This is a genomic window from Pseudomonas sp. FFPRI_1 (assembly GCF_055384485.1).
On record NZ_AP029168.1, the window covers coordinates 2,596,549 to 2,827,234 of the forward strand.

The 230,686-nt window shown below is 57.0% G+C and carries 179 protein-coding genes, 5 tRNA genes and 3 pseudogenes (2 of these 187 running past the window's edge); 86 read left to right on the forward strand and 101 right to left on the reverse strand.

Annotated elements, in window-relative coordinates:
- The 5 genes from ACZ5BO_RS11790 to ACZ5BO_RS11810 form a co-directional block, all read left to right on the forward strand.
- Nucleotides 1-931, forward strand: the 3' portion of a protein-coding gene (locus tag ACZ5BO_RS11790) for an O-succinylhomoserine sulfhydrylase (protein ID WP_464699856.1). Its footprint begins 281 nt before the window's first position; 931 of the gene's 1,212 nt are visible here — the last part of the coding sequence; its start codon lies beyond the left edge, outside the window; it ends in the stop codon at nt 929-931.
- A complete protein-coding gene (locus ACZ5BO_RS11795) occupies nt 928-1,704 on the forward strand; it encodes an SDR family oxidoreductase (protein ID WP_464699858.1) in 777 nt (258 codons plus the stop codon). The genes ACZ5BO_RS11790 and ACZ5BO_RS11795 overlap by 4 nt, the downstream gene beginning before the upstream one ends.
- 168 nt (nt 1,705-1,872) lie before the next feature.
- Nucleotides 1,873-1,948: transfer RNA gene (locus ACZ5BO_RS11800), tRNA-Val, on the forward strand.
- 59 nt (nt 1,949-2,007) lie between these two features.
- A tRNA-Asp gene (locus tag ACZ5BO_RS11805) sits at nt 2,008-2,084 on the forward strand.
- Nucleotides 2,085-2,185: 101 nt separating this feature from the next.
- Nucleotides 2,186-2,262, forward strand: a tRNA-Asp gene (locus ACZ5BO_RS11810).
- Between the two features lie 204 nt (nt 2,263-2,466).
- On the opposite strand, the gene ACZ5BO_RS11815 is transcribed toward ACZ5BO_RS11810, so the two are convergent.
- Nucleotides 2,467-3,750 carry an NAD(P)/FAD-dependent oxidoreductase gene (locus ACZ5BO_RS11815; protein WP_025130176.1) on the reverse strand — a complete coding sequence of 428 codons (1,284 nt, stop codon included), beginning with the start codon at nt 3,748-3,750 and terminating at the stop codon, nt 2,467-2,469.
- 187 nt (nt 3,751-3,937) lie between these two features.
- On the opposite strand from ACZ5BO_RS11815, the gene ACZ5BO_RS11820 reads away from it, so the two are divergent.
- Nucleotides 3,938-4,014, forward strand: a tRNA-Val gene (locus ACZ5BO_RS11820).
- A 229-nt stretch (nt 4,015-4,243) separates the two neighbouring features.
- Here ACZ5BO_RS11820 and catB read toward each other — a convergent pair.
- From catB to ACZ5BO_RS11835, 3 genes are all read right to left on the reverse strand, one after another.
- Complete coding sequence (gene catB, locus ACZ5BO_RS11825) at nt 4,244-4,879, reverse strand: type B chloramphenicol O-acetyltransferase (protein WP_464699860.1); 636 nt, start codon at nt 4,877-4,879, stop codon at nt 4,244-4,246.
- Nucleotides 4,880-5,133: 254 nt separating this feature from the next.
- Nucleotides 5,134-5,751: a peptide chain release factor H gene (gene prfH, locus ACZ5BO_RS11830; RefSeq protein WP_464699862.1), complete on the reverse strand. Its 618-nt coding sequence runs from the start codon at nt 5,749-5,751 to the stop codon at nt 5,134-5,136.
- Nucleotides 5,751-6,884: an RNA ligase RtcB family protein gene (locus ACZ5BO_RS11835; RefSeq protein ID WP_464699864.1), complete on the reverse strand. Its 1,134-nt coding sequence runs from the start codon at nt 6,882-6,884 to the stop codon at nt 5,751-5,753. Before ACZ5BO_RS11835 ends, prfH begins: the two co-directional genes overlap by 1 nt.
- Nucleotides 6,885-7,159: 275 nt before the next feature.
- On the opposite strand from ACZ5BO_RS11835, the gene ACZ5BO_RS11840 reads away from it, so the two are divergent.
- The 6 genes from ACZ5BO_RS11840 (at nt 7,160) to ACZ5BO_RS11865 (ending at nt 11,573) form a co-directional block, all read left to right on the forward strand.
- Nucleotides 7,160-7,480, forward strand: coding sequence for a helix-turn-helix domain-containing protein (locus ACZ5BO_RS11840; protein WP_464699866.1), 321 nt, complete (start codon nt 7,160-7,162; stop codon nt 7,478-7,480).
- A 91-nt stretch (nt 7,481-7,571) separates the two neighbouring features.
- Nucleotides 7,572-7,922 carry a hypothetical protein gene (locus ACZ5BO_RS11845; protein ID WP_025130171.1) on the forward strand — a complete coding sequence of 117 codons (351 nt, stop codon included), beginning with the start codon at nt 7,572-7,574 and terminating at the stop codon, nt 7,920-7,922.
- 341 nt (nt 7,923-8,263) lie between these two features.
- Complete coding sequence (locus ACZ5BO_RS11850) at nt 8,264-8,893, forward strand: lytic polysaccharide monooxygenase auxiliary activity family 9 protein (RefSeq protein ID WP_464699868.1); 630 nt, start codon at nt 8,264-8,266, stop codon at nt 8,891-8,893.
- Nucleotides 8,894-8,933: 40 nt separating this feature from the next.
- Nucleotides 8,934-10,400 carry a carbohydrate-binding protein gene (locus ACZ5BO_RS11855; RefSeq protein ID WP_464699870.1) on the forward strand — a complete coding sequence of 489 codons (1,467 nt, stop codon included), beginning with the start codon at nt 8,934-8,936 and terminating at the stop codon, nt 10,398-10,400.
- 190 nt (nt 10,401-10,590) lie between these two features.
- Complete coding sequence (locus ACZ5BO_RS11860) at nt 10,591-11,052, forward strand: DUF2214 family protein (RefSeq protein ID WP_464701235.1); 462 nt, start codon at nt 10,591-10,593, stop codon at nt 11,050-11,052.
- An 80-nt stretch (nt 11,053-11,132) separates the two neighbouring features.
- Entirely contained in the window at nt 11,133-11,573 is a 441-nt protein-coding gene (locus tag ACZ5BO_RS11865) for a VOC family protein (protein ID WP_464699872.1), read from the forward strand.
- A 239-nt stretch (nt 11,574-11,812) separates the two neighbouring features.
- On the opposite strand, the gene csrA is transcribed toward ACZ5BO_RS11865, so the two are convergent.
- Nucleotides 11,813-12,007, reverse strand: coding sequence for a carbon storage regulator CsrA (gene csrA / locus ACZ5BO_RS11870; protein ID WP_007920550.1), 195 nt, complete (start codon nt 12,005-12,007; stop codon nt 11,813-11,815).
- A 264-nt stretch (nt 12,008-12,271) separates the two neighbouring features.
- Here csrA and ACZ5BO_RS11875 point away from each other — a divergent pair, with 264 nt between their 5' ends.
- Nucleotides 12,272-12,628 carry an SPOR domain-containing protein gene (locus tag ACZ5BO_RS11875; RefSeq protein ID WP_029978548.1) on the forward strand — a complete coding sequence of 119 codons (357 nt, stop codon included), beginning with the start codon at nt 12,272-12,274 and terminating at the stop codon, nt 12,626-12,628.
- Between the two features lie 51 nt (nt 12,629-12,679).
- On the opposite strand, the gene ACZ5BO_RS11880 is transcribed toward ACZ5BO_RS11875, so the two are convergent.
- The 3 genes from ACZ5BO_RS11880 to ACZ5BO_RS11890 form a co-directional block, all read right to left on the reverse strand.
- Complete coding sequence (locus tag ACZ5BO_RS11880) at nt 12,680-13,369, reverse strand: endonuclease (RefSeq protein WP_025130165.1); 690 nt, start codon at nt 13,367-13,369, stop codon at nt 12,680-12,682.
- 4 nt (nt 13,370-13,373) lie between these two features.
- Nucleotides 13,374-13,643 carry a DUF1654 domain-containing protein gene (locus ACZ5BO_RS11885; RefSeq protein WP_051586102.1) on the reverse strand — a complete coding sequence of 90 codons (270 nt, stop codon included), beginning with the start codon at nt 13,641-13,643 and terminating at the stop codon, nt 13,374-13,376.
- A gap of 202 nt (nt 13,644-13,845) precedes the next feature.
- On the reverse strand, nt 13,846-14,934 hold the full coding sequence (locus tag ACZ5BO_RS11890) for an asparaginase (protein ID WP_025130163.1): 1,089 nt from the start codon (nt 14,932-14,934) through the stop codon (nt 13,846-13,848).
- Nucleotides 14,935-15,274: 340 nt separating this feature from the next.
- Here ACZ5BO_RS11890 and ACZ5BO_RS11895 point away from each other — a divergent pair, with 340 nt between their 5' ends.
- The 8 genes from ACZ5BO_RS11895 (at nt 15,275) to ACZ5BO_RS11930 (ending at nt 22,984) form a co-directional block, all read left to right on the forward strand.
- Entirely contained in the window at nt 15,275-15,724 is a 450-nt protein-coding gene (locus ACZ5BO_RS11895) for a hypothetical protein (RefSeq protein WP_464699876.1), read from the forward strand.
- A 282-nt stretch (nt 15,725-16,006) separates the two neighbouring features.
- Complete coding sequence (locus ACZ5BO_RS11900; RefSeq protein WP_025130161.1) at nt 16,007-16,963, forward strand: sugar ABC transporter substrate-binding protein; 957 nt, start codon at nt 16,007-16,009, stop codon at nt 16,961-16,963.
- Nucleotides 16,964-17,020: 57 nt separating this feature from the next.
- Entirely contained in the window at nt 17,021-18,574 is a 1,554-nt protein-coding gene (locus ACZ5BO_RS11905; RefSeq protein WP_464699878.1) for a sugar ABC transporter ATP-binding protein, read from the forward strand.
- On the forward strand, nt 18,571-19,548 hold the full coding sequence (locus tag ACZ5BO_RS11910) for an ABC transporter permease (RefSeq protein WP_025130159.1): 978 nt from the start codon (nt 18,571-18,573) through the stop codon (nt 19,546-19,548). Before ACZ5BO_RS11905 ends, ACZ5BO_RS11910 begins: the two co-directional genes overlap by 4 nt.
- A gap of 3 nt (nt 19,549-19,551) precedes the next feature.
- Nucleotides 19,552-20,571 carry a LacI family DNA-binding transcriptional regulator gene (locus ACZ5BO_RS11915; RefSeq protein WP_464699880.1) on the forward strand — a complete coding sequence of 340 codons (1,020 nt, stop codon included), beginning with the start codon at nt 19,552-19,554 and terminating at the stop codon, nt 20,569-20,571.
- Nucleotides 20,572-20,594: 23 nt separating this feature from the next.
- Nucleotides 20,595-21,512: a ribokinase gene (gene rbsK, locus ACZ5BO_RS11920; protein ID WP_464699882.1), complete on the forward strand. Its 918-nt coding sequence runs from the start codon at nt 20,595-20,597 to the stop codon at nt 21,510-21,512.
- A complete protein-coding gene (gene rbsD / locus ACZ5BO_RS11925) occupies nt 21,509-21,913 on the forward strand; it encodes a D-ribose pyranase (RefSeq protein WP_464699884.1) in 405 nt (134 codons plus the stop codon). Before rbsK ends, rbsD begins: the two co-directional genes overlap by 4 nt.
- Nucleotides 21,914-21,955: 42 nt before the next feature.
- The gene (locus tag ACZ5BO_RS11930; protein ID WP_464699886.1) at nt 21,956-22,984 is read left to right on the forward strand and encodes a nucleoside hydrolase; all 1,029 of its coding nucleotides are present in this window, start codon (nt 21,956-21,958) and stop codon (nt 22,982-22,984) included.
- Between the two features lie 33 nt (nt 22,985-23,017).
- Here ACZ5BO_RS11930 and ACZ5BO_RS11935 read toward each other — a convergent pair whose 3' ends face one another.
- Nucleotides 23,018-23,230 carry a hypothetical protein gene (locus ACZ5BO_RS11935; RefSeq protein ID WP_025130154.1) on the reverse strand — a complete coding sequence of 71 codons (213 nt, stop codon included), beginning with the start codon at nt 23,228-23,230 and terminating at the stop codon, nt 23,018-23,020.
- A 163-nt stretch (nt 23,231-23,393) separates the two neighbouring features.
- Here ACZ5BO_RS11935 and ACZ5BO_RS11940 point away from each other — a divergent pair, with 163 nt between their 5' ends.
- Together ACZ5BO_RS11940 and ACZ5BO_RS11945 are read left to right on the forward strand one after the other, a co-directional pair.
- Complete coding sequence (locus ACZ5BO_RS11940) at nt 23,394-23,699, forward strand: hypothetical protein (RefSeq protein ID WP_025130153.1); 306 nt, start codon at nt 23,394-23,396, stop codon at nt 23,697-23,699.
- A gap of 162 nt (nt 23,700-23,861) precedes the next feature.
- Nucleotides 23,862-24,173 carry an I78 family peptidase inhibitor gene (locus tag ACZ5BO_RS11945; protein WP_025130152.1) on the forward strand — a complete coding sequence of 104 codons (312 nt, stop codon included), beginning with the start codon at nt 23,862-23,864 and terminating at the stop codon, nt 24,171-24,173.
- Nucleotides 24,174-24,244: 71 nt separating this feature from the next.
- Here ACZ5BO_RS11945 and ACZ5BO_RS11950 read toward each other — a convergent pair whose 3' ends face one another.
- Together ACZ5BO_RS11950 and ACZ5BO_RS11955 are read right to left on the reverse strand one after the other, a co-directional pair.
- The gene (locus tag ACZ5BO_RS11950; protein ID WP_003179963.1) at nt 24,245-24,457 is read right to left on the reverse strand and encodes a cold-shock protein; all 213 of its coding nucleotides are present in this window, start codon (nt 24,455-24,457) and stop codon (nt 24,245-24,247) included.
- 292 nt (nt 24,458-24,749) lie between these two features.
- Nucleotides 24,750-25,049 (reverse strand): hypothetical protein, encoded by a 300-nt coding sequence (locus ACZ5BO_RS11955; protein ID WP_025130151.1) that lies wholly within the window; start codon nt 25,047-25,049, stop codon nt 24,750-24,752.
- A gap of 386 nt (nt 25,050-25,435) precedes the next feature.
- Here ACZ5BO_RS11955 and thrS point away from each other — a divergent pair, with 386 nt between their 5' ends.
- From thrS to ACZ5BO_RS12000, 9 genes are all read left to right on the forward strand, one after another.
- Nucleotides 25,436-27,358 (forward strand): threonine--tRNA ligase, encoded by a 1,923-nt coding sequence (thrS, locus tag ACZ5BO_RS11960; RefSeq protein WP_025130150.1) that lies wholly within the window; start codon nt 25,436-25,438, stop codon nt 27,356-27,358.
- A complete protein-coding gene (gene infC / locus ACZ5BO_RS11965; protein ID WP_169893379.1) occupies nt 27,358-27,909 on the forward strand; it encodes a translation initiation factor IF-3 in 552 nt (183 codons plus the stop codon). The genes thrS and infC overlap by 1 nt, the downstream gene beginning before the upstream one ends.
- A 60-nt stretch (nt 27,910-27,969) precedes the next feature.
- Nucleotides 27,970-28,164: a 50S ribosomal protein L35 gene (rpmI, locus tag ACZ5BO_RS11970; RefSeq protein ID WP_002553160.1), complete on the forward strand. Its 195-nt coding sequence runs from the start codon at nt 27,970-27,972 to the stop codon at nt 28,162-28,164.
- Between the two features lie 30 nt (nt 28,165-28,194).
- Nucleotides 28,195-28,551, forward strand: a complete 357-nt coding sequence (gene rplT / locus ACZ5BO_RS11975; protein ID WP_081818697.1) for a 50S ribosomal protein L20 — start codon at nt 28,195-28,197, stop codon at nt 28,549-28,551.
- Nucleotides 28,552-28,660: 109 nt separating this feature from the next.
- On the forward strand, nt 28,661-29,677 hold the full coding sequence (pheS, locus tag ACZ5BO_RS11980; RefSeq protein ID WP_025130149.1) for a phenylalanine--tRNA ligase subunit alpha: 1,017 nt from the start codon (nt 28,661-28,663) through the stop codon (nt 29,675-29,677).
- Between the two features lie 35 nt (nt 29,678-29,712).
- On the forward strand, nt 29,713-32,091 hold the full coding sequence (pheT, locus tag ACZ5BO_RS11985) for a phenylalanine--tRNA ligase subunit beta (RefSeq protein WP_464699894.1): 2,379 nt from the start codon (nt 29,713-29,715) through the stop codon (nt 32,089-32,091).
- Nucleotides 32,092-32,094: 3 nt separating this feature from the next.
- Nucleotides 32,095-32,397 carry an integration host factor subunit alpha gene (ihfA, locus tag ACZ5BO_RS11990; protein WP_002553164.1) on the forward strand — a complete coding sequence of 101 codons (303 nt, stop codon included), beginning with the start codon at nt 32,095-32,097 and terminating at the stop codon, nt 32,395-32,397.
- Nucleotides 32,378-32,734, forward strand: coding sequence for a MerR family transcriptional regulator (locus ACZ5BO_RS11995; protein WP_007920509.1), 357 nt, complete (start codon nt 32,378-32,380; stop codon nt 32,732-32,734). Before ihfA ends, ACZ5BO_RS11995 begins: the two co-directional genes overlap by 20 nt.
- Nucleotides 32,735-32,821: 87 nt before the next feature.
- Nucleotides 32,822-32,898 (forward strand) — tRNA-Pro (locus tag ACZ5BO_RS12000).
- 328 nt (nt 32,899-33,226) lie between these two features.
- On the opposite strand, the gene ACZ5BO_RS12005 is transcribed toward ACZ5BO_RS12000, so the two are convergent.
- On the reverse strand, nt 33,227-34,381 hold the full coding sequence (locus tag ACZ5BO_RS12005) for an alpha-hydroxy acid oxidase (RefSeq protein ID WP_464699896.1): 1,155 nt from the start codon (nt 34,379-34,381) through the stop codon (nt 33,227-33,229).
- Nucleotides 34,382-34,475: 94 nt separating this feature from the next.
- On the reverse strand, nt 34,476-35,393 hold the full coding sequence (locus ACZ5BO_RS12010; RefSeq protein WP_464699898.1) for a LysR substrate-binding domain-containing protein: 918 nt from the start codon (nt 35,391-35,393) through the stop codon (nt 34,476-34,478).
- Nucleotides 35,394-35,627: 234 nt separating this feature from the next.
- Between ACZ5BO_RS12010 and ACZ5BO_RS12015 the strand changes: the two genes are divergently transcribed.
- From ACZ5BO_RS12015 to ACZ5BO_RS12025, 3 genes are all read left to right on the forward strand, one after another.
- Nucleotides 35,628-36,656 carry an ABC transporter substrate-binding protein gene (locus tag ACZ5BO_RS12015; protein ID WP_464699900.1) on the forward strand — a complete coding sequence of 343 codons (1,029 nt, stop codon included), beginning with the start codon at nt 35,628-35,630 and terminating at the stop codon, nt 36,654-36,656.
- Nucleotides 36,657-36,760: 104 nt separating this feature from the next.
- Entirely contained in the window at nt 36,761-37,912 is a 1,152-nt protein-coding gene (locus tag ACZ5BO_RS12020) for a M24 family metallopeptidase (RefSeq protein WP_464699902.1), read from the forward strand.
- Nucleotides 37,913-37,923: 11 nt separating this feature from the next.
- Complete coding sequence (locus tag ACZ5BO_RS12025; protein ID WP_464699904.1) at nt 37,924-39,024, forward strand: arginase family protein; 1,101 nt, start codon at nt 37,924-37,926, stop codon at nt 39,022-39,024.
- A 150-nt stretch (nt 39,025-39,174) separates the two neighbouring features.
- Here the strand turns inward: ACZ5BO_RS12025 and mobH are convergent, their stop codons facing one another.
- Together mobH and ACZ5BO_RS12035 are read right to left on the reverse strand one after the other, a co-directional pair.
- A complete protein-coding gene (mobH, locus tag ACZ5BO_RS12030) occupies nt 39,175-40,845 on the reverse strand; it encodes a MobH family relaxase (RefSeq protein ID WP_464701238.1) in 1,671 nt (556 codons plus the stop codon).
- A 305-nt stretch (nt 40,846-41,150) separates the two neighbouring features.
- Complete coding sequence (locus ACZ5BO_RS12035) at nt 41,151-41,618, reverse strand: hypothetical protein (RefSeq protein ID WP_464699906.1); 468 nt, start codon at nt 41,616-41,618, stop codon at nt 41,151-41,153.
- Between the two features lie 450 nt (nt 41,619-42,068).
- Between ACZ5BO_RS12035 and ACZ5BO_RS12040 the strand changes: the two genes are divergently transcribed.
- The 3 genes from ACZ5BO_RS12040 to ACZ5BO_RS12050 are packed head-to-tail and all read left to right on the forward strand — an operon-like array spanning nt 42,069 to nt 43,240.
- A complete protein-coding gene (locus tag ACZ5BO_RS12040) occupies nt 42,069-42,383 on the forward strand; it encodes a type II toxin-antitoxin system PrlF family antitoxin (RefSeq protein ID WP_464699908.1) in 315 nt (104 codons plus the stop codon).
- On the forward strand, nt 42,383-42,844 hold the full coding sequence (locus tag ACZ5BO_RS12045) for a type II toxin-antitoxin system YhaV family toxin (RefSeq protein ID WP_464699910.1): 462 nt from the start codon (nt 42,383-42,385) through the stop codon (nt 42,842-42,844). The genes ACZ5BO_RS12040 and ACZ5BO_RS12045 overlap by 1 nt, the downstream gene beginning before the upstream one ends.
- A 24-nt stretch (nt 42,845-42,868) precedes the next feature.
- Nucleotides 42,869-43,240 carry a DUF3742 family protein gene (locus tag ACZ5BO_RS12050; protein ID WP_464699912.1) on the forward strand — a complete coding sequence of 124 codons (372 nt, stop codon included), beginning with the start codon at nt 42,869-42,871 and terminating at the stop codon, nt 43,238-43,240.
- 13 nt (nt 43,241-43,253) lie between these two features.
- Here the strand turns inward: ACZ5BO_RS12050 and ACZ5BO_RS12055 are convergent, their stop codons facing one another.
- The 16 genes from ACZ5BO_RS12055 to ACZ5BO_RS12130 form a co-directional block, all read right to left on the reverse strand.
- Complete coding sequence (locus ACZ5BO_RS12055; protein ID WP_464699914.1) at nt 43,254-44,771, reverse strand: conjugal transfer protein TraG N-terminal domain-containing protein; 1,518 nt, start codon at nt 44,769-44,771, stop codon at nt 43,254-43,256.
- A gap of 13 nt (nt 44,772-44,784) precedes the next feature.
- Nucleotides 44,785-45,123 carry a hypothetical protein gene (locus tag ACZ5BO_RS12060; RefSeq protein ID WP_464699916.1) on the reverse strand — a complete coding sequence of 113 codons (339 nt, stop codon included), beginning with the start codon at nt 45,121-45,123 and terminating at the stop codon, nt 44,785-44,787.
- Nucleotides 45,120-46,463 (reverse strand): integrating conjugative element protein, encoded by a 1,344-nt coding sequence (locus tag ACZ5BO_RS12065; RefSeq protein WP_464701240.1) that lies wholly within the window; start codon nt 46,461-46,463, stop codon nt 45,120-45,122. Before ACZ5BO_RS12065 ends, ACZ5BO_RS12060 begins: the two co-directional genes overlap by 4 nt.
- Before the next feature lie 68 nt (nt 46,464-46,531).
- The gene (locus tag ACZ5BO_RS12070) at nt 46,532-47,482 is read right to left on the reverse strand and encodes a TIGR03756 family integrating conjugative element protein (protein WP_464699918.1); all 951 of its coding nucleotides are present in this window, start codon (nt 47,480-47,482) and stop codon (nt 46,532-46,534) included.
- Nucleotides 47,479-47,922 carry a TIGR03757 family integrating conjugative element protein gene (locus tag ACZ5BO_RS12075; RefSeq protein WP_464699920.1) on the reverse strand — a complete coding sequence of 148 codons (444 nt, stop codon included), beginning with the start codon at nt 47,920-47,922 and terminating at the stop codon, nt 47,479-47,481. The genes ACZ5BO_RS12070 and ACZ5BO_RS12075 overlap by 4 nt, the downstream gene beginning before the upstream one ends.
- A gap of 183 nt (nt 47,923-48,105) precedes the next feature.
- Entirely contained in the window at nt 48,106-48,675 is a 570-nt protein-coding gene (locus ACZ5BO_RS12080; RefSeq protein WP_464699922.1) for a hypothetical protein, read from the reverse strand.
- Between the two features lie 110 nt (nt 48,676-48,785).
- The gene (gene radC / locus ACZ5BO_RS12085; RefSeq protein WP_464699924.1) at nt 48,786-49,283 is read right to left on the reverse strand and encodes a RadC family protein; all 498 of its coding nucleotides are present in this window, start codon (nt 49,281-49,283) and stop codon (nt 48,786-48,788) included.
- 211 nt (nt 49,284-49,494) lie between these two features.
- Complete coding sequence (locus ACZ5BO_RS12090; protein ID WP_464699926.1) at nt 49,495-52,344, reverse strand: conjugative transfer ATPase; 2,850 nt, start codon at nt 52,342-52,344, stop codon at nt 49,495-49,497.
- The gene (locus ACZ5BO_RS12095) at nt 52,344-52,778 is read right to left on the reverse strand and encodes a TIGR03751 family conjugal transfer lipoprotein (protein ID WP_464699928.1); all 435 of its coding nucleotides are present in this window, start codon (nt 52,776-52,778) and stop codon (nt 52,344-52,346) included. Before ACZ5BO_RS12095 ends, ACZ5BO_RS12090 begins: the two co-directional genes overlap by 1 nt.
- Nucleotides 52,759-54,195 carry a TIGR03752 family integrating conjugative element protein gene (locus tag ACZ5BO_RS12100; RefSeq protein WP_464699930.1) on the reverse strand — a complete coding sequence of 479 codons (1,437 nt, stop codon included), beginning with the start codon at nt 54,193-54,195 and terminating at the stop codon, nt 52,759-52,761. Before ACZ5BO_RS12100 ends, ACZ5BO_RS12095 begins: the two co-directional genes overlap by 20 nt.
- Complete coding sequence (locus ACZ5BO_RS12105) at nt 54,185-55,072, reverse strand: TIGR03749 family integrating conjugative element protein (protein WP_464699932.1); 888 nt, start codon at nt 55,070-55,072, stop codon at nt 54,185-54,187. The genes ACZ5BO_RS12100 and ACZ5BO_RS12105 overlap by 11 nt, the downstream gene beginning before the upstream one ends.
- The gene (locus tag ACZ5BO_RS12110) at nt 55,069-55,758 is read right to left on the reverse strand and encodes a PFL_4703 family integrating conjugative element protein (RefSeq protein ID WP_464699934.1); all 690 of its coding nucleotides are present in this window, start codon (nt 55,756-55,758) and stop codon (nt 55,069-55,071) included. Before ACZ5BO_RS12110 ends, ACZ5BO_RS12105 begins: the two co-directional genes overlap by 4 nt.
- On the reverse strand, nt 55,755-56,153 hold the full coding sequence (locus ACZ5BO_RS12115) for a TIGR03750 family conjugal transfer protein (RefSeq protein ID WP_464699936.1): 399 nt from the start codon (nt 56,151-56,153) through the stop codon (nt 55,755-55,757). Before ACZ5BO_RS12115 ends, ACZ5BO_RS12110 begins: the two co-directional genes overlap by 4 nt.
- A 10-nt stretch (nt 56,154-56,163) precedes the next feature.
- Nucleotides 56,164-56,466, reverse strand: a complete 303-nt coding sequence (locus tag ACZ5BO_RS12120) for a TIGR03745 family integrating conjugative element membrane protein (protein WP_464701242.1) — start codon at nt 56,464-56,466, stop codon at nt 56,164-56,166.
- Nucleotides 56,467-56,546: 80 nt separating this feature from the next.
- Complete coding sequence (locus ACZ5BO_RS12125; RefSeq protein WP_464699938.1) at nt 56,547-56,780, reverse strand: TIGR03758 family integrating conjugative element protein; 234 nt, start codon at nt 56,778-56,780, stop codon at nt 56,547-56,549.
- On the reverse strand, nt 56,777-57,133 hold the full coding sequence (locus tag ACZ5BO_RS12130) for an integrative conjugative element protein, RAQPRD family (RefSeq protein ID WP_464699940.1): 357 nt from the start codon (nt 57,131-57,133) through the stop codon (nt 56,777-56,779). Before ACZ5BO_RS12130 ends, ACZ5BO_RS12125 begins: the two co-directional genes overlap by 4 nt.
- A gap of 291 nt (nt 57,134-57,424) precedes the next feature.
- Here ACZ5BO_RS12130 and ACZ5BO_RS12135 point away from each other — a divergent pair, with 291 nt between their 5' ends.
- Entirely contained in the window at nt 57,425-57,796 is a 372-nt protein-coding gene (locus ACZ5BO_RS12135; RefSeq protein WP_464699942.1) for a histone-like nucleoid-structuring protein, MvaT/MvaU family, read from the forward strand.
- 79 nt (nt 57,797-57,875) lie between these two features.
- Here the strand turns inward: ACZ5BO_RS12135 and ACZ5BO_RS12140 are convergent, their stop codons facing one another.
- The 12 genes from ACZ5BO_RS12140 to ACZ5BO_RS12195 form a co-directional block, all read right to left on the reverse strand.
- Entirely contained in the window at nt 57,876-58,304 is a 429-nt protein-coding gene (locus ACZ5BO_RS12140; RefSeq protein ID WP_464699944.1) for a DUF2628 domain-containing protein, read from the reverse strand.
- A 269-nt stretch (nt 58,305-58,573) separates the two neighbouring features.
- Nucleotides 58,574-59,320 carry a TIGR03747 family integrating conjugative element membrane protein gene (locus tag ACZ5BO_RS12145; RefSeq protein WP_464699946.1) on the reverse strand — a complete coding sequence of 249 codons (747 nt, stop codon included), beginning with the start codon at nt 59,318-59,320 and terminating at the stop codon, nt 58,574-58,576.
- On the reverse strand, nt 59,317-61,488 hold the full coding sequence (gene traD / locus ACZ5BO_RS12150; RefSeq protein WP_464699948.1) for a type IV conjugative transfer system coupling protein TraD: 2,172 nt from the start codon (nt 61,486-61,488) through the stop codon (nt 59,317-59,319). Before traD ends, ACZ5BO_RS12145 begins: the two co-directional genes overlap by 4 nt.
- A 9-nt stretch (nt 61,489-61,497) precedes the next feature.
- The gene (locus tag ACZ5BO_RS12155) at nt 61,498-62,055 is read right to left on the reverse strand and encodes an integrating conjugative element protein (protein ID WP_464699950.1); all 558 of its coding nucleotides are present in this window, start codon (nt 62,053-62,055) and stop codon (nt 61,498-61,500) included.
- Nucleotides 62,052-62,636 (reverse strand): transglycosylase SLT domain-containing protein, encoded by a 585-nt coding sequence (locus ACZ5BO_RS12160; protein ID WP_464699952.1) that lies wholly within the window; start codon nt 62,634-62,636, stop codon nt 62,052-62,054. The genes ACZ5BO_RS12155 and ACZ5BO_RS12160 overlap by 4 nt, the downstream gene beginning before the upstream one ends.
- A complete protein-coding gene (locus ACZ5BO_RS12165; protein ID WP_464699954.1) occupies nt 62,621-63,361 on the reverse strand; it encodes a TIGR03759 family integrating conjugative element protein in 741 nt (246 codons plus the stop codon). Before ACZ5BO_RS12165 ends, ACZ5BO_RS12160 begins: the two co-directional genes overlap by 16 nt.
- 9 nt (nt 63,362-63,370) lie before the next feature.
- A complete protein-coding gene (locus ACZ5BO_RS12170) occupies nt 63,371-64,021 on the reverse strand; it encodes a hypothetical protein (RefSeq protein WP_464699956.1) in 651 nt (216 codons plus the stop codon).
- Nucleotides 64,018-64,560: a PFGI-1 class ICE element type IV pilus protein PilL2 gene (gene pilL2, locus ACZ5BO_RS12175; RefSeq protein WP_464699958.1), complete on the reverse strand. Its 543-nt coding sequence runs from the start codon at nt 64,558-64,560 to the stop codon at nt 64,018-64,020. Before pilL2 ends, ACZ5BO_RS12170 begins: the two co-directional genes overlap by 4 nt.
- A gap of 582 nt (nt 64,561-65,142) precedes the next feature.
- On the reverse strand, nt 65,143-65,673 hold the full coding sequence (locus ACZ5BO_RS12180; RefSeq protein WP_464699960.1) for an SMI1/KNR4 family protein: 531 nt from the start codon (nt 65,671-65,673) through the stop codon (nt 65,143-65,145).
- A 3-nt stretch (nt 65,674-65,676) separates the two neighbouring features.
- Entirely contained in the window at nt 65,677-70,656 is a 4,980-nt protein-coding gene (locus ACZ5BO_RS12185; protein WP_464699962.1) for a DNA/RNA non-specific endonuclease, read from the reverse strand.
- A gap of 2 nt (nt 70,657-70,658) precedes the next feature.
- Nucleotides 70,659-71,768 carry a DUF2169 family type VI secretion system accessory protein gene (locus ACZ5BO_RS12190; RefSeq protein WP_464699964.1) on the reverse strand — a complete coding sequence of 370 codons (1,110 nt, stop codon included), beginning with the start codon at nt 71,766-71,768 and terminating at the stop codon, nt 70,659-70,661.
- Nucleotides 71,768-73,963 (reverse strand): type VI secretion system Vgr family protein, encoded by a 2,196-nt coding sequence (locus ACZ5BO_RS12195; protein ID WP_464699966.1) that lies wholly within the window; start codon nt 73,961-73,963, stop codon nt 71,768-71,770. The genes ACZ5BO_RS12190 and ACZ5BO_RS12195 overlap by 1 nt, the downstream gene beginning before the upstream one ends.
- 487 nt (nt 73,964-74,450) lie before the next feature.
- On the opposite strand from ACZ5BO_RS12195, the gene fae reads away from it, so the two are divergent.
- The 4 genes from fae to ACZ5BO_RS12215 all read left to right on the forward strand — a co-directional run bounded on the left by fae (nt 74,451) and on the right by ACZ5BO_RS12215 (nt 78,947).
- On the forward strand, nt 74,451-74,963 hold the full coding sequence (fae, locus tag ACZ5BO_RS12200) for a formaldehyde-activating enzyme (protein WP_464699968.1): 513 nt from the start codon (nt 74,451-74,453) through the stop codon (nt 74,961-74,963).
- Between the two features lie 10 nt (nt 74,964-74,973).
- Complete coding sequence (locus ACZ5BO_RS12205; protein WP_464699970.1) at nt 74,974-76,008, forward strand: aldo/keto reductase; 1,035 nt, start codon at nt 74,974-74,976, stop codon at nt 76,006-76,008.
- A complete protein-coding gene (locus tag ACZ5BO_RS12210) occupies nt 76,005-77,438 on the forward strand; it encodes an NAD-dependent succinate-semialdehyde dehydrogenase (protein WP_464699972.1) in 1,434 nt (477 codons plus the stop codon). Before ACZ5BO_RS12205 ends, ACZ5BO_RS12210 begins: the two co-directional genes overlap by 4 nt.
- Before the next feature lie 147 nt (nt 77,439-77,585).
- Nucleotides 77,586-78,947 carry an MFS transporter gene (locus ACZ5BO_RS12215; protein WP_464699974.1) on the forward strand — a complete coding sequence of 454 codons (1,362 nt, stop codon included), beginning with the start codon at nt 77,586-77,588 and terminating at the stop codon, nt 78,945-78,947.
- A 114-nt stretch (nt 78,948-79,061) separates the two neighbouring features.
- On the opposite strand, the gene ACZ5BO_RS12220 is transcribed toward ACZ5BO_RS12215, so the two are convergent.
- Both ACZ5BO_RS12220 and ACZ5BO_RS12225 read right to left on the reverse strand, forming a co-directional pair.
- The gene (locus ACZ5BO_RS12220) at nt 79,062-79,937 is read right to left on the reverse strand and encodes a LysR substrate-binding domain-containing protein (RefSeq protein ID WP_464699976.1); all 876 of its coding nucleotides are present in this window, start codon (nt 79,935-79,937) and stop codon (nt 79,062-79,064) included.
- Nucleotides 79,938-80,206: 269 nt separating this feature from the next.
- Entirely contained in the window at nt 80,207-81,379 is a 1,173-nt protein-coding gene (locus ACZ5BO_RS12225; RefSeq protein WP_464699978.1) for a hypothetical protein, read from the reverse strand.
- 312 nt (nt 81,380-81,691) lie between these two features.
- On the opposite strand from ACZ5BO_RS12225, the gene ACZ5BO_RS12230 reads away from it, so the two are divergent.
- The 5 genes from ACZ5BO_RS12230 (at nt 81,692) to ACZ5BO_RS12250 (ending at nt 88,916) form a co-directional block, all read left to right on the forward strand.
- On the forward strand, nt 81,692-82,633 hold the full coding sequence (locus tag ACZ5BO_RS12230) for a LysR substrate-binding domain-containing protein (protein ID WP_464699980.1): 942 nt from the start codon (nt 81,692-81,694) through the stop codon (nt 82,631-82,633).
- Nucleotides 82,634-83,052: 419 nt separating this feature from the next.
- Nucleotides 83,053-84,477, forward strand: a complete 1,425-nt coding sequence (gene aldA, locus ACZ5BO_RS12235; protein WP_464699982.1) for an aldehyde dehydrogenase — start codon at nt 83,053-83,055, stop codon at nt 84,475-84,477.
- Nucleotides 84,478-84,676: 199 nt separating this feature from the next.
- On the forward strand, nt 84,677-85,999 hold the full coding sequence (locus ACZ5BO_RS12240) for an MFS transporter (RefSeq protein ID WP_464699984.1): 1,323 nt from the start codon (nt 84,677-84,679) through the stop codon (nt 85,997-85,999).
- 1 nt (nt 86,000) lies between these two features.
- On the forward strand, nt 86,001-87,218 hold the full coding sequence (locus ACZ5BO_RS12245; protein WP_464699986.1) for a mandelate racemase/muconate lactonizing enzyme family protein: 1,218 nt from the start codon (nt 86,001-86,003) through the stop codon (nt 87,216-87,218).
- Between the two features lie 78 nt (nt 87,219-87,296).
- Nucleotides 87,297-88,916, forward strand: coding sequence for a GMC family oxidoreductase (locus tag ACZ5BO_RS12250; protein ID WP_464699988.1), 1,620 nt, complete (start codon nt 87,297-87,299; stop codon nt 88,914-88,916).
- A 406-nt stretch (nt 88,917-89,322) separates the two neighbouring features.
- Here ACZ5BO_RS12250 and ACZ5BO_RS12255 read toward each other — a convergent pair whose 3' ends face one another.
- The 5 genes from ACZ5BO_RS12255 to ACZ5BO_RS12275 form a co-directional block, all read right to left on the reverse strand.
- The gene (locus ACZ5BO_RS12255; RefSeq protein ID WP_464699990.1) at nt 89,323-91,545 is read right to left on the reverse strand and encodes an autotransporter domain-containing protein; all 2,223 of its coding nucleotides are present in this window, start codon (nt 91,543-91,545) and stop codon (nt 89,323-89,325) included.
- Between the two features lie 1,080 nt (nt 91,546-92,625).
- On the reverse strand, nt 92,626-94,293 hold the full coding sequence (locus ACZ5BO_RS12260) for a CapA family protein (RefSeq protein WP_464699992.1): 1,668 nt from the start codon (nt 94,291-94,293) through the stop codon (nt 92,626-92,628).
- Nucleotides 94,294-94,489: 196 nt separating this feature from the next.
- Nucleotides 94,490-95,641 (reverse strand): M14 family metallopeptidase, encoded by a 1,152-nt coding sequence (locus ACZ5BO_RS12265; protein ID WP_464699994.1) that lies wholly within the window; start codon nt 95,639-95,641, stop codon nt 94,490-94,492.
- 74 nt (nt 95,642-95,715) lie between these two features.
- A complete protein-coding gene (locus ACZ5BO_RS12270; protein WP_464699996.1) occupies nt 95,716-97,008 on the reverse strand; it encodes an MFS transporter in 1,293 nt (430 codons plus the stop codon).
- 22 nt (nt 97,009-97,030) lie between these two features.
- On the reverse strand, nt 97,031-98,890 hold the full coding sequence (locus ACZ5BO_RS12275) for a DUF1302 domain-containing protein (protein WP_464699998.1): 1,860 nt from the start codon (nt 98,888-98,890) through the stop codon (nt 97,031-97,033).
- Between the two features lie 281 nt (nt 98,891-99,171).
- Between ACZ5BO_RS12275 and ACZ5BO_RS12280 the strand changes: the two genes are divergently transcribed.
- Nucleotides 99,172-100,275: a GlxA family transcriptional regulator gene (locus ACZ5BO_RS12280; protein WP_464700000.1), complete on the forward strand. Its 1,104-nt coding sequence runs from the start codon at nt 99,172-99,174 to the stop codon at nt 100,273-100,275.
- Nucleotides 100,276-100,424: 149 nt separating this feature from the next.
- On the opposite strand, the gene ACZ5BO_RS12285 is transcribed toward ACZ5BO_RS12280, so the two are convergent.
- The 6 genes from ACZ5BO_RS12285 to ACZ5BO_RS12310 form a co-directional block, all read right to left on the reverse strand.
- A complete protein-coding gene (locus ACZ5BO_RS12285) occupies nt 100,425-100,667 on the reverse strand; it encodes a carbon storage regulator (protein WP_464700002.1) in 243 nt (80 codons plus the stop codon).
- A 113-nt stretch (nt 100,668-100,780) separates the two neighbouring features.
- Nucleotides 100,781-102,016: an MFS transporter gene (locus tag ACZ5BO_RS12290; RefSeq protein ID WP_464700004.1), complete on the reverse strand. Its 1,236-nt coding sequence runs from the start codon at nt 102,014-102,016 to the stop codon at nt 100,781-100,783.
- Nucleotides 101,994-102,320: a hypothetical protein gene (locus tag ACZ5BO_RS12295; protein WP_464700006.1), complete on the reverse strand. Its 327-nt coding sequence runs from the start codon at nt 102,318-102,320 to the stop codon at nt 101,994-101,996. The genes ACZ5BO_RS12290 and ACZ5BO_RS12295 overlap by 23 nt, the downstream gene beginning before the upstream one ends.
- A 929-nt stretch (nt 102,321-103,249) precedes the next feature.
- Nucleotides 103,250-106,945, reverse strand: coding sequence for an Ig-like domain-containing protein (locus ACZ5BO_RS12300; protein ID WP_464700008.1), 3,696 nt, complete (start codon nt 106,943-106,945; stop codon nt 103,250-103,252).
- Nucleotides 106,946-107,322: 377 nt separating this feature from the next.
- Entirely contained in the window at nt 107,323-115,194 is a 7,872-nt protein-coding gene (locus tag ACZ5BO_RS12305) for an Ig-like domain-containing protein (RefSeq protein ID WP_464700010.1), read from the reverse strand.
- 378 nt (nt 115,195-115,572) lie between these two features.
- The gene (locus ACZ5BO_RS12310; RefSeq protein ID WP_464700012.1) at nt 115,573-123,285 is read right to left on the reverse strand and encodes an Ig-like domain-containing protein; all 7,713 of its coding nucleotides are present in this window, start codon (nt 123,283-123,285) and stop codon (nt 115,573-115,575) included.
- A gap of 84 nt (nt 123,286-123,369) precedes the next feature.
- Here ACZ5BO_RS12310 and ACZ5BO_RS12315 point away from each other — a divergent pair, with 84 nt between their 5' ends.
- Complete coding sequence (locus ACZ5BO_RS12315; protein ID WP_464700014.1) at nt 123,370-123,633, forward strand: hypothetical protein; 264 nt, start codon at nt 123,370-123,372, stop codon at nt 123,631-123,633.
- A 225-nt stretch (nt 123,634-123,858) separates the two neighbouring features.
- Here the strand turns inward: ACZ5BO_RS12315 and ACZ5BO_RS12320 are convergent, their stop codons facing one another.
- From ACZ5BO_RS12320 to ACZ5BO_RS12330, 3 genes are all read right to left on the reverse strand, one after another.
- A complete protein-coding gene (locus ACZ5BO_RS12320; RefSeq protein WP_464700016.1) occupies nt 123,859-129,450 on the reverse strand; it encodes an Ig-like domain-containing protein in 5,592 nt (1,863 codons plus the stop codon).
- A 519-nt stretch (nt 129,451-129,969) separates the two neighbouring features.
- Nucleotides 129,970-133,104 carry an Ig-like domain-containing protein gene (locus tag ACZ5BO_RS12325; RefSeq protein WP_464700017.1) on the reverse strand — a complete coding sequence of 1,045 codons (3,135 nt, stop codon included), beginning with the start codon at nt 133,102-133,104 and terminating at the stop codon, nt 129,970-129,972.
- Between the two features lie 354 nt (nt 133,105-133,458).
- Nucleotides 133,459-137,022 (reverse strand): Ig-like domain-containing protein, encoded by a 3,564-nt coding sequence (locus ACZ5BO_RS12330; protein WP_464700019.1) that lies wholly within the window; start codon nt 137,020-137,022, stop codon nt 133,459-133,461.
- Here ACZ5BO_RS12330 and ACZ5BO_RS12335 point away from each other — a divergent pair.
- Entirely contained in the window at nt 137,002-137,358 is a 357-nt protein-coding gene (locus ACZ5BO_RS12335; RefSeq protein ID WP_464700021.1) for a hypothetical protein, read from the forward strand. The two genes, ACZ5BO_RS12330 and ACZ5BO_RS12335, sit on opposite strands and share 21 nt — an antisense overlap.
- Before the next feature lie 567 nt (nt 137,359-137,925).
- Nucleotides 137,926-139,908, forward strand: coding sequence for an O-linked N-acetylglucosamine transferase, SPINDLY family protein (locus tag ACZ5BO_RS12340; RefSeq protein WP_464700023.1), 1,983 nt, complete (start codon nt 137,926-137,928; stop codon nt 139,906-139,908).
- A 12-nt stretch (nt 139,909-139,920) separates the two neighbouring features.
- Here the strand turns inward: ACZ5BO_RS12340 and ACZ5BO_RS12345 are convergent, their stop codons facing one another.
- The 11 genes from ACZ5BO_RS12345 to ACZ5BO_RS12395 form a co-directional block, all read right to left on the reverse strand.
- A complete protein-coding gene (locus ACZ5BO_RS12345; RefSeq protein ID WP_464700025.1) occupies nt 139,921-140,622 on the reverse strand; it encodes a serine protease in 702 nt (233 codons plus the stop codon).
- A gap of 326 nt (nt 140,623-140,948) precedes the next feature.
- Nucleotides 140,949-141,671 carry a response regulator gene (locus ACZ5BO_RS12350; RefSeq protein ID WP_464700027.1) on the reverse strand — a complete coding sequence of 241 codons (723 nt, stop codon included), beginning with the start codon at nt 141,669-141,671 and terminating at the stop codon, nt 140,949-140,951.
- Between the two features lie 52 nt (nt 141,672-141,723).
- Complete coding sequence (locus ACZ5BO_RS12355) at nt 141,724-143,115, reverse strand: TolC family protein (RefSeq protein ID WP_464700029.1); 1,392 nt, start codon at nt 143,113-143,115, stop codon at nt 141,724-141,726.
- Nucleotides 143,116-143,121: 6 nt separating this feature from the next.
- Entirely contained in the window at nt 143,122-144,300 is a 1,179-nt protein-coding gene (locus ACZ5BO_RS12360; protein ID WP_464700031.1) for an HlyD family type I secretion periplasmic adaptor subunit, read from the reverse strand.
- A gap of 86 nt (nt 144,301-144,386) precedes the next feature.
- Nucleotides 144,387-146,525, reverse strand: a complete 2,139-nt coding sequence (locus tag ACZ5BO_RS12365; RefSeq protein WP_464700033.1) for a type I secretion system permease/ATPase — start codon at nt 146,523-146,525, stop codon at nt 144,387-144,389.
- Between the two features lie 617 nt (nt 146,526-147,142).
- Nucleotides 147,143-147,619: a hypothetical protein gene (locus tag ACZ5BO_RS12370; RefSeq protein WP_464700035.1), complete on the reverse strand. Its 477-nt coding sequence runs from the start codon at nt 147,617-147,619 to the stop codon at nt 147,143-147,145.
- 252 nt (nt 147,620-147,871) lie between these two features.
- Nucleotides 147,872-148,537 carry a response regulator gene (locus ACZ5BO_RS12375; RefSeq protein ID WP_464700037.1) on the reverse strand — a complete coding sequence of 222 codons (666 nt, stop codon included), beginning with the start codon at nt 148,535-148,537 and terminating at the stop codon, nt 147,872-147,874.
- 412 nt (nt 148,538-148,949) lie between these two features.
- A complete protein-coding gene (locus ACZ5BO_RS12380; protein WP_464700039.1) occupies nt 148,950-149,705 on the reverse strand; it encodes a carbonic anhydrase in 756 nt (251 codons plus the stop codon).
- Nucleotides 149,706-150,358: 653 nt separating this feature from the next.
- The gene (locus ACZ5BO_RS12385; RefSeq protein WP_464700041.1) at nt 150,359-150,751 is read right to left on the reverse strand and encodes a response regulator; all 393 of its coding nucleotides are present in this window, start codon (nt 150,749-150,751) and stop codon (nt 150,359-150,361) included.
- A 148-nt stretch (nt 150,752-150,899) separates the two neighbouring features.
- Nucleotides 150,900-151,100: a hypothetical protein gene (locus ACZ5BO_RS12390; RefSeq protein WP_464700043.1), complete on the reverse strand. Its 201-nt coding sequence runs from the start codon at nt 151,098-151,100 to the stop codon at nt 150,900-150,902.
- Between the two features lie 65 nt (nt 151,101-151,165).
- Complete coding sequence (locus ACZ5BO_RS12395) at nt 151,166-151,876, reverse strand: response regulator (RefSeq protein ID WP_464700045.1); 711 nt, start codon at nt 151,874-151,876, stop codon at nt 151,166-151,168.
- Nucleotides 151,877-153,234: 1,358 nt separating this feature from the next.
- On the opposite strand from ACZ5BO_RS12395, the gene ACZ5BO_RS12400 reads away from it, so the two are divergent.
- From ACZ5BO_RS12400 to ACZ5BO_RS12425, 6 genes are all read left to right on the forward strand, one after another.
- The gene (locus tag ACZ5BO_RS12400; RefSeq protein ID WP_464700047.1) at nt 153,235-156,513 is read left to right on the forward strand and encodes an ATP-binding protein; all 3,279 of its coding nucleotides are present in this window, start codon (nt 153,235-153,237) and stop codon (nt 156,511-156,513) included.
- A gap of 98 nt (nt 156,514-156,611) precedes the next feature.
- On the forward strand, nt 156,612-160,070 hold the full coding sequence (locus ACZ5BO_RS12405) for a hybrid sensor histidine kinase/response regulator (protein ID WP_464700049.1): 3,459 nt from the start codon (nt 156,612-156,614) through the stop codon (nt 160,068-160,070).
- Nucleotides 160,071-160,860: 790 nt separating this feature from the next.
- Nucleotides 160,861-161,859, forward strand: coding sequence for a glycosyltransferase family 2 protein (locus ACZ5BO_RS12410; RefSeq protein ID WP_464700051.1), 999 nt, complete (start codon nt 160,861-160,863; stop codon nt 161,857-161,859).
- Between the two features lie 27 nt (nt 161,860-161,886).
- A complete protein-coding gene (locus ACZ5BO_RS12415) occupies nt 161,887-162,705 on the forward strand; it encodes an ABC transporter permease (protein WP_464700053.1) in 819 nt (272 codons plus the stop codon).
- Nucleotides 162,695-164,011, forward strand: a complete 1,317-nt coding sequence (locus ACZ5BO_RS12420) for an ABC transporter ATP-binding protein (RefSeq protein WP_464700055.1) — start codon at nt 162,695-162,697, stop codon at nt 164,009-164,011. The genes ACZ5BO_RS12415 and ACZ5BO_RS12420 overlap by 11 nt, the downstream gene beginning before the upstream one ends.
- Nucleotides 164,011-167,184, forward strand: coding sequence for a GT99 family glycosyltransferase N-terminal domain-containing protein (locus ACZ5BO_RS12425; RefSeq protein ID WP_464700057.1), 3,174 nt, complete (start codon nt 164,011-164,013; stop codon nt 167,182-167,184). Before ACZ5BO_RS12420 ends, ACZ5BO_RS12425 begins: the two co-directional genes overlap by 1 nt.
- A gap of 165 nt (nt 167,185-167,349) precedes the next feature.
- Here ACZ5BO_RS12425 and ACZ5BO_RS12430 read toward each other — a convergent pair whose 3' ends face one another.
- Nucleotides 167,350-167,634, reverse strand: a complete 285-nt coding sequence (locus ACZ5BO_RS12430) for a DUF4156 domain-containing protein (protein WP_464700059.1) — start codon at nt 167,632-167,634, stop codon at nt 167,350-167,352.
- A gap of 244 nt (nt 167,635-167,878) precedes the next feature.
- Here ACZ5BO_RS12430 and sorA point away from each other — a divergent pair, with 244 nt between their 5' ends.
- From sorA to ACZ5BO_RS12450, 4 genes are all read left to right on the forward strand, one after another.
- Nucleotides 167,879-169,108 (forward strand): SorA family sulfite dehydrogenase catalytic subunit, encoded by a 1,230-nt coding sequence (gene sorA / locus ACZ5BO_RS12435; RefSeq protein WP_464700061.1) that lies wholly within the window; start codon nt 167,879-167,881, stop codon nt 169,106-169,108.
- Between the two features lie 10 nt (nt 169,109-169,118).
- On the forward strand, nt 169,119-169,736 hold the full coding sequence (sorB, locus tag ACZ5BO_RS12440) for a SorB family sulfite dehydrogenase c-type cytochrome subunit (protein WP_464700063.1): 618 nt from the start codon (nt 169,119-169,121) through the stop codon (nt 169,734-169,736).
- Nucleotides 169,737-170,121: 385 nt separating this feature from the next.
- Nucleotides 170,122-170,715 carry a C40 family peptidase gene (locus ACZ5BO_RS12445; RefSeq protein WP_464700065.1) on the forward strand — a complete coding sequence of 198 codons (594 nt, stop codon included), beginning with the start codon at nt 170,122-170,124 and terminating at the stop codon, nt 170,713-170,715.
- Nucleotides 170,716-171,156: 441 nt separating this feature from the next.
- The gene (locus tag ACZ5BO_RS12450; protein ID WP_464700067.1) at nt 171,157-171,594 is read left to right on the forward strand and encodes a hypothetical protein; all 438 of its coding nucleotides are present in this window, start codon (nt 171,157-171,159) and stop codon (nt 171,592-171,594) included.
- A gap of 418 nt (nt 171,595-172,012) precedes the next feature.
- Here the strand turns inward: ACZ5BO_RS12450 and ACZ5BO_RS12455 are convergent, their stop codons facing one another.
- On the reverse strand, nt 172,013-172,660 hold the full coding sequence (locus tag ACZ5BO_RS12455) for a TetR/AcrR family transcriptional regulator (protein ID WP_464700069.1): 648 nt from the start codon (nt 172,658-172,660) through the stop codon (nt 172,013-172,015).
- Nucleotides 172,661-172,785: 125 nt separating this feature from the next.
- Between ACZ5BO_RS12455 and ACZ5BO_RS12460 the strand changes: the two genes are divergently transcribed.
- The 8 genes and pseudogenes from ACZ5BO_RS12460 to ACZ5BO_RS12495 all read left to right on the forward strand — a co-directional run.
- Entirely contained in the window at nt 172,786-174,822 is a 2,037-nt protein-coding gene (locus ACZ5BO_RS12460; RefSeq protein WP_464700071.1) for an oxidoreductase, read from the forward strand.
- A 134-nt stretch (nt 174,823-174,956) separates the two neighbouring features.
- On the forward strand, nt 174,957-176,264 hold the full coding sequence (locus ACZ5BO_RS12465; RefSeq protein WP_464700073.1) for a M24 family metallopeptidase: 1,308 nt from the start codon (nt 174,957-174,959) through the stop codon (nt 176,262-176,264).
- A gap of 59 nt (nt 176,265-176,323) precedes the next feature.
- The gene (locus ACZ5BO_RS12470; protein ID WP_464700075.1) at nt 176,324-177,133 is read left to right on the forward strand and encodes an amino acid ABC transporter ATP-binding protein; all 810 of its coding nucleotides are present in this window, start codon (nt 176,324-176,326) and stop codon (nt 177,131-177,133) included.
- Nucleotides 177,133-177,774: an amino acid ABC transporter permease gene (locus tag ACZ5BO_RS12475; protein WP_464700077.1), complete on the forward strand. Its 642-nt coding sequence runs from the start codon at nt 177,133-177,135 to the stop codon at nt 177,772-177,774. The genes ACZ5BO_RS12470 and ACZ5BO_RS12475 overlap by 1 nt, the downstream gene beginning before the upstream one ends.
- Entirely contained in the window at nt 177,771-178,433 is a 663-nt protein-coding gene (locus tag ACZ5BO_RS12480) for an amino acid ABC transporter permease (protein ID WP_464700079.1), read from the forward strand. The genes ACZ5BO_RS12475 and ACZ5BO_RS12480 overlap by 4 nt, the downstream gene beginning before the upstream one ends.
- A 60-nt stretch (nt 178,434-178,493) precedes the next feature.
- On the forward strand, nt 178,494-179,345 hold the full coding sequence (locus ACZ5BO_RS12485) for an ABC transporter substrate-binding protein (RefSeq protein ID WP_464700081.1): 852 nt from the start codon (nt 178,494-178,496) through the stop codon (nt 179,343-179,345).
- 57 nt (nt 179,346-179,402) lie between these two features.
- Entirely contained in the window at nt 179,403-180,407 is a 1,005-nt protein-coding gene (locus tag ACZ5BO_RS12490) for an Ldh family oxidoreductase (RefSeq protein ID WP_464700083.1), read from the forward strand.
- 264 nt (nt 180,408-180,671) lie between these two features.
- Nucleotides 180,672-181,143, forward strand: a pseudogene (locus tag ACZ5BO_RS12495) (transposase); the annotation flags it as partial.
- Nucleotides 181,144-181,783: 640 nt separating this feature from the next.
- Here the strand turns inward: ACZ5BO_RS12495 and ACZ5BO_RS12500 are convergent.
- From ACZ5BO_RS12500 to ACZ5BO_RS12530, 7 genes and pseudogenes are all read right to left on the reverse strand, one after another.
- On the reverse strand, nt 181,784-182,077 hold the full coding sequence (locus ACZ5BO_RS12500; RefSeq protein WP_464700085.1) for a hypothetical protein: 294 nt from the start codon (nt 182,075-182,077) through the stop codon (nt 181,784-181,786).
- Nucleotides 182,078-182,153: 76 nt separating this feature from the next.
- On the reverse strand, nt 182,154-182,420 hold the full coding sequence (locus ACZ5BO_RS12505; RefSeq protein WP_464700087.1) for a hypothetical protein: 267 nt from the start codon (nt 182,418-182,420) through the stop codon (nt 182,154-182,156).
- A 79-nt stretch (nt 182,421-182,499) separates the two neighbouring features.
- Nucleotides 182,500-183,360, reverse strand: a complete 861-nt coding sequence (locus tag ACZ5BO_RS12510; RefSeq protein WP_464700089.1) for a DUF3577 domain-containing protein — start codon at nt 183,358-183,360, stop codon at nt 182,500-182,502.
- Between the two features lie 325 nt (nt 183,361-183,685).
- A pseudogene (locus tag ACZ5BO_RS12515) lies at nt 183,686-184,528 on the reverse strand (phosphoadenosine phosphosulfate reductase domain-containing protein).
- A gap of 143 nt (nt 184,529-184,671) precedes the next feature.
- Entirely contained in the window at nt 184,672-185,034 is a 363-nt protein-coding gene (locus tag ACZ5BO_RS12520) for a DUF3085 domain-containing protein (RefSeq protein WP_464700091.1), read from the reverse strand.
- Nucleotides 185,035-185,129: 95 nt separating this feature from the next.
- Nucleotides 185,130-185,933 carry a GTPase gene (locus tag ACZ5BO_RS12525; protein WP_464700093.1) on the reverse strand — a complete coding sequence of 268 codons (804 nt, stop codon included), beginning with the start codon at nt 185,931-185,933 and terminating at the stop codon, nt 185,130-185,132.
- Between the two features lie 286 nt (nt 185,934-186,219).
- Nucleotides 186,220-187,668: a DNA cytosine methyltransferase gene (locus ACZ5BO_RS12530; RefSeq protein WP_464700095.1), complete on the reverse strand. Its 1,449-nt coding sequence runs from the start codon at nt 187,666-187,668 to the stop codon at nt 186,220-186,222.
- A 705-nt stretch (nt 187,669-188,373) separates the two neighbouring features.
- On the opposite strand from ACZ5BO_RS12530, the gene ACZ5BO_RS12535 reads away from it, so the two are divergent.
- A complete protein-coding gene (locus ACZ5BO_RS12535) occupies nt 188,374-188,982 on the forward strand; it encodes a plasmid fertility inhibition factor family protein (RefSeq protein WP_464700097.1) in 609 nt (202 codons plus the stop codon).
- A 111-nt stretch (nt 188,983-189,093) separates the two neighbouring features.
- On the opposite strand, the gene ACZ5BO_RS12540 is transcribed toward ACZ5BO_RS12535, so the two are convergent.
- The 10 genes from ACZ5BO_RS12540 to ACZ5BO_RS12585 all read right to left on the reverse strand — a co-directional run bounded on the left by ACZ5BO_RS12540 (nt 189,094) and on the right by ACZ5BO_RS12585 (nt 201,237).
- Nucleotides 189,094-189,495, reverse strand: coding sequence for a single-stranded DNA-binding protein (locus tag ACZ5BO_RS12540; RefSeq protein WP_464700099.1), 402 nt, complete (start codon nt 189,493-189,495; stop codon nt 189,094-189,096).
- Entirely contained in the window at nt 189,495-190,004 is a 510-nt protein-coding gene (locus ACZ5BO_RS12545) for a DUF3158 family protein (RefSeq protein WP_464700101.1), read from the reverse strand. Before ACZ5BO_RS12545 ends, ACZ5BO_RS12540 begins: the two co-directional genes overlap by 1 nt.
- On the reverse strand, nt 190,004-190,795 hold the full coding sequence (locus ACZ5BO_RS12550) for a PFL_4669 family integrating conjugative element protein (protein ID WP_464700103.1): 792 nt from the start codon (nt 190,793-190,795) through the stop codon (nt 190,004-190,006). The genes ACZ5BO_RS12545 and ACZ5BO_RS12550 overlap by 1 nt, the downstream gene beginning before the upstream one ends.
- 316 nt (nt 190,796-191,111) lie before the next feature.
- Nucleotides 191,112-194,609 (reverse strand): AAA domain-containing protein, encoded by a 3,498-nt coding sequence (locus ACZ5BO_RS12555; RefSeq protein WP_464700105.1) that lies wholly within the window; start codon nt 194,607-194,609, stop codon nt 191,112-191,114.
- 486 nt (nt 194,610-195,095) lie between these two features.
- Entirely contained in the window at nt 195,096-196,283 is a 1,188-nt protein-coding gene (locus ACZ5BO_RS12560) for an STY4528 family pathogenicity island replication protein (protein ID WP_464700107.1), read from the reverse strand.
- Nucleotides 196,284-196,285: 2 nt separating this feature from the next.
- The gene (locus tag ACZ5BO_RS12565; RefSeq protein ID WP_464700109.1) at nt 196,286-196,846 is read right to left on the reverse strand and encodes a DUF2857 domain-containing protein; all 561 of its coding nucleotides are present in this window, start codon (nt 196,844-196,846) and stop codon (nt 196,286-196,288) included.
- A gap of 1 nt (nt 196,847) precedes the next feature.
- Nucleotides 196,848-198,551 carry a ParB family protein gene (locus ACZ5BO_RS12570; RefSeq protein WP_464700111.1) on the reverse strand — a complete coding sequence of 568 codons (1,704 nt, stop codon included), beginning with the start codon at nt 198,549-198,551 and terminating at the stop codon, nt 196,848-196,850.
- Between the two features lie 206 nt (nt 198,552-198,757).
- Nucleotides 198,758-199,621 (reverse strand): ParA family protein, encoded by an 864-nt coding sequence (locus tag ACZ5BO_RS12575; protein ID WP_464700113.1) that lies wholly within the window; start codon nt 199,619-199,621, stop codon nt 198,758-198,760.
- A gap of 34 nt (nt 199,622-199,655) precedes the next feature.
- On the reverse strand, nt 199,656-199,868 hold the full coding sequence (locus ACZ5BO_RS12580) for an AlpA family transcriptional regulator (protein ID WP_464700115.1): 213 nt from the start codon (nt 199,866-199,868) through the stop codon (nt 199,656-199,658).
- Nucleotides 199,869-200,337: 469 nt separating this feature from the next.
- The gene (locus ACZ5BO_RS12585) at nt 200,338-201,237 is read right to left on the reverse strand and encodes a LysR family transcriptional regulator (protein WP_464700117.1); all 900 of its coding nucleotides are present in this window, start codon (nt 201,235-201,237) and stop codon (nt 200,338-200,340) included.
- A gap of 1,084 nt (nt 201,238-202,321) precedes the next feature.
- Here ACZ5BO_RS12585 and ACZ5BO_RS12590 point away from each other — a divergent pair.
- Genes ACZ5BO_RS12590 through ACZ5BO_RS12605 form a run of 4 tightly spaced genes read left to right on the forward strand, consistent with a single transcriptional unit; the run spans nt 202,322 to nt 206,004 of the window.
- Nucleotides 202,322-202,627: a hypothetical protein gene (locus ACZ5BO_RS12590; RefSeq protein ID WP_464700119.1), complete on the forward strand. Its 306-nt coding sequence runs from the start codon at nt 202,322-202,324 to the stop codon at nt 202,625-202,627.
- A 54-nt stretch (nt 202,628-202,681) separates the two neighbouring features.
- Complete coding sequence (locus ACZ5BO_RS12595) at nt 202,682-203,752, forward strand: ABC-three component system protein (RefSeq protein ID WP_464700121.1); 1,071 nt, start codon at nt 202,682-202,684, stop codon at nt 203,750-203,752.
- Nucleotides 203,753-204,187 carry an ABC-three component system middle component 2 gene (locus ACZ5BO_RS12600; RefSeq protein WP_464700123.1) on the forward strand — a complete coding sequence of 145 codons (435 nt, stop codon included), beginning with the start codon at nt 203,753-203,755 and terminating at the stop codon, nt 204,185-204,187. It abuts the gene before it with no gap.
- Nucleotides 204,187-206,004, forward strand: a complete 1,818-nt coding sequence (locus ACZ5BO_RS12605; protein ID WP_464700125.1) for an AAA family ATPase — start codon at nt 204,187-204,189, stop codon at nt 206,002-206,004. The genes ACZ5BO_RS12600 and ACZ5BO_RS12605 overlap by 1 nt, the downstream gene beginning before the upstream one ends.
- 634 nt (nt 206,005-206,638) lie before the next feature.
- Here ACZ5BO_RS12605 and ACZ5BO_RS12610 read toward each other — a convergent pair.
- The 3 genes from ACZ5BO_RS12610 to ACZ5BO_RS12620 form a co-directional block, all read right to left on the reverse strand.
- The gene (locus ACZ5BO_RS12610; protein ID WP_464700127.1) at nt 206,639-207,337 is read right to left on the reverse strand and encodes a hypothetical protein; all 699 of its coding nucleotides are present in this window, start codon (nt 207,335-207,337) and stop codon (nt 206,639-206,641) included.
- Nucleotides 207,338-207,578: 241 nt separating this feature from the next.
- Nucleotides 207,579-208,955 (reverse strand): AbiJ-related protein, encoded by a 1,377-nt coding sequence (locus tag ACZ5BO_RS12615; protein ID WP_464701244.1) that lies wholly within the window; start codon nt 208,953-208,955, stop codon nt 207,579-207,581.
- A 40-nt stretch (nt 208,956-208,995) separates the two neighbouring features.
- Nucleotides 208,996-210,462, reverse strand: coding sequence for a hypothetical protein (locus tag ACZ5BO_RS12620; protein ID WP_464700129.1), 1,467 nt, complete (start codon nt 210,460-210,462; stop codon nt 208,996-208,998).
- A 354-nt stretch (nt 210,463-210,816) separates the two neighbouring features.
- Here ACZ5BO_RS12620 and ACZ5BO_RS12625 point away from each other — a divergent pair.
- Nucleotides 210,817-210,926, forward strand: a pseudogene (locus ACZ5BO_RS12625) (transcriptional regulator); the annotation flags it as partial.
- A gap of 221 nt (nt 210,927-211,147) precedes the next feature.
- Here ACZ5BO_RS12625 and ACZ5BO_RS12630 read toward each other — a convergent pair.
- From ACZ5BO_RS12630 to ACZ5BO_RS12640, 3 genes are read right to left on the reverse strand one after another with little or no spacing between them, the layout of a single operon-like run.
- Nucleotides 211,148-213,346: a hypothetical protein gene (locus ACZ5BO_RS12630; RefSeq protein ID WP_464700131.1), complete on the reverse strand. Its 2,199-nt coding sequence runs from the start codon at nt 213,344-213,346 to the stop codon at nt 211,148-211,150.
- Nucleotides 213,346-214,488 (reverse strand): hypothetical protein, encoded by a 1,143-nt coding sequence (locus ACZ5BO_RS12635; RefSeq protein WP_464700133.1) that lies wholly within the window; start codon nt 214,486-214,488, stop codon nt 213,346-213,348. Before ACZ5BO_RS12635 ends, ACZ5BO_RS12630 begins: the two co-directional genes overlap by 1 nt.
- 23 nt (nt 214,489-214,511) lie before the next feature.
- Nucleotides 214,512-214,943, reverse strand: a complete 432-nt coding sequence (locus ACZ5BO_RS12640) for a nucleoside triphosphate pyrophosphohydrolase family protein (RefSeq protein ID WP_008037541.1) — start codon at nt 214,941-214,943, stop codon at nt 214,512-214,514.
- 263 nt (nt 214,944-215,206) lie between these two features.
- On the opposite strand from ACZ5BO_RS12640, the gene ACZ5BO_RS12645 reads away from it, so the two are divergent.
- Together ACZ5BO_RS12645 and ACZ5BO_RS12650 are read left to right on the forward strand one after the other, a co-directional pair.
- A complete protein-coding gene (locus tag ACZ5BO_RS12645; protein WP_464700135.1) occupies nt 215,207-215,908 on the forward strand; it encodes a hypothetical protein in 702 nt (233 codons plus the stop codon).
- A complete protein-coding gene (locus ACZ5BO_RS12650) occupies nt 215,892-216,455 on the forward strand; it encodes a condensin complex protein MksE (RefSeq protein ID WP_024678242.1) in 564 nt (187 codons plus the stop codon). The genes ACZ5BO_RS12645 and ACZ5BO_RS12650 overlap by 17 nt, the downstream gene beginning before the upstream one ends.
- Nucleotides 216,456-217,075: 620 nt before the next feature.
- On the opposite strand, the gene ACZ5BO_RS12655 is transcribed toward ACZ5BO_RS12650, so the two are convergent.
- From ACZ5BO_RS12655 to ACZ5BO_RS12665, 3 genes are all read right to left on the reverse strand, one after another.
- Nucleotides 217,076-218,530, reverse strand: coding sequence for a tyrosine-type recombinase/integrase (locus tag ACZ5BO_RS12655; protein WP_464700138.1), 1,455 nt, complete (start codon nt 218,528-218,530; stop codon nt 217,076-217,078).
- 714 nt (nt 218,531-219,244) lie between these two features.
- On the reverse strand, nt 219,245-219,619 hold the full coding sequence (locus tag ACZ5BO_RS12660; protein WP_464700140.1) for a DUF1090 family protein: 375 nt from the start codon (nt 219,617-219,619) through the stop codon (nt 219,245-219,247).
- A 417-nt stretch (nt 219,620-220,036) separates the two neighbouring features.
- On the reverse strand, nt 220,037-220,246 hold the full coding sequence (locus tag ACZ5BO_RS12665) for a hypothetical protein (protein ID WP_025130146.1): 210 nt from the start codon (nt 220,244-220,246) through the stop codon (nt 220,037-220,039).
- A 236-nt stretch (nt 220,247-220,482) separates the two neighbouring features.
- Between ACZ5BO_RS12665 and ACZ5BO_RS12670 the strand changes: the two genes are divergently transcribed.
- Nucleotides 220,483-220,668 (forward strand): hypothetical protein, encoded by a 186-nt coding sequence (locus tag ACZ5BO_RS12670; protein WP_157838114.1) that lies wholly within the window; start codon nt 220,483-220,485, stop codon nt 220,666-220,668.
- Between the two features lie 115 nt (nt 220,669-220,783).
- Here ACZ5BO_RS12670 and ACZ5BO_RS12675 read toward each other — a convergent pair whose 3' ends face one another.
- On the reverse strand, nt 220,784-221,023 hold the full coding sequence (locus ACZ5BO_RS12675) for a hypothetical protein (RefSeq protein WP_464700142.1): 240 nt from the start codon (nt 221,021-221,023) through the stop codon (nt 220,784-220,786).
- 165 nt (nt 221,024-221,188) lie between these two features.
- Nucleotides 221,189-222,136 carry a LysR family transcriptional regulator gene (locus tag ACZ5BO_RS12680; RefSeq protein WP_464700144.1) on the reverse strand — a complete coding sequence of 316 codons (948 nt, stop codon included), beginning with the start codon at nt 222,134-222,136 and terminating at the stop codon, nt 221,189-221,191.
- A gap of 95 nt (nt 222,137-222,231) precedes the next feature.
- Between ACZ5BO_RS12680 and ACZ5BO_RS12685 the strand changes: the two genes are divergently transcribed.
- From ACZ5BO_RS12685 to ACZ5BO_RS12695, 3 genes are all read left to right on the forward strand, one after another.
- Nucleotides 222,232-223,458, forward strand: coding sequence for an MFS transporter (locus ACZ5BO_RS12685; RefSeq protein ID WP_464700146.1), 1,227 nt, complete (start codon nt 222,232-222,234; stop codon nt 223,456-223,458).
- Between the two features lie 2 nt (nt 223,459-223,460).
- Entirely contained in the window at nt 223,461-224,285 is an 825-nt protein-coding gene (locus ACZ5BO_RS12690; RefSeq protein WP_464700148.1) for a hypothetical protein, read from the forward strand.
- A gap of 102 nt (nt 224,286-224,387) precedes the next feature.
- Entirely contained in the window at nt 224,388-225,623 is a 1,236-nt protein-coding gene (locus tag ACZ5BO_RS12695) for an MFS transporter (RefSeq protein WP_464700150.1), read from the forward strand.
- A 72-nt stretch (nt 225,624-225,695) separates the two neighbouring features.
- Here ACZ5BO_RS12695 and ACZ5BO_RS12700 read toward each other — a convergent pair whose 3' ends face one another.
- Nucleotides 225,696-226,631 (reverse strand): LysR substrate-binding domain-containing protein, encoded by a 936-nt coding sequence (locus ACZ5BO_RS12700; protein WP_025130139.1) that lies wholly within the window; start codon nt 226,629-226,631, stop codon nt 225,696-225,698.
- A gap of 166 nt (nt 226,632-226,797) precedes the next feature.
- Between ACZ5BO_RS12700 and ACZ5BO_RS12705 the strand changes: the two genes are divergently transcribed.
- From ACZ5BO_RS12705 to aepX, 4 genes are all read left to right on the forward strand, one after another.
- The gene (locus tag ACZ5BO_RS12705) at nt 226,798-228,027 is read left to right on the forward strand and encodes a pyridoxal phosphate-dependent aminotransferase (protein ID WP_464700152.1); all 1,230 of its coding nucleotides are present in this window, start codon (nt 226,798-226,800) and stop codon (nt 228,025-228,027) included.
- 120 nt (nt 228,028-228,147) lie between these two features.
- Nucleotides 228,148-228,978, forward strand: a complete 831-nt coding sequence (locus tag ACZ5BO_RS12710; protein ID WP_025130137.1) for a hypothetical protein — start codon at nt 228,148-228,150, stop codon at nt 228,976-228,978.
- Between the two features lie 81 nt (nt 228,979-229,059).
- The gene (fumC, locus tag ACZ5BO_RS12715) at nt 229,060-230,445 is read left to right on the forward strand and encodes a class II fumarate hydratase (protein WP_464700155.1); all 1,386 of its coding nucleotides are present in this window, start codon (nt 229,060-229,062) and stop codon (nt 230,443-230,445) included.
- A gap of 42 nt (nt 230,446-230,487) precedes the next feature.
- On the forward strand, nt 230,488-230,686 hold the 5' end (the start) of the coding sequence (gene aepX / locus ACZ5BO_RS12720; RefSeq protein WP_464700157.1) for a phosphoenolpyruvate mutase. It continues 692 nt past the right edge of the window; only the first 199 of its 891 coding nucleotides appear in the window; it begins with the start codon at nt 230,488-230,490; the stop codon falls past the right edge of the window.

Consider the following 230,686-nt stretch of genomic DNA (forward strand, 5'->3'; position numbering starts at 1 on the left):
GGCCACCGGCATGGCAGCGATTCTGTCGGTGGTCATGAGCTTGTGCAGTGCGGGTGATCATGTGCTGGTGTCGCGCAGCGTGTTCGGTTCGACCATCAGTCTGTTCGAGAAGTACTTCAAGCGTTTTGGTGTGGAAGTCGATTATGTACCCCTGGCGGATCTCTCCGGCTGGGATGCGGCAATCAAGGGCAATACCAAGCTGCTGTTCGTCGAGTCGCCGTCCAATCCCCTGGCTGAGTTGGTGGATATCGCCGCGCTGGCCGAGGTGGCCCACGCCAAGGGCGCAATGCTGGTAGTCGACAACTGTTTCTGCACGCCGGCCTTGCAGCAGCCGCTGAAGCTGGGGGCCGACGTGGTGGTGCACTCGGCAACCAAGTTCATCGACGGCCAGGGTCGTTGCATGGGCGGCGTGGTGGCGGGGCGCAGCGAGCAGATGAAGGAAGTGGTGGGGTTCCTGCGTACCGCGGGGCCGACCCTGAGTCCGTTCAATGCCTGGATTTTCCTCAAGGGCCTGGAAACCCTGAACCTGCGGATGCGCGCCCATTGTTCCAATGCCTTGGCCCTGGCCGAGTGGCTGGAGCGGCAGGACGGAGTCGAGAAGGTGCACTACGCCGGCCTGGCCAGCCACCCGCAGCACGAGTTGGCCAAGCGCCAGCAGCGTGGCTTTGGCGCGGTGGTGAGTTTCGAGGTCAAGGGAGGCAAGGAGGGGGCCTGGCGCTTTATCGATGCCACTCGCCTGATTTCGATTACCGCCAACCTGGGTGACAGCAAGACCACCATCACCCACCCGAGCACCACTTCCCATGGACGCCTCGCACCCCAGGAACGTGAAGCGGCGGGTATTCGCGACAGCCTGATCCGTATCGCCGTGGGGCTTGAGGATGTGGCTGACCTGCAGGCTGACCTGGCCCGCGGGTTGGCAGCCTTGTGATCGAGTTGTCCGCACCTCAGGTGGCTGGCATCGGTCGTGTCGCGCTGGTTACTGGCGCGGCGCGGGGAATCGGCCTTGGTATCGCGGCCTGGCTGATCAGTGAGGGCTGGCAGGTGGTCCTGGCTGATCTGGATCGGGAGCGGGGCTCCAAGGTGGCCAAGGCGTTGGGTGACAGCGCCTGGTTCATCACCATGGATGTGGCGGATGAAGAACAGGTGGCTCGAGGTATTGCCGAGGTGCTGGGGCAGTTCGGGCGTCTCGACGGCCTGGTGTGCAACGCTGCTATGGCCGAGCCGCACAACATCACCCTGGAAAGCCTGGATCTGGCGTACTGGAATCGGGTGCTGGCCGTGAACCTGAGTGGCCCGATGCTGCTGGCCAAGCATTGTGCACCCTACCTGCGGGCCCATGGCGGCTCGATCGTCAATCTGGCGTCCACCCGTGCCCGGCAATCGGAACCCGACAGTGAGGCCTATGCGGCGAGCAAGGGTGGTTTACTCTCCCTTACTCACGCCCTGGCGATCAGCCTGGGCCCGGAGGTCCGGGTCAATGCGGTCAGCCCTGGATGGATCGATGCCCGTGACCCTGCAGCGCGCCGTGCCGAGCCTCTGTCTGATGCCGACCATACCCAGCATCCTGCGGGGCGGGTGGGGACGGTGGAGGATGTGGCGTCGATGGTGGCCTGGCTGCTGTCGCGCAATTCGGGTTTTGTCACCGGCCAGGAATTCGTGGTGGACGGCGGCATGACCAGGAAAATGATTTATCAGGGCTAAGGTGTGGCGAGCTTCACGCTTCACGCGACAGGGAAAGGCCTGTTGACGTGGTTGTGTTTGCTGCTGGCCTGAAGCGTGGGGCTTACCGCTGTTTTTGAAAAAAACTTCAACCCTGCTATTGACTTAGCTTCGATACCTGCGTAAATTTCGCGGCCTCAACGAAGCAAAGGGTGATTAGCTCAGCCGGGAGAGCGTCTGCCTTACAAGCAGAATGTCGGCGGTTCGATCCCGTCATCACCCACCACTTCCTGAGTACCTTTCGCAAGAAAGGTGGAAGCTTCCACAGAAGCCTCCAACCGACGCGCAGCGGTAGTTCAGTCGGTTAGAATACCGGCCTGTCACGCCGGGGGTCGCGGGTTCGAGTCCCGTCCGCTGCGCCATATTTTCCAGATCAGGCTTGCCTGGTTTGAGATTGAAAAGCCTCTAGGCTAATCAGTCGGACGATTCAAAAGGTTCACATGGACGCAAGTCCAAGCGATACGCAGCGGTAGTTCAGTCGGTTAGAATACCGGCCTGTCACGCCGGGGGTCGCGGGTTCGAGTCCCGTCCGCTGCGCCATATCTGCCTCAAGGATCACTGAACGCCTTGAAGCAACGAAAAAAGCCGAAGGCTTGTTTCGGATCGATAGCAAAGACCCTGGTCGAAAGACCGGGGTTTTTTGTTTTCGGGATTCATGTTTTTCCGGTGGTTGTCGGCCGCGATGACAAACCATAAAAAAACCGCCTGCATGGCGGTTTTTTTGGGGCTGCGAAAAGCCTTTGCTCAGAAACCGAATTTATCCCGCAGGCTGTAGTACCAGGCGCCCAGGGCGGTGAATGGCGTGCGCAACAGCTGGCCGCCAGGGAAGGGGTAGTGGGGCAGGTCGGCGAAGGCGTCGAAACGCTCTGCCTGGCCGCGCAGGGCCTCTGCCAGGACCTTGCCCGCCAGGTGGGTATAGGTCACGCCATGGCCACTGCAGCCCTGGGAGTAATAGATGTTGTCCCCCAGGCGGCCAACTTGCGGCAGGCGTGACAGGGTCAGCAGGAAGTTGCCGGTCCAGGCGTAGTCGATCTTCACATCCTTGAGTTGTGGGAAGGCCTTGAGCATCTTTGGCCGAATGATCGCTTCGATATTGGCTGGATCACGTGCGCCATAGACCACGCCGCCGCCGAAGATCAGGCGCTTGTCGCCGGAAAGGCGGTAATAGTCCAGCAGGTAATTGCAGTCCTCGACGCAGTAGTCCTGGGGCAGGAGGCTGGCGGCCAGTTCATCGCTCAGGGGCTCGGTGGTGATCACCTGGGTGCCGCATGGCATGGACTTGGCTGCCAGCTCGGGAACCAGGTTGCCGAGGTAGGCGTTGCCAGCGACGATGACGAACTTGGCGCGTACCTTTCCTTCCGGCGTGTGGACCACGGGATTGGCGCCGCGCTCGATGCGCACCGCCGGGGACTGTTCGTACAGAGTGCCGCCGAGGGACTCCACGGCCGCGGCCTCGCCCAGCGCCAGGTTCAGCGGGTGGATATGGCCACCGCTCATGTCGAGCATGCCGCCCTTGTATTGATCGCAGGCCACTACCTCACGAATCCGCCGCTCATCCAGCAATTCCAGCTGGGTGTGCCCGTAGCGCTCCCAGAGGCGCTTCTGGGACTCCAGGTGGCCCATCTGCTTGCTGGTCATTGCCGCGAAGACGCCGCCGTCCTTCAGGTCGCACTGGATCTGATACTTGGCAACGCGCTCGCGGATGATCCTGCCGCCCTCGAAGGCCATCTGTCCCAGCAGTTGCGCCTGCTTGGGGCCGACAGTGCGCTCGATCACGTCAATGTCACGGCTGTAGCTGTTGACGATCTGCCCGCCGTTGCGCCCGGACGCACCAAAGCCGACCTTGGCGGCCTCCAGCACTGTTACGCGAAAACCGTTCTCCAGAAGAAACAGGGCGCTGGACAGGCCGGTGTAGCCCGCGCCGATCACGCAGACATCGGTTTCAACCTCGCCTTGCAGCGACGGCCGCTCTGGCGCCGCATTGGCCGAGGCGGCGTAATAGGACTGTGGGTAAGGAATGTTCGCCATCCTGCGACCTCATGTGTTTAATATATTTTACGAGTGCGCCGATGCTACCTGAGTTGCAAATTGGCTGCCAGACGGGAGCCATAACTTCTTCTCGGCCCTGAAAATAAAAAATTCGCATATTCATAGGCTTAGCTGAAAAAAAGGTGTTGACACCCCTTCGAAATTCCGTAGAATGCCGCCTCACAGCAGGCACGTAGCTCAGTTGGTTAGAGCACCACCTTGACATGGTGGGGGTCGTTGGTTCGAGTCCAATCGCGCCTACCAAACAAAATCCGCTCTGCTGGGCGGTCTAGAAGGGGTTCACCGAAAGGTGAACCCCTTTTTTGTTTCTGGGCATTTTAATGGCTATCGAGTGCTTCGGCGGGCAGTCGGGTCGATGGCCTTTCGTGACTGATCCGGGGACGCCGGATCCGACTGTTCTAACCGGCCGTTCGAAAAGCACTCTGGGCATCAATGCCGCCCTGAACTGTCGATGCAGGAAAGATTAGCGCGCTCAAGTGCGGTGGATGGATTTTAGCCAATACTCGTGCAGCGCCTCGACATTGGCACAGGTCATCAGCGGCATCGCCGTCTTCAACTGGTCATTGGTCCAGTTCCACCACTCCATCTCAAGAAGCAGCTCGATCCTGCGATCGTCAAAGCGTTTGCGCAGTGTCTTGGCAGGGTTGCCGCCGACGATTGCATAAGGTTCGACATCTCGGGTCACCAGGGCGCGTGTGCCTATTACGGCGCCGTGGCCGACCTTGATGCCTGGCATGACAATGGCTTCTGAGCCGATCCAGACGTCATTGCCGATCACGGTGTCGCCGGCGGGTTCATATCCATTCAGTGCTTCGTTAAAGGAGGGTTCCTCATTCATCCAATAGAAGGGGAAGGTGCTGATCCACTCGTTCCGATGGCCCTGATTGCCGGCCATGATGAATGCAGCGCCTGATCCGATCGAGCAGAAGCTGCCAATGATCAGTTGGTCCGCTCCTGCCTCGTGAGAGAGGTATCGCGCGCAATCATCGAAGCTGTGGCTGTGGTAGTAGCCGGAATAGTAGCTGTAGCGACCCACCCGGATATTTGGATGGGTCACCTGCTGCTCAAGTGTGATGCCCTTGAAGGGGCTTTCGAAATAATTGCTCATCGCCGCTCATTCTCCATGTCTTCAGGCGCCTGGCTTTCAGCCGTGCGTTCTATCGTGCGACTGGCAGTCCGGCTTTTCGCCTGGCTGCGCTGACGTACTTGTCTGTTGTGCGGGATGCCAGGAATCGACGGGGTGTTCTGGCACTTGTGGTCTTGATGGGTTAAAAATTTTTTGCACATCATCTCGCTCCTTCGGCTCCCGGAGCGGCAGATGCCCTTGGTGGGGAGCCTGCCGGCTCCTTGTGGCAGGGCTGGTCAGTCCAGGGCAATAAAGGTGCTGCCGTTGAAGGTGCGCCGCGGATTGCCACGCTCGACCCGGTGATGGGCCTCGCGGCGTTGCAGGCGTAGGTCATCTTCGGATTGCTGTTGCCGTGCTGCCAGGCGTTGCTGGATCAGCAGGCGCGCCAGGCGCTTGTTGTCGTGCTGACTGCGCTCGGATTGCACTTTCACGCTGATGCCGGTTGCCAGGTGCGTGGCGCGTACGGCGGAGTCGGTCTTGTTCACGTGTTGCCCGCCCGGGCCCGAAGCGCGCATGGCCTCAAAGCGGATCTCGCCTTCCAGGCTCTCCGCCGGCGCGCTGAACAGTTGCCCGGCAAAGAACCAGTTCTTGCGCTTGTGGCCGGGACGATAGGGGCTCTTGCAGGTCCAGAGCAGGGTGCCTGTCCAGTGCTCGGCAAGGCTTGCTGCCTGATTACCATCAAGGCTGACCAGCACCGATCGGCAGGTGTCGCGAGCCTGGCCGGCAACTCGCTCGACGATGCCGAGGCGTACGCCCCGTGCCTCGGCTTCATCGTGCAGTCGACGCAGGGCCTGAGTCACTGCCAGTTCGCATTCGACCGGCCCCTGGGCGGAAGAAAGCTGTAGAAGAATCATCAGCAGCACCCCCGGCGTTTGTAGGTCAGTACCGGCTTGAGCCGGGCAATGATCTTCACCAGGCCGGCGTCACGCAGGCTGCCCAGGACAGTGTCGATACTCTTGTAGGCTTCGGGAGCCTCCTCGTACATCAGCCCGCGATCTTCACAGATCACCCGGCTGCCCAGTTGGGTCCGTTTGAGCTGATCGAAGCTGAAGCGGTTTGCCAGTCGATCCTTGCAGTCGCTGCGCAGCCATTTGCGCCCGGCGCCATGGGCCAGCGAATAGAGGCTGACTGGCGATGGATCGGGTTTCACCAGGTAGCTGTAGTCTCCGCGAGAGCCGGGAATCACCACCAGGCCCTGGTCCGAAGGTGTAGCGCCCTTGCGGTGCAACCAGCCCGGGACGCCGTCAACGTTCGCCGCGGACACCAGGTTGTGGTTGATGTCCAGGATGCTCCGGCCCTTGGCGCGCAGATTGTGTAGCAGGCGCTGGGCTATCAGGCGGCGGTTGGCTTCGGCGAAGACCAGGGCTTCATCGTGCTCTTGCAGGTAGCGGGCACCGGCTGCGCTGGCCATGTCCAGGCCGTTGTGGCCGTGCTGGTCCATGTGGCGGCGCAAAACGGCCTCTCCCAGGCCGCGAGACCCGCTGTGCACCAGCAGCAACAGGGCTTGTGGATCGAGCTCCAGATCCTGCACAGCCTGGGTGTCGTATACGTCGTCAAGCTGTTGCAGTTCGGCGAAATGGTTGCCGCCACCGATGGTGCCCAGTGAGTGTTCGTGACCGCTGGCAGGAAGCGCCAGTTGTGCGAGGTCCTGGTCCCAGTGTTCATCCAGGGGGCGGTCGATGTTGCCGATTTTCTTTTCCAGCTTGTCGAGGTTCAGGCGCTTGCTGGAAAGATCGGTTTGCCACAGCGCCATGCCGCAGCCGATATCGTTGCCCACCAGTGCCGGATAAATCACCTCGGTGGAAAAAAAAGCCGCGCCTACCGGATAGCCCCGGCCCGGGTGCAGGTCAGGCATGCCGACGACCTGGCGCATGCCGGGCAGTTGTGCGGTGGTGTGCAGTTGCTGGAGCGCTTTGTCTTCGATCCAGGTGGTGTCGGAGGCGATCAGAGAGATGCCGCTCGACAAATGACGGATGCAATTGTCCATGTCCAATTCCTGATTGGAAAAAATAAATTCAGGTAATGGCAGGACGAAGCGGGGTTAAGCGAAGGCGCTATCGGATAGCGGTTGCAGCGTTTAAACCAGGCACGTCCTGCAAGGGGTGATCAGCTGTTGCATGGTGGATCTCCTTGGCAAAAGTGTGGGAAGGGGCGCGAAGGTTAATCTTTTGCCTGGAGGCTGGCAATGGGGTGCGCAAACAAAAGGCACGTTCCCTTATGTCGGCGGTCGTAACTTCATCAGCGTGTTGGGTGAGGACGATCATGCAGACTTTTGGCGAGCGGTTGAAAGAGCAGCGCAAGGCCCTGGGGCTCTCCCAGCAGGAATTTGGTGCTGTCGGTGGGGTCGAGGCCAATGCCCAGGGGCGATACGAGAGCGGTGAGCGCATGCCCAAAACCGATTACCTGATGGCGATCGGTCGCAAGGGTGTGGACCTGCTCTATGTGTTGACGGGGGAGCGCTCCAGGCTGCCCGAGGGCAGCCTGAACACCAATGAGCGCGCCATCATTGAGAATTATCGGCATCTCGATAACGAGGATCAGGAGGCTATCGCCCAGTTGGCAGCCTCCTTGGCCGAGTGCTGAAAACACACCTGAGCCGGCTTTTTCTTCGGTCTGGGCGCCTTTTTTCCGTCGCCTGAGCGATACTCTCGCGTTTTAAGGACGAGGTGACAGCATGCGGGTGTTGATGGCAGTGATGGTGGCGGTCTTGCTGGCGGGTTGTGCGAGCTCCACCATGGACAGGGCTCGAACAGCTGCCCCCAGCAAGACTCTGGCGTCGGCCAAGGCGGATCAGTTGGTAGCGCAGTGCGTGCAGTTCGCCTGGCAGGATGAAGCCGTCTTTGGCGTTGATGCCGCCGCCTATCTGCAAGCTGGCAAGGTCGGTGGATATACCGTGTACACCCGTGGCGCCGAGGTGTTCGTCGATATCAAGGCCGAAGCCTCGGGAACCACTGTTCACTACTACGCAATCGAAGACAGCTATGTCTCGAAACGTCGTTTGGCGGCGTTGGCGACCTGTTTGTAACGCGGCGCGGCTTTTCACTACAGGCGTTCATCTCATCGGTACACAGACCCGGCTCAGGCCGGGTTTTTGTTTTTTGGGGGGGCTGTCCACGGTGAGTTGCACTAATTGAAGCCTTGTTCCCGGGAATGCTCAGGTCTTAGTGTGGCAAAGCGTGTAATACATTGACTATTCCAGGCGTAAGTTTGAACAAGCAAGTCTAAGGGGTGATGGGGTTTGCGCCATTATTAATGTTTTGTCCTGAATGGTTAGTTTGCTGTTTTATGAAAAAAACCAGAAAAAATGCGCTAGGTTTAAAGTGCTCAACATGGAGCAGAAGTTAATTAATCAATGGAGTGAAAGATATGAACAAGCCACAAGCTCAACTTAAACATGGTCGCGTCGTTTCGCCATCCAGCCGCGGTTCGGTAGCCGTGGATCTGGGGCTGCTGGGAACCTGGCAGGTCAACGAAATGGAGGGCGGGAAGAATTTCCCGGCCTTGGGCGCGGGTCCGTTTCCGAAGCCCTACGACAGTGATGTAGCAAGCGTTGCGCCGCCCGCCGACGGCCATATTCTAAGCGGTGGCAAGGTTGATGAACGTGACTGCATCAACTTCACCGATGAAGAAATGACAAAAAAAATCGGACGCCCCTTCACCTGGCCCATGGTCAATGTGGATCCGGGCCAGGTGTTTCAGGTGCAATGGGAATATAGCGCGCCACACGTGACGCGTGGTTACAGCTGGTTCATCACCAAAGATGGCTGGGATCCGAAACAACGTATCAGCCGTGCACAACTGGAGCCGGCGGCTTTCTATAAGGATTTTTATACCGAAGTGCCATTCGATAAATTTGGCTCGGTATTGAAAGCCAAGACGCATCACGAAGTTGTGCTGCCGAAAAATAAGAGAGGCCACCATGTTGTAGTGTTGGTGTGGAACGTTGCCAACACCGGTAACGGCTTTTACCAGGCTTTCGATCTGGACTTCAAATAAGCCCACTTAAGGTTCTTTAACAGTTCTGAAGGATTAGAACGTGAATAAAATCAACTTTGCATTGATCAAGAGTCAAGCGGCGGATGCTGCGTCGCTGATGCCGAGCATTGCCGGCAAGAAAATCCTCATGGGCTTCTGGCACAACTGGGCGGCGGGCCCTGGTGACGGGTACCAGCAGGGCCAGTTCGCCAACCTGAGCCTGCTGGATGTGCCCAAGGAGTACAACGTGGTTGCGGTGGCCTTCATGAAGGGCAACGGCATACCCACCTTCAAGCCCTATAACCTGTCGGATGCCGAGTTCCGGCGCCAGGTCGGCGTGCTCAACAGCCAGGGGCGGGCGGTGCTGATCTCCCTGGGCGGCGCCGATGCGCATATCGAATTGCACAAGGGCAACGAGCAGCCCCTGGCCAATGAAATTATCCGCCTGGTGGAAACCTATGGCTTCGATGGCCTGGACATCGATCTGGAGCAGAGCGCCATCGACTTTGCCGACAACAAGACAGTGCTGCCCGCGGCGCTGAAGTTGGTGAAGGATCACTACGCCGGTCAAGGCAAGCATTTCATCATCAGCATGGCGCCGGAGTTTCCCTACCTGACCAGTAATGGCAAGTACGTGGCTTACCTGCAGGCGTTGGAAGGCTATTACGACTTTGTCGCGCCGCAGTACTACAACCAGGGCGGCGATGGGCTCTGGGTGCAGGAGGCCAATGGTGGACAGGGGGCCTGGATCGCTCAGAACAATGACGCGATGAAGGAGGATTTCCTGTTCTACCTGACCGACAGCCTGGCCTCGGGTACCCGCGGCTACACGCCGATTGCGGCGGACAAACTGGTGATCGGACTGCCGAGCAACGTTGACGCCGCGGCCACCGGCTACGTCGTCGATCCGACTGCGCTGAGCAATGCCTTCAAGCGTTTGCAGGGTGCCGGTCACGCCATCAAGGGCTTGATGACCTGGTCGGTGAACTGGGACGCAGGGATCAGCCGGCAAGGCGTGCACTACAACTGGGAGTTTCGTGATCGCTATGCACCGCTGATTCATGGTGATGGCAGCGAGCCGGAACGTCCCGGAGCTCCAGGCAACCTGCAGGTGCTGGAAAGCGCTCGCAACAGCGTCCGTCTGAGCTGGAGCCTTTCCAGCGGTGTACGTCCGGTGGAGTTCTATACCCTGTACCGCGATGGCCGTGCGGTGGGGCAGACTCCGGCCCAGGTTTTCGAGGACCAGGGATTGAGCGCCGATACCCAGTACAGCTACTTCGTCACGGCCACTGATACTCAAGGGCGCGAGTCCTTGCCCAGTCGTAGCGTGAGTACCCGGACTGCCGGTGGTGTCGTTGACCCGAGTTTTCCCGAGTGGCGCACTAGCCAGCACTATCTCAAGGAAGATGGGGTCACTTATGAAGGCAGCCGTTACCTGTGTCTTCAGGAGCACACCTCGAATCCGGCTTGGACGCCATCCGCGGCCTTTACGCTGTGGAGCAAGGTACTGCTGAAGAGTCACGGCTGAACCGTACAGGTCATTGAGGCTGTAAATGACCGGGCGGCCCATTGCCGATCTTGTTGATCGGCGATGGGCCGCCTTTTTTGTGCAGTGTGCGTCTGCCTCTGGCTCGTTGCAGGTTCGCTGCAGATCGTCTGTTCATGAGCTATTACTGAGCTACCCGAGTCTGTCGAGCAGTCAAGCGGAGATGAGCCCGATGTTGATGCATTGGTTGTTGGCGGCTGTGCATTTGCTGGCGTTTGCCGGCGCTTTTGCTGCGGTGCTGGCACGTGGCTCGGCGTTCAGGCGCTTGGCCGCTGGGCAGGGTGCGCCTCGCGTTGTGTTGCTGGCGGACAATATCTGGGGGCTGGCGGCGCTGGTGTTGCTGGTCACCGGCCTCTTGAGGGCCTTTGGTGGTTATGAGAAAGGCACGGACTATTACCTGCACCAGCCGTTGTTTCATCTGAAGATGGCGTTGTTCATCGCAATTTTGCTGTTGGAAGTCCGGCCAATGATTGCCCTGATCAAGTGGCGCATCGCCCTGGGACGAAGTGGGGCGATCGAGACAGGCCAAGCCGTGTGGTTCGCCCGTGTCAGTCACTTGCAGGCGCTACTGGTGGTATTGCTGGTCGTCGCGGCCAGTGGCATGGCGCGTGGGGTGACCTGGGCTCAGTTGTAAACATTGGTAAGCGGGGGCTGCGTCCAAGTAGGGCTTGAGAGTAGTCTCGCGGCTCGATCAATGTGCAATGGAAGCCTTCGATGTTTCAAATGAATAGCCTGGTTCCAGAGATGCTGGTCTCGGACCTGGAGCGTAGTTTGACTTTCTATCGCGATACTCTGGGTTTCAAGGTGGAGTATCAGCGTCCGGAACACTTCTTTGCCTTTCTATCCTTCAATGGCAGCCAGTTAATGCTCGAGCAGGATGATCAGCAGGAGTCGGCCTGGCGTGTCGGTCCTCTGCAGGCGCCTTTCGGTCGTGGAATGAACTTGTCGATCGAGTGTCCGGATATCCGGCAACTGGCCGCCGCGATGGCGCAGGCCGGTATTGCTTTGCGCAGGGAGATCGAGGAGTGCTGGTATCGGCAGGACGGCGTGTTGTGTGGCCAGTTGAACCTGCTGGTGCTGGACCCGGACGGTTACCTGCTGCGGTTCAATCAGGGATTGGGGTTCAAGGCGGTGGAGCCGGAAGCCGGCAACTGACGGCTGGCCCCGGGGCGACGCCTGCACTGTTATGGCGCCGCGCGCCGGGCACCGGCGGTCGGGTCTGTCGCCTGGAGCAGGCGATGGTCAGTGGTGGGGGGCAATCCAGTGGCTGGGAATCGGCTGTGGCCGCAGTCCGGTCGGGGCATGCGGGCTTTCTGCGGGGCAAAGCTCAAGGCAAGCAAGACGCGCGTTGCGCCAGCCATTGTGCCTGGGCAAAGGGCTGGGGCGCATGCTGTTCAAGGAGTCTCGCGTTTGTCCGGAGCTGTAAGTCCTGCCTGAATGCGTTGATAGATTTCTTCACGGTGTACCGCAACGTCTTTTGGCGCGTTGATCCCGATACGGACCTGTTGGCCACTGACGCCGAGAATGGTGATCGTAATGTCGTCACCGATGTTTATGCTTTCACCGACTTTGCGGGTGAGTATCAGCATGATCTTCTCCTTGATAGCTTTGTAGGGCACCAGATTCAAACAGTGCAGAGGTCGGTCTTAGGTATAGATTAGTGCGAAGTTCCACTGAGTGGGTGCATCTTTCTGACGCGCAGACGATCTATTAATTCCCAAGGCGCAACTATACAGAGGCAATAAATATCAATCTTCCTGTTTCGGCCTGATTTTGTGACAGGGGCTCTTGTGTCTTGAGTGCTAAAATCGGCGCCTCAGACTTTCTAGGGGTAGGTTGTGCGCACAGTAGCGATGATGATGGCGGTATTGGTGTTGGCCGGTTGTGGCGAAGGCAAGCGCGTCGAAGCGAACAAGAGTGCTGCCGCAGCGGTACAGGTTCAGCCGGCCGAAGCCTCCACCGCACCGCAGTGGGATGTGCTGGTGGGTAGCGAGCTGCCCTTGGCGGTGAGTGACCTGACCGGGTGGCTGATCGAGCACGGGATCATGTCCAGCGTGGATACCGTGGAGGGCAAGCGGCGAGTCCTGGTCGGGCCATTCGCGACCCAGGCCGAGGCCGAGGCGAAGCAGGGGGAAATCGTCGAGAAGCTGGCCAAGGCTAAAAAGCGCGATATCGAGGCGACGGTGATCGAGCACCGGGCTGCGCAGTAAGCCTGTTCACGCAACGTCCAATAGTGCCCGCTCCCGGCGGGCGTCTCCCGGTCAGCCACAAGCCTTGAGGTTGACCGCGCCGACGAACTCGTTACCGCGCCCCATCACGCAGGCTACGGTCTGGTTGCGCTGGCGCTCCCAGTCCTGCACTGGGTAGGTCTTGTTCCAGGCCTCGAAGAGCTGCCGATCCTGTTTGGACAGGCGCAGGCCGTACTGCTTGCTCATGTAGAAGTAAGTGCGAGCGATCATGCCGCGGATCGAAGGGCGGGGCATGACCTTCTTGGACTTGAAGTCCACTTGAGTCAGGCATGAGCCGTACTGTCCCGATTGCTCTGGCAGCCAGCCGAAGCTGAAGTTGCTGCGGTCGCCGTTCACTTCGCCAATGCTCGGCACCAGATTGTGCAGGTCGGCTTCGGCACGCTGATAGACCGAATCGCTGCGGGTGCAGTTCTTGCGACCGCCTTGCTGCCAGCACTGACGCTGATGGCCAATCTGCCAAGCCGGCACTATGTGCTCCCATTCGATGCGTTGCGCACGTTTGGCGTTCTTGCGCGGAACGTAGCCGCAGGCCGCCAGGTTGACCCGGTTGCCACTGTACTTGCAGCCGCAATAGAACTCGGTGGATTGAGGGGCATAGAGTTTCCAGGCGACCTTTTTGGCTTCGCTGAAGGTGCGGGGCGCATCGGCCTGGGCGGTGAAAGTAAGAAACAGCAACAGCAAGGCAAAACAGCGAACACTCATTGACTCAATCTTCCTTCGGCACGACCCAGAAAATCTGTACGCCGCCGTCATCGCGATAGGCGAGGGTGACGTTGTCGTTCTCGGCGATTTCCTCCAGCAGGCGTTCCCACTCGTCCTGAGGCTCATCGGCAAGGCGAAAGATCAGCGCGGCCTTGGCTTTCTGTGCGGTGGGGGCGTTGATGATTTTCTGGATGCGCACACCCAGGCGTTCGTAGGAGCTGAGGGGTGTTTGAGTCGTGGCCACGGAACAATCCTTAATAAGCTGTACGTGCATACAGTATTTAACTGTAGGACATTTCGCAACTGCTTATAATTCAAGAAGTTCCTCTGACAACACTTTGTGCATTTATCTCGCTGCACACGCAGATATTTTTACGGGAGGGATGCCGGACTCCGGCATGGGGGGCTGGAGCCACCCGCCCGGGCGGGCGAGTGGTCTGGAGCGTGCCCGACCGGATCCGGTCGAGCGGGGTCCATCAGTATTCCCAGAACATGCGCTGCAGTTCTTTGCTGTCCTGGGTCTTGGTCAGAGCGACCATGGCCAGGATGCGGGCTTTTTGCGGGTTCAGGTCGTGTGCTACGACCCAGTCGTTCTTGTCGTCAGGCTGCTCGGCGTTGCGCAGGACGAAACCGCCGGCGTTGACGTGGGAAGAGCGAATGATCTGTACGCCGTTCTTGCGCAGTTCCTGCAGGGCCGGCACTACGCGAGAGGACACCGAGCCGTTGCCGGTGCCGGCGTGGATGATGGCCTTGGCGCCGGCTTGAGCCAGGGCCTTGTAGGCGGTGTCATCGACATTGCCGTAGCCGTAGGCGATTTCTACGTCAGGCAGGCTCTTGATGTTCTTGATGTCGAATTCCGAATCCATGGTGTGGCGCTTGGCTGGCAGGCGGAACCAGTAGGATTTGCCTTCCACCACCATGCCCAGCGGGCCCCAGGGGCTCTTGAAGGCTTCGGTCTTGATGTTGATCATCTTGCTTACATCGCGGCCGGACTGGATCTCGTCGTTCATGGTCACCAGCACGCCTTTGCCGCGGGCGTTCTTGCTGCCAGCCACGGCCACGGCGTTGTACAGGTTGAGCATGCCGTCAGCCGACATGGCGGTGCCTGGGCGCATGGAGCCGACCACTACGATGGGCTTGTCGGTCTTTTCCACCAGGTTGAGGAAGTAGGCGGTTTCTTCCAGGGTGTCGGTGCCGTGGGTGATGACAATGCCATCGACGTCCTTGCTGTCGGCCAGTTCGGCAACGCGACGACCCAATTGCAGCAGGTTTTCGTTGGTGATGCTTTCCGAGGCAATCTGCATGACCTGCTCGCCACGCACGTTGGCCAGTTGGTTCAGCTCGGGGATGCCGGCGATCAGTTGTTCGATGCCGACCTTGGCCGCTTGATAGGTCGCGCTGTTGGCCGCACTGGCGCCGGCGCCGGCAATGGTGCCGCCGGTGGCGAGCACTACGACGTTAGCGAGTTTCTGTTGAGTTTCAGCTTCTTTGGCGTGTGCTGCCGCAGGCAGAAGCAGAAGGAGGGCCAAAGCGCCCGGGACGAAAGTTTTGAAGGCAGATTTCATTATTTTCTCTCTAGTAGTGAGACGGTGCTGATGCAGGTTCATCTAGAAACACCCCGGCTGCAGATCTGGATGCGGCGGGGCAGCGAGGATTGAGCAGGATCTGTACCAGCGCTACCTTGGCCTGATAAGTATTTTAAGTTACTGATTTATATCAATTTTATTTGTATTTTTTAGCGGCAATGAAGTGGTGTGCGTCCGGGTTTCCGAACGTTTTGCGGGTGGGCGTTCGGCAATCCGAAAATCCCCGTCAGTGGTTCGGCGCAAGGGGGCAGGTGGGCGTCATTAAAGAATGTCGCGAGATGGTCGATGACCCGACAGGATCTTTTTTTCAGGAGTTCATATGTCTCTGTCGGTCGGATTTCCTGGCGCAGGAGCGATTTTGATCAATGGCAAGTCGCCGGCGACCATTGATGCATTGAGTAACGCCACTGCCGAGGAGGCGTCCACGGCGCTGGGCACTGATGAGTCGGGCCCCCTCCGGGTTGGCTCCAGCAAGCAGGCCGAAAAGTCCGAAGCCGCAGACTCGGGTGGAGATAATCAGAGTATCGTCGTCAAGATACTGCTCAAGCGCATGCAAGAGTTGCAGGAGCAGCTCAAGCAGCAGCAACAGCAACTGGCTGCCGCCCAGGCCGCCGACTATCCGACCCCTGAAGCCAAGCAGACCGTGGTCATGGGGCTTCAAGGGCAGATCGCCCAAACCAACGGTGCCCTGGCAGAGGTATCGGGCAATCTGGTTCGGGAGCTGGCCAAGGACTCCTCCTCCGGTGGTCTGGTCAACACCACCGCATGACCCTCAGAACCTGTTCGACACTGCGCTACGGACAGTTTCCTCTTCTCGTACAGCCGGGTTTTGCCCCCTGTCGTTGTTCTATTTCCAGACTCTGATCGGCGTTGACAAACTCTGGCGAGGTTCGCATAGTTCGTTTTACGCAAACGTTTGCGCGGTCTTTGGATAACGACAATCGTCTATCTTTCCAAGGTGCGGCAGCGGCCTCTCATCCATGCTGGTGACGGCCTGCTCACCCTGCCGTGCGAACGCTGCTCACAATAATCATAAGATCGGAGTGAATTCATGAAGCTGCCCTTCGCTGGACGTCTGCTCGCTGTTGCTGTCCTGGCCGCCGCATCCGCTGCCCTTCCTCTCTCTTCGGCCCATGCCGACACGGCGCAAAAGCCCAAGGTCGCCCTGGTCATGAAGTCCCTGGCCAACGAATTCTTCCTGACCATGGAAGATGGTGCCAAGGCGTATCAGAAAGACCATTCCGCCGATTTCGACCTGGTGTCCAACGGCATCAAGGATGAAACCGATACCGCCAACCAGATCCGTATCGTCGAGCAGATGATCGTCTCCAAGGTCAACGCCCTGGTGATTGCCCCGGCTGACTCCAAAGCCATGGTGCCGGTGATCAAGAAGGCGGTAGACGCCGGGATCACGGTCATCAACATCGATAACCAGCTCGACCCCGGCGTGTTGAAAAGCAAGAACATCAGCGTGCCTTTCGTGGGGCCGGACAACCGCAAGGGCGCGCGTCTGGTGGGCGAATACCTGGCCAAGCAGCTGAAGGCCGGCGACGAGGTGGGGATCATTGAAGGAGTCTCCACCACCACCAATGCGCAGCAGCGCACCGCCGGCTTCAAGGATGCCATGGAGGCCGCGCAGATCAAGGTGGTTTCACTGCAGTCCGGCGACTGGGAAATCGACGCGGGCAACCGTGTGGCCGCGGCCATGCTCAGTGAGTACCCGAACCTCAAGGCGCTGCTGGCCGGCAACGACAGCATGGCCGTGGGCGCGGTTTCCGCCGTGCGTGCTGCTGGCAAGGCTGGCAAGGTGCAGGTTGTGGGCTACGACAACATCAATGCCATCAAGCCGATGCTCAAGGATGGCCGGGTCCTGGCTACCGCCGACCAGTTCGCTGCCAAGCAAGCGGTGTTTGGCATCGAGACGGCACTGAAGATCCTCAAGGGCGAGAAGGTCGACAGCGGCACCAATGGCGTGATCGAAACTCCGGTTGAGCTGGTCACCCAGTAGTCTTTCCAGCGGTACAACGGCGCTCGCCCGACCGGGCGGGCGCATGGAGATTTTCCTATGTCAGTTTCCGCTGCGAACGCTGTCCTCTCGGTCAGCGGCATCGGCAAAACCTATGTGCAACCGGTATTGACCGGCATCGACCTGACGCTGATGCGCGGGGAAGTGCTGGCGCTGACCGGTGAGAACGGCGCCGGCAAGAGCACCTTGTCGAAGATCATCGGTGGCCTGGTCAGCCCCACCACTGGCCACATGCAGTTCAATGGCCAGGACTACCGTCCGGGCAGTCGGACCCAGGCCGAGGAGTCCGGTATCCGCATGGTGATGCAGGAGCTCAACCTGCTGCCGACACTGTCAGTGGCCGAGAACCTGTTCCTTGACAACCTACCCAGCACGGGCGGCTGGATCAGTCGCAAGCAACTGCGCAAGGCGGCGATCGAGGCCATGGCGCAGGTCGGCCTGGATGCCATCGACCCCGACACCCCGGTGGGCGAACTGGGCATTGGGCACCAGCAGATGGTGGAGATCGCCCGCAACCTGATCGGCGATTGCCACGTGCTGATTCTCGACGAGCCAACCGCCATGCTCACTTCCCGCGAGGTGGAAATGCTCTTCGAGCAGATCACTCGCCTGCAGGCCCGTGGTGTGTCGATCATCTACATCTCCCATCGGCTGGAAGAGCTGGCCCGGGTGGCCCAGCGCATTGCCGTGCTGCGCGACGGCTGTCTGGTCTGCGTCGAGCCCATGGCCAACTACAACAGCGAGCAGCTGGTGAACCTGATGGTGGGCCGCGAGCTGGGCGAACACATCGACTTGGGCGAGCGCAATATCGGTGCCCCGGCGTTGACTGTCAGCAATCTCAGTCGCTCGGACAAGGTTCGCAATGTGTCCTTGGAGGTGCGCAGCGGTGAGATCTTCGGGATTTCCGGGCTGATCGGGGCAGGGCGCACCGAGCTTCTGCGGCTGATCTTCGGGGCTGATGTTGCCGACAGCGGCAGCATTGCCCTGGGTACGCCGGCGCGACCGGTGAGCATTCGTTCTCCAGTCGACGCCGTCGCCAATGGTATTGCGTTGATCACCGAGGACCGCAAGGGCGAGGGGCTGCTGCTCACGCAGTCCATCAGCGCCAATATCGCCCTGGGCAACATGCCGGCGATCTCCAGCGGTGGTCTGGTCAGGCCCCAGGATGAAGGGCAATTGGCCCAGCGCCAGATCGACGCCATGCGCATTCGCAGTTCCAGCCCGGCGCAACTGGTGTCCGAGCTGTCCGGTGGCAATCAGCAGAAAGTGGTGATCGGCCGCTGGCTGGAGCGCGACTGTTCGGTGTTGTTGTTCGACGAGCCGACCCGTGGCATCGATGTCGGTGCCAAGTTCGACATCTATGGCCTGTTGGGCGAGCTGACTCGCCAGGGCAAGGCGTTGGTGGTGGTGTCCAGCGACCTGCGAGAGCTGATGCTGATCTGCGATCGCATCGGGGTGCTTTCCGCTGGGCAATTGATCGAGACCTTCGAGCGCGACAGCTGGACCCAGGACGAGTTACTGGCTGCCGCATTTGCCGGCTATCAAAAACGAGATGCGCTGCTCAATGAAGCGGCGCCTAGGAATGCCTCATGAAAACTGCACCTGCGAGCGCCAAGCGCGGCGGCCATTACTACGGCCTTGGCACATACCTGGGATTGGCCGGCGCGCTGTTGGCGATGATCGTGCTGTTCTCCCTGCTTAGTAGCCATTTTCTCTCCTATGACACCTTCAGTACCCTGGCCAACCAGATTCCCGACCTGATGGTGCTGGCAGTGGGCATGACTTTCGTCCTGATCATCGGTGGCATCGATCTGTCGGTGGGCTCGGTACTGGCCCTGGCCGCCTCGGCGGTCAGTGTGGCGATCCTCGGCTGGGGTTGGAGCGTGGTGCCCGCGGCGCTGTTGGGCATGGCTTGCGCGGCGCTGGCCGGAACCATCACCGGTTCGATCACTGTGGCCTGGCGTATTCCGTCGTTCATCGTTTCCCTGGGCGTGCTGGAAATGGCCCGTGGCGTCGCCTACCAGATGACCGGCTCGCGCACGGCCTATATCGGGGATGCCTTTGCCTGGTTGTCGAATCCAATTGCCTTTGGCATTTCACCGTCGTTTATCATTGCCCTGCTGATTATCTTCCTGGCTCAGGCGGTGCTGACCCGCACCGTGTTCGGCCGCTATCTGATCGGCATCGGAACCAACGAAGAGGCGGTGCGCCTGGCGGGGATCAATCCCAAGCCCTACAAGATCCTGGTGTTCAGCCTGATGGGGCTGCTGGCAGGCATTGCTGCGCTGTTTCAAATTTCTCGCCTGGAAGCGGCAGACCCGAATGCGGGCTCCGGTCTGGAGCTGCAGGTCATCGCCGCGGTGGTGATCGGCGGCACCAGCCTGATGGGCGGACGTGGTTCGGTGATCAGTACCTTCTTCGGCGTCTTGATTATTTCCGTGCTGGCTGCAGGCCTTGCGCAAATCGGTGCAACGGAGCCGACCAAGCGCATCATCACCGGTGCAGTCATCGTGATTGCCGTGGTGCTGGACACCTATCGCAGCCAGCGCGCCAATCGGCGGGTTTGATTCATGGCAACAATCAAGGATGTGGCGGCGCTGGCGGGGATTTCCTACACCACGGTGTCCCATGTGCTGAACAAGACGCGTCCGGTCAGTGAAGAGGTGCGGGTCAAGGTCGAGGCGGCGATCCAGCAACTGGACTATGTGCCCAGCGCGGTGGCGCGTTCGTTGAAGGCCAAGACCACGGCGACCATCGGCTTGCTGGTGCCCAACAGCCTCAACCCGTACTTTGCCGAGCTGGCCCGAGGAATTGAGGATTACTGCGAGCGCAACGGCTACTGCGTGATCCTCTGCAATTCCGACGATAATCCGCAGAAGCAGCGCAACTACCTGCGGGTGTTGCTGGAAAAGCGCATCGACGGCCTGATCGTGACCTCTGCCGGTGGAGACAGCGGCCTGGCCCAGGGGTTGGCCGGTGTGCGCACGCCAATGGTGATTGTCGACCGTGGGCTGGAAGGGGTGGATGCGGACCTGGTGCGTATCGATCACCACCATGGCGCCTATCTGGCCACCCGGCACTTGCTTGAGCTGGGGCATCGGGACATTGCCTGTATTGGTGGCCCGGCCAACACCAGTGTGGCGCAGATGCGTCTGGCCGGGTTTCACCAGGCGCTGCAAGAGGCGGGGGTCGAGGTGCCTGCGGGGCGCATCCTGGAGAGCGATTTCAGCAGTACCGGCGGTTACCGTGCGGCGGCGCAGTTGCTGGAACGGGATCCGCCGAGCGCGATTTTCGCCGCGAACGACATGATGGGCATCGGTGTATTGCGGGCAGCGGCGGAACGCAATATTCGCGTGCCCGGCGAACTTTCAGTGATCGGGTTCGACGATATTCTCATGAGCCGTTATGTCTTCCCGGCACTGACCACGGTTGGCCAGTCGATCCTGCAGTTGGGGGAGACCGCGGCGGAGTTGTTGTTGCGGCGGATCGCTAGCCGAGATCTGCCGGTCGACCAGCGAATCGTCACGCCGAATATTGTCCTGCGGGAATCGACAGCGCCGCTCAGTGGCGCCTTTGCCGAATACCGCTGAACCGAATTGATGAGTAATGATGTATGCCAGCAAAAGTAGTGGTAGTGGGTAGCCTCAACATGGACCTGGTGACTCGGGCCGAGCGCTTGCCTCGAGGGGGAGAGACGCTGCTCGGCAAGTCTTTCGCCACCGTATCCGGCGGCAAGGGGGCCAACCAGGCGGTGGCGGCGGCGCGCCTGGGGGCGCAAGTGTCTATGATCGGTTGTGTCGGCGATGACGCCTATGGCGGGCAATTGCGCGATGCCTTGCTCGCCGAACAGATCGATTGCCAGGCGGTGAGCGTGGTCGAGGGTTCCAGTGGCGTGGCCCTGATCGTGGTGGATGACAGCAGTCAGAATGCAATCGTCATCGTCGCCGGTGGCAATGGCCGGCTCGCTCCCGAGACGGTCGCGGCTTTTGATCCAGTGTTGCAGCAGGCCGAGGTGATCATCTGCCAGCTTGAAGTACCACTGGCAACGGTGGGCTACACCCTCAAGCGCGGGCGTGAACTGGGCAAGACGGTGATTCTCAACCCGGCGCCCGCCAGCGGCCCGCTGCCCGTCGAGTGGTATAGCTCGATTGACTACCTGATTCCCAACGAGAGCGAAGCATCGGCCCTCAGCGGATTGCCGGTGGATTCCCTGGCGAGCGCCGAAGCGGCGGCCGGGCGCTTGATCGCGGCGGGTGCCGGCAAGGTCATCGTCACGCTGGGTGCGCAAGGCTCATTGTTTGCCAATGGCAGCAGTTTCGAGCACTTTCCGGCGCCCAAGGTCAGGGCGATCGATACCACGGCGGCCGGGGATACCTTCGTTGGAGGTTTTGCCGCGGCCCTGGCGAACGGCAGGAGCGAGGCTGAGGCCATTCGCTTTGGCCAGATCGCCGCCGCCCTCTCAGTGACGCGCGCTGGTGCGCAGCCTTCCATTCCCTCGTTATCCGACGTTCAGGCGTTTGTCCCCTCATGAAGAAAACACCCTTGCTCAACATTGCCCTGTCACGCTTGGTGGCCTCCCTGGGGCACGGCGATATCGTGGTGATCGGCGATGCCGGCCTGCCGGTGCCACCCGGTGTCGAGTTGATCGATCTGGCGCTGACCCATGGCGTTCCCGATTTTCTCGGCACCCTCAAGGTGCTGCTCAGCGAGATGCAGGTGGAGCGCCATGTGCTGGCCGAAGAGATTCTGCTCAAGCAACCGACACCACTGCCAGCCCTTGAAGCCTTGACCGCCAGCGCTGAGCTGGGTCAACGCCAGCTTTTGAGCCACGAGGATTTCAAGGTGCTCACTCGACAGGCCCGTGCAGTGATTCGCACGGGAGAGTGCCAGCCGTATTGCAACATCGCCCTGATTGCCGGGGTGACCTTCTAGGCCGCTTTCAGGCTTTTCCTTAACTTGCACAAGGAGTGCGCCATGCGCCGCTATGCTCAGCTGTTTCATCACTGGTTTCGGAGTCTGTTGCTCTTGTCTCTGCTCACTGCTACCGGCGCTCAGGCGGCGGAAAAAATCGATCTGATCATCGACACCGATCCGGGGGCCGATGATGTGGTGGCCCTGCTGTTTGCCCTGGCCTCGCCCGAGGAGTTGCAGATCCGGGCCTTGACCACCGTGGCAGGCAACGTGCGCCTGGACAAGACATCGCGCAACGCTCGGTTGGCGCGTGAATGGGCTGGGCGCGAAGAAGTGCCGGTCTATGCCGGGGCGCCAAAACCGCTGCTGCGTGCGCCGATCTATGCCGAGAACATCCACGGCAAGGAAGGCATTTCCGGTGTGACCGTGCATGAGCCCAAGGCGCCACTGGCCCAGGGCAGCGCGATCAACTACCTGATCGACACGTTGCGCGCAGCCAAGCCCCACAGCATCACCATCGCCATGCTCGGTCCGCAGACCAACCTGGCACTGGCGCTGATCCAGGCGCCGGACATTACCCAGGGCATCAAGGAAGTGGTGGTCATGGGTGGTGCGCATTTCAACGGCGGCAATATCACCCCGGTGGCCGAGTTCAACCTGTTCGCCGACCCTCAGGCGGCGAAGGTGGTACTCAAGAGCGGGGTCAAGTTGACCTACCTACCGCTGGACGTGACCCACAAGGTGCTGACCAGCGAGGCGCGCCTGAAGAAGATTGCCGCGTTGAACAATAACGCCAGCAAAGTGGTGGGCGATATTCTCAATGAATACGTCAAGGGCGACATGGAGCACTATGGCATTCCTGGCGGCCCAGTGCACGATGCGACCGTGATCGCCTACCTGCTCAAGCCCGAGCTGTTCAGCGGGCGTCAGGCCAATATGGTAATCGACAGTCGTGAAGGGCCTACTTTTGGCCAGACCATTGTCGACTGGTATGACGGCTTGAAGCAGGAAAAGAACGTATTCTGGGTCGAGAACGGCGATGCTCAGGGTTTCTTTGACCTGCTCACCGAGCGCCTGGCGCGTTTGAAGTAAACAGTGCCCCCGCAGGCGCCTGCCTGCGGGGTTCTATTCCCGTTCCGGGGCTTGTGCGCCCAGGTGATCGGCGGGGTATTTCTCGAATACCTGCTCGATAAACGCCAGGGCAGACTGAGTCCCCAGTTCCTTGACCAGCAGGTCTATGCCAATGATCGCCAACTCCTCTGCGCTCCCCGGGCTGTAGGAACACTGGCCCTGGGGCCATTTGGCTTTGATGTCGGCGTCGATACTCACGGTGGCCATGACAGTCTCACGAATTCGGATAAGGCGGGCGTCAGGGAAATCCTGGGCGATGCTTGCTACCGCGCAGAGTTAACCATGTTGCCGGGCGTTTGGCACTCCGACTTAGGCATCAGGCTCGGGGCTATGCGACACTTGCATTTTTCCTGTGATCAAGGAAGCCGGTGTGCAAATCGATTTGAACCAGCCCGATGCCCTGACCCTGGAGGCGGTGCGCCAGCTACTGGCTTCGGCCAGCGATAACGCGCATACCCAATTGCGGGTGACCAAAAGCGGGATTGCCTACATTTCTTCGGGAGTGGTGGGTGGGGTCGAGATCGAGGGGCTGCTGTTTCGCCTGGAGACCTGGGCCGCCGGATCCGGTTATGTGGGCAATGTGGCAGCCAATGATGAGGTCTGGGTGATGCAGATCTTCAACGCGCTCAAGCAGAACTGGCCGAAGCCTGCGTTCGATTACATCGATATCTATTGAGTGCTGTTCATATTCAGTGACGATTGTCCCCTGAAAGTATGGCGGTAGCTGAGGCAGACTTGCCCGCTGCCCAAGCGATAGGGCAAATGGCCATTTTGTTTTGAAACCAAAGGCCGAATCGGTTGTCGCACGATCTCTGCTTAATTTTGAAAAGGAGGCTTCATGCCTTGGAAGCTCGCTTCATTCGGAACCTTGTTGGCCGCCGTTGTCCTCAGTGGGTGCAGCACCGACGGGTCGACAAAGGCACCTGTGGCCTCGGAGTCCGGGCACACGCGTTGTGAAGCAACAGCCGCTGAATTCGCTATTGGCAAGAAGGCCTCTCCCGAGCTCCTCGAGCAGGCCCGTACTCGCGCTGGAGCGCAGTATGCAAGGTTCCTCAAGCCCAACGACATGATCACCCTGGAATACCGTTCTGACCGCCTGAACCTCAACACTGACGACGCCCTGGTGATAACCCGGGTCAATTGTGGTTGAAGGTTGAGGCTTTTCAGTCGTCCATAAAAAACCCCGTCACATGGACGGGGTTTTTTTAGCTCGCTGAGAAATTACTCAGGGCGAACTTGTGCAGCTTGCATACCCTTTTGGCCTTTCTCAGCCACGAAGGAAACGGTCTGGCCTTCTTTCAGGCTTTTGAAACCGTCGCTTTCAATAGCTTTGAAGTGTACGAACAGGTCGTCACCGCCACCTTGAGGAGTGATGAAGCCGAAGCCTTTTTCATCGTTGAACCATTTTACGGTGCCGGTTTGGCGATTAGACATGGTGTATCTCCAAGAAACATATATTTTCAGTAGTGCTGTGCTGCTCAGGCCAACTGGGCACACCGAGCTATCATAGTCGAAATGTTCGGCTTGGGAGCCCCCTCTGGAAGCTGTTTGCTCGGTGTATCCTTGTGTTTTGCCGCTTAGGTCGGCTGAAGGCCCCGGTTTAAAAGGGTTTCGCCGAAAATAAGCGGAGATAAAAAAACCCGTAAAAGCTGCGTAAATTGTGAAAAAGACCGCGTTTCAGGCTCTCTGGCAAGCCTCGGCGCAGCCCGTTTCGAGCATTGGCGGGTTATTTGGTTACCCGGCAAGCAGCGATGGCATCCAGTGCTCGGGTTCTCAATTCTGCACTCGGCTGCTTGCTCTTGCTCATCAGTTCCTTGATTTCCTCGGTGGTGAATTTCTCATTCAGTTTCTCTGCACCGCAGGCGCAATGTTTCTCGGCGCTTTTGGCGTCGATGCTCTGGCTGGCAGCGGCGGTGCAGTCCTTCATATAGTCGGCACGTGCTCCTGCTGGCCAGGCGGCGTGTGCGCTCAAGGGCAGCAGTAGGGCAAGTGGTGCAGCAAGGGCAAGGGATTTGATCAGACGCATGAGTCGGGTTCTCCTGAAGTCGATAGCAAGGACGACGATTCTCCGGGTATTTGAGGCCCGGCGTACATCCCAAGTTCATTTTCTTCATTAAAAGACCGGAAAGCTCCTCATAGCTAAAGGCCTTGCGCGCGGATTGCGATTTATCTGTGCTAGCATGCCCGGCTTGGGTGTTTTCAAGCACTGGGCGTTTTTCTGTCCACGCGGTCGATGCCTCATTAATTCTTGATGTGAACCCCAGTCACTCTGGTTCGGTTTCCCGGTTGGCCGTAAGGCTCTTGCCACTGTGAGGCAGGCGTTCTGAATAGAACGGCCGGACTGAATCGCGTACTGGCTCATCCCAACCCACGTGACCTTTGGTAGGGGTCACCACTAGGAGAGGAGGCGCCATGCCCACCATTACTCTTCCCGACGGCAGTCAACGTTCATTCGACCATGCGGTTTCAGTCGCAGAGGTCGCTGCATCCATTGGTGCCGGCCTGGCCAAGGCCACTCTGGCCGGCAAGGTCAATGGCAAGCTGGTCGACGCCTGCGATGTGATCGACGGCGATGCGACCTTGCAAATCATCACGCCAAAAGACCAGGAGGGGCTGGAAATCATTCGCCACTCATGCGCTCACTTGGTGGGGCATGCGGTCAAGCAGCTGTATCCGACGGCCCGGATGGTCATCGGCCCGGTCATCGATGAAGGCTTCTATTACGACATCGCCTACGAGCGTCCTTTCACGCCTGAAGACATGGCCGCCATCGAGCAGCGCATGCAACAGCTGATCGAGAAAGATTACGACGTGATCAAGAAGGTCACGCCGCGCGCCGAAGTGATCGAAGTATTCAAGGCTCGTGGTGAGGACTACAAGCTGCGTTTGGTCGAAGACATGCCGAACGAGCAGGCCATGGGCCTTTACTACCACGAAGAATATGTCGACATGTGCCGCGGTCCGCACGTGCCGAACACGCGTTTCCTGAAGTCCTTCAAGCTGACCAAGTTGTCCGGCGCCTACTGGCGCGGTGATGCCAAGAACGAGCAGTTGCAGCGGATCTACGGTACTGCCTGGGCGGATAAGAAGCAGCTCGCTGCCTATATCCAGCGTATCGAAGAAGCTGAAAAGCGTGACCATCGCAAGATCGGCAAGCGCCTGGGCCTGTTCCATACCCAGGAAGAAGCACCGGGCATGGTGTTCTGGCACCCGAATGGCTGGACCCTGTACCAGGTGCTCGAGCAGTACATGCGCAAGGTGCAGCGTGAAAACGGTTACCTGGAGATCAAGACGCCGCAAGTGGTTGATCGCAGTCTCTGGGAGAAATCCGGGCATTGGGCCAACTATGCCGAAAACATGTTCACCACTGAGTCGGAAAGCCGCGATTACGCGATCAAGCCGATGAACTGCCCGTGCCACGTGCAAGTGTTCAATCAGGGCTTGAAGAGCTACCGCGAGCTGCCGATGCGTCTGGCCGAGTTCGGTGCCTGCCACCGTAACGAGCCGTCCGGTGCGCTGCATGGCATCATGCGCGTGCGTGGCTTCACTCAGGACGATGCTCACATCTTCTGTACTGAAGACCAGATGCAGGCCGAGTCCGCTGCGTTCATCAAGCTGACCATGGATGTCTATGCCGACTTCGGCTTCAAGGACATCGAAATGAAGCTGTCCACTCGCCCTGAAAAACGCGTGGGTTCCGATGAGCTGTGGGATCGCGCGGAAAGTGCGCTGGCTGCCGCTCTGGACAGCGCAGGGTTGCCGTATGATCTGCAACCGGGTGAGGGCGCGTTCTATGGTCCGAAGATTGAATTCTCGCTGAAGGATTGCCTGGGCCGCGTTTGGCAATGCGGTACCTTGCAGCTGGACTTCAACCTGCCGATTCGTCTGGGTGCCGAATACGTATCCGAAGACAACAGCCGCAAGCATCCGGTGATGCTGCACCGGGCGATCCTCGGATCCTTCGAGCGCTTCGTCGGGATTCTGATCGAGCATTACGAGGGCGCGTTCCCTGCGTGGCTGGCTCCGACCCAGGCTGTGGTGATGAATATCACTGATAAACAGGCAGATTTTGCCCTTGAAGTGGAAAAAACACTCAATCAAAGCGGATTTCGTGCCAAGTCCGACTTGAGAAATGAAAAGATCGGCTTTAAAATCCGCGAGCATACTTTGCTCAAGGTTCCCTATCTCTTGGTTATTGGAGATCGGGAGGTCGAGATGCAGACTGTCGCTGTGCGCACCCGTGAAGGTGAAGACCTGGGCTCGATGCCTGTGGACCAATTCTCGGCGTTCCTCGCACAAGCGGTTTCCCGGCGTGGTCGCCAAGATTCGGAGTAATTATTATTAAGCGTGATATGAGACAAGATAAACGAGCTGCACCGAAAGCCCCGATCAACGAGAATATCTCGGCACGCGAGGTTCGGTTAATTGGCGCTGACGGCGAGCAGATTGGCATCGTCTCGATTGATGAAGCGCTTCGTATAGCTGAAGAAGCCAAGCTGGATCTGGTGGAAATCTCCGCCGACGCAGTCCCGCCGGTTTGCCGGGTGATGGATTACGGCAAGTCGATCTTCGAGAAGAAGAAGCAGATTGCTGCGGCGAAGAAGAACCAGAAGCAGATTCAGGTTAAAGAAATCAAGTTTCGTCCAGGGACGGAGGAAGGGGATTACCAGGTAAAACTGCGCAACCTGGTACGTTTCCTGAGTGATGGGGACAGGGCCAAGGTATCCTTGCGATTCCGCGGCCGTGAGATGGCCCACCAGGAGCTGGGGATGGAACTCCTCAAGCGGGTTGAAGCTGACCTGCAAGAGTACGGTTCGGTCGAACAGCATCCTAAGATGGAAGGACGCCAGCTGATCATGGTCATCGCCCCGAAAAAGAAGAAGTAATCAATAGGGCACGGCAGGCCTTCTGATTATGTTTATCAACTGAATGCGGAGTATCCGAACATGCCAAAGATGAAAACCAAAAGTGGTGCTGCTAAGCGGTTTCTGAAAACTGCTAACGGTATCAAGCACAAGCACGCTTTCAAGAGCCACATCCTGACCAAAATGTCGACCAAGCGTAAGCGTCAACTGCGCGGTAGCAGCTTGCTGCATCCGTCTGACGTGGCAAAAGTCGAGCGCATGCTGCGCCTTCGTTAATTTTTGGATCAAGAATAGAGGAAGTAACTCATGGCTCGTGTAAAGCGTGGCGTCATTGCCCGTAAGCGTCACAAAAAAATTCTGAAACTTGCTAAAGGCTACTACGGTGCACGCTCGCGCGTATTCCGTGTTGCCAAGCAAGCGGTAATCAAGGCAGGCCAATACGCCTACCGTGACCGTCGTCAGAAAAAGCGTCAGTTCCGCGCTCTGTGGATCGCTCGTATCAATGCTGGTGCTCGTATCAACGGTCTGTCTTACAGCCGTCTGATCGCTGGCCTGAAAAAAGCGTCCATCGAGATCGACCGTAAGGTTCTGGCTGATCTGGCAGTGAACGAAAAAGCGGCGTTTGCTGCGATTGTCGAGAAAGCTAAAGCCACCTTGGCTTAAGTACCCCCGACAGTCATCCGGGCTCACTTCCGTGGGCTCTGGTGTTAAACGTCATAAATAGGGGAAGAGCCTTCAAGCTCTTCCCCTATTTTGTATCTGGAGTCTGTACATGGAAAACCTGGATGCGCTGGTTTCTCAAGCACTTGAGGCCGTGCAACACGCTGAAGACATCAATGCCCTGGAGCAGATCCGGGTTCACTTCCTTGGCAAGAAGGGCGAGCTGACTCAGGTGATGAAGACCCTGGGCAACCTGCCAGCCGAAGAGCGTCCGCAAGTCGGTGCGCTGATCAACGTGGCCAAGGAGCGTGTGACAGAGGTTCTCAATGCCCGTAAAGCGGCTTTCGAGGAGGCGGAACTCAGCGCCAAGCTCGCCGCTGAATGCATTGACGTGACCCTGCCGGGCCGTGGCCAGACCTCTGGCGGTCTGCACCCGATTACGCGGACCCTGGAACGTATCGAGCAGTTCTTCACCCGTATCGGCTACGGCATTGCCGAAGGCCCTGAGGTCGAAGACGACTATCACAACTTCGAGGCGCTCAACATCCCTGGCCATCACCCGGCCCGGTCGATGCATGACACCTTCTATTTCAATGCGAACATGCTGTTGCGCACCCATACCTCCCCGGTACAGGTTCGCACCATGGAGTCGCAGCAGCCGCCGATCCGCATCGTTTGCCCAGGCCGTGTGTATCGTAGCGACTCGGATATCACCCACTCGCCGATGTTCCACCAGGTCGAAGGCCTGCTGGTTGATCGCGACATCAACTTCGCCGACCTGAAAGGCACCATCGAGGAATTCCTGCGGGTGTTCTTTGAAAAAGAACTGGCCGTGCGTTTCCGCCCTTCGTACTTCCCGTTCACCGAGCCATCCGCTGAAGTCGACATGGAGTGCGTGATGTGCAGCGGTAAAGGCTGCCGTGTCTGCAAACAGACCGGTTGGCTGGAAGTCATGGGTTGCGGCATGGTTCACCCGAACGTGCTGCGTATGTCCGGGATCGATCCGGAAGAATTCCAGGGCTTTGCCTTCGGCATGGGCGCCGAGCGTCTGGCCATGCTGCGTTACGGTGTGAATGACTTGCGCCTGTTCTTCGACAACGACTTGCGGTTCCTCGCGCAATTTCGCTAGTCGCGCGTCCGTAACGAATCTATTAGGAGAGCAGGATGAAATTCAGTGAACAATGGCTGCGCGGCTGGGTTAGCCCGCAGGTAAGTCGCGATGAGCTGGTAGCTCGTCTGTCGATGGCCGGTCTTGAGGTTGACAGCGTTACACCAGCCGCCGGTGATTTCAGTGGTGTCGTGGTGGGCGAGGTGCTGAGCACCGAGCAGCACCCGGATGCCGACAAACTTCGGGTTTGCCAGGTCAGTAATGGCGTGGAAACTTTCCAGGTTGTTTGTGGCGCGCCCAATGTGCGCCCTGGCCTGAAGATCCCGTTTGCGATGATCGGTGCCGAGCTGCCGGGTGACTTCAAGATCAAGAAGGCCAAGCTACGTGGCATTGAGTCCAACGGCATGCTGTGCTCCCAGGCGGAGCTGCAGATTGGTGAAGGCAATGACGGTCTGATGGAACTGCCGGTTGATGCGCCAGTAGGGGAGGACGTTCGTGTCTACCTGAATCTGGAAGATGCCAGCATTGAGGTCGACCTGACTCCGAACCGCGGTGACTGCCTGTCGTTGGCTGGCCTGGCCCGTGAAGTCGGCGCCCTCTACGGGGCTGAAGTGCGGCGTCCGCAAGTGCAAGCGGTCCCGGCGGTGCATGATGAAGTGCGCCCTGTAGAAGTATTGGCACCTGCAGCTTGCCCGCGTTATCTGGGCCGAGTGATTCGTAATGTCGACCTGTCCAAGCCGACTCCGCTGTGGATGGTCGAGCGCTTGCGCCGTGCCGATGTACGCAGCATTGATGCAGCAGTGGATATCACCAACTACGTGATGCTTGAACTGGGTCAGCCGCTGCACGCTTTCGATCTCGCCGAGATCAACGGTGGCATTCGTGTTCGGATGGCGGAAGAGGGCGAGAAGCTGGTACTGCTGGACGGTCAGGAAGTCGCGCTGCGCAGCGATACCCTGGTGATCGCTGACCACACCCGGGCCCTGGCAATTGCCGGCGTGATGGGGGGAGAGCACAGCGGCGTTACTGCAACGACCCGTGACCTGTTCCTGGAAAGCGCTTTCTTCGACCAGATCGCGGTTGCCGGCAAGGCCCGCTCCTACGGCCTGCACACCGATGCCTCCCATCGCTATGAGCGTGGTGTGGACTGGCAACTGGCCCGTGAGGCCATGGAGCGTGCTACGGGGCTGCTGCTGGAAATCACAGGAGGCGACGCCGGTCCGATTATCGAGACCGTCAGCGAACAGTACCTGCCATCCGTAGCGCCTGTGACTTTGCGCGCCGAGCGTATTACTCAGATGCTGGGCATGGAGCTCGACGGTCCCGAGGTGGAGCGTCTGCTCACCGGTCTGGGCCTGACCGTGACCGCTGATGGGGCGGGGCAATGGCGTGTCGAGGTGCCAAGTCATCGTTTCGATATCAGCCTTGAGGTCGACTTGATCGAAGAGCTGGCACGTCTTTACGGCTACAACCGCTTGCCGGTTCGTTACCCGCAGGCGCGCCTTGCTCCTCAGGCCAAGGCGGAAGCCCAAGGTGACCTGCCGGCATTGCGCCGTTTGTTGGTGGCACGTGGTTATCAGGAAGCGATCACCTATAGCTTCATCGATCCGAAACTGTTTGAGCTGTTCAACCCAGGCGTCGAACCGCTACTGCTGGCCAATCCGATTTCGGCGGACATGGCAGCCATGCGTTCCTCGTTGTGGCCTGGCCTGGTCAAGGCGCTGCAACACAACCTGAACCGCCAGCAGGACCGCGTCCGCATGTTTGAAAGCGGCTTGCGTTTTGTCGGTCAGTTGGAAGGCCTGAAGCAGCAGCCTATGCTCGCCGGTGTCGTTTGTGGCAGCCGCTTGCCAGAAGGCTGGGCACAGGGCCGTGATGGTGTGGACTTCTTTGACGTCAAGGCAGATGTCGAGGCGGTACTGGGCTTTGCGGGTGCGCTGGATGCATTTACCTTTGCTCCGGGCAAGCATCCTGCCCTGCACCCTGGCCAGACTGCACGTATCGAGCGTGATGGTCGTGAAGTCGGCTACCTGGGAGCCATTCACCCTGAGTTGGCCAAGCACCTCGGCCTGGATCGTCCGGTCTATGTGTTCGAATTGGTCCTGAGTGAAGTGGCCCAAGGCCGTTTGCCGAAGTTCCACGAACTGTCGCGTTTCCCGGAAGTGCGCCGTGACCTGGCGCTGCTGGCCGATCGTGACGTGGCAGCCAGTGCGGTAATGGACGTAATCCGTGAGAATGCAGGTGAATGGCTGACGGACCTCAGGCTATTTGACGTGTATCAGGGTAAAGGCATTGATCCGCATAGAAAAAGCCTGGCCGTTGGCTTGACCTGGCAGCATCCATCGCGCACTCTTAATGACGATGAGGTGAACTCCACGACGCAAAACATCCTCACCTCGCTCGAACAAAGGTTGAACGCCACGTTAAGGAAGTGACGTATGGGGGCTCTGACGAAAGCTGAAATGGCCGAACGTCTCTACGAAGAGCTAGGCCTGAATAAACGCGAGGCCAAGGAATTGGTCGAGCTATTCTTTGAAGAAATCAGGCACGCTCTCGAAGACAACGAACAGGTCAAATTGTCCGGTTTCGGTAACTTCGACCTTCGGGATAAACGCCAGCGTCCTGGCCGCAACCCGAAAACGGGTGAAGAAATCCCGATCACGGCTCGCCGTGTGGTCACCTTTCGTCCAGGGCAGAAGTTGAAGGCCCGAGTTGAGGCTTATGCTGGAACCAAGTCATAACGACGAGCTCCCGGTCATCCCGGGTAAACGCTACTTCACCATTGGTGAGGTCAGTGAGCTCTGTGCGGTCAAGCCGCATGTGCTGCGTTATTGGGAGCAGGAGTTTCCTCAACTCAACCCCGTCAAACGCCGCGGAAATCGCCGGTATTATCAGCGCCAGGATGTGCTGATGATCCGGCAGATCCGCGCGTTGCTGTACGATCAGGGGTTCACCATCGGCGGAGCGCGCCTGCGTTTGTCTGGTGATGAGGCCAAAGACGACACCACTCAGTACAAGCAACTGATCCGCCAGATGATTTCCGAGCTGGAAGATGTGCTTGTGGTGCTCAAGAAATAATTCAGTGTTTAAATACTTCCACTTTTCAAAAGGTTGCGGTATATTCCTCAACGTTTCCTGAGAAGTGAAACAGGTTTCACGCCTAGTCGGGGCGTAGCGCAGTCCGGTAGCGCACTAGCATGGGGTGCTAGGGGTCGAGTGTTCGAATCACTCCGTCCCGACCATATTTTTCAATGACTTAGCCCAGTCTTCACAGGTTGGGCTTTTTCATGTCCGGAAAATACTCCTACATTTCCCCCCACACAGTTTTTCTGCGAGTTGCTGGCACACAGCTTTCTAATTAGGGGGGGGCGGCTTGCTGTATTTCTTGCTCTTACTTCTGGCGGCTGCTCCGGCAACCGAGAAAGTTGAGGGTCGCCTCACTGGTAAAAACGGCCTCAAGGATTGGAAGATCGTTGTTTATCTTGATGGTCCTTTGCTCGAGGATTGAATCGCCCCGAGTTTCGTAGACGCCTCTATGCCTTAGCCCGAGTGCGATGGCTTTCAGATTTATCAGGGCTTTGGATAAGTTCCCGGTAACAAGATGTTGTGATCAATTTGCTGTACATCGGTGTATCCGCAAAGCGCGAGAGTCAGGTCCATTTCTGTCGCAATGATTTCCAATGCTTTCGCCACTCCTGCTTCGCCCATTGCTCCCAGTCCATAAAGATGGGCGCGCCCGAGCATGGCGCCCTGAGCCCCCAGAGCCAGCGACTTGATCACGTCCTGGCCACTACGAATGCCACTGTCGAGCCAGACGTCAATCTGCCCGCCGACTGCTTGAGCGATGGCCGGCAGCATGTTGATGCTGGAAGGGGCACCATCTAGCTGACGCCCGCCGTGGTTACTGACGATCAATGCATCTGCGCCACTGGCAACGGCCAGGTGTGCGTCCTCAACATCGAGAATGCCTTTCAGAATCAGTGTTCCGCCCCAGCGATCCTTGATCCACTTGATGTCGTCCCAGCACAGTGTTGGGTCGAACTGCTCGTAGGTCCAATCGGCCAACTGACGCAAATCATCCACGCCATCAACGTGTCCCATGATGTTGCCGAAGTAGTGACGGCGAGTGCTGAGCATGCCTTTGATCCAGCGTGGTTTAGTCAGGATGTTCAAAAGGTTGGAGGCAGTTAGGCGTGGCGGGGTACTGAGGCCGTTTTTCAGGTCCTTATGTCGTTGACCGCTCAGTTGTAGGTCGAGAGTCAGTACCAGTGCGTCGCAGCCTGCAGTTTTAGCCCGATCGATCAGTCGGCCGACAAAGTCACGATCACGCATTACATAGAGTTGAAACCAGAAAGGTGCCTCGATTGCGTCGGCGACGTCTTCCAGTGAGCAGATGCTGACCGTTGACAGTGTGTAGCGAATACCGGCCGCAGTCGCAGCACGCGCCGCAAGGATTTCACCATCCGCACGGATCATCCCAGCCAATCCGGTAGGCGCTATGGCCAGTGGCATAGCCATATCGATGCCCAGTCGATTAGCTTTAAGCGATCGATTTTCGAGATTTCTTGCAACGCGCTGGCGCAGTTTGATCTTTGCAAAATCGTCCTGGTTAGCGTGGTAGGTACTTTCGGTCCAAGAGCCTCCATCGACGTAGTCATAGAACATGCGTGGTACACGCTGCTGCGCTATTTTGCGCAGGTCTTCGATGCAAGTAACGATAGGCAATTGGACTGCTCCCGAGTGATGTTCAGAGTCAGCCTAACCTCCTGATAAATCGTCAGCAGGGAAATAATTTCGCATCTACCGAGCCGGTTTTTCCTTAGTGCGGATCAGCCAAGTAACGTTGCCCGTGCTCCACTGCTTCATGGCATATCTGTGTCAGCCAGTGACTGAAAGCTTGTGCCGTCTCTGATCGCTGATGCATGTACAGTTGGTAGTGGTATGAAGGTGCGCTGCGAACATTGCCGACCGCGACCAGTCGCCCGCTGGCCAGCCAATCACGTGCAAGCGATGGCCGCGCAAGGACGACTCCCTGAGCGTTGGCCGCAGCCTCTAGCATCATGCCCAGATCGAGTAAGGACGGTCCGTGGTCTGGCTCGCTCAAGGCTAGATGCGCTTCTTGAAACCAGGGTTGCCAAGGCTCTAGCGGTGAGCGCATCAGCGGCAAGCAAGCGAATTCCTTCGGCAGCTGTATATCTGGGTAACGGCTCAGCAGTTCTGGTGCAGCCAAGGGTTGCAAGAGCTCGTCGAGTAGCCTTTGTTGAGGCTCCACTGTAGCGCTGTCACCACATACTTGGATGTCTCGCTGCGGTGTGTCAGTTCCAGACATGGGAGCGCTTAGTTGAATTTCCAGATCGATGTCTGGGTACTGCTGGCTATGTTCTGCAAGGCGCGGGATCAGGATCTGACGGGCAAACGTAGGTGGACAACTGAGTGTCAGGCGCTGCTTGCGTTGTGCTGGGCGTTGATGAACTGGGATGGCGATCAGTTGAGTCAGTACAGGTGTAAGTTGCTCTAGGTAAATTTGCCCCTGAGCAGTCAGCGCCAGGGTGCCGCCTTGACGATCAAACAACACCAAGCCAAGCAGTTGCTCAAGACCCGCTATACGTTTTCGTAGTGCGCTTCCGGTGAGCGACAGGGCTTCGGCTGCACGCTCAAAACTCTTCAACTGCGCTGCAGTCTGAAAGGCAAGCAGCGCATCGAGAGAGGGGAGTCGATAGTCGTTGCAGCTCTTCATTCTTAATGGACTCCTAAATACTAGAATTTGAACGATCGTTCAGGTCTCTAGCCTTGTTTAAGGTCTATTCAGGCTTCGATCTTACGGTGCTTGAGTGATTTGAGTAGCCCTATCCGTATACGGCCCGGGGAAAAAGATTCCCGTAGATTGAGCTTTTTATTCCCGATGCTGCGTTGTCGCGTTGGTTAGCATCGTCTTCGAGGTTTTTTAAAACAAGAAAAAGGATGATCTGCCATGTTTAAAACCGTTATAGCCAGTTTGACCCTGGCTACCTTCTGCACCTATGCCCAAGCCGAGGCATTGACGGTGGTTTCCGTGGGTGGAATAAACAAAAAATCTCAGCAGGAGGCGTTCTACACCCCTTTTGAGAGGCAGCATTCTGTAGCCGTGCGAGCAGCGGAATACAACGGCGAAATCGGCATGATCAAAGCTCAGGTGGATACCCGAAGCGTTACTTGGGATGTCGTTGAGGTTGACCATGCCGAGTTGCAGCGCGGATGCGAGGAAGGATTGTTCGAGCGCTTGCCGGCGATTCCTGGAGTGCTCAAGGAGGACTTTGTGGACGACGGGGTGAGCGAATGTGGGGTCGGTATTTTTATCTGGTCTACGGCTTTGGTTTATGACCCTAAAGCGGTGTCGAAAGCCCCAAAAGAATGGGCGGACCTTTGGGATCTGGAGAGCTTTCCTGGCAAGCGGGCTCTGCGCAAAGGCGCGAAGCTGACTCTGGAAATCGCCCTGATGGCCGACGGCGTGCCACGTGATCAGGTTTATCAGGTGCTGCGACAAGCCGGTGGCGTAGACCGGGCCTTTCGCAAACTGGATCAGATCAAAACACAGATACAGTGGTGGGAGTCAGGCGCTCAGCCGATGCAATGGCTGGCGGCTGGAGATGTCAGCATGACGTCTGTGTACATCACCCGGGCAATCAGTGCCCAAAAGGAGGGGTACGACTTCCCGTTAGTGTGGAATGGCAGTCTCTATGACATGGATAGCTGGGCCATAGTCAAAGGCAGCCGGAACCAGGAAGCAGCGCTGAAGTTCATAGCGTTTGCGAGCTTGCCGCAGCAGCAAAAAATATTCGCCGAAAAGATGTTCAACGGTCCCACTCATAAGCAGACCATGGAACTGATCGCTCCCGAAACGCGCAATAGTTTTCCTACCTCTGAGCAGAACTTGGCTCAGGCCCTGAAGGTTGATAGCGACTTCTGGATTGATCACGGGACAGAGCTTGAAGAGCGCTTTAACGCTTGGGCAGCGCGGTAAAGCAAACTGCCCGGCACTGAAGTGTCGGGCAGAGGATACGCATACCGAACAGTAAACGGTGCGGACAGCTCATCTCCAAGAGCTGAATTCCAGAGGGGATTTCCATGCTCACAGCTTTTCCAACTCAGACATATATTGATCGTATCGAGGCGATAAAACGCCGCCTTATCGACCAGGCTTTGGAAGCTTTGGTGGTCAATAATCCATCGAATATCAACTACCTGACGGGTTTCGATAGCTTGGGCTTTCTTTGGTACCAAGCATTGATCATTTCGCCGAAGTTAGCTGAGCCGATTTTCATTACTCGCACCAGCGAAGAGTCTTGCACGTGGGAGTTGTCATGTATTAAGGATGCGATCTTCTACGATATCGCCAAGGAAGATCCACTGCGCATCGTCGCAGAAATGCTAGCCCAGGCTGGCTTGAGTCATGCCCGGATTGGACTTGAGTTGTCTGCCTCGACATTTTCGCCGTTGCAGTTTCAAGCCTTGTGCGGCTACCTCTCTGAGGCGCATTTCAAGGATGCTTCTCTGGTCGTCGCTGAAGAGCGTCTGATTAAAAGCCCCCAGGAAATTGCCTATCAACGTAGCGCGGCACGCATGGCGGATCTTGGTATGCAGGCAGCATTTGACGCCTTACGCCCTGGTATATCAGAGGTGGAAGTGGCCGGTATTGTTGCTCAAGCCTTGGGTAAAGCAGGTAGTGAAAATGCCGCCATCAGCCCAATGTGTGCAGGGGGCCGACGTAGCACCATGCCTAACGTAATGCCTCATCGACAGACCATCAGCTATGGCGATGTTGTGGTTCTTGAGCACGCAGGTGTCTGCAACCGTTATCACGCGACCCTGATGCGCACGGCCGTTGTTGGGAGGCCAACCCTACGTGTGCGAGAAGTTTCAACTTTGCTTACTGAAGCATTCGGTGCCGCCATCGATACGGCCAAGCCTGGTACCCCAGTTGGCGAGGTTAATCGGGTGTGCAACGAAATACTTGATCGTATTGATCTCTCACGTACTCGTGTACATCGCATTGGCTGTAGTTTGGGCTTGGCCTATCCCTCGACTTGGACTGAAGCCATGACGCTCGACGCCATGGACGACCATGTGTTTGAGCCCAATATGTCGTTCTCCATTGAGCCGAATCTATCGCTGTATGACGAGGGCTTCGGTATCAAGTTAGGCGATACGGTGCTTTGTAGTTCGGAAGGTTCAAGCAGTTTGTCCGCGTTGCCCCCTGAGTTGGTGATCATTGATTGAGAATCTGCCTGATGGACATCTTTTGGCATGACGACGTACTGCGCCACGAAACCGGTGCTGGGGTATTTGAAGCACCAGCGAGTCCTCTACTGTTTGAGCAGATGCAACATCCGGAAGGCATCTTCAGGTTGCTCAACATGCGGGCAATCTTACAGTCAGGTCCTGTTGCCGCTAGTTTGCGTTGGCACCGTGGTCGCCATGCGACGGCTGTGGAAGTACTGCGTTTTCATGAAGCGAGCTACCTCGATGAACTCATTGAGGCGAATCAAGAAGGGCGTCGCTTTAGTCCAACAACTCTGATGAGTGCTGGCAGCCTATTCGGCTTTTTGGCGGCCGCTGGCACCAGCGTCGCCGCGGGGCAGAGTGTACTGAGCAGTGGTAGACCGGCGATGGCCCTGGTTCGGCCGCCGGGCCATCATGCGATGCCCGCTAGGGCTGATGGTTACTGCTTTCTCAACAATGTAGCCATCGCTGCCCGAGCGCTGCAGGCAAGTGGAGTCGAGAGGGTGGCGATCCTTGATTGGGATGTACATCACGGCAACGGTACCCAGGAAGGCTTCTATGAGGATCCGACGGTCTTCACTGTTTCGTTGCATATGGATCACGGTGCTTGGGGTGAAAGTCATCCGCAGACTGGAGGTGTTGAGGAGATTGGACGAGGGGCCGGGTTGGGTTACAACTTGAATCTGCCTTTGCCAATGGGCTCGGGTGATCTCTTGTATGAGCGAGTCCTAGTGGAGTTGGCGACGCCACTCCTGCGCCACTTCGCACCTCATATATTGATTATCGCCAACGGCCTGGACGCTTCACAGTTTGATCCCAATGGCCGCCAGTTACTAACGATGCAGGGCTTCAACCGGTTGGCGCGACAGGCGCGGGCATTGGCCAACGAGTTGTGTGAAGGACGTCTGCTGGTGGTGCAGGAGGGGGGTTACAACCCGGCTTATAGTGCTTTTTGTCTGCATGCCGCGACCGAGGGATTTCTTGACCGCCCCTCGTCGTTGCCGGATCCATTGGCCTATTTGCCAGAGTCAGTGGGGCGAGATGCGCGGGATTTCCTGGACCTGAAGCGGCGCTTGGAGGAGGTTGGGGGGCGTTTGGTGCGAGCTTGAGGGGCATCATCTCAGAGTCTTGTACGCCGTAGCGGCCATTCGATTTGAATCGCCCCGGATTCTCTAGACACCTTGCAAACTCATTGGACTGCCCCCGGCACCGTAGACATCTCCATGGTGCTCTACTGAGCTGTGAGCGATAGCAATCTTTTATGCCAGCACCAAATAGGGATTGTTCAACGGTAATTGTGCGAACAATAAGCCAGGATCTTTGAGCAAGTAGCCATGCAGTCGCCTGGACTTACGCGCTCCTGTCACCTTACAGGTCCAAATATTCAAACCGTTGGCCTGTTTACGATGTAGCTGTAACTGCTCGAAGCGTTTTTGCACCCACTGCCAGTCTGAAATTTTATCCTGCTTGGAGAAGTGAGCTATCTGGGGATGCTCCTGTGCGTAGCGCTGGAATATGCCTGGACTTACCAGATAGGCCGTGTCGATAACGGTATGCACCAGGGCTTTTGTGTCGTTGATGATGAGCTTGTGGGACGCGATACTTTGGCTCAACCAGTGGATGAAGTGTTCGCCTGAAGGAGGGGGGGTGTACTCCGAGGATGCTGGAGAGTCGTCCAGAGCTGGGTGTAGGTGAGCTGTTAGATCCTTACTGTCCTGATCTTGAATATCTGACGGATAGTCGATGGGGCCGAAAAACTCCGGCAGATCATTGATGCCGTAAGGAAGGTCGATCGGTGGCTGGTTGTCGACTGGGAATTGCTCGTTAATTGCACCAACAGGGGAAGTGGAGGCGGCGGTCACTTCCTCCACTACCTTGATCGTGCCTGTATAAGGATCGGGGCGTTCATCCTTCTCCCAGATCAGTGCTGGAGCCAGTCGCAGTAACGTCAGGGTATGTGACCAATCACCATGGGTGACAGTTGCTTTCCAGATGGCTTTGTTGTCTTGAGTGGCCTGGAGAATGCCGTGGTCCTGCAATACGTTGAACACATCGGTGTTGCTGGTAGGAATACCCTCAACACCCTGGCCCAACAGGTGTGCACGTAGCTTGTCCGAGACTGTCTTGCTCACCAGCCACAGTGAGTCCGCTGTCAGCCAGCCATCTGACGCTTTGGCTTGGTTCAGCTTCAGTTCTTCCTTGATCAGATAGCGCAGGCCCTCGAGCAGCTTGCGCTGCAGCGCGTTGCGTGGGGCTGTCAGTGCTTTACCTGGATCACCTCCCAACTCCTGAGCGACGGACGCCTGATCGGCCTGGATTACCAGTTCGCCCAGAACACCTGCATGTTCGTACTGGCCAGCCAATAGATAGAGCAGTGGTGTCCAAAGATTGGGGTATAGGCTTAGCCAATCGAGGATATGACCGTCGAGCACTTGGCGGTATAGCAGTCCGGTCGCGGCTCCATGCAGCCGGTATTCGCGATCTTTGCGATAGCGCAAGCGATAGGGACCTTGTAGTGGTCCGTGCCACGGGTGCCAAATTCGTCCTCCTTCCTGTTCGACATGGATATCAACGGCGATCTTGCCAAGGTCATGCAGTAGAGCTGCATAAGCGATGGCGGCGGTCCATGCTTCCGCCTGTGCAGCTTGGTCCTCGGGTGTGACGCCTGCGGGCAGTAGGTGCGATTGTCGTAACTTCAGCGCGTAGGCGACGACCTCCAGTCCATGGTCGAGCATGCCCCCCGGATAGGCATGATGATGACTTTCCGACGCCGGGAAATGCTGGACCAGTTCCGCGTAGCGCTGTAGCGGCTGTAAATACAGCAAGGTGAATTGTTCGCGTGAAAGCGAGGTGCGTTGCCAGATATGCTCCAGCAGTTTCTGCCGGCGAGAGGTAGCCAGCAGTGACTCGGCTGGTTCTGCCATCCTCATGCCGCTTGGCGGATCGCGGGGGATTTTGGATTCTGGTGGTTCAACAGTCGAGGCTGCCTTTTTACGCTTGAACATCCGGAGCATGTGAGCACCTGATCTTGGATGGAGCAGGGTGGTTGTTTCTCCCTTTCGGGTAGGGCCTTTCCCCCTTGAATCCTTTCCCTTGAGCTTCAGTCCATTTATCCCTTTGCTTGACCCTTTTGTGGCACTAGGCTGTCCGCCATCTACTTTGGTTTGGTATTGGCGGCATCAAGTGTGTTGCTGTGCGCGTCCAACTGCGCACAAGCAACTTGGGATCAGTGATCTCAGTGGATTTCAAAACCGCCGCAGTCCCTTAGGAACTCAGCGAATGCCTGGACGTTCTCGACTTCAAACGGATAGTGGCAAGCTGGGTTCAAGGCTTGGCCCAATCCGTTACAGCCATTGCAGTGCATTTCGCCAGGCCCGGTCCGAGGTGGTTCGGTACGTTTACCCGTTGCGCCGCAAATGGTGCATGGCTCTAGTGGTAGCGCCTCCAGCTTTTTCTGATAGCGATCCGCATAGCGCTTTGTGTGACCGGATTCGATTGCGGCCATCAAATGACCTGACAGTGTGCGCGATGCATCACTTGTCAGGCCCCAGCCATTCCTGGAGTGGCCAAGGTTGACGGTTGGGATGAGGTCGGGAGCTATTTTCTCGCAGTAGCTCCACAAGGGATTCCACCAGCCAATGCTGTTGCAGAAATATTGACCCACCTTCGAACTGGGGGCCTTTCCATAAACGTCTACGTCCATGATCAACACTCCTTCACAGGGGAGCACACCTTCAGCTTTTCTCCGAATGATGTTTTGAATAGAGAAGGGATGCTCCGGTTGCAAAAAAGAGGCATCCGGCCCAGGGCTCGGAGGCCCGTTGGGGAAGAGCAATAATCCAGAGACGCATCATCGATAATCAATGCGTCGCAGCTTCGCCGAGGGAGGGCTCTGGATGAGGCTGCGAAGGTATCGCCTGACGCGGCGACAGGGCGGGTCAAGCAACTGACCAACAACATCTCCGGTATAAATCCACTGATGCCTCGTCACTAGCGTCAATGCGACGGGCAAGCGCTTCTCTTTGATGAGTGCACGTACCAGGAGTCGCTCGAAGAAAGAGCTGTACCGCGTCACAACCCCTGGTATTTAGCTGGCTTGACGATGTAAGAATAGTTCCTTACTGTTTGGGCGTAACCCAAACAGGAGCCTGCCATGCCCATCCACGAACTTGCGACCCTGACCTCCAAAGGCCAGATCACGTTGCCGAAATCGGTCCGCCAGCTTCTGGGCGTCGATACCGGTGGCAAGGTCGCGTTTGATCTGCGCGACGGCGAGATCGTGGTGTCGCGGGCTGATGACGAACATGAAGACCCGGCGATTGGGGCCTTTCTGAGTCTGCTGACGGCGGATATCGAGGCCGGCCGGCATGTGCAGGTATTGCCGGACGATCTTGCTCGAGCCTTGCTGAAAAACGCTGAGCTTCACGTTGACCTGGATGCGCCAATTGATGGCGATGTGGAGCTTTGATGCAAAGCCACGGATGGACGCTGCTGTTTCATGAGTGTGTGGTGCAGCAGTTGCAAAAGCTACATGTGGCGGCGCAGCGAGCTGAGCGGAATGACCCCGAGGGCTTTGCTGCCAATGCCAACGTCAAGCTGTTCCGAGCGTTGAGCCAGCTCATCACCGAGGTGGTTCCGGGAAATCCAGCGCGTGATGAGTACAGACAAGGCAACACATTGGGGCCTGCTCACCGCCACTGGAGGCGGGCTAAGATAGGTCGGCGCTTCCGGTTGTTTTTTCGCTATGACTCCATAGCCAGAGTGATCGTGTTCGCTTGGGTTAATGATGAGCAGACGCTACGCTCGTCAGGCAGCAGGTCCGACCCCTATGCGGTATTCGAGAAGATGCTTGGCAAAGGTCATCCACCGGACGACTGGGCTGCCTTGATTGCGGCCAGCCGAACCGACTGGATCAACACTGAGGAATAGTGTTCAACGTGTGAGGTGATGGCGATGAGCAAGATCAAGCATCCCACGAAGGCCGAGCGATTGGGACGGTGGTTCGGCGGGGTGTGGCGAGGCCTGGTTCGTCGTGATGCTCGGCTTGCTGTTTGGCTGAATGGCAAAGGCCTGTCTATTGAGGCAACCAAGGTCCTGATCTGGTTTTTACGGCTGGTGTTTTTTGGTCTGTTGTTTTACGCCGCTCTCAGGCTTGCGCTCATCGTCGTGTTTGCTCTGGCGGCCGCTTGGGTCGCTCGTAATAGCCCTCCTACTGATTGGAGCCAGAATTCATCAGGCAGGCCTGAGGACCCGAAGGAATGCCTTTCCTATGACCCAATGAATTCTGACAACGATTACAGCGATGAGCGCTTCCCGAAATGGTGACGTGAAGTCATCGCTATCTCATGATTCTCTGCGTGATCTCAGAACTCTTGGCTCCTGCTTGCTCTGCTGGTTTGGTACCGGCAGAAAGGCCCTGTAGAGCGCCACCTACGCGGAAACCGGCCCACGCCATTGCGCCCATCCAGAAGGTGGGCAAAATGAGGAACATCGTCCCCATCACAAAGTTGAGCAACATGTCGCCGAAGGCATTGTTCAGCCCCATGATTGGGTCGAAGTTCGTCACTGGTCGGTTCCAGCCCCAACCCCAACCGTAGAGCGCGTCAAGAATCGTGCTGTCGATCCACCGCGCGAGCTGGAACCAGAAGTCCACGAAGAACAGTCCGAACTGAACGCAGCTCATGGTGACGGCGGTTTTCAGATCATAGGTGCCGAGCATCAGTATCAACGGTATGCACACCACCAACGCCATCTTCAGCAAGGACAGCACCATGGGCACTGCCTGGCGGACAACATCTATCGCCGGGAATGCGCCCAGCGAGCCAACGGCCAGGCCCAGGTCCCCGGCGCCACGAGCGACGATGTTGGGCACGGATTTTTCGATCTGCCCGCCATAATCGGTATACACCTCGCCCTGGTTCAACTTCTGCTGTCGAGGCGATACCAGTGTTCGAATCACTGAGTCATCGAGATCCGGCCTGGGCATGAATCCGGCCCAGAACGCCAAGCGCATATGCAGATCCGGATCAACTTGCTGAAGCACGCGGGCGCGCAGCCCATTGCTGCCGGATGTCCACCAGTCTTGGCAGACGGGATAGCCTCCACCGCTGGGTACCTGTGCCAGTCCCGCATCTCTGCTGGTGTTGTACGCCCAGGCATCACGGGGCGTGCTGGAGCGGTAGGTGTCGTAGTAACCGGGGCTGTTGAGGAATACGTTCGAGCCGATCCAGGTCACGTCGAGCATCTGCTCTTCGCTGAGTACCGGGCGGGTCATAAAGAGTTTGGCGCGTGCCGGACCATAGCAATCATGAGTGAAATCGGCGATTTCCTGGGCCAGAATCGGATCATCGATTCGTGTACTGTCGATTTCCATCCGCATCTGCCGAAGGTCTGTACCGCAGGGGATCGCGGCCACGGCGGCACCGGAAACCGCTCTTGAAAGTGCATGGGTGAAGAACCACCACACAGGTACTTTGGCGCTTTGGTGGTTGATCATTGAAAACGACTGCGACCACCCCGTCTCCGAGGGATTGGGGACCTTGACCTGACATTGTTCAGAGCGCCCTCGGTCGAACTCGATGGTGTGCAGATCGATGTCGATCAGGGGAATCCCAGCGAACATGATCACCACAATGGCCACCCAGATACGGTTCTCGATGCGCATTGCCGAGAGTACGCCCTTGTTGCCCTCGTCGGCGCCTTCGGTACGAGCCTTGAGCCACTCCTGGACAACAATGGCGAGGAAGGGGATGGCGAATACGCCGCTGGCGACGAGCACGTTCCAGATGCCGTTGTGCACAATCCAGCCAACCAGCGTCAGGTAGTACTCCAGGTAATCACTGGTGTGGAGTGTCATGGCTTCCTCCGTCCTATCCGAGTGATAGCAGTTGGCTGCTTTCGAGTGCAATTACGGTCACTGCGGTGGCGATTTCGGCACGCATCAGTCGGCGAGAAGACGCTGCTCCCTGTTCCCGAGCCAGAAGTCGTCGGCGCATCCACCACCAGCCATAGGCAGTGCCGAGGTAAAGGATCAGACGCCAGGCCACGAACCACGGGGCCTGTTGGTCGAGCCAGAGTTCCCAGGCAGGGATGCTCCCCAGTATTTGGACGCCCAACACGTTGGCCAAGACCGCAAAAGTCAGCACCACCAATCCCCACAGCAGGACGCGCCCCGATGAGCGAATCAGTCGCCGCGAACTGACGGTCATTGCAGATCCTCCATGCCAGGGCGTTGCTGTGGGCCCTGTAGCTGTTTGAGGCGATCACGGGCCGGGTCACCTTGATAGATGGCTCGCGAGGCGGCTGCGCGGGTGCTGTGCCGCTGGATAATGGCCATGGGCGAGTTGTTCGCCAGCTCGCGGCGAAGTTCCAGCTCCGTTTTGAGGTTGCGGATTTCACGATCGAGGATGTCGCTTTCCTGCGTGACCGCCGCCAGTGCCAGCTCGTTCGCGGCCACGTTGGGTTCCAGGCGACCGGTGAGCAGGGTCCGCTGGAGCAGCAGGGCCTTCTCCATCACACTGGCCAGCGCGACTTCCGATGCCAGGCGACGGGCCAGAATGTCCTGGTCCGGTTCGTCGCGCAGTGCCTCGATCACGCCGCGAGTGATCGGCAGTGAAGCGCTACTGGCCGCTTCCAGGTTGCCGAAACTCGTAGGGCGGCTGCCCGTGATCAGCTCCTGCAAGGCTTCAAGCTTGTGTTCGTACTCTTCCTGGATCAGAGGTGTCAGGCCAACGCCGGGGGTGGTCTGGGTCTTGGTGCAGTTTTCGCAGGTGCGTTGCTGTTGTTCGCCCAGAACTCGCACGGCCCAGTCGGCGGCGGCTTGTGGCGAGCTCCATGTCTGGCACGCCAGCCGGTTGTCGCAGGAGGTCGGATCGATAGTCGAGGTATCGGTGACCCCGCGGCCGTTGACCAGGTTATAGCCGGCCTTGGTCACGTCGCTGATGACCTTGATCGAGGGTTGTCCGGAACCGCCGGAGTTGTTACCACCGACCCATGGCACCCCCTGATTGCCCCGGCTGGACTCGGCCTGCTCAATGGCTGACACCGCGTCTTTGCTGGCCAGTGACTGTTTGAGCGCCATCCCTTCGGCCAATTGCCCCCATCCAAGCTGGCCACCTGCAGCATCGGCCATACGCTCCGCCATGGCCCGGCAGGTCATTTTCGAACGGTCAAAGTCGATCCTGGCTTGCAGCACGCCATTGGTCAGCAGGTTGTACAGGCCAGGATCCGCACGCTGGATGATCAGCGCCGGTAGCGAGGCCACTGCGCTGGACGCGCTCTGAATCACCGACGACATGATGTTCTGAAAGCCATTAGTCATGCCGTTCAACTGATTCTGCAGCGTAGTGGTCAGGCTCATATCGCCACAAATCAGGTTGCTGTTCCAACCCGCGCCAACGCCGATCGAGCGCATGCGCGGAGCACCGGTCATCGTCACCGCCCGACCGCCGCCGATGCTGTAGAGCACGTCATCGCCAATCACGCTGCCGTGGTGTTGCAAGCCGTAGTCGTCGGGTCTTGCAACACTTGTCGATGCCAGGCCCAGCATCAACAAACCAACCCCAATGCGGCGGCTGATGCGGAGGAATCTTCGGGGACGATTCATGGTGTTTAGCCTCAGTTGAAATCCGTGCTGCTCAGGAGCACCTGGCCGCGTTTGCGACAGCAGCTGTAGGGGCGCCACAACGCCCACGCGTAATCTCCCTGCTTGGCTTGTACCAAGGGGGTTGTGTGGGGAAACACGGCGCATGAGGGGGAGAGGTGAGGAGTCAGTGCTTGCCACTTGCCGGTTTTTGCATCGCTCTCGAGCAGCGCCCCGGCTGGCCAGTAACCGGCGCTGGCACGGGCTAGCAGTGGCTGATAGACGTGGGGTTGTCCCCGACGTGTAACGATGTCGCCGGCGCGCTGGGCGATCACTGCAGCGGCCTTGTAGTCGTCGGCCTGGTGCAGGAACCCTCCGCGAGGGTAGACCGCGCCCCAGAGGTTCAGTGAGCTTCGGTTGCCGATTTCGCGTTGCCCTGGAACCAGGGACTCCGGATACACCATCTCAGGCACGTTGTTGCGCCAAGCGAGAGCGTCAAGCGTACTCAGGAAGTATGGAGCAAAGGCCGAGCCGGCACCTTTGCAGCTATAGCCTGAAGCGCTGGCGAATTGACTGAACACGGCGCCACCGGGGTGGCCGATCACATCGGCGTTTTTGAATTTTGCCAGGTTGTTTTCATGCTCCTGGTTGGTGGTTCCGTCGCCGCCAGCCTTGGCCGCCGGGTTCGGCATGCCCATGGGGCGCACTTCCAGCCAGGGATTCTGGCCGGTGTTTGAGTAGACAGACACCACGGCGTCCGGAATGTAGTGACGAACCTTCACTGACGTCCGCACCCGACATCCAAACGGGGTGCATTGCAGCCAGTAGCAGACGCCTACCACGCGGTAGTCCAGGCAGTCCGTTGAAAGCGTAGAAGGGAGGAGGGTGGCAGTGGTAAGCGCTACGGCCGGTAGGCTGGTGATCAGCAGGAAGGCGCTGAGCAACCTTCGGTCTTGCCTGCTGAGAAATGATCCAAGACGCATCATTTCTCACTGCTCCGAAACGCCTCAATGGTTTGCAAGGCGCGTTGTACGTTCGGCTCGCCATAGACGACGTAGCGGCGATCGACAACGACAGCGGGCAAGTGGGTAATGCCTTGTTGCCAGGCATCGGTGATGCCCTGGTAGGCGCGGCCGATTTCATGTTGTAAATCAGGGCCGCCGACGTCTAAGCGCCGACGAACCATAGCGGCAGCCCGCTGTGGGTCGGTCGGTAAATTTTCCTCCAGCTTTGCCTCGATCTGTTGGGCGCGATCGAGATGCACCACTTGTACGTCTCCCACCGCCTCAAGTTGGATGCTGCTGGCGCTATAGACATGTACTTGCGAAGCGCTGGCTCCAGCTGTCCAGAATCCGACACATAGTGCACAAACGCGCAGCCATTTTTGACCGCGCAAATTTGAGCAAGGAGGGCGCAAGCGCGGCATGTGAGATCTCCAATGGGCAATTTATAGCGAAGGAATACTGGATTTGATCGCAGATCGGAGACAACAGCTGCTGACAATGAGCAGTTCGTGAAAACCGCTTAGTGGATGCGGCGTTGAATTCTGAAGTGGTGAGCAAGATTGTCGACGAGGCAAAAAAACGGGAGCCATAAGCTCCCGAGTGGACTAGTTCGCCAGTGCTTCAATGGCTGCACGAGAATGCTCCCGCCAGTTCGGATGGACTAGGCGGCCAGCCAGCAGGCTGGCTGTTTTTCGTAGTTGCTTGGCCGTCTCGTAGTTGTCCCACCCCGACTCGAATGAGGCTTGTCTGTATAGCTTTTCGACCTCTTGCATGACAGACGTGGCCTGATCATCGGAGTCGACCGGCCTGATCCACCTAACGCTGTGACCTGTCGACTCGCCACAGAGCACCAAGTGATGGCCAGGGTCTTTTACGTAGAAGAGCTGAGGAGCAAAACACAATGCTAGTGCATCCTCACTGAGATCAAACAAGTTGTCTGCCAGCGCTGTTTCAGCAAGGGCTATCGCCTGTTCGACAAGACCACATTGTCCGATGTGGAGGGTGCTTGAGCCCCACCAGGTCCCGTAGATGGGGTCGTCCTCCCGATACTCCACTTCACCCACACAGGTGACGGAAAGCTGCTTGTGGAAAACGTCCTGGCGGATGTAGGAACTGGGTCGATAAGGGTTGGTTACAAAAGGCTCGCCATTAAAGAAAAGGATCTTGGTTTGCATGTGGAGTTCCTCTTGAGAAATCGGACTCCAGTGGTCCCTGGCGGGTACAGGAGTCCGCAGGGGAGGTGATGCCAGCCAGATGGTCAATCTGGAGGAGTGAGGCGCTGGGTCTAGATCAGACCCGCTTCGGCAAAGGAGAACGGTTGTCCCTGGCCCACGATGAAGTGGTCAAGCAGGCGAACGTCGATCTCCGACAACACCGACTTCAGTCGTGCGGTGATGATCTTGTCGGCGTTGCTTGCCTCGGTATCGCCAGAAGGGTGGTTGTGGCAGAGGATCACAGCGGCAGCGTTGTGCTCCATGGCCTTCTGAAACACGATTCTTGGGTGGACCGTGCTTGAGTCGATCGTCCCGTGGAAAAGTGCTTCGCAGGCAATAACGCGATGCTTGCTGTCGAGAAAAGTCACCATGAAGACTTCGCGCAACTCTTTCATGAGTTTGAGTCGTAAAAATTGACTGACCTCTTGTGGGCTTGTCAGCTCGGGCCCACGTTGGAAGGTGCGTTGCTCGAGTATCTGCAACGCGTAGGAGACGATCCAGTCGTCCGGGGTGATGGTGAGGCTCGTTGGTACGTAGCGTTTCAACTGAGTGAGGAGTGGTGCCTTCATGGGGGCCTCCATTGGCATGACTGGAGGCGAGCGCTCCCGGAGGGGCGAACCCTCCAAGGATGTGAACATTGTGCATCTACCGTCACGCTCGTGACGGCTGTTCGCGCAACAGATGCGAAGCGAACGCTGTCGATCAACACCAACAACGCGTGTCATAGCCTTGAAGATCGTGGCTATCTGGGCATGTCGCTGACTACGTCAGCAGGCATTTCTACTGGGGTAGAGGTTCAATGCCTCGTGCCCGATCAATCCGTTCTGCAACCTTGAACGCCGCCTCCAGCTCGCTGATGCCCAGCGTTTGCATCAGTTGGAAGCGCTCGGCCTTTTCCTCGGGCTCGGTCATGGCCAGGGCCAAGTGCAGGCTTGGAGGGACGGCACGGAACAGTACTTCCATCGACTTCGAGAGGATCACGCCTTCGGTAAACTTGCCGGCCTCTTTGCGTGCTGAGAGCATCAGCGCCTTCTGCGAAGCATTGAGTTCGCGAAAGCGCGCAATCTTCTCGACCTCATCCGGCGGCATCGACAGGCAGATCCACCACTCGATCATGTTCAACATGGATTCTGCAGCTTTGGGCAAATCGTCCAGGTTCTGGGTCGCGAGCCAGAACCAGGCGCCGAGCTTGCGCCACATCTTGGTGATCTTGACGATATAAGGGGCGAGCAACGGGTTCTTGGTGATGATGTGTCCTTCGTCCGTGACGTTGATAATCGGGCGCCCGAGGAATTGGTCCCGTTCGGCGATGTTGTTCACGGTGTTGATCAGGGTGATGTAGGCGATCGACAGCTGAGCGTTGTAGCCCTCGCGGGCAAAGGTCGCGAGGTCGACGATGGTGATATCGGCTTCGGGCCAAGGTGTTCCTGGTCGGTTGAACATCTCGCCATCAGCGCCCTGACAGAACATGTCCATGGCATCGGCCATTTCCAGCAATCTGGCGCTGCGAGTCTCCGGCAGCGCGGTATTGCGGCCCCGGTCACGCAAGGCATCACGCACATCACTGGGCAGCACGCTACGGGTTTCGCTTTTGCAGCGGTGCGCCGCATCGAGAATGCACTGACGGATGAGGCTTCGATCAGCGCGGGTCATCCGTGCTTCTTCTTTGTCTTCGCCGCCGGTGATCATCAGTCGTGCAGTGATCTCCAGCTCGCCGAGTACATCACGCTGCTCATCGCCTTCGATGGCAGCGTTCTCCTTATCGTCCAGTGCGTCGGCATCGAGGGTTTGAACCTCGGCAGGTGTTTCGACCAGGCGCAGAGCATCCGCAAAGGGTGCCAGACTGACTCCAGCGCCCGGGGCCAATCTGACGCGGTTGACGCTCATGCCTAAGCGAGCTGCAAGATCGCCGAACAGGCCGAAGGAGTTGCCGGCTTCGACGATAAACAGGCGCGGTCGATAAATGGCGGTGATCTGGTTGAGGATGTTGTTCAGTGTTGCACTCTTGCCTGAGCCGGTGGGGCCGAACAGGAAGAGGTGCGCGTTCATCTGCCGGTCCAGCCGGTTCAACGGGTCGAAGGTGACGGTGCCGCCGCCGCGGTTGAAAAAGGTGATTCCGGGATTTCCCGTGCCCTGGTTCCGGCCCCATACCGGGGCGAGATTCGCGGCATGCTGGGCAAACATCAGTTGGGTGTACCACTGTCGCTTGTCCTTGGCGGGGTCGTATACACACGGCAGCCAGCGCAGGTAGCTGTTGAGCGGTGCGACTTCATCTTCCTCTCGCACAGGTTGCAGGCCGGCGTTCAACAATACGTTCCCGAGGCGCAGCCCTCGCGCATCAAGCTCTGCCTGATCACGACCACGCAGGCAGAAGCACAGCGACGCGCGATAGAGCTTGTGTGCGCTGCCAATCAGGCCACGCACCTGTTTGACGTCGCTCAGCGTTTGCTCCGAGGCTAGGGTTTCACCGACCGCCTTCTTGGCCAGGTGATTCAGGTGTGCCTCAAGGGTGTCTTGTGGCGTGACGACGATGGTCAGGCACAACACCGTGTCTTCCGGCATCTGATCGAACAGGGCGTTGATGGCGTCACCGCTTTTGCGGGTTTCACCCGTCAGGTGGCCCGTAGTGGGAGGCAGGCGTAATCGGTCCACCACCATGGTGCGGTGAGGCAGCCCATCGAAAAACCACAGGCCACTCTTGACCTCGGAACGGGGCTGACCAAAGAACAGCCGCTGAGAGAAGTCGGTGCCGGAGGCTAGCTCCAGTTCACCGGCGTCGAGATTGTCGGGGTAGCGGGTGATTTGGTAGAAGCGCTCGCGGTCTGGCGCATCGGGTCCCAGGTGCGTGGGATGCGGGTTGAACCAGGGCAACAACCAGGCGTGAATGGCCCCAGCGTCCAGGCGCTGCGCTTTTACACCGGCGTTGGCCAGGCCTCCCGCCAGGCGTTCACAGATGATATTCAGCGCTTGTTCGCTGGATTGACCGCGGCGGGCCAGCCCCTGGGCTCGACGATAGACGACCAGTCGAGTGCGTCGGGTCTGCCCGCGCCATGGCAGGCGGGTCACGGTGTTGTCCTCAAACAACCCACCGGGCTTTGCCACCGATTGCAGGTGGTGCCCCATAAAACGAAGGTAGTAATCGGTGAACGCAGTTGCGCGTGCGCGAGGCTGGATGTAGGACTGCAGTCCCGTCAGGTAAGGGCTGCAGTCAGTGTCGTCCTGTGCGTAAAACTGGATGATCCATGGGGCGTCATCCAGTTCATCGAAACTGTCCTGAATGGCGTTTTCCAGGGCATCGCGGGCCTGGGTAAGCCAGCCGTCCTCACGTCCTTCGGTGCCGATCGGCAACAGCTCGAAGAAAGCCGCGACCGAGACACCGTCGTCGAGCAACATGCATTGCGATTCCGGCAGGAACTCGACCCAGGGCAGCAAGTCGGCGAATGAAGGCGCAACCCGATAAAGGGCTTGCTCATCCGCCAGCGTGGCGTGGCGTGTGCGCTGTTGACTGTTGCCGTTAGGCATGGCAATGCCATGGGCCCTCAGGCCCCCGACGTGTTGCTCCCAGGCCCCAATGGGTGAAGGTTCATCGAGGGTTGCGGCGGCACGACGCTTCCAGAATGGCTGAGTCATCAGTAGTCCTCCAGCCGCTCGCCGGGCATGGCGTATTGCACTCGCTGGTACAGCGGGAAGACGGTGGTATAGCCCGGGACGGGGACCGGATCGGTGCCGGCCAAGTGCGGATACACGTACATCAGCAGGTCGGGATTCGGTAGCCGGTGGAACTGGCGCTGAATTTCTGTTTGCGCGGTGCGCGTGTAGGTGGCGTTTGCAGCCTGGACCTCCTCCAGGTCCTGGTGATCGAACGGGCGGCGCAGTGATTGCCGAGCATCCAGCAACTGCCGGGATGCTTGCCCACCCTGAGTACTGCCCCCAGTCTCTTCATGCCAGATATTCAGCATGGTCTGTTTGCCGTGGGGAAGCAGCTCTTCCTTGCTGGTTGAGCAGCCGGCCAGCGCTACGAATACAGCCAAAACCCACAGCGGCTTAGTCCAGGTTCGGAGCATATTGGGCACCTCCAAGGCGGTGATCGACTTTGCGCCCCTGCGGGTCGTAATCGAGGGTGAGGGACTGTTCGATGTGCACGGCGACCGGAGCGCCGGGTTTGACGTAGACGGCGGCAAAGGCCTGCCCATATAGGCGGTTCACCCATTGCGACATCTTTTGAACGCCACCAGCCAGAATGCGCCCCATGGCTTCATTGCCACTGATACCGACGGTGCCCAGTGAGCCGTTGTTGCCGGCGACAACGGCCACGTTGCCGTTGTCCGACTTAATCAGGGAGGCAGCGCCGGCACCCGCGGCAGTGATCAGCGCCTGGGTACCGAGGTACTGCTGCGCGTTACTGCGGCGGTCACCGCTGACGCACGGAATGCCGTGGGGGTCGCTGATCCAGCCCAGGCCATCCTGGAGGTTGGAGCTGGGCTGGCGGCTACTGCCCCGCTCGTTGTCTTCCGGCAAGGTGCGGATCGTACCGTCATGAAAAACGAAGGTGATGGAACGGATCTGGCCGCGCACGCAGGAGAGCGTCCAGTCGCCGGAAGCTGTGCCGCTGACCACGGCGCCTGCCACATCGGGAATATCGATGCCGTTGGCGGTCAGGTTGTCCGGGCCGACAAGAACCTTGAAGGGGTAGGGGTCATTGACGGTCCCATCGATAGGCACGCGACCGATCAGTGCCGTCATCGAGATGGCGCCTATCAAGGTCGAGTTGCTCGGTACGGTGTACACCGGTCTGGTGCGGGACTTACTGCCGCTCACAGGTTCCCTGGCGATTTGACGACCCGGTTCGGCCAGCGCCTCCCGAGTGTTGTCGAGGGTCTTTTGAGCCGGGCTGAAGCTGCTGGGGAAACTGAAACTGCCAGCTTTGTTTGAGCGGCCTTTGCCTTCAGAGCGTGCGTCCTCGGGCTCGATCCACCTGACGCCGGTCTCAATGCCTTCGGCATCGCCGGCCTCGAGCCCAAGACCCACTGGCAGGTCAGCGTGGCCACTTTGGCCGCCCAGCCCCTCCAACTGACGTTGCAGATCCTGCAGCAGTTCCTGAGTCTTTTCTCGTTCGTTGAGCATCTGCTCGTGATCGTTCTGGAGCTTCTTTTTCTCCGCTTCAAGCGCGCTATCGATACGTCGTTCGATGGTGCCCTCGCGCAGGCGCAGCCGTTCGTTTTCCGCACGCTGCTCCTTGGTTTCCGACATTGCACCCTGCAGGTCAAGGCGCAGCTGCTTCACATGACCGACCAGCGTGGCCACTGTGTCCTGAGCGGTGTCACCCTCGATGCCCAGAGCCTTGGCTTCCTCAGCGGTGAGCTTGGGAGTGGTGGCGTGATCCCGGGGGCTGCCACTGCCGGAAAATACTTTGATGCCGACGAAAACCAGCAGCAATGCCATTGGGATCATCAGCCACTTCAACAGACCGTTACCTTTCATGACCGTCTCCTTGGCCGCTGGCGGCCGGGAGGGTCAGGCTGGCGTCGATCTGGCCAATGGCGGGTAACAGTGCTTTATTCAGTCCGCCTGATTGGGTCACCAAATACACGACCGTTGTATCTTCTGGCGTTCCGGCGGGTCCCAGAGCTGCGTGCTGGAAGGTTGCAGTGACGAAATTGCCCTGCAGGGCCCGCGGGTCCAGCTCTTGCCAGCGAACAGAGGTATTTTTCAAGCGCGCTGCGGTCACCCACAGATTGCCTAGGCGCCAGGCCGAAAGAACCACGGCTTCTATCGGCAGCGTAGGCAGTAGAGTGTCCAGGGGCAGTGAGCGGCGAAGGATGACCTGGGTGATGCCGGGGACAGGCTCCAGGGTACGCAGTGGCGCGTAAAGGCTTTGAGAGGCGTACCGTGTCAGTACCACGGGTACTGGTGTTTCATGGGGGTCGAGATCGACAGCGCCCCCTGCGTCATCGGCATCGTCGTCAGTTGGTGACCCTCCGTAGCGCGGAGCCGGGCCCTTGGCTTCGACAATGCGAACGGGTTCCAGAAAGGCTTGTCCGGGCTCGGCCGCCTCGGCGGCGATATCCAGCAGAATCAACGTGCCGGTGTCGGCATCTTGAAGTTGCAGACGGGTTGGTTTTATCGGTGCGCTGGCACGTAGGTAGACCGCGCCACCAGCACTTTGTACCCGCAGCTTGTCGCTGATGGAGGGCGGTACGCCGACACGCACATTGCGATCGATAAACACCACGCGCTCCTGATCTACCACCAGTGGAACCGCCAGCGGCAGCCGCTCCCAACGCAGGATCTCCAGCGCCTGGGCGCCGCTTGAGAGGGCCGCTGTTAGAAGAACAAAAGGGATGTGGAGGCGCTTCATTGTGTTTCTCCCATGACGCTACCCAGCCCCGACACAGGGGCGACAGGCGCGACGGAGTCGGGGTGAGCGATACGCTGAGGTGCGCCGTTGTAGCAGTCGAGCATGAGGCCGAAAGGGTTGCGCTCGGGATCGAGGTCGGCCCGCGATACCTTGATCGGATAGCGCACCAGAGCCCGCTTGACTTGTTCCGAGCCGAAATACTCATCGGCCGTCAGGTCCAGGGTCACGACCCAGTCCCGGTCCGAGACCACCTCAACGCGCCGACCGGGATCATCGCCATAGCCCCGCCCGGGAATCTCATAAACCCCACGTACGCGCTGGCGCAGCTCTCCAGCGGCACGACGCTGCTCATACTCGGTACGCAACGAGGTCTGGCAGGAGGGCGTGAGGTAGGCCGACAACGCCTGAATATTGCGGGCATAGTCCTCATCGCCATTGGTGGGCCAGCGCTGGAGCTGCTGCCAGATGTAGAAAGTGAAGGCGTAGACGCTTTCTGGCGGCACTTCCCACCACTTTCTGACGCTCCCGGAGCGCAGGTCGGGCGGTACATGAATGGTCAGATCGCGTGGGGCACTCCACCAACCGCCCCCCATCATCAAAGTAATGAGTAGCAAGGCTCCTGATCCACCGCGCAAGGTCTTGATGTGCGATTGCAGGTGAGTGATTTCATTCTTGAAGCGGCTCACGGTTGCGTTCTCCGAATGCTCCAGAAACCGGAGCGCAGGACCAGCACCTGGCCACCGACATACCTGGCCAGGCTTGGGTAGCGCAGTAATATCCACCACTGAATCTGCCGGTACAGCCAGGTATCGGGTCGACCGCGTTTCTGGCGACGAAGCAATCCCCCTCCGGCAAATACGCCGATGCTGATGGCGAGGACGATGGCAGTAGGCACCATGGCGATGGTCGAGAAGGCGAAGGCGAGGGCAATGCCCGCTGCCAAGCCGACGACGGCAGACAGACCCGAGCAGATCCACAACTCGTCTGCGGTCAGCCCCCGCACCACGACAGGGTGGCGGTTGAGACGGTTGGGAAGGAAGCTGACGGTGCCGTCTGGCCGGACATCGTGAGACTGACCCATGACGACCTCCTCAAAGCACCCCAGTGGCTTCGGTAAGCAGCCAAATACCAACCACCAGTAAAACCGCGCCGATCGCTACGGTCAGACCAAACTGGCCCCAGGTTTTACGCCCGGTGTGGATCTCGGCGTAGGTGCCATAGGCGTGGTAACACACGCCGATGAACATCGAGGCGACCACCAGCAGCGCGACGAGCATGACGATGTCGTATCCGTAGTTGCGCAGGGTGTCCATGATCCCTTTCCCGGAACCTCGAGAAGGGTCTTCCAGTGTGGGCAGGCCCTGAGCTTGAACCAGTGAAGACATCCAGGCCATGGCAATGGCAAAAGCCCGGCGCGGGCGTTGGGCGGTCAAGATGGAGTGCGTTGTCTGCATCATGGTTGGGAGCCTTTTCATCAAGAGAGGAGGAAGAACGTCAGAACGAGGTACAGCGCAAAAAAACGTACAGCGACACCCAGAAACTGACGTTGCGAGATACGTTGCTCGGACCAGCCGACGTAGGCGGTTCGCAGGGCCCAGACACCCCACAGCAACAGAACGGCGAAGACCAACCCAATCAGTACCGACGCGGTGGCAAAGGGCGTGAAACCGCTGTTGGCTTGAAAGGCCGCGAGCTGCATCGTCGTCATTTGATGACCTCCAGTTCTGCTACTTGGCGGTAGCTACCGAGCAGGGCGTCGGTGTCTCTTGGCTGGGCTCGTTGCGGCGTCAGGTAGTCGTGAACACCCACCTGGATGCGCTGCAAGTCAGCGCTCAGTCGCTGGTAGTCGAAGTGATAGCGGGATCTTTCTTGCGGGGCGGAGTCAGCCGATTGCTTGGCCAGGCGATCCGCCAGGGCAAGCTGGCGTAACAGTGCAGCGAGCAGCTCTGGTTCTGAGGGGATCTCACTGGCGTGTACAGGCTGGGCCATCAGTATTGCTATGACGACGAACACTGGTAGTGCCTGGTTCAAGAACAGAGATTGTTTGCTGATCAACTTCATTGCGTCGTGCTCGTTTGACGTGAACGGCACCATGGTGAAAGGACGCGAGGTTTCTCACTGCAATGAATGGATCGCGGGGGATCACCGTATTGAGGTGACTAGTGAATGGGAAGGCGTACTGGCACGGACTTGAAGTGTCAGAGGGGAGTTTGATGGATGGGTTTTTCTCAATTTTTAGTCCCTATGCAGATGAAAGTAAAAGTTTAATTGAATAGGGTGATGACTTGACGGTCTCTAAGTCTTAACATGGCAAAGTTGAATTTCGAATTAACCCTCTGAGGAAAATACAGAATGTCCCGTCTAGCCGAGTTTCGTAAACTGGAGCAGCAGCTCGCCACCCAACTTGCAGAACTCGAGTCGATGAAAAGCGATTCCGGTTTGAAGAAAGAGATGGAGTTTGAAAGCAAGCTGCGTACGTTACTGGGTGAGTACGGCTTCAGCTTGAAGAATATTATTAATATTCTGGATCCAGAGGCTGGTAGCCGACTCTCGACGTCAAAAGGTGCACCGGTAAAAGTAGCTCGTAAGGCGCGGGATGTGAAGAATTACAAGAACCCTAATTCGGGCGAGCTGATCGAAACCAAAGGTGGTAATCACCGTCAGTTGAAAGAGTGGAAAACTGAATTTGGTGCGGATGTTGTTGAGTCTTGGCGCACCCAGTAAGGGATGCTCCGATCCACTCAGATAAACGAGCCCGCGTCCTCATGATGAGGTACGGGCTCTTGACTGAGCAAGCCTGTAATCAGAAGCGCATACCCTGGAACGGATTCCAGCTTTGTTCACCTTTCACTTCTTTCAGGTAGTACGAGTAGTTGGTCATGAGCGCATAAGTCATGGAGACAGCGACGTTCAGACCCGTGGTCAACGGTTTGGGAAACTCCATACCCAAGATCTCAAAAATCACACTCAACACGACATTGATCGCAAGTATGATGCCCAGCATTGCAAGATTTTTCTTCCAGAGCCCCAAGACGAACAGGTAAATAGGGCCGAAGAAAAATGCAATCACGTTGGCGTTGATGAGCATTTTCTTCTTTAGGCCAGGCAGCGTCTTAATTGCCGCCTTGTATCGTGGGTCGCTTGGTGAACCATAAGTATCAAAAAAGTTGAAGCGTTCTTGCCACTTGGCGCTGTGTTTGCTGGCGCTTTGTACTTGTTCGTTTGTGTTCATTTTTGCGATTCCTGATATTCCATAATGTGATGCTTTTTCTTCCGTTGTTTTCTGTGATGCTTTTTCTTTTTTTAGCGTGCTGATTATATTGCTTTTTTGAGAGGGGAGTTCAAGTGGATTTCCTGAGGCGTTTACTCTGCCCGATTTATTGCGGACTCCACGACACTTGGCCACTCGGCCCAAGAGTATTGGGTATTCGTTTCAGGCTCACCTGGATCGCATCGCCAAAGGTCAGGTCGCCATTACGACCTCAAGGCCGTGGTAGACACCTACAGATATTTCTTAAAACTCCCGGCCATTATGTTCACCGCAAGCCCCAGCATGATCGCGCCGGGCAGCAGAATCAGTAGCGGGTTCACGCTGATGGGCGATGCGAGATACACAACCCACGGCAGCACAGCTAGCGGCAGCACCGACGCCTTGGCGCGGTGGTAGACAAACCCCGACTCGCGCCCGGCACCAAAGCGTCGAATGTCTCGCCGCACCAGTCCATCCACCAGGCCGACAAAGGCACTGAGCAGAAACAGCGGCGCGGCGAGCACCAGGATGAGCACACGAACCATCACCACCAGTGTGATGAAGGCCGCGGCGATCAAATATTTCTCCAGCCAGATGTAGGCCTGGCTGACGAAGTATCGAAAGTCCTTGGCACCACTGGTGGCCGCTGCGGTCTTGGCTGATTTCTCCCGTATCCAGTCGGCCAGGTGGCTTTTCACGAAGATCCACTCATAGGCCTTCTGGACCAGTTGATGCGCCGTTCGTCCAGGTTCCTGTACTACGGCGCTGCGCGTGAAGTTTTCGGAAAGCTGTGCCAGCTCAAAGCTCAGCATGTTGGACGCATGCTGCCAGCCTTCCTCGGGCCAGAAAAAGTGCATGCCCAGGCATTCGATTGTGATGCTCAGAAGTAATGAGCCACACAGGACACCGAACAGATGAAAAGGCAGGGCGATGAGCGTTGAAATCAACCCGCGATTCTGGTTTTGCTGAGGGGGTGCTGTCGAAGAGGATGAACTCATGTCGAGACATCGTTCTGGGTAAGCTCACCTGCGGCCATCTGCCTGAAGTCATCTTGCAGGTCATCGGGAATAGGGGCGTTCTGCAATCCAGGCAAATCTGCGTTTTCCCACCAATCCCCAGCGTCTACGTAGTGCTGACGCATGTAGTCTGCCAACTGTTGCAGGTCTTTGGGCATCACTTCGTCCGGATCGGGAGCGGGAAGTGGCATGCGGACTTTCCAGAGGCGCCCACCTTCGAGCAGGGCAAAGGCCTGTCCTTTGGGCAGGGCGACAATGTGTGCTGGCTCGATCAACGGGACGCTGGATGTGGTAATGCGGTCATGGGTGTTGGATGTGAAATCGGTGCGCCCACGAATGTCCGAGCTGTCGGTGGCGCCGCTCATCAATGAGGTGGTGTAGACCTCGACTTTTGGTAACTGCTTGGTCAATAGCTCGGCTGTCGCCGTCTCCCGTACGCGCAGCATGAACAGGTTGTTGAAGTTGCCGATGACCTGGCCGGCTTTTGCCCGGTTTCCGATCTTCGCTTCGATATCGCTCAGCGTCTGGGTATACGCAGTGACTTGCAATCCTGCGCCACCTCCCTTGTTCACCATCGGCACAAACTCATCGCCCATCAGTTCGTTGACTTCATCGGCGTGCACGTTGATCGACACCCTCGCATCCGCTACCGCGCCCGGTAAACCATCATCAATACCGAATTTGTAGATGTGCCCGGCAACCGACACCAGATCGCTGAACATCGAGTTGCCGACGGCTGCAGCCACCTCGGGATCTGACAGGGCATCAAGGCCGACGTAGACCACCGCGCGTTTGCGGATGACCTGCATCCAGTCGAAGATCGGCCGCGAATCCTCCAGGTCGGAGTAGTTCGGTGCCAATAACTGGGCGATCTTGCCGGTGGTGAGCTTTTCCAGAAGTGGCAGGAGAGAAGCGACGATCTTGTCGAAGTAGGTCCGGTCATAGCGAACCGCGCTGCGCAAGCCATCGAGCACCGGGTCGTAGACCCGCACTTGGGACAGGTACTGTTCGATCGCGACGACCCGTTTGTCGCGTCCGATCATGTTACGAGGGGTGTTCTTCTCGTTGAGTTTGGCCTCGATCTGAACGATGACCTGCCATGCCTTGGTGTCGGTCCTGGCAAAGAACTGTGCGGCGTACTCCATGAACAATGCATCGATGTTGACCACATGACGCTGAATCAGTTGGTAGTCCGGGCGTTGCCCCAGTTCCACGAGCGCACGGGCGATGATGTTGACGAAGCGCCAGGCGAACTCGCGAAAAGCAGCAGAGTTGCCTTCGCCGGATAGCTGCCCGGCAATACGGGATGCGACTTCGGATATCCGGCCAAAGCGACCAACAGCGTTGTAGCGCGCCGAGATATCCGGCCAACCCAAGTGGAAAACGTAGAACTCGCCTTCACGTCCGGCGCGCTTGGCTTCGACATAGGCTCTTTTGAGCAGGTCGGCATCGCCTTTGGGGTCGAAGATGATCACCACTTCGAACTCGTCCTGGGCGTTGCGTCGCCGGATGTCCTGGGTGATCAACAGCTCGGCGAGCCGAGTCTTTCCGACGCGGGTCGTTCCCAGCACCAAGGAGTGCCCGACCCGTTCGCCCAGAGGCAATGTCACCTCCACTTCGTTGGGTTCGATGCCATGCAAGCGAGCTTGACCACCGACTGGTGGAAGGGGCTGGGCAGGGTTCAGCGGATGATCCCAAGCGGTGAGGCGAGCGAGTCCGGACCATGGAGCCGACGCGAATTCCAGACGCTCCTCCAGGCGTCGGGCCATGCGATACAGCCGCGTCGGTTCAACGTAAGCGCGAAACTCCGGGCGGTAGGTCTGCATCAGTCGATGGGTGTGGCGCTGATCCCACAGAAAGCCTCGACCGATGAACAGACGCTTTTGACTGACCGGCACCTCGCGGCTGGTCATCACATAGCGGGGCAGGCGCCGGATGTTGCGGCGGTACCGCAGGATGATTGCGGCGTCACGCATGCGCATAGCGCCAAAGCCAAGAAAGCCTAGGGCTGAGCCCAGGCCCATGGATGGACTCAAGGCAAGGGACCAGGGGGCGATCAAGCACAAGACCGCAGCGCTGAGGCAGACCGCGACGGAATAGAGTTCGACCGCAGGCCTAAGAAGGACCTCGACAGCGTGAGGCTGGGCCAAGGTACCCGCTCACTGCTCAATGCCGGTCGGCGTAATCAAGACCGGGTAGTGTTCAAGTCCCAGGCGTTCGGCCATGTCGTCAGCCGTGGTAGGAATCAGCTTCAGCTCCGGCGCTTCGCTACGCAGTTCGGCCAACGCTTGTGGGGTTGCAACGTTGACGACCAGCCCCACTGCGCCCAACGCCTGCAACGCTGCGCCGCGCTGGCGTAGCCATGCTCGGGAGTGCTCATCGTCGCCTACAAGAAACAATGGCATCAGCCCTGGCGCCTTGATGGCTTTGCGTACTACCTGACCAGGCGATAGCAACGTAGTGTGAACCGGCAGCATGCTCGCCTCGCTGACGGGGGCGATGGTAGCCACCTGCGGATTGACTGACGGTGATCGGAAGCCATCGGCATCTTCCTGTTCTGGATCCAGTGCAAGGTAGTAAGGCAGCGCGGAAATACCGCCTCGGTCTTCAACAACGATCAGGGAGGAGGGTGGCGCCGCAGTTACCACTGGGTGAGTCAGCAGGGCAATCACCACCAGCGTGATGTTTGAGGCCAATGCTTGAAGATGGAGTCTCATGGGGATTTCCTGTTGGGTGTCTGTTTTGCGGTGGGTTCGCCCTGCAATCGCGACAGGTGGTGGCTGACACTGCGTCGATAGCGCGCGGCGGGTGGTCCACCTGCAGGTCGGTGATAGCGGCCGATGGCGAGCAACACATCCTCACCGGGTTTGTGCTGTTCGCGCAGAATCTGCGCTGCGATCGCGAGGTTGCGGTAGGGATCCAGTAATTCGCAGGGGTGCAGGTAGCGATGTTTCTGGTAGCCCAGGTTGATCTGGCCCAGCCCCGCGTCAATGCGGGTCGGTTTTGTCTGGCGAAGGGCTCTGAGCAAGCCTTGGCAGGCTTCCAGGTGGCTCTTGTAACGCTGGGGCGCTCCCGCCACGTTCAAGGTCCAGGGCCATGGGACCAGTCGCGAACCGCGCTTCAACCCGCTTTCCTGCAGGGCAATGGCATAGAGCACGGTGGGTGAAATGCCAGACTGTTGGGCTGCCATCTGGTAGGCCGGCGGAGGCACAAGCTGAGGTTGTGCCGCCGCGTGATCGATTGATGTGGCGATCAGCAGCAATGCGCCGGCCACATAGAGGGCTATTGGCGTTGCCATTGGCCGTCCACCCAGCGCACCACTGCGGGCAGGTCTCCCGGCAGATTGAGCGACAGCCAGCGACCGGCATCATGGTTCAGAGTGATCTGTCCGGCTTTCACTTTGCTCGGGGCAATCTTGGCGCGACGAGCCCACTCACGGATCGTTACATCGTCTTGCGAGTTGCCAACCATGTAGAGATCGAATTCAGCTTCAGCGATAGTTAGGCGACTGATCAGGTGCTCGCAGTCGTTGCAGTTTCTCTTTACGAAAACGGCGAGCCGCCCAGACCCTGTTGGCATCAAGGGGGAACTGAGGGGAGGACTGTCCTCGCCCAGGCTGACCCGCTGCAGGTCCGGGTAGAGGTGTCTCCAGGCTTCGTCGTAGGCTCGCTGGTACACCAACAACTTTTCGACACGTATGGCTTCGGCTTGCACCTGCAACTGGGCGTAATGACGGAGCTCGTCGTCGTTCCGTGCCTCGATACCCAGGGCGGTCAGCGGATCGATGTTGGGGGAGTACACGCCCAACGGGCCTTGCATCAGATGACGATAGCGTGCCCACTCATCCTGCTTCAGACCCCATGACTGCGCCTGATACTCATCGTCGCCAGTGGACCGGCTCTGAAACTCCTGGCTTGAGCGAGTGTGGGAGGAGATCACTTCGGTATTGCGGGCAATGGCCGGAGAAGTACCCCAACTCGACAGGATGAGCACCAATAAGGTGGAAAGGACTGTAGGTTTCATCCTGCCCTCCTAGGGTATGGCCAGGCGTAATGCCTGACCTTCACGGAGGAACACTGCGGTTGCGCCATCGATGGCATCCAGTTGCCACTCGGCAGTGCTCTCGCCCTGACGTAGCAATGTGGCCTCGCCAAGTGTTGATGAACCGCTCGGCAGAATGACCAGGAAGCGTTCGCTGCCACGCAATTCAACTCCATTGATGGTGAAGGGCGGAACCTGGGGCTTGATCTTCTTGGTCTGGGCAATGGGCCGCGGTGGAGTGATGGAGGCGGCTTCGCGTGGGGCATCTACACGGGTCGCCAGCGCTTCGATCTGTGCCAGCAGTGGAAGCAAACTGGAAGGAGCCAAGCGTTCATTCAGTGCTGATTCGATGGTTGCCAGTTTCTGTTTCAGATCCTGGTGCGATCTATCGGCGTGCGCTTTCAACTGCTCTGTCGCTTGCTGGCGGGTGTCTTGGATGGCTTGACTCAGGTTTGCGACTTGAGTCTCCAGAAGATCAATTTTTGCATCCTGTGTGCCGGCTTCAGCCTGGCCTGTAAGTCGAGATACCTCGGCCTGATTGAGCAGAACCAAGGTGCTGAGCAAAAGTGCCCAAACAATGACGGCAATCTTCATCAGTCTGCGTACACGATGCGCACGTGTAGGGCCTGTCATCAAAATCATGACCGATCTTCCAGTGCTGCCAGTGGTGTTTCCATCTGGGACGGGCTATCGCCGACATCGATTCCTGGAGGCATCACGCGGACAAAGCAGATCTGACGTAGGGCGTCATCAACCTGAAGTTCCCAAGAGGCTCCTGACAACGTCAGCAATCCATCGCGCAATGACAGTGGCCCTAATCGATAGTGAGCCGCTGGCAGGGGCAAGGTAGTGAGTGGACTTATTCCGTCCAGGTCGCAGAGCTGATAGCCAGATCGCAAGAGCATATGGCGTAGCGCATCACCCACGGTTGTATCCAGGCTGGGAGGAATAGCGACTTCGACTACTTGTTGTAGTAAGTCGCGCTGGTGAGGCTCTGGAACCAGCTCGATGAGGGTGTAACGTCCGTAGCGAACGACGGGGACGGAAATTGGGGGCGCTTCTGAGGCTGCCTCCAATGGGACAACGCCGGATGAAGGTGATGGGAGCTGAGGTGCTATACACCCGGACAGCAACCACAAGCTGAACAGTAAGGTGAGTGAACGAAAGGCGAAGGTGCACATGCGGCAAATCCCCGGGGTCGGTGATGTGCCACCATCGCTCTCTATGCGTTATCCATCAGTAAACAATGGGTATTGCTGATGGTCCGGATTATTGCCAGATGAGTGGAAGGGCAGTCGGGGCTAATTGAATGCCGGCATTTTAATCCGCTGGCGGTCAGACTATCGTCGTAAGAGGTTTCATATCGTCCTCGTTGGCCATACCCATTAGACGCAGAAGGTTGGGGCTTGGGACGTTACAAGATACAAATTCCCAACTCTTTGTCAGCACTTATGATGATTTATTCTTCGTATATGAAGGCGTAATGATTATCGATTGGTCGCTGCAATTGGCTATCGATTATATTTGCAATTATTTTGTTACTGTCATGGTGCATGAAAAAGACGGAAAGCTTGGCCGACAGTGCAGCCCAGCGTTGGGTTGAAGTCGATCACGCCACGCCATGGCATGATTTTTTGAGTGTTTTGCCGATAGTATTATTTCTGGTTGTGGAGTTGATTAATTAAAGAGTGCTCTTGTTATGAAAGGTTTTTGCTTGAGGCTGGCTAAGGGTTTAGTTGGTTTTCCGAGTGGTGAGAAAATACTTAGATACTAATAAATTTAATTGGCTCTGTTGGGAAGCTGGTTGGGAAGGATGAACATTTTATTTTTTTAGAAAGAATGGATTCTAAAAATAAAACAATCCCACCTTTTATATGCTCTACGTCTGGCGATCTTGACGCTATCACTGCAATATCCCAAGAGTCACTGCTGGCTTTCGGGGTGGTGACCCAAAATATATAATCCCCGTTGTCAGTGATGCCGATGGGTAGCAGTCCGTTTTCATTAGGGTAGAGAGTGTAGTTGTAATAGTTTTCGTCATATTCAATCAGTGAGGTAAGAGTTTCTAATATTGTTTTTTTCTGTGAAAAAAAGTTGATATTCTCGTTTTTGCTGAATACGTTAAATATAGTAATGAATTCAGCGGTATGTCCTGAGCCATACGTTTCAATAAAATCAATGTAGTCGGAAGGGAAAGAAATACTGTCATCAATCATAGGCCAGCTCGCCCCTTGACTAGCTTCCTTTGGAAACTTTGGTGGTGTTAGTATTTTTTTTAAACTTGAGATTTTCATAAACTACATCCCTGGAGGGTTAAGGACAGTGCTATGTATAGATAGACCACTAGACCCTTCGGCTTTTATCGTGATCCCAGCCGGTATTCTGGCGCTACCTTTATAAATTGGTGTAATACTAACGTCAACCACTTCCCCGCTCTCCAAAGCTTTCCTTATATCACCTTCAATTTTACTCATGACAGGAGTGTTTGCGGGGGTTTGCTGAATAGTAACAAGGTTTCGCGGATCATCACCAGACCCGCCTAGTTGCCTACCAAGCAAGTGCCCCCTAGCTCTGTTAGAGCCAGCCCCAGTAATGAAGCCCGGAGGTTGAATGTTAGGGTTGGCATGCGTACCGGTATTAATATCGCTTGAATTTAATCGGGCCTGAACTCCAGTCGGGCGGCCGAAGCTGTCTAGCTCCCCATATTCAATATAACTAGACAACCCAAGAGGATCGGTCCGGCTGTTCGGGTTATGTACATACCCCTGCGGTCTAACCCCACCCGCGAGTCCTATCGGATCCGGACTCAAATACTGCGCCGTCTCCGGATCGTAGTACCGATGCCGATTGTAGTGCAGCCCACTCTCTTCGTCGTAGTACTGGCCCGGAAAGCGAATCGGGCAGGTGGTCTTGTTGATCGGCACCACGTTGCTGCTGGCGAACTCGTCATTCGCGGCTTGCCATAGCCGTGCCTGGCCCCAGACGCTGGGGCTGTTGCTCCAGCCCAGTTGGCCGCTTTCGTCCAGTAGCTCTCGGGGCGTGCCGAGGTGGTCGGTGACGATGTACCAGAGTTTGTCGCCTTGCTGTTGCGCCAGTGGGGTGATGCCGCCCGGGGCGTAGCTCCAGCGGGTGGCGTGTTCGAAGGCGACGGTGCCGTCGGCGTAAATGGGCGCGGCTTCGAGCAGTTGTTCGCCGCTCCACAGGTATTCCTCGCCGATGATGTGTTGTTCGCTGTGGGCGTAGATCGAGTTGCGGTTGTTGCTGCGGCTGAAGTTGAACTTGCGCGTGCGGCGGCCAAAGGCGTCGTACTCGTAGCGCCAGTGTTCGTTGTTGGGGGTGTAGAGGTCGGTGAGGCGGTTGTCGCTGTTCCAGCGGTATTGCCAGCGCTGGGGGCGGAAGCCGTGGCGGTCGACGATTTTTTCAGCCAGGCGGCCGCAGGCGTCGTAGCGGTAGCGGTTGGCCCCGGACTTGACCACTCGCCCGCCTTTTTGCTCGGCCTTGACGCCCATGCCTTTTGCACTGTGGATTTGCCCTTCACTGAGCAGGTTGAGGGCGTTGTCGTAGAGCCATTGCTGCGGCTGGCCCTGGCCCAGGTGGGCGGCGATCAGTTGCTGGTTGGCGTTGTAGCGGTACTGGCTCTGGCCCCAGCGGTTGTCGTCGATCTGGATCGGGTTGAAGGCTTTGTCGTAGCGGTAGTGGCGTTCGACAAAGGAGGCCGCTGCTGCGCCGGCCTTTTGCTCGGTCAGCAGGCTGAGGCGGTTGTACTGCTGGTGCAGGTTGAAGCCGGCGCTGCTGCTGCGCTGGATGTCGCGGCCCAGGGCGTCGCGGCTGATCTGCAACGGTGCATGGCCGGCGATCAGCAGTTGCGCCAGACCGCCATTGCTATCGTGCTGCCATTGCACGTGAGGCAGGGCGGCGAAGGCTTCCTGGGTGTTGGCCTGTTCGGCGATGGCGCCGGCCTGCTGGCCGACGGGCAGGCCGCTGGCGGGGTCGTACTGGTGTTCGATCAGGCGGCCATTGATGCGTTCGCTGAGCAAGCGGCCCACGGCGTCGCGTTGGTATTCGATACGGGCGCCCGGGCTGTTGACGCGGATCAGGTGTCCGACGTCGTTGTAGTTGAACTCGATCTGTTCGCTCAGTTCGCCGTTGGCCCGGTAGTGAGCAATGCTCAGCAGGCGCGCCCTGGCGATGTCGTAGTGATAGGCCACGCGGGCGCCATCGGCACAGTGTTTCTCCGTGAGCCAACCGACGGCGTTGTAGCAATAGCGGGTGAGGGTGCCGGTGAAGTCACGCTCGGCGATCAAGCGTCCGGCTTTGTCGTAGGCGTATTGATACACGTCGCCGACGCCATTGGTCAGGCGGGTCAAGCGGGTGAGTTTGTCGTAGCCCAGGGTCAGGCTTTGCCCGCCGGGGTAGGTGAGCTTTTCCAGCAGGTCGAAGGCGCCGTAGCCGTAGCGGGTGCGATGCCCTTCGCCGTCGACGAAGCAGGCCAGTCGGTGTTCGCTGTCATAAGCCCAGTGTTGTTCGGTGCCATCGGCCAGGGTTACGCCGCTGAGGGAACCACGGGGATGGGCATGCTGGCTGTGGTAGGCGTAACGGGTGATCTGGCCCAACGCGTCTTGCTGCTGGAGAGGGCGGCCCAGGGTGTCCAGTTGTACGCGGCTGGTCTGGCCGTCCGGTTGCTGGACTTCACTCAGACGCTGTTTGCGGTCGTAGCGGTAAAGGGTCTGGGTGCCCTCCGGCCAGGTCTGGCTCAGCAGTTCGCCGTGGGCGCCGCGTTGGTAGGTGGTGGTGCGTCCATCGGGATCTTTGACGCTGCTGAGGTTGCCCTGGGCGTCGTACTCCATTTGCCAGGTGACACCGTCGGTGGCGACGTAGCGGGTCAGCAGGCCTTGAGCGTTGTAGTCGAAGGTGTGCCGGGTGCCGTCCGGGTTGATCTGAGTCAGCAGTTCACCGAAGTCGCTGTAGCGGTAGGTGGTGGTGCGGCCCAGAGGGTCCGTAGTGGCGACCTTGTTGGTGTATTCGTCCCACTCGGTGAGCCATTCATGGCCCAGTGCGTCGATCTCGCGCACCACCAGGAAGTCGGCGTTGTAGTAGAAACGGCTGCTTGCGCCTTCGGCGTCATGGTAGTCGGTACAACGATTGGCATCGTGGTACTCGAAGCGGTCGGCGTAATGACCACTGTCGGCATGGGTTCGAATGACCCGCCCTTTGGCGTCGTAGGCAATATGGAAATGGGTCTTGTCGGTGTCGTGCCACTGGGTCATGTGGCCGGCGTTGTTGTAAGCGTGATACAGGGTGCCGAACTGATGGCTGGCACAGTCGGTCAGCATGCTGTGTTGCTCATAACGGCAACTGAGCAAGCGGCGCGGGCGTTGTTCGCCGTCGTGCAGGGTGATGCCTGTCAGCAGGCCCGTGCTGCCGAGCTCAATGTGCAACTGATAGCCGTCGCTATGCTCGACACGCTGCAGCCGCTGCTGTGGACCGTAGATAAAGCGGATGCGGTTGCCATTGCCGTCTTCAATCGCCGTCAAGGGTCGACTGGGGTTCGGGCTGTGAGCAAAGCTCAGTGTCTGCTGGGTCGTGCGGTCATACAGGCGCAAGGTGCCCGAGCGTTGGCCGCTGAGCAGGTAGCGCCCGTTACGCCGGTTATGGGCCAGGACTTCGTCGTCCGGCGCCTCGTAGTCCAGGGTGCTGCCGTCGACGGTGTGGTAAGTAATGCGTTGACGATCGAGGACCAGGTGTTGGGACCAGTCGTCGGCCCATTTGCGCCCAAATAGCCCACGAAAGTCTGCACGCGATCGATACAGGCGCGAGAGTTTCAGCGGGATGCTGCCGGGGATTTCCAGCACCGGCCAGATCTGCAGGTAGTCGCCGGTGGCGACATCCACGGGTTCGCCTTTTAGACCGCATTTACTGGTTTCGCAGTTCTTGCCGCTATCGGAGGTTTTTCCGGTTTTTACATCTTCCGCAGTTCCATGCGGTGCTCCTTTTGGCTTGACGTGAACGCCATCGGCAACTTCGCTAGCGGCTCGCCCGACTTTTTTGGCAGTACCGGTGTTCTTGAGGGCTTTCAACGCCTTGGCAGCTTTAGCGGCAGATGCCGCCTTGCCTGCCTTGAACAGCGCCCACGGCAAGGTAGCAATCTCCACCCCGGCCCGCGTCACTGCTTCAATATGGTTGCCCTTGGACCAGGCCTCTGTCACCGGCTTGACCAAGGCTGATCCCACAGCTTTGGCACCGCTCCAGGCCCCTTCACCGACGGTGCCTGGGGTGATATTTCCTAGGCGCATGTTCTCCGCGAGGATCTGCGCATCCAGTGCATGGCCTTTCATTCCATCCGGGGTATAGCCCTGGAGCACCTTGGCTTGATACTTGACCCCGGTGTAGGCAAGTTCGCCAACCCCCATGACCGCGTCTTTGGCAAACCCGGCCAGGCCACGAGTCATCTGCGCATCGACGTCTGCCATACCGGGAACTTGGCCTAATGCGCCCAGCACTGCCCCTCGCTTGATACTGGCGATGCCCTCATCGGCGCTTTTATTCCAGCCATCAAAATCGATGTACTTATCCAGGCCATCGATATCGAGCTGTTGCTGCTTCAGGGCTTCGCGCTCGGCCTCCAATTCTTGCAGGCGGGCACTGGTCCGCTCTCCGGGAGGTGCCAGGTCACTCGTCTCGCTGGCAACCGCAGTCGCCGACTGGGCCGTCGTCACAATCTTGCCCAGGGTGCCGCCCACACCGGCGGCGTTGCAGTTGATCAGGCAGGCGCTGTCATGCCGGGCCAGCGGCAGGCCGTTGACCTTGACGTTGCCGTGGCCCTCCAGCAGTTTGACGTTGCCGGCACTCAGCGAGGTGCCGGCGACCACATGGGCGCCGGCATCGGCCTGGACCTGATTGAAGAGGTCACCCAGCCGATAGACCCGGGTGCCACGGGCCTTGACGTCGCTGGAAGCCAGCACCGGTTTGTCCAATGTCGCGAACGAGTCAAAGGCCACCACCACCGGCCCGACCCAGCAGAAGTCCGGCACACTGCACACGGCTTTCCACTCGTTGCTGTCATGGGCGACGTGGCGCTTGCTGCCCCCTTTGGCGGTGGCGGCTGCCTCCCTATCCACCGGCGCCGACTCGGCGGCGACCGCTTGAGTGGCGGCGGCTTTTTGCGCGTCCAGCTCAGCTTTCAGCTGCTGCAACTCACTGAGCCTGCGCTCATCCACCAGGCGTTGTTCCGCTGCCGCATCGTCGGCGCTGTCGGAGATCGTCAATCTGTCCGTCATGTTCAAGCCTTCCCTGGCAACGCGGCGGTGCCGACCAGCGCCATCGTTATCCGGCTGATACCTGCCGTCACAGGCAGGCGCCACAGCAGCACGGCCTGACGCTGGTCCAGGTCAAGGCGCACGGTATCGAGCACCGGTACGCTGACGTAGGACTCACCGTCTGCGCCTTCACACACCACCAGCGGCGCAACGCCGGGCAATTGCATGACGCAGTCGCCCTCGCTCAGGCAGCCCTTGAGTTGGACGTTCTCGTCGCCGGTCAGGTAGGGCACTGCCACCTGGTCGGCCGGGGCGCTCTGGTAGAAACGCGGGTCGAAGTCTTCCGGCAGCAGCGGGTAGCGTTCAGCGAGCCATTGCGCATCCAGCGTGCCTTGCAGGCCCGCGCGCGGTTGCCACCAGCGGGCCAGCGCGGTCAGGCCCGCAGGCTGCAGACGCTGTGACGGCGCTTTGTAGGGGTGTGATGGGTCTTCAATCTGTGGGGCGGGCAGGCTGTCCAACTGCGCGATCTGCGCTTCGATGCGCTGGCGCACCGAAGCCTCCAGGGTGCTCAGTTCAGCCGCGCTCGGCAGCCAGCCACAACCGGCACTGTTGCTGGGGTAACTGACGCTGGGAATCGGCGTCTGCTCGGCGCACGGTTCGCAGTCGTAGAAGCAGCCACCAAACGCCAGGCGGTAATCCAACGCGACCTTTTCCACTTTGTCCGGTGCACCCAGCGTCCACCCCAGAAGCGCCTTGCTCACCGTGCGCGGACCATGGACCTGCAAGGCCTTGTGCAGCGGTCCGACTTGCACCTCGACTGGCCAGCTGGTTCGCCACTGCCCCTCGAAACTGTGCACGCTGCCTTGCAGCAACACATCAGTGCCGGGCTTGCCCAACAGCAGATCACCTTCTTCGGCGATCACCGCCTGCAAGGGGTGAGTGGCTATCGGCCCATCGAAGCGATCGCCGAGGACAATCGCGCTCTGCTCTTCACTCAAGGGCATGGCCAAGCCCTGGGCAAAATCAAAGGTGCCGCGAAGCACCAGGATGTCCATGGGCATACCCGCCGGTGTGGTTTTTTCGTACAGCAGGTGCGGCAGGCCGGTGTGGTTCTCGATGTGGATGAGGCTCATCACCAGCTACCGTCGATCAGCAGCGGCATGGTGTCGGTCACATCCAGACCTTTGAGCTGAGTGGTTTCGGCGTCCACCGGCAGGTTCGGCGCCGGTTGTGCGGTGCCACTGTTGAGGTGCACGTCTGCCGGTGCATCGGCGTTGACCGTGTTGCCCGCGACCAGATGAATGTCCGGCCCGTCGAGGTAGATCCCGGCATCGGTGATCACCACTTTCGAGCGCCCGACCTGCAAGGTGATGCTTTCACCGTCCAGCTTGATGCTCGATCCTGGTCCGCTGGCATCCGGTGCAGGTTCCTCACCCTCAGGCGGGGCTTCACTTTGCACGCTGCCATCGCCCACGTTGAGGCTGTAGGACGTGCCCACCACCGTGCTCTGGCTACGTCCCACCTGGGTGCTCTGGTTGATCCCCACCAGGGTATTCATGTGCAGGCCGACGTTCTGGCTGTAGACCGTGCCGATGTTCATCATCTTGGCCAGCCCGACGTTTTGCAGGGACGCCAGGTTGATGGTCTCGGTCTTGAAGCAGTCGACATTGATCGACCAGTTGCGCTTGATGCGATCGCGCTCGTGGCGATCGATGGTCTTGGTGCGATCACGTCCGACCCAGTGGGTTTCGTCGTGTTCGACTTCGATGTTCTGATCTCTTTCTGCGTGGACGTAGATCTCTTCGGCGCCCTTTTTGTCCTCGATGCGCAGCTCGTTGGAGCCATTGCCCCCCAGGCTGCTGCGGGTCTTGAACACACTGCGGGTCTTGTTCGCCGGCAGCGGGTAGGGCACCGGCGTGTGCTGGTTCGGCACGCAACCGGTCACCAGCGGCTGCTCGGGATCGCCGCCGATAAAGCTGACCAGCACCTCCATGCCGATCCGCGGGATGATCACGTGGCCAAAGCCTTCACCGGCCCAACTGGTGGCCACGCGCACCCAGCAGCTGGAGAATTCATTGCGTTGGCCTTCGCGGTCCCAATGAAACTGAATTTTTATGCGCGAAAAATCGTCACACCAGATTTCCTCACCGGCAGGACCGGTCACCAACGCGGTCTGGCTGCTCAGTCGAGGCTTGGGGGCCGGCTCTTGCGGCCGAAAGAAGGTGTCCCAGGGGATGGCGCTGAAGCGGTTGCGGTAACCCTGGGTAAAGCCGCCGTGGCGGTCGTCGCCGGTGACCGACTCTTCCAGCACCTGCGGTTGTCGACCTTCATGTTCAACGCTGACCAGCAGCCACATCTGGTTGTATTCGCCGCGCGGATGCTCGCTGAGGGTGACCAGATGGCCGCAGCGAAAGGTCGACAGATCACTCTGCCCCTTGGCCAACTGGTAGTCGGCGCGGTGGCCTTCAAGGGCGATCTGGCTCAACTGCTTGCCCACTGCGCCGGTGTTGTAGCGGCCCGGGTAGCGATAGTCCTCCAGGATCGGCGCTGCCTCGCTCTGTGCGGAACTGTGCAGGGTGCTGGGCACCGGATCGAGCTTGGCGCCGTTGGACGCGCCGCGTGGATCGGGCTTTTTCAGGTCGTAGTCGCGGCGCGCCACCTGGCTGGTGCGGGTGCTGAAGCGCACTGCGAAATGACTGACCACCGGGTCTTCGGCAGCCAGGCCGCTGCCTTGTTGATAGCGTGCATGGGCCAGGATCGGGTAGTCGGTCTGATTGTCGGAGAACACCAGCAGGTGCTGGTCGGGCCTGTGTTCGTGGTGCCAGTGAATGCCGTCTTCAAAGCACAGGCGTTGCACAAACTGGAAATCCGTCTCGCCGTATTGCACGCAATACACCCGGGGCAGCGACGGCTTGGGGGCAATGTTGAAGCGGTATTGGTCGGCGAGGATGCCGTGTTCCTTGAACACCTTGGCAATGATCTGCGGCACCGTCAGGTTCTGGTAGACCCGTTGGTTGTGGCGGTGCTGCAACTGGTAAAGGTGCGGGCGCAGGATCAGGTGATAGCGGGTCATGCGCTTGCCGCTGTCGCCGATTTCGATGTCGTCGATCAGGCCGTGGATGCCTTCACCCTTGAGGCCGAACTGCAAGAACGCCGGCTGGTTGAGCAGGCTTTCCAGATCGATGTTGGGGTTGTCCGAAACCAGCTCGATATGGATCGCATACAGCTCGCTGATGGCTTCGCGGCCCTTGAAGGCCAGCACCTTGAAGTCGTGGCGAACAGAAGGGATGGACAGCACGAAATGCGCAGTGTCGGCCGGCGCGAACATAGGCTCATCCTTAAGCTTGAGAGAGGCCAGACCCGTGCCGTACCTGGCCCGGGTGCAAAGTGGCGCTCAACCTAGCAAAGGGTGCGCGGGTGTGAATATGGGACTGGTCTGGAAAATGATTTGGGTTTTCTGATTTTAGAAGTCGGCCCGCAATCAAATGTCTTACGACACACTGCGAGTCGCGTCGGGTGCAAATGCAATGACAGCACTCGGCGCAGGTCAGTGGCTATGACAAAAGCTCATGGCCGCATGATTTTTAATGGTTACGGGCTCCAGAGAGCCCGGTGCTAAAACAACGCAAATACAGCTCACCCATAACAACAAAGAGCGTTTGCCCCATGACTCAGTCCTTTACCGTTCACTTCCAGGACCCACTCTGCGTCCTTCTTCACTCGCGCTCTTTGAACTCAAGCAACGAAAAGTTGTGGGCCCGGCGCTGACGGTCCCGTGTCATTTCTTCCCTTGTGTCCTCAAAGAGTAAATCCCCATGCAACCACTCGATCTCTATATCGGCGAAGGCTTCGAAGGCCCAGGCGTGAATGCCGCTCATATCAATATTCTCATCGGGCCGCGCAACGGTCCTGCCGGACAGGCCTTCGCCAGCAGCCTCGCCTCACCGAGCCAGGGTCATTGCCCGTTCATGGTCATTGCCCAGCCGAATATTTCGGTCAAGCCCATGACCCTGTACGTGAATAAAGCGGCCATTGTCGGCGAGCTGCACGGCAACGCCACCTGGGGCGCTTCTCAGGCAGGTATTGCCAAGGCGGTGCTCGAAGCACTGCTGGATGGAACTTTGCCGGCCGAAGCCGAAGACGAATGGGCGATCGTCACCGCCAACTGGGTCAATCCGGATTGCGACGATCTGGATGCGGTCTACCTCAACAACTACAACGCCTGCCGCACGGCGATTCGCGCGGCGCTGACCGGCAAGCCCGAGCGTGCCCAACTGGCGGATGTGGCGAACCAGATCAGCAACCCGTTCTACACCCCCAAGGCCTGAGGAGCGCAGCATGCAATACATTCGTTTGGGCCACTCCGGCCTGCAAGTCTCGCGCCTGTGCCTGGGCACCATGAACATGGGCACCCCGGATTGGAAACCCTGGATCTTCGATGAAAAACAGAGTGAGCCCATCGTTGCTCACGCCCTGGATCACGGGGTGAATTTCATCGACCTGGCGGACTTCTATTCCGCTGGGGTCGGCGAAGAGGTGGTGGGGCGCATCGTCAAGCGTCTGGCGCGCCGCGAGGACCTGGTGATCACCACGAAGGTCGGCTACGGCACCCGCAGGGGGATCAACGCCAGCGGTCATTCACGTAAACATATCCTCGACAGCATCGATGCTTCGCTCAAGCGCCTGGGCATGGATTACGTCGATGTGTTCATGCTGCATTACTTCGATGTGAACACCCCGGTGGAAGAAACCATGCAGGCGCTGGACGACATCGTCCGTGCCGGCAAGGCTCGCTACATCGGCGTCTCCACCATGCTCACCGGGCAACTGGCGAAGCTGCTCATGGCCTGCGAGCGCCATGGCTGGGTCAAGCCGATCAATATGCAGCTGCAACTGAACTGCGCCTATCGCGAGGAAGAGCGCGAGATGATCCCATTCTGCCGTGACCAGGGCCTGGGCGTTTCGGTGTTCAGTCCCCTGGCCCGGGGCCTGCTCACCGGTGACGTGCAGTCGACCCGCAACCAGACAGACTTTTTTACCCAGCAGATGTACAGCGATGAGGCCTCGTTGCAGATCGCTCACTCGGTACAGCGCGTGGCCCGCGCTCGAGGTCTGTCCAACGCCCAGGTGGCCCAGGCTTGGGTGCTCAAGCATGCCGGGGTTGACTGCATGCTGGTGGGTGCCGACACCACCGCGCAGTTCGACAGCGCCCTGGCGGCCCTGGATACCGTCCTGGATGCCGAGGAGCTGCACGAGCTGGAACGCAACTACACCCCCTGCGATGTGATCAACGACTACACCGCCGGCAACCGTATTCTGCGCACGGCCCGCCCGGGGCTCGAGCGTTTTTCCCTGAGCGAGGCTGTGGCATGAGCACGTTGATCCGTACTGGTAATTTCATCGATGGCCAATGGTCCAGCGGCGGCACCAGCTACCCGGTGTACAACCCGGCCAATGGCGAGCTGATCGCCCAAGTGCAAAAGGCCGGTGCCGAGGAAACCCGCCTGGCCATCGCCGCCGCCCGACGCGCGCTGCCGGCCTGGCGCGCACTCACCGCCAAGGAGCGCAGCCAGCGGCTCAAGCGCTGGAGCGAGTTGATGCTCGGCCAGCAGCGCGAGCTGGCCACCTTGCTCAGCCGCGAACAGGGCAAGCCCCTGGCCGAAGCCATGGGCGAGGTGGTCTATGCCGCAAGCTTCCTGGAATGGTTCGGCGAGGAGGCCAAGCGCGCCTACGGGGATGTGATCCCCAGCCATAAGGCTGACGCGCGGATTATCGTGACCAAGGAGGCCATTGGCGTGGTCGCGGCGATCACCCCGTGGAACTTCCCCCTGGCCATGGTCACGCGCAAGGTCGGCCCGGCCTTGGCCGCCGGTTGCACGATGATCCTCAAGCCCTCGGAGGAAACCCCGCTATCGGCCTTCGCCCTCGGGGTGCTGGCAGAGCAGGCGGGGATCCCGGCCGGGGTGCTGAACATTGTGTCCGGCGATGCTCCGGCCATTGGCGAGGCGCTGCAGGCCTCGAGCGTGGTGCGCAAGTTGTCGTTCACCGGCTCGACCCGCACCGGCAAACTGCTGATGCGCCAGGCCGCCGACACCCTGAAGAAAGTCTCCCTGGAACTGGGTGGGAACGCGCCGTTCATTGTCTTCGACGATGCCGACCTGGACGCTGCGGTCAAGGGCGCCATGGCCTCGAAATTCCGTAACACCGGGCAGACCTGTGTTTGCGTCAACCGCTTCTTTATCCAGGAGGGGGTGTACGAGGCCTTCACCGCCAAGCTCGCCGAGGCGGTGGCCGCCCTACGGGTCGGCAGTGCTCTGGATGGCGATACCGAGCAAGGCCCGCTGATCAATGCGGCGGCCCTGGCCAAGGTCGAGGCGCATGTCGGCGATGCGCTGGAGAAGGGCGCTCGGCTGCTGTGCGGCGGCCGTCGTCATGCCCTGGGCGGCACCTTCTTCGAACCCACCATCCTCACTGAAGCCAGCGGCCAGATGCTGATCGCCCAGGAAGAAACCTTCGGCCCAGTGGCGGCGTGCTTTCGCTTCAAAGATGAAGCCGAAGTACTGCAGCGGGCCAATGACACGCCATTCGGCCTTTCGGCCTACTTCTACAGTCGCGACATCGGCCGAGTCTGGCGCGTGGCCGAGGGTTTGGAGGCGGGCATGGTGGGCATTAACGAAGGCATCATTTCCACCGAAGTGGCGCCCTTTGGCGGGATCAAGGAATCGGGCCTTGGCCGCGAAGGTTCCAGATACGGCCTGGACGATTACCTGGAGATCAAATACCTGCTGATGGGCGGCCTCTAGCCCTCAGCCCTTCCGTTGCAGGAGCTGGCCGGGCGGCGTTCCGCTTGCCAGCAAAAGGGCGCAAGGCTCAAAGGCCCTTTCGCCAGCAAGCCGGCCCCTGCGTGGTTCGATTCATCTCTTATTCAAGAACAATAAATGGAGACGAACATGAGCACTACAACCGTCAAGATCGATGACCTGCCCATTGGCCGGTTCCACCTGAAAATTGCCGGCCTGACCTTCGGCGCGCACTTCACCGACGGCTACATCCTCGGCCTGATCGGCATCGCCTTCACCCTGCTCAGCCCGCAGATGCAACTGGATGCGTTCTGGCAGGGCCTGATCGGTGCCTCGGCGCTGATGGGACTGTTTATTGGCAGTCTGTTCTTCGGCTGGATCTCCGATCACCTGGGACGGCAGAAGATCTTCCTGGTCAGCTTCGTGCTGATCACCCTGGCCTCGGTGATGCAGTTCTATGCCGAGACTGCCATGGGCCTGTTTCTTTGCCGGGTGCTGATCGGCATCGGCCTGGGCGGCGATTTCAGTGTCGGCCACGCGATGCTCGCCGAGTTTGCACCGAAGAAGCAGCGTGGTGTGCTGCTGGGTACGTTCAGCGTGATCTGGACTTTCGGCTACGTCGCCGCGACCTTTGTCGGTACCGCCATGCTCAGTCTCGGCGACGATGCCTGGCGCTGGATGCTGGCGTCCTCGGCGATTCCCGCCGGGCTGATCCTGCTGGCGCGCATCGGCACCCCGGAATCGCCACGCTGGCTGATCAACCGCGGGCGCATTGCCGAGGCACGGGCCATCGTGCACAAACACCTGGGAGCCAACGTGGTGCTGGACGAGCAAGCCAGCGGCAAAGCCCGCTCCGGCTACGCCGTGCTGTTCAGTCCCGAATACCGCAAGCGCACTGCCTTCAACTGCCTGTTCTTCGTGTGCATCGTCATGCCGTATTTCGCCATCTACACCTTCCTGCCGTCGATCCTGCAGAAGATGGGTCTGGCCGAGGGTTTCGGTACCGAACTGATGCTCAACCTGTTGCTGATCCTCGGCGCGCTGATCGGTATCTGGTGCACGGTGAAGTTTTCTCGCCGGGGGTTCCTGATCAACGCCTTCATTATCCTGGCGGTGGCACTGTTGCTGCTGGCGGTAATGCCGGGCGGCGCGGCGTGGCTGATGGTGTTGCTGTTCGGAGTGTTCACCCTGGTGCTGTCGGCGGTGAGTAACCTGGTGGGCGTATTTCCAGCGGAGAGTTTCCCCACCGAAGTGCGTGCCAGCGGCATTGGCCTGGCCACCGCCGTGAGTCGCCTGGGGTCGGCCATCAGCACCTTTCTGCTACCGGTGAGCGTGGCCGGGATCGGCCTCAGCCCGACCATGGGTATCCTCGCCGGGATTCTGGCTCTGGGGGCACTGATTTCCTGGGCCTGGGCGCCAGAGACCAAGTCCCTCACGCTCAACCAGGCGTGTAGCGTGAGCGCTGCTGACACGATCGGACGCGATCTGCCGAAGGTCGCCTCACCGGTCTGATGTCGCCCCGCCCGACCGTTGTAGGAGCCGGCTTGCCGGCGAAGAGGCCAGAGAGTGTTGCATCAGCCTTGAGGTTGCCTTCGCTGGCAAGCTCCTACGAGAAACCACGGGCCCTCAGGGGTTGCTCACCAGCCCCAGCCATTGGGTGAACAGCTGCACTTTGGACAGCCCTTGTTTGCCATTCGCCACGTCCAGCCAGTAGCCGTAAGGGCCGATCACCTCCACCGGGGTGATCGGTAGCAGGCGGCCATCCTCCAGTTCCCGTTCGATCATCTGCCGATCGATCACTGCCAGCCCGCCACCGGCCAGGGCTGTGTGGATCACCTGGTCCAAGGTGCTGAACTCCAACCCCGCCTGGGCGTCGATGTCGTTGCGGCCCACGGCCGCCAGCCAGTTCTCCCAGACCTGCAAGCGCTTGTCGCCATGCAGGATGTGCAGCAGGGGAAAGCGCCTGAGATCCGGCGCTTGGCCGTCGCTGAACAGCTCCGGGCTGGCCACGGCAATATGCCGCTCCATCACCAGCAGTTGGCTCTGGCAATGGACGGCGGCCTGTAGGCCGAAACGGATCTCGCAGTCGACTTCGGCCGGGCTGTCGTGGTGGTTGTGCTGGGTCACGCTGAGGCTGATATCCGGGTAGCGCTGGCAGAAGTCCCGCAACTGCGCCGACAGCCAGCGGGTGGCCCAGGTGGGCGGCGCGACGATGCGCAGGCGCTGGCGCAGATTGGGTACACGCAGGGCTTGCAGGGCCCGCTCCATATGATCGAAGGCCTGTCCCAGGTTCGGCGCCAGGGCCGCGCCGGCCTCGGTCAGCGCCAACCCTTGAGGGGAGCGGCTGAACAGCGCCACACCGAGGTAGTCCTCCAATTGCTTGATCTGTCGGCTGACCGCGCCCTGGGTGACGTTGAGGACGGGTGCGGCCTGGCTGAAGCTGCGATGGCGGGCGACTTCCTCGAAGACCCGAAGCATGTTCAGAGAGGGCAGTTGGCGCATGGCGGGCAGACTCCGCACCTGGCGCCAGAAAGCAGCGATCCAAGCCTGGCGGGCTGAGCGCAGGAAGTGGCGGGGCAGGTTTATTGTTGTTGTAAGGCGCTTCTTTTAGGGCGCCCATCTTACCCTGTGGTCGTCCTCCGAGGGCACAGGCTTGCCAGCGAAGAGGAGCGTGAGAGCACTTTCGCCGACAAACCGGCTCCTACGGCGTTTCCTGCGATATCCCTGTCAACCGCAGGAGCTGGCTGGCCAGCGAAAAGGCCAGCAAGGATTCAGAAGTAGTAGCCGATATTCACATACACCTGGTTTTCCCACTGGTTGCTGCCTCCGGCCCCCAGGCTCTGGGCATAACTGCTACCGCCGATGTACGGATCGTTTTTGCCGAACAGCCATTCGGTGGCGATCCACAGCTTGCTCAGAGAGAACGAGCTGCCGAGGATCATCCGCTGGGACGTTTTGTAGGCGCTGGCCGATTTGTCGAAAGCGCTGTAGTTGGCGTACAGCTTGACCCCGCTGACCTGGTCGGACAGGTATTTGCCGTCGACGTCGTAGCTCAGGTCGGCGACGTACAAGTTGCCACGGCTGGCGACGTTGAAGGTGCCGTCGTAGCCGCCCAGGGTGATTAGCTCATCGGTGCCCGGATTGCGTGGCGACATCTGCTGGCGCGCTGCCTGCAATTGCACGCCCCACGGGCCGTTTTTACCCCGGTAGTGAACCGCCATGGCATTGCGTCGGCCGTCGTTGTGGGTGTCGTTGTTTTTCAGGGTCGAGGTCAGGCCCGAGACCCCGACTTCCGATGTCCAGTCACCCAGTGGCACGGCCCTGGCCACTCGCAGTACCAGGGTGTTGCGTTCGCGGTTGTCGCTGCCGTCAGCCACGTAGCTGTCGGCCGAAGACACAACGCTGGAATAGGTACGGCCGTTGCTGGTGCCCTTGCCCTGCCAGATCGGGCGCAGGTAGTAGCCGGCCTGGAGGTTCCAGTCCCCGCTCTGCTGGATGTATTTGGCACCGATCTGTTGGATGTCCTCCAGGCCGACCACGTTGCCCAGGGTTTCGAAAAAGGTGCTGCCAAAATACGGCTGCAGGCCGAAGGGAATCTGGTTCAGACCGACCTGTACCTGCTGCTCGGGGTTGAACCGGTAGCCGATCCAGGCACTCTCGGCGAAGGCGATGTCGCCCATGTTGTCGGTGTAGCGGTAAGGGTAGGCGCGGCCGTAAAAGCGGTACTTGGCGGCGCCGATCCAGGTGTCGGAGCTGTACTTGGCACTGAGGATCGCGGTGTCGAAGTTGAAGGTCTGGATATCCCGGTCCGGATCGTAGTCCCAGCGCGCGCGAACCGCGCCGCCCAGATCCAGGTGGTCGGTGACTTGCACGGCCAGAGCGGGGGTGGCGAGGCTGCCCAGCAGGGCAATGTTGCACAAAAGGCCGGAGCGTTTGTAAAGCATGGGGTTTTCTCCCGGATTGTTATTGTGGGGTGCGATGAACCCGGCCGCAGCAAGGGCAGCAGCCAAGGGTGAAAGGAAGCAGAGGGGCGAACGCTGTGGCTTCAGCCAGCGGTGACCGTCGGTGCAAGGGAGAGATGAGGCATGAGTGTTACTCGTATTGTTGTGTGTGCCCGCAGTGTTGCCAGCCACTGCGGGCTCGACAAACGATTTATTCAGCTCTCACGCATGACTAAAATGAATGTTAGTCCCATGGCTTCTGCCCGCGATGGCATGCGATGCTCTGCGCCTCCTGCAGCCGTTAGAGAGACTGTCGTGAAACGCAAGATGCCTGCGCTCAATGCGCTCAAAGCCTTCGAGGTCGCCGGCAGCACCGGCAGTTTTACCCGGGCCGCCGAATTGCTCAACGTCACCCAGAGTGCGGTCAGCCGTCAGGTCCGGCAACTGGAGGAGCAGTTGGGGGAAAGCCTGCTGCAACGGCGCCATCATCACTTGGAGCTGACCAGTGCCGGGCGTGTGCTGCTGCGGGCCCTGCACCAGTCCTTCGACAAGATCGAGTTGACGTTGCGCGGGATTGCGCAGAAATCCCACACCAATCGCTTGCACCTCAATGCACCGCCGACCTTCGCCAGTCGTTGGCTGTTGCCACGCCTGGGACGCCTGCGCGAGCAGCACCCGGAGCTGGAACTGAGCCTGACCACGCGTTTGCAGGACAGCCTGGCGGAAACCGCGACCCTGGATTGCGCGATCCGCTTTGGTGACGGTGAGTGGGATGGCCTGGACAGTTCGCTGCTGTTCCAGGAGCGGCATATCGCCGTCTGCGCGCCTTCACTGCTGGCCCGGGAATCGGCGGAGCAGGGCGTCGACCTCGGCCGCATGACCCTGTTGCATGTTTTGGCCCGGGAAGACCAGCGCTACCTGACCTGGAAGCACTGGCTGGATGCCGCGCGTATCAGCGGGGTCGATACTCAGGGCGGCTATGAATTCGACCTTCTGGACCTGGCCATCCATGCGGCCACCGATGGCCTGGGAATCACGATTGCCGACTGGCACATGGTGGCGGCGGAACTGGCGGCGGGGCAGTTGACCCAGGTGCACAACGTGCATGTGGAAGGTCACCAGTCCTACTGGCTGGTGACACGTCCAGCACAGGCTCCGTTGCCGCAACTGCAGGTGTTTAGCCAGTGGCTCGAAGAAGAAATCTGGCTGGCGCAACGCCAGCTTGAACCCTCCACAGCCTCCACCCCCCTGAGCTAGAGGCCACGGGACCGCCTTCGTCGGCAAGCCGATTCCTACAAAAGCCCACATGCACAACCTGTGTAGGAGCTGGCTTGCCAGCGAAGAGGTCCGTCAGGCCAGCATCATCAGTGCGTCATAACCTGCGTTTTTTGCATGTTAGTCCGCGCAATTAATCGTTTGTCCTTGTCGTGCCGGACGACAAGACTGCCAGCACTCACATAACAACAACCCGAGTGCCCAGCCATGCCATATCCGGTCCTTGTCGATTGCCTGTCGCTGCACCTTGTCCGCGGCTTCCAGCCATGCCTGCACGCCATTGCCCTGTCCGTCGATCGCTGCGCTGTGCCCGCTCGACCACACCAGACCCTTTGACCGCCGGGCCTGGATCGCTTCCAGGCTGCCTGCGCCACTTCTCTGCCAACGACGGGGCAACTTCCATGCAACTTGAACAGAATTTTGTTAACGGCGACTTCATCAAACCAGCCAGCGGCGTATCCATCGCGGTTTATGATCCGGCCGACGAAACCCTTGTGGGGCATGTCTCGGCCGCGAATCAGGAAGAGGCCCATGCTGCGGTGACCGCCGCCTGCGTTGCACAGAAAAAATGGGCAGCGTTGACCAGTATCCAGCGCGGTGACTACCTACGTGCATTGGCCGACGCCCTGGAGTCGCGTGCCGACGCCATTGGCCAGGCTCTGGCAGCCGAGTCGGGCAAAAGCCTGGCGGATGCCAGCAATGAAGCCCGCTATGCTGCGCAGATCACTCGTTATCACGCTGAATGGGCGCGCCGCATCGAGGGCGAGATCATTCCCAGCGACAGCCCAGACGAAAAGCTGTTTCTGCACCGCGAGGCGATTGGCGTCGTGGCTTGCCTGATCCCGTTCAACTACCCGGTCTACACCCTGCTACGCAAGGTGGCGCCGGCGCTGATCGCCGGCAATACGGTGGTGGTGCGTCCGAGTAACAACACGCCGATTTCGGCTTTTGAGATCGCTCGGGCGGTCCAGCAGGCTGGCCTGCCGCCTGGGGTAGTGAACATCCTGACCATGGACCATGCCACCGCTGCCACCGTCTGTACCCACCCGGCAGTGGGCATGATCACCCTGACCGGCAGCGTCAATGCCGGGCGTATCGTGCTCGACTACTGCAAGGCCAATATCGCCAAGCCGTCCCTGGAGCTGGGCGGCAAGACCCCGGCCATCATCGAGCCTGATGCCGACCTGGAGCAGGCCGCCAGCGCCATCATCGCTTCCAAGACCACCCATTGCGGGCAGTTGTGCACGGCGGTGGAGCGAGTCTATGTCCACGAAAGCGTGCATGAGCGCTTCCTGGCGCTGCTCAAGGACAAGATCGCCGCCGTCCAATTCGGCGACCGGCGCCAGGACCCAAGCCGCATGGGGCCTCTGGTCAGTGCGGCTGCCCGGGTTGCCATTCATGGCTTGGTGCAGCGCGCGGTAGCGCAGGGGGCAGTGCTCGAAGCCGGTGGCACGATGCCTGAGGGGCCAGGGCATTTCTATCCGCCGACGCTGCTCAGCGCGTGCCGTCAGGAGATGGAGATCGTTCAGGAGGAAATCTTCGGGCCGGTCCTGCCGGTGCTCAAGTACCGGGATATCGATGAAGCCCTGGCCTTGGCCAATGACCACCAGTTTGGCCTGGCTTCGGTGCTCTATACCGAGAATTACCGTACCGCGATGAAGGTCGCCGGGGCCATTCAGGCCGGCGAGCTGTACGTCAACCGAACTCCGGCCGACCCCTACCAGGGCTACCACGCCGGCTGGAAGCGCTCAGGGCTGGGCGGTGACGACGGCAAGCACGGCATGCTCGAGTTCACCCAGACCCGCCTGGTGGTCATGCCTTTCTAAAGGCAGCGGCAAGTTTCAAGCGGCAAGCGTCAAGCAAAAGCGTGCAATCGATTCTGCCGCTTGCCGTCGTTGTATCAAGACAGCCGCAAGCTGCAAGCAAGAACACCGCAGTCGTTCTTGCCGCTTGAAGCTCCAAGCTTGCCGCTGCCCCACCAATAATAATGAGCGGCGCCGGATACCGGCGCCCGAGGGCATCGTTATGTCTAAGCATGCAGCCGATCTGATCTCGGCTCAGGATTCTGCCGGGTTGCCGGTGGGTAACAGCGACAAGGGCAGTCGTTACTTTCAACTGATGTTGCTGGTGCTGGCCGCCGGAGCGATCTACCCCATCCTGTACCTGCGCCAGGTCTACCAGACCACCATGCTTGAGGTGCTGCAGATCAACCACAGCGAGCTGGGTTACCTGTACTCCATGCTCGGCACCATCTTCCTGATCAGCTACCTGCCCAGCGGCTGGCTGGCGGACCGCATTGCTCCGCGCTTTCTGATTTTCTTCTCCCTGGTGGCTACTGGCGCCCTGGGCCTGTGGTACTCCACTGCGCCATCACTGACTTCGCTGATGATCATCTTCGGCTGCTGGGGGCTGACCACCGGGCTGACGTTCTGGGCCTCGGTGCTCAAGCGGGTGAAGATGATTGCCCACCACACCGAACAGGGGCGTTTCTTTGGCATCCTCGACGGTGGCCGTGGCCTGGTGGAAGCCTTGCTGGCGACCCTGGCCCTGGGCTTGTTCGCCCTGGCCACCGAGACCCGTGGTGAGTCGACGGCCGAGGGTTTCCGTCACGTGGTCTATCTGTACTCCTTCACCTGCATGGCCATCGGCTGCGTACTGGTGCTGCTCAAGGACCCCAAGTCCATGGAGAACACGGCGCCGGTGGAGCAGGGGCGCTTCAATCTGCTCAGCGACCTGGCGACCCTGGTGAAGATCCCCGAGCTGTGGCTGGTGACCGCCATCGTGTTCTGCGGCTACCACATCTTCTGGGCCACCTACAGTTTCTCCGACTACCTGCAGGGCAGCGGCATGACTGCCGTGATGGCCGGCACCATCACCACCATCAAACTGTGGATGCGGCCTCTGGGTGGCATCGGTGGTGGCTGGCTGGGGGACCGTTTCTCGAACATCTCGGTGCTGATCGTCGCCCTGTTGCTGGCGACCCTGGGCATCGTCGGGCTGATCCTGTTCCCGGCCCTGGGCAGCCTGGGCTTGTTGATCGCCACAGTGATCTTCATCGGTCTGATGACCTACGCCATTCGCGGGCTGTACTGGGCGATCCTCGATACCTGCCGGATTCCTCTGCGCATCACCGGCCTGGCCATTGGCATCGTGTCGGTGGTGGGCTACCTGCCGGACGCCTTTATCCCGCTGATCAACGGCTATCTCACCGAACATTTCCCCGGGGCTTTGGGCTACCGCTTGTACTTCGGCTATATCGCCGCGGTCGGCGCCCTTGGCACCTTGGCCGCGATCGCTCTGCGCGCTCGCGTCAACCGTACCCAGCAGCATTCGCAAACAGGAGCCTGAGATGAAAATCGTCGCCCTTGAAACCCATATCGTCGCCGTTCCGCCACCGCATATCGGTGGCATGTACTGGCTGTTCGTCAAGCTGCGCACCGCCTGCGGCATCGAAGGCGTGGGCGAGATCTATGCCGCCACCTTCGGCCCCCAGGCGATGCTGCCGATCATCGAGGACGTGTTCCAGCGCTACCTGCTGGACCATGACCCGCACCATATCGAACGCTTCTTCCGCCAGGCCTATTCCAGCGGTTTCACCCAGCGCCCGGACTTGACCATGATGGGCGTGGTCAGCGGCCTGGAGATGGCCTGCTGGGACATCATCGGCAAGGCGGCGAACAAACCGGTGTATGAACTGCTGGGGGGCAAGGTCCATGAGCGCCTGCGTTCCTATACCTATCTGTATCCGCTCAACAGCTGCGGCGAATACGACTACGACGACCCGGACCTGGCTGCCGAATGCGCGGTAAAGAACATGAACCAGGGCTTCACTGCCCTGAAGTTCGACCCGGCCGGCCCCTACACCGCGTACTCCGGACACCAGCTGTCCCTGGAAGTGCTGGAGCGTTGTGAAACCTTCTGCCGCAAGATCCGTGAAGCGGTGGGCAATCGCTGCGACCTGCTGTTCGGCACCCATGGGCAGATGGTGCCGTCCTCGGCCATTCGCCTGGCCAAGCGCCTGGAACAATACGACCCGCTGTGGTTCGAGGAGCCAGTGCCGCCGGGCCAGGAGCAGGCCATGGCGCAGGTGGCGGCCAAGACCAGCATCCCGATCGCCACCGGCGAGCGCCTGACCACCAAGTACGAGTTCTTCAAGCTGCTGCAGGCCGGTGGCGCCTCGATCCTGCAGATGAACGTGGCGCGCTGCGGTGGCCTGCTGGAGGCGAAGAAGATCGCCAGCATGGCCGAGGTCTACTACGCGCAGATCGCCCCGCACCTGTACAACGGCCCGATTGGCGCGGCGGCGAGTTTCCAGTTGGCCACCTGCACACCGAACTTCCTGATCCAGGAAAGCATCATGACCTGGGGCGGCTTCCACGCCGAAGTGCTGACCAAGCCTTTGCAATGGGAGGACGGCTACATCATCCCGTCCAGCGAGCCGGGCCTGGGGGTGGAGCTGAACATGGACGTGGTACGCAGGCACTCGCCTTACAGCGGTGAACGCCTGCACTTGCAAATGGCCGCGACTCCGGCCGACGTCAACGACCACTCCCCGGCCAAGGGCTGAGCATTTCCCGCCCGGTGACGGGCAGGGCATGGGCAGCCGCTACGGCTGCCTTCAATACGACCTGAGCGGTAACCCTGCATGACATACGACTACATCATCGCCGGCGCCGGCGCCGCCGGCTGCGTTTTGGCCAACCGGCTCTCGGCCTCGGGCCAATACTCGGTATTGCTACTGGAAGCGGGGGGCAAGGACTCATCGTTCTGGTTCAAGATTCCGGTGGGTTTCGCCAAGATGTATTACAACCCTCACTTCAACTGGATGTACTACAGCCAACCGCAGAAGCAGCTCGGCGACCGAGCGATCTACGCACCGCGGGGCAAGGTCCAGGGCGGCTCCGGCTCGATCAACGCGATGATCTATGTGCGCGGCCAGGCCCATGATTTCGATGATTGGGCGGCCGATGGCAATGAGGGCTGGAGCTTCGCCGAGGTGCTGCCGTATTTCCGCAAGCTGGAGAATCATCCTCTGGGAGACAGCCAGTACCACGGCGGCAGCGGCCCCATCAGCATCACCCCAATGAAGGGCCAGACCCATCCCATCTGCGATGTGTTCCTCAAAGGCTGCGAGGAACTGGGCTACTCGCGCAGTGAAGATTTCAATGGTGCCACATTCGAAGGTGCCGGGATCTACGACGTCAATACCCGCAATGGCCAGCGCTGCTCCAGCAGTTTTGCCCATCTGCATCCGGCGCTGAGCCGGCCGAATCTCAAGGTCGAGCATTACGCGCTGGTCGACCGGGTTCTGTTCGACGAGCAGAAACAGCGCGCCACCGGGATCAGTGTGACCCAGCACGGTGTTATCCGGACATTCAATGCCAACAAGGAAGTGATCCTGTGTGCCGGTGCGGTGGACACACCGAAGATCCTGCAACTGTCCGGGGTTGGTGATCGCGAGTTGCTGGCCCGGCACCGGATTCCTTTGGTTCGGCACCTGCCGGCGGTGGGACAGAACTTGCAGGACCACTTGTGCGTTAGCTACTACTACAAGGCCAATGTGCCGACTCTCAACGATCAGCTCAGCTCGCTGTTCGGCCAGCTCAAGCTGGGCCTGCAATACCTGCTGACGCGTAAGGGCGCACTGGCCATGAGCGTCAACCAGGCCGGCGGTTTCTTCCGTGGCGATGCCGGGCAGGAACACCCCAACCTGCAGCTGTACTTCAACCCGCTGTCGTACCAGATCCCCAAGAGCAACAAGGCCAGCCTCAAGCCCGAGCCGTATTCCGGCTTTCTGCTGTGCTTCAACCCATGCCGGCCCACCAGCCGCGGCAGCATCCAGATCGCCTCGAAGAATCCTCGGGATGCGGCGCTGATCGACCCCAACTACCTGAGCACCGACAAGGACATTGCCGAGGTGATCCAGGGCAGCCGGCTGCTGCGCAAGATCATGCAGGCTCCGGCGCTCAAGAGCATTACCGTGGATGAAGTGCTACCAGGTCCGGCGGTGGACAGTGATGAGCAGATGCTGCAGTACTTTCGCGAGAACAGCGGCTCGATTTACCACCTGTGCGGTTCCTGCGCCATGGGCCGCGACGAGCAGCGCTCGGTGGTGGACAAGCGCCTCAAGGTGCATGGTCTGGCGGGGCTGCGCATTGTCGATGCCTCGATCTTCCCCAACGTCACCTCCGGCAACACCCACGCGGCGGTGCTGATGGTGGCGGAGAAGGGCGCCGACCTGATTCTTGAGGATGCCCTCTCATGAGCATGTAGGGGCAGTGGTCTGAGACCATGGACTGCTAGGCCATTTCTGCTATTGCCGAAATTGTACCTGCGAGGGAAAAAGGTCGGGCGTGGCCAGCACCTATCAGTGTGGATAGGTTCCTGTCTGGCCATGACACCCGAGATGGTGGACAGGGCATTTCTTGCCGCTGCCGCGAAATAGGAGGACCGCAACCACAGAATAGAAAGGTCTGCCATGAAAGTAATTGGCTGCGATCCATGGAACATAGTTTATGGCTTTATCTCACCCTATGAAAATGTGACTTGTACGATCTCCATCGGTTTTCAGGTGAGACTTTGTATGGGCGTGCGCTTTTCCAAACCAGATCATTGAACCTGCTAGTGGCATAAGCGAAAGAGCAATCCTATTTTTCATCCCTCAACAATCTTCAGAACGCCATCTCGTAGCCGACCGATAAGATTGCTTGGGCTGTATCAGAGAATGTATCCGAGGACACCCGAAGGCCAGTCGAAAGCGTGCCGCCGGCCATCACAGCATACTTGTAGCTTGCCGACACATACGGGCGAACATCATTACGGTCTAGCTGGCTTTTGGTGTTTATAAACTCCAAGCCTGGCGCGTCGGTCGTGCCCTTCAAACGCATCCGCTCAACATTCAGGTCGTATTCAACACCGACCCCTAGGTTTATCCTGGACGCCGTATTGATTGCAGTTTGGCCCGTAATACCCACGTCAGCTACCGTTGAGTTCAAACGTGATTTTTTATACGTGCCAGTGATGGCCCCTTGATTTTCCGAGTACCCATCCAGCGAAGTGTATTGTTGAATCAACGCTACTGCTGGGGTAATCAACCAGTCGCTAGGGGGCACAAAGCCATAACCCAGGTCGATACGTCCCGCGACAGTTTGCATATCGGCTGAGCCACGGAGTTGTTGAACGTTGTCCAACCCTTGTCCGCGAGTCAGGTCATTAGCTTGAGTGCTAGTCCCCACCCCGATACTGGCCTGTAGCCCGGTTCTTGCCGATCCATACTCGCTGTACTCACCCCATACACCCAGACCGTAGGCAGTCTTTGCGCTGATGCCACTGTTATGCAGGCGTGTACTGCCGCTCGACAGCGTGAGACCCAGCGTCATGTTTTCACTTAGACCATGACCCAGGGTGAGCAGGCCCTGCGTCTGATTGCGCTGGCCAACATCTCCGTCAGAGCCGGTGTTGGAGACTGCGCCGCTAATGCGAAAGCAATTGAGCCCTGGTGTTCCGGTAAAACAGCTTTGATCGAGCAGGCGGTTTAGGGTCACTTGTTGTTGAGCCATGGCCACCTCTGTCTCACTCGCCAACCGAGGAAAAGACTGCATAACGTTGAGCAAGTCCTGCATGACTCCAGGGGCAGCAGTTTTCGATACCCGGTAAATAAAGGCTCGGAACGCGGCGTTTTCTGATTCAGCAGTTCCCACGATGACGCTGCCGTCTGAACTGACGGCGTAAGCATCGCTGTATCCAAGGTTATCGTTGCGCAGCGAGCCTAGGTCTTGCATGGCGTTGAGTGCTTCGGTCCAGCGAAAGGCTCGAAAATTGTGGTCTTCGGTTTCAGCCCGTCCCACAATAGTACTGCCGTCTGCACTGACGGCCGTAACACGGCTTTCACCAAGATTATCGCCGCGCAGAGAGCCCAGGTCTTGCATGGCGTTGAGTGTTTTAGTCCAGCGAAAGGCTCGCTCGCCGTCTTCGGTATCAGCGTTTCCTGCGACGGTACCGCCATCTGAACTGACGGCGGTAGCATAGCTGTACCCCAGATTATCGTTGCGCAGCGAGCCCAGGTCTTGCATGGCATTGAGCGCTTCGGTCCAACGAAAGGCGCGCATCGTGTCGTCTTCGGTTGCAGCGACTCCCACGACCGTGCTGCCGTCTGAACTGAGAGCGGTAGGAGCGCTGTATCCAAGGTTATCGTTGCGCAGCGAGCCTAGGTTCTGCATGGTGTTGAGTGCTTCCGTCCAGCGAAAGGCTTGTAAGTCATCGTGTTCGGTTTCAGCGACTCCCACGACGGTACTGCCGTCTGAATTGACAGCGGTAGAATGGCTGTATCCAAGGTTATCGTTCCGCAGTGAGCCCAGGTCTTGCATGACGTTGAGCGCTTCGGTCCAGCGAAAGGCTCGCATCCGCCCCTCTTCGGTTTCAGCGTTTCCCACGACAGTGCTACCGTCTGAACTGACAGCGATAGCATTGCTGTATCCAAGGTTATCGTTGCGCAGCGAGCCTAGGTCTTGCATGGCATTGAGTGCTTCGGTCCAGCGAAAGGCTCGGACTTTTCCGTCCTCGGTATCCGCTTGGCCCACAATGGTGCGACCGTCTGAACTGACTGAGACTGTACTGCTGTACCCAAGATTATCGTTGCGCAGTGAGCCTAGGTCTTGCATGGGGTTGAGCGCGCCGGTCCAGCGAAAGGCTCGGGTGTTGCCGTCCTTGGTATCAGCGGTTCCCACGACGGTACTGCCGTCTGAACTGAGCTCATAAGAAAAGCTGTACCAAAGATTATCGTCGCGCAGTGAGCCTAAATCGAACATTTGATCTAACAGGTCGTAGGGGGCTGCCTGGGTATACGAGGTAGCCATCAGCAGTAGAATCAGAGGGAGATGTAGTGGATTCTTCATAATGGGGGGCCTGCACTTGACTGTACGTAACAGTGCTTTGCTATCGAAAATGTCGGAAAATAACTCGCTTAATTAGGCGGCGGTTATGAGTGGGGCCTAGCACCTTTGGTTTTACCATTCGCGATTAAGTTGGGTGGCAGCGAAAGATAGTGTGCAGATGTTGACTGATCAAAAGTGAAAGAGGGTTTGGTGATGGTTTTAGTTGGTGTTCACAATGCTATTGTCCTCGATTGGAAATATACTTCGGCGTAATAACTAATGCAGGGAAAGTAGGTGTGAGAAGCTTTGCTGTGAAATACGATCTGATATTGCTGGTGCAAGGTTTCGCTGAGCGCGCAATAGGCACCCATCAAATTTAAGAGGGGGCAAAACTTTAATTTTGCTATGTTTAAGGTGGGGTGATTGTAGCTATGAGGTCGTGGTATTTATATCTGACTAGTCTGGATTGTGTGGGCGTCTTGGTGCTGCACGGCGGAACATTAATAGTTGGCTTAGGCTTGTTGAGGATTGGTTGTCCGCTTGTGTACACGTAATGGTTCCTTGAAAACAGCGCAACAGGTCATCGCAGAGTGGATTGGGAAAGGTCTTGCGACACAGGTGACATCATGTTATGTGAAAAATGAATGGCGGTGTGTACAGGAGGGGATGTCTGGCATACGGCTTTCACGATTGTCCAAAAGGACAGGGGGTGTCCGATTCTTATCTCCGGAATTGGCGGGCGGTGTGGTTCTCATGGAGGCAGTGGCGGCGGTTCTGATTGTTGTCAACTTGTCACTGTCTGGGGGGTATTTTGCAAAGTATCTGGTTGGGGGCTGTTAGTTCAGCACTGGGTCAATGCTGGTCTTATGTCAGTTTTAGTTATAATAGTTGGTCTTGAATCAAAAGAGAGGCGTGTACGGATGGAATCGCTGTTTTCTGGATCGATTCTTAGATGGCCGTCCTCGACCATCAAGGTCAGGGACGGCACTTATATTGAAAATTTCGCTATCCGTTGAACTCTGGATATTTTGTTCAAATGAATAGCATTAGTGTCCGATATCGGTGCTTATTACACGCGCCGTTCGGCGATGAGGCATATCACTACTGCGTGTTGCGCTGAACATCATTTGGCCACCGTTGGAGATTGGAAAGTGGCGACAGAATGCCTTTCCAGACTTTGTCATGTAAGTGTGGTAGTTGACTTTTTTCCAAGTCGGTCAGGCCGTAATTATCGGGGTTTTTCAATACATCGTGAAACTTGACAATCCGGCAGTTGAAGCTGCCATCATCCCGTTTTTCATTGACGATGTAGATAGGCAGGGCTTCAAGGTTGAACAGGCGAGTTCGGTCAATGAACTTCACAATATTGAATTTTATGGTGTAGGCAAGTTTTGAGTTTCGGCTTTCTGGATGGTAACTGACGAAATCCCCGAAAGCGTAGACGACCAAGGCGTCCTGTTGTCCTGGGCGCGGAATGACTTCGGCAGGTTGGCTGACATGGGCATGGTTGCCGAGGATTGTGTCAACGCCACATGCAATGATCTCGCGTGCAGCTTCAACAACATTGACGTGGGGGTACATCTCGAACTCCCATCCCCAGTGGCAGTAGGCAATGATCCAATCCGCGCCTTTGGCTTTTGCCGCGGCCACCTGTTTCTTGATCAGTGTGTAATTCGGTGCAGGCTTGACGTCGTTGAATCGTACCTCGTTGACAAGGAATGGCTTGGTGGCGGGGCGCTTGTAACCATTGAGATCAAATGTGTAGGACAGCAGGGCTACCTTGATACCCTTTTTCTTAACAATGACGATATCGTCCTGTTCAGCCTGGTTTGCGGCTGTACCGGCATAGTGAGCACCCGACTTTTTGAGAACATCGAGTGTGGCGAGGACGCCCTGTTCCCTCCAGTCCATCGAGTGGTTCGTCGCGGTACTGAAAAAGTTGATCTTCGCTTCGGAGCGGAACTTCTGGAACATTGCTTCGGATGTATTCATTCGAGCGGGCTGCCCGGTCGCTTGAGTGCGCCCCACAGGACTGTTCTTATCGACGGTTGACTCCAGATTGGCGCTAACGATGTCCGCAGTACTGTAGAAGCTGGCGATATCGTCGAACAGGTGGGGGGTGTTTTCCGGGGTCAGAACATCCACCGCGAGCAAGTCTCCCGCGCATGAAACGGAGATAATATCCAAATCCGGAAACTTGTCTTCGAGATCTGCCGGTGGCCTGTTCAAGACATTGAGATCCTGCGCCGCAAAAAACTCTTCCAGCCTCGACCCTTTCTCGGCGACTTCAAGCTGGTTGAACCAATAGCGGTAGACCCACTTTATTTTTTCGAATGTGCTCCCCGCAATGTCGTATACACCGGTTTCTGGTTGTGGGTAATGGAACTGCTCGTAGAAAATGTAGCTCATCAGAAGAACCGCCAGCCTGGTCAGCGTACGTTTATCTATACGGTCACCCAGTGGGGGGAGATTTACCGCAAATCCAGGATCGACAAAAATCTTATCAAGCGCGATTTCTCCCTTTAATGTGCCGGGGTCGGTTAATAGCGGCTCGATTTTCGCCAAGACCTTTCGCGGGCCAGTGGCTGCAACCCATTCGAAAATCGTCCGAGCGAGCTGTTCCTCCTCAGGGCTAATCGTCTCGGACATCTTCAATTCGCCTTTTGCTACACGACGAAGTGTGACGATGACTTCAGTTTCATGTTCATCCAGTCGGGTCTTAAGCGTCTGCATGACGCCTGTTAAAGCTTCAATCAAATACTCATTCATTCTGGACATCCTTTTGGTTTGAGTGGGTATTGCACCGACAGTGGGCTTCAGCTCCACACCATCGCGTGTAGGGGGCCAGATCACCCTGAATAGCCAGTCCTTTGGCTTGGGCTACCTGTTAAACATGAGCGGAGTCGGGCTTGAGACAACTGCGTAATTACTTCAATGGGTAGCTGAAACGCCTGGTGATCTTGAGTCAGCGTGTGGAAACATGAACGGAATTCTCCGTGGGAGGATTGATTGCCGCTTGTGGGGTAGTGCATGGCAGGGGTGTGTAAAGACCAAGGCGGGTAAGTTCGGTCACTGCTCGCGCCTGCTCCAGCACTTGGCGTTTCCAATCGGCGGTATCGATGTAGAAGGCCTCGCGCAGTTGACGTTTGATTCGCGATCGTTGGGCTTCTCCGGTACTAGGGTGATTTTGCAGCCACTGATCGGCACGTAGTGCATTGAGCACCCGAGGACCGGGTTGGGTGCCATATTCCAGCGTCAGTCCGTTGTATTGAGCTTGTGGACACTCTTCCATCACCGCCAGATCCAGCGTGCCGTTCAGAGCCGACGATGAGGAGGTGCCGTCTGTGCTGGTGGTTACTTGCGCACCCCACCAGCTCCGCGCTCGAGCAATGGCCTCGGGGTCGGTGCGTCCTTTATAGATGCGCTCGCCAACGCCATAGGGGCCGAGTCCGGTGTGCACGTCGATCCAACCGATGCGTTGGCATTGGCTGCCCAGGCGGCGGATGATCTGGCGTAACTGCAGGTTGCTCCATGTGGGTTCGGTTCCGGCAAAAAACAGACCCTCGGGGTTGCTGTGTTGACCGCGGGTGATGGCTGACTGCAGGGATTGGGTCCCGTAGCGCAACGCGTATCCGGCCAGGCCAAGCGTGCTGAGCAGGGTCGGCGGTTGACGACGTGGCAGAAGTAACGAGGCGATGGAGCGGTACCCGGGGTTATCGGGTAGTGCCTGGTTGAAGTCGATAAAGTTACGGTTGAGATCGACATTGTCTTCGTTGACCCGGCGTAGCCAGGAGAAACCATAGGGGTTGATCCCGTGCAAATAGAGCAGCGCCAGATCATCACGGCGGCAGCGCGCCATCCAGTCGCTGTTGCGCAGGTGATCAATCTGTACAGCGGAGCCGCAAAACCCTTCCACACCATGCACGCCGCTGCTCAGTACCAGCAGGTTGGCTGCCTTGGGAGAACCGAAAAGCGCCGCATCGAGAGCCAGCGTTTCTCCCTGGCTGCCAGGTAACGGATGAAGGCAAGACTCAACCTCAAGCCCGGCGCTGGTGCAGGACTGGAGGAATTTTTGCCGAGCTTCGGCATAACTTTGTGAAAAGCAGGATAAGTCCATTACGGATTTCCTATTGGCAGTCGCAATGAATACGGCGCACAACCATCAAGTTGTTGGGGAGGTAACGGAGCGTCCTAGGTAGTACTGGCGAGTGCTAGATCCGAGCGGGGAGCGTTTGCATTGAGTTCACGGTGACTGCGTTCCGGGTCAATCAGCACCAAGCCAAGTGCACTGAACAGCAGAAGCGTGATACCGAACAGACCAATGGCAAGCTCGAAACCGTTAACCAGGTCGCCGCCCTGCCAGCCAATGGCCTGGCCGACCAGAAGTGGGGCAAGCATGCCGGCGGTGGTCAGTAGGGCGATATGAATGGCCAGCATGCTGCCGCGTTGGCGTGCCGGAGCGATGTGAGCAACGATGCTGAAACCGAAGGCTGACAACAGGTTGAGGAGGATACTGCCGACCAGAAACAATCCCAGGGTCATAGTCAGCTCGGTTGTGGTAAACCCTATGATGATGTAGGTCACGGCTGCTACCAGGCAGGCCAACAATGGTGGAATCACCATCGCGGCACGGAGGCTGGCGCCGCGCTTCATGGCGCGTTGTGCCAGGCTTGAAACCAGCAAGTTGATGAAGATCACTCCCAGCGTCGTGGCGAGAACCAGATAGCCAGACTGCATCGGTGTCATACCCAGACCCTTTTGCAAGTAAGTGGGCAACCAGCTATAGAGCAGGGCATTGGGCAGATAGCTGCAGAACGCGACCAAGGTAATGCAGACAAAAGTACGGTTCAGCAGCAGCCGAGCATAGGGCAGTGTGGGCAATAGTTTGCCAGCGCTATCCTTGGTTTCGTCATGCTGGCCTTCGCGGCCATAGAGTTGCCACAGCAGCAGCCAAACCAGGCCAATACCGGCTAGAAGTACATAGCCGGTGCGCCAGCCGTATTGCTCGATCAGCATCGGCAAGGCCAGGGCGCCGGCGATGGCGCCGAGCATGATTGCGACCTGGATCAGTGCCGCGGGCAATACCCGTTCCCGTGTTGTGTACCACTTGAAGCAGGCATGCTGGGTCACTGCTGTGCTGGGGCCGCAACCGGCGCCGAGCATCACCCGGCTCGCGAGCAGGGCAACGAAGCTGGTGGATAGCGCGGCGAGTAACTGAGCGCTCATCCACACCAGGGCCATGCCGGAGAGTATCCAGCGACTCGGTAGCCGATTGGCGAGAAAACCCACCAGCACCCCAGAGATCGAATAAAGAAAGAAGAACGCACTGCTGATGAAGCCAAACTGCTCGTGCGTAAGCTGCAATTCGTCAATGATCTGAGGGCCGGCAAACGCGAAAATGGTCTTGTCCAACACGCTGATAATGACCACGGTCATCAGCAAAGCTACAACGAGCGGACGTCGATTATCGGTAAATGAGCGCATGCGGTTCGCCTATTGAGAGCGGTTAGAAGTGAAGGCCGACGCTGGCCTCTAACATGCTTCGGTCCGCCACAACGTTGTAGTCGCCGCCTCCGGTATTCAGGTAGGCGACATTGAAGGTGTAATCACTCTTGAACGTACCGTGCACAGCGAGGACTTGCGCATGTCGGCCTTCGCTGAATACGCCGTCATGGGCATGCCCCTTGACGTCATAGAGGAATGCCAACGATGGCGTCAGGTCGAGCCCAGGCAGCACATTCCTGTACTGGTTTTCCACTTTTAAGCGGGTCCCCCAGGAAAATGGGGTAACAAATCCGTCCATCGCACACTTTTGTGCTGGGCCAGTGCATTTCGAGGAGCTGCCGTAAGGGGCGTTGCCGAAACCGGCTCGGCCATAACGGCGGTCATTGGTGTCGGGCAGGTCGTGTACGTACTTCAATCCCGCTTCGGCGGATAATTTCATCTCGCCGCCCAATACCTGACCGAATGGATGGCTGGCGCCGAGATTGATCTGGCTGACGCGAAAGCGGTCGTACCCGCGTGCCAGGTAGCCCGTGGGGGTTTTGGCGAGGTAGCCCAGTGGGCCACTTCCGGCGAGCAGCCCGGAGATGAAGTCAGCTCCGTTCCAGGCAATAGGTTGATTAGGGCGATAACTGTATTCGGCATAAATGCCGGTGCCGTCCGGCAGTCGCGTTTTGAAGTTGAGGGCGTACAGGCGAACACGGGTAGGAAAGGCCCGCTGATAATAGGCCGCCACTCCGGCAGGCTTGGCTTGCCCCTGATTGGCGGCCGGAGGCGTCAGAACTCCAGGACCGGTGCGAACCACTTGGGTGAGTGCATCCCGGCTGGTGTAGTTCGCGAAATACAGACCCAACAACCCGACGTCTTGCCATAAGTACTGCATGCTGGCGCCGTATTGATTGTTGCCGGGTCGATGGTCCGGGCCCCGAGGTACGTAGTCCAGGGGATTGTTGAGCGCCTGGCCGTCGCTGGTATAAACAGGTCGACCGGCTATCGAACTCAACACGCTGCCATTAAGAAGGAACTGGTCGCAACCGGGCTGGGCGTAGTCGCTGGTCGAAAGAAAGGTACCGCAGCCCGGGTAGGTACTGGGGCGCAGTTCAAACTGGTTGAACCCGTCGATCGACAGGTTTTCACTCAGGGCCAGTTTGGCGTAAAGAGCCGGCATCGCCACGGTGCGTGCCTCTGTAATCGAACTGGCCCGGCGTGCGGCGGCCCAGTCAAAGGCATTCACTGCCTGTAAGCCTCCGCCTATGGTAGTCGGCGTGACCCACGGGATTGCCTGATCGCCAAGTCGTACAAGCAGGTCCTGCCCGGCAGGCTGGAAATTGCCGTATACATACGCATCATCAATCACCGCATTGGAAAACCGCGCCAGTGAGTCAAAACCCGAATCGCTGAGTGGTTTCCCGGGGCGATAGCCATTGGGTACGCTGCCGTGCTCGACCCCCTGATGCTTCTGGGCGTAGTCGTACCAACCCTTTGCGCTTACCAGCAGGCCGATGTTGCGATGGCTCAGATCTGCTTGCAGATAGGTTTCCACAGAGGTGGAAACCGCATCGCCGCGCTTATAGTTGAGATCGCCGTCGTTGAAGAGGTTCATCCCGTATTCGGAGCTGGTCAGACGCTGGCTTGGATTGTCCATGCGCCTTATGGTCCCCAGCGACAGAGCCCCCTTTACGTTCAGAAAGGTGTCGTCATGCTGCCATTCGATACCGTTACCCAGACCTGATTTGAGGTCACCGAAAACCAGCTCTCCGCCTGTTGCCGTAGGAGTCATGCCAACAGAGAGTAGGGACGTAGCCAGCCCAGCGACCACTGGCCTACCGGACTTTCCCCAGTTATTTCTTATTGTTGTTCTCACTGACGCTTACCTTTTTGCTTGTTGTTTTTTATTGTCGGCGCTTTTCAGTCTATCGCCGGCGAAGTTGTAGTAATACGGTAAATTCAGACATCTATAGGGTTGATATCGCCAGAACAAATCGTACATGTATTACTCGGACTGGCTTGAAAAGCGGCTGCGCTACTTTTTTAGGTGAAGGCATCACTTGTTCGACTAATAAGGCGATAGGTTTGTAGGAAGACAGCGTTTAAGAAGGGGGGTTAATATCGCCAGAAAACAGCAAGGTATCGCCAGGGGAACCTATGATTGTCCGTATTGATTTATTACATGGTCCACATAATTTGACGGGAACGCTTTTTAGCATCATCGATATTTTACGCACCTTCAATAACCTCTGGCGGATGCGCAATCCCGAGAAAAGAAGGGCGTTTTTTCACTGGCGGTTGATTGACGCAGCGGGCAATGAATTACCGCTTCCGGGCTGGTTGTCAGACATGCAATCACCTACCAGGGGGCATGCAACTCTACGAGCCTCGCAGACGGTGCTTTTTGTTCCGGGCGTACAGATGAAAAACGTGCCTGACCTGAAGCATGTGCTCGACCAATGCTCCGAGGAGTTGAGCTGCATCGCGCGCTATCACTCTCAAGGACGGGTCTTGGCTGCCTGTTTCAATGGCGCAGTGATGTTGGCCAGTGCTGGTGTGCTGGATGGCCGGCGCACCAGCGTTCCCTGGATGATCGCTAACTGGTTTGCCGCCAGTTTTCCGCAAGTGCAGTTGGCCATGGAAGGGCCGGTGGTGGTGGACGGACCGGTATTTACCGCCGGAGCCCCTGCTGCGGTATGTGATTTGATGGTGGAGTTGATCCGACGTTTTGCCGGCGAAGAAATGGCACAGGTCGCGAGCAATGGGCTGCTTTATCATCCAATGCGCTTTGAGTATTCCAGCCTGAACTTTCCAGGCATATCGGTAAAAACCCGAGACAGCGTAGTCTTCCGAGCCAAGGCATGGATTCAGCAACATATCCAAACACCCTATAGTTTGGATCGGGTCGCTCAGGAGGCTGCAGCCAGTCCGCGAACGCTGTTGCGCCATTTCAAAGAGGTTGAAGGAATGACACCGCTGGATTACCTGCATCGTCTGCGGGTTGAGCGGGCCAAACAGTTATTGGAAGTGACCCTGATTGATCTGACGGCAGTGATGGAGTACTGCGGTTATCAGGATGCCAGCGCGTTCCGCCGTTTGTTCCGACGTGCCACGGGAATAACGCCAGCGGAATACCGTCGCCGATACACCATGCGGATCTCCAGCCGATGGTGGCGTGCCGATGAGCCCAGCTCCAACGGGAAAGCCGCTGACCTGATCAAGGAACTGGGTATAGATCTTCTTGACAAGCTGGATCATTGACTTAGCGTTGGGCTGATTTCAAACAACACGCTTAGTCGAGCCGTGGTAATCAGCAGGATTGTAGCGATGGGTGTTAATACGTTGAATCGTCTAAGAAGAGGTTGCCTGTTAAACGGCACTCTTTACTATTTTTAGGATAGAGAGTTCGGTTACTCAGGCTCCCGGTGTTCGACTTCAGCTACCCCGTCAAGAGAGCAAAGTGTAGGTTTGGTATTCTGGTCGTACGTGCTCATGACTTTTTTCAGCAACTCGGATCGAACAATTGTGACGTGTTTCGGAGCAGCGATTTGTAGAGAAACAGAGTCGGACTCAACTTTGATAACCTTGATTTTTATTTCGTCGTTGATACGTAGACTTTTATAGGGCTTTCTGCTGATGACTAGCAATTTCACTTCCTTTTGTTTGTAGGCTCATGCTGTACATGATTGTTTCCATAAAGCTGGCGAAAAAGATGTAGTACGGGTCAGGTTTTATCTGCGCTTGTTTGACGGTGATCTTCAGGTTTTCAGTCCAGCTGTTTACCCATGGTTTCGGGAAGCAGCATGGTGACTACCAGCACCACACAGTACGCGCCACCTGCGAATATGCCGATGGCGTACGCCAGGCTGTTGGTTTGGCTCAGGTAGCCCACCAGTCCTGGAAATAGAGCACCGATTCCGCGACCGAAGTTGTAGGTAAAGCCTTGGCCAGTGGCACGCACGGATGATGGAAACAGTTCGGTGAGAAAGGCGCCCATACCGCTGAAGATCCCCGATGCGGAGAAACCTAGAGGGAACCCCAGAAAGAGCATCTGTGCATTGCTGAGTTCAAGCTGGGTGTAAGCAAAGATCGTGATGCACGACAGTAACGCAAAGATGATCAGGTTGGCCCGACGTCCCAGTCTGTCGGTGAGGTAGGCTCCACAGATATAGCCTACAAACGAGCCAAGGATGATCACCATCAGATAACTCCCGGTGCCGATCACAGAAAGGTGGCGCTCGGTCTTGAGGAAGGTCGGGAGCCAGGTGGTGATTGCGTAGTAGCCGCCTTGTACTCCCGTACAGAGTAGGGAGGCGAGGATCGTGGTCTTGAGCAGTGCAGGTGAGAAAATGATCCAGGGCGAAACGCGTTGAGCCCGGTCTTTCTGTTCGCGTTGGGCACGTTGGAACACTTCGGGTTCGGGGACGTTCTTGCGTATGTAGAGCACCAGCAGCGCCGGAATTACCCCAATCCAGAACAGCGAACGCCACGCCCACTCTTCAGGCAGTACCGAGAATGCCAAGGTGTAGAGCAGGGCTGCTGCGCCCCAGCCGATGGCCCAGCCACTTTGCACGGTTCCCACGGCTTTGCCGCGGTGTTCTGAGCGGACAATTTCACCCATCAAAACAGAGCCCACCGCCCATTCGCCACCGAAACCCAGACCTTGCAAGGCACGCAGGATAAAAACCTGCTCGAAGTTCTGAGCGAACCCGATCAGCACCGTACAAACGGAGAACCACAGGATAGTGATTTGCAGGATGCGTACCCTGCCATAACGGTCGGCAAGAACCCCTGCACCCCATCCGCCAATGGCGGAGAACAATAGGGTGATAGTGCTCAACATGCCCGCCTGACCTGTGTCGATGTGCCAGATGCTCATTAGTGTGGCAATGACAAAGGTGAAAACCATGAAGTCCAGAGCATCCAGCGCCCAGCCACCAAAAGCGGCGACGAAGGTATTTTTTTCTGTCTTGTTGAGGTTACTGAACCAGCTCATGTGCATCTCCCTCTTCATTAAGGAGCGACACCCGAGTTGCGCTGCGCTCGGCGTTGGTGACAATCAGAATATGCAGGTCGCAGGTGCTCAAATGAAAGGAACTCAGGCACTCACCCACTCTGTCCACAGCATTGTTTATGTGGAAGGCGGATTGATCACCTGATTTCCCTTCACCACATAGGTGTCGTTGCACGTAGGGCATCGGGTCGAAATGGCCCTCGCGTACCAGTTGATCAACACCTTTGCTTAAGACCAGTGCACCGATGGGGAATAGAATCTCGCGCTTGGTTTTACGAACACTCGTCTTCATAGAGGACTCCTACCTCAGAGGTGAAGCCAAGCACCCAGTCGCACAACCTGTCCAGGTGTGCGGCTGATGGGGGCTTGTTTGATTTCAGGTTCAAACAGGCTTTGTCTGGAGTAGGTTTGAGGACTGTTTTTATTCAATTGCTCAGGCGCATTCATGTCGGAAAGATTGTGTGGATGTACGAGCAGAAAGGTGCTCGTAAGTAGACGAAAAATAAAAACAAGGCTGGCAACCGATCCTTGGTCACCGGCCTTGGCAATACAGTCTGACTGCTACTCGCACATCAATCGAGGAAGGCTCGGACATACACCAGAAAGTTTCACTTATTGTGTACCTGGAGGCTGCCTGAGCCGAACTCGGCTTAAGGGCTCCTCAAGGGTAGGAGGCGATGTGCTGAGCAACAACTCATGGTGGATACTAATCAGCGTAACTGTTGGTTTCCTAACCTGTATCACAGAGCTTTAATCTACTGGGGTGTAGAGGGTATGGATATAGAACTTTTCTTGTAGTGCCGGAATTTGTATCTGTCTGGGTCAGATATTTTGCGTGTCGAGGAAGTCCTGTGCCGACTTACTTTGCCGACACGGAGCCTTTAACAATTCCAACGTTAGGAGTACAGCGCTCGAGTGCAACAGCTGTCGTAGGGACAACGCGAAGGGTCGCATCGGGTCAAGAAGTAGCCAGGATTACTGAGGGTGCGGGGTGTCCCGAATAGCAGGCAAAAAAAGCCCCCGGAGCACTGGGGGCAAAAAACGCCTCTCATTTTGATACGGGTTAATTTTACTTGTGGCTGAAGTGGGCTGGTATGGGGCAAGTATCAAAGCAACCGATATAAAATCGTTTTTGTATGAAAAAGTGTGCTCTGAGATGGATTGTTCAAGGGCAACAAAAAAGGCCTGCCCTGGGGCAGGCCTCTCTCTGGATCAGGTTGCTTACAGAATGTTGACCTGGACGTTTTGCTCGACCAGGAGCTCTGTGCTTCCCGACAGGTAGGCGTGGTAGATCACGCCATCGATGTTGGTTTCACCGCCATCGGTCCAATTGTCGGCAGGGCCTTCCTTGAGCTGCAGGGTGCTGGAGGCGTCGCCCTGGATGACGAATTGCTGCTTGCCATCGGCCAGCAGCAGGTTCTCCACGGTGAGACTTTCCAGCGATTGCGCACTCAGGCTGATGCTGTTGGAGCTGTCCTTGCCCAAGTCGATTTTCTCGATACCGGTGATCCGACCTATCAGCTCATCCAGATCGATGGTCAAGTTTTTTGCTTCCAGAAGCACTGTATCGACGCCGTTACTGCCACTAATGAGCTCGAAAGAGCTTTCATGAATGCTGTTGGCATGGTCTTCGACATGACTGATTTCAGACATCACTGACTTATCATCGGCCGGCTTGTTGTTTAGTTGTGACAACTCCTCGACCAGATGCCGGTTTTCCGAGTCAGTGGTTGTTGCCGATTGCGGCAATGATGCTAAGTGCAGATCATTCGGCTCAGGCATAAGAGCGAAATCATTAATGGTGCTCCCTTCTCCTATATAAAATGGCGGGATTTCGGTCTGCTCATCAAAGCTCATAAGGGCATTGATGGGGGGGGATAGTGTGATTCTTATACTTGTCTTATAACGATCGTTTCCGGCGTGATCAAAGGTACTAAAGTTTAATTCATTCCTACCAGCTTTAAAGTCTTGAGTGTTCACGCTAATCGACCAATTACCTTCGGCATCAGCGCGTACTTGAGGCTGAGAGGTCGAATAATCGCTTACAAGCATAACAAGATTTCCTGGATCTGTTTTTCCACTGAGGATAATAATGTTGTTTTCAGGTGTTGGTATTTGGAAGTTCCCGAGGGATCCAGATGCTACTGTGCCACTAAGGGCATTACCAGCAGAGTCAAAGGCTGTAACTTCTGTTGCTGCAGGCGCAATAGTATCCACAGTGAAACTCACCTGCGTTGATTCTGTCTTGCCATCTTGCACAAAAGAGGCAATAGCTGTGTAACTGCCGTCTTTTAAAGGCGGGGGAGTGAATGTCCACTTGCCATTGTTGTCGGCAGTCACAGTATAAACAATGGATCCAATTTCAAGGGTGAACGTCGCGTTTGCGGGCGCGGTTCCTTCAAAGGTTGGCGTGTTGTCGTTGGTCACCGTCGATTGGTTGTCTGAACCCTGGCCTGTCAGGATATTCCCCTGATAGTTATAAAAGTTGTCCATAAGAGCAGTAATGCGTAACGGGGTGCTAGTAGTGAAGTCAAAGGTGGCATCGGGGCTAATATTGCCAACCGCGTCAGTGGCCACTACTCGTAAGGTGTGCTCGCCAATCCGCAGGTCGGATGTCGGAGTGAAGCTCCAGGAGGTGCCGTTGACGGTGGCGTTGCCCAGCAGGGTCTGGCCGTCATAGATCCTCACGGTGCTGCCGGCGGTCACGGTACCGCTGAGGGTGGGTCGGCTATCGTCTGAAATACCGCCACTGGTGATTTGTCCGGTGACGCTGCCGACATCGTCGATCACGCCGATGATCACTGGTGCGGCGAGCGAGGTTTTCACGGTGAAGCTGAAGCTGGCGTCCGGGCTGGTGTTGCCGGCGCTATCGGTGGCGACGACCCGCAGGTTGTGTGGACCATCAGCCAGCGCTTTATTGGCCGGCACGGTGAAGTTCCAGCTGGTGCCGGTGAGCGTGGCACTGCCGAGCAGTGTCTGGCCGTCGTAGATATTCACCTTGGTGGTGCCCGCGGCGACGGTGCCGTTGAGGGTCGGCCGGGTGTCGTCGGAAGTGCCGCCATTGATGATTTGCCCGGTGACACTGCCGACATCATCGATCACGCCGGTGATCACTGGCGCGGCGATCGAGGTTTTCACGGTGAAGCTGAAACTGGCGTCCGGGCTGGTGTTGCCGGCAGCATCGGAAGCGACGACCCGCAGGTTGTGCGGACCATCAGCCAGCGCTTTATCGGCTGGCACGGTGAAGTTCCAGCTGGTGCCGGTGAGGGTGGCACTGCCGAGCAGTGTCTGGCCGTCGTAGATATTCACCTTGGTGGTGCCCGCGGCGACGGTGCCGTTGAGGGTCGGCCGGGTGTCGTCGGAGGTGTCACCACTGGCAATGCTGCCGGTGACGCTGCCGACATCATCGATCACGTCGGTGATCACTGGCGCGTCCAGTGAGGTTTGCACGGTGAAACTGAAGGTGGCCTCCGGGCTAGCGTTGCCTGCCCGGTCAACGGCAGTCACCGTGATCTGGTGCAGGCCAGAGTCCAGGGCTTTTTCCGGCGTGAATGCCCATTTGCCGCTGGCATCGGCAGTGGTTTGGCCAATCAGTTGCGCGTTGTCGTAGATGAAGACCTGGCTGTGGGCTTCGGCACTGCCGGAGAACACTGGCTGTGTATCGTCGGTGACATCACCCGAGGCCAGAGGCCCCTGGAGCGCGCCGACGTTGTCTTCGACCTGCTCAATCAGCGGCGCGGCAGGGGGGTGGGTATCGATAGTAAACGGGTAGGTGGCAGAGCGTGGTCCGATGTTGCCCACGGCGTCCACGGCAGCGACCGAGAAGCTGTACTCGCCGTCGGCCAGGTTGAACAGGCTGGTCGAGAAGGACCAGTTGCCTTGGCTGTTGGCCTGCACCGAGAACAACGCTTCGCCATTGAAGTAGATCAGTACGCTGCTCTGGGGCTCGGCCTGACCACTGAAGAACGGGCGATTGCTATTGGTGAAACCACTTTCTTCGATCACTTCGCCCGTGGCGGAGCCTGCACGAGGGGGCGCGAGTTGGGCCTGGGGGGGAGCAGTGCCGTCGAGCACCAGGGTAAAGGGTGGCGAAAGCAGGGCGCCAGAGCCTTCACCGGCCTGGACCCAGAACACGTGACCGCCCTGGATCATGCCTTCGGGGGTAAACGACCAGCGGCCATCACTGCCGACGTGGATTTCTTCCACGGGCTCGCCGTTATCGAAGAGGATCAGTGTGCTGTTGGGGGTGCCAGTGCCCACGAGTCTGGGGTTTGGATCATCGGTGAAACTGCCGGAGCTCAGGTTGCCGGTTGCATTTCCGACGCTGTCGACGGCATTGAGGATAGTGGGTATTTCCATGCTGTTGGCGGAGGCGAAGGTGGTCGGTTGCACGCTGCTTTCATCGGATGCGCTGAGCATTTGCATGGCTTCGGCGCGGGCTTCGGTGGCCGCGGTAACGGCCGCGATCGACAGGGCCTTGAGGTCTTGATCAGGGTGGCTGATTCCCAGCAGCAGGCTCAGTTCGGGATGCTCGACTTGAGCGGCCACGGAGCCAAGGCTTTGCGAGGTGAAAGTCACTGGGCCTTGGGCGATGGGCTGTTGTGCGTCCACTGCGCGAAGGAATTGGCCATCGGCGCGCAACAGGTGCAGGTGACTGTTCTGACTGAAGAACTGTTCCAGGGCCACGGCTGGAGAGGCAGACTCCTGGGCTTTGAAGGAGAGCAGCAGATCATCGCCAGCGCGTTCGGCCAGCAGCAGGTCATCCAGGGACTGCTGTTGCTCGACCAGCACGTACAACTCATTGGGGCGGGCGACCAGCATTTGTGTCGGTGCATCAGTGCTCAAAGCGCTGATATGCATCGTCGAATCGTCGGCGATGACTGAAAAGCGGATAGAGCTATCGATAAGAGTTTTCATGGATATCTTGGGTAGGACACATAAGAAGTTGATGTTTAATACAGCGCATAGCTGTCTGATCGACTTGCCCGTATGCGGAAGCTATCCGCCTGCCTGCTCATCGTGTTTGCGAGTTGCCGTCTCAGGGTTCAGGGCAAGGTATTTTCCAGGCCCAAAATGAGGTGAGGCATCATGACTTATTCGCATCGCGAGGATAGGGAGATAGGAAAAGGAGGTGTATCTGACCCGCTTGAAAGTCGAGTATCGATTGACTGGACTAGTACTAAGCGTTGGAAGGCGGCTGGCGAGTAAGGCTGGAAATGAGCCTGCCCCCAAAAGGGGGCAGGTAATTGAGTAGGCAAGTATCCGAAGCACCCTTGCAGGTGCTTCGGGTCGGGTTAGACCATTTCTACGGTGACACCTGCTTGAACCAACAGGTCCGCGTTCATGGTGCTGTTGTGATAGACCTCGTAGGTTATGCCGCTGGCAACCACCTGCGAGTTGTGTACCCAGCTACCGCCATCCATGCCGTTAGGCAGCAGATCGCTCAGTTGGACCACATCTCCTGCATCCCCGCGAACTGCGACCTGGATACTGTTACTGCTGATGTACATGCCAGTTGCGCCTTGTTCCAGTACATCACCCAGGGACAGCTTGAGCGTGTTGTCACCAGTACCCGTGATATCGAAGTTCTCGATCGAGCTCAGGCGAGTCTTCAGCTGTGACAAGTCCAGCACCTGATCGCTGCCGGTGAGCCTCAGTGTATCGATACCGCCGTTGCCTTCGATCAGCTTGACCTTGTCCAGCAGGCTCACGTCGCTCACAGCATAAGTATCGGCGCGACTGTTGGTGCCGTAGATCTCCGACTCCTCGCCGGTCACGGTGTAAATCACGCTTGGCGGAACAGGCGTGCTTACGTTGGTAAAGGGCGTCATGTTACCGGCAGCATCCGCAAGCGCGACGCTGGCAGAGTTCAATGTCCCAACTTCCATGCGTACCGAGCCGGCCAACAGGTCTTCCTGAGTCAGAATGTGCTCAAAGTACTGGGCACCTCGGTCACCGAATACCAAGACACGGTCACCGACACTCAAGGAACTGGTTGGCAGGTCGATCACCAACTCTGTGCCTGCAAAGCTTGCCTTGACCACTGGAAGTGTTGCGATGTTGTCAAAGGTCACGCTCTGTTTCATGACATAGCCGGAGTTGCCGTCCACATCCAGTACTCGGGTCTGAATGCTCCAACTGCTAGTGTGTGCGGTTTTGTCCTGAATGGCCCATTGAGTACCGTTCACCAGGGCATCGCTCCAGGTGCGACCACCGTCGGTGGAAACCTGAAGGCGCTGACCGGCTTCCAGTGCACCGCTGAGTTCGCCATGCATCAGTCGACCAGCGCTGCCGTTGTTGGTTACGAAGTCTGCGCCGTCCATACCAGAGTCCTTGCCCATGTGCAGCAGCTTGGCGACCTGGCTTGGGCCGTTGCCGGTGTAGATGATCATGTCGAACGCTGCAGAAGCGTCGCTACGAGTGCCTGCACCATTGATGGCGACTGCCGTGAACTGGTATTCACCATCGCTCAGTTCGGTTTCTGGAGTGAAGCTCCATTTGCCGTCTTGATCGACTTCGGCCTCGCCGATGGGCTGTCCATGGTTGTAGATCATGACGCGGTTGCCCGGTTCGGTCTTACCGGAAATACGCGGAAGATTGTCATCGGTGACATCGCCGGATGTCAGGTTACCGGTGACCGTACCGATGTCATCGAAGACCGACTCGATGGTTGGGGTCTCCGGCTGACCTTGGCTATTGATCTCGACGTTCCAGCTTGGCGAAGGATTCGACGGGTTGCCCGCCGGATCCTGCATGACCACGTTGAACGCGTAGTTGCCGTCGGCCAGTTCGGTTTCTGGTGTGAACGACCAGGAACCGTCAGCTTCGGTGATGACCACGCGGCCGATTTCTTCACTGCCGTTACGGATGATCACGGTGTCGCCAACCACGCCGGTGCCTTTGAAGGTCGGGGTGGTGTCGTCGGTGATGCCGTCTTCAGCGATCGGGCCGGTGATCGAGCCAGCGTCGTCGATGATTTCGTGCAAGCCGTGACCTTCGTCACCCAGCACCGGATCGCTTGGTGGAACGGTGTCGATCTCGACGTTCCAGCTCGGCGATGGCTTGGACTGGTTACCCGCCGGATCCTGCATGACCACGTTGAACGCGTAGTTACCGTCGGCCAGTTCGGTTTCTGGTGTGAACGACCAGGAACCGTCAGCTTCGGTGATGACCACTCGGCCGATTTCTTCGCTGCCGTTACGGATGATCACGGTGTCGCCAACCACGCCGGTGCCTTTGAAGGTCGGGGTGTTGTCATCGGTGATGCCGTCTTCAGCGATCGGGCCGGTGATCGAGCCAGCGTCGTCGATGATTTCGTGCAAGCCGTGACCTTCGTCACCCAGCACCGGATCGCTTGGCGCAACGGTGTCGATTTCGACGTTCCAGCTCGGCGACGGTTTGGACTGGTTGCCCAGCGGGTTCTGCATGACCACGTTGAATGCGTAGTTACCGTCGGCCAGTTCGGTTTCCGGTGTGAACGACCAGGAACCGTCAGCTTCGGTGATGACCACGCGGCCGATTTCTTCGTTGCCGTTACGGATGATTACGGTGTCGCCAACCACGCCGGTACCTTTGAAGGTCGGAGTGCTGTCGTCGGTGATGCCGTTTTCAGCGATCGGGCCGGTGACTTCGCCAGCGTCGTCGATGATCTCGTGCAGGCCGTGACCTTCGTCACCCAGCACCGGATCGCTTGGTGCAACGGTGTCGATTTCGACGTTCCAGCTCGGCGAAGGGTTCGACGGGTTGCCCGCCGGATCCTGCATGACCACGTTGAACGCGTAGTTGCCGTCGGCCAGTGCGGTTTCTGGTGTGAACGACCAGGAGCCGTCAGCTTCGGTGATGACCACGCGACCAATTTCTTCGCTGCCGTTACGGATGATCACAGTGTCGCCAACCACGCCGGTGCCTTTGAAGGTCGGGGTGTTGTCGTCGGTGACGCCGTTTTCAGCGATCGGGCCGGTGACTTCACCGGCGTCGTCGATGATCTCGTGGAGGCCGTGTCCTTCGTCACCCAGCACCGGATCGCTTGGCGCAACGGTGTCGATTTCGACGTTCCAGTTCGGCGAAGGCTGGGACTGATTGCCCAGCGGGTTCTGCATGATCACGTTGAACGCGTAATTGCCGTCGGCCAGTTCGGTTTCTGGTGTAAACGACCAGGAACCGTCAGCTTCGGTGATGACCACGCGGCCGATTTCTTCGTTGCCGTTACGGATGATCACAGTGTCGCCAACCACGCCGGTGCCTTTGAAGGTCGGGGTGGTGTCGTCGGTGACGCCGTTTTCAGCGATCGGGCCGGTGACTTCGCCAGCGTCGTCGATGATTTCGTGCAGGCCGTGACCTTCGTCACCCAGTACGGGATCGCTTGGTGCAACGGTGTCGATTTCGACGTTCCAGCTCGGCGATGGATTGGACTGGTTGCCCGCCGGATCCTGCATGACCACGTTGAACGCGTAGTTGCCGTCGGCCAGTTCGGTTTCTGGTGTGAACGACCAGGAGCCATCTTCGCCCACTACGGCGCGGCCAATTTCTTCGCTACCGTTACGGATGATTACGGTGTCGCCAACCACGCCGGTGCCTTTGAAGGTCGGGGTGTTGTCGTCGGTGACGCCGTTTTCAGCGATCGGGCCGGTGACTTCACCCGCGTCGTCGATGATCTCGTGCAGGCCGTGACCTTCGTCACCCAGCACCGGATCGCTTGGTGCAACGGTGTCGATTTCGACGTTCCAGCTCGGCGATGGTTTGGACTGGTTGCCCAGCGGGTTCTGCATGATCACGTTGAATGCGTAGTTACCGTCGGCCAGTTCGGTTTCCGGTGTGAACGACCAGGAACCGTCAGCTTCGGTGATGACCACGCGGCCGATTTCTTCGCTGCCGTTACGGATGATCACAGTGTCGCCAACCACGCCGGTGCCTTTGAAGGTCGGGGTGTTGTCGTCGGTGATGCCGTTTTCAGCGAGCGGGCCGGTGACTTCGCCAGCATCGTCGATGATTTCGTGCAGGCCGTGACCTTCATCACCCAGTACGGGATCGTTGGGTGCCACGGTGTCGATCTTGACGTTCCAGCTTGGCGATGGCTTGGACTGGTTGCTCGCCGGATCTTGCATGATCACGTTGAACGCGTAGTTGCCGTCGGCCAGTTCGGTTTCCGGTGTGAACGACCAGGAACCGTCAGCTTCGGTGATGACCACGCGGCCGATTTCTTCGTTGCCGTTGCGGATGATCACGGTGTCGCCAACCTCACCGGTGCCTTTGAAGGTCGGGGTGTTGTCGTCGGTGACGCCGTTTTCAGCGATCGGGCCGGTGACTTCACCCGCGTCGTCGATGATCTCGTGCAAGCCGTGACCTTCGCCACCCAGTACTGGGTCGTTTGGAGGTGTAATGTCAACCTTGATCACGAACTCCGGAGACGGCTCGGACTGACGACCGATTTCGTCCTGGATGATGATGTCGAGCTTGTGCTCGCCTTCTTCCAGTTCAGGGGTGAAGGTCCACTTGCCGTCTTCGTCGACCACGACTTCGCCGATCACATTGCCGTTGTCACGGATGATCACGGTGTCGCCCGGCTTGCCGCTGCCGTTGAGGATTGGGGACTGGCTGTCGGTCTCGCCGCCGTTGAGGATCGGACCGGTAACCGGACCGAAGTTGTCGATGACTTCGTTGAGGCCGGGGCCGCTGCCGTCGATGGACGGAGCGTCCGGACGGGTGGTGCTGTCAACCTTGATCACGAACTCCGGAGACGGCTCGGACTGACGACCGATTTCGTCCTGGATGATGATGTCGAGCTTGTGCTCGCCTTCTTCCAGTTCAGGGGTGAAGGTCCACTTGCCGTCTTCGTCGACCACGACTTCGCCGATCACATTGCCGTTGTCACGGATGATCACGGTGTCGCCCGGCTTGCCGCTGCCGTTGAGGGTTGGGGACTGGCTGTCGGTCTCGCCGCCGTTGAGGATCGGGCCGGTAACCGGACCGAAGTTGTCGATGACTTCGTTGAGGCCGGGGCCGCTGCCGTCGATGGACGGAGCGTCCGGACGGGTGGTGCTGTCAACCTTGATCACGAACTCCGGAGACGGCTCGGACTGACGACCGATTTCGTCCTGGATGATGATGTCGAGCTTGTGCTCGCCTTCTTCCAGTTCAGGGGTGAAGGTCCACTTGCCGTCTTCGTCGACCACGACTTCGCCGATCACTTCGCCGTTGTCACGGATGATCACGGTGTCGCCCGGCTTGCCGCTGCCGTTGAGGGTTGGGGACTGGCTGTCGGTCTCGCCGCCGTTGAGGATCGGACCGGTAACCGGACCGAAGTTGTCGATGACTTCGTTGAGGCCGGGGCCGCTGCCGTCGATGGACGGAGCGTCCGGACGGGTAGTGCTGTCAACCTTGATCACGAACTCCGGAGACGGATCGGACTGACGACCGATTTCGTCCTGGATGATGATGTCGAGCTTGTGCTCGCCTTCTTCCAGTTCAGGGGTGAAGGTCCACTTGCCGTCTTCGTCGACCACGACTTCGCCGATCACATTGCCGTTGTCACGGATGATCACGGTGTCGCCCGGCTTGCCGCTGCCGTTGAGGGTTGGGGACTGGCTGTCGGTCTCGCCGCCGTTGAGGATCGGGCCGGTAACCGGACCGAAGTTGTCGATGACTTCGTTGAGGCCGGGGCCGCTGCCGTCGATGGACGGAGCGTCCGGACGGGTGGTGCTGTCAACCTTGATCACGAACTCCGGAGACGGCTCGGACTGACGACCGATTTCGTCCTGGATGATGATGTCGAGCTTGTGCTCGCCTTCTTCCAGTTCAGGGGTGAAGGTCCACTTGCCGTCTTCGTCGACCACGACTTCGCCGATCACTTCGCCGTTGTCACGGATGATCACGGTGTCGCCCGGCTTGCCGCTGCCGTTGAGGGTTGGGGACTGGCTGTCGGTCTCGCCGCCGTTGAGGATCGGACCGGTAACCGGACCGAAGTTGTCGATGACTTCGTTGAGGCCGGGGCCGCTGCCGTCGATGGACGGAGCGTCCGGACGGGTGGTGCTGTCAACCTTGATCACGAACTCCGGAGACGGATCGGACTGACGACCGATTTCGTCCTGGATGATGATGTCGAGCTTGTGCTCGCCTTCTTCCAGCTCAGGGGTGAAGGTCCACTTGCCGTCTTCGTCGACTACGACTTCGCCGATCACTTCGCCGTTGTCACGGATGATCACGGTGTCGCCCGGCTTGCCGCTGCCGTTGAGGGTTGGGGACTGGCTGTCGGTCTCGCCGCCGTTGAGGATCGGGCCGGTAACCGGACCGAAGTTGTCGATGACTTCGTTGAGGCCGGGGCCGCTGCCGTCGATGGACGGAGCGTCCGGACGGGTGGTGCTGTCAACCTTGATCACGAACTCCGGAGACGGCTCGGACTGACGACCGATTTCGTCCTGGATGATGATGTCGAGCTTGTGCTCGCCTTCTTCCAGTTCAGGGGTGAAGGTCCACTTGCCGTCTTCGTCGACCACGACTTCGCCGATCACTTCGCCGTTGTCACGGATGATCACGGTGTCGCCCGGCTTGCCGCTGCCGTTGAGGGTTGGGGACTGGCTGTCGGTCTCGCCGCCGTTGAGGATCGGGCCGGTAACCGGGCCGAAGTTGTCGACGACTTCATGCAGGCCAGGGCCATCGCCACCTAGGCCGGGAGTCTGGATTGGTGCAGTGTCGACGATGACAACCCAGGGAGCAGAAGGCGCTGACAGGTTGCCTGCCGCGTCCTTGGCACGAATGGTCAGCTCGTGCTTGGCATCAGACAGTGGGGTATCAGGATTAAATACCCAGACACCATTTGCGCCTGCTTGTACTGTTCCCCACAGTACGCCGTTATCGTAGATAGACACGATAGAATGGGCTTCGGCTGAGCCGGAGATTACCGGTTTGCTGTCGTCGGTGAAGTCACCCGAAGTCAGGTTACCTTGCAACTTACCGATGTTGTCTTCAACCAGATCGATTGTCGGAGTGCTGGGAGGCAGAGTGTCGATGGTGATCTGGTACGGCGGCGAAACTAATCCGACGTTGCCGACAGCGTCCATGGCGGCTACGGAAATGTTGTATTCACCGTCAAGCATGGAGAAGAAGCGTGTGCTGAATTCCCAGGTGCCGTTAGCTCGGGCAACAGTGGTGCCAATCAGTTCGCCATTGTTGTAGATCAGGACCGTGGCAAAGGCTTCCGCCTGGCCACTGAAAGTAGGTTTGTTACTGGTAGTAAGGCTACCGGAGTTGATTTGCGGACCGCTGCTGCTGCCTTCGTTGATCGAGTCGATGGTCGCCTGTGCAGGTGCGCTGCTATCGAGTACCAGAGTGAAGTTGGGCGATGTCAGGGTTTCGGTACCACTTCCCGCTTGAACCCACAGCACGTGACCGCCCTGAATGAGCCCTTCAAGCTCAAAGGTCCAATTACCACTGGCATCCACCAGGATTTCGTCAATGGGCTCACCGTTGTCGAAAAGAATCAGAGAAGTATTGGGTGTGCCAGTCCCCATCAGAAGCGGACGCGCGTCGTCAGTGAAGCCTCCAGAGCGAAGTTCGCCGGTGATTTCTCCAGCGCGATCAAGCGCTTTTAGAATCAGTGGCATTTCCTGGTTTTCCAGGAATAGAGCCTGGGCAGCCGGCTCAATAACCATGGTCGCCTCTTCAGCGACAGACTGGGCTGCGAGTGAGGCGGATTTCATGGCCGAGGCAAAAGCTGTGGCTGCCAGGTTCTGAGATTCGTCCGATGGGTGCATTGCCCCATGCAGAAGCCCCAGTGCGGGGTGCTCGGTCATTTGGGCAACTGAGCCCAGCGAGTCAAGTGCGAACGAAACCTCTCCCTGTTGCTGAGTGCCTTGTGTCGTCATTACTCGTGTCAGCTCGCCGTCGGCGCGCAGCAGATGAAGACTGTTGTGCTGGCTGAAGAACTGTTCCAGGGCCACGGCTGGAGAGGCAGACTCCTGGGCTTTGAAGGAGAGCAGCAGATCATCGCCAGCGCGTTCGGCCAGCAGCAGGTCATCCAGGGACTGCTGTTGCTCGACCAGCACGTACAACTCATTGGGGCGGGCGACCAGCATTTGTGTCGGTGCATCAGTGCTCAAAGCGCTGATATGCATCGTCGAATCGTCGGCGATGACTGAAAAGCGGATAGAGCTATCGATAAGAGTTTTCATGGATATCTTGGGTAGGACACATAAGAAGTTGATGTTTAATACAGCGCATAGCTGTCTGATCGACTTGCCCGTATGCGGAAGCTATCCGCCTGCCTGCTCATCGTGTTTGCGAGTTGCCGTCTCAGGGTTCAGGGCAAGGTATTTTCCAGGCCCAAAATGAGGTGAGGCATCATGACTTATTCGCATTGCGAGGATAGGTAGATAGGAAAAGGAGGTGTATCTGATCCGCTTGAAAGTCGAGCCTCGATTACTTGGACTGGTACTAATCGTTGAAGGGCGGCTGGCAAGTAAGGCTGTAAATGAGCCTGCCCCCTTAAAGGGGGCAGGTAATTGAGTGGGTCAGTATCCGAAGCACCCTCACAGGTGCCTCGGCTCGGGTTAGACCATTTGCACGGTGACACCTGCCTCCACCAGCAGGTCCGCGTTCATGGTGCTGTTGTGATAGACCTCGTAGGTAATACCGCTGGCGATGATCCGCGAGTTGTGTACCCAGCTACCGCCATCCATGCCGTTAGGCAGCAGATCACTCAGTTGGACCACATCTCCTGCATCCCCGCGAACCGCGACCTGGATACTGTTACTGCTGATGTACATGCCAGTTGCGCCTTGTTCCAGTACATCACCAAGGGACAGCTTGAGCGTGTTGTCACCAGTACCCGTGATATCGAAGTTCTCGATCGAGCTCAGGCGAGTCTTCAGCTGTGACAAGTCCAGCACCTGATCGCTGCCGGTGAGCCTCAGTGTATCGATACCGCCGTTGCCTTCGATCAGCTTGACCTTGTCCAGCAGGCTCAGGTCGCTCACCTGGTAGACGTCTGCACGACCATTAGTGCCGTAGATCTCCGACTCCTCGCCGGTCACGATGTAAGTCGCGTTTGGCGGAACAGGAATATTGACGTTGGTCCAGTTGGACATGTTGCCGGCAGCATCCACAAGCGCAACGCTGGCTGAACTCAATGCCCCAACTTCCATGCGTACCGAGCCAGCCAACAGGTCTTCCTGAGTCAGGATGTGCTCAAAGTACTGGGCACCCCGTTCACCGAACACCACCACACGGTCACCGACATTCAAGGAACTGGTTGGCAGGTCGATCACCAACTCCGTGCCTGCAAAGCTTGCGGAAGCCGCTGGGCGAGTTGCCGAGTTGTCGAAGGTCACGCTCTGTTTCATGACGTAGCCGGAGTTGCCATCCACATCCAGTACTCGGGTCTGAATGCTCCAACTGCCGCTGTGTGCGGCCTTGTCTTGCATGGCCCATTGGGTACCGTTCACCAGTGCATCGCTCCAGGTGCGACCACCGTCGGTGGAAACCTGAAGGCGCTGACCGGCTTCCAGTGCACCGCTGAGTTCGCCATACATCAGTCGACCAGCGCTGCCGTTGTTGGTCACGAAGTCTGCGCCGTCCATACCAGAGTCCTTGCCCATGTGCAGCAGCTTGGCGACCTGGCTTGGGCCGTTGCCGGTGTAGATAATCATGTCGAACGCTGTAGAAGCGTCGCTACGAGTGCCTGCACCATTGATGGCGACTGCCGTGAAACTGTGCTCGCCATCGTTCAACTCGGTTTCTGGAATGAAGCTCCATTTGCCGTCTTGATCGACTTCGGCTTCACCAATGGGCTGCCCATGATCGTAGATCATGACGCGGTTGCCCGGTTCGGTCTTACCGGAAATACGCGGAAGATTGTCATCGGTGACATCGCCGGATGTCAGGTTACCGGTGACCGTACCGATGTCATCGAAGACCGACTCGATGGTTGGAGTCTCCGGCTGACCTTGGCTATTGATCTCGACGTTCCAGCTTGGCGATGGCTTGGACTGGTTACCCGCCGGATCCTGCATGACCACGTTGAACGCGTAGTTACCGTCGGCCAGTTCGGTTTCTGGTGTGAACGACCAGGAACCGTCAGCTTCGGTGATGACCACTCGGCCGATTTCTTCGCTGCCGTTACGGATGATCACGGTGTCGCCAACCACGCCGGTGCCTTTGAAGGTCGGGGTGTTGTCATCGGTGATGCCGTCTTCAGCGATCGGGCCGGTGATCGAGCCAGCGTCGTCGATGATTTCGTGCAAGCCGTGACCTTCGTCACCCAGCACCGGATCGCTTGGCGCAACGGTGTCGATTTCGACGTTCCAGCTCGGCGACGGTTTGGACTGGTTGCCCAGCGGGTTCTGCATGATCACGTTGAACGCGTAGTTGCCGTCGGCCAGTTCGGTTTCTGGTGTGAACGACCAGGAACCGTCAGCTTCGGTGATAACCATGCGGCCGATTTCTTCGTTGCCGTTGCGGATGATCACGGTGTCGCCAACCACGCCGGTGCCTTTGAAGGTCGGGGTGGTGTCGTCGGTGACGCCGTTTTCAGCGATCGGGCCGGTGACTTCGCCAGCGTCGTCGATGATTTCGTGCAGGCCGTGACCTTCGTCACCCAGCACCGGATCGCTTGGTGCAACGGTGTCGATTTCGACGTTCCAGCTTGGCGAAGGATTCGACGGGTTGCCCGCCGGATCCTGCATGACCACGTTGAACGCGTAGTTGCCGTCGGCCAGTGCGGTTTCTGGTGTGAACGACCAGGAACCGTCAGCTTCGGTGATGACCACGCGGCCAATTTCTTCGCTGCCGTTACGGATGATCACAGTGTCGCCAACTACGCCGGTGCCTTTGAAGGTCGGGGTGTTGTCGTCGGTGACGCCGTTTTCAGCGATCGGGCCGGTGACTTCACCGGCGTCGTCGATGATCTCGTGCAGGCCGTGTCCTTCGTCACCCAGCACCGGATCGCTTGGCGCAACGGTGTCGATTTCGACGTTCCAGTTCGGCGAAGGCTGGGACTGATTGCCCAGCGGGTTCTGCATGATCACGTTGAACGCGTAATTGCCGTCGGCCAGTTCGGTTTCTGGTGTAAACGACCAGGAACCGTCAGCTTCGGTGATGACCACGCGGCCGATTTCTTCGTTGCCGTTACGGATGATCACAGTGTCGCCAACCACGCCGGTGCCTTTGAAGGTCGGGGTGGTGTCGTCGGTGACGCCGTTTTCAGCGATCGGGCCGGTGACTTCGCCAGCGTCGTCGATGATTTCGTGCAGGCCGTGACCTTCGTCACCCAGTACGGGATCGCTTGGTGCAACGGTGTCGATTTCGACGTTCCAGCTCGGCGATGGATTGGACTGGTTGCCCGCCGGATCCTGCATGACCACGTTGAACGCGTAGTTGCCGTCGGCCAGTTCGGTTTCTGGTGTGAACGACCAGGAACCGTCAGCTTCGGTGATGACCACGCGGCCGATTTCTTCGTTGCCGTTACGGATGATCACGGTGTCGCCAACCACGCCGGTGCCTTTGAAGGTCGGGGTGGTGTCGTCGGTGATGCCGTTTTCAGCGATCGGGCCAGTGATTTCGCCAGCATCGTCGATGATTTCGTGCAGGCCATAGCCTTCGTCACCCAGTACGGGATCGCTTGGTGCAACGGTGTCGATTTCGACGTTCCAGCTCGGCGAAGGATTCGACTGGTTGCCCGCTGGGTTCTGCATGACCACGTTGAATGCGTAGTTACCGTCGGCCAGTTCGGTTTCTGGTGTGAACGACCAGGAACCGTCAGCTTCGGTGATGACCACGCGGCCGATTTCTTCGCTGCCGTTACGGATGATCACGGTGTCGCCAACCACGCCGGTGCCTTTGAAGGTCGGGGTGTTGTCGTCGGTGACGCCGTTTTCAGCGATCGGGCCGGTGACTTCACCGGCGTCGTCGATGATCTCGTGCAGGCCGTGTCCTTCGTCACCCAGCACCGGATCGCTTGGCGCAACGGTGTCGATTTCGACGTTCCAGTTCGGCGAAGGCTGGGACTGATTGCCCAGCGGGTTCTGCATGATCACGTTGAACGCGTAATTGCCGTCGGCCAGTTCGGTTTCTGGTGTAAACGACCAGGAACCGTCAGCTTCGGTGATGACCACGCGGCCGATTTCTTCGTTGCCGTTACGGATGATCACAGTGTCGCCAACCACGCCGGTGCCTTTGAAGGTCGGGGTGGTGTCGTCGGTGACGCCGTTTTCAGCGATCGGGCCGGTGACTTCGCCAGCGTCGTCGATGATTTCGTGCAGGCCGTGACCTTCGTCACCCAGTACGGGATCGCTTGGTGCAACGGTGTCGATTTCGACGTTCCAGCTCGGCGATGGATTGGACTGGTTGCCCGCCGGATCCTGCATGACCACGTTGAACGCGTAGTTGCCGTCGGCCAGTTCGGTTTCTGGTGTGAACGACCAGGAACCGTCAGCTTCGGTGATGACCACGCGGCCGATTTCTTCGTTGCCGTTACGGATGATCACGGTGTCGCCAACCACGCCGGTGCCTTTGAAGGTCGGGGTGGTGTCGTCGGTGATGCCGTTTTCAGCGATCGGGCCAGTGATTTCGCCAGCATCGTCGATGATTTCGTGCAGGCCATAGCCTTCGTCACCCAGTACGGGATCGCTTGGTGCAACGGTGTCGATTTCGACGTTCCAGCTCGGCGAAGGATTCGACTGGTTGCCCGCTGGGTTCTGCATGACCACGTTGAATGCGTAGTTACCGTCGGCCAGTTCGGTTTCTGGTGTGAACGACCAGGAACCGTCAGCTTCGGTGATGACCACGCGGCCGATTTCTTCGCTGCCGTTACGGATGATCACGGTGTCGCCAACCACGCCGGTGCCTTTGAAGGTCGGGGTGTTGTCGTCGGTGACGCCGTTTTCAGCGATCGGGCCGGTGACTTCACCGGCGTCGTCGATGATCTCGTGCAGGCCGTGTCCTTCGTCACCCAGCACCGGATCGCTTGGCGCAACGGTGTCGATTTCGACGTTCCAGTTCGGCGAAGGCTTGGACTGAATGCCCAGCGGGTTCTGCATGACCACGTTGAATGCGTAGTTACCGTCGGCCAGTTCGGTTTCCGGTGTGAACGACCAGGAACCGTCAGCTTCGGTGATGACCACGCGGCCGATTTCTTCGTTGCCGTTACGGATGATCACGGTGTCGCCAACCACGCCGGTACCTTTGAAGGTCGGAGTGCTGTCGTCGGTGATGCCGTTTTCAGCGATCGGGCCGGTGACTTCGCCAGCGTCGTCGATGATTTCGTGCAGGCCATAGCCTTCGTCACCCAGCACCGGATCGCTTGGTGCAACGGTGTCGATTTCGACGTTCCAGCTCGGCGAAGGGTTCGACGGGTTGCCCGCCGGATCCTGCATGACCACGTTGAACGCGTAGTTGCCGTCGGCCAGTGCGGTTTCTGGTGTGAACGACCAGGAGCCGTCAGCTTCGGTGATGACCACGCGACCAATTTCTTCGCTGCCGTTACGGATGATCACAGTGTCGCCAACCACGCCGGTGCCTTTGAAGGTCGGGGTGTTGTCGTCGGTGACGCCGTTTTCAGCGATCGGGCCGGTGACTTCACCGGCGTCGTCGATGATTTCGTGGAGGCCGTGTCCTTCGTCACCCAGCACCGGATCGCTTGGCGCAACGGTGTCGATTTCGACGTTCCAGTTCGGCGAAGGCTGGGACTGATTGCCCAGCGGGTTCTGCATGATCACGTTGAACGCGTAATTGCCGTCGGCCAGTTCGGTTTCTGGTGTAAACGACCAGGAACCGTCAGCTTCGGTGATGACCACGCGGCCGATTTCTTCGTTGCCGTTACGGATGATCACAGTGTCGCCAACCACGCCGGTGCCTTTGAAGGTCGGGGTGGTGTCGTCGGTGACGCCGTTTTCAGCGATCGGGCCGGTGACTTCGCCAGCGTCGTCGATGATTTCGTGCAGGCCGTGACCTTCGTCACCCAGTACGGGATCGCTTGGTGCAACGGTGTCGATTTCGACGTTCCAGCTCGGCGATGGATTGGACTGGTTGCCCGCCGGATCCTGCATGACCACGTTGAACGCGTAGTTGCCGTCGGCCAGTTCGGTTTCTGGTGTGAACGACCAGGAACCGTCAGCTTCGGTGATGACCACGCGGCCGATTTCTTCGTTGCCGTTACGGATGATCACGGTGTCGCCAACCACGCCGGTGCCTTTGAAGGTCGGGGTGGTGTCGTCGGTGATGCCGTTTTCAGCGATCGGGCCAGTGATTTCGCCAGCATCGTCGATGATTTCGTGCAGGCCATAGCCTTCGTCACCCAGTACGGGATCGCTTGGTGCAACGGTGTCGATTTCGACGTTCCAGCTCGGCGAAGGATTCGACTGGTTGCCCGCTGGGTTCTGCATGACCACGTTGAATGCGTAGTTACCGTCGGCCAGTTCGGTTTCTGGTGTGAACGACCAGGAGCCGTCAGCTTCGGTGATGACCACGCGGCCGATTTCTTCGTTGCCGTTACGGATGATCACGGTGTCGCCAACCACGCCGGTACCTTTGAAGGTCGGGGTGTTGTCGTCGGTGATGCCGTTTTCAGCGATCGGGCCGGTGATTTCGCCAGCATCGTCGATGATTTCGTGCAGGCCATAGCCTTCGTCACCCAGCACCGGGTCGGTTGGCGGTGTAGTGTCAATCTTGATCACGAACTCCGGAGACGGATCGGACTGACGACCGATTTCGTCCTGGATGATGATGTCGAGCTTATGCTCGCCTTCTTCCAGGTCGGGAGTGAAGGTCCACTTGCCGTCTTCATCGATTACGACTTCGCCGATCACTTCGCCCTTGTCACGGATGATCACGGTGTCGCCAGGGTTACCGCTGCCGTTAAGGGTCGGTGTCAGGTCGTCGGTTTCGCCGCCATTGAGGACCGGGCCGGTGACCGGGCCGAAGTTGTCGATGACTTCGTTGAGGCCGGGGCCGCTGCCATCGATGGACGGAGCGTCCGGACGGGTGGTGCTGTCAACCTTGACGACCCACTCTGCAGACGGGGCGGACTCATTACCCGATGGTGTTTTAATGATGACGTTGAACGCATACTCGCCGTCAGGCAGTTCACTTTCTGGAGTGAATGACCAACTGCCATCCGCATTTTCGATGGTGACGCTGCCGATGATCGTAGTGCCGTTACGGATGATCATGGTGTCGCCAGGTTTACCTGTCCCTTTCAGGGTCGGCGTACGGTCGTCAGTTTCACCTCCGTTGAGGATCGAACCGGTGACCGGACCGAAGTCGTCGATGACCTCGCTGATACCAGGGCCATCGCCACCCAGGACGGGGGTTTCAGGCAGCGTAGTGTCGACGATGAGAATCCATGGCGCGGACGGATCGGACAGGTTGCCTACCGCATCCTTGGCACGAACGGTCAGGCTGTGGCTGGCATCGGACAGGGGGGCTGTCAGTGTTATGGACCAGTTGCCGTTGATATCTGCTTTGGTTTCGCCAATGACAGTGTTGCCATCGTAGATGTAGATGAAGGCGTTCTTTTCCGCGGTACCGGACAGAGTCGGTTGTGGATCGTCGGTTACGCTGCCGGAAGCAATGCTGCCCTGCACAGCGCCGACCATATCCTGCACGTCATCGATGATCGGTGGCGGCGGCGGTACTCTGTCAAGGTTGATGCTGTAAGGGGGTGAGACTTGCGAAACGTTGCCCACAAAGTCGGTGACCTCGATACGGAAGTCAAATTGGCCATCTCTGTTGAGGAGAGCCAGAGGGATTTCCACACTCCAACTACCGTCCATCTTGGCTTGAATGGACAGCAGCGCTCTGTTGCCCTCGAAGATGGTCACAACGCCCTGGCGTTCCGTGACACCCGAGAGTACCGGAGCGACATTACCGATGCTCTCACCAGATTCCAGGACGGTATCGCCAACCATGATCTTGTCGATAAAAGACCGAGTTGGCGAAGTGCCGTCAACCAACAGGCTGACTGGAGAGCCGAGGACATTACCGGTTGCCATATCCATGACACTGAAAATGTAGGCCCCATCCAATGTGGTGGTTCCCGGAACGTACGACCACTGGCCGTCAGGGCCAACCTCAATGATGTCGATGGGTTCGCCATTTTGCAGGAACAGCAGCGTCGAGCCTGGAGTCCCTCCGCCCTGGAACAAGGGGAAGCGCTCGTCAGTAACGAAGTTGGTGACGTCTCCGATCGCTTCACCGGTCCGGTCGAGAATGCTGTTGATCCCGGGCTGAGCGGATGAGCGTGCTTCAGCCCCAAAGGTCGTTATCATTGCTTCGGCGTTCTGGGGTTCAGGTCCATCAACCGCAGATGGGCTTTGCGCCTCTACCGCTTCATGCAGTGTTTGAAGAGTTGCTTGGCGCTGAATGCTATGCAGGAACGCTGCCTCGGGCTGGTCCTGCAAAACAACCGGCTCTGCGTTCATCAGTGTGACGGCTCCCTGGAGCGTCCCAGCGGAGGACGAGAGCTGCAGGCGATACTCGCCATTCTGGTGCAACGAATGCAAGCTGCCTTGGGTCAGGAAGAAGTCTTTGACTACCACTGCGCTCGAGGGCGCATTACTGAGATTCAGGTGCAGGTCGTTATCGATACGCTGGGTAAGCACATGATCGGCCAATGAGGCATTGTCTTGCTGGGTGACAATGTAGCGAGCACCGTCCATAGCCTGAATCGGCTGGCTTTCCGTGCTCTGCTCACTCATCGGATAGAAGTAGAGCGTGTTCCTATCATTGATAAAAGCGAAGTTCATTGCATGCATCTCATGGTTGATATTAAGAAAAACAGACGAGGAGGGCCTAAGCCCGGTCTAGCGGTAGTGGGCGACCCCTGGGTCGCCCGGGTTGGTTCAAATAAGCTCGACCGTGACACCGACTTGAACGAGTACCTCGGTGTTCATGATCGAGTGGGTGTAGACCTGATACTGAATGCCGCTTGCAGTGAGCGGATCGCCACTGGTGTTCCATTCACCAATGTCCATGCCGTTGGGCAGCAGCGTGCTGAGCTGGACTACGTCATCGGAGTCGCCTGTAACCCCGATTTGCAACTTGCCGCCCATGACCCAGTAGTTTGTGGTGCCCAGGTGCAGCACATCGCCTAGAGAGACCTTGAGCGTGTTGGCGCCAGTGCCAGCAAGTTCGAAGCTCTCGACAGAACTCAGGCGTGTACCCAGTGCCGTGAGGTCCAGTACCTGGTCTTGGCCTAACAACTTGAGCGAGTCTCCGCCGCCGCCGTTGCCTGCGATCAACTTGATTTTGTCCAGTACGCTGACATCGGTGATTTCATAGAGGTCGTTGGCATTCGTGCCGTAGATCTCGGTCTCTTCACCAGTGATCCGATAGACGAATCTTGGTGGCACGACGATGGGCGAGCCATTGATATCGGCATTGACGTAGCCGGAGGGGTTGCCGGCTCGGTCGATGGTGGCGGCGCCAACGATGGTGATCGACGGGTCCAAGGTCATTCTCACGCTGCCCGCATCGAAGTCTTCCTGGGTAAGTATGTGCTCGTAGCGGAAATCACCACGGTTGCCGACGATGATCAGGCGGTCACCCACCTCCAGTTGCATCTCCGGACGCCCGCCAAGAGGCGGCAGGCCGACCAATACATCGCCATCGATCAAGGCAACCGATGTCGGACGCAACGGCAAGAAGCGATCCCATGTCACGTCTTGCGAGGTTATGGAGCCAGATTGGCCTTCGGCGTTCGTTACTCGAGTCTGGATGTTCCAGAGAGAGTTCTCGTTGGCGCGGATGGTCCGATCTTGGAATACCCAATGCGTACCCTGAACAATGGCGGCGCTCCAGGTAATGCCACCGTCGACCGAGACCTCCACACGTTCGCCGGCATTCAATGCAGAATCCAGCTCACCATAGATCGGCTGGCCAGGAAGACCGTCGTTGGTAATGAAGTCATAGACGTCGATGCCCGTGTCCCGGCCCAGGTAAAAGCTGCTTGCGCTTTGGATTGGAGCAACCACCGCAGGAGTAACCACAGTGATGGTCCACAAGTCGGAAACCAGCGAGGGGTTGCCCGCTTTATCCTGGGCGACTGCGCTCAGGTAATGGGGTCCGTCTTCCAATTCGGCGGTGAAGCTCCAGCGACCCTGGTCATCGACTTCGGCTTCACCCAGCAGCTGGTCGTTATCATAGATAAAGACACGCGAGCCGATTTCGGTACTGCCTGTCAGGGTCGGAGTCTTGTCATCCGTTGTACCGCCCTGTGCTATCGGCCCCGTCTCGTCGCCAAAATCGTCATGGATTTCATCGATGGTCGGAGCGTCGGGCCAGGTGGTATCGATCTCGACATTCCAGCTCGGCGAAGGATTGGACTGGTTACCGGCCGGATCCTGCATGACCACGTTGAACGCGTAATTGCCTTCGGCCAGTTCGGTTTCTGGTGTAAACGACCAGGAACCGTCAGCTTCGGTGATGATCACACGGCCGACTTCTTCGTTGCCGTTACGGATGATCACGGTGTCGCCAACCACGCCGGTGCCTTTGAAGGTCGGGGTGGTGTCATCGGTGACGCCGTTTTCAGCGATCGGGCCGGTGATCGAGCCCGCGTCGTCAATGATCTCGTGCAGGCCGTGACCTTCGTCACCCAGCACCGGATCGCTTGGCGCAACGGTGTCGATTTCGACGTTCCAGCTCGGCGATGGTTTGGACTGGTTGCCCAGTGGGTTCTGCATGATCACGTTGAACGCGTAGTTGCCGTCGACCAGTTCGGTTTCCGGTGTGAACGACCAGGAACCGTCAGCTTCGGTGATGACCACGCGGCCGATTTCTTCGTTGCCGTTGCGGATGATCACGGTGTCGCCAACCACGCCGGTGCCTTTGAAGGTCGGGGTGGTGTCGTCGGTGATGCCGTTTTCAGCGATCGGGCCGGTGACTTCGCCAGCGTCGTCGATGATTTCGTGCAGGCCATAGCCTTCGTCACCCAGTACCGGATCGCTTGGCGCAACGGTGTCGATTTTGACGTTCCAGCTCGGCGAAGGATTCGACGGGTTGCCCGCTGGGTTCTGCATGATCACGTTGAACGCGTAGTTGCCGTCGACCAGTTCGGTTTCCGGTGTGAACGACCAGGAACCGTCAGCTTCGGTGATGACCACGCGGCCGATTTCTTCGTTGCCGTTACGGATGATCACGGTGTCGCCAACCACGCCGGTGCCTTTGAAGGTCGGGGTGGTGTCGTCGGTGATGCCGTTTTCAGCGATCGGACCGGTGATTTCGCCCGCGTCGTCGATGATTTCGTGCAGGCCGTGATCTTCGTCACCCAGTACGGGATCGCTTGGTGCAACGGTGTCGATTTCGACGTTCCAGCTCGGCGAAGGCTTGGACTGGTTGCCCGCCGGATCCTGCATGACCACGTTAAACGCGTAGTTGCCGTCGGCCAGTTCGGTTTCTGGTGTGAACGACCAGGAACCGTCAGCTTCGGTGATGACCACGCGGCCAATTTCTTCGCTACCGTTACGGATGATTACGGTGTCGCCAACCACGCCGGTGCCTTTGAAGGTCGGGGTGGTGTCGTCGGTGATGCCGTTTTCAGCGATCGGGCCGGTGACTTCGCCCGCGTCGTCGATGATCTCGTGCAGGCCGTGACCTTCGTCACCCAGTACGGGATCGCTTGGTGCAACGGTGTCGATTTCGACGTTCCAGCTCGGCGAAGGATTCGACTGGTTGCCCGCCGGATCCTGCATGACCACGTTGAACGCGTAGTTGCCGTCGGCCAGTTCGGTTTCTGGTGTGAACGACCAGGAGCCATCTTCGCCCACGACGGCGCAGCCAATTTCTTCGCTGCCGTTACGGATGATCACGGTGTCGCCAACCACGCCGGTACCTTTGAAGGTCGGGGTGTTGTCGTCGGTGATGCCGTTTTCAGCGATCGGGCCGGTGATTTCGCCCGCGTCGTCGATGATCTCGTGCAGGCCATGACCTTCGTCACCCAGCACCGGATCCATAGGCGCGGTAGTATCGATCTCGATCCTCCAGATTGGAGAACGGTACGCCCCCTGGAATTCCGGGTTGTCTATGACTACGTTGAACGCGTAGTTGCCGTCGGCCAATTCGGTTTCTGGTGTGAACGACCAGGAACCATCGTCGTTCACTAAGGTGCGGCCGATTTCTTCCTCACCGTTGCGAATCATCACGACGTCGCCAGGCACGCCGGTGCCTTTGAAGGTCGGAGTGCTGTCGTCGGTGACGCCACCATTGGCAATCACGCCGGTTATGCTTCCGACATCATCGATGATCTCGAGTAGGGCGTACGGATGCGCGGAGTTGATCTTGATAATCCAGTCGGGAGACGGCTGCGACTGGTTCCCTGCCGGATCCTGCATGACCACGTTGAACGCGTAGTAGTCGTCGGCCAGTTCGGTTTCTGGTGTGAACGACCAGGAGCCATCTTCGCCCACGACGGCGCGGCCAATTTCTTCGCTGCCGTTACGGATGATCACGGTGTCGCCAACCACGCCGGTGCCTTTGAAGGTCGGGGTGTTGTCGTCGGTGAAGCCGTATTTAGCGATCGGGCCGGTGACGTCACCGACGTCGTCGATGATCTCGTGCAGACCGTGACCTTGGTCACCCAATACCGGGTCCATGGGTGGGGTGGTGTCGACTTCGAAGTTCCACTCTGGGGAAGGGTCGGACTGGCGGCCGAGTTCGTCCTGGATGATGATATCGAGCTTGTGCTCGCCTTCTTCCAGCTCGGGGGTGAAGGTCCACTTGCCATCGTCGCCGATCACGACTTCGCCGATCACTTCGCCCTTGTCGCGGATGATCACGGTATCGCCGGGATTGCCGCTGCCGTTGAGGGTCGGTGTCAGGTCGTCGGTGACGCCTCCATTGACAATAGGCCCGGTGATCGTGCCGGTATCATCGATGATTTCGTCAATGACCTGGGACTCTGGGCGGACGCTGTCAATAGTGACGATCCACTCCGGAGAAGGGTCGGACTGACGGCCGAGTTCGTCCTGGATGATGATGTCGAGCTTGTGCTCGCCTTCTTCCAGCTCAGGGGTGAAGGTCCACTTGCCATCGTCGCCGATCACGACTTCGCCGATCACCTCGCCGTTGTCGCGGATGATCACGGTATCGCCGGGGTTGCCGCTGCCGTTGAGGGTCGGTGTCGGGTCGTCGGTGACGCCACCACTGACAATAGGCCCGGTGATCGCGCCGGCATCATCGATGATTTCGTCAATGACCTGGGACTCTGGGCGGACGCTGTCAATAGTGACGATCCAGTCCGGGGAGGGGGCAGACGTATTACCCGCCGGGTCCTGCATGATCACGTTGAAGGCGTACTCGCCATCAGGCAACGCGCTGTCGGGGGTGAAGGTCCAGGTACCGTCTTCGCCCACTAAGGCGCGGCCGACTTCTTCATCTCCATTACGGATGATCACAGTATCGCCAGGTTCGCCGGTACCATTCAGGGTCGGCGTGTTGTCGTCGGTCAAACCGCCACTGGCAATAGGCCCGGTAAGGGCGCCAGCGTCATCGATGATTTCGTGCAGGCCGTGACCTTCGTCACCCAGTACGGGATCGGTCGGAGGCGTCGTGTCAACGATGATCACCCAGGTGCCTTCCGGATAGCTTATTTTCCCGTTCTCGCCACGGATGAGGATGCCGATCTTGTGCTCGCCATCCGTCAGTTCGGTTTCCGGGGTGAAGCTCCAGGTGCCGTCTTCGCCCACCACTGCGGAGCCGATCTGCTGGTTGCCATCAAAGATCATGATGGTATCGCCGACATTGCCCTTGCCATTGAAGGTCGGGGTGGCGTCATCGGTTAGGCCGCCATTGCTGATCTTGCCAGTGATCGGGCCGAAGTCGTCGATGACTTCATCGATCACATCAGTAACGTTCAGCGGAGGCACTACCACTACCGGAGGTACTGGATTGGACGGCGCGGGTGCTGGGCTACCTCCACCGTTGCCACCCCCACCACCACCTCCTCCACCACCTCCTCCACCGGCGGCACCCAGGGCCGTTGCGCCACCGGCGGCGCCAAGGGCCCAGGGCAGCAGGGCGAAGGCTGCGGTTTCTTCAAGTCCACCAATCTGCTCGCCACCCAGGGCCAGTTCGGCGTTTTCACCGTCCTGCAGCAACCAGGCAGCGGTGCGATCTTCGCCCGAGGTGGCATAGGCGTAGTAGGCCCCATCTTCAGCTTTGCCGATGAGCTCGGAGTGATAGTCGAAGAAGTCCTCGATGACGAGACTAGGGTCGTCCGGATTGTCGCCTTCGAGGAAAAGCAGCAGGTTTTTGCCGGAACGATGCACTTTAACTTTATGCGGAGCGATCCCCGAATCCTTATCGGCAAGGACGTACTTGCCGTCAGGCGTTGCCTTGATCGTCAGGCGAGCGCCTTTGCTATCTGGCTTCAGCGGTACTACTTGCTTGATGTCCTTGCCATCCATCAGCAGAAGTTGAATCGATTGCGTTGTCATGAGCGTGTTTCCAGAGTTTGAGTTGATCTGTCAGTCATATGCACCGGCAAGGCGAGAAGGGCTGCCAAATGCATGAAAGTTGAGGACGAGTGGCTCAGGAAAAAGGAGTCATTTGTACTGAGCCCGGCGAGGTTGCCGATGCATCCAGATCTTGTTCCACGAGGTGTATTTAATCGGCACCGTCCTGACGGCGCTCCCTGATTAGTCTGAAACTGTTGAGTGCGCTTGGTGGTCCGGTACTAAAGGCTCGAATGCACAGCTTTTCAGGCCTGTAACGTCACAGAGAAAGGGGCGAACTCGATGCTGTTTGTTTGCATCGTGTATGAATACCCATTGAGAAGGGGGGCTGCCGGGGGAGGGGATTTATGCAGCCATAAGAAGGCTTGAAATCGTCCGGTTCTGGCCGGTCTGGCAGTGTTCAGAAGCGAACGCTTGTTGGGCGTTAACGTCTGTATAAGATTGGGTTGGCTTGTAAAAAAAGGCCTGCCCTGGGGCAGGCCTCTCTCTGGATCAGGTTGCTTACAGAATGTTGACCTGGACGTTTTGCTCGACCAGAAGCTCTGTGCTTCCCGACAGGTAGGCGTGGTAGATCACGCCATCGATGTTGGTTTCACCGCCATCGGTCCAATTGCCGGCAGGGCCTTCCTTGAGCTGCAGGGTGCTGGAGGCATCGCCCTGGATGACGAATTGTTGCTTGCCATCGGCCAGCAGCAGGTTCTCCACGGTGAGTCCTTCCAGCGATTGCGCACTCAGGCTGATGCTGTTGGAGCTGTCCTTGCCCAAGTCGATTTTCTCGATACCGGTGATCCGACCTATCAGCTCATCCAGGTCGATGCTCATGTCCTTGGCATCCAGCAGCAACACGTCGACGCCTTGGCCGCCATCGATCAACTTGAAGGAAGTATCGCGGATGCCGATGAGGTCATTGCCGTCTCCACCGCGTACTTCAGACAGGGTGTTTTCGTTCAGCAGCACACCCTGCTCGGAGCCATCGTCAAGCAGTATCCACAGCGCAGTGGGGTCTGGCTGGTTGTTACTGCTTGCTGTAAGGGTATGTGATGGCGCGTCAGTCTGGGGATGCACGAGAGCATTGTGTTCGGTGCCAAGAGTCAGGGTTTGTACATTAGATCCTGCGTCTTTTTCGGCTGCGGCGATGGTATCCGAACGAGTGTCCTCGGAGATGCTAGCGGTGGCGATCAGCCCGACATCGTCGAGTACTTCGGTGATTAATGGTGCAGTGCCTGGGGCTACCACGGTCAAGGTGAAGAACGTTGATGATATAAAGATACTAGTACTATAGGTGGAGATTACAATTTCCAAGGTGTACGTTCCAAGTGGCAGATCCGCACCAGGCTGGATTTCAAACTTGTCAGTAGGAAGTAGAACTTCACTACCATAAGATTTGCCGTCAACAAGTAATCTGATTCTACGTACTGAGGGAGAATAATCGAGTTCGCCAATGAACATGGGCCTTCTGTCATCGGTGATCCCTCCATTGATGATCTCACCCGTGACGGGGCCGACGCTATCAATCACTGAGGTGATGTAGACTGGGTCTGGTTTCACGGTGAAACTGAAGTTGGCGTCCGGGCTGATGTTGCCGGCAGCATCGGAAGCGACGACCCGCAGATCGTGCTTGCCGTTAGCCAGCGCTTTATCGGCTGGCACGGTAAAGCTCCACTGAGTGCCGGTGACGGTGGCGTAGCCCAGCAGAGTGTTGCCGTCATAGACTCCTACGGTGCTGCCGGCCGTCACGGTGCCTTTGAGTGTCGGTGTGTTGTCATCGGAGATACCGTCACTGGTGATCTGCCCGGTGTAGGCGCCGAAATCGTCGAGTACCTCGGAGATCACTGGCGCGGCGATCGAGGTTTTCACGGTGAAGCTGAAACTGGCGTCCGGACTGGTGTTGCCGACAGCATCAGAGGCGACGACCCGCAGGTTGTGCGGACCATCAGCCAGCGCTTTATCGGCCGGCACGGTGAAGTTCCAGCTGGTGCCGGTGAGCGTGGCACTGCCGAGCAGTGTCTGGCCGTCGTAGATGTCCACCTTGGTGGTGCCCGCGGCGACGGTGCCGTTGAGGGTCGGCCGGGTGTCGTCGGAAGTGCCGCCATTGATGATTTGCCCGGTGACACTGCCGACATCATCGACCACGTCGGTGATCACTGGCGCGTCCAGTGAGGTTTGCACGGTGAAACTGAAGGTGGCCTCCGGGCTAGCGTTGCCTGCACGGTCAACGGCAGTCACCGTGATCTGGTGCAGGCCAGAGTTCAGGGCTTTTTCCGGCGTGAATGTCCATTTTCCGCTGGCATCGGCAGTGGTTTGGCCAATCAGTTGCGCGTTGTCGTAGATGAAGACCTGGCTGTGGGCTTCGGCGCTGCCGGAGATCACGGGTTGCGTATCGTCGGTGACATCACCCGAGGCCAGAGGCCCCTGGAGCGCGCCGACGTTGTCTTCGACCTGCTCAATCTGCGGCGCGGCAGGGGCTTGGGTATCGATGGTAAACGGATAGGTGGCAGAGCGTGGTCCGATGTTGCCCACGGCGTCCACGGCAGCGACCGAGAAGCTGTACTCGCCGTCGGCCAGGTTGAACAGACTGGTCGAGAAAGACCAGTTGCCCTGGCTGTCGGCCCGCACCGAGAACAACGCTTCGCCATTGAAGTAGATCAGTACGCTGCTCTGGGGCTCGGCCTGACCACTGAAGAACGGACGATTGCTGTTGGTGAAACCACTTTCTTCGATCACTTCGCCCGTGGCGGAGCCAGCACGAGGGGGCGCGAGTTGGGCCTGGGGGGGAGCAGTGCCGTCGAGCACCAGGGTAAAGGGTGGCGAAAGCAGGGCGCCAGAGCCTTCACCGGCCTGGACCCAGAACACGTGACCGCCCTGGATCATGCCTTCGGGGGTAAACGACCAGCGGCCATCACTGCCGACGTGGATTTCTTCCACGGGCTCGCCGTTATCGAAGAGGATCAGTGTGCTGTTGGGGGTGCCAGTGCCCACGAGTCTGGGGTTTGGATCATCGGTGAAACTGCCGGAGCTCAGGTTGCCGGTTGCATTTCCGACGCTGTCGACGGCATTGAGGATAGTGGGTATTTCCATGCTGTTGGCGGAGGCGAAGGTGGTCGGTTGCACGCTGCTTTCATCGGATGCGATGAACATTTGCATGGCTTCGGCGCGGGCTTCGGTGGCCGCGGTAACGGCCGCGATCGACAGGGCCTTGAGGTCCTGGTCGGGGTGGCTGATTGCCAGCAGCAGGCTCAGTTCGGGATGCTCGACTTGAGCGGCCACGGAGCCAAGGCTTTGCGAGGTGAAAGTCACTGGGCCTTGGGCGATGGGCTGTTGTGCGTCCACTGCGCGAAGGAATTGGCCATCGGCGCGCAACAGGTGCAGGTGACTGTTCTGACTGAAGAACTGTTCCAGGGCCACGGCTGGAGAGGCAGACTCCTGGGCTTTGAAGGAGAGCAGCAGATCATCGCCAGCGCGTTCGGCCAGCAGCAGGTCATCCAGGGACTGCTGTTGCTCGACCAGCACGTACAACTCATTGGGGCGGGCGACCAGCATTTGTGTCGGTGCATCAGTGCTCAAAGCGCTGATATGCATCGTCGAATCGTCGGCGATGACTGAAAAGCGGATAGAGCTATCGATAAGAGTTTTCATGGATATCTTGGGTAGGACACATAAGAAGTTGATGTTTAATACAGCGCATAGCTGTCTGATCGACTTGCCCGTATGCGGAAGCTGTCCGCCTGCCTGCTCATCGTGTTTGCGAGTTGCCGTCTCAGGGTTCAGGGCAAGGTGTTTTCCAGGCCCAAAATGAGGTGAGGCGTCATGAATTATTCGCATTGCGAGGATAGGTAGATAGGAAAAGGAGGTGTATCTGATCCGCTTGAAAGCCGAGCCTCGATTACTTGGACTGGTACTAATTGTTGGCGGCAGAGAGGAAAGGAGTGGCTATTGCCAGGACATAAAAAAGGCCTGCCCTGGAGCAGGCCTCGCTCTGGATCAGGTTGCTTACAGAATGTTGACCTGGACGTTTTGCTCGACCAGAAGCTCTGTGCTTCCCGACAGGTAGGCGTGGTAGATCACGCCATCGATGTTGGTTTCACCGCCATCGGTCCAATTGCCGGCAGGGCCTTCCTTGAGCTGCAGGGTGCTGGAGGCATCGCCCTGGATGACGAATTGCTGCTTGCCATCGGTTGGCAGCAGGTTCTCCACGGTGAGACTTTCCAGCGATTGCGCACTCAGGCTGATGCTGTTGGAGCTGTCCTTGCCCAAGTCGATTTTCTCGATACCGGTGATCCGACCTATCAGCTCATCCAGGTCGACGCTCATGTCCTTGGCATCCAGCAGCAACACGTCGGCTCCTTGGTCGCCATCGGTCTGTTCGAAGGAGGTATCGTGAGTGTCGTTTACGTCATTGGCATCATCAACGACTCTCCCGAACAACGGCTGCTCGTCAATCGCAAGACTGGGCGTGGTCGCGTTGGCTGTTGAGGTATGTGAAGGGCTGTCGGTCAAGGCGTAAGCAGCATGATCACTCGACTCGGAAGTCTGCTCTTCGGCAGCAAAAACTGCTGCGGATCGAGGGCGCGGCCAGCTTGGATTACCGACGATGTAATCATCGGTAGCATACGTAGCGCTAACGTTGCCTGCTTTGTCTACTGCCTTAACGTAGAGCCAGTAATAACCTACGCTCAAACCACCCGCTTGCCCTCCCAGGGTATGCCAGTAGCCATTAGCATCGGCGACGCCAGTCCATTGAGTCCAGGTTTTACCATCAGTGATATTCGTTACAAAAATAGTGATAGCGGCTCCCGGCTCGGTGTATCCGTCCAGCTTCATGTTCGAGTCTGATTGCACGTACCATTTTTTAGGCTGTCTGGAACTGCCAATCGCCGTTCCCCAGGCATCGTAAACGTTGAAATGCGCAGGGCCCGGCGCAATGGTATCAACGGTTAGCGAAAAGCTGTTCGACTGCAGCCCTGTTCCGGACACGGAAGCGGTGAAGGTGTGAGTACCATTGGCCAGTGGAGAGGGTGGAGTAAACGTCCAAACGCCGTCAGTTCCAGTTGTTACGGTGTAGGACTGGGATCCGTAACGAATGTTCACGTTTACCGATGCAGAAGCATGACCGGAAATTGTGGGCTGAGTGTCGTTTGTGAAACCGCCATTGACGATCGTGCCAATGACCGGCTGTTGATCGTCGTATGCAGAGTCAATGGTTAACCGGGTACTGACTGTGAGTCTGAAGGTAGCAGCTGGGCTGGTGTTACCCGCAGCGTCAGTGGCGATTACACGTAGATCATACAGAGCGTCGGCCAGTGCCGTTAGCGGTGTGAAGCTCCAGGTGGTGCCGGAGACGATAGCGTTGCCCAGCAGGGTCTGACCGTTGTAGACCCGCACGGTGCTGCCAGCGCTGACGGTGCCACTCAGGGTTGGAGTGGAGTCATCGGTGATGCCTTTGTCAGGGATCTGGCCGGTGACGCTGCCGACATCGTCGATCACGCCGATGATCACTGGTGCGGCGAGCGAGGTTTTCACGGTGAAGCTGAAGCTGGCGTCCGGGCTGGTGTTGCCGGCGCTATCGGTGGCGACGACCCGCAGGTTGTGTGGACCATCAGCCAGCGCTTTATTGGCCGGCACGGTGAAGTTCCAGCTGGTGCCGGTGAGGGTGGCACTGCCGAGCAGTGTCTGGCCGTCGTAGATGTCCACCTTGGTGGTGCCCGCGGCGACGGTGCCGTTGAGGGTCGGCCGGGTGTCGTCGGAGGTGTCACCACTGGCAATGCTGCCGGTGACGCTGCCGACATCATCGATCACGCCGGTGATCACTGGCGCGGCGATCGAGGTTTTCACGGTGAAGCTGAAACTGGCGTCCGGGCTGGTGTTGCCGGCAGCATCGGAAGCGACGACCCGCAGGTTGTGCGGACCATCAGCCAGCGCTTTATTGGCCGGCACGGTGAAGTTCCAGCTGGTGCCGGTGAGGGTGGCACTGCCGAGCAGTGTCTGGCCGTCGTAGATATTCACCTTGGTGGTGCCCGCGGCGACGGTGCCGTTGAGGGTCGGCTGGGTGTCGTCGGAAGTGCCGCCATTGATGATTTGCCCGGTGACACTGCCGACATCGTCGATCACGCCGGTGATCACTGGCGCGGCGATCGAGGTTTTCACGGTGAAGCTGAAACTGGCGTCCGGGCTGGTGTTGCCGGCAGCATCGGAAGCGACGACCCGCAGGTTGTGCGGACCATCAGCCAGCGCTTTATCGGCTGGCACGGTGAAGTTCCAGCTGGTGCCGGTGAGGGTGGCACTGCCGAGCAGTGTCTGGCCGTCGTAGATATTCACCTTGGTGGTGCCCGCGGCGACGGTGCCGTTGAGGGTCGGCCGGGTGTCGTCGGAGGTGTCACCACTGGCAATGCTGCCGGTGACGCTGCCGACATCATCGATCACGTCGGTGATCACTGGCGCGTCCAGTGAGGTTTGCACGGTGAAACTGAAGGTGGCCTCCGGGCTAGCGTTGCCTGCCCGGTCAACGGCAGTCACCGTGATCTGGTGCAGGCCAGAGTCCAGGGCTTTTTCCGGCGTGAATGCCCATTTGCCGCTGGCATCGGCAGTGGTTTGGCCAATCAGTTGCGCGTTGTCGTAGATGAAGACCTGGCTGTGGGCTTCGGCACTGCCGGAGAACACTGGCTGTGTATCGTCGGTGACATCACCCGAGGCCAGAGGCCCCTGGAGCGCGCCGACGTTGTCTTCGACCTGCTCAATCAGCGGCGCGGCAGGGGGGTGGGTATCGATAGTAAACGGGTAGGTGGCAGAGCGTGGTCCGATGTTGCCCACGGCGTCCACGGCAGCGACCGAGAAGCTGTACTCGCCGTCGGCCAGGTTGAACAGGCTGGTCGAGAAGGACCAGTTGCCTTGGCTGTTGGCCTGCACCGAGAACAACGCTTCGCCATTGAAGTAGATCAGTACGCTGCTCTGGGGCTCGGCCTGACCACTGAAGAACGGGCGATTGCTATTGGTGAAACCACTTTCTTCGATCACTTCGCCCGTGGCGGAGCCTGCACGAGGGGGCGCGAGTTGGGCCTGGGGGGGAGCAGTGCCGTCGAGCACCAGGGTAAAGGGTGGCGAAAGCAGGGCGCCAGAGCCTTCACCGGCCTGGACCCAGAACACGTGACCGCCCTGGATCATGCCTTCGGGGGTAAACGACCAGCGGCCATCACTGCCGACGTGGATTTCTTCCACGGGCTCGCCGTTATCGAAGAGGATCAGTGTGCTGTTGGGGGTGCCAGTGCCCACGAGTCTGGGGTTTGGATCATCGGTGAAACTGCCGGAGCTCAGGTTGCCGGTTGCATTTCCGACGCTGTCGACGGCATTGAGGATAGTGGGTATTTCCATGCTGTTGGCGGAGGCGAAGGTGGTCGGTTGCACGCTGCTTTCATCGGATGCGATGAACATTTGCATGGCTTCGGCGCGGGCTTCGGTGGCCGCGGTAACGGCCGCGATCGACAGGGCCTTGAGGTCCTGGTCGGGGTGGCTGATTGCCAGCAGCAGGCTCAGTTCGGGATGCTCGACTTGAGCGGCCACGGCCCCAAGGCTTTGCGAGGTGAAAGTCACTGGGCCTTGGGCGATGGGCTGTTGTGCGTCCACTGCGCGAAGGAATTGGCCATCGGCGCGCAACAGGTGCAGGTGACTGTTCTGACTGAAGAACTGTTCCAGGACTACGGCTGGAGTGGCTGGCTCTTGGGTGTTGAAGGAGAGCAGCAGATCATCGCCAGCGCGTTCGGCCAGCAGCAGGTCATCCAGGGATTGCTGTTGCTCGACCAGCACGTACAACTCGTTGGGGCGGGCGACCAGCATTTGTGTCGGTGCATCAGTGCTCAAAGCGCTGATATGAATCGTCGAATCGTCGGTGATGACTGAAAAGCGGATAGAGCTATCGATAAGAGTTTTCATGGCAACCTTGGGCAGGACACATAAGACGTTGATGTTTAATACAGCGCGCAGCTGCCTGATCGACTCGCCCGTTTGCGGACGCTGTCGTCAGCCTGCTGATCGTGTTTGCGAGTTGCCGTCTCAGGGTTCAGGGCAAGGTGTTTTCCAGGCCCAAAATGAGGGGAAGCGTCATAGTTTTTCGCAGTGTGCAGGGTAGGAGGGGGGCGAAAGTCGAAGCTATCTGATTGATCTGAAATGATTTGTCTGCATGGGTGTCATTGTAAGAAAGCTGCCGAGTGGTCAGATAACGTAAGGGGGGACGCCGGCTTTTTCTCGATTCAACTGAGGTGTTGGCTACGCCCTGCTTTAGATGGGCTTGGAGTTTGGTACGAGTCAGGTATTGCCTTGAGCTATGGAGCGGTACGATAGGTCCTCACTCCGTGAGATCTTCCAGGTCGGGCAATTCGTATCGTGAGCAATGCCTCAAGAAGTGTTCGGCACTACGTACTTCTGGTGTGACTTACAGTCGAACACCGCCAAGCGAGCCGCTGCACGATGAAAAAAAATAGCGCCAAGCACTTCAGTCTGCAATCAATACAATCTGCCGTGGGTAAAGGACAGTTAGAACGTGCTCAGCACATGGCCAGACAGTGGCTGCACAAAGCCCCTAAGAATCACGAGGTGCTGCATGTCTATGGGGTTATTTGCCTTTTGCGTAATGACCCACAGCAAGCACAGCGATACATCGAGCGTGCATTGGCTGTTCATGAGGATGGGACTTATCACCTGAATCTGGCCCTTGCTCACCAGCGACTGGGGCAGTCCGATGCTGCGCAAAGCGCGTTTCGCAGGTGTCTTGAGTTGCAGCCCGGCAATGCCACGGCCAGTAATAATCTGGGCAATATTCTGCGGACCAAGCGCCGCTTTGCCGAGGCAGAGGTGCTCTATCGCTCGAGCATGGCCCAGCATCCGAGCTATGTGTTACTGCAACTGAATCTGGGGCGCGTACTGGTTGAGCAGAGCAGGAGCGAGGAGGCGATCCAGATTTTTCGTGCTGCCTTGGAATTGGCTCCGGGTAATGTGGAGTTACGGACTGCTCTGGCGGGTGCCTTGTCGATACGCAAGCACTATGTAGAGGCCGCAGTGCTGCTCAGGCAGTTGGGCAACTGGGCCGAGCTGCAGAGCGTGCTGCGCTGGCTGGCGGACTGGTCGCAGTTGGCACGTGTGGATACAGCGTTACTGCAACAACTGGGACAGGACCCGGCGCTCCGACCTTCCCCTTGGGGCATGATCAATGTGCCGGAACTGACAGCTGCACAGCACCGTGACATAGGCTATCGCTATGCCTCGCACTGGTGGGCTGCAGCCCTAAAGTCGATGCCGCTGCAAGTGGAGCCGCCCTCCGGAGAAAAGCTGCGTGTCGGTTATCTATCTTGCGATTTCTTTGACCATGCGACTCTGCATTTGTTGATCGGGGTGCTGGAGGCTCATGATCAGGAGCGTGTGGAGATTCATCTCTTCGACCACAGCCCGGTGCGTGAGGATGCCTTTACCCGTCGTCTAGCAGCCAGCGGCTTGCGGCGTCATGAGTTAAATGCTCTAAGCGATGAAGCGGCTGCCAGGTTGATCAGTGAGCAGCGTCTGCACATCCTGGTGGACATCAAGGGCTACACCACGGGAGCACGCCTGGGTATTTGCGCTTACCGACCTGCCCCTGTATTGGTCAGTTGGCTCGGTTATCCGGGCAGTCTTGGTCACCCACGGCTGGCTGACTACATCATTGGTGATGAGACCGTGACACCACCGGAGCACTCCGCGCATTTCAGCGAAACACTGGCGTTACTTCCCCATTGTTATCAGCCTAACGATCGTCATCGTCCGATCGCTGTAGCCCCAAGCAGAAGTGCTGCAGGCCTGCCCGAGTCAGGCGTTGTACTGTGCAGCTTCAATCAAGTGCTCAAGCTTAATCCTCGAGAATTCGACATTTGGTGCCTGTTGCTCGAGAAGGTGCCTGACAGTGTGCTTTGGTTACTTGACCCTGAGGTTGAAGAGACCCGGAGCAACCTTCGACGGGAAATGTCGCAAAGAGGCATAGATACCTCGCGTCTGCTGTTCGCCCCGCGCCTGCTGCAGGCAGAACATCTGGCCAGACTGTCACTGGCCGATCTGGCATTGGACAGTTTTCCCTGCACCTCACACACCACGGCCAGCGATGCCCTCTGGGTTGGCTTGCCAATGGTGGCGCGTCTGGGCGAGACGTTCGCCAGCCGAGTCAGTTCCAGCCTGCTGCGGGCGCACGGTTTTGCTGAGTTGGTCGCAAAGGATGAGGCGGACTACGTTGAAAAATTGCTGGTTTTGGCGACGTCTTTCGAACAACGCGCAGCGCTACGCACTCGGCTGATGGCCGCGCGCATGACATCGCCTCTGTTCGATACGCTAGGTTTCACTCGCGACCTGGAAGCACTCTACGAGGCAATTTGGGCGGATCGCGGTCGCGCCAAGAGCTCAGGAACAGTGGTTCGCGCTGTTCAGCTTTAGTTGTTATCCGACTTAGCGATCAACGGATTTCGGTGGCCCAGCTCGGGTACCTGAGCTGTTGGCCAACAATGTGCGCGCCTGGGGACCCGTAGGCAGTAAGCGCTCCTGTGCAGCAAGGTCTTGAGAGAACAGCTTCCATTCATGCTCTATGACTTCATAGGGAACGTAAGTACTCATGGTTTTCTGATCGTGTTGCGATGCAGAGAAGGGTAAGAAGATACCGATGGTCATCCCGACTACGGCATTATCCGAACCATAGACTGCTCCTCCCGACATGCCTGCTTCTACCGGGGCGTCACAGAGCGCATAAACGCCCCGATCATTCTTATGGTTCAAGCGTACCCGTGTGCCGCTATTGGTGCCGATGCCCTTGACCGTCAACATCAGCATATTGATGCCCGCCGTCTTGACGGGCTCGCCAACAACAGAGGCGCGCCAGTTGGGAATCACACCGTCGGCACTGCGCCGGATAAACACCAGATCACAGCCCGTGCTGCAGCGATATTTCACGTTGGCCAACCGTGGTGTGTGCGCGGCGCTCACTGCGTAGTCTTGGTTCCATTGCACCGCGCTGGCTACATACAAAAAGTTCGTCGAACTGACACTGAAAAGCCCGGGCGTTGGCTCGTCCGGGGCAACGAGCTCGAGGTTGGTGCTGCATGCGTTCAGCATGGATAGTGCGATTGCTAGCGTGCAAATCCTGAGAAAGTACATGGCTTGCTCCCTCTGTGAAACCTCATTTTCACAATGGTAGGACAAGTACTAATGCACTGCTGGTTGTGTCAGAAAAAAACTAACGCTGGCGTCACAGTCTTAGCCAGGGCGCTCAAAAAAACGCCAGAGGCTTTTCTGTCATGTTCGAAGAGGTACTGTCTGAGAGCCGGGCTGAAGCTAGGGGGCTGGGTCGCGCAGATGAGGGCTGGGCTGCAGGTCAATGGCGAGGTGTCTGCGCTGCTAATTGACTGTGCCAGGTGCAGTGAGCTGAGCAGTACTCGTCACTGGTGAGCAGGCGAGTACTGCGTAGATATTGAACTCACAGATCATCTATTGCCGTAGGTGGTTTTCTTGAGCGGGAATGCTTGCAGAAGGCCTGAGCGTTGCAGCCTGTTGGGAGCAACGGTAACAGCAAGGCCGCTCTGATCGACAAACCTGTGCAGTTGGGTTTCCTGTGTGAACCCCAGTTTGCGCATTGCGCTGCATTTCTGTGCGCTTATCGTCTGCTTGGTACGCTTTAGCTGTTCGGCGATGCGGGTCACTGAAAGCCCGTTGGCATAAAGCAGAACAACTTCAGTCTCGCGCCGGGTCAGCCGCAGGCTTGATGGACGCATGGCCAGGATATTGGCCTGCTCGTGTGTTGAGGAGCGAGCCCTGGGTGAAAGGTAGATGGCACCTGCGTGCACGGCATGTACCGCGGAGATCAGGTGATTGATGTCATCGACCTTGTTGAGTACCGAGTTAATCCCGAGCCTTAGAATCTGTGTGACCACCGTCGGATTGTCGATGGTGGTGAATACGATGATTTTTAGTTCCGGGTAACGGCGACGCAGAAGCGCCAACCCGGCCAGACCGTCTGCGGCATCGCCGCCAGGCGTGAGGTAGTCGATGATCAGTACATCGCAGCAGAGCCTGGACAAGCGTTCAATGACCTGAGTTGAATTGCGTACCTTGTCAACGATCTTCAATGTCGTAGCGCTCGACAACTCATGGGCTATTGCGCTAGCCAGCACGGGATGGTCATCGGCGATGAGGATCTTGATCTTCATAATGAACTCCAAAGGACCAGGGTCTCGCATGGAGGCGAGACCAGGGTCGTCGTCAGTAGGGGGTGTTGAGCCCTCTCATCCACAGGGTCAAGCGGCCTGCGCTGGCATAGCTTTTGAGCACTGCCTGGTAGCCATCGAAGCGGCTTGAAACCTCGCTGACGCGATTGTTGTTGTAGTCGCTTTCGGCGATCAGCACATCCAGCAAGGTGCGCCGGCCCAGGTGGTACCACTGCTCGAAAAAGGCCTTGCGCACGTTGTCGGTTTCGCTCGTCAGCTGTCGATACGATTCCGCGCGGTTGAGCAGTGTGCGGGCATCCTGCTCGGAGGTCCTGGTGGCGTACTCCAGGTCCAGTTGCTGTTGTGCCTTGCGTTCGCGCTCGACGTCGGCGCGGGCATAGGCCGCTTCTCGAGCTGCGCTGGCCGAGCCGCCGCGGAACAGCGGCCAGCTGACGCTGAGCGTGGTTTGCCAGGGATGCTCGCGACCAAGTTCATCACGACCGCTGGACTTGTTGACGACCCAGTTCAATTGCGGTTTCTCGCCGGCTTTCAGCGACTTTGCATACTCTTCGGATGCCTTGGCACGCGCATCAGCCTGGCGTACGGCAGGATGCTCATGAGAGGCGGAAACCAGGCGGTCAAGATCGCTGGTCGTCAACGTCCAGTATTCGTTTTCCGGCAGACTGACCGGCGCCTCGCCAATCAATTTGCGCAGACGGATTTCAGTGTCGCGCAGACGGGCTTCGGAACTTTCCAGATTGGATTTTGCCTCCAGCAGGCGCGCTCGGGCCTGGGTCAACTCACTGGCTCGACCACGGTCGACCGTAACGATTTCCTGGAGCATATCCACCAGCGCGCTCATGCGATCGACGTACTGCTGGCTGATCTTGCCAATGCGGCGGTTCTTCTCCAGCTCAACCAGATTCGTTGAGACTTCTTCCGCGAGACCCTCCAGGCTGACCAGATACTCTTGGTCGGCCGCTGTGCTCAAGGACTTGCGACTATTGATAGTGCTGCGCGTACGGCCCCAGTCAAACAGATTGGTGGTCATGTTCAGATTGACCGCCTGGCTCCCGCTATTGGCGTTTTCGTTGCCACCTATCGAACGAGGACGCGTATTGGCGCCTAGGTCGATTTGCGGCAGCAGTTGACCTTCGGCCTCACGGATGTCCGCCTGCGCGGCTTTCTGTTCCGCAAGCGACTGGCGCAGTTGTGGGCTACGTTGGATTGCCTGTTGCAGCGCGGCAGACATTGTCGCGCGAATTTCATTTTCCGGTACTGCGCCCAGCGTGCGCTGGCGGGCTACATCCGGGTTGTCCTTGAGCCACTCGGAGAAATGGACACTTTTGGGTGGCATTGCGGCCTGATTCGCCATGGCTGCGAGGGGGGCCAGCAGCAGAGCGCTGGCCAGTGTGTTGCGAACGAAGTTTTTGATCGTGAAATGCATGGCCTGTTACCTCTCGCGAAATGCTTCACGAGCTTTGAAAATGGGTTTGAGCAAGTAGTCCAGGATGGTCTTCTCTCCGGTGCGGATTTCCACGGTGGCGGTCATGCCCGGGATGATCGGCAGACGTTTGCCACCGGCTTCCAGCCAACTGGTCTCGGTCAGTACCTGGACACGGTAATAAGTGGCGTCGGGACGCCCCGCGGCGAGCTTCTTATCGTCTTGCATGGTGTCCGGGCTGATCAGGGTCACGGTGCCCTTGAGGCCGCCGTAGATGCCATAGTCGTAAGCCGAAACCTTCACTGTTGCTGGCAATCCGGGGCGCAGGAACGCTACGTCCTGAGGCTTGATCTGGCCTTCGATAATCAACTGATCTTCCAGTGGGACGATCTCAAGGATTTCCTCGCCGGCCTGGATGACGCCGCCAATGGTGCTGATGCGTACGTTTTTCACGGTCCCGCGCACGGGGGCATACAGGTTGGTGCGCTCAAGTACATCCTTGCGGCCGACCAGGCTTTCGGTGATCTGTGCCACTTCCAGCTCGACTTTCACCAGTTCGGCGTTGGCCTCGCCCTGGTAGCGGTTGCGGCGCTCGACCACCTGGATCCTCAGGTCATTGGCCTGGCGCCGCATGCGCAGGATTTCTACTTCGGAGAGCAGGCCCCGAGCGGCCAGGGGTTCGGCCAGAGCCGTTTCCTTCATGACCAGCGCGTAGCTGTTTTCCAGCGCCGCGACGCTGTCGTTCAGGGCCTGCTTGCGTGCGTTGTAGGCATTGCTCTCCTGTTCCACCATCAGCTTTTCACCGCGGACATCCTCGGGAAACTCGAGCTTGGTGTTGTAGGCCTCGGCTTGCAGGCGAGCCATCATTGCCTTCATACCCATCAGTTTGGTGTGCATCTCCTGATAGGTGGACTGAGCGCGGGTTGGGTCGATCTTCAGCAGCGTCTGGCCTTTCTCGACCACGTCCCCCTCGCGGACCAGCATCTCCTCAATGATTCCGCTTTCCAGGCTCTTGATAATCTGCTCGCGGCTTTTGGAAATGATCTTCCCTTCACCATGAGTGATTTCCTCCACTCGGGCGAAGTTGGCCCAGGTGATCCCGCAGACGATGATTGCGCCGATCACATACAGGACCTTGCGTGAACCTGGTGTCGACTGGATCAACAGCGACTCACGCAAGTCGCTCATGAAGGCAGCATCACCTGCTTGCAGAGGTGTTGACTTTGGCGCTCGCCGGAATGGGCGCAGTATTTTCTTGAACATGTTATCCGTCCTCATTGGGGCATCTGGGCTTGGGCGACCGGGCGTGCAACGGCCCTGGGCTGTTCGCCGTTGGTGGAAAGCGCAGCAATGATCTTGTCCTTGGGACCGTCGGCCACGATGCGGCCGTCATCGACCACCAGGATCCGGTCAACCAGGTTGAGCAGTGAAGTGCGGTGAGTGACCAGGATCATGCTCTGGCCTTCGCTGGCCCGAGCCAGGTGCGACATGAAGATCGTCTCGGTCTGGGTGTCCATCGCACTGGTAGGTTCGTCCAGCAGCAGGATCCTTGGACGGGCCAGCAGGGTACGAGCCAGGGAGACCAGCTGACGCTGTCCGCCGGACAGGCCGTCGCCCATCTCGCCAATAGGCAGGTTGATACCCATGGGGTGTTTCTGGGCCATCAGATCCAGGCCGGTCAGTTGCAGGACTCGCAGCAATTCATCGGCTGAAGCATCGGGGCGACCGATCATGATGTTTTCGCGCAGGGTGCCAAAGAACAGCCGACTGTCCTGGCCCACATAACCGACCGCGGTCCGCCAGTCGGCAGGGTCGATCTGGGCCACGTCCAGGCCTCCGATCAGCATCTGGCCGCCTGTTGGTTGGTAGAGGCGAGCCATCAGGCGCAGCAGGGTCGATTTGCCGCTGCCAATCTTGCCGAGGATGGCTACGCGCTCTCCCGGTTTGATCGATACATTGATTTTCGACAGTGCCGGTGGGTTGGGTTTGTCTGGCGGGGCCGGATAAGCGAAGTCGGCATTCTTGAGCTCCAGCGGACCCTGGAGTGAAGGCTGGTTCAGGTACTGTGCCTTGGGGTCGCTATCGACCGGCATTTCCATCAAGCGATTCAGCGAAGACAGCGCGGCCTTGGCTTGCTGGAAGCGTACGGCCAGGCCCGCTACCTGGGTCAGTGGGGCCGTGGCGCGACCGGCTAGCATGACGGTACCGATCATCGCCCCCATGGACAGTTCGCCGGCACCAATCAGGTACACACCAATAACGATAAGAATGACGGTCTGCGACTGCTGGAGGAATGTCACCATGTTCATCGCCGTGGATGACAATTGGCGAGATTTCATCGAGGTGCTGGCTGTAGCGGCGCTGAAGGCTTCCCAGCGACGGGTCATGTAGCCCTCACCGCCGACGGCCTTGAGTGTTTCCAGACCCTCCACGGACTCCAGCAATACCCCCTGTCGTAGCGAAGACTCACGCAGGTTTTCACGCATGGTGCGCGCCAGCGGCCACTGGATGACGACACTGATCAGCAGAATGCAAGGAATCATCATCAGCGGAACCCAGCCCAGCGGACCGCCGATAACGAAGATCACACCGACGAACAGCAAGACGAAGGGCAGGTCTGAGATTGCGGCGAGGGTCGCCGAGGTGCAGAAATCTCGTACCGATTCGAACTCGCGCAGTTGGTTGGCAAAGGACCCGGCGGAGGCTGGTTTATGCTCCATGCGGATGGACAGTGCCTGGCGGAACAACAGTGAGCCCATGACCAGGTCGGCTTTCTTCGCGGCCACATCCAGCAAGTGCGCCCGTAGGTACCGAGTAGTCGCCTCGAAACCCATGGCGATGGCGACGCCAATGGCTAGCGACCAGAGGGTCACGTAAGCCTGGTTGGGGACCACGCGGTCGTAGACGTTCATGGTGAAAAACACACTGGACAGGGCCAGCACGTTGATAATGACTGCCGCGATGGCTGCACTGCGGTAATAGCTGCGATAGCGCCACAAGGTGGTGAAAAGCCAGTGGCCCTTGGCGCGTGGGGTTTCCTCACCCGCACGTGTGTCGGTACGCGCCGCCGGCTTTACCAGGATGGCGTGTTCGGCGTACCACTCGCTCAGCTCCTGGTAGTCGATTTCCGCACGGGAATCCAGGCCCATTTCCGGGAACATGACCTGGTACAGCATCTTGCCTTTTTCGTCGCGACGGGTACTGAAAAGGATTGCTGCGCCCTGATCCTTGCGTAGCAGGATGATCGGCATCAGGTGCGAAGAGAACTCATGAGCCCGGCGACGAACCAGACCGCAGGTCAGCCCTGCATTCTTCAGGGCGTCCATCGCTTGAGCAGTGGTCAGCATCGGCCCTTTAGGCAGACCGGCACAGAAACTCTCGGCACTGCGTGGCGAGCCTTGGCGCTCGGACATCCAGAGAGCACATTCGAGCAGGGTGTCGATTACCCGGGTAGGGGGTGCGAGCGTCGGTAAGACGTCCTGCACTTGATTTGATTCTGGGCTTACTGACATCTAAATAATCCTCGGATGAAAGCTGTTTTGGTGGGAGCGGGCCGGGTTGCAGGTGCCTGGAAGGGGGCACGTTCTGTTCTTTTCTAACGGGGTGGAATTCTGGGTTTCAGGGGGGGAGGGCGTCTGTCTGGCTAGTTCGAATGCCAGCCTGGTCGCGTGCGACTAGTACGAGAGTTGTTTTACGGGGGCAGGGGAGAGTGCTTTGAGAGCAGGGAGTACCGACTTTTTTAGCCTGGGAGCGACTTTGTTGTGCGCTTCTCGTACGGGACCCGGTTTGGGCATCAGCTGGGAATTTTGCTTACGAGCAGGCTTGTGGTGTTAACGCCTTTACGCTCGACACTCATCACCAAGGATGGTGCTCTTGTCGCAGTGCCTGATCCGAGCCAGGGCAGAGGAAGAATAGGGGGCGATCCCATGACTCATCGGATCGGCCAACCTGAAAGGTGCTTAGGCCTGGGCGGAGGCCGTCCAGGCACTATCTTTATAAAGGCGGAACTGGATAAGCAGGAATAGGGGCGTTACTTCTGTGAACTGCAGCATTCGTGTGTGTTGCTCCCTGGATTGCCTGCCCACAGGGGAAGTCCAAAAAACGTTGGCCGCTGAAAGTTGCCGCGGGCTGTCAGATGCTGCGCCGGGATTGAAAACTCGCTGTTTGTCAGCTCATACGCGTTTTTATGCTCAAGGCGTGTATAGGCATGATGACTATTGCCTGCACCCATTCCAAACAGTTCAGTGTGATGCAAGAAGAAGTCCTCGATGACGACTGTAGGTTCTTCCAGTGAGTCGCCCTTTAGACAAACCAGCAGGTGCTTGCCAATTCGGCGCATACGGATCTTTTGGGGCGCGTACCCGGTTTCTTGATCAATCAGCACAAAGCGACCTTCTGTGCCTGCCTTGATCTTCAGGTCGAATCCCTTCGCGCCGGGGCGCAGCGACAATGTTTGACGCAGGTGTCTACCCTCCATCAAAAGGAGTTGTACGGTTTGAGTTGCCATGGTTGACCTCGATGCTGTCGGCTGGCTGAAAAAGCCCGCGGCGGCAACGTTTCTAAAATAGAAGAATGTGTGTGGCATCGGCTGCTGAAGTGGCTGCACGACGCTGTTTTCCGAGGCGTTATTAGATAGTTGATGCTTGAAAGAGTCTGCCTGACGGGTACGAAATGTCGCTGGAGTGAAGTGAGCGTTGACCAGAAGCAATCTGTCGGCGAGGGGCTAACGGGGAATGGGGCTAACCTTTCCCCGCTGCATTCAAAGGGATTGTGATGGGGAGGGAGTGGAGGTGGCCATGCCGGCCTCAAAGGCATAGCGAAAAAGATCGGCGTCACGGTTAATGCCAAGCTTGCGCATGGCGCTGGCCTTCTGGGAGCTGATGGTTTGTTTGGTACGGTGTAACAGCTCGGCTATTTGGTTGATCGACATCCCTGAAACAAACAGTCTGACCACTTCGAATTCGCGTTTGGTGAGGCTAAGCTTCCCTCCGGGATTCTGGGTGATACCGATCTCGCCAGTGATCAGGTTTTCGGCGGGAAAGTAATTGGATCCGGCATAAACGGCATGGATTGCCGAGATCAGCTGATTGGTATGCTGAGTCTTGCCGAGCGCACCATTTACCCCAAGCTTGGCCAACTGCTGTACCAGGGCCGGGTTCTCCATGCTTGAGAACACTATGATTTTCAGTTGCGGGAATACACGCTTGATATAGGACAGCAATCCGATGCCGTCCCCATATTTCCCCCCCGGCATCATGTAGTCTGTGACCAGCACATCGCAGGGAGTGTTTTGCAGCAGGTGGACCAAGGTTCCTGATTCAACCGCAGTCCCTAGAACCTCCAGCGTGGGGACCGCATTGAGCTCATGCACTAAGCCAGAAAGCAGGGCCGGATGATCATCGGCTAGCAGAAGTCGTATTTTCATGGTTTTTTGTATCCTTTGTTCGGCCGCGATACTTCCGTCAATCTAGCTCAATGAGACTTGACGATGAAGAATTTTTAGTTTCAGGCAGCAATGTTTTTTGGGTTTTGTACGAAAATCGTTGAAACACCAAAATGAGTAAAGCTGCCGCCAACAAAGGCAGGAGCGCCTCATGGACCCGGATCCACTTCAAGTGTGGACATTGCTAGGGGGGACGGTATTGCGTCTAGGCGAACAGCAAAACCGTCACAGGCATGTGCAGCGGCCACCGGAAGCGAGTGAGCAAAGTAGAGGTTGGGGGTTGGGTGTATTGTTTGGCAACTGGTCGAGGATGCAGAAGGTTATAAAACGACAATGGGGGTAGAGTTTTTCAGTCTGAGTCCACATACCCCCGGTCGCCAGTATTGGTAGTGCTTCAGTCTTCCTCTACTTCACGTTCGTTAAGTATCTGCGGTGGACGGTGATTGTCGGGAAACAGGTTCTGGAATTCTTGGATCTGATCTTTTGATAGCTCGATAGACTGTTCGAACAGAACCCACTGAACGCCTTCTGTGCAGGGAGGAGTGGTCAACGAGCCCCGGTAGAAAACATGGTGGCTTGTTGCAGGAAGCAGTGCGTTGAGGTTCGGTGCTGACTTGGCGTCCAGGAGCACCTCTTTTCCTTCGGTTGAAGGTAGTTGTTTCAACAGCTGTGCAAATTGAATGTTGTCCTTGCCTTCAGCGAGCATGAGCCCAAGAACGAGTAAACGGCCGTCTTTATTCTGGTTTACCAAGTGCATCTCCATCGGGTAGGACCGATGGTTGATCTGATGTTCGCTAGGCGTATGAAAGTGAAATTGTACCAAGCGGTACTCGTCTCCCTTGAACGTCACTGACTCGCCGTCAATGACATTTGCCTGGATGGTGTGGCCGTTGTTGACCAGCTTGAGCGCCGCAGCGCCGTAACGGACCTTCAAGTCTGACTCGTTGCCTTTAAGTGGTCGTACCTGTTTCATATCGATATTAATTGGGGACTGCTGTGTTCCGTTTGAGCACAAAGCGCCGCCGAACTCCCCCCAATATGAGGGACCGTGGTCGCCTTGGTAACCCCAGTGCGTTTCACCGGCATACACGCTAGACAGTGAAAAGCACATTGGTAGCAACAGACATAGATTGCGAGTTAGCGTTTTCATAGTGGTTCCAATAAAAGGCACTCTAAGTGCGATTTGCGCTAGCGGATTATGTTGAATGAACTTTTAGGCGAAAGAGTGCTTATGGTTTTATATTGGGCTGGCACAAAAAATAGGACAAGTATTGAAAGTGTCTACGTCTATATATGACTGGGAGTGATTTTATACGGGGAGGTGTGGTTTTTTGAGTTTTTTTCTGGCCACGTGATGGGCCGGTGCGGGATCGGTCTTGAAGTCCCGGGGCTGCGAAACAGTATTGGCATGCAGCGAAGGTTCAGACGCTACTCAAATTCGGGCTTTTCAGTCCATTAGAGTTTTGGGACCTATTGGGTTTTTGATTTTTTTTCTACGGCTTTCTGAGTGGAGATATGAAGTTTTGCGATTTCAATCGCTTTTTTTCCACATAGATAGGGGTTGCGCAATAGAGTATTGAGTTTGATCTTAAAGGCCGAGAGCTGATCTTCTTGGTTTTTCTGATGGGAACTCTGCATATTTCATGACCTCGCTTTGAGTCTTGAGATTTTATTATGCGAGCGCCAAATTTTGATTAGGATTAGTCAGGCTTTGGTTTGGCTTTTTGTGAGCCAAGTAAGAATTTTAGATGTGAGCTCGAGACTCGATCATCAAGGATCATGACTACGACCTGCGAAAATAGGTTAGGCACTAGAATTTTTTAGCGTGTCCAGCAGACAGTTCTTGAGTTGAGTTAAGCTAATTGGCTTCGTCAACCATGTATCCATCCCTGCCTGCAGTGCATGATGGAGCATTTCGGATAGTGGATTTGCAGTGATACCTATTATCGGGGTGTGTTTTTCTTGTTCTCGTAACTTTAGAGTCAAGGCGTAACCGTCCATTCTAGGCATGTTGATGTCTGTGATGACTATGTCAAATTGGCTTTGCCCGAACTTGACTAATGCCTCCACCCCGTCACTTGCCATGCAACAATTATATCCAAGTTTATCTAGCTGCTCGGAAAGCATGGCCAGAACAAAGGTATTGTCATCGACTAACAGCGCGTTGGGCCGATTTGTTGAATATGAATCTGTCATTGTTCGTCTCTTTGTCTATCAGGCATGGTCTTAATATTGAGTTGCATGTTGAATGTTTATAGGGGTAGATGCTTCTCAAGGCCAGAGCGTGGTGATTGTTTGCGGTAAGCAACGCAATTATGTTGATCGCAGCTGTTGGGGCGATTGCTTACCTAGAGTTAGTTTGCTTGTTATTGTTTTCAGGTGCAGAGTTTTCAAATTCCCATTGCTCAATTAGGATCTTTTTTTTGCGATAAGAAGAAAGCAGGAACTCATTCATCTGTGAAATGAACATCTCTTGCGAGCTGCTTTTTAGTCGAGTAAAGTCCAGCAGGACTCCTGTCGTGATGCGACGTTCAGACTTGCGCATATCATTTTCCTAAGTGCCAGTTAAAAAGTCGATTGCTGGATTCGTCAAATTAAAATTCAAGTTGTCTAGTGGTGACTGTGCGGATTGCTGAGTAGTACCTCTGTAGTCGCATTTGCATCAGTTGACTGCCCTGCAACAGCCAGACCATTCTCGTAAGCAAAGCGAAACAGGTCTGCATCTCTTGATATACTCAATTTGCGCATTGCACTGCTCTTCTGTGAGCTGATGGTTTGCTTAGTACGTTTTAGCTGCTCTGCGATGCTATTTACGGAAAACCCTGAAACGTAGAGACGTATTACTTCTGCTTCTCTGCGTGTAAGTTTCAGTTTTCCCGAGCGAGCGTAAGCACTGGTAGCCTGAGCCTGTGTTAAAGATCGGACTTGCGGAGATATATAGGTAGCCCCTGCGTATACAGCATGCACAGCGGAGATCAAGTGGCCAATATCATCTACTTTATTGAGCACAGAGCCAATGCCCAATTTAAAAATTTCAGTGATGATGGCAGAGTTGTCGATAGTGGTTAGTACTATAATCTTAAGGTCTGGATAACGCCTGCGCAGAAACGATAGCATGGCCATTCCATCGCCAGCACTTCCGCCTGGCATTACATAATCAGTGATAAGAATATCGCAGTGGAACTTGGACAGCAGTTCTATGATCTGCGTTGAGTCACGTGCCGTTCCGACTATGCAAAGTGTAGGAATGATCTTGAGCTCATGGGATATCCCGGTAATCAGTGCGGGATGGTCGTCGGCGATGATGAGGTCGATCTTCATGATTGGATCCGTATGATCCGCGAAAAAGCGCGCGGGGGTTTGTCCAGCCATCAATGTAGTTCCCCGTGAGATTTTTTTAACTGATACCTGTACGACAAAAGAATTTTTTATATTGGACAAGTACGAAACAATGTGATTTTTGTCGAGCTGTGTAAATTTATAATTCAAGAAATCGCCTGTGAGTACCAGCTATTACTGATGTCCGCCGTGCTGCCGGGACATCGGTTAAACATGATCAACAGTTCCACTGGACTTGGTATGGGGGGAATGGTTATGAGTCAATGACAGGGCTAGGCTATTACTGGGCAGACAATCAGATGAGACGATGCCGACGCCTTTTTCAGCTGCCGATAGTTGATGCTGAGTCAATATTAAGTAACTAAACGGTAGCGTGATTGAGATCTTCGAGTATAAGTGTCGAAGTGCCAAGGTGGTTTTTTGCTCTGGCTTTCGTCTTTAAATAAGTGCAGTTGTTTTTGATGGAGGCTATTTTGGGTGACTGCTCCAAGTGGCTGTTAAATATGTTGAGATCGAAAGTTTTGTGCTTCTGCACAATATTTTTCCTGTGGATCGGTTTGCTGTTGAATTGTGTGGCTTACCATGGAGATATGAGTGAGTGATAAGTGGTTTTCTATTGTTCCAGGTGCAGGGGGAGTGCGGTTTGGGTGATTTTATTGGGCCCAGTTCGAAGTTTTGGTGTTTATTTCGAATTAGTCAGATTTTTGCATGATTGTATAAGCAGTAAGCTTTGAGTCAGGACATTACTGGTGATGACATCTCATGAAACGTTCGGCGTGCAGAGTACTTTTTCTTTGTAATAATCCAGGGAATCAGTTGAGGTATACGCGTATTTTCAATGAGCTTAGTGTTTATCGTTTGACTCTTTGTGATGACATCGCTGAGGCGGCATTCTGGGTGAAAGGTGGACAAAAATTTGATTATTTTGTCTATGACGATTTCGTCTATAGCGTAAAAAGCTGCAATGATCTCCTGCAGTTCAGAACGAGTATTCGGCATATAATCCTCGCGATTTCAGATATTGAGAGTCAGTACTCAGAGGTTATTAAGTGGGCTCGATTGGATGATGTACGATTACTTGGCTTGTTGCCAAGACCCATTAGCGCGGGGGGGCTAGACCGACTACTTTCCAATCAGAGGTGCCTGGATCCTAATCGTAGGACGGCCTCAGGCGATTGTCACTAGTTGAATACCAAATGGATTTAAAATTTTTATAGAGTTTTGCCATTCTGGATTGCTCCGCTGGCGACAGCTAACGGTGTGACAGGTACGGTGAGCTTGGTTTACACGGAGTATCATCCATCACTGAGGTCGAGCTAATAATTGGCTCGAGTGCCATTGTGCCGAAATCCCAATTGGAATCCTTAAGTAACCTACGCAACTATCAGCGCGTATTAGTATATGGTGGCGGCATATTTTTGAGTGTATTGCTGCTATTGGTGTATCTGATGGACGCACAAAGGCTTCTTACTCGGAAGATGGATGAGCTGCAGCAGAATTTCTCTGTTGTACATGCACAACTACTCAAAGATTTTTCGGCGAAGGAGAATGCTTTTCGTAATATTGAAGCTGTTACGGAAGTGCTCTGGCCGCGGTTGACTCAGAAATTTACAGACTCGGCTCTGGAGTCACAGTTTCAGAGTCAGCAACTCACGCCGAATGAAACCTTGAGCACGATGCTTCCTGAAGTATCTGAAGTGACTTTCAAGGGCATGACTGATGATTCGATACGTCGTCTACGTCACCTAGCGCTGGATTTGGAAAGTATTCCATTAGTGGGGCGGCTGATGAAGACCGAAGGGTTTTCCAGCTATCTTTACAGTCTTGAGCAGAGCCCTACTGTCATTATTTCGGTGGTGGAGCATACGGCCAGACAGGGTTTCACTACAGACCGTGGCCAATACCTGCATATATTGAGTGAGGGGGCCGATAGTCAAAGTCGTGTGTTCATGGATGAACCGCAGGCGCTGCATTGGCACGTCTCCCACAGCAACCCTTATACGGGACGCAGTATCATTCGTATTTCTGCGCCTATTTTCGACAAGGGTGTGCCATTTGCGATGTTGGGAATTGAGTATCCGGCGCCGGAACTATTGAGGGCATCGCAAAAAGAGCCCGATCATGGTGTTTATGCGATTGTCTCTCCCGACGGAGAAGTGGTCAGCGCATCGACGAACTTCAGGGCGGATCATCCTGAGTTACAGAGATTGCTGGAAAATGTTGGTTCCGAAACAGTTAAATACTCTGAATACGGTGTTCTGTTTCTTTCTCAGCGCCTTGGTGATAATGGATGGTTGCTGGTGTCGAGCTACTCTTGGCGCGACATGGTTGTAAGCGTGGCCTGGCCTCTGGGATGGCGGGGGCTTTGTGTGTTGGCTTTATTTTTACTGATCTGGTCGTCACTTATTCACTTCAAACTCTATATCTTTCGTCCCCTGATCGGGCGTTCGGAACAGTTGTTGGAAAGTGAAAGGCTCAGTCGTACGTTAATCGAGACCGCACCGGTCGGGCTTGGCCTGCTATGTATTGATACGGCGGAGCCGCTGGTGCAGAGCCCGCTGATGGTAAAGATGCAAGCGCGCATTCGGGTCAACAGTTCTTCCTTGTCCAGGGAGTTGGTTCGACGTTACTGCCTGTGTAGTCATTCAGGGCCCAGCGACGTCAACATGGACATCACCTTTGAAACCCACGCAGGTCCATATGCCAGTCTTTCAGTCAGCATGACTCCGGCCCGCTTTCGCGGGCGCGATGTACTTGTGGTCGCTTTTATTGATATCACCGATAAAAAACACCTTGAGTGTCAGTTGATAAAGGCCAAGGAGGCGGCAGATCGCGCCAGCATGGCGAAATCCTCTTTTTTGGCAGCTATGAGTCATGAAATTCGTACTCCGCTGACCGCCATTATTGGCAACCTCGAGTTGTTGTCTCACAGTTCGCAGAGTACTCAGCCTGAGCGCTTGGAAACGATTCGACGGTCTTCGGAGAGCCTGCTGGCAATTGTTAGTGACGTGCTGGACTTTTCCAAGATCGAGGCTGATCAGCTGAGAGTCGAGCGGGTCGAGTTCGACGCCTTGGAAGTAGCGCTCACCTCGCTCGAAATCTTTACTCCTATGGCCCGCGCGAAAGGCTTGGTGATGCGTGGCGAACTGAGCGATAGCGCCACGGTTTCATTGCGTGGCGATCCAACGCGTTTGGGGCAGATTCTAAACAACTTATTGTCTAACGCCATCAAGTTCACCGAAGAGGGGCAGATAACACTGCGTATCATCAACGACCAAGATAAGGGTGAGTTAAGTTTTGAAGTTGAAGATACCGGTATCGGTATGACAGAGATTCAAGTACTTCAGGCGTTCGATGCTTTCAGTCAAGCTGACGAGTCAGTCTATCGGCGTTTTGGGGGAACTGGCCTAGGGCTGACGCTGTGTATGCGGTTGACAAAGGCGATGGGCGGAAGACTCTCGGTGCGCAGCGCTCCAGGCCTGGGCAGTTCATTTCGATTGGTTTTGCGCATGGACACTGGGGACGGAGTTGCCGATCGTCCGTACTTCAATGACAAGCACGTTTTGTTTCTGGCATCACGCGCGGATGACCGTGCTTACTTGCAGCATGTGCTGCACGTATGGGGGATACGGGCCGTTGGTTATCTGGATCCAACACAGATAGACGATGAGGTTTTGGCTTGTGCTGATGGACTGATCCTTTGGGAAGATGATGCAAAGTGGAATCCGGAAGACGAAAACCGGTTGGTGGAGCAGGCTCAATGGGTCATAGAGTGTACTGCTGAGGGGCCTCGCGATCCCGTTGCCCGAGGGCGCCTACTGGCTACCAGCAATTTGGGGGTGTACGGGCTGTCTCATGCGCTGCGCTATGTATTTCAAGAGCATGTACTACCGGTTCGTGAACAGCAGCATTTGGTGCTACCTAAGCAGTTACGGGTGTTGGTGGCGGAGGACAATCCGGTGATCCGCCAGATGTTCGAAGAGCAATTAGGCTTGCTCGGTTGCCTTGTCGAAGTGGTCGAAGATGGCCGACAAGCGCTAGCCAGTCTTGAGCGTGAACGTTTTGATGTATTACTTACCGACCTGTCGATGCCTGAAATGGATGGTTATCAATTGAGTCGGCAATCCTGTGCACGCTGGCCTTCGATGCCGGTGGTTGCAGTAACGGCAGCAGCGACGGTTCAGGAGCATGAGGCCTGTGAAGCGGCCGGCATTACTCTAGTTTTGGTCAAGCCGATACCTTTGGTCCGCTTAGCCAAAGCGTTAAGAGAGGTATTGGGGACGGTATTGACAGAGCCGTTTTCCGAACAAGCACCGTCAATCAAACAGAATGACCAACTGAGCGGCGCTCCGATACCTGCCAACTTGCAGGCAACCTTCAATAGTTTCTGTGTGACTTCATTTGCTGCGATCAGAGACGCTTTCGAGGTGCATGATGAGCAACGCTTACTGTTTGAACTACATTCTCTGAAGGGCGCATTGGGTGTCTACCGAATGCCAGCGGCGAGCCGTAAGGTTGCGGCGGTGGAGGCTAGACTCAAAAATGGCGAAAAGGATGCATTGAGCTTCGTTGAGCCATTGCTACAAGAGCTGCAGAGGACATTAATGAAGAGAGTCTGAGTTCGAGATTTGACCATAATGAGTTTAGACGTATCGTTTTTTTTCTGAAGTGAGTTTCAGATTTGATATCCCTTAAGTGACTCTCGAGCTAGCCTGCCATGTCGAATCAAGTCCAGGATGGAGTGTTGCGGCAGCTGCGCCGCCACCAGTTTTTTTTGATCAACGGCGGAGGGCTTTTGATCACCATTGTCGTCCTGGCTGCTTGCGCTCTGGAGGTTTGGAGCAGTGCGCGAGAGCATTTGAGTAGAGTCCAGGAAGAGCTTGCCAGCGACGCCCGTCATATCAGCGAACTGAGCGCCCGAACTACGGCAACGCTGCGTAACAACGTACAGAATATAGAAATCGCCCTAAGGGATGTAGAACCCGTAGATGAGCAATTGTTGAAACAATATGAGGCGGGTCAGGCGGTACTGGCGGTTAGGAGTCAGGCGAACAGCAGCCCGGTATTGCTTATAGGAGATAACACGAGCAACAACCGACAGGACGCGTGGCCCTATATCCGTTTAGCGAAGCTGATGTCGCCGGCCTTGTCGGTCATAGTCAAGCGCAATTCTGGAGAACTTAGTTCCTACCTTATCAGCTCTGATAAGCGTTTTATGCTGCTGGCTATGGCGCCTTGGCCAGAAGATGCCTGGCAGCAAAAGCTGGCGCAGCAGCGTAGGCAGTTGGTACAGAAGCTATCCGGAGGGGATGAGCAGAACGATGAAAAGTCCAAGTCTTTGTCGATACCAACCCTGCGTTGGTTAGCACCCCGGCAGAGCCTTCTGACCGGCAAGTCGGCGATTACCATTGCTACCGGGCTGTTGGGTGCTGATGGCAAGTCGTTCGGGACACTATTTTTCGAATTGCCTGTGGAAATACTGACCAACGAATTGGCAGGATCTGAGTTTTCCGGCGACTGCGCGGTCTTCGACAAGACAGGGCAAGTCATAGTGACCTGCCGTGGCGCGCTCAATCAAAAGCAGATCGAAGCCGCGCAGAAAGGAATGCAGTTGGGGTTTGGCAGTACCTACCGTCGCGATTATCGTGACGGCCAGTTTTTCTATGGCAGGTCGCTTGGTCAGAATGGCTGGACGCTGGTTTATTATCAAAACTGGCGCGACATAGCCATTGGCATTTTTGAGCCGTTACTGATTTCTGTCTTCGCCGCAGGCGCCATCATTGCTTTGACTTGGAGTCTCTTGCTCCTGCTTCAGTCCCGTGTTCTGCGGCCTGCGCTGGAACGTTCCGCGCAAGTGTTTGAAAGTGAGCAGCTCAGCCGAACGCTGATTGAGACAGCGCCGATGGGCTTGGCTCTGGTAAACATAGACAGTGGTGAGGCACTACTGAGCAGCCCTCCAATGGTTGATATGCAGGGGCGTGTTCGCGGAGTTGATGGTGGCTTGCCAGGTGAGCTTATGCGTCAGTACATCCAGCATGGTGGCCGCGTCGAAACGCTCAACCAGGATATGACGTTCAATACTGAACAGGGAGAACCGGTGACTCTGGCGGTGAGCATGTCTGCGGCCCGTTTTCGCGGTCAGGATGTCATGGTCAGTACGTTTATCAATATCACCGACAAGAAGCGTTTGCAGCAGGGGTTGCTTCAAGCCAAAGAGGCCGCTGACCGTGCCAACGCTGCGAAGTCCTCGTTCCTTGCCTCGATGAGTCACGAGATTCGTACACCGCTCAACGCCATTCTCGGTAACCTGGAACTGTTGACCCATACCGCGCTGGACAGCCAGCTCGGTCGACTTGACGTTATCCGGCGAGCCTCGGACAGTCTGCTGGCGGTCATCAGCGATGTACTGGACTTTTCCAAGATCGAGGCAGGGGAGCTCCAGCTTGAACGAGTTGAATACGATGCTTTGGAAGTGGCAGCCAATGTTCTAGCAGTCTTCGAACCAGTCGCCCGGGCCAAGGGCATCCTTCTTACTGGTCATTTAAGTGACACCTTAACCCAATTCGTGAAGGGGGATCCGGTACGCCTGGGGCAGGTGTTATACAACCTGATTTCCAATGCCCTGAAGTTCACTGAGAGAGGGCAGGTTAGCTTGAGAGTAGTGCTGGAGACTGAGTTGCAGATGTTACGCATTGATGTGCATGACACCGGTATCGGCATGAGTGATGAGCAAGTTCAGCAGGCTTTTCAAGCTTTTCGCCAGGCAGATGAGTCGATTAACCGACGTTATGGCGGAACCGGTTTGGGGTTGGCCCTTTGCATGCGCCTCGCCGAGGCCATGGGCGGGAAGCTATCGGTACGCAGTGCTCTGGGGAAAGGCAGTACTTTTGAGTTGAGTGTGCCCTTGGGCATGCCTGTACAAGCCGAACGTCCTACCTTTTCCGATGGGCATATTCTGGTTGTGGCCGCCAGAGAGGACTGGCGCACCTATCTGCCATCTGTGTTGCGAGGATGGGGGTTGAGTGTCGGTATCTATCAGCATCCCGCCCAGTTGAGTGAGGTGCTGCTGACGAGGGCAGACGCTCTGGTGCTTTGGGGCGACCGTCAAACCTGGCACGTGAATGACGAGAAACGCTTGATAGACGAATCGTCATGGGTGATCGATTGTCGTTCGGAAGGAGTGTGCGGTCCGGTTGCAAATGGTCATATTCTGGAGACGACGATACATGGACTCAAAGGACTAGCTATAGCGTTGCGCCATGTCCTGCAGGGACAACCATTGCCCGTTCGCCAGGACTTCAACCAACGTCTTCCTGGTTTGTTGCACGTTCTGGTCGCGGAAGACAACCCCGTGAACCGCCGACTGTTTCAGGAACAACTAGAGCTGTTGGGGTGTACGGTCCAGCTTGCGGAGAATGGAGAGCAAGCGTTGAGCCACCTGGAAAGTGAGGCGTTCGATGTGCTCTTGACTGATCTCTCTATGCCCGGCATGGATGGCTATGCCTTGGCCCAAGCTGCAAGAGAGAGGTGGCCCCAGATGCCGGTTGTGGCAGCTACCGCCAGCGTCACCCTGCAGGAGCAGGAGCGCTGTCGGGCTGTCGGTATGGCGGCTGTGCTTAGCAAGCCGTTGTCACTGCGCGAACTCGGGCGGGCCTTACGTGAAAGTTGTGGCCTTTCCAGTACTGATGACAACGCAGTGTTCGTGCAGACGGCGGTGGCAACTCAGGATGACGCAGCGGACTGGTTGGGTGGGCAGGCACTCCCGGCAGAAGTTCGGCTGATGTTCGAGAAAACCTGCATGGATGCGCTGAAAGTGTTGCGACAAGCTCGTGATGTCATAGATGAGCAGCGGATATTGAACGAGCTGCACTCGCTTCGCGGAGCGCTGGGCGTCTTCCGAATGGACGCTCTGAGCAAGCAGGCTACTGCGCTTGACAGTCAGGTTCGGGCACTGGGACTAGAGCAAGCAAGTGACAATCTTCGAATGTTTTGCGAAGAGCTGGAAATGACGGTACTGCGCTCGCCTGCGTTAGTCCAAGAGTTGATTCAACGCATTCTGCAACTTGCTAAGGCAGGAGCCGACAGGGCAACCATCTTGGAGATCCATCGTCTGGGACAAGAGTTGGAGTCCGTGCTTGAGCAGAGCGGAGCAATTCACCTTGCGGGAAAGGTATAGGTTTTTGCATGACAGGGTAGGCTTGTACTCGTTCTGTTGAGATTACTAACAGTCCTGGCAGGTTTGGAGCTTTCGATTTTTTGAACATCCTCGTGGTATGCCTGAGCACAATGATGCTGTTGATCAGCTGATATTGAATCTACAAAGCACTGAATCACTATTGAACGACCGGCGGCGGGCATTAAGCTTTATAGGCTTATATGAACGTTTGGCTATGTTGTGCCTGCCCGTTTGATATATAGGCTGTTGGCTTTTTGTTCAGTGCATGAAAAGGCGGTTGAGTTGACTTTAAAGATTATTGCGAAATAGATGATTTAAAAATTAAGAGGGCCTGATGTTCTCTTTTTTATGTTCGATTTTTACTGGGTTATAAATTTTATAAGTGAGCGTGAATGTGCCTAACTGTTGTTGTTGTTGTTGTTGTTGTTACACATCATGATGTCAGGTTCTGAGTCCGTTGCTTGGTGCAGTGTGAGGGGCAATGATTTTTAGTTGGTGTTTGGAGCGCAATGGGCTCTGCAGGATGGCGGGTGAAAAATAGAACTTGTACTAATTAATGTCGATGATTTTCTTATTTGTTCCGTTTTTTATGGTGGGGTGATGGTTTATTCTTGAATTCAAAGATGAATTGTGTGTCATTTCTTATGGTTTGATAAAAACACCGTTTAAGTAGAGTTGCACTAGTCAGTTAAGTGGTGGCGTGAATTGAGTGCTTGAAGAGGTTCGAAAATCGATAGAGAGTGCTTGAGGTCTGTCTGCTAAAGGATTTGATTTTTTAAAAAGGTGAAGTATGAAAGAAGAAGTCTCAACAGAGGTGGCGCCGCTCTTTACTTCTTCAGCTAATATTGAAAAGGCGGTTGATAAAGAAGTTGCAAAAGTTGCTATATTGATGTGCACATATAACGGCGCTTCTTTCCTTGCTGAGCAAGTCAATTCGTTTGAGCGGCAAACACACCGTAATTGGCAGCTTTATGTCTCTGATGATGGGTCTCAAGACAAAACACTAGATTTTCTGCAGGCGCTGAGAAAAGAGTGGCAAAGCGGACAACTGCAGATTCTGAAGGGGCCGCAAAAAGGCTTTTCTGCCAATTTTTTATTTCTGACATGTCATGCTGATATAAGTGCTGATTTTTATGCCTGGTCAGACCAAGACGATATCTGGAAAGAAGAAAAGCTCCAGAAGGCACTCGCGTGGCTATATACAGTTCCAAGTCATATTCCTGCAGTTTATTGCGGGCGTACCAAGTTGATCAGCAAATTTGGTGTTCCTTGCGGGTACTCACCAAAATTTGGATTTCCTCCGCATTTCTCTAATGCTTTGGTTCAAAATATTGGCGGAGGCAATACCATGGTTTTTAACCAGGCTGCGCGAAGTCTCCTACAGCAGGCAGGAGATGATGTCGTTGTTCCTTCGCATGACTGGTGGGTATATCAGCTTGTCTCCGGTGTTGGCGGATCAGTTTATTACGATCCTGAACCTACAATCTTATATCGTCAGCATGATAGTAATTTGGTGGGTAGCAATGCCAGTTTTTCTGCACGTTTTAGACGGGTGTATGTGCTTTTAAAAGGAGGCTTTTGCGCGTGGAATGGGCAAAATATTCAAGCACTTGAAACTTTGGAACACCGATTGACCAGTGAGAGTCGTTATATTCTTGCTTGTTTTAAAGCAGCGAGAAAGCAAAGGCTATTGCAGCGTTTTTTCTTGGTCCGGCAAGCAGGCTTACATCGGCAAACATTGTTTGGAAATTTTGGGCTGATTGTTGCGATATTATTAAATAAAATTTAATTAATCAGTTTTGAGTGGGTAGGGGTTATGGGTAGTTATTCAGGCTCGCCAGTCGAAGCCTTACGGTCAGCCTGGAGTAATCGTAAACTAATTGCGATGCTGACAAAGAGAGAAATTCTTGGTCGATATCAAGGCTCAGTTTTAGGAGGGCTTTGGTCATTGATCAATCCGATATTGCTTTTAGGTGTTTATACTTTCGTTTTCAGTGTGGTTTTTCAAACCCGCTGGAGTGGAGGTGAGGGGTCTAAAGCAGAGTTTGCACTATTGTTATTCTCGGGGCTTATTGTATTCAATATGTTTTCGGAGGTGGTCAATCGAGCGCCATCTTTAGTTTTGTCTAACGCAAATTATGTAAAGAAAGTTGTATTTCCCTTGGAAATACTCTCTGTGGTTTCTTTGAGTTGTGCACTTTTTCATGCTGTTATTAGTCTGCTTGTTTGGTTGGTGTTTTACAGTGTCTTTATAAGTAGCCCGCCACTGACAATTTTATTGGTTCCAGTCATGCTTATGCCTCTAGTTCTTATCTCTCTTGGGGCTGGTTGGTTGCTGTCATCGATTGGTGTTTTTTTTAGAGATGTGTCGCAAGTTATAGGCGTGCTTGTTACTACGCTACTGTTCATGTCTCCAGTTTTTTATCCGGTTTCTGCCTTGCCGGAAACCTATCAAATAATCCTGTATTTTAATCCTCTGACCCTTTCAATAGAGTTTATGAGAGGTGTAATGGTTCAAGGTGAAGTCCCCAATCTGGTTAGGTTTTTCTTTTACTTTCTTGAAAGTCTGTTTTTCTCAATGATCGGTTTTGCATGGTTTCAAAAAACACGGAAAGGATTTGCTGATGTTCTCTGAGTCTGTAATTAAGGTAGACGGTATTGGCAAATGCTTTCATATATATGACTGTCCGCGAGATAGGTTTAAACAGTTTGTATTTTCGTTCCTTAGAAGAATGCTGGGTTTGTCAGAGAAAAAATATTATCGTGAGTTTTGGGCTTTAAAAAATATATCTTTCGAAATCAACAAGGGCGAGATTGTAGGTGTCATTGGTTGTAATGGAGCAGGTAAGTCGACCCTTCTGCAAATTATCTGTGGAACGCTCAGTAGTACTTTAGGTGCGGCAAATGTTCACGGTAGAGTAGCTGCGTTGTTAGAGTTGGGGTCTGGTTTTAATCCAGAGTTTACTGGGCGCGAAAATATATACCTGAATGGTGGAGTTCTAGGGCTTAGTGAAGTAGAAATTGATGCTAGATATGATGAAATAGTAGAGTTTGCCGATATTGGCTCGTTTATTGAGCAGCCAGTAAAAACCTACTCTAGTGGAATGTATGTCCGTCTGGCTTTTGCTGTTCAGGCATGTATTGAACCAGACATTTTAATTGTCGATGAAGCGTTGGCAGTAGGTGATATCGGATTTCAGTACAAGTGCTTCAAAAGAATTGAAAAGTTGAGGGATCAAGGTGCAACCATTTTGGTAGTCACTCATTCCACAGGAAGTATTCTGGAGTATGCCAGTCGTTGTCTCGTTCTCGCTGAAGGGCAGGTGATTATGGATACTCAAGACGTTTTATCTGCAGTCCTAACTTACGAGAAAGGAGCAGTTTTTCCCGAAAAGAGGCAAAGTGAATTGCCCGCTTTGCTAGAACTTCCCGATGTGTATTCATTGGAGTTGCTGAAGCAGTTTCAGAAATGTGAGATCAATGGTGAAGTTGGTGAAAAGAGATTTGGTTCTGCACGAGCTATTATCAAGACTCTTGATATCTATAGAGCGGACGGAAGTAATATTCTGGAACGCCCAATTATAAAGTCGGGTGAGCAACTGCGCTTTTCGTTTGTTGTTGAGTCCTCCGAGGAGATTGAAGGTGTTGTGCTGGGTGTTTCTCTCAGTAAAGCTCAAGGCGGAGATGTCTGGGGTGATAATAATTTAAGTGCAGGTGCTCCGATAAGTCTTCGTCGGGGGCGCTGCCGAGTTGAATATACTGTTCGTCTTCCTCTTAGTGCGAGTGAATATCTGGTGCACTGTGGGCTTGCATGTGTTTCTTCCGGAGAGCGTGAAGAGCTTGATCAGCGCCGACCGATGCAGCGTTTACGCTTCTGGACTCCCCGCGAACAAGTGGGTGTCGTTTATTCCCCAATAACTTTCAACGTAACCGACGCCTGATGTTGAGCATATTTTTACCCCCTTTTCCATTTCGGGGAACGGAAGCACCTTATCTTTGGATGTTCTATAAGTTTTTAAATGAATCCGAAGAGTCGTTGCACTTTATAATGTCGTCTTCTTACCTTAAAGATGGGCAGTATTTTACGCTTGATCAACGCTGGGAGATTGAGGCTGCTACTCTTAAAAGTCTAGGGTACAAAATTCCAAACGAAACAGTAATGGCAAGGCACTGTTATAGTCACCTTAAAGACAGTGTTTTTTCTGAGTTGTTGAGTGTTTCAGGTAACAATCCTATTTTTGCATTCAAAAGGTTTTTGACCGAACGCTTGCCTTTTCTCGAAGTCGAATTTCAGAAAATACTTTCCAATGATGACTTTAGAAATATTGAGGTGATACTGTCATGCTCGAATTGTCCGTCTCTTGAAGCGGTTGCTAAAAAATTAAATATCCCTGTCGTTCACTTCGAGCTGGGTCCCCTACGTGCGCCCAACTACTTGTCGACTGCCTACTTTGATTTTACTGGAGTTAATGGTAATACGGAGGCGGAAAAGCGTTATCTAGAGGTTGCAGATACTTTTGGTGATGATCTATTACTGGTTGAGGATGTCAGGAATTTTTTTACATCTTGTAATGAGTATGTGGCATCTGAGTCTCCTAAGTATGGCGTTGGTGTCCCTTTGCAAGTGGAAGATGATTCCAACTTGATTGCCTTTTCGAATGGGTACGATAACAGCTCGTTGATTGCGTATTCAAAGTTGTTGTATGGGCGAGATTTTGTTGTACGTACGCACCCGAATAGTATGTTTTTCTGTCATGGTCGTGACTTGGAACTTGACGGTTCGGTCAATAGTTCAGAATTTATTTCTGGATGCAGAGAAGTTGTCACGATTAATTCAAGTATTGGTTTGGAGGCTTTACTGTTCGAGCGTAAAGTAACAGTCTTGGGTGATAGTTCTTTTTCATTCTTAACTAACGCGGGTGATCAGGAAAAAGCCAAGCGCATTGCGTTTTATGCTTTTAGTTATCTGGTGCCTTTTAGTGAAGTTTTTAGCCCCGACTATATTCGTTTTCGCCTGAAACGACCCTCCGAGCTTGAAATATTGAAATGGCATATGAACGTTTACGGATATGCTTCGGTAGAACACGGTTCTATGGCGAAAATAATAAAAAGCGGGTTGGTGCGACATACTATGAATAAAATGGCACAAGCAAATGAAAAAATGCGTGAACAAATAAATAGGCTTGAGCTTGAAAATGAACAGTCAGTCTATGAGCGGCAAAAACTGCTGGAAGAAAATAAGCAGCTCTTGTGTAGCGCTAACCAGCAATTCGAAAAAGCCGTACTCTTGGATAAGGTTTTGGCCAGTGTCTCCTGGAAGGTAACCAAACCATTAAGATACAGCCGACAGTTAGCGACATCATTTGTGCAGGCCTTTACTGTTCATGCGTTACAAATAAGGCAAGCAGTCCAGATGATTAGATCGGATCCTAAGGTTCTTCTGCGTGCCACCAATTATATCCGAAATAACGGTTTTAAAGACGCAGCCAATCAAGTCGTGAGGCTTTTAGGGGATAATTATTCGACCCAAACCTCGCTTGCCAATTTTGATAATAATGCTGTTGCTTTTGTTTTGACTACAAAGCATTGTATGTTTGTGGCTGAATTGATAAAGAGTAATATGGAGAAGGTTGGGTTCTCAGTTGATATAATTTTTGATGTTCCTGCTTTTGGGTTTGACTCTTCACTTCACTTTGTCATTTGTCCGCAAATGTTTTCGAAGTTGCCAGATAGATATATTGCATTCCAAATGGAGCAATCAGTTAGCTCTCGCTGGTTTGAAGAGGGGTATTTGCAGACTCTCAAGAAGGCCCATGCTATATTGGACTATTCGCTTGTAAATATTAGCTTTCTTCAAGGTAAAGGCATCGACTTTAAGAAGCTTTACTATGTGCCGATATCATTTGCCCATACTGTTAGAGAGCCTAGGCTGACGACGAAAGAGTATGATGTGCTTTTCTATGGAGATGTCAATAATGAACGGCGTCTATGCTATCTTGAAGTTCTTGAGGCAAAGTATAAGGTAAAAGTAATAAGTGGTCTTTTTGGCGATGAGCTTTATCGTGAAATCGATAAGGCTAAGGTGGTTGTCAATATTCATTATTATGAAGGAGCTCTGCTCGAAACGACTCGTATTTATGAGTGCCTTTCAAGAGGGGGGCTGATTGTCTCGGAAAGTAGTTCGGATATTGTTGAGCATACTTGCCTTGAAGGTATTGTAGATTTTGTCGAAGTTGGAAATGTTCAGGCGATGGTCGAACGAATAGATCATTGGCTTTCAGATGAAAATCTTCGTCAAGATAAAGTGGCTAGTATTAAGGCTGGATTATTAGCAGTCCCTGATTTTTTTGAGTATTATTTTCAGCGTTTTTTATTGGCGAATGATATCATCGATTTTGATAAGTTTTATGATGTTGCGGCGGACAATATAAACTTTCAATCTGAATTTATTTGCCTCGGTCTTCCGGAATCAATTGAACGAAGAAAGAATTTTGAAAAAGATAATAAAGTAGGTTTTCAGTATTTTCCAGGTTTGCGACACAGTCTCGGGTGGGTAGGCTGTGGGCTGAGCTACAAATTTATTTTACGGAAGGCCTGCGAGCAAGCATTCAAAAAACTCACTGTCTGTGAAGATGATGTCGAGTTTTTTGATGGCTGGAAAGAGCGTTTTGATCGAATTCAGGAATATCTTGCAACCCAGCAGGATAATAGCTGGGATATATTTTCTGGCCTGATTGCCAATCTACACACCGACACGGATGTGAAGGCGACGAAACTAGTCGATGAACTTGAATTGATTTATATCAATAAAATGACTAGCACTGTTCTTAATACGTATAACTCAAGTGTTTTCTCAAAGGTGATTAAATGGGATGAAAATTTCCGGGATCCCTATGAGAATACAATCGATCGATTCATTGAAAGTCAAGATGATATTAATGTGGTCACCACATCTCCTTTTATTGTCGGCCACAAGGAGGAGCTTACGTCTACATTATGGGGCTTTCAGAATACACAGTACAAAGACATGATTGCTGCCAGTGAGTCTTTATTAAAAGAGAAGCTCCAGGCGTTCAAGCAGAAAAAGATCTCTGATACAACACCTTCGGCTTAACGCTTATCTTCTCTAAGGTCTGAATGTATTACCAATATTTGAGTTGAAGTAATAGAGGAAGACAAAAATTTTCCGGCGGCGTGTATTTTTGCAGATCTGTTGAGGGGGTGAGATAAAAATGTTTTGAAATTTTCGCTCATGATTTCTGAATGTTTACTAAGTTTTTCACCGTGTACATCTTAGGGCGGCTACTTGTATGCTGAAATTTTCGCCCATATTGACGATGCCAATACTATCGCCGCCGAGTTTGGCTGCTTTATTGAAAGCCTGGTTCAGTGCGTCATTATTAGATGACCCTTTCACTGTGAATGCCTCTAGAATTTTGCAACCTTGAACTGATGAGACTGTGACCAATTTTATATTTCTTCCTTCTTCTGTTAACTGTGTAGTGCAAGCCAGCGTTGAGATTGAAATTGTGAGGGTTGAGATAAAGAGGCGCAAATTATGCATTGCAGAAACACTCCTGTAGCGGTGTTTGCCATGTTACATTATTTGGACTCTTTATATCAGGGAGAGTCTGAAAAAAGGCTTGCAGTTTTAGTGAAGTAGCTGCCTGATCCGAACAAGGCGATTAATCCCGATGAAGCGGCTTTTACACTGATGCGGAATAAGGGCGAGCGAAGGCAGGAGTATTGCGGGTAACCGCAACTCAATGGCGCTAACTCCACCAATCACATACGAGATCGTAGAGCCAATGTCCACAGAAGAGTGTAACAACTTCAATCGCAGGTACCTTCTCCAGTGCATGGGCCTGGTCACGGCGGGGTTGGCGTTGAGGCCCCGAAGCAGCTTCGCCAGTGAAACCGAGACGCTTGGCTTCTCTAACGGTACGCGCGAGTTGGTGGTCTACCCACAGAAGCGTCCGATGCTCCGTGTGACGGCGCGACCACCACACCTGGAAACACTATTCTCGGTGTTCAACGAGTCGGTACTCACTCCTAATGATGCTTTCTTCGTTCGCTACCACCTGGCCAACGTCCCGACGTCGATAGACCCGGACACTTACCAGTTGCGCATCAAAGGACTTGTGGATAAACCGCTTACCTTGAGCCTCCGCGCACTCAAGGCCCTAGGGCGATCTGTCGAGCGGGTCGCGGTCAACCAGTGCTCCGGCAACAGCCGAGGCTATGGATCGCCCCGCGTATTTGGCGCGCAGTTGGGCAACGGCTCGATGGGTAACGCCCGTTGGACGGGCATACCGTTGAAAACCGTGCTTCAACACGCCGGTGTGCAAAGCGGAGCCCAGCAAGTGACGTTTCGCGGCCTTGACCATCCGGTATTGCCCAGTACACCGCAATTCATCAAGTCACTCAGTATCGACCTGGCGCTTTCCGACGAACCGATGATCGCTTGGGCAATGAATGGCACTGATATTCCCTTGCTTAACGGTTACCCGATCAAATTGATCGTTCCTGGTTATGCAGGTACTTATTGGGTCAAGCACTTGAGTGAAGTAAACGTCATCGACCATCGCTTTGATGGCTTCTTCATGGCCAAGGCCTATCGTGTGCCGGACAACGACTGCCAGTGCGTAGCGCCCGGCACGGTGGCTGAGGCTACACGGCCGATTGGCAAGTTGAAGGTGCGCTCGTTTATCACCAGTCTGCGGCCTGGCGATCATGTAAAAGCGGGCCAGACCATCACCTTGAAAGGCATTGCTTTCGATGGCGGTAGCGGCATTCAGTGGGTTGAGGTATCTGACAATGGCGGAAAAAAATGGCAACGGGCAATGCTCGGCGAAGACTTGGGCAGCTATTCATTTCGAGCATGGTCTCTTACTTGGCGCCCCCCGCACAAAGGCAAGGTCGGGTTGCAGGTTCGTGCATGCAGCAACCTGGGTGAGCAACAGCCGCTCAATGCCTCCTGGAACCCTTCTATCTATCTGAAGAACAACATCGAAACCACCCCGATTGATGTGGTGTAGGAGTCAAGCAATGCGCCATGTCTGGACAAAACTCATAGCCCTGCTTCTGGCGTTTTACATGATTGTGCCAGCGGCGCAGGCAGCACCACTGACGATAACGTTGCCGGCGGAGTCCATTTTTCTGAGGCCCTCCGATTTACCGGGCTATGCCATGGCCCAACAGAAATGCGGTATCTGTCACTCGGCCGATTACATCGAGTATCAACCCCCCGGTTTCAACCAGCAACGGTGGACCGGGCTGGTCCGCAAGATGAAAGACAGCTATGGCGCACCGCTCACTGACAGCGATGTGAGTGTAATCGGTGAATACCTGGCTGCGACGTACTCAAGCGGTGCCCCACCCGTCACAACAGCCGTGCAGACGATTGCGGCCCCCGTCGCCGACGTTAAGCAGTTGCTGGAGCAAAACACCTGTTTAGCGTGTCATGCGATCGATCACAAGGTGGTCGGGCCGGCGTATCGTGATGTAGCTAAACGCTACAAAGGCGATGTTCAGGCTGTTGCGAAACTGGTCGCACACATCGGCTTGGGCGGAGTGGGACGCTGGGGGGAAATTCCGATGCCTCCATTCCCACAGTTGAAACCGGAGGAGTTGAAACAGCTGGCGGACTTCGTCCTCGAGCAGTAGTCAGCTTTTGCGATCGAGGGGCTTTTGCAGCATATCCTTTCGATGGGGATTCCTGGGCAACCTCTGAAGTTGACGATGTTACGCAGGTCGATCGTTGCTGCGCGGCGTCGAAGACGTAGCTTGTGCGAATGTTGGTTGTATCGCAGTGGAGAAACTCCGGAGCATGAAGGCCGCCAGGTCATCTGGTAGATGTCCGTGCTGTGCAGCCTTCACGTTGTGACGAAAGCATCGTTCGTGACTGAGTACTTTTCTAAAAATTACTGATTGTTCCTAAATTCAAGCAGTCGGAGCTTCTCTAACCTATCGCTCTTAATTCATTTTCCCGAGTGGTAAGAAGGTGTATCTCCCTGTATCAGTAGCGTCCATTCTCGTACTGGGCTCAATTGTGCTCGATAGTCGAGCAGATGAGCTAGGCCCTCCCGCCTGGTTGTCATTAAATGATCGCGTATTCAATAGCGGCGCCCTGGCTGATTCGACGCAGGTTCGACTCGACTCACAGCCCTCGTTGCGATACTTGCCCTATAGGGACAAAGTTGTAACCGCTTTTGACGCGAAGCCGACCAACACGCAAGCCAGCAACGCGGATACCCGTAAACGAATAATTCGACGCGCACACGAGCTGATCGGCACACCCTACAAATGGGGGGGCATGTCCGAAGCCAAAGGTTTTGATTGCAGTGGATTACTGGTGTACCTGTTTCGCAGTGAGGCGGGTATAGAAATACCCCGCACTACGACCTCAATGATAGATAACGACTATTTACCTGTCTCTCGGCATGAACTCCAACCTGGAGACGCCGTGTTCTTTGACAACAAGAGGAATGGTCGTGTTGATCATGTGGGACTGTACATAGGTGAAAATCGATTCGTTCATGCTCCGCGCACAGGCACGAAAATCCGTATTGATTCACTCGACAATCGCTACTGGAAGCATCGCTACTTTGATGCCCGCCGATTCGATGTAAATTCGTCTACCTGAGTTCGATCGTCTTTTTTGCTGAGCGGTGTGGATTAGGGTGAATGCTTCAATTGGTTTGGGGTCGATGTGACCGCCAGATCTGGTATTCAATAGACGTCGCTTGGAACTCCTTTCCAAGGCTCTTGATACCTGACAAGAGCAAGTCCAGAACCAGGCCCATTCCTGCTTCAGGAATGAAAGAAACCCCTTAGATTTCAATGGGTCGAACGCCAGATGCGAGTCTCGTTTCCCGCTCCAAACATAGCGCTGTAGAGTTCGAATGAATTCTGCAGCGATCGCAAAAAGGACCTTTGGGTCCTTTTTGCGTTGTGGTGCAATTGTTTACACTTTCCGAAACTATTGAAGGCGGTTAAAAGCGCCTCTCTTCTTTCAGTGGGCAAGGACTCAGGCCTTGAGGGCGAGAGCAGGTTGATATCAGAATACGTCCCTGATGCAGGCGAGATGTTGAGACTCCTGGATCATTTTTGCCCAATTGCCGATCTGCTTTTTCCCTGGCCAAAAGAGTGGATGCTCCTCATCGATGATGTGGTAGCCGTCAGCAAAGCCCATTCAGTATGCCTGTGTCTCGCGGTAGCCATACAGGTAGTCAAAGTTCTCCAGAAAGCCATTGCGCGCAGATACAGCAGTGAGCTGATCCTCGATAGAGAAGCCTGTGTTGCAGGCGCTGATCGAGAGGCCCTGGCCCAGGCTGAACTGGATGCTCAACTGGCAGTTGCACATCTAGGGTTCAAACTCATCGACAGGAAAAATTCGTTCCGAGCAGAATCCGACTCCGCTGTTTTCAGGGCGCGACAGGCTTTTCTGCAAGTGTCTCTCGGAGTACTTGACGATTTTTCCTCTGCGGTTGCCAAAACGGTCGTTATCCCTGCCCAGTTCTGAAAACACAGACTTCAGATTGACGCTGATATCACTCAAGTGCTGATCGGCATCTCTAGCGACTTTCCCGGCCGAAAAATTATATAGCTCCCTGAGTTTGCCTTTCAGTGCACCGGCGGGCGCAACGACGCCAGCGAAGAACATTGCGATTTTGGTGCGGCGTCTAGCGCCCAAGGCTGTTGTCTTCAGCGTGTTGCGGTCAACTAATTCCGGACCCGGCGTTATGTGGTGCAAGTGCGAGGAACGCTTCGCTTGGCGGAGCGATTCAGAAGGTTCAATCAGCGTCCCAAGGCAATGCCTACGGCTATGCGGCGGTCTGGTGCTTACCCTAGCCCCATCCTCTTGCAATCCTTGCTGGTCCTTGGCGAAGAGCCTGGTGCAAAAGTTGCGGTACGGAGTAGGTCTGCAACCCGGTGGGGGCTCATCTCGACAGCTCGGCCAATGAAAAGCCGTTGCGCTGAAAGAAGCGCTCCAGCTCCCGGGGCAGGGGGTCGACGCCAGTGAAGATCTTCAAGTATTCGGGAACGTAGCGCATGCGCTGCGCCATCGGTTCCTGAGTGTTCATGCTGATATAGCCGATCTGCGTCAGGTAGATCGAGCGCGCGCGGGTGACGGCGGCATCGTGGGCGAAACCGAAACGGTCGAACATCTGCGCCAGGGCCTGCACGCGCTGGGCATCGGCCTGGCGGATTTCCTGCGCCACCTCGGGTGATTGCAGGGCCCAGCTGCGCATGGCGAACTCGAATTGCGAATCGAACAACTCGCTGTTCAGCCAGCAATCGAAGACGTTGAGAATCGCCTCGGTGATGGATTCGGCATAGGCCTCGGACTGTTTCACCAGGCTCAAGGTGTTCTTGTTCTTCCACAGATTCACCAGGGCTTCGAGCAGGGCTTCGCGGTCCTGGAAATACCAGTAGAAACTGGTTCGCGAGAGGTTGAGTTTCTTCGCCAGCGGCATCACCCGCACCGCATCCACTCCCGATTCCTTGAGGCTCTCATAGGCCGCGTTGAGCCAGCTCTCCAGAGAGCCGCGGCCGGCTGCTTCCACACTGTTGCTGGTTGCTTTCATGGGCGTTTTTTCCTTGTCAGTTTGACATTGGTGAGGTGAATGTACACAAGTGTCAATGTCATTGACACTTGTGTACATGGAGGTCTATCGTCTGCCTTGCCTGATGACCAGTATGCGAGACCGATATGAATAACGATCCGCTTCTTCAGCCTTATAGCCTCAAGCACCTGACACTTCGCAATCGCATTATCACCACCTCCCACGAGCCGGCGTACCCCGAAGAGGGCATGCCGAAGAAATTGTACCGGGCCTACCACGTCGAGCGCGCCAAAGCTGGAGTGGCCATGACCATGACCGCAGGCTCGGCGGCGATCTCTCGTGACAGCCCGCCGGTATTCAACAATATCCTGGCGTACAAGGACGAAGTGGTCGGCTGGATGAAAGACCTCACCGACGAATGCCACGAGCATGGTGCGGCGGTGATGATCCAGCTCACCCATTTGGGACGACGCACTCGCTGGGATAAAGGCGACTGGTTGCCGGTGGTGTCGCCTTCGCATAACCAGGAGCCAGCCCACCGGGCCTTTCCCAAGAAGCTGGAAATCTGGGACATCGAACGCATCATTCGCGATTACGCCGACGCCGCCGAACGCATGCAGGCTGCTGGCCTGGATGGCATCGAACTGCAAGCCTACGGCCACTTGATGGACCAGTTCTGGTCGCCGCTGACCAACGAGCTGGAGGGCGCCTACGGCGGTTCGCTGCACAACCGCCTGCGTTTTACCTTCGAGGTGCTGAGCGCGATCCGCCAGCGGGTGGGCCCGGAATTTATCGTCGGCATTCGCTACACCGGCGACGAGGTACTGGCAGGCGGCCTTGAGAAGGAGGAGGGGCTGCACATTTCGCAGTTGCTGAAAGACAGCGGCATGGTCGACTTTCTCAACGTGATTCGCGGCAATATCGCCACCGATGCCGGGCTGACCGACATCATTCCAATCCAGGGCATGCGCAACGCGCCGCACCTGGACTTCGCCGGGGAGATCCGCGCCCTGACCGGCTTCCCGACTTTCCACGCGGCGAAGATTCCGGACGTCGCCACCGCCCGCCACGCGATTGCCTCGGGCCTGGTGGACATGGTGGGCATGACCCGCGCGCACATGACCGACCCGCATATCGTGCGCAAGATCATCGAAGGCCGTGAAGACGAAATCCGTCCCTGTGTCGGTGCCAACTATTGCCTGGACCGGATCTACAACGCCGGCTCCGCCTACTGTATCCACAACGCCGCCACCGGCCGTGAAACCAGCATGCCCCATGAGGTGCCCAGGGCCGCGCGCAAGCGCAAGGTCCTGATCATCGGCGCCGGTCCCGGCGGTCTGGAGGCGGCGCGGGTGGCCGGCGAACGGGGGCATGAGGTGCTGGTGCTGGAGGTGGCCGATCAGCCCGGCGGGCAGGTGCGCCTGACCGCGCAGTCCGAGCGGCGCAAAGAGATGATCAGCATCATCGATTGGCGCATGGCGCAGTGCGAGCGCCTGGGCGTGAAGTTTCGCTTCAACACCTGGGCCGATGCGGCGATGGTCCTCGATGAAAACCCCGACGTGGTGATCGTCGCCACCGGCGGGCTGCCGCACACCGAAGTCCTGCAACAAGGCAACCAGTGGCTGGTGTCGAGCTGGGACATCATTTCCGGCGATGTGAAGCCCGGACGCAACGTGCTGGTGTATGACGATGCCGGTGATCACGCGGGTTTGCAGGCCGCCGAATTCATTGCCCGCAGCGGAGCCAGGACCGAGATCATGACGCCCGACCGCTCGTTCGCGCCGGAGGTCATGGGCATGAATCTGGTGCCGTATATGCGCTCACTGCAACGGCTGGATACCATCTTTACCGTCACCTATCGGCTCAAGGCCGTGGAGCGTAAGGGCGAGCAGCTGCTGGCGACCATTGGCAGCGATTACAGCGACCTGGAGAAGACCCGGCTGGTGGACCAGATTGTGGTCAACCATGGCACCCGCCCCCTGGACGAGCTGTATTTTGAGCTCCAGCCCCAGGCCACCAATGAAGGCGCCGTGGAGTACATGGAGCTGATTGCCGGTAACGCGCAAAACCTGGTGACCAACCCTCAGGGGCGTTTCCAATTGTTCCGAATCGGTGATGCAGTGTCATCGCGTAATACCCATGCGGCGATCTACGACGCCCTGCGCCTGGTCAAGGACCTCTAGCGACTGCCTATTGCCGTGCCCTGAACAATAAGAAAGACAGCCGTCATCCGTTTCCCTAGCGTCAAGTTACTGCCCCGAACGTTGGTCTGACTGGTTTTGATAAACCTCAAACTCTTCCCAGCGGAGGTTGTTGCATGCACACGGATACCGATTTCACCGAGCTGCTCAATGCCGTACCCCCAGGCCCGCTGCACTATCGCAGTGATTCCAGCGTCACCGGCCATGCTCTGGCCCCGGTCGATCACGGCCTGCTGGCGGCCTATGCCGCCATCGATCGGCCGGCGCTGCGCCAGTACCGCCTGGAGCGTATTCGTCAGCAACTGCGCGCGCAGGATTACGCCGGCGTGTTGCTGGCCGACCCGATCAATATCCGCTACGCCACCGATACCAATAACCTCGGCCTGTGGGTGATGCATTCCCCCAGCCGCTACGTATTTGTGGCCACCGACGGTCCGGTGGTGCTGTTCGAGTTTGACAGCAGCCGGCACAACAGCGAGCACATCGAAACCATCGATGAAATCCGCTCGGCGATCCCCTGGTTGTATTTCCTCGCCGGCCCACGGGTCGAGGAGAAAGCCGAGCGTTGGGCCCAGGAAGTGGCCGAACTGATGAACCGGTATGGCGCAGGCAATCGGCGTCTGGCGGTGGACCGTTGCGACCCCTGGGGCGCTGAAAAACTCCAGGCCAAGGGCATCCAGCTGTTCGATGCTCAGCCGTTGATGGAGCAGGCGCGACTGATCAAGTCGGTGCAGGAGATTGCCAGCCACCGCGTGTCGATGGATGTGTGCGACCTGGCGATTGCCCGCATGCGCGCCAGCCTGGCGCCGGGCATCACCGAAAATCAGCTGTGGAGCATCATGCACGGGACCAATGTCGCCCAGGGCGGGGAGTGGGCCGAGAGCCGCTTGCTGAACTCCGGACGGCGCACCAATCCCTGGTTCCAGGACGCCTCGGACAAGGTCATTGCGGCAGGGGAGATGGTTTGCTTCGACACCGACATGGTCGGGCCAGGGGGCTACCTCTCGGACATTTCCCGCAGTTTTATCTGTCCCGGCAAGGCGCCGACGGCGGCCCAGCGTGACCTGCTGGAAATCGCCTCGCAGCAAATCAGTTTCAACCTCGAGCTGCTACGCCCGGGTTTGTCGTTTCGCGAGTTTGCCGAGGGCTGCTGGCCGGTGCCGAAACAGTTCGAGCACAACCGTTACATGATGATGCTGCACGGCGTCGGTCTGGTCGATGAGTACCCAAGCGTCGCCTACGCGGTGGACTTTGCCGAGTGGGGCTATGACGGCCATTTCGAGGAAAACATGGTGCTCTCGGTGGAGAGTTACATCGGTGAGCGGGGTGGCCATGAAGGCGTGAAGCTCGAAGAGCAGGTGCTGATTACCGCAAGTGGAGCGATCAAGCTCTCGCGTACCCCCTTAGTCGACGACGATCGATAACAGGAGCTGTTGCCTGATTTTTGCAGGCATGGCGTCTACCCTGTCCGGAGAAAAAAATAATGAGCAGCATGACCGTGATCGAAAGCGCCACCGCCCTGGCGCCGCGCCCGGTGCCTAGCGCCGAACCCTTCTTGCGCCTGGAGGCGATTCATAAGCAGTTCGGCCCCTACCCGGTGTTGCACGACGTGAGTTTCGAGATGGCCAAAGGCGAGGTGGTAGCGATCATCGGCCCCAGTGGCTCAGGTAAAAGCACTTTGCTGCGCTGCATCAACCAGCTGGAGCCCGCTACCCGGGGCCGGGTCAGCATGGCTGGAGTGGCCATCGAAGCCGGGCGCCCGCTGCCCAGGAGTGAGCTGCTCAAGCTGCGCCGGCGCATCGGCATGGTGTTCCAGTCGTTCAACCTGTTTCCGCACCTTACGGTGCTGCGCAACGTCAGCCTGGCGCAGATCCGCACCCTGGGCCGCAGCGCTAAGGAAGCGGATGCCCGCTCTTTGCAGTTGCTGGACCGGGTAGGTCTCGCGGACAAGGCCAACGCCTACCCGGCACGTTGCTCCGGCGGCCAGCAACAACGCATCGCCATTGCCCGGGCCCTGGCGCTAGATCCGGAATTGATGCTGTTCGATGAGCCGACCTCGGCCCTCGACCCCGAGCTGGGCCTGGAAGTGCTGGCGGTGATGAAGGAACTGGCGAGCGAGGGCATGTCGATGCTGGTGGTGACTCACGAGATGCACTTTGCCGAGACGGTGTCCGACCGAGTGGTGGTGATGGCCGAAGGGCGGATCATCGAGCAGGGGCCCAGCGCCCAGGTGATGCGCGAGCCACAGCATGCGCGGGTGGCTCAGTTTCTCCAGGCCGTGAGGAATCGCTGATGCCGGACATTCTGCTGGTCCTGTTGCGCGGTGTGCCCTGGACCCTGGCCGTGACCCTCAGCGCCTTTTGCATCGGAATGCTGCTGGGCTTTCCACTCTGCGCCTTGCGCATGTCGACGCTCAAGCCCTGTCGCTGGTTGGCGGCGATGTTGGTACTGACCCTGCGTTCGATTCCGCCAATCGTCTGGCTGTTCTTCATCTTCTTCGGCATCGGAGGCGGCTACATCGCCTTGTCGCCGTTCGCTGCCGCGGTGCTGGGCCTGGGGCTGATCACCGCCGCGCATATGTCGGAAGTCTATCGCGGGGCTTTTGCGGTAATTCCCCAGGGCCAGTACGAGGCGGCCCAGGTGCTCAACCTGTCGGCGTACCAGCGCTTTTTCGATGTGGTGCTGCCGCAACTGATGCGTATTGCCATTCCCACCTCGACCACCTATGCCATCGGCCTGCTCAAGGATTCGGCCGTGGCCTCGACCATTGGTGTCGGCGACATCAGCTTCCAGGCCTATCAGTTGTCCCAGCAAACCTTTCAAGGGTTGCAGGTGTACAGCGCGGCGGCCCTAGTTTACTTGATTCTCAGCGTGCCGGTGGCGCTGTTTTCACGCTGGTTGTCGGCCGCCCTGAAGCAGAGGATTGCCCGATGAATGAGATCCTGACGATGTGGCTGGCCTGGTTTCCCGAGCTGTGGAAAGGCTTTGTGCTGTCGATGCAGGTCACCGCCGTCAGCCTGGCCCTGGGAGTGGTCCTGGGGTTGCTGCTGGCGCTGGGCGTGTCGACGCCCCGCCGGGCTGTGCGCTATCCCTCGTTGCTGATTGTCGAATTGGGGCGCGGCGCGCCTGCGTTGATCCTGCTGCAGTATTTCTATTTCGGCCTGCCCTCGGCTGGCCTGACCCTGAGTTCCTTCTGGGCGGCGGCCCTGGCGCTGGCTTACTGCACCGCGGCCTACACCAGCGAGATCATCCGCGGAGGTATCGAGGCCGTGGCCCAGGGGCAGAACGAGGCAGCTGAAGTGATTGGTCTGAATCGCTCCGATGCGCTGCGTTTCATCATTTTGCCCCAGGCGCTGCGGGTGGCTCTGCCGTCGTTGCTGGGGTTCTCGATCATGATGTTCCAGGCTTCGTCGCTGTGTTTCACCATTGCGCTGCCGGAGCTTGTCAGCCGCGCCTCGGCCATCGGTTCATCGACCTTCGAGTACATGCCGGTGCTGGCCCTGGCCGGCCTGATGTATGCCGCTGTCTGTGCGCCCGCGACCTTGGGCGTGGCGGCACTGGAGAAAAAACTGGCGCCCAGCCAGCACGCATGACCCGTTCGGTCCGTCTTTCGGCTGCCGTTCTCTTAACGCAACCCATGCATAGGTGAAGCCATGATCCGCTCATTCAAACGCGTTACCCGCTGGACCGTCCTTTGTTCCATGTTGGTTGCCGGCTCGGCCCTGGTCGGTGCTCCCCTTGCCCTGGCGGACTGCAAGCCGGCCCACCAGTTTGAAACCCTCAGCCCTGGGGTTCTGGCGGTGGCGGCCTGGGTCTTTCCGCCCTACTCGATACCCGGGCCGAGCAACCAGTTGAGTGGGGTCGATGGCGAAATCATCAAGCGTATTGCTGACAGGGAGTGCCTGGAGATCAAGCTGACGGTGGTTGATCCGGCGGCGGTGATCCAGTCAGTGATCACCCGGCGGGCCGACGTCGGTATCGGTGACTGGTACCGTACCGCCGAGCGCAGCAAGGCCCTGGGCCTGTCCGCGCCGCTGTACCTGGACATGATGGGGATTATCTCCAGCGAGGGTTATTCGAAAATCTCCGAGCTTGAAGGCAAGCGCGTCGGCACGGTGCAGGGTTACCTTTGGGTCGACGATTTGAAAAAGGCTTTTGGCGACAACCTGGTGCTGTACCCCAACCCGGTGGCCATGGCCCAGGACCTGGCCTCCAAGCGGATTGCGCTGGGCGTCGATAGTTTCGCCGTCGGTGTGGCTTCGCAGCAGAAGGGGGCGTATCAGGGCAAGAGCATCAAGGTCTCGGAGCCTGATCCACGGGTTAAAGCCACCTTGGAGCCGGGGCAGGTCGGCTTCCCGCACACCAAGGCCAATATCGCGCTAGGCGTAGCACTGAACGAAAACATCCAGGCCTTGCATGCGTCAGGTGAAATTGCCGAGATACTTGGCTCGTTTGGCCTGAATAAACAAGCCGCCGACGTCGGTACGCCGCGCCTAGTGGAATAACCGATGGCCCGGGGCCGGTCGCCCGGGTGGTTCTGGGGCCGCGTCAGGGAGCAATCAATGCCAAACAATGCAGCGGTCAAGTGCCTGTCGCTGGCAGAGGCCAGGGCTTTTGCCCAACGTTGCTGCCTGGACGCGGGCAGCAGCCAGGAAGTAGCCCAGGCCCTGGCCGAAGCCACGGTATCGGCCCAGGGCCACGGACTGGCCAGTGTGGGTTTCGAGCATCTGGTCGATTACCTCCAAGGGTTTGCCAGCGGACGCATTGTGGGCCGAGCCAAGCCGCGGGTCACTCAAGTGGCGCCGGCGATGATCCGTTGTGATGCGCGCCAGGGCATCGCGCAATTGGGTTTCGAGCAGGCCTTCGACGCCTTGTGCGATAACGCCAGGCAGCTGGGAATCAGCCTGTTTGCCCTGCACAACGGTTTTACCTGTGGCGAGCTGGGTTATTACACCCGGCGTCTGGGTGGCGAAGGGCTGGTGGCACTGGCCTTCTGCAATGGCCCGCCCTTGTTGACCGTGGCCGGTCAACGCCAGCCGATCTATTCGACCAACCCCTTGGCGTTCGCCGCGCCCTGCGGCGACGGGCGTCTGTTACTGATCGACCAGGCCAGTAGTGCCACGGCTTTCGTCAACATCCTCAAGGCAGCCGAGGCCGAGGAGGCAATCCCCGAAGGCTGGGCGGTGGATGCCCAGGGTGCAGCCACCCTGAGCGCCCGGGAGGCCATGCACGGCGCCTTGCTGGCGTTTGGCGGCGGTCGCGGGGCCAACATTGCACTGTTGGTGGAAGTGCTGGCCGGCGGGGTCACTGGGGCTAACTGGTCGCTGGATGCGCCAGACTTTCGAAGCGGCGCGCAATCGCCGGGCTCGGGGCTGTTGGTGATCGCCATCGCCCCGCACCTGCTCGACGAGCAGTTCGAGGCTCGATTGGCGCAGCAAATGCAGCGTCTGGCCACCCTCGGCGTCCACCCTCCGGGGCAGGCCAAGCAGCAGGCCTGGGCCCGGGCGCAGAAAGAGGGGATCAGCTTGCCCATAGGTCTGTATAAGCGACTTGAGGCTCGATGCTAGGTTTTTGACCGGGACGTTCGACCTCTGGCCAACTCTGTTTCATTCGCTAAATCAGGGAAAGATTGCAAAACGTTGAGGAGCGTTTTGCATCACCCCAGGAGTAATAGTTTTTGACGCCCGGTAAATAAAGGCTCGGATATTGCCGTCTTCGGTTTCAGCCTTGTTCCACCATGGCACTGCCGTTTGAACTGATGGCTCTAGGGAATTTCCCAACTAGTTTTCAAATGTGCTGAAATTCGCCTGACCACCCGATCCGGGCTGTCCATGCGCGAGTTCGCGTTCCTGACACTTAGCGCGCCAATCCTGAAAAATACCACGATCATAAACTCCCGGTACTTGCGGGAGTTACATCCGCTCGTGCCTACGCGCTTCGTGGTCATCAACGATTATTTGTAGGAAAAGGCCTGTCGCTGCGCCGTGGCACCCTTTTCGATGACACCATTATCCACGCCTTCAGTGTATGCAGGCGCCGGATATACCGGTGTCGAGAAGCATGAAAATCGTCAAGTGATGTCAAATCGCTCGCCGCCGTATTACCTATTCCAAGTTGAGTAAACGCTGTGTGCTCCACAAGGCCAAACCCAAGATTGAGTACTGCAAAGCTCAGGCACGAGCCAAGGTTGAGCATCCGTTTCGGGTAATCAAGCGCCAGTTTGATAATGTGAAAGTGCGCTTTCGTGGGCTGATGAAAAACACAGCTCGACTGACCACGATGTTCGCTCTGTCAAACCTGTAGATGGTTCGAAAACGGCAGCTGGGTATGGGTGAGTGACGTGATTGAGGTAAAGCGTCAGGCAGAAAAGCTGCTCAAACCGCGATGTAAAAAGCGCATTTGCGTAAATAACGATACGCACCGAAGGTCTTTTGCTTACCGCCGTCATGCAGCAAATTGACCGGGGCGTTCCTAGCAAAGCTGTACTGCCCGGTCTACGACCTCTTCCATGGGGGGCTAAATTGGGTCGAGAGTTGATTGAGCGTGTGTGATTCGACGAATCCAACCGGCTGCAGTGAGTTCTTTTTCATGAAGATCAAGAATAACTTTCCCGGTAATCCGTGAAGAACCAAAAAAAAGCCCCCCGGAGCGCAGGGGGCTAAAAATGGTGCTTCTCATTTGACGCGCAGATGATTTTAGTTGTGCTTGTGGTGGGTTGATACTTGATAAGTATCAAAATCAGAATATAAAAATAGGTCTTGTACGAATAAAAGACGCGCCAATTACTGAGCAGCAATTTTGGCAAGTCCTTGTGTATCGGCCTCAGTCTGACTTGCAAGGCGTGATACCTTTCTCCGGTCGAGTAGGCCAAGGCGCTGACCAAGAGCGCCCAAACGATGATGTCATTGTTCATCATAGTGCGCACACATGCGCGTGCGTGGGTCTAGTCGGCAGAGTTATGACCGATCCTCCTTTGCTGCCAGTGGTGTTTCCATCTGGAGCTATCAATGTCCGGCAATATGAGGCGCAGGCCTTGCCGGAGGAACCTCGTTTCCTGGGACTGGCCGCTTTGCGTGACGGCTTTAGCGATGCGTCGCCCGAGGGCGTCGTAGTGGTAGGCAAGATTGCCAGTGCTGCTGCTTTCTCTCAGCAGTTGGTCGGCGGCGTCATAGCTGAAAACCAATGCGCCAATAGGGAACAGCGCTCCAGACTTGGTTTTACGAGTACCCATTTTCATTGCGGGCTCCTTGCTGAGAGAGGGAGCCAAGCACCCATCGGGGCGACTTGGCCCCTGCTGGGTGGTTGATAGATGGTTACTCTTGCTCAGGTTCAAACAGACCGCTGTGCGGATTGAACCGGAGTACTGACTTCGGACTTCTGATCGGGGTGCGATCATGTCGGTAGATGTTGCTCAGGTATCTGAGCCGGTAGGTGAGTGCAAATTCTGCCTGCTCCTCACTGAGACCTTCGGCGATAAAACTCTGGATCAACTCCTGATCCGAGGACACTTCGTTGTTGGATAGCTGCTCTTCGACGTAGCTGAGTTGTGATTGAGTCAGAGGCGAGCATGCGTTCAGCATAAAAGTCTCCTCGTGATGGGGAGTGCGGTAGTGGATGCTGATGAAATAGGTGAGGGCCCCGAGTACGGGGCCGATTGAGTTAGACCGATTCGGCCAGGGCTGGCGTAGCAGAATGAGCATCATCAGCGGTGCTTTGAGAGGTGATAGATTCCCCCGTAGCCTCTTCGAGCACTGGCTTGGCGGGGGAGATGCTCTCGCTGTCGATTTTGATCATGCTGATGTGAACCAGACTCGACGAAAGACTCGCGTCCAACTCGCCAACCCGATCACCCTTGGTACGCAGATATGGAGTGGCTTGCATGTCGCTCATGCGAAAGGAAACGAGAACGCTCTGCTTCGCATTGACGGCTTCACGGCAATCACGGACTAAAGCTTGAACATCGTCACCAACAACGGTGGTGTTGAAATACTTGTACTCGGGCTCATCAATGGGACCGTTAAGCGATGCGATGGTGCATGTGAGAAGCGAGTCTCCCTCGTTCGAATTGAGGTCGCGGATGCGGTTCAGATAACCAATGCCATAGGTTGTCAGGTTGTAGTACTCGATGCCTGCGAGGACTGATTGGCTGACCAATGAGGCTGTCAGCAATCGTGCCTTTAGCGCCGCAACCGGTTGGCCTTCATTCCGCCCCTGTGTCGCGATGTAGGAGGAAACCCACAGATCGCCCATCCGGAATTCGATCAACACTGGACGACCGGCATCGACATCCGCTTTGCAACTGCGGACCAGATCCTGGGCCTTTGCGCCAGAAACCCTGACATCAAAGTAGCGATAGGCAGGCTCGGTGACTGGCCCCGTAAAGGCGTTGATCGAGCAGGCCAGGAAGGGCTCACCTTTCTTTGGCCGGACTTCGCGGATGCGATTAAGATAGCCGATACCGCAAGTGTGCAGATCGAAGTAGCGCTTGGCGGTGGTTTGGGCGTTGGACGAAGTGGTCATGATCAATCTCCAGGCTTGGGAAAATGCGCAGACACACCGACCCAACGGGAGGTGTGAGATACCCCGCGCGGGTTGAGGATCGTTCGATCCGGTTGGAACAGGTTGTGCACCCATCATCAGCTGGTTGATGAGCGTTCGCGGAAGCGGGCGCGGGCGAACTGGACAGGTCATGTGGACAGAGCCACGTCATAGCCTTGAGGACCTTGGCTACCTGGGCATGTCGCTGACCGGGGTCAGCTGAACATGGCGCAAGCGTTGCACAGCAGGCGACACAGCGCTGTCGGAAATCGGCACGGGGCAGTTCCCTTGTTGCCTCCTTGTTGATTCAGTCGCCGCAAAAGCAGGAGGTCGAAGTTTCGTCAGCATCGAACAGATCGCCTTGCTTGATCAGGTAGCGGGCCATCTCTGCGTAAGTCGGGCCATCGTTGCGAAAGCGTGCCCCGCTGGGTCTGGAGGCCAGGTCGAGTGCTTCCATTGCGATCCACCAGTCGGCTGCCTTGGGGTTGGCCCGAATCAACGCTAGGCGCTGTCGTTGAGGCTTGAGAAAGCACAAATCACAGTTGCCTTCGAGCGTCCGGCCATTGACCGTGAGCAACTCCAGGTTGAACGCTTGGGTTTGCCAGAAGCGATTTACGTCGTGCACCGTGACGCAGGCATCGACCAGGGGCATGCACATGGTTTCGTGGGTGGACTCGGTGGAGTGTCCGCGGGCCCTGATTTTTGCAGCACGGCGTTGCTCGTCGGCCCGGATCCCGATGAGCTGGTCCCAGTCCTGCCAGCCGTATTGACGGATAAATTTATGCATGGGACGTATTTTCAACTCGCTGGTGCAAAACCGGCTTACTGGATTGGGTAGATACCGACGTTTGCGAATGAGCGCCTCGAAGGGCTCGCCGCACCGGCTGGCGGTTTCGAAGTCGACTTGCGTGAATCCCAAGGGGGTGTCGCAGTACTCGAGCCAGTGAATCGGTACACACTAGCATTCTGCGCATTCGTGAACGAAGCGCAATGTTGCCTCTGCTTCTTTGCCGGTGTTGGCGAAGCAGATCAGCGTGTGTTCGGGTAGGCCATGATTGGCTTGTAGTACCCGCCACAGCATATAGGCGCTGGTACGGCCACCACTGAAGCTGATGCAGGTTGGCTGGGTAATTTTGAACGGATCGTGCATGGGGGTGTCTCCAGGCTGGCGTGCGAATGCACGCCGGTGGCAGAGGCACCCCAGGCCGGGGAGCTGGAGACGAAAGCGCAACCCAACGGTCGCTGTAGAAAAGACAGCCCCCGGAGTTGGGGGCTGTTGGATCAGAGGGTTGACTAGCTGTTGCTCGGATCTGATGAGACGGGCTCGATGCACAGATGTGTCGCAGTTGCGGCCAGTTTTAGGTCGCAGCCCCCCTTAGCGATGCGGGTAAACACGCTTTCCAATGGATCGAAGTGCTCACCGAAGTCATCACCGCCGAGTTCACTGCTCGCCAGTTGCCACCAGTCATCAAACTCATCGGTGGTTGGGTTGCAGCCGACGGCATACGAAATATGCTTTGGTTTCCCTTCGGAAGTTCGCTCGCACTTTTCAGACATGAAATACACACCATCGTCTTTGGCGAGAATGACTCGGCATTTGTTGGCAATTGCTTCGGCCAGTACAGGGCGCAGGTCATTGCCTTTGAATAGCAGCATGGCTCTCTCCAATGTGTAGAGAAGGGTTGATGAAGGCATGGCTGGCCGTCACAAGACGAGTAGCCATTCAGGGCAGGGCGGCTGTGGCCACGGGATCAGTGCAGCTTTGACCTGCACCCATTCGAGACAATGGCGACTTGGATCAATCGCCACTTGCCGTCATCGATCAGGTGCTCCAGGGTTTCGCCAAGTGAGTCGAAGAACACTCCATCGATTCGCTTAACCAATTCCAGGTCGCGGCGTAGTTCCACGGCGTACAGGTCTGCTCCGTATTCGTAGGTCACAGAAACCTGCCCTTGAAACTTCTCCGTTGCGACGGTGAAAGTGATCGCGGGCGGAGTTTTGACGATGTTGTCATCGGGTTTTGGATCGACCAGGGCAAAGTCGTGTGCACCAGCATCCACCAACAGATGAGTGATGCAGCGAAAACCATCGGGAGCCGGCAGGTTTTCCAACTGCTGAATGAGATCCCGCAACTCCGGACAATCAGGTTCCGGGACCGGAAGTTTTGCAGGCGCTGATCCGAGTACATGGGACTTCACAACGAAGGCTGTTCCGTCCGAAGTGAACTCGGTTCGCTCCTCCGGCGTGTCTGCACGTAGCCCGTCGAAACGCCGTCTGGCATAGGGATGGACCTTTACCTTGACGCCTTCGTCTGGCTCAGATGTGACCAAGCGCCGATCCAGAACGGCGAACTCGGCGCGCCCGACCTTGATGACAATGGCCTCGTCCGTTTTTGCAATCACCTTTCCTTCGAACGGCTCGGGGTCTATGCAGAATCCAAACACCGACTCTTGGGGCTGGTCGTCGTAGATACGGAACTTGAAGCGTCGAACATTGCTGGGTACGTGGCCAGCGATCAGGCCCTGCATTTGTGCACGAATGGCTGAGCGATCCATGGGAGACTCCTTGAGAAATGCAAGGGACTCCCGCCTGCAAGGGAGGGTATCCCTTGAGGGGTGAGCACTGCAGACGCGAATGCGTCGAAGAGAAGAGCAACCAACGTGGACGGTCCACGTCGCAGCCTTGAAGGTCTTGGCCGCCTTGGCATGCTGCTGACAACGTCAGCGGACATGGATGCAGAATGGCATTTCGGCGGCTGCAAGTTGAGCGCCCAATCGACATGAGCCATGTACCGCATTTGACGGAGGATCTGGATAATAAGTGTCCTTGAGCAATCGCTGTTCAAACGCTCCCATTTTCTTTGAGATGCTCAAGAATGCGCTGCCCCAGCCAGCCAATGCACGGTACAGCCATGCTGTTACCAATCGCCTGATAGCGTGGGGTGTCTGCTGCGGGATTACCGCGGTATGGCACCAACGTGTAGTTGTCAGGCATACCCTGCAGACGTTCACACTCTACTGGCATCAGGCGTCGTACACGCCAAAGTGACCAGTCATATCCGGCGTCCTCAGGCCGAGGCGCGGGGGTATACAAGAAGTTCGTTGTAATGTCTGGAACCACCAAATGAGCAAACTCTCCTCCCTGACTGCTGCAGCGCAGTGTTGGTGATACTCCCGCACAAGACTCGGTGAGGATTCTTTCGGAAGGACTGTGTGTGGGAGCTGTAGCGATCGCTGACAAGCCCTCGGCAGGTTTTCCCAGGCGCAGCTCTCCACGAGCATTTTGAGCGAATGCGAATTCCGTGCTCGGCATCGTAATGATAGGAACTCCACGCCCGGAGCCATCCTCACTGCTGCCTTTGCCTTCATTGGCAGTTGTCAGTGCATGGGTTTGCTGGCCGGTAAAGGATTGAGCCATTGAATGAGCTATGAAGGTTTCTGCCGAGAAGTCACCTCTGTGACCCCGGGTGGTCAAGCTTGTGGCGACATCAATTGAATGCTGATTACCGCCGCCATAGAAAGTCGTTGAAGTAGGCTTGCCAGCATCTGCTTTCAGTCGATCATGCCAGCCTGAATCGACAACACCGCCTGTAGGACGGGCGGCATTTTCTTGCCTCTGTTGTTCGCTCGACGCAGGATGCCCAGGCAAGCTCGTGCGCTCAAAAAGTACTTCGCCGGGATCGAATCCCGCTCGACCACTTGCCACAAGAAACACGCGACGGCGTCGTTGGGCGAGGCCGAAATGTTGAGCGTCGAGCACCCGCCACGCGATGCGACGACGGGGTCCAGACACCCAACCTGCGTTTGCCCATCTTGGCCCTGGAGGTTGCAGTTCAGTGCTTTCGCCGGCCAGTGCTCCAAGCAGGCATCCAAAAGCATTGGACTTGTCGTAGAGCACGCCGGGGACGTTCTCCCAGACAATAACTGATGGTGCCTGGCAGTGTTGTTCACGAGTTTGGTCAATGGCATCTGCGAGCTCCGAGTACTTGAGGGTGATTGCTCCGCGTGGATCCGACAGTCCCCGACGCGCACCGGCTGTGCTGAAGGATTGGCAGGGCGTGCCGCCCACCAGAAGGTCTGGCGCAGAAACCAACCCGGCCAGCACCTTGTGGGCAATCTGTGTCATGTCGCCAAGATTGGGGACGGTCGGGTAGTGGTGGGCAAGCACGGCATTGGGGAAGGGGTCGATTTCCGAGAACCATGCTGGCTGCAATCCGAGCGGCTGCCAAGCTAGGCTGACGGCTTCGATACCGCTACAAACACTGCCGTAGTGCAAGGGGAGGTCATTCATGTGCCTTCTCCTGATCTGTAGAACTCAGAGCCCGTGCCTGCACTCAGTGGGCAAGAGAGCCGTTTGGGGGGCGTGGAGGAGAGGAACAAGACGCTGGAGGTTGATCCTCCAGCGGGAGAGGGCGATACCACCGTGGTCTGCCGCAAAGGCATAGCTGTCATCGAAATCTGCCGTTGCCACAGCGCACCCGGCCCGCTTCGTGGTTAGGGCCGGCAACTACTGGCGCACATCCGCGCACAAAAGGAACCCATTTTTCGCCGGTGGGTATCGGCACTGAGCACGACCGACCCGAAGGATCTCCTGGTTGCTTGCATTTAATGATCTTCAAGAAGCCAGGAGATCCTTCGATGTCGGAGCCTATCTAACAGCTAGCCACTCAAAGGATCATGGCTTTGCACTAATCGACCTTCGACTCTCGACAGTTACGCCGATGAGAGACATGCCGTTGCAGAAGGTGAAGGCATGTAGGGCTAGCCCGTAAGCACGCAGTGGCATGCCTCGTGGCTGTTGGGAGCATAGAGCCTTGTTGCAATCATCCGGGTGGCTGGGGAAATAGCTGTAAACAAGCTGAATGTAGACAGAGCGTTTTGATGCCTGTAATGAGAGTTGGTGCTGCAGTACTGGAGCGGGCTTTCTATGGACTCAGGTTCCAGCTGCAGCGCTCATGGGCGCTGAGAGACGGTGTCGCGACATAAGCGAATAGAGTTGAGAGTCAACGAAACACTCAGCGTGTATTCATCAGAGATGGATATCTTGAATATGCAAACCTTCCATAAGGTCGCAAATGTCTTCGGGGCTACTTCGGCGATTTTTCGCGTACCCACGACACGTGGTGATGTGTTCATGCGTATAGACCGTACCCCATCTCAGAATGACAAACGAGCGGTGGTTGAAGTTGAGATGTCTCGTTTTCTGGCTGCATGGCGTCGTGAGCCCCACAGCATTCATGAGGCCGAGGCCAATGGATCACCAGAGACTTGGTCGATGGATCGCAAGTTTCATTGGGCGGAGGATGGTTTTGCTGCAGGTGAGCAAAATCCCGTTCCAGTGGCCCGAGTTGGATGTGCCGAGTACTCGTTGGTACGTCCGATTTATAAGAGGCGTTTTTGGTTGTTTAATAGGAGAGCAGGGGCCGAGCGGGAGTCAGGTTCTTATGCCTGTTTCACGAATGGTGTTACCCGTACTATCTGGCTTGCAACGTTTGGTGCAAAGGTTTTTCCTGTTGAGTGCGGTGTTACTGATGCTCCACAGTTAGCGCAGGTCGCTGGATCAACTGGACGCTTTTACACAGTGGACGAACTGACTCAGCGCTAGATTTATACCTGTAGAGTGGTGATTAGAGCAGTCTTCATGTCCGATAGGGTGGATCGCGACGTTGAAATGAGAGGCGGCTGTTTGTGGAAGCAGTCGCCCCTAAAGTGACAGTCAATGCTGGCTTGGCAAGCCTGCTTCCTCTACGGTAGGTTTGGCGCTGAGCTCTATCCGTTCGATCCGGTATGGCAGGATGCCCACGCAGCGCGCGTTGATCTTGTAAGTCGTGCGTGGTTTATCGTCGGCGTCCTCCCAGTCATCCCGCTCTTGCCGTCCGGCCACGAGAACCCGCATCCGCTTTTGATAAATGCCGGCCCAATGTTCTGCATCGCGATGCCAGATCTCGACCGGAGCCCAAAATCCGCCCCGATCTTCAAATCCGTCCCTGGTCGGAACCGGGTTATCGAAGTAGACGTTCAGGCGCACCAGCCGGTGTGGCTCTTCGTTGCCATTGGCAAACTCGCGATACTCCGGCGCAGAACCAATGTTGCCCTCGCCATAAAAGAACGTACTCATCACATGCCTCCTCGAACGTTGGTGGCGCCGGCGCGCCGTTGGTACACCGCCTTGGCGCGGGCGGTTTTGTTGGCGCAATCCTGAGCCTGGCGCGCAATGGAGTGGATGCCGCTCATTTGCATGTTGAATACGATGCGCTGCTGCTCCATTGCGTACAGGTCATCGATCAGCGATTCCGGTGTCGCCGAGTCGCGCAGCAGGACCTCCCACAACTCCACGCCCATTCGAGATCGATCGATGTTGCGCCAGCGCAGAAAGGTCGTGCCTGCGCCAGTTGTTTGCAGCGTCAGTTGTACGGGCAAAAGATTGAAGGGATAGCTGCGGGCTTGGGGTAACAGGTGCCGTTGCGCCAACGCAATCATGCCGTCACGCAACGCGATGCACTGGATGGCCCAGGTCTCAAGCCCATTACCTTTAAAAGGCTTTAAAAGGCCTTTTAGGTAGGCAGCATGTTCCAGGCTCTGGAAAGCAGACTGTTCCAGCGCGACAAATTGATGAGATTGGCGCATTACAGAGCCTCCCCATCGTTGCTTACTCCGGACAGAGTGTTTTCTGGCTCAACGGCGTTATCAATGACTGGTGCAGTACCACTTGCGTCCTCTGGCGCAATGGAGCTGGAACCAATACTGCGGGCGAAGGGCGGCGCAAAACGCGAGCGTCGTGCGCCCTCCAAAACATCCTGGGGCAGTTCACCATACTTCTCCAAGGCTGCGCGGGCGGCAGCATTGTTCGCGGCGAAATCATCACGGGTTGTTCCTGAATAGCGATATTGCTGGGCCATGCTGAACAGGCTGCGCAATGCATGCGCACCCTCGCTGAGCCATCGCTCAAGCGTGCTGCGATCAATCAAGGCAGTGTGATGCGCCAGGATCAGGCGGCGAGCCAGATTGTCATAGTCGGCCAACAGATAGACCGCCATGAAACCGAGTTGCGAGGCGACAAACAGCGGCAGTTTGACCGGCTGGACGTTGAGGTTTTCACCCAGGCTGAGTGCTGGCGGAACATTGGCCAGGGCCTGGTCCACCTGCTCGCACAGATTCTGCAACTGCTGCTTGGTCAAGTTGAGCTTGTCCTCGATACGCAGCATCCACCAGTCGCTGTAGGGGTCGTCCTGTTCAGCGCCACGCTTGAGCTTGTTCATGGTGGAGACGAAGCCATTGAGCCCGATGATGCCGGACTTACCCTCAGCAGGTGCTCTTCCGTGCCAGATGCGTGAGGCGTGGTGGGTGTGCAGCGTCAGCGACATGGCGCTGCGCAGTGCCCCAAGGTTTAACTGCAGGGTTTCAGTGTCGTTGGTCATGATGATGACTCGTGGGGTTATTACGAGTCGTCAGCATCGACAGTTGTCGGAAGGGCGTCAGTTGTGAATCCGCAGCTGATCAGCGCGTCTTTATGGGCTGGTTCAGGTGTCTGGATGAGGGGCAGGTCGTTTGTCTAGCTATACCAGTGGTATAGGCGAGTATGGCTTTTGGTGGATTCGAATTTTATCTCACCTCTATTTGAATTCGACCTGAGCATTCACTTGCATCTGATGTACCCGACCATTTTTTTGCTCATAAGATGGGCACAATGAAAACTGGAGAAACCGAACATGAGCACACCTTGTCAGCCTCATCTTATGACGCATATATAGTCACTCGCTTTTCCAGGTTGCTGCGGTTGACCTCGATCTCATTCCGCACAGCTACGCCGCGATAGACCATCGACGTCTCGTGGCGTACGAAATCGCCCTCGCGCTGGGTGCTCAACCAGTTGAACGAACCGACACACAGCAGTTCTTGGTCAGCCATCAACAGCTTGCTGTGTACCTTCCTTACCACCCGTACCTGGATAGCCTGTGCCTCCAACTCGGCAAGCACTGCTTTGAACTGCGCCACCTTTTTCGGATTTCCCTCCGGCATTGAACGGGAAGTTTCGGTATTGAGTAGGAGATCGGTATACACCTCGACCTGGACCCCACGCTGCACCGTATCGCGCATCTGATCCAGTACCCCTGTGCGTTGCAGACAATGCAGCCTGACCCAGGGCGTGACGATCTGCACCTGCTGACGTGCTGTCTGCAACGTCTGTTTCAGGAACGCATCGTGTTCTACCCATTCATGCAGATGGCTCAGGCCGGTATCCAGATCCTTCCTGGACTGGTAGGTGAACTGCAACTCGCTCGCCGGGTCTGCCAGCAGGAACTGCGCCAGCAACCCTCGCGGCTTGTTGGCTGGCACTTGACCGAAAAGGTCCATGTCACCGAATACCAGAAAGCTGTCCTTGGCCCGGGAAACTGCCACATTGAGCATACTGTCCCGGCGATCGATGAAACCACCGTCGGCATGCTTGGAGTACACCGCCGAGAAAATCACCACCGGCCGCTCCGCGCCTTGGAACGAATGCACCGTGCCAACGGTGATTTCGCCAGCACCTTTGCCAGCCTGGATACCCAGTGCCGCACAGGCTTCCACAATGGCCGCAGACTGGGCGCCGAAAGGTGTGATGACACCGAGGATCTCGCAGAGCGCCTTGTTGCCGTAGTGCAGCCGCAGCTCGTCCTCATGGGCTTGAATCCAGGCCGCGATGGTCTGCGCTTCGAGCAGGTTCTCGCGGCTACCGTGCCTGCCTTGCTTGCACTGTCCATCGACATGCAGATAACCCAGCCCAGGCAGGCCCACTACCGGCTTTTGCCCCCTGCACGGTTGCAGCTTGCCCTTGTAGCAAAGGGCGTTGCAGAACGCGATGATCGAGTCGTAGCAGCGACGGTGCTCATACAGGTACATGCCGCGGGCAAGCTCCGGGTCGTAGTGGTAGCGGCTGGTGCCCTGGGCAATGACCATGACGCTGCCGCTCGCCGCGCTGTGGCCGCCCTTGCAGAAGGCGGAGTAGTCCTGCTTCACCTGGCTGCGGGCTACAAGCCCGACACTGGCAAGATTGCCGATATCCACCTTGGCCGGGATCGACCAGATCGGCTCGATCTGTTGGGTATCGCCGATCACCAACGCTTGCTTGGCGAGGGCAAACGAAGGTGCGGCCACCTCGGGCAGGACCTGGCCGGCCTCGTCGACGATCAACAGGTCGATGAAGTCGACAAGGTAGTCGTCGATGTAGCTGCCATCGTCATAACGCTTGCAAAGCAGCTCCTGGGGCAAGCGGAAGAACGTCGCGACCACGCAGGGTGTCAGCTTCATCCAGCGCCGCCAGTTACCGGCGATGGTCTTGGCGCCGTTCTTGCCCCGGCGTTTGAGGATCGCCGGCAGTTCTTCTGCGAGCTCCATGAGCCAGCGACCCTCCCAGTAGTGGGTGGTCAGTAAGAAAATCTCGAAGCGCAGCGAAGTGTCGGCCCAGGCATCGCACTCGGCTAGGGTGACTTGCGCCGCCGGCTTTTCGCCGGCCTTGGCCAGAACACTGATCGCTGCCTGCCATATCGCCACCGTGCGTTGCTCGTCCTTCAGCAACTGTAGGCCCTGACGCAGATGCGCCTCGCGCTCTGCAAGGGATTTACAGGCACTGGCCTCGGCGGCGGCTAGATGTGCTTCGACCTCAGCGATACTCACAGCACCTTGTAGCGCTGGATCGGCCTCGTCCAGGTGCAGCTTGGCCAGGCGCAGGCGCTTGGTCGCCACTGGGCCGATCCAACTGAACAGGGTGTAGAAGAGTGACTCATGGGCCAGGTAATGCCTGAAATCCTTCAGGCGCTGTTGCGCAGTGGCCAACTGCTGTCGCAGCTCGGCGTGGGCCCGCTCGCGTTCCGAGAGTGCGGCTTGGGGATCCAGCCCCAGTTGCACCGCGATGGCCTCGCGGGCAGCGACCAGGGCCGGCCATGCTTGCTCGATACCTGCCAGTTGCTGTTGTCGCAGCTGGATCTGCTGGCGCAGCCACTCGACCGTGCCCCGGACAGTAGGCTCCATTGCTTCAGGGAGGGCATCAGTGGCCTTGGCTAGGTACTCGCCCTGGGCGCGATCCAGATACTCTTGCGATTCGAGCCTGGTGAGAAAAGTTTGGGTCTGGTAGGTGTTCGACATCTCCTTTTCGGCTGAAACCCTTGGGAAATACGCCCCGAAGCTATGGATGTCTGGTAGCCAGCGTCCGGCGAAGGGGCCGCTGCCCTGGGCGAAGTCTTTGCCGAAGGCCGCGATGATATTGGTCACTGCCTGGTTGTTGGTGGAGCTGGCGACGATCACCGGCGGATCGCCCCCTGCCAGCGCTGCCTTGGCCCAAAGCGAAGCCACCACCGACAACACCAGAGTGGTCTTGCCCGTGCCCGGTGGGCCGTTTACGGCAAGTACATCACTCGCCTGGCCTACCAACAGATGGGCCAAGGCGTCCCGCTGGGCCGGCGCCAGGGCATATTCGTCGCCTGCGTGGGCAAGGCGCATGGCAAAACCACTATGGGGCGCAAGGCAGGGTTCATCGGGGCTCGGATCACGCTGGGCAAAGCGCTCGAACAGCGGCGCGTCGGGCTTCTGGTGACGCAGATAATCGTAAAGGTGCAAGATGTGCCGGCTGAAACCGTCGGGCTTATTTTCCTTGAACAGCAAACCATGGTCGGCGTGAGTCAGGCTGTCCTGGTCAGATTTCCAGCCCTTGCTGACAGTGCGAAGCATTCTCCAGCAAAAACGCAGGTAGGTCCGCCACTGACCGCGGTGTTCCTCGTCGCTCAGCGTTCGCTCTTCGCCTGGCGGCTCGAAATAGGGCATCAGATTGGTGGTCAGAAATGTATCCAAGTCGACCTGGGCGCCGATGGTGAAACTGTCCTGATCCAGCGGCTCAAGGATGTCGCGCGGCAGGAGCGTCTGGGAGGTCGGGTACAGGCGCCCATCCCGAGCAACAAGCACGCGGCAGACCAATGGCGTGACCACTGCCGGCATGCCCTTGCGGGCCTTGCCATGTTCCAGGCGCAGTTTATACACCAGCGGGCGCAGGGTGATCTTGACCGTGGCAACCGTTTCTGGCTCGTCCACGAACAGCGTCTGGGTGAGTTCAAACGGTAGATAACCGCTCGATACGTGGTGGTTCGCTAGCTCGGTGAGCTTGTCAGCTTGCTCAGCACTTAGTGCGCCATTGCCATTCTCGGCATCAGCCAGGGAGTTTCGCCAGTAGGAGGCGAGTTTTAGCGCGTGTTCGTTCATCGTCCTGATTCGATACGGACCGGCACTCACTGTAGCGGTCAAGTAAAGGTGGATCGACACATGGGCAGGGTTGGCAGTGACCACGAGTCTCAGCATTGGGATGGTGGTCAGTGGTGACAAGGCTGTCAATCACTTAACTATGTCTTGCATGGTGTCATATTGATGTTGCTGCTTTTTTGTGGAAAATCGCTCGTACTTTGTTCCTCCGCGTTTGTATCGACTTCTTCTCCTGCATTGTGCCGAAGGCTTCGGTACCAACTTGGTCGGCCGCTACAGCGATGCTGTGGGAGGACCTAGGTTCTGGCGGTGCACCACAAGTAAAGGAGGCAATGTCACGACGACCTACAAGACTCACTAAGGCATCTATGTCAACAGCGAAGATAAGTACAAACTCCAATGCGACCGGGTGGCCAAGTGAAGCACATCATGCGTAGAGCTATACCAGTGGTATAGGCCTCCGTGGCCCTCTGTGGACACTGTTCAATATCACTTCAACCCCATCAGTTCCCGGAGTTGCGCAATGTGTGCGTGCGCCACCTTGGGATCTGTGGGTGTCGATATGGGGGCAGGCTCGATCGGTGCCTCCTTCCACGATGGCTTGGCCTTCTGTGCCGCCCAGGTTCGAAAATCACCATGCACTGCCTTCTGGATCAGCCCGAACAAATAGCCGGCTGGATTGCGCACGCTGGTGGTGTGACAGCGTGCATCCCACTCATCCAGGATCGCCTGGTGTAACGCCCATTCGACCGACTGTAAAGCAGCCAAGGCCCCATTTTGCTGCTCTGTTTTCAGGGCTTTGAAGCGTTCACATAACCGCAGCTTTTCTTGCTCGCGCAGTACTGTACGTATTTCTTTTAAGTCTTTTATACGTACTGTACGGTCCTCCTTCGGAATCCGAAGCCTGTCGGTTTTGCTGGTGTTATCACCCGCTTCGGATTCCGAAGACAGGGCGGCCGAATTCCGAAGAAGGGTATTTTTACCGTCTTCGGAATCATGGGCGGTTGCGGTTTTTGGAGAGCTGGCTGTTTCCGTTAGTCCCTGTCTTTCCAGTTGCTGGAAGAGAATCTGCAGTCGTGTGGGCAGCACCCGTCCGCTGAGCAGAGGATCATCCGCCATCTCACCCAAGACATGCACGCCGACACGCTGGACTGACTTGCTCGCATGCTCCAACGCCTGGCTGACCAGGCCGAGATATTCCGGGTCGAGTTGCATCGCTTCGTAGGGCGTCAACGGCGAGTCGTGCAACACGTATAAGTTGCCTAACATACGGCCGCTCTTTGGATCACGCTGGCGTCGCACCAGGCTGATCCAGCGGGTCAGGCGTAATGCCGTCAGCGCCTTGGCCACTGTCTCGTGGGAGGCGCGGTCCGAGCAAGGCGTGGAGGCGAGGTAGGGGCTTAGCTGGTCGTAGGTGGGAAACGTGGTGATGCCGTCGTCATTGAGCAGAAAGCGAAATACCTGCCAGGCGTTGCGTTCCAGCGGGGTCAGGCGTCTGTCCAGCAAGAGTGCACGCGGCACACTGTCGTGGCGGTTGCCGCTGAAGAGAAAGCCATCGGTTTGCGTTTTAACTGCCACAGATGCTGTGGCAGTTGTTTGTGCTTGAAGGCGATTCAGCGCTTTATCGAACAGCTTGTTCAGCGCTACTGGGGCTCCATGTTGATTCAGGTGGTCCATGGTCAACGTAGCCCTTCGTCGATCCACCCTCTAATGGAACTCCAGATGACTGAGAGGGGAAGGGCAGTGGACTCTGCAAGGTCTGCACTGAGGGCGAGCATGACGGTGTCATCATCCAGATCGATTTTCTGTGCCTTCACGCTGGTCGACCAGCGATGCCACAGGTCAGTGTCTTGCTCCTCGGTCAGTACCGGGTAACGACCTTTGCGCTTGGGGAGCTTGATCACGGATCGACGCAGGGCAATCTCCTGATGCGTCAGGCCGAAGAACTTGCTGATCAACTCGGTGCTGGCTCCTAGGCGCAGCAGCCGATCGACTTCTTCAATCTCCTCGGCAACGTCCTTTACCTGATTCAGCAGGTAGTTCAGGACGTCACTGTTGACGCGCACCGAACACCAGGACACCGAAGAGTTGATCAGCAAGCTGACCAGGGCGGGGTGCTTGAGTGCTTCCAGGTCCTCGTCGTCGAACCCCATGGCCTTGGCTCGGCGTAGTTGGCCGTTGCGCAGGTCGTGAAGTGCCTGCGCGATCACCGCTTGATTGAGAGGATGAGGACCGGACATTTCACTCTCCGTTTGACGAGTCGGAAGGGGAACTTGCGCCTGCCTCCAGATCCAGAAGGCAGCGTGCCAGACGCAGCAACCGGAATAGCTTGACCAACCCAGCGTCGCTCAGACGAGCGATCCGCTCCTGGGTAATGGCGATCGTCCGTGCTGGCCCTTGCAGCAATGGGCCCAGGTTTTCGACTGGTTGTGAGTGATCAACTGAGGTTGATGGAGGGGCTGGCTGAAAAGGAGCACTCAGTGCATGCAGCAGCACCAGAACCGCATGTGCGAACGGCTCGATAGGGGAGGTATCGACTCGAACGAGGCTGTCGGCGCAGGTGAAGCCGATACCCTGAGCGCTGGGGGAAACGCTGTCGGCTGCGCCGGCTTCGGCAGCGATTTCTCGAGCAAATTGCGCAATGTGAGCCCGTAGGTGATCGGGTGTCTGCAAGTTGGGTGCGATGTACCAGATGTCGGAGATTGGATAAAGGCCATCGACTTGTATCGGAATGGCTTGCAGTGCACTGCTATCGAAATCAGGTGCTGTTTCCCCAATATGTTCGTCCACCAAACGCTGAATGGACTGTAGGCGATCGGTCGTGGCGATGGGGGAGATGATGTGTCCTTGGAGCAGGGCATCTTGCTCTTCTGCCTGTTGATGCTGCTGGCCAGTATCTGTCGTTGAGGCAGAGGAGTCTGACGTTTCGTCGCTTCGCTTTTTGGTTGGCGAGGTATGACCATCTGAAAATGGTGTCGATGGGGTACGAGAGAGTGGTTCCGTAGGCGGTACTGTGGATGACGCAGCTGTGTTGGTGAGATCACTACTGAGCGCATCCCAGCGTTTGCCCGAGTCGCTGATCTGTAGGGCCAGCATGTCGTAGCTCATGCCGAGCAGGTCAGCCATTTGACCTATGAGTTCATCTTGAACTCGCTGCAGCGAGAAGGTCGCCGGTGAAGCGTCAAAGGCTGTCAGGACGTCCTGAAACAATGTAGGAAAATCGATGGCGGGCAGTTTTTCCGAGGCATGGTTTTCCCAGGTTCGGGCCGCGGCTCGACGCAGTCCAGTGAGCTGCTCGATCATCGGTCGTCCCAAACCAGCGTAGAGGATGTTCGGGATCGCTGGCAGGAGGTGCTGCACGGCGTCTTGCATCCTGCTGATATGCGGTTGCGCAATGGGATAGCCATCAATCTTCAGACGCCGGGCAAGCTCGGATTGCGACAGTGGTTTTCCGTCCTCCAGTTCATAGAACTCGCGGGCCTTCTCCACTCCCAACGCACGCTCAATGAACGACAGTCCGCCATGCAGTTCGTTTTCGGCTAGATGCCCAGTCAGGGCCATGATTTCTCCGCGCTCCTGGGGCCAAGGGCGGAACAGGCAGAGGATGCGAAAGTACTGTTCGTCTTTGGTTTCAGTCCAAAGTTCGCGAAGAATCGCCAGGCGAGTGTTGCCCCCGTTACGAATAACAAAGTGGGGTTCTCCAGGGCGTCGGGTGATGGCTGGTGGTGCATCCAGTCCACGTTCGCGAATGGATGCCTTGATCTCATCGAAGAGCGGGTTGCGCGTCACGCGTGGGTTCAATTCATAGGAGCGCAGTTCATCCAGTGTCACCACCATGGCGGTGTCGACGATGGGATCGGCCAAGGCTTCCGCTATCGGACCTGAGCGTGAAAAACCGTCGTTCAGTAGCTTCAACGCTATGTCCTGTGGTGACAGCTCAGCCATGGTCGCTACTCCCGTCATCCGAACGCACGGCCGATACGGTTTGAGTGTTTTCGGTAGGCAGGTGATCGGTGGTGGGGCGTGTATAAATCGCAGGTAGCCCAGGTTTTAGAAACGTAAGACAACCGTTGGGTGATCGCGAAATGCTCCAACCTTGGCTGAGTGCATGTTCGATAAGCGGCCGGAGCCGCTCATTACCTTGAGCCAGCTCATGTGCATTCGACATGCTTCTGCTTCCTTCCGGTCTTGCCGGTGACCTGCTCGAAACGCTCACGCCACGGCTGGCAAAGTTCTATGGCCAGCCCCCGCATAACCTCAAGTGCAGCGGGAGCTAGCCGGCCACTTGGACGCCGGTATTCGGCACGATGGGCTGGTATTCCCTGAGTGGCTGCCTTGGGGAATGTTTCGTTTGCCGGCACCTCGGCTTGTAGGACATGAATGTCTGGGTGTTCACGAAATATCAGCCGTAGCGTCTGGCGGATAAGCCTGGCGTTTTTCGAAACGGCGGGTATGCGGTTGATCAGCAGATGCAACCGTGGTGGCTCAATTCCCAGATGGCGATAAGGTGCGAGATCCTCGAGTAACCGTAGTGTTCCGCGCTTCATTTCGCGGGCGGCAAGGATCTCTGGCGTCACGGGTGAGACCGCAGCGTTGGAAGCCAGCACAGCCATCTCCAGCAGTACACTGCGTGCCCCTTGGGTATCGATAATCACCAAGTCGTAATGCTTCTCGAACATGGGCATTAGGTTGCGCAAGCGCAGGCGACCATCGGCAGCATGCAACAGCAAGGTGTTGAGTTGCCGATGCTCATCGTTGGACAGAATGACGTCCAGCCCAACGACCGCAGTGTGCGATACCAACTGCGAGAGATTGCGCTCGTTGAAGGTCAGTAGTTCGTAGATCCCACCGGTGGCGCGATGGGTGATCTCATAGTAGGACGACAGCGTAGGTTGCATATCCAAGTCCAGCAGCAGGACGCGCAAACCCGCGTCGGCGATGAATCCACCGAGGTTCGCGGCGATGGTGGTTTTGCCAACGCCGCCTTTGGTCGAAATGATTGAAATGACGTGCATGGCTTGCTCCTGTTCAGCAAGAAAAGGATTGGCCTCAGCGACGTTCTTGGAGGCGTTCAGCGATCCACTGATTGATCTCGTTCGAATCCCAGCCGACCGCGCGCACTCCTAGGCGCAAGGCTTGTGGGAACTTGCCCTGTTTCATCAGGCTGTAGATATGGGCTCGTTTGAAGCCGGTTCTGGCCTCGACTTCAGGGCGTCGCAGGATGCGCTGTTCCACGGCGGGTGTGGTGTCGGGAGAAAGCATGATGGTCACTCCTTGATGCTTGGTGGCATTCAGTGGCGGGTGACCAGGGATTAGATGAGCACTGCCTTTGGTGCACATCTATCAATGAGTCGACAGGAACTACCGTATTCATAGTCTTGCGGTTAAATACGACACAGTTCAATGCGCCACTGCTACCAACACGATCTATGGAGCTTTGAGTTTAAAAGAAAGGACAGGAGGCGGCAGTACACAAATTATGTGTCGTGCTGTTCTTTCGTCAATACAAGGCCGGGAGTGATTTCGTTTGTCGCTTGAGAGACCTAAAATGTCACTGTTGAGGCCGAGGGCTTACTATTCAATTCAAGAGCTTTAGAAGTAATAACGACTTAAAGTACTTGAGCGAAACTAATGGGGTAGATGCTTTTTTAGACATTTGTTGTCATGGTACAGGCGAAAAAAGTACGGATTTCAACTGTTGCTTCAAGGTGGCTTTGGCAACAGAGTTTCTTTATAGAGTGATTTCATTATTCATTGCTTCCATTCGCGCGAGGAAACGCTGTAGTTCGTCTGAGTGAGGTCTATTCAGCATTAGCGCGAAGGTAGGTACATCAGGCGTTTCACTCGATAGTGGCCGTACGATGACATCCGGGTGCCGATACAGTGCGAGTTGCGACTCCAAGCCTACTGTGACCCCATATCCAGCAGAAACCAGCATCATCATCGCCTCATGTGACGTCGCAGACTCGGCGATTTTCAGCTTGGGTAACTGCTGATCATGCAGCCATTGAGGCAGTACCTTCTGACTCTCAGTATCTTGCTCAGAGCTGGAAAGGATTAGGGGGTATCGCAGTAATTCACTGAGTGGGATCTCCTCGAGAGAAAGCAATGGATGGCGAATAGGTATTGCAGCTGCGGGGCGCTCTTTCCAAGCAAGTCTCTGGATGAAATCCTCAGACTCTAGGGCGGTAAGGGTAAAGCTGAGGTCAATTTGATCGTATCGCAAGGCTTGAGGCAGATCGTTTGACTTCAACTGTATTACTCGAATGTTAGTGCGGGGCTCTTCCTCGCGGCATCTAGCCAGCAACTGTGCAATGCGTGGTTGGGCCAATCCATCCTCCAGACCAATCCGTAGATGGCTAGAGGCCCCATTGGATGTTGCCAGTACACGCACCCTTGCGGCCTCTATGAGCGTCAATATGCGATGCGCTTCTTCCTGGAATGCCTTCCCCGAACTGGTGAGTTGAAGGCGTCCCTTGTTGCGTTCTAATAGACGTGCGCCGAGATGGATTTCAAGCTCTTTGATCGCCCGAGAAAGCGGAGAGGGTTCGATATGGACCTTGGCTGCCGCTCGGACAAAACTCAGTTCTTCGGCAACAGTCAGGAAATAGCGCAGATGGCGCATTCTCATGGTTGGGGACCTTTTGGTTTTTAGAAAGGCTGTTTGAGTACAAATTGTATTTTTATTGAGTTTGTATTCATGCGACCCACAGAAAAACTGTGCTCTAAATAACTTCCAAAAAATCCCTTTTTGTTCGTGCGGGTGTGCCAGAGCAATAGTTTGCTCTGATTGAACACCTTGATTTTTTTGTTACTCCATCTATTGGATCTCAGATGGTACTCGTTATGTGTCGTAAATTTTTACTTGGAAAATTTATAAGAAATATCTTAAAGGGCAGGAGGAAATTTGCTGGATTTACTTCTGTTTAAATTGTGCTCAATAGCCCATGGAGGCAGCTAAAGCAGGCTGCTCTCAGGGAGGTCTGTGCTTCGGGAATGGTCAATGGTTTTTTTGACCTGGTACAGTGTGAGCAGGATGGCTGCCTGGCAAAGCGTGCTGTAGTGATTAGGGCCGCCAATACGGAAGCTGTAGTTCTACTAGCAGCTGTGGCGCTATCGGTTCAAGTGAAGCACGAGTTGGCGTGGAAACTGTCGTGACGACGCCCCGATGGGGCGTTTGTTTCGCAGCCTCAAAGCGGAGTAGATACTTGTAGTGGTTACAAGAGCGTGTCTTTGGCCTAGCAAGATATTGGCCATCTTCTGATGCAACGATGCAACTGGCAGAAGCGGCATCAATTCAACCAGCGGTATCGCCGGTAATGGCCGAGGAAAAACTTAACGCAGTGTCCGGGATTAGTTGACCACTACACCTCAGTCCCCAAGTGCCCCGCACGGCTCCTCCAGTTAGCCCTCCAGGCGCCCCGTCGGGTTCCCCAGCACGGCGCATAAAGATAGTATTGTGCCATTACCTATGGACACTTAGATGCCCAGCCACCCCCGCCTAAGGGGAGAGTAGGGCGGTAGGAATTCGGCATGGATCAGCTACGCCACAGAAACGCAGACAGACGACCATCATATCCCGAGGCGGCTACTTGGGAGTCTTAGTCGTGCATGCGATTAGAAGAGCACCCGCTTGAAAGCCTGAAAGCCCAATAACTCAAGAACCCAGACGAATCCCCAGACGAACAATATGCCGACAACTAAGGAACTCATGCATGAGTGAGCAGGAACAGGAAAAGGGCCAGGAACAGAAGCAGGAATATGCTTTTCATCCTGCCGATCTAGTCGAATACGCGATGGACAAACCCATCGGCGCAGCCCGCGCGGCGCTGGCAATTGGACTGGAAGAAGCTGACGTTGACCCTGAAATCATTATTGCCGAACTGATGGGGAATATGGAGTTGAATCAGCGTTTCCTGAAGAAGCTCACGGGCGCCTTGCGGAAGAATCCAAATAAAATCCTTTGTGAGATGCCAGATCGTATCCAGACTCTACAGGTGGAGCGCGACCTCGGATTATGATATGGGCTAATTACAACTCAGCAAGCAAAGCACCTTGTCGCAGAGGAGTAGCTAATGTCTTTTGGTGAAAATGCCATTAAGCTCCCTCCACCCCCGGAATTCGAGCTCACAGCACTGGATGTAGAAAAAGGTGAAACAGTTCATCCCCTGGATCGCCTGCAGATCATGTCTGCGGATACTTGGGAAATCTTTACGCTGGAGTTCGTCTCTTACTTAGGTAAAGACTACGAATCGGTCACTCGCTGTGCTGGTGCGGGAGACAAGGGGCGCGATGTCATCGCGCGGCATGCGATGGGGTGGGACAATTACCAATGCAAGCACTACAAAGATAAACTGAGCGTAGCAAACGTAGTTGGGGAGCTGGGTAAGCTGGTTTACTACACGTGGAGGGAGGATTACACCCTGCCGCGTGAGTACCGCTTTGTTTCCCCGAAAGGCTGCAGCTCTGATTGCATCGATATGCTGTCCAAGAAGTCTCGCATCAAGGCTGAGATCATTAAGCGTTGGGATAAGGTATGTAAGGATAAGATTACGAAGACGGAGTCCATTCCTCTTGAGGGTGGTCTGTTGGATTATATAAATACCCTTGATTTTTCATTTGTTGATGAAATGTCTTCACAGGAGTTAATTGATAGGCACGCCCTGACGCCATATCACACGACGCGGTTTGGAAGCTATCATCTTAAGCGACCGCAGGTTCGGAAGCCTGAGCCCAGCGCTGTTGGTGATAATGAGAAAATTTATATTGATGCGCTTTTAGATGCGTTCTCTGATGCCGATGGTGCAGAGTATTCATTCAGTAGCGTCATGGACTCTGAGTATAAGGAAGATCTTGAGCGAGCGCGGATTAACTTTTTCAGCGCTGAGTCACTGGAGATATTTTCGCGCGATGCTTTTCCTACAGGATGCTATGAAAGCCTCAAAGGTGAGTGCCACGAAGGCTTGCACAGCGTGGTGCGTAAGAAATTCGATGATGGGTATCAACGTTTTCTCGAAGTAAGCACGCAGTCCGTTAATATTCCATATGACTCTCATCCACTTCGGCATTTCTTGCAGACCTCCGATCGAAAGGGGCTATGTCATCAACTGGTGAATGACCTAAAGTTTAAATGGATTAAGAAATAGATGACGAGCTCAAAGGATTTGTACAACAGCCCTATGGAAGTTGGTGCACGCATTGTTCTGTTGCTTGCAGGCTTAGCCCGGCAGCTTGATCTCGATGAACTTATCTTCTTTGACTATGCCTCTATTTATAGTAGTGACTTTCAAGGGGATGCAAGCCTGCATCCAGTCCTTTTGAATCGACTTGCCGAATTGGTGCGTAGGCGAGAAATTTTCCCAGGCGCCATAAAACTATTTACCGCTAAAGGTTTGATTACTTCCCAAATTGATGAGAAAGGTGTTCGATACTCTATCGCCAGTGCGGGTAGTGTGTTTGCCGCCAAGTTGATTAGTGAATACCATGTGGATTTCAGAAGACGTGTTTCTTGGGTCGAGGCTAATGTTGATTTTCTCGTTGCTCAACGCCGCACTATTTATAAAATTGACAGGGTGGTCTGATGTATATTGAAAGCGTTGTCGTGAGTGGCCCTGACCGTGCAGACGCCGCTGTTTATTTTGAGAAGGGAGCGAACGTTGTTCAAGGCGGCTCCAACACCGGTAAGTCCTACATTGTTCAGTGCCTGAAGTTTGCCCTTGGCGCAAATTCGCCTCCAAAGCCTATCAACGAGTCGCAGGGCTACACCACTCTCAAGGTTAAGTTTGTGCACGATGATGGGCGCTCCTTCACCATTGAGAGGCACCTGTCAGAAAGCTCTAAGCCTACTTTTTACGATGAAGAGGGGAAGGTTCAAACCCTGGGGGTGAAACATAACCCTACAAAGATGAATTCGATCTCCAATCAATTCCTGGATAGGTTGGGGTTGAATGGAAAACTGTTGTTGAAAGGTACAGCCTCTCTCAATAACGCTTCGTTCTCTCTTCGTGATTTCGAAAAAGTATTTTTGATGGATGAAACGCGAATCGTGGCTGAGTACTCTCCACTGGGTACGGGTCAGAAAGATGAGCGCACTATGGAGACATCCATTCTGAAGCTGTTGCTGACGGGGAAAGACGACACCGGGGTTAAACAGGCTAAAAAGGAGTTGGCGTCAAAAGGGGCATTGAGGCACAGGGCAGCTGCTGTCGAAGACATTATCAAGCAATTCTATCCAGGTGACGACGCGGCTGAGGCGCTTGAACTCCAGAAGCTCAGTTCTTTTACGACCCAAGTTAAGCTTCGGCTCAAGGTGGCTGAAACTGAGCTGGAAGGCGCTTTTCATTCGAGTGAAGGGCTATTCACCCAAAAGGCCAGCCATATCTCCGAACTGGAAGTGGTCGAAGGAAAAATTGCTGAAGATAGGGCCCTACTGGGGCGGTTTGGCATGCTTGGCCAGAAATATGAATCAGACCGCCAGCGTCTACAGGGAATTGAGCAAGCGGCAGTCTTACTCGACGAGTCAGACGCGGTGCTTTGTCCAACCTGTGGCAATCATTTCGACTCCGAATCATGCACAACCGATGTCGATGACATCAAGAAGGGGGTTTCCTTCGAGCTGGAGCGAATTTCGAAAAACCTCCATGAGCTTGGGGAGGCGCAGGGATCCCTGGCGGCAGCGATTGAACGGAATACTTCCACCGCTGAGACTACCAAAACGTCCATCGCAGCACTGGAGAAGTTGATCTCCACAGAGATTCAGAGCTCAGTGCAGCTGGTGAACGATCTGAAGGAGCTAGCCTCATGCCTCAACCAGGATCACTCGGCGCTGGATAAGTACGTTACGAATAAGGCCAAGCTAAGAGGGGAGCTGAAAAAGCTGGGTGTATTGCTGCTTGAGGAGCAAAACAAATACACCCCTGAAAGCTTTGAGGAGTCTGCCAAGCCTTTGGTTAAAGAGATTCAGGATATCTTGCAGCGCTGGAGTTTCCCGAATCACGCCCCGGTGGAATTCAACTTCAAAGCACGGGATATCACCATTGGTGGGAGTGCGAGAGGCAATTTTGGCAAGGGGTATCGAGCCATCGCGTCTTCTGCATTTGCTCTAGGGCTGATGAATCTACTAAAACTCTCTGGGCGCCACCCTGGCTTTGTGGTGCTTGATTCGCCACTGACGACATACAAAGAAGGGGATCCGGAGCCTGAGGAAGATGATGAGGAAGTGGCAGCGGACGTGATTTATGCGTTCTATCAGGATATTGCCGACAACTTCAAAGATTCTCAAGTGATTGTATTTGAGAACAAGGAGCCTGATATGGCGCTCATCCCTCATTTGAATTATCAGCACTTCACGAAAAGCAGAAAGAGTGGGAGATACGGCTTCTTCCCACTACGAGGCTGATCCGACTGTATAGTTTGTCGGTCACCCTTACATGGCGCGGTGATCGACTTACTAGCTTTCGGCTCTCTGTAAACACGAATGATTGGTTTGGGTGAGGGTACAGGCCAAAGCTTAAACCTTCCCGATCAGCGTCATGGGAGCCCTGAGTCTTGAGTCCCGAGTCATGGAGTCGTGGAGAGCTAATAACACCCAAATATTAACTCGTGGGCTTGGCTTGGGCTATCCCCGTGCAGGTCAGCTAAAAAGTCTGTTTGCATGGCGGGCTGTTGAGGTCTTCTCCACAGCCCTGAGCGCATGAAATGATCAGTCGAAAAATTCTACGGTTGCATGCACGAATTGTTGGCCGTCCTCATTCCTCCAGAAGGTATGACTGCATTGCTTACACTGATGCTGAGTCATCGGTGGGTCAATTCTTTGCTGCTTGGTTTCGAGGTCATGACCATGGCATACGCTACAGAACAATTCCCAATCTAACCTGGCTGTTGCCCACTGAGATAAATTGATTTTGACGAGAGGGAGGGAGGCCTCGATGAGTGAGGCAAAGACCTGCGCCCATGCCTCGAACCGCGCCTGTTGGAATGTATGACCTTCCCACTCGCCTCGATCCAGGCCGGTGTTGTTCAGTTTCTCTTCGCTACCATGGATATACCCATTGAGCAGGCTGTAGGCATCGGAGATGGTAGTTTCCAGCTCTGTCGAAATGATCCCATCTTTTTTCAGGCGCGATAGAACTCCGTCCTTGCCACGTATCGAAGTACGCTTGGTACTCGTTAGATTTCCATTTCTTGAACAGCTCGGGCCGTCTGCAAAAATGGATTGGTAAAATGACGCTTTCGATGAATCCGCGCAGCACTTGCATGGACTGACGGTAGTACAGCGCGCCCGCCAGCTGTATAGAGCACATCAGATCAGACCGGGTTTCAAGCATGTGTGAAAGAGAAAAATATCCTGCTTCGGACAAGACGTTGCCGATGGTCTCTTGCCAAGCTATCAATGTCTTGGCTAACCGTCCGAACACAGGGTCATGCTCAAAGTCGACCATCACGGGTGCTTGGGTTCGTGCACCAGGCGCCGGCATTGAATGACTTGCGGTCTCTGCAAAGTGGTCTGCCAAAGCCAGGGCTTGGTTGATCGCTCCCTCCAGCCTTTCATTTGCCTGATCTTCATAACCAGTACCTTCAAGTAGTTTGTGAATGAAGGTATGCAGGTCGTTTCCTGACGCCCAGGCTGATATGGCCTCCGGAACGAATGGCAATATTGAGAGCGCGTTTTGCGGGAAGATTTCCTCTGGGCTCGCGTCAGTAGGGAAGGTACCTTCAAAAACACTGTCCATGAATTTCGATTTCCTTGGTAGATTTTGAAAATGTGAGCCTTCGGGGGGCGAGGGTGAGCATCCCAGCGTCTCGCTGAAATTCTATCGTGATGACTCAGGTCTTCCACATGGTGCCATCTGTGGATTTGGAGGAGCAATGTGAATCCAGGAAGAGGCCGCAAGCATCGGCGTTGATCAATTACTTCGCGGAAAGTTTTTCAGCGCTCAGGCTAAGCGATCTTCGGCTTATGGGATCAGTGAATCACGGTGCCGGCAGCAATGAGTAACGTTCAAACAGCGAGCGATAGAATATTATCAGCACCTCCTCGGCATTAGGCTGCTGAAGCTCGTGAACACCGAAGCGATAGACCTCATACCCCACCAGCCTTAGAGCCCTGTCAGCTGCCATCATCTCGGCGTAGAGGTGGGGACTTGAGCGTCCGGTTGCATCGCAATAGTGATGTTTGCCATCAATCTCGATGACAACCCGCACCCCGCCCGGCAATAGTAGAAGGAAGTCCATGCGCGACCTGAGCAATGCCTCCTTGCCGCGCCGTGAGACCGTCAGGGGATCCCAGTGAAACCAGACCTCGGGCAGTAAGACTGGAAGTTCAGGAATGTGTGTCGTGAAGGCCTTGAAAAAGCTGCTGAAGGCTAGCGCTTGAGGGGGCGATGATTTAGGCAGGCAGGCCTCCAGGCGCCGATATAGGCGATTTTTGGCCTGGCCTTCCTCGATGTCATAGGTTTGGGCATACCAAGCCTGTAGGTCGCGCCACAAGAGGCCGGTGCTTCCGATAGGTCGGTCATAGATCAGGATATCCGTTGGGTCGGACATCACCTCGATATCGTTGTCCAGGGCGTTGCCGAGTCGCAGATCTGGCTTCGTGGTGGCGGCGAAGATCAGGTTCTTGGGGGAGGACTGCTTGGCTGATCCTACGTAAGCCAAGGAGGCCGTCAGGAAGGCATCGTCCCCCACCCCGACGACAATGTGGACTCCACACGCTTTGAGGGTATCGTTGACAATCTCAATGAATTTTCGCTGAGCGGGTTCGCTGGGCAATACCCGCGAGGAAGCCAAGGCTTCGACGAATCGGCCAAATCGGGCATGCGAGGACTGAAACGCTCCGAGCTTGTCGAAGATCGTCACCGCATCCCAATCGGGATTTTCGATGTAGTGGCGGACAATTTCTTGGCGAAGCGTCGGGGTCGGTCGCAGCAAATTCACATACGACATCGTGTCGATTTTCCAGAATTCACTGAGCACCTGTTCGAACGCAGCCCTGTCTATGAACAGGTCGATGGCGTTGAGCCTTTCCGCCAGCTCGCGACGGTAGCGACCAGGAATAATAGGCGCTGTTCCATCGTCCCACACCAGCTCTTGAAGCTGGTCGCGTTCGTGAACATCGAAACTAATAAGCTCTAAAGCCCTCTGAGCGGCAGCCACCATTTGAACATCACCCGCAGCTTCTACTGCGTTCTCAAGATGCCGCCTCTTGGAGCTGTACTCAGTGCAATCATCCAGCCCTAGCCTGAAAAGCAATTCAGGGATCCGTGTATCCGTGTAGTGGTCTTTCTGGTTGCCCAAGATCTGGCTGAAGGTGTCTCGCAGGCTGGTGAGGTTTTGCTGGGTTCGAGGCATGCGCAAGGGGGGGGCTCCGATGTCGTTGAACGGATCGTGGTCACCCTAGTTCGATATTCGGCCCGTAGGTCAGAATATCTACCAGGCGCAGCGCTTTTCGAGCATCCGTCTTTAGGTTGGCGAATTCAGGGTCTCGCAGGGCAGTGATGAGCATTGAGCGGTCGCTGGCATCGGTCGCTGCTATGAGCAACTGGCGAGTCCAGTATTTCTTAGAATCTGGATTTTCGGACGCATACACCGCAGGAAAAGCCTGGCCGGCAGTGAATTCGCCGGCATATAACGCGGCTAGTGGCGGCATTGCTTCCAAAGAGGCTTCACGAACAGTGCCTTCGTTGCGCTCCATCGAGTCGGGGATGCTTTCTCGTGCGGTTTCAGCCGCAGCAGATTGTGTGACGGTAAAGGTCGCAATTTCAGTAGCTGGCGGAAGTGTGCGCTCCTGTCTTTTGGCCTCAAGGGCTCTGATGGCTGCGGTACAGCGTTCTTTGAACTGTCCCTGAGCCGATACCGCCGAAGCCCTGCGAAGCTGGCCGATTAGCTGACCGATGTTGTCGACCATCGATACCAAGAACCAGTATGGGCGCTCTGTTCCTTGCTGGCTCAATGCAGTAGCCACGAAAGGCCACACCTCTTGACCGGTGAGCGTTTGCCGATCCAGAGTCTCGCGTAGCTGCTCAGGGCCTTGGAGGCAAAAATCGAGCAAGAAGGACTCTGGGGGCAGATCCAGAATACCTTGATCGAGCCGTCCATTTGCATTTCCCACGTCTGCGCCAAACTGCTCACGCGCGTGGCCAAAGGCTTGGCGCATGTCCTGCAAGGCGATAGGTAACGCATTTGGGTCGTTTGGCCGGACAACTACTGGTAGTGCTTGGCCCCCTGCATTCATGCGACGGAACCTCATTGGTGCCGCGCGTTCAAGTGTTTCCAAAAGCAAAGTGATGTCGGCAGGGCGTGGCGAGACCACGGAGCGGTCAAACGCTTCAAGCCACTCCGGTGCTTCTGGGGGGACTTCGGGGAGGATCAGGAACAAAGATCGTAAGGCGTTGACCCGCTCGGTAATTGCATCGGTGCTTTGGAATTTCTGAATGAGGTCATCAATCAATACAGTCTGGTCGATGACTTCATCTGGTGGTATCGGCAACCGATCCATATAGGCGCGGATACGAGTTGACCTGGCTAGGAGCTCAAGGAAACTGTGAACCTTCACGGCTTGTTTCAGTGTCACTGTGCGAGACAAACCAAGGCCAGCATGGAGCCCGGTCGCCCGGTAGGTGAAAAGCACAGAAAATCCTTCTGACGCCTGCAGGATCGACTCGCGATGTTGAGCGGGATCGGCTACGCCTGCGGTCAGGAAAGAGCTGGCAGGAATGGGCGCGCGGATTAAATCCCTCATGTCCGACAAAATCTGTCGCGCACTTTTATACTGGGTGGGGGACGCAGCCAGAGCCTCATCGCCCCGAACCTGAACGATAATTGCAGCCAAAGCTTGCTCAGCGGCGGCTCCGATCAATCCAATCCCGGGTGAGTATCGAGCTACCTCAACTCTCAGGCTTCCCCGATTTGGAGTGCCCAGGCAATGCAGCGCCAAGGCCAAAGATTCTTGGCTCGCTTCCAAAAGACGTATTGCGCTGTTACTGAGGTATCTGGGCATCACGAATCCATGCACTGCTCAATTGGTGGCTCAGCGGAGGATGGCCTGTAGAGGTCACCGTCTCTGGCTAGATCAACGCGATCGTCACTGCTTACGACGAATCAGCTCCGATGGCATGCATGACGTCCACTGTACAGCGTGGACGCCATCGTTCAGACCGAAAAATTGCCGTGGTGCACTGTCGAATCGATGTTACCGGGGCACTATCAGGTAAACCCCCACACGGGTGAATTTATAGAGACCAAAGGGGGGGAAATCACAAAGGTCTGAAGGCCTGGAAAGTACAGTATGGTGCGGAAACTGTTGAGTCTTGGCTCAATTGATCCATCAGCCGCGCTAGGAGTTTTCAGCCTAACGAGACCAGGCAGCTCATGCTGCCTGTCCCAACGGACGCCACCGTCTGGCTCGCAGATCCGTAGCCCAGCAAGATTAGTGAGCCGTTGATTGGGCCCATCGAATTTGCCACTTCATTGTCTGAACTACTACTTGGTCTCTCTGTATTCGGCATGCCATGGCCGGCAAGCCGAACTTTCAGCGGGTCATTCTAGTGATTAGCTTGCTTGGCCAGCACAAGCATCCCGAGCAATTCGGATGTATTGCCAGCGTGCTGCTTCAGCGCATCGTCCAGCAGAGTCTCCATATCCGTTTTCGCCAGCCGAAGCGAGCCTACGGCGATGGCAGCAGCGAACTCAAGGGCTGCGTCGCCGAAGTCCTTGTCCGAACGTGCAAACACCTTCACTAACAGCTCTTTCATCACCTTGCTGAGCTCAGGGCTGGATGAGTAGTCCAACTCCGCTGGGTGGCATGCCCTCAGCATGCACGCTTGCAGGATGGCCTCGTTGAATCTGAGGAAGCACTCTGGGGCCAATACGAACGACTCGTAGCCATTGGGGCAGAGGCGCCTTTCGTGATCTTTGTGTTCCCGGGCGTTTTGGAGCACGGCTGCCATGGAGAGGTGCACCATGCTGGGCTCAACGTCAGCGTAGCGCCTGGCAATCTCGGTTTTGTTTCCGAAAAAGAGAAAACCTTCTGAGAGCCGCAGCGGGTTGCCTCGTGGCGAAAGCAAAAATCCTCGAAACGCACTTAAGGCTGCCTTTCCAGCTAGATCGAGGGACGGCAGGATGTTGGAGGTGTTGGGCAGGTGCTCAAGGCCTAGGTCATGGATGTTTTGTTCCGAATGAGCCTTGTGAGTTTCGATCAAGCGATACCAAGAGTTGTCATTGGAGTCTTCGCCAAGTGGGAGCTGTATCCAGTTGGAAAAGCCGTACTCCCTGGTCGTGGGGTTGCGAACCAAGAACATACGCAATTGGTTCCATGACGCGTTCGTCTGGGGGATCCCGATCGGGGAAAGAAAATGCCTCGGAATGTACGCTTTGATGTACGAGCGCAGATCGCGACTGATTTCGCGAAGCACGCCGCCATCTCGGGCGACGGTGGAAACGATCACTACGCCAGTGGCGTCTTTGCAGTTGTCCTTCTCCAGTTCGTGGTATGGAAGCACCGTAATCGACGAACCAGCAGCCAAGCGAGTGCGCAGGCGAGCCACGACGATCACTGCGAGAGCTTTGGAAGCCTCGTCATCGGCGTGGATAACGTGACTTACGGTCAGGGGGAATGACCAGTCAATTTCTGCGTCGAGCCATTTCTTAAACTCTGCGTGTTCCAGCACCTCGATGACATCAAGCTGCAGCAGCTTGCTCTTCGTTCCAACTTGGGTATTGAAAGGGTGTATCGAAAAACCAAAAAACTGATGGAAATCGGCCAAAGCTTTCGGAGTATGTGGCTGTCCGAGAACGACTGGTCGAGGAGGCTTGGCTTTTGACGAGAAATTTTCGCCGATGATCTCGATCAGGGTGCCGTCGCTGACTTTCAAGTCAGGGAATGCGACCCCCATATTATCAAGCGCGACCATTACGTCGCCGGCTCGTCCCTGGGACGTCACATCGACGATGGTGGCGATTCGCTGAGGATCCCAAACGCTGCTTGCCATCTTCTTTGCCATGCTTCCGGACGTCGAGGCGGAGACAATGCAGAAATAGGGATCTGATGGAGGATTGATCTTCTCCAACTCATCATAGGAGTGGAAGCTGACTATCTCTGCCTCGGAGCGGCACAGGGCCAGGGCGCATTTGACGTAAGCATAGATACCCATGGTATCGATGAAAACCTTGGTGCTCCCTTGCAGGGCCTGCCCGTGGCATAGCGTGATCAAGTATGCGACGACGTACAACTCTGCCTCGCCTGAGGCGATTTCCCTTGCTTGGATGAAGACCTTGTTCCGCCGTTGGGAAGGGTGCTTGAACACATGGCCAGAGGGGGCCTGGTGAATGGCACTGTTCTTCTCGATAAGGCTGTTTACGCCACGGGTTATGAGAAGCTTCGGATCCACGTTGTAAGGGCCCGTATGCGCTCCAAGGGCGTGTTGATTGAAGTTTGTGCCATCCCACTCAACGAAGGTGTATTGCTTCACGAAGTCAAAGCCAGCCTTCATGCCGCGCTTGATCATGGTTTGCAGGTGCAGATTGGCCGGATCCCAGGCTGCCTTGAACGTGTTGCATTGCTCGGTAGAGCCCACGATGTACACGCAATCGGGAAGATTGGCATCACTCTTGAGGGCGGTCTCTACATCGGTATACACATTGCCTTCGGTCAGCGGGCAGCGTTTATAGCAGAGCACTAGGGCTTCAATGCTGCCGTGCGTGGGGCAGTGTTTCAGGTGCCGCCAGGAATAAAAGCGTTCCATCACTGAGCCCTCAGCGGTACGAGAATAGAAATGACCGCACCTTGAACGGGCGAAAGGTTGGTTTCAGTCCAGTCATTGAAAGCAAAGAGGTCACGGTTATCGCCAGGCGTGAAGGCGTTGAACATCGACAGCCTTCCCGTGCGGATCCTCATCAGCCCGCCGATCTGCCTCAACTCTTGCAAGACCGAGGGCAAGCCTTCACCTGCTGCTGTCTGGGATTTCGACGTTGATTTGTGCTGCAGGCAACGGAGAAGCGCTCGTCGTTCATCTTCGAGTGACATCTCTTGCACGCGTTTGCCAGTGAAGCGGCTGACTAACCCTGGCCCTGAGTCAAAATAGCTGATCTCGAATGCCCGGAGGCTCTTGGCTCCGGTTTCGGTTCTAGCAGCTTCATCATTCCAGTATTTTTTCAGATCAGGGTGGCCAGAGAAATCGTCTTTGAAGGTCGACTCGTAAAACCGTGTCCAGCCCATCAGCACCCCCTCGACATGCGAGAGATATGGCCTGCCAGTATGGTCTGTGATCGCGTGCTCTTGGGTGTTTTGAATAAGCTCAGCAGAGAACAAGGCGAGCGCATCGACCAGGGACTCAGGTACTTTGGCCCTGCTTTGCTGCGTTGTACGATCCACTAGCGTGCGCATCACTGGGGCCATGCCGTCTTTCTCTTTAGCCTTGCCTCGCGAAGAAAACAGCGGCTTCAGATACTGGATTTTGGAACCTCCGACGCACAGGAGGTCTATACAGCGCCCTTTGACAAGGTCGTCAAACTCTTGAGCATCCATCGCTTGCATTCTTTTGGTCGCGAAGGTCAGAACGTCTCGGCGATCAATTTCCTTGCTACCAATCCGTATTCCCTTGGACAGCCGAACCCCTGCAATCCCAGGTGAGTAATCACAAACAGCCTGCTGAGCATCCAGTTCTTGAGCGTTTGGATGAATGTCCAGATAGTCATCTTCGAGTTTTTGGCGAGCGAGCGTAACGACCATCTGCAGTCGCGATGCGTCATGCATCGGGCTATGTCGAGCGCCGAGGGTGTCTATAGGGAAGCGAAACACGGTATCGCTGTCGGAGTACTCGATCTGGGAGATGATTTCCTCAATCTCAACCAGGCTCCGGCACTTCCCCACGTGGTTAATTGCCAAGCTATCACCTCTGAAACGTGGGGTTACTTTTGGGCTGGGAGGCTTGCCAGGAGCTGCTTGATTTGGGGCTCGGGTTTCCAGTAATTGGGGCCCTTGAGGAATTTCCCATTCTCATCGTAGATAGGCTTGCCATCGGCACCTAGCTTGCTCTCGTTGCTGTCCATGATCAGCTCCAGTACGGCTTCAAGAGGGATGCCGTACTTCATTGCCTCGGAGCGGCAATACACGATGACGTCGCCGAGAAGGTCTGCAATGGCGACCTGAACATCGATGGCATCGTCTCCTCGACGAATCTGCTCAGTAATGTCATCGATCTCGGCGACTTCGTCGAGCAGCGTCCGCTTGAATTTCAGGAGGCGATCTTCTGCATCCGGGAAGAGGTGCGGAGCCTCATGGATGGGCAGCTTGTACATCGCATTCATTGTCTGGATGCGGTCACGAAAACTTTTGCTCATTGATCCATCTCCGTTGGTGAGGCGTTAGCAGCAGACACTACGCTTCTTTTTCAGGGCAAAGCAATCCAAAATACCCTGGCCTGCCATAGCTGCGCAGACGCTCTCATGGCGCCTCTGCCTCGTAGTTTGCATTTCATCCGGCAGAGCAAACCCAGGCGTTAGAAGCTTGGCGTTACAATTATGGTTTTAACCTCTGACCTTTCTTCGCAAAGGCGTGCCACGTCTGTCAGGCACGCTCTAGGACAGCAGGGAGCCTTCAGCTAGTGGATTCACCAACAACAGACCCTAATTCCCCATCACCTCTGGCCCAGGCCGAGGCAGAAGGAAAATCGCCCGTCCCTGACAGAAGCGTGATGCCGGTAAAGGGTGGCTTTTTCAGTGGTCTCGCCAACCTCGTTCTCGACGCCGTAGGTTTCAAGCAGCGCTCGGCTTGGAAAGCTGGGCACCTGGTCGGCGTAGGAGAGGGCTTCGAGTCGGGTAGAGGCCATGGAGTGGAACTGGGCCGCGTTGAGGGGCGGACTGAAGGGCGCCCGGAGGGTAAACCGAAGGCTTGGCAGAGGGCTTTGCTCAAGGGCAATCATTGGCTTCACCTTCAGGAGCATCTGCGGAGCAGCCTGGATTCACTCAAAAACACCCGAGTAACAACGTCTGTTGAGCCGGTTGGAGAGGACGTGCTCAAAGCCAGGCGTGCTTCAGACGTGCGCCGAAAACTAATTGGAAGGCTGATAGATGAGTGGCCTGTTCAGGTCGGGCCTGACGCCCATGCGTCGCTTCACGCACATCTGGCCCAGCAGATCAGCGACTACGAAATTGCTGACCTAGTGGAAGGCGTGTCTTGGCTAAAGCACCGAGAGGACATTGTGCTAACCCCTCGATTCCAGTTAGGGGTGATTGAGGACGACAGGCAGAAGTTGACCTATTACAAATTGAGGATCGAGGAGCAGGGCAATGAGACAACAGCTTAGCCAAGCCATCTACAAAGAGTTGATGTCGGGGAAGGTGATCAACAAAGACACCTACGAGAATGGTGAAATAAAACCCAACCCGCTCTTCGAAGAGATGCTCAATAACTACGATCAGAGCTACAAGCCCTTGTACTTGAACATCGGGTTTGAGTTGGTGATGCGGAATGGCTTTATCTACATCCGTTCAGTCGAGCGCGATGAGGAGTACAGCGAGGTGGTCAGGAAAATACAGGTTCTGCTGCTGATCCTTGCTCGCGGACTGCATGAACAGGGGTACCAGCTTGATATTCTGCGCGACGGGGAAGCTGGTGTGTCTGATGGGATCATGGAGGAGATCGGGAAGGGAGAAGACAAACAAGATGTCATGTCTGCCAGCAACATGAAAGGGGAGGCTCTTGCATCTGCAGTTAGGAAAAATCTCGAGCAGCGTGGGATCGCCTACAGGAATGCAAAAGGCAATCTGGTACTGACTCATGCTGGATTAGCGTTCTTTGACGACGTATTTAAGTACAGTAATGCTGAACCAGGTGCAGTTATGGTGGCTTGAGTTTCCGGCTTTATCAATTGGTAGATGGTTTCTTTACCCTCCATCACATCCTCAACATAGATTGTTGGCGCCTACGCCGAATCGCCCCAGTTGCTGAGATTTCACTGACCCAGTCTGACGCGAATCCTTGTCTGTGCTGGATTTTTGAAGGTTTGGAGATGAGGCAGTCTTGCCTCGGCACGTGGGTCAATTCAGCGTTGGCGTGAACAATCAGAGCGTGAATCCAGCCGCTTGATCGTACGTAAATGCCGGATGTAGCTGACAAGGATAGTTCGCGCGTCCGTCTGCCGGTTTCGCAGGTAACGCCCGTACCGGAGGGAGCGGTCACGTACTTGATGCCTGGGCTATGGCAGGAGGGACTGGGCGTGCCGCGAAACACTGATACAAACACTAGTTCCCTGCGCAGAACATCGACAAAAACAGCCCGACCGGAGGATTGTTGCTTCACGTAACGGCGGCGAAGTTCGCCGACCTTTTGGCGCTGTACCGGCTAGAGAATATTTTCGGTGGAGCCGGGCTGCCGATGGCACGCTCTGCACTGGCACAGTGAGTTGGACAACGGTTCCACTTCTCACGGGGTCGTCAATCGCTGATGACGACGCAACACTAAAGACGCCAACTTAAGACGGCGGTAAATAACTATTCGCGGTATATGCAGGAAACGACAACGTCGACTCGGTCGGTGTGTGCTCGTAGGTTGCGGACAAGACTTCATTGAGCCGATCGCCCAACAGGTTCCAGGCATATTTCTTCTCTTCGGCATAATCGTGGTGCAGGTAATGGCGCCTCACCCGCGAACCTGCCAGCACATGGTTTTGGCAGCGGTCGATGACGTCCAGGCTGACCCCTAGGGCCTGCATCATGGTCGCGCCCGTACGGCGCAAGTCATGCGGCGTCCAGTCGCCGTTCTGGCCGTCGGCAAGGACCAGGGTATTGTCGTGACGCCGTCTGGAGAGTGCCTTGCGGTTCTTGAACCGTGCTTGGCGATCGCCGACCTGTTTACTCACCACCTTTAGGTCCACATGCCCGTCGTCCTGCTTGTTCGGAAAGCACCATTGGGAGTCTCCCGTCAGGGCCTTAAGTTCCTGAAAGAAATGCAGGGCGAAGGGGGAGAGGAAGACATGGTGATCCTGTTTCTTGCCGCGAGTGCCTTTGACGTTTTCACTGGGGAGGAACCAGGTTTTTTGGTCCAGATCGACATTTTTCCATTCGGCCTGGAGCAGCTCGCCAATCCGACACAGCGTGCCCAGGCTGATCCAGAGCGCAAGCTGCGTTTCCTTCTTTAGCGGTCGAATGCCGTCGTATTTTTGGCCCGCGGGGAGGGCGTTGTAATCGGCGGTCATTTGCAGGAAGCGGTTGTGCAGCTCTAGCAACTCAGCTGGGGAAAGAATGCGGCTTCTTTCTGCCTCGTAGTCGGTAGGAATTAGTGGGGTAATATCGACCAGTTCAGTCGGAACTCCCTCAGCCAATAAGGCCCGCCAAGGTTTACGCTTTCTAGCCCAACTGAACATTTGGGTGATATCGGCGAAAAAACCAATGGCTTGTCGGGTGGATCCGCGGTTGATGATTGTACGTATCAAGGCTCGAACATCATGCTCGGAAACACTGCTGATCGCGGTCTTGCCAAGAGTTGGGTAAAGGTCCTTGTTAAACCGGCGTCGTAACTCCGCATTACCATCCTTGCGTGCAACACCATCTGACAGCCAGGAATCGGCTAAGTCCTGAATAGTCAGCGACTGGATCTTGAGCGCGTGTTCACGTTCGGCCTCTGCTTTCGCGGCGCTGTGAGCCTGCGATTTGGCATATTTCTTATGTTGGTTGGGGTTGATGCCTTGGTCGATCAGTACGCGAGCTTGGTTGCGAGCTTTGCGGATATCGGCCAAGGATTTGCCCGGCCATGTGCCGCAGGCGAATTCCATGTTGGCCTCACCCCAGCGATAGCGGTAGAAAAAGCTGACTGAAATGCCCCCTTTTGTGGCCCGAATTCGGCCTGCCAGATTCCCGTCTTCGCGAATTATTCTCCCTGTATCCTGCTTGGTCAGTGATTCAAGTGCTTTGACTGTAATCTTGGTCATGTCGAGATTTTTTCCCCTACATTAACCCCCACATAATCGTTGGCTCTTGTTGGATCTCTGTGGAAGGTCACGGCATTGAAAGTCGATAGAAACCTCGTAAAGCCTAGCTCATAACAATCCATTGTGGGATTCTGAAGGTCTCTGGATTCCAGGTAATAGGTGCATGGGGTGCTAGGGGTCGAGTGTTCGAATCACTCCGTCCCGACCATATTATTCAATGACTTAGCCCAATCTTCACAGGTTGGGCTTTTTCATGTCTGGGACATTTGCAGGGAGGGGCTTCGTTTTCCCCCTTGGCACTGCCAGTGCAGGCTCGCGTCAGCTCCTGATCGATGCTTTATCGATGGCCTCTCTTCCTCTTTCTCGATTGCTATAGCCTTGTACTTCAGTGCCTGGCAGGAGCGGTACAAAGCCAGGCAATAGCGTTCACAGCTACTTCTCTGGCCAGGATTGGGTCTCGCTCGCCGAGGTTCTTTTCCCTAGCGAATCATTCATACGATCGGCAACCCACTTTGCCGATGTGCTGCAGGGCATTTCAACGAACTTGAATCCGTTCTCTCCTCTGGACAGCAACATTCGCTTTTTTTGGGGGAGGCTGGATTCTTTGTCGTTCGCTGACTTGCATGACGAATTCGCGTTGGTCGAGTAACCGCCGCCTCTTGGACTGGCAGAAAAAAGCCCGCAAGCGCGGGCCTTTTCAGAGGGCATTCCGGTTTATTTGAACAGGCCTCCAATGGCGTTAATCGCATCTGCGGCCTTGTTCATGTTCTGCTGGCGCTGGGAGTTGGTGTCCACCTGAGCCTGAGCGTTGTAGTTGGCACCGCTGCAGCTTTTGTTGGTCTGCGTCAGGGCTGCCTGAAAGGCATTCGCTCGCAAGGTATCGCCCTTGGCATTGGCAGCATTGATGTTTGCCTGCAGGTCGCGGATCTGTTGCTGGCAGGAGGTGTTGTTTGCATTGGCCGTGGTGTTGCTGGCCCCCCCTAGAACCGATCCAAGGGCGCCTGTCAGGGCGGTCAGGTCGGCGGCGTGGGCATTCAGGGCGAACAGGCTGAACAGAGCGGTGACTGGCACGAGTTTGGAGAGACGCATGGCAAACCTCAATGTTTGATTGCCTGCGCACAGAGGGGCCCGAGCTGGCGCAGAACAATATCCGTATTAGAAATGAGCGCTCGGGCGAGAAAAAATATAATTTGGTCAATTATTGACCTTCAACCCTGACGCTCCATAACTGTGAAGAATTTCACATTGTTTGCCGGATAGGGATGGAGAGGGTTGCCTGGCATTCCAGATTCCTGAAGCCCTGTGCTGGGTCGATCCATCAGCAGTGGAGCCGGCGGCAGATCGATTTCCTGGCGTCTGCTGCGTCGACGAGCAGGGCGAGTGCACAAAGTCCGGGGGCTGGGTTGGGCTTTTGCATTCACTTCAGGTTATTTGGGCCTCGGTAAATGCCGAAGCCTTGAGTTTTCTTGACCGACCTCCACGCCAGGTTGGTGTGCCGTGGCTATTTCAATGGAGTGTCTTGAGCCTGCGGCTTTCGCCAATTCTGATTCGGTCCAGTGCCCTGTTTAACCCATCCAGGGCGTCCAGGAGCGCCTTTGCCTCTACTTCTCGACCGTCCCCCCACAGGCGTTCCGCCATTTTATTGAGGGCTTGAATAGAGCGTTCGATGTCAGCGGCTGTGGCAGCGTTGGTGTCCGCCGGGTGTTTCTTGGTCATCGGAAAAGGCTTCTGCAGGGGGGAGGGCAGTGCGAATACATTACCACCTGTGTCTTGCTAGCTGAGCTCGACTGACTTGCAAGGCGAACCGCCCACCAAGGGTATATGCCTGTCACTCACCGACAGCTTCTTCAGGCTGGAGAGCTCGCATTCCTTTGCTGATCGGTTTCCATGTCGCGGGTTGTCTGCATCCAGGGCGGGTGTTAGGTTCCCTGTTCAAATTGGAGGATAAGAGCATGAGTGAAATTGAAGCATGGAAGTTCTTTGCCGGTCAGGCCTTGAGTGGCTACATCGCCGGTAAATCAGGGGGCGGCTCGGCAAAGGATGCAACAAAGTCGGCGGCTGGTTATGCGGATAAAATGACCGAGAAATATAAGCAGAAATATCTGGAAGTCACGGGAAAAGAACTTCCCAGAAAATAAACAACCCAGCCATCGGCTGGGTTGTTCATTTCAGGAGCCGCTGAGGTTTCCAATTGCCCCATGCAGCTTTTCTCCTTTCGGCTCATCCGTTCCGGCAAGCTCCTGTCGTGAGGTCCTACCCGCTGAATTGAATGTCCAGCCAATGGTCCAGTTCACTGAGCGCGTGGTGAGACCGGTCTGCAATATGCTCAAGTTTTTCGTCGATCTTCTTCCTGTTTGCCTCTGTCAGTTCATACCCGCGGGTTCGCAGGAAGTGATCGATGTAGTCCTCTATCTCCAATGATTCGTTGAGCGAAACGAATACCTTGAACAGCTTGCCCTGATGGCACTTGCCATCGTTACTATTCCAGCCCAATCACATCACCTCATCGGTCACAGCAGGGAAATCGGCTCCCTATTTTTCAGTATAGGTCTGACGTGTTGGGCGGATTCTTCAGGTCAATAAAACTCAAAGCCAGAATGGCCATTCCATAGGGCACAAACCCGTCATTTGCATGCAGGGAAGCCCAGGGATGGCGCTTTACTGGCTTGCTTGGCCTGGGGGCGAAAGCAATGTCCCCGTTGTTTTCGGTTGCGCCTGCAGCAGTTCGTCGAGCACCCCCATGAAGGCCTCCACCAGCGGGCTGTGCCCCTGGCGACGGGTCAATACCAGCAACTGCGCGGTGGCGTCCGCGGCCGCCAGGGGCCGGTAGGTCACGCCTTTTTTCGCCAGGGTCTGGGTGCAGCGCGGCACCAGGGCGATGCCCTGGCCGGCAGCCACCAGAGCGATGATTGACGTGATCTGGCGCCCGCTGGGGCCAGGGCGCAGGGCCAGGCCATTACGCCGGTACAACTGTTCGATCGCCTCGTTCAATCCAGAACCGTAGTCGGCCGGAAACAGAATCAGGGGATGTTCGCTGAGTTCGGCCAGGGTCACCTGGTCCCGCATGGCCAGGGGGCTGTCACTGGAGATGGCCGCCACCAGCGGCTCATCTCCCAGAGACAGGGCCTGGATTTCACTGTGCTCGCCGGGAGGCTGCATCCGGCTCAGGCCAATATCGATGCGCCCGTCGATAAGCTGCGACCACTGGCTGACCGAAGCGCCTTCCACCAGGGTCAATTGCACGTCCGGGAAGCGTTGGGCGAAGGCCTGGATCGCCTGGCTGAACAGGTCCGAGAGGGCGATGGAACTGGCGTAGCCCAGGGCCAGTTGCCCGGCGCAGCCGGCGGCCAGCTTGCCGGCCATGACCTGGGCCAGGTCCACCTGTTCCAGCACCGCCCGGGCGTACGGCAGGAAATGCCGGCCCTGGGCGGTGAGGGTCACGGTACGGCTGGTGCGGTCGAACAGGCGAAAGCCCAGCTCGGTTTCCAGGGTTGAAATCTGCCGGGTCAACGGCGGTTGCGCCAGGTGCAGGCGCAGGGCGGCGCGACCAAAGTGCAGCTCTTCGGCGACCGTCAGAAAATAACGCAACCTGCGTAGATCGAGCATCCTGTTCCCTGGGTATTGATCGGTCTGAATTCGGTATTGGTCTTGGCTTGGCGACGTATTTTATAAAGGCCTTTGCTCATAAAACGAGAGGTTTCATGAATTCGCGTCAGCATTGTGCTCGCATCGCGCTGTTTTTGTGTGGTTGTGCGGCATTTCTCAACCTGTATGCGACCCAGGGCATTCTCCAGGAATTGGCCCAGAGCTTTCAGGTGAGCATCCGCGAGGCCGGCTGGAGCATCACGGTCACCACCCTGGCTGTGGCGTTCACCGCACCTTTCGTCAGCCGCTGCACCAGGCGTTTCGATCAGCGCCGGGTGATTGTGATGGCTGCCTTGCTGCTGGCGGTACCGGCGGTGCTGGCGGCCTATGCCGCAAGCTTTGCCCAGTTGCTGGTCTGGCGCCTGGTCGAAGGCATGCTGATTCCGGTGGTCTTTGCCACCAGCGTGGCCTACATCGGCGACCGCTGGAGCGGTGGCACCGTCACCGAGGTCACCAGCCTGTATGTCGCCGGCACCGTGCTGGGCGGCTTTGCCGGGCGTTTCATCAGCGGTTTCATGACTGAATATGTGGGCTGGCGCGAAGCCTTTGTCCTGCTCGGGGGGCTGAGCCTGCTGATCGGTGTGGCCATTCATTTCCTGCTGCCGGCCAATCCTCCCTTGGCCGTGCGCCGGGCAACCAGCGGCCTCAGCGGGCTGCGCGAGCTGTGTCGGCGGCCCTTGCTGGCGGCCTACGGTGTGGGTTTTTGCGTGCTGTTTTCGCAAGTGGCCACCTTTACCTACGCCGGGCTCTACCTGAGCCAGGCACCCTTCGATCTGGGCGCCGCCGCCCTGGGGGCGATCTACAGCGTGTTCCTGCTGGCCCTGGTGGTCATCCCCATCGCCGGGCGCTTGAGCAAGTCGCGGCCCCAGGCTGAGCTGCTGGTGGCCGCGGCATTGCTCGGGGTCTGCGGCTCGGCCCTGACCCTGCTGGCGTCGCTGTGGCTGATCGTGCTGGGCCTGGCCCTGAGCTCCACCGGGGTGTTCCTGGCCCAGGCCGCCGCCAACTCCTTTACCACCGCCACCGCCGGCCACAACAAGGCCGGCGCCGTGGGCCTGTACCTGACCTGCTACTACCTGGGCGGCAGCTTTGGCGCCGTGGTCCCGGCCTTGTTCTGGAGCCATTGGGGCTGGCCGGGCTGCGTGGCGCTGATCGTGCTGTTCCAAGTGTTGTCGTTGCTGATTGCCTGGGGCGGCTGGAAGCCCCTCAAACCCGAAACCCCGGTCGCCGCTCGCGGACCGTCCAACCCGATAGATTCATCATCCAACAAGGAATACGTGAGGTGACCATGAATAACGTACTGACCCGGCAGAGCCAGTTGCTGAAGATTGTCGAACCTGTGTTGAACGACATGCCGGCCAGTGTCTTGAAGCATGCGCTGTTCGAGGCGTTCTGGAGCGAAGAGGGCGCCCTGGTGGACATCGAGCATGCCTTCGAGAAGCTCACCTCCCGTCGCCACGAGCCTGCGGTGCTGCGCAAGTTCTTCGCCAGCTGGTCGAAGACCAACAACTCCGCCACCAGTGTGTCTGGGCTGGCCAACCGCATCACCTTGCTGGCCCGTTCCGGGCAGGGCTCGGCAGCGGCCGACGGTTTGTACCGGGCCTGCGGCAGCCTGCAGCGGATCACCGATGAAGACCTGGGCGCCCTGGGCAACACCCTGCACTCGGACCTGTTCTACAACATGGCCACGCCCATCTGCGGTGATGACCAGTGGCTGCTCAAGGAAAACTGCCTGCCTTCGGCCCAGGGCTTCAAGGACTGGACGGATTTCCGCCGCCTGCGTGACCACGATCTGCTGCAAGGCCTGCTGACCACCCTGATCCACGAGGTCTACACCCACGGCGAAGTGGAGTTCATCCACCCGCTGTACAAGCAGTGGTTTGTCCGCGACATGGGGGTGCCGGCAGAGAAGGCGCGCACCACCGTGGCCTGGGTCACGGTGCACACCGGCGGCACCGAGAGCAATCACTTCGCCCATGCGGTGGCGGCGGTCAACGAGTTCGTCGATGCCATGCAGGTGCGGGTCGACCCGCAGGCGGCGCGGGAAATCTTCGCTGAATACCTGCAGCGCAAGGCTCGGGTAATGCGCGACTGTGCCCAGCTGCTGCGTTGATGGCTCCGGCCCGGCCCCGGCAACGGGGCTTGTGGCTGACCCAGGCTCGCCTATCCTGTTGCTGATTGACCCTTCCTTTTCATTTTGCAGCCTGCCTCGACAATGAATGACCTGAAACATCACGCCTCCCCGGAGGCATTGCCGGCGTCCGATGTGTCGGTGCGCCGCCGTTCCCTGGTGGCCGGTTGCGGCGCCCACGCGGTGCATGACGGCCTGACTGACGTGATCTATGTGCTGCTGCCGATCTGGCAGGCGCAGTTCGCCATGAGCTATGCCCAGATCGGCCTGCTGCGCGGTGCCTATTCCGGGATGATGGCCGGCTTCCAGTTGCTGGCCAGCCGTGGCGCCAAGCGCTGGGGGCGCGAGCGCCTGCTGGTGGGCGGCACCGCCCTGGCCGGCCTGGCCTACCTGCTGGCGGGCCAGGCGGGAGGGCTGGGGGTGCTGCTCCTGGCGCTGCTGCTGGGCGGCCTGGGGGCCAGTACCCAGCACCCGCTGGCGTCCTCGATCATCACCGACACCCATGAGGCTGGCGGCGGGGTCAAGGAAGCGCTGTCCCAGTACAACTTCGCCGGGGACATCGGCAAGACCCTGATTCCCGGGCTGGTGGGGCTGCTGCTGACCGTGATCAGCTGGCGCGCCAGTGTGACCCTGATCGGCCTCCTAGGGCTGGGTGCTGCGCTGGCGTTGTGGTGGCTGATCCCGTCACGGGCGGCGACCCAGGCCATGCAGGAGAAAGCGCCGAAGACCGTCCAGGGCCAGGGTTCGGTCGGCGGCCTGCGGGCGTTGATCCTCACCGGCACCCTGGACAGCGCGGTGCGCATGGGCTTCCTGACGTTCCTGCCGTTCCTGCTCAAGGCCAAGGGCGCCGGCACCGCCGGTATCGGCCTGGCCCTGACCTTGCTGTTTGTCGGCGGCGCCTTCGGCAAGCTGCTGTGCGGCTACCTCGGCGCGCGCATCGGCATGATGAAGACCGTGTGGATCACCGAGTTCACCACCGCCAGCCTGATCGTGCTGGCGGTGTTCCTGCCTTATATGGGGTTGATGGTGATGCTGCCGCTGCTGGGGCTGGCGCTGAACGGCACCTCCTCGGTGCTCTATGGCGCAGTGCCGGACCTGGCGGGAGCGGGCAAGCGCGAGCAGGCTTTCTCGCTGTTCTACACCGGCACCATCGGCGGCGGGGCACTGGCCCCGGTGCTGTTCGGCAGCCTCGGCGACGTCACCGGGATTCCCCTGGCGGTGATGGCGCTGGCCGCGACCCTGCTGCTGACCCTGCCGCTGTCCTGGTACGTGCAGCGCGGCCTGGACGCCGACGCCCGGTCCTTGCCCAGCCTCGGCTGAGGTCCCGCCAATGCACTGAAAGCGCAGGCCCGGCGCTGGATGGTCCGGGCCTGCTGCTGGCTGGTGGAGCCGCTAGCCGCGCAGGCGCCATTCAGGCCCCACGGCAGGGGCCGGCAGCGGTGCCGCCAGGGTCCTGGCCTGTTCGACGAAACGCTCCAGGCAGCGCGACCCCAGGGGTTCGCGCCAGCTGACCGTCTGTTCCAGCACATAGGGCTCGGCGAGCGGCACATAGACCACCCCGGGGCGTTGCAGGGTCGCGGTGTAGTCGGGGACCACCGCCACCCCGCGTTCCGCCGCCACCAGGGACACCAGGGTGGTCATCTGCGACGCCGTCGGCCCCAGGCGCGGGATGATTCCGCTGTGGGCGCAGAGGTCCTCCAGGGCGGTGTTCAGGGCCGAGCCGTAGGCGCTGGGAAAGGTCACGAAGGATTCCCCCGCCAGTTCGCCAAACCCCAGGCTGCTCCTGCCGGCGAAGGCGCTGCGCGACGGCACCGCCACCACCAGGGAATCGCGCGAACTCACCAGCGACTGCAAACCGTGGGCCGGCAATTTGGGCGCCCCCCAGCCAAAGCCGATATCCAGGCTGCCATCGATCAACTGCTGGCGCTGGCTGGCGGTGGACACCTCGCGAAACGCCAACTCCACTTCCGGCAGGCTGCGGCTGGTGTTGCGGATCATCTCGGAGAAGGCGTTGGACAAAGGGATCGAGCTGGCATAACCGATGACGATACGGCCAATGGCGCCATGGGCGATCTTGCGCGCCGTGGCCTCGGCCTCGCCAACGGCGCTGATCACCCCCCGGGCCTGCCGCAGGAACAGTTCGCCCTCCGGGGTCAGGCACACGGTGCGGGTCGAGCGTTCGAACAGGCGGATACCCAGCCGCGCCTCCAGGGCGGCGATATGTCGGGTCAGGGGCGGCTGGGCGATCCGCAGGCGCAGGGCGGCGCGGCCGAAGTGCAATTCATCGGCAACGGTGACGAAATAACGCAGACGACGCAGTTCTAGCATTTCTTGTTTTTCCAGTATCAATCACGACGCAAACAGTATTGGCCGCTATTTGCGACTGTCATCAGAATGTAAGACGACCAGCCTAGACCAGCTTTCCAGGTTGCCGGGGACGCATTGGCACAGGTTTGGGTCGCTCTGTTTCCCGATTGTTTTCGCAGGTACAAAAATGACAAACAGCGAAGCCACGGCCGTCCGTTTTTCCTTGTCCCAGCGTGCGCTGGGCCTCAGTGCCCCAGGCACCTCGAGCATGCGCAGCAAAGCCAACGCCCTGAAGGAAAGCGGGATCAAGGTGATCAATTTCGCCGCCGGCGAATTGTCCTTCGATGCCTGCGAGGACATGCGCGCCGGGGCCATCGAAGCCATCGCCAATGCGCGCAACCGCTACACCCCGCCCATCGGCCTGCCGGCCCTGCGCGAGAAGCTCGCGCAGCGGGTCAGCCAGCGCACCGGGGCTGCGTTCGCCGCCAATGAAGTGGCAGTCACCGCCGGGGCCAAACAAGCGCTGTACAACGCCTGCATGGTGCTGCTCAACCCCGGCGACGAGGTGATAGTGCCGACGCCGTACTGGGAAACCTTTCCCACCCAGATCCGCCTGGCCGGCGCCACCCCGGTGTGCATCGAGACCCGCGCCGACCACTACCGGCTGACGGTGGATGCGGTGCGTGGCGCGCTCACCGAGCGCACCCGGATGATCGTCATCAACACCCCCAACAACCCCACCGGCACCGTCTATGAGCGCGAGCAACTGCTGGCCATCGCCCAGTTGGCCCAGGAGCGGCAACTGTGGGTGATGTTCGACGAGTGCTACCGCGGCCTGGTGCGCGAGGGCCACCAGCACCACAACATTCTCGCGCTGTGCCCGGCATTGAAAGGGCAGACGGTGCTGATCGACTCCTTCTCCAAGAGCCAGGCGGTGACCGGCTGGCGGGTTGGCTATGCCTGCGCTCCGGCGCCGGTGATCGCGGCCATGCACAACCTGCAGGGGCACACCACCTCCAACCCCAGCAGCCTGTCCCAGTACGCTGCGCTCAATACCCTGAACGCCGATTCGTCGCACTTTGCCGACCTGGTCAACCCGTTCCTGCAACGCCAGCTGCACGCCGCACGCACCTACCTCGATCGCCTGCAAGGGGTGAGCTACGCACCGCCGGAAGGCGCCTTCTACCTGTATATCGATGTCTCTTCCCGGCTCGGCGGCTACTACCGCGGCGAAGCGGTGCGCGATGTCGATCACCTGGCCGACCTGCTGCTGACCGAGGCGCACATCGCCGTGGTGCCCGGCTCCGGTTGTGGCGACCCCCACTGCATCCGCATTTCCTACGCCGTGGAATATGAGGAGCTGATCGAAGGCCTGAGCCGTTTCGCCCAGTTCATCTCGGCCATCGTCATCGACTGAAGCGGTTCCCGGCAGCCCAACCCCCAGGGGGACCGAGCCCGTTCCCGAGCCCGCCGAGGCTCGGGCCGGCGTCGTTCATCTTGTTGTCCGTGATGTGAAGAATAATTACAGGAGAGAAACATGGAGAGTTCGCGCAAGGAGTTCATCGGCTACGTGCACCAGGCCCTGGTGGATGTCGAGGACCGCAACCTGGTGGAGGCCCTGCTGACGGGCTTTGAAAACCACCCCGACAAGCTGGACGGCTACTGCCTGACCTACCAGCGCATGACCTCGCGCAAGTGGTCCGAGGATTCGCTGTGCACCTTCTTCTGCGGCTGGCGCAGCCCGGACGGCGCGGCCCATGCGGTGTCCAGCATCATCGTGCGGCTGCTGCAGGAATCCGAGGATCTGCCCGGCGACGACAACAAGCTCAAGCTGCTGGAGGCCGCCCGGCACTGCGGCGAGATCATCGTCGAGGACGTCGGCCTGGGTGAGATGCACGGCCATCCCCACCATTCCAAGCTCTATCACCGCATGGCCTCGGCCATCTGTGGCTCGGACAACTGGCGCCTGCAGGACAAGTACCTGAACCCCATCACCAAGGAGTTCTCCACCTGGGTCGGGGAGAAGCGCCCGCTGGCGCCGAACCTGGTGGAAGCCCTGGAGATGATGGCCCTGACCGAGCTGTTCAACACCGGCGAGTACAACCTGATGACGCCGCTGTGGAAGAACTGGCTGCGCGAATCCTGTGGTTACCCCACCGGGGAGGCGAACCGCATCGCCGGCTTCCTCAGCGTTCACTGCGGCGCCGTCGAGGCCCGGCATTTCCGCCACGCCACCGACGCCCTGAAGCTCTACACCCAGGCCACCGGCCAGCAGATCAACTACCGGCGCATCGCTGCCCTGTCCGATGAGTACGTGCTGCGCGCCTGCCAGCACCTGGAGAAGATGGCCTCCGTACTCAAGGAGTAAGCGCCTGCCCACCAGGCCGGGCAGGGCGCCTGCCCGGCACCAAAGGCCGGCCCCTCATTCATTTATTGGAGAACTACCCACATGCGTCTTGAATCCGACTCGATGGGTTCCATTTCGGTACCGTCCAACAAGTACTGGGGCGCCCAGACCGAGCGCTCCATCCACAACTTCCCCATCGGCCGTGCACGCTTCCAGTGGGGGGCACCGATGATCCGCAGCCTGGGCATCCTGAAGAAGGCTGCGGCCCTGGCCAACCTCAAGCTCGGCGAGCTGCCGGAAGCCATTGCGCTGCCCATCGCCAAGGCCGCGGATGAAGTGATCAGCGGGCAACTGGACGAGCACTTCCCGCTGGTGGTGTTCCAGACCGGTTCCGGCACCCAGTCCAACATGAACGCCAACGAAGTGATCGCCAACCGAGCGATCGAGATGCTCGGCGGCGAGTTGGGCAGCAAAAAGCCGATTCACCCCAACGACCACGTCAACCGTGGCCAGTCGTCCAACGACACCTTCCCCACGGCGATGTACATGGTGGTGGTGGCGGAAATCTTCGAAACCCTGCTGCCGGGCGTCTCGGTGCTGCGCGACACGCTGTTCGAGAAGGCCGAGCAGTACTGCGACGTGGTCAAGGTCGGGCGTACCCACTTGCAGGACGCCACCCCCATCACCCTGGGCCAGGAAATCGGCGGCTGGGTCGAGCAGATCGACTACGCCGTGGCGGCTATCCAGCACAACCTCGCCGGCCTCTACGACCTGGCCATCGGCGGCACGGCAGTGGGCACCGGGCTCAACTCCCATCCGCAGTTCGGCGACGAATGCGCGCGGATCATCGCCGAGCTCACCGGCTACCCGTTCAAGTCCTGCGCCAACAAGTTCTTCGCCCTGTCGGCCCACGATGCCCTGGTCAACACCTCGGCGGCGATCCGTACCCTGGCCATGGCCCTGATGAAGATCGCCAACGATGTGCGCTGGCTGGCCAGCGGGCCGCGCTGCGGCATCGGCGAGATCGATATCCCGGAGAACGAACCGGGCTCCTCGATCATGCCGGGCAAGGTCAACCCGACCCAGTGCGAGGCGCTGACCATGGTCTGCACCCAGGTCTTCGGCAACGACGCCACCGTGGCCTTCGCCGGCAGCCAGGGCAATTTCCAGCTCAACGTCTACAAGCCGGTGATGGTGCACAACGTGCTGGAAAGCATCACCTTGCTGGCTGAGTCCTGCCGGGCCTTCAACGACCACTGCGCGCTGGGCATCGAGCCAAACCTCGCGCGCATCGAGGCCAACATCGAGAAGAACCTGATGCTGGTGACGGCCCTCAACCGCCACATCGGCTATGACAAGGCCGCGATCATCGCCAAGACCGCCCACCACGAGGGCAAGTCGCTGCGGGAAGTGGCCCAGCAGCTGGGCTATGTCTCGGCGGCGGATTTCGACCGCTACGTGGTGGCCCTGGACATGACCCACCCCTGAGCGAACCCGCTGTTCCCCCATTACAAGAGGCGCGTGAATCCCATGCAGGACGCTGATATTCGCCGAACCAACCTGAGCCAGTTGCTGCGCCGCAAGCGCTGCCTTCGCGTGCTCGAAGCCCACAGTCCGATTTCCGCGCTGCTGGCGGAGCAGTCCAGGCTGGAGCGGGGCGCCGGGCCGAGCCTGGTGTACGACGCCATCTGGTCCAGTTCATTGACCGACTCCACCCACAAGGGCCTGC

Coding starts and splice junctions, on each gene's coding strand:
- ACZ5BO_RS11815 (WP_025130176.1), bottom strand. CDS start 3,750: ATGGCGAACATTCCTTACCCACAGTCCTATTACGCCGCCTCGGCCAAT.
- catB (WP_464699860.1), bottom strand. CDS start 4,879: ATGAGCAATTATTTCGAAAGCCCCTTCAAGGGCATCACACTTGAGCAG.
- prfH (WP_464699862.1), bottom strand. CDS start 5,751: ATGATTCTTCTACAGCTTTCTTCCGCCCAGGGGCCGGTCGAATGCGAA.
- ACZ5BO_RS11835 (WP_464699864.1), bottom strand. CDS start 6,884: ATGGACAATTGCATCCGTCATTTGTCGAGCGGCATCTCTCTGATCGCC.
- ACZ5BO_RS11840 (WP_464699866.1), top strand. CDS start 7,160: ATGCAGACTTTTGGCGAGCGGTTGAAAGAGCAGCGCAAGGCCCTGGGG.
- ACZ5BO_RS11845 (WP_025130171.1), top strand. CDS start 7,572: ATGCGGGTGTTGATGGCAGTGATGGTGGCGGTCTTGCTGGCGGGTTGT.
- ACZ5BO_RS11850 (WP_464699868.1), top strand. CDS start 8,264: ATGAACAAGCCACAAGCTCAACTTAAACATGGTCGCGTCGTTTCGCCA.
- ACZ5BO_RS11860 (WP_464701235.1), top strand. CDS start 10,591: ATGTTGATGCATTGGTTGTTGGCGGCTGTGCATTTGCTGGCGTTTGCC.
- ACZ5BO_RS11865 (WP_464699872.1), top strand. CDS start 11,133: ATGTTTCAAATGAATAGCCTGGTTCCAGAGATGCTGGTCTCGGACCTG.
- csrA (WP_007920550.1), bottom strand. CDS start 12,007: ATGCTGATACTCACCCGCAAAGTCGGTGAAAGCATAAACATCGGTGAC.
- ACZ5BO_RS11875 (WP_029978548.1), top strand. CDS start 12,272: ATGATGATGGCGGTATTGGTGTTGGCCGGTTGTGGCGAAGGCAAGCGC.
- ACZ5BO_RS11880 (WP_025130165.1), bottom strand. CDS start 13,369: ATGAGTGTTCGCTGTTTTGCCTTGCTGTTGCTGTTTCTTACTTTCACC.
- ACZ5BO_RS11885 (WP_051586102.1), bottom strand. CDS start 13,643: ATGCACGTACAGCTTATTAAGGATTGTTCCGTGGCCACGACTCAAACA.
- ACZ5BO_RS11890 (WP_025130163.1), bottom strand. CDS start 14,934: ATGAAATCTGCCTTCAAAACTTTCGTCCCGGGCGCTTTGGCCCTCCTT.
- ACZ5BO_RS11895 (WP_464699876.1), top strand. CDS start 15,275: ATGTCTCTGTCGGTCGGATTTCCTGGCGCAGGAGCGATTTTGATCAAT.
- ACZ5BO_RS11900 (WP_025130161.1), top strand. CDS start 16,007: ATGAAGCTGCCCTTCGCTGGACGTCTGCTCGCTGTTGCTGTCCTGGCC.
- ACZ5BO_RS11905 (WP_464699878.1), top strand. CDS start 17,021: ATGTCAGTTTCCGCTGCGAACGCTGTCCTCTCGGTCAGCGGCATCGGC.
- ACZ5BO_RS11910 (WP_025130159.1), top strand. CDS start 18,571: ATGAAAACTGCACCTGCGAGCGCCAAGCGCGGCGGCCATTACTACGGC.
- ACZ5BO_RS11915 (WP_464699880.1), top strand. CDS start 19,552: ATGGCAACAATCAAGGATGTGGCGGCGCTGGCGGGGATTTCCTACACC.
- rbsK (WP_464699882.1), top strand. CDS start 20,595: ATGCCAGCAAAAGTAGTGGTAGTGGGTAGCCTCAACATGGACCTGGTG.
- rbsD (WP_464699884.1), top strand. CDS start 21,509: ATGAAGAAAACACCCTTGCTCAACATTGCCCTGTCACGCTTGGTGGCC.
- ACZ5BO_RS11930 (WP_464699886.1), top strand. CDS start 21,956: ATGCGCCGCTATGCTCAGCTGTTTCATCACTGGTTTCGGAGTCTGTTG.
- ACZ5BO_RS11935 (WP_025130154.1), bottom strand. CDS start 23,230: ATGGCCACCGTGAGTATCGACGCCGACATCAAAGCCAAATGGCCCCAG.
- ACZ5BO_RS11945 (WP_025130152.1), top strand. CDS start 23,862: ATGCCTTGGAAGCTCGCTTCATTCGGAACCTTGTTGGCCGCCGTTGTC.
- ACZ5BO_RS11950 (WP_003179963.1), bottom strand. CDS start 24,457: ATGTCTAATCGCCAAACCGGCACCGTAAAATGGTTCAACGATGAAAAA.
- ACZ5BO_RS11955 (WP_025130151.1), bottom strand. CDS start 25,049: ATGCGTCTGATCAAATCCCTTGCCCTTGCTGCACCACTTGCCCTACTG.
- thrS (WP_025130150.1), top strand. CDS start 25,436: ATGCCCACCATTACTCTTCCCGACGGCAGTCAACGTTCATTCGACCAT.
- rpmI (WP_002553160.1), top strand. CDS start 27,970: ATGCCAAAGATGAAAACCAAAAGTGGTGCTGCTAAGCGGTTTCTGAAA.
- rplT (WP_081818697.1), top strand. CDS start 28,195: ATGGCTCGTGTAAAGCGTGGCGTCATTGCCCGTAAGCGTCACAAAAAA.
- pheS (WP_025130149.1), top strand. CDS start 28,661: ATGGAAAACCTGGATGCGCTGGTTTCTCAAGCACTTGAGGCCGTGCAA.
- pheT (WP_464699894.1), top strand. CDS start 29,713: ATGAAATTCAGTGAACAATGGCTGCGCGGCTGGGTTAGCCCGCAGGTA.
- ihfA (WP_002553164.1), top strand. CDS start 32,095: ATGGGGGCTCTGACGAAAGCTGAAATGGCCGAACGTCTCTACGAAGAG.
- ACZ5BO_RS11995 (WP_007920509.1), top strand. CDS start 32,378: ATGCTGGAACCAAGTCATAACGACGAGCTCCCGGTCATCCCGGGTAAA.
- ACZ5BO_RS12010 (WP_464699898.1), bottom strand. CDS start 35,393: ATGAAGAGCTGCAACGACTATCGACTCCCCTCTCTCGATGCGCTGCTT.
- ACZ5BO_RS12015 (WP_464699900.1), top strand. CDS start 35,628: ATGTTTAAAACCGTTATAGCCAGTTTGACCCTGGCTACCTTCTGCACC.
- ACZ5BO_RS12020 (WP_464699902.1), top strand. CDS start 36,761: ATGCTCACAGCTTTTCCAACTCAGACATATATTGATCGTATCGAGGCG.
- ACZ5BO_RS12025 (WP_464699904.1), top strand. CDS start 37,924: ATGGACATCTTTTGGCATGACGACGTACTGCGCCACGAAACCGGTGCT.
- mobH (WP_464701238.1), bottom strand. CDS start 40,845: ATGAGGATGGCAGAACCAGCCGAGTCACTGCTGGCTACCTCTCGCCGG.
- ACZ5BO_RS12035 (WP_464699906.1), bottom strand. CDS start 41,618: ATGGACGTAGACGTTTATGGAAAGGCCCCCAGTTCGAAGGTGGGTCAA.
- ACZ5BO_RS12040 (WP_464699908.1), top strand. CDS start 42,069: ATGCCCATCCACGAACTTGCGACCCTGACCTCCAAAGGCCAGATCACG.
- ACZ5BO_RS12045 (WP_464699910.1), top strand. CDS start 42,383: ATGCAAAGCCACGGATGGACGCTGCTGTTTCATGAGTGTGTGGTGCAG.
- ACZ5BO_RS12050 (WP_464699912.1), top strand. CDS start 42,869: ATGAGCAAGATCAAGCATCCCACGAAGGCCGAGCGATTGGGACGGTGG.
- ACZ5BO_RS12055 (WP_464699914.1), bottom strand. CDS start 44,771: ATGACACTCCACACCAGTGATTACCTGGAGTACTACCTGACGCTGGTT.
- ACZ5BO_RS12060 (WP_464699916.1), bottom strand. CDS start 45,123: ATGACCGTCAGTTCGCGGCGACTGATTCGCTCATCGGGGCGCGTCCTG.
- ACZ5BO_RS12065 (WP_464701240.1), bottom strand. CDS start 46,463: ATGCTGGGCCTGGCATCGACAAGTGTTGCAAGACCCGACGACTACGGC.
- ACZ5BO_RS12070 (WP_464699918.1), bottom strand. CDS start 47,482: ATGATGCGTCTTGGATCATTTCTCAGCAGGCAAGACCGAAGGTTGCTC.
- ACZ5BO_RS12075 (WP_464699920.1), bottom strand. CDS start 47,922: ATGCCGCGCTTGCGCCCTCCTTGCTCAAATTTGCGCGGTCAAAAATGG.
- ACZ5BO_RS12080 (WP_464699922.1), bottom strand. CDS start 48,675: ATGCAAACCAAGATCCTTTTCTTTAATGGCGAGCCTTTTGTAACCAAC.
- radC (WP_464699924.1), bottom strand. CDS start 49,283: ATGAAGGCACCACTCCTCACTCAGTTGAAACGCTACGTACCAACGAGC.
- ACZ5BO_RS12090 (WP_464699926.1), bottom strand. CDS start 52,344: ATGACTCAGCCATTCTGGAAGCGTCGTGCCGCCGCAACCCTCGATGAA.
- ACZ5BO_RS12095 (WP_464699928.1), bottom strand. CDS start 52,778: ATGCTCCGAACCTGGACTAAGCCGCTGTGGGTTTTGGCTGTATTCGTA.
- ACZ5BO_RS12100 (WP_464699930.1), bottom strand. CDS start 54,195: ATGAAAGGTAACGGTCTGTTGAAGTGGCTGATGATCCCAATGGCATTG.
- ACZ5BO_RS12105 (WP_464699932.1), bottom strand. CDS start 55,072: ATGAAGCGCCTCCACATCCCTTTTGTTCTTCTAACAGCGGCCCTCTCA.
- ACZ5BO_RS12115 (WP_464699936.1), bottom strand. CDS start 56,153: ATGGGTCAGTCTCACGATGTCCGGCCAGACGGCACCGTCAGCTTCCTT.
- ACZ5BO_RS12120 (WP_464701242.1), bottom strand. CDS start 56,466: ATGGCCTGGATGTCTTCACTGGTTCAAGCTCAGGGCCTGCCCACACTG.
- ACZ5BO_RS12125 (WP_464699938.1), bottom strand. CDS start 56,780: ATGACGACGATGCAGCTCGCGGCCTTTCAAGCCAACAGCGGTTTCACG.
- ACZ5BO_RS12130 (WP_464699940.1), bottom strand. CDS start 57,133: ATGAAGTTGATCAGCAAACAATCTCTGTTCTTGAACCAGGCACTACCA.
- ACZ5BO_RS12135 (WP_464699942.1), top strand. CDS start 57,425: ATGTCCCGTCTAGCCGAGTTTCGTAAACTGGAGCAGCAGCTCGCCACC.
- ACZ5BO_RS12140 (WP_464699944.1), bottom strand. CDS start 58,304: ATGAACACAAACGAACAAGTACAAAGCGCCAGCAAACACAGCGCCAAG.
- ACZ5BO_RS12145 (WP_464699946.1), bottom strand. CDS start 59,320: ATGAGTTCATCCTCTTCGACAGCACCCCCTCAGCAAAACCAGAATCGC.
- ACZ5BO_RS12155 (WP_464699950.1), bottom strand. CDS start 62,055: ATGAGACTCCATCTTCAAGCATTGGCCTCAAACATCACGCTGGTGGTG.
- ACZ5BO_RS12160 (WP_464699952.1), bottom strand. CDS start 62,636: ATGGCAACGCCAATAGCCCTCTATGTGGCCGGCGCATTGCTGCTGATC.
- ACZ5BO_RS12165 (WP_464699954.1), bottom strand. CDS start 63,361: ATGAAACCTACAGTCCTTTCCACCTTATTGGTGCTCATCCTGTCGAGT.
- ACZ5BO_RS12170 (WP_464699956.1), bottom strand. CDS start 64,021: ATGATTTTGATGACAGGCCCTACACGTGCGCATCGTGTACGCAGACTG.
- pilL2 (WP_464699958.1), bottom strand. CDS start 64,560: ATGTGCACCTTCGCCTTTCGTTCACTCACCTTACTGTTCAGCTTGTGG.
- ACZ5BO_RS12180 (WP_464699960.1), bottom strand. CDS start 65,673: ATGAAAATCTCAAGTTTAAAAAAAATACTAACACCACCAAAGTTTCCA.
- ACZ5BO_RS12185 (WP_464699962.1), bottom strand. CDS start 70,656: ATGACGGACAGATTGACGATCTCCGACAGCGCCGACGATGCGGCAGCG.
- ACZ5BO_RS12190 (WP_464699964.1), bottom strand. CDS start 71,768: ATGAGCCTCATCCACATCGAGAACCACACCGGCCTGCCGCACCTGCTG.
- ACZ5BO_RS12195 (WP_464699966.1), bottom strand. CDS start 73,963: ATGTTCGCGCCGGCCGACACTGCGCATTTCGTGCTGTCCATCCCTTCT.
- fae (WP_464699968.1), top strand. CDS start 74,451: ATGCAACCACTCGATCTCTATATCGGCGAAGGCTTCGAAGGCCCAGGC.
- ACZ5BO_RS12205 (WP_464699970.1), top strand. CDS start 74,974: ATGCAATACATTCGTTTGGGCCACTCCGGCCTGCAAGTCTCGCGCCTG.
- ACZ5BO_RS12210 (WP_464699972.1), top strand. CDS start 76,005: ATGAGCACGTTGATCCGTACTGGTAATTTCATCGATGGCCAATGGTCC.
- ACZ5BO_RS12215 (WP_464699974.1), top strand. CDS start 77,586: ATGAGCACTACAACCGTCAAGATCGATGACCTGCCCATTGGCCGGTTC.
- ACZ5BO_RS12220 (WP_464699976.1), bottom strand. CDS start 79,937: ATGCGCCAACTGCCCTCTCTGAACATGCTTCGGGTCTTCGAGGAAGTC.
- ACZ5BO_RS12225 (WP_464699978.1), bottom strand. CDS start 81,379: ATGCTTTACAAACGCTCCGGCCTTTTGTGCAACATTGCCCTGCTGGGC.
- aldA (WP_464699982.1), top strand. CDS start 83,053: ATGCAACTTGAACAGAATTTTGTTAACGGCGACTTCATCAAACCAGCC.
- ACZ5BO_RS12240 (WP_464699984.1), top strand. CDS start 84,677: ATGTCTAAGCATGCAGCCGATCTGATCTCGGCTCAGGATTCTGCCGGG.
- ACZ5BO_RS12245 (WP_464699986.1), top strand. CDS start 86,001: ATGAAAATCGTCGCCCTTGAAACCCATATCGTCGCCGTTCCGCCACCG.
- ACZ5BO_RS12250 (WP_464699988.1), top strand. CDS start 87,297: ATGACATACGACTACATCATCGCCGGCGCCGGCGCCGCCGGCTGCGTT.
- ACZ5BO_RS12255 (WP_464699990.1), bottom strand. CDS start 91,545: ATGAAGAATCCACTACATCTCCCTCTGATTCTACTGCTGATGGCTACC.
- ACZ5BO_RS12260 (WP_464699992.1), bottom strand. CDS start 94,293: ATGAATGAGTATTTGATTGAAGCTTTAACAGGCGTCATGCAGACGCTT.
- ACZ5BO_RS12265 (WP_464699994.1), bottom strand. CDS start 95,641: ATGGACTTATCCTGCTTTTCACAAAGTTATGCCGAAGCTCGGCAAAAA.
- ACZ5BO_RS12270 (WP_464699996.1), bottom strand. CDS start 97,008: ATGCGCTCATTTACCGATAATCGACGTCCGCTCGTTGTAGCTTTGCTG.
- ACZ5BO_RS12280 (WP_464700000.1), top strand. CDS start 99,172: ATGATTGTCCGTATTGATTTATTACATGGTCCACATAATTTGACGGGA.
- ACZ5BO_RS12290 (WP_464700004.1), bottom strand. CDS start 102,016: ATGCACATGAGCTGGTTCAGTAACCTCAACAAGACAGAAAAAAATACC.
- ACZ5BO_RS12295 (WP_464700006.1), bottom strand. CDS start 102,320: ATGAAGACGAGTGTTCGTAAAACCAAGCGCGAGATTCTATTCCCCATC.
- ACZ5BO_RS12300 (WP_464700008.1), bottom strand. CDS start 106,945: ATGAAAACTCTTATCGATAGCTCTATCCGCTTTTCAGTCATCGCCGAC.
- ACZ5BO_RS12305 (WP_464700010.1), bottom strand. CDS start 115,194: ATGAAAACTCTTATCGATAGCTCTATCCGCTTTTCAGTCATCGCCGAC.
- ACZ5BO_RS12310 (WP_464700012.1), bottom strand. CDS start 123,285: ATGATAACGACCTTTGGGGCTGAAGCACGCTCATCCGCTCAGCCCGGG.
- ACZ5BO_RS12320 (WP_464700016.1), bottom strand. CDS start 129,450: ATGACAACGCAATCGATTCAACTTCTGCTGATGGATGGCAAGGACATC.
- ACZ5BO_RS12325 (WP_464700017.1), bottom strand. CDS start 133,104: ATGAAAACTCTTATCGATAGCTCTATCCGCTTTTCAGTCATCGCCGAC.
- ACZ5BO_RS12335 (WP_464700021.1), top strand. CDS start 137,002: ATGCTCGACTTGAGCGGCCACGGCCCCAAGGCTTTGCGAGGTGAAAGT.
- ACZ5BO_RS12340 (WP_464700023.1), top strand. CDS start 137,926: ATGAAAAAAAATAGCGCCAAGCACTTCAGTCTGCAATCAATACAATCT.
- ACZ5BO_RS12345 (WP_464700025.1), bottom strand. CDS start 140,622: ATGTACTTTCTCAGGATTTGCACGCTAGCAATCGCACTATCCATGCTG.
- ACZ5BO_RS12350 (WP_464700027.1), bottom strand. CDS start 141,671: ATGAAGATCAAGATCCTCATCGCCGATGACCATCCCGTGCTGGCTAGC.
- ACZ5BO_RS12355 (WP_464700029.1), bottom strand. CDS start 143,115: ATGCATTTCACGATCAAAAACTTCGTTCGCAACACACTGGCCAGCGCT.
- ACZ5BO_RS12360 (WP_464700031.1), bottom strand. CDS start 144,300: ATGAGCGACTTGCGTGAGTCGCTGTTGATCCAGTCGACACCAGGTTCA.
- ACZ5BO_RS12365 (WP_464700033.1), bottom strand. CDS start 146,525: ATGTCCGAGCGCCAAGGCTCGCCACGCAGTGCCGAGAGTTTCTGTGCC.
- ACZ5BO_RS12370 (WP_464700035.1), bottom strand. CDS start 147,619: ATGGCAACTCAAACCGTACAACTCCTTTTGATGGAGGGTAGACACCTG.
- ACZ5BO_RS12375 (WP_464700037.1), bottom strand. CDS start 148,537: ATGAAAATACGACTTCTGCTAGCCGATGATCATCCGGCCCTGCTTTCT.
- ACZ5BO_RS12380 (WP_464700039.1), bottom strand. CDS start 149,705: ATGAAAACGCTAACTCGCAATCTATGTCTGTTGCTACCAATGTGCTTT.
- ACZ5BO_RS12385 (WP_464700041.1), bottom strand. CDS start 150,751: ATGACAGATTCATATTCAACAAATCGGCCCAACGCGCTGTTAGTCGAT.
- ACZ5BO_RS12390 (WP_464700043.1), bottom strand. CDS start 151,100: ATGCGCAAGTCTGAACGTCGCATCACGACAGGAGTCCTGCTGGACTTT.
- ACZ5BO_RS12395 (WP_464700045.1), bottom strand. CDS start 151,876: ATGAAGATCGACCTCATCATCGCCGACGACCATCCCGCACTGATTACC.
- ACZ5BO_RS12405 (WP_464700049.1), top strand. CDS start 156,612: ATGTCGAATCAAGTCCAGGATGGAGTGTTGCGGCAGCTGCGCCGCCAC.
- ACZ5BO_RS12410 (WP_464700051.1), top strand. CDS start 160,861: ATGAAAGAAGAAGTCTCAACAGAGGTGGCGCCGCTCTTTACTTCTTCA.
- ACZ5BO_RS12415 (WP_464700053.1), top strand. CDS start 161,887: ATGGGTAGTTATTCAGGCTCGCCAGTCGAAGCCTTACGGTCAGCCTGG.
- ACZ5BO_RS12420 (WP_464700055.1), top strand. CDS start 162,695: ATGTTCTCTGAGTCTGTAATTAAGGTAGACGGTATTGGCAAATGCTTT.
- ACZ5BO_RS12425 (WP_464700057.1), top strand. CDS start 164,011: ATGTTGAGCATATTTTTACCCCCTTTTCCATTTCGGGGAACGGAAGCA.
- ACZ5BO_RS12430 (WP_464700059.1), bottom strand. CDS start 167,634: ATGCATAATTTGCGCCTCTTTATCTCAACCCTCACAATTTCAATCTCA.
- sorA (WP_464700061.1), top strand. CDS start 167,879: ATGTCCACAGAAGAGTGTAACAACTTCAATCGCAGGTACCTTCTCCAG.
- sorB (WP_464700063.1), top strand. CDS start 169,119: ATGCGCCATGTCTGGACAAAACTCATAGCCCTGCTTCTGGCGTTTTAC.
- ACZ5BO_RS12450 (WP_464700067.1), top strand. CDS start 171,157: ATGTTGAGACTCCTGGATCATTTTTGCCCAATTGCCGATCTGCTTTTT.
- ACZ5BO_RS12455 (WP_464700069.1), bottom strand. CDS start 172,660: ATGAAAGCAACCAGCAACAGTGTGGAAGCAGCCGGCCGCGGCTCTCTG.
- ACZ5BO_RS12460 (WP_464700071.1), top strand. CDS start 172,786: ATGAATAACGATCCGCTTCTTCAGCCTTATAGCCTCAAGCACCTGACA.
- ACZ5BO_RS12465 (WP_464700073.1), top strand. CDS start 174,957: ATGCACACGGATACCGATTTCACCGAGCTGCTCAATGCCGTACCCCCA.
- ACZ5BO_RS12470 (WP_464700075.1), top strand. CDS start 176,324: ATGAGCAGCATGACCGTGATCGAAAGCGCCACCGCCCTGGCGCCGCGC.
- ACZ5BO_RS12475 (WP_464700077.1), top strand. CDS start 177,133: ATGCCGGACATTCTGCTGGTCCTGTTGCGCGGTGTGCCCTGGACCCTG.
- ACZ5BO_RS12480 (WP_464700079.1), top strand. CDS start 177,771: ATGAATGAGATCCTGACGATGTGGCTGGCCTGGTTTCCCGAGCTGTGG.
- ACZ5BO_RS12485 (WP_464700081.1), top strand. CDS start 178,494: ATGATCCGCTCATTCAAACGCGTTACCCGCTGGACCGTCCTTTGTTCC.
- ACZ5BO_RS12490 (WP_464700083.1), top strand. CDS start 179,403: ATGCCAAACAATGCAGCGGTCAAGTGCCTGTCGCTGGCAGAGGCCAGG.
- ACZ5BO_RS12500 (WP_464700085.1), bottom strand. CDS start 182,077: ATGAAAATGGGTACTCGTAAAACCAAGTCTGGAGCGCTGTTCCCTATT.
- ACZ5BO_RS12505 (WP_464700087.1), bottom strand. CDS start 182,420: ATGCTGAACGCATGCTCGCCTCTGACTCAATCACAACTCAGCTACGTC.
- ACZ5BO_RS12510 (WP_464700089.1), bottom strand. CDS start 183,360: ATGACCACTTCGTCCAACGCCCAAACCACCGCCAAGCGCTACTTCGAT.
- ACZ5BO_RS12520 (WP_464700091.1), bottom strand. CDS start 185,034: ATGCTGCTATTCAAAGGCAATGACCTGCGCCCTGTACTGGCCGAAGCA.
- ACZ5BO_RS12525 (WP_464700093.1), bottom strand. CDS start 185,933: ATGGATCGCTCAGCCATTCGTGCACAAATGCAGGGCCTGATCGCTGGC.
- ACZ5BO_RS12530 (WP_464700095.1), bottom strand. CDS start 187,668: ATGAATGACCTCCCCTTGCACTACGGCAGTGTTTGTAGCGGTATCGAA.
- ACZ5BO_RS12540 (WP_464700099.1), bottom strand. CDS start 189,495: ATGAGTACGTTCTTTTATGGCGAGGGCAACATTGGTTCTGCGCCGGAG.
- ACZ5BO_RS12545 (WP_464700101.1), bottom strand. CDS start 190,004: ATGCGCCAATCTCATCAATTTGTCGCGCTGGAACAGTCTGCTTTCCAG.
- ACZ5BO_RS12550 (WP_464700103.1), bottom strand. CDS start 190,795: ATGACCAACGACACTGAAACCCTGCAGTTAAACCTTGGGGCACTGCGC.
- ACZ5BO_RS12555 (WP_464700105.1), bottom strand. CDS start 194,609: ATGAACGAACACGCGCTAAAACTCGCCTCCTACTGGCGAAACTCCCTG.
- ACZ5BO_RS12560 (WP_464700107.1), bottom strand. CDS start 196,283: ATGGACCACCTGAATCAACATGGAGCCCCAGTAGCGCTGAACAAGCTG.
- ACZ5BO_RS12565 (WP_464700109.1), bottom strand. CDS start 196,846: ATGTCCGGTCCTCATCCTCTCAATCAAGCGGTGATCGCGCAGGCACTT.
- ACZ5BO_RS12570 (WP_464700111.1), bottom strand. CDS start 198,551: ATGGCTGAGCTGTCACCACAGGACATAGCGTTGAAGCTACTGAACGAC.
- ACZ5BO_RS12575 (WP_464700113.1), bottom strand. CDS start 199,621: ATGCACGTCATTTCAATCATTTCGACCAAAGGCGGCGTTGGCAAAACC.
- ACZ5BO_RS12580 (WP_464700115.1), bottom strand. CDS start 199,868: ATGCTTTCTCCCGACACCACACCCGCCGTGGAACAGCGCATCCTGCGA.
- ACZ5BO_RS12585 (WP_464700117.1), bottom strand. CDS start 201,237: ATGAGAATGCGCCATCTGCGCTATTTCCTGACTGTTGCCGAAGAACTG.
- ACZ5BO_RS12590 (WP_464700119.1), top strand. CDS start 202,322: ATGAGTGAGCAGGAACAGGAAAAGGGCCAGGAACAGAAGCAGGAATAT.
- ACZ5BO_RS12595 (WP_464700121.1), top strand. CDS start 202,682: ATGTCTTTTGGTGAAAATGCCATTAAGCTCCCTCCACCCCCGGAATTC.
- ACZ5BO_RS12600 (WP_464700123.1), top strand. CDS start 203,753: ATGACGAGCTCAAAGGATTTGTACAACAGCCCTATGGAAGTTGGTGCA.
- ACZ5BO_RS12605 (WP_464700125.1), top strand. CDS start 204,187: ATGTATATTGAAAGCGTTGTCGTGAGTGGCCCTGACCGTGCAGACGCC.
- ACZ5BO_RS12610 (WP_464700127.1), bottom strand. CDS start 207,337: ATGGACAGTGTTTTTGAAGGTACCTTCCCTACTGACGCGAGCCCAGAG.
- ACZ5BO_RS12615 (WP_464701244.1), bottom strand. CDS start 208,955: ATGCCTCGAACCCAGCAAAACCTCACCAGCCTGCGAGACACCTTCAGC.
- ACZ5BO_RS12630 (WP_464700131.1), bottom strand. CDS start 213,346: ATGGAACGCTTTTATTCCTGGCGGCACCTGAAACACTGCCCCACGCAC.
- ACZ5BO_RS12640 (WP_008037541.1), bottom strand. CDS start 214,943: ATGAGCAAAAGTTTTCGTGACCGCATCCAGACAATGAATGCGATGTAC.
- ACZ5BO_RS12650 (WP_024678242.1), top strand. CDS start 215,892: ATGAGACAACAGCTTAGCCAAGCCATCTACAAAGAGTTGATGTCGGGG.
- ACZ5BO_RS12655 (WP_464700138.1), bottom strand. CDS start 218,530: ATGACCAAGATTACAGTCAAAGCACTTGAATCACTGACCAAGCAGGAT.
- ACZ5BO_RS12660 (WP_464700140.1), bottom strand. CDS start 219,619: ATGCGTCTCTCCAAACTCGTGCCAGTCACCGCTCTGTTCAGCCTGTTC.
- ACZ5BO_RS12665 (WP_025130146.1), bottom strand. CDS start 220,246: ATGACCAAGAAACACCCGGCGGACACCAACGCTGCCACAGCCGCTGAC.
- ACZ5BO_RS12670 (WP_157838114.1), top strand. CDS start 220,483: ATGAGTGAAATTGAAGCATGGAAGTTCTTTGCCGGTCAGGCCTTGAGT.
- ACZ5BO_RS12680 (WP_464700144.1), bottom strand. CDS start 222,136: ATGCTCGATCTACGCAGGTTGCGTTATTTTCTGACGGTCGCCGAAGAG.
- ACZ5BO_RS12685 (WP_464700146.1), top strand. CDS start 222,232: ATGAATTCGCGTCAGCATTGTGCTCGCATCGCGCTGTTTTTGTGTGGT.
- ACZ5BO_RS12690 (WP_464700148.1), top strand. CDS start 223,461: ATGAATAACGTACTGACCCGGCAGAGCCAGTTGCTGAAGATTGTCGAA.
- ACZ5BO_RS12695 (WP_464700150.1), top strand. CDS start 224,388: ATGAATGACCTGAAACATCACGCCTCCCCGGAGGCATTGCCGGCGTCC.
- ACZ5BO_RS12700 (WP_025130139.1), bottom strand. CDS start 226,631: ATGCTAGAACTGCGTCGTCTGCGTTATTTCGTCACCGTTGCCGATGAA.
- ACZ5BO_RS12705 (WP_464700152.1), top strand. CDS start 226,798: ATGACAAACAGCGAAGCCACGGCCGTCCGTTTTTCCTTGTCCCAGCGT.
- ACZ5BO_RS12710 (WP_025130137.1), top strand. CDS start 228,148: ATGGAGAGTTCGCGCAAGGAGTTCATCGGCTACGTGCACCAGGCCCTG.
- fumC (WP_464700155.1), top strand. CDS start 229,060: ATGCGTCTTGAATCCGACTCGATGGGTTCCATTTCGGTACCGTCCAAC.